The following is a 228,454-nucleotide window of genomic DNA, read 5'->3' as shown; positions in this document are numbered from 1 at the left end:
GTGGATCAGCACGCGGCCCATGAGCGGCTGGTCTATGAGCGTATGAAGAAGGAAATGCTGGGCGGCGGGGTGAAGCGCCAGGGCCTGCTGATCCCGGAGGTGGTGGAACTGGACCCCGCCGATGCCGAACGGGTGGGTGAACGCGCCGACGAACTGGCCGAAATGGGGCTGGTCCTGGAAAGCTTCGGGTCGGGCGCCATCGTGGTGCGGGAGGTGCCGGCCATGTTGGGGGCGCGGGCAGATGTGCGCGGGCTGATCAGGGACATCGCCGACGAACTGGCCGAAATGGGCGACGCCCACGCGCTGAGGGAAAAGCTGGACGCCATCTGTTCCCGCATGGCCTGCCATGGCAGTGTACGGGCGGGCCGGCCCATGAATGTCGATGAAATGAATGCCCTGCTGCGCCAGATGGAGGCCACCCCCCATTCCGGCCAGTGCAATCATGGCCGCCCCACCTATGTGGAACTGAAGCTGGGCGATATCGAGCGGCTGTTCGGCCGGCGTTGAGCCCAGCCTGACCCGGCAGAATTTTCCCAATTAAAACCGGCACATGGCTTGCTTATCCCTCCCCATCCTTTTCACCGGGAGGGTCTGATATGCACGACCGACTACACCGTCCAGGCGCCGCGAAATCAGGTGGCCTGTTTGCAAAGCCCAAGGAAGCCAAGGCTTCGGGAAGCTTTGATGGCTTGCCCGCCGGCCTGCGCCTGCTGGATGACGCCAAGTCAGACGTGGGTCTGGCGGAAATTCTTGCCGCCATCACGGCAGAACCTGCCAAGCCCGACATGCGCCTGCGCGAGGTGGAGGACAGCATCCGCCGCCACTGGGCCGTACTGCGCAACCTTGTCCGTGAACATGCTGACCTGACCCGTGCCGCCATGCAGCGGGCCGATAATGAACAGGGCATGATGGCCGACCGACCGCCGCCGAAGGTGGCGATGTTCACACCGGCGCTGCGCAATATTGTGGCCGCAGAGTAAGGCGCAACACCCCTGTGACAAATCCGGTGACGGGGGTGGGGTCACGGCAAATCCGCCGCCCCGCCCCTTCGTCGCCCGGTGCTTGACCGGCTTTCGCCTTAATCTTCCACCATCTTGATCTCATCGGCGCCGGGGTTCCGGCACTGTAGATGACAAGGTGGCGGTGCCATGAATTTCACGACGAAGATACTGGTCCTTTCCAGCCTAGCGGCCCTTCTTGGGGCCTGTGCCGGCTTGTGGGACCTAACCGCCGATACGCTGTCCGGCACGCTGGCCATCCTGGCCGCGTCGGCCTTCATGCTGGCCCTGTTCCTGCCGCGCTTGGCCGTCTTCGGCGTTCTGGGCCTGGCGGGGGGCGTATTGCTGGCGCATCTGATGGCCTATCCGCCGCCCGGCAGTGCCATGCCGGTGCTGGAACGCGGCATGATTGCCGCCGCCGTCGCCATGCTGCCGGCTGCCGCTGGCGCCCTGGCCGGCATCCTGGTCGCCCGCACCGCCGCCAGCATGGGCTGGCGCAGTGTGGAATAACGCGTCAGCTATTGTTGGCAACTCGTGGACCCGCCAACGCCACATTCAGCATGCCGCCCAAGGCCCCGCACTGCCCCTCACAGGCGCTGACCTCTGACAAAATCCAGTCGCGGAAGGCCTTGATTTTTGGCTCATCGACGCGCCGCTGTGAACAGACCAGCCAATAGGACCGGTCGGTGACCAGCACCAGATCGGGAAACGGCACCAGCAGGCGGCCCGACGCGATATCCGCCGCGAAGAAGGCGGGGCAGACAAGTGCCACACCCTGTCCCATGACCGCCGCCTGTCCGGTGATGGCCTGCATGTCATATTGCGGCCCGCTGCGCATGCCATCAACCGCCACATCCGCCATGGCAAACCATTGGTGCCAATAGCGGATATCCTCAATATGGTTGTAATCCAGCAATGGCAGCCGGGCCAGATCGGACGGATGGCGGATGCCGCCCATCCGTTCGGCCAGGATGGGGCTGATCACCGGGGTCAGCCGGTATTCAACCAGCCGTTCCGCCACCATGCCCGGCCATTGCCCCAGACCGGAGCGGATGGCGACATCGAACTGATGGTTCAGATCGCCCAGCCCCACCGAACTATCCAGCCGCACCGCCAGATCGGGCCGCCGCAGCTGAAAATGACCCAGGCGCGGCACCAGCCAGTGTGAGGCGAAGGTGGGAAGCGTCGTCACCGACAGGACCTTGTCCTCCGCCGCGTCCGTCAGCTTGTGCATCGTGGCGCGGATACGGTCGAATGCATCCTCCACCGCCGCCTGCAATTCAATCCCGGCCGGCGTCAGTTCCAGCTTGCGCGTCAGACGGCGGAAAAGCTCCCGCCCGATATGTTCCTCCAACTGGCGGATCTGATAGGATACGGCGGCCTGCGTCACGGCCAACTCATCCGCTGCCTTGGTGAAGGACAGGTGGCGGGCTGCCGATTCAAAGGTGCGGAGCGCATTCAACGGCGGCAGTCGTTTATCCATCACGGCCCCTTATGCACAAAATCAGCTGATGCATCCTATCGGGATTACTCGTTTGTCGTCCAGGCCGGAATGGAGCGATAAAGAGTGCAACACAGGCACCAACGCTTCACACCGGTTCGGAAAGGACCCATCAAAATGCAAAAGCTGAATTTTGCCCATGGGGCTGCATTGCAGCCGCAAACGCCGTCGCTCGCCCCGACCACAACCCCGCCCTCGCGCCGGACCACGGCCCTGTCGGGCATGGCCGGGCAATTGCAGTCGGTGCTGACCGAATTGCTGGCCGGGGAGGCTTACCGTCACGGTATCCCGCCGCAGTTGAAGCGGGATGTGGGGTTTTGGGGGTGAGGAAATCCTATTGATTTAATCTAACAGTCTTTTTTCTGAGCAATACTTATACCGCCAGGGTCAGGATGCCTAATTACATACTTAATTAGTCAATCGAAATTCTACAAAAAGGCGACAAAAAAGATTGACCAATCAATCCAAACCGTTACTAATTCGTGCGAATTGCTACCGAGGAAAAAATGAATTCCACAAATAAAATAGCCATCATAACAAACGCTCTTAACGCCAAAAGAGGGATAATAGGCAAAATCGAGGATTTAATAAAGTTAATAATGATAGAATCGGTTTTTGAATATAAGGAAATAATTGATGAATTGTATGAATTATTAAAGCAATTATATGATGAAGAGTTTGAGCTAATGATAAAAATATTAACGCTAAACGAAGAAAAAGCGAATAATGAAATTAAAAATCAAAAAATTAATTGGAAAGAATACAATAAAAAACTCGATGAAATAAATAAAAAATTTAAAGCCAAAAAGGCGGAGCACGATAACGCCATAGTCATAAAGCTATGACTCATCGGCATTTCAATCTTCGGCGGCATAGGCAACAGCCGCGACATTCGGCACTGATACCAACGGTCAAGAAATTTGACCGTTGGTATAATACCTGAAGTTCTTGCGGGCCATCGGCAATTTAACTTGGCGACGGTCTGCTTAAAATTCACCCAAAGAACCCAATCCGCTGCGTCAACGCATTGCTGGTGCGGCGGATCAGTTCATAGAGCGAGGCCATGGGCCGGAAGATATTCTGGTTTTCCTGGCTGTAATCCTGGCTCTCATCGCTGACATAGGTGGCGACCTCCCCGAACCCTTCATCCAGGGTCACATCGGTACGCGCCGGGAAGATGCGGGCCAGTTGGTCCAGGGCCCAGGGCACATCCAGATGCAGCATGCGCGTCACCAGCCGCTGGTTGGTGATCGAATGCTGGCTGGAGAATTCAGGGATATGAACCGCCAGCCGGTAGACCTGATGGATCAGCGACAGGCGCACGGCATGCAGCAGCGACAAGTGCCGGTCCAGGTCGGGGTTCGGCTTAGGCGCCGCCCCTGCCCGCTCCAGATTCTGGCGCAGCACGCCGTAATCGCGATACAGCTTGCGAAAGATGCGGACCAGACGCGCCTGCGTCGGCGTCTCCTCCAGCACCGCCGCGATGCGGCGCATATCATCGGCCTCCAGCGGGTTTTCCGACCGCGCGGCGCGCGTCAGCCAATGACCGGGGTCCAGCGTATCGACATAAGCCTTCAGCGCGTCGGGGCAGCTGACGGCGGCACCATAGACGACAATGCCCATCAACTCACGGAACCGGGCCGAGGTGGCGTAGAGCGACCGGAACTGTTCGGGATCACGGTCGATGGCCTCCCCCACGCCCGAAAGGGCATTGGCCGGCAGGCCCATCTGCAACAATACCGCATTGTGGGGAATGGCCCGGAACTGGCCGGCCATGACACGGGCCGCCGGATCGGGCGCCGCATCATGCTGGCGCTTGATGGCGCGGCTGCCGCTGGGGAACAGCAGGTTGGTGCCGAAGGCGGCCAGCAACTCACCATAATTCGGGTCTTCGACCAGCCCGACCTGGAAGGCCTTCACAGTGGTGAAGAACTCCCGGATATAGTCGCCCTTGGCATAGAAGACGTCATGATCCAGGTCCGGCTTGGCCGTGCCGATCATATATTCCAGGATACGGGTGACAACGGCCAGCGCCGAAGCCGGGGTGACGAAATAGGTGTAGCCGTCGCCACCCTGGAAGCTGACTTCCTGCTTCAGCTCGATATTGTGCTTGGCAGCAAAGGCCAGCGTGGCCGGCGGGCTGACATAGGCCAGGCGGTTATGCAGGCCGGCGGGGTGACCGCCGCGACCGATGCTTTCGCCATGCGTGTCAAAGATCACCAGCTGCACATTTTCCAGCGTGTGGCGCGTGAACAGCCGCATGACGCGCAGGCGCAGACGCTCGATCGAAGCGCTGGCCGGCGTCTGGCCCAGATAGCGGCCGGCATCGGAATAGCCGGTCTGGATGCACAGACGCCCACGCTTTTGCACATAGGCGCGGTAATGCGGGTTCTCAAGCAGCTGTTCAATGATGCGGCTGCCGGTTTCCAGGGCCTTTTCGGTTTCGAACAGCGGGCTGATATCGACACGCTCCTCCACCCCGAACAGCTTGGCGAAATACAGCGCCGACAGGACGGTGAAGGCGCTTTCACTTTCGGCGATCAGGAAGCGGATAGGCGTACGGGCATCGGAATATTTCAGCATCTGCGCCACGACCATGAACAGGCGCTTGGCGCTGGTGCGTTCGGCCACGACGGAGCCGAAATTGATGCTGACCGGCTCCACCTTGTCCAGAAGGTCGGTCAGGGTGGCCAGATAGGACTGACGGTAGCGCGGATCATCCGCCGCCGTGTCCAGGCCCACGGCCTTGCGGATGGCGTTATGGACCTGCGTGCTGTTCAGGCGGACATGGGTATGCGCCATGCCCAGGCCGAAGGTCGCCAGCTCGGCGCGCAGCACAGCCAGCTGTTCCACCGTGGCCAGCGCCTTGTCACCATCAATGGCGGCGGACAGGCGGATGCCGCGATTGACGAACTCGATAGCCTCCGATGCATCGACCAGACGCAGCGGCAGACCCTCATGCATGCGCTTGGCGATGCGGCGCAGATGGTCCAGGTCCTGCGCCTCCGACCCGCCAAAGGCCGCGATTTCATCCGTCACCTGATTGAGGGCCAGGGCCAGACGACTTTCGATCAAAGCCAGCGTATGGCGCAGATCCTCCAGCGACGGTGCGCCGGCGCGGATATCGCGCAGGTTGGACAGATAGTAACGCAGCTGCCGCTGCTGCACGATCAGGCGCTTATGCAGCGTATCGGACCAGCGGATGTCCGACCGGCCATCCAGATCATAGCCAACCCAGCTGGCCACCGTCAGCAGGCGCGGCGTCAGTTCGGTCCAGCGCTCAGGATAATGCTTGCGGCCCACGCGCAGGACGGCGCGGTACAGCGTGCGGATGGCGCTTTGGATATTGGCGATGGCGTCCAGCGACAGTTCATGTTCGCGGGTCAGCGACATGTCTTCGGGCGCGTGCTCCGCCGTCGCCATTTGCCGGATCAGGCTTTCGCGTGCCTCCGCCGACAGGCGCTTGCCATTCTGGTCGCGGCCCGTGGCCAGACAGGCCATGGTCGTCATCTGCGCGCCCGACAGGTTGAAGGTCGGATGCGCGGTAATAACGATACCGAACACCTCCTTCTCCACCAGTTTCTGGAACGCCTCAAACGTCAGCGGCTCCCCGCCGCTGCCAGCGGCGGCGACGTCCAGCAACTCTTCCATACGGCTGGCATTGGCTTCGGGCGACGCCTCGCCCAAGTAATTAGAGAGACGCGCGGCGCGGGCCAGAAAACCCTCCGCCGACAGATACTGAATCAACTGCTCCAAGGCGCCCGGCGACAATTCACCGGCACCGACGCGGCGGGAAATATCAAGGGCCAGCAGCATGACGGGATTGGCGAAAGGGTCCTGCTTGGCATCGGCGCTGAACCGGTCAAGCTGCGTCATCAGATCGCCCGCCAGGGCGCGTACATCCAGGCCCTTGGGTGCCGGGAAGCGCGCCTGTTTAGTGGACAGCAAAGCCCCCTTGGCCGTGGTAGTGCCCAGGAATTCCAGATCAGACGGGGCGGCGGCTTGGGGCATGGCGGGGTCCAGCGGCATGGGGGCTTCCATCTTCTGCGAAAGGGCCGCATTCTGTTGCGGCGCAGCGTCGCAGGGTGCTGTAATTTCACTACATCTGTCAACGCCGAAAGGGGTATGGCGGACATAATCAGTCTGCATCACCCCCCAGGATTGAAGTGATAGATTAAAGGAGACAGGCTTCTCTGGCGATAGATTACTTGTAACGTCGTTCGCTTACATGTTGGATCGGGACAAGGGTGTTGCGCATGCACAGCAGTCCGGCGGACAGCGACAAGAGTGTCGGAGAGGGCGCCCAGACGCGGGCCATCGCCCTGTTGAGCGACGCCGCCACCCATGGATTGCCACCCGGAAACAAGGTCGACCGCATCGACACGCACGCAGCCCGCATTTTCATGGCCGGCAACCGTGCGTTCAAGATGAAGCGGGCCGTAACCTACCCTTTCTTCGACTATGCCACCCTGTCGCAGCGCCTTGATGCGTGCGAGGCAGAACTGGCCCTGAACCGGCGGACGGCGCCGTCGCTTTATCTGGGTGTTGGCGGGCTGGTCCGGGATGGCAATGGCCCTATCCGTCTGGTTGAACAGGCACCGGTGGCCGCCGATGGCGGGCCGGACCCGTCGGTACTGGAATATCTGGTCACTATGCAGCGTTTTGCGCAGACAGCGCTGCTGGACCGGATGGCGGCGGACGGCACCCTGTCGCCCGCCATCATGCGCGATCTGGCCGCCACCATTGCGGAATTCCATGAGGGTGCTGAACCCAGGCCGAATGCGCCCGGCATCGAGGAGATGACCGATCTGGCCCATACCAACATCCGCGAGATGCGCAAACATGGAACCCTGTTTGATACCGGGGCCGTGGACCGGCTGGACCGCACCACACGACAGGCATTGTCAACAGGCGGCGACCTGATCGACCGGCGGCGGGACGCCGGCTATATCCGCCACTGCCATGGTGATCTGCACCTGCGCAATATCGTCATGCTGGACGGGCGGCCCGTGCCCTTTGACTGTGTCGAATTCGGTGACCGCATCGCGGTGACGGATGTTCTCTATGATCTGGCTTTCCTGCTGATGGATCTGGAACATCGCCGCCTGCGCAGCCACGCTAATATCCTGTTCAACCGCTATCTGGACCTGACCGGCGATCTGTCCGGCCTTTCGCTGCTGCCGCTTTTCATGTCGGTGCGCGCCGCCATCCGCGCGCATCTGACGGCCTCCGCCGCTGCTGGGCAGGCCGATGCGGACAAGGCGGCGGCGATGCGGGCGGAGGCACAATCCTATTTGGCGCTGGCCAACCGGCTGCTGTCGCCGCCGCCGGCCCAGTTGCTGGCCATTGGCGGCCTGTCAGGCACGGGCAAGACCACCCTGGCCCGTGCCCTGGCCCCGACGCTGGGGCCGGCACCGGGGGCGGTGATCCTGCGGTCGGACGCACTGCGCAAATCCCTGGCCGGCGTGGCGGAGGATCAGGCCCTGCCCGACAGTTTCTATGGCCACGACCATTCAGACCGCACCTATGCGGAGATGGCGGGGCGCGCCGGTTTGGCCCTGGACGGGCATCATGCCGTCATCTGCGACGCCGTCTATGCCCGCCCGGATCAGCGTCAGGCGGTGGAAGCCTTGGCCCAGGCCGCCGGCGCCGGCTTTACCGGCCTGTGGCTGGTCGCCGATCAGGCCGTTGCCCTGGCCCGCGTGGCACGGCGACGCGGCGATGCGTCGGACGCCACCACGGCGATTGTCCGCCGTCAGGCCGCCTATGATCTGGGCGACATGCGGTGGGAGGTGATCCCCGCCAGCGGCAATGCCGACGAAACCACCGCGATTGCCCGCCGCCACATAGCGCGCTGATCCCCCTACCCTGTTCTTCGACAATTTTGTGGACCATCTGTTATGATGGGACCGGTTCCGGGTGATCCATGTCAATGCCCGGCACCGGGTATGGCGTGATGCTGGGTCAAGGATGCGTTTCCAGGCGGCAATGGCCCGCGAAACGGCACAAGGGGGACCGGTCATGGCTTTCCGCAAGATCACTTGTTTCGTTACCGGCGGTGCGCGCGATGCCGCCGCCCTGGGGTCGGCATTGCTGCTGGCGACACCGGCCAAGGGCAATGTCGCCGCCCTCTATCTGCGCGCCGACCCGCGCGATGTGATGCCGATGGTGGGCGAGGGCCTGTCCGGCGCCCTGATCCAGGATCTGATGAAATCCCTGGAACAGGAGAACAAGAGCCACGCCGCCAAGGCCCGCGACCATCTGGACAAAGCGCTGGCCGCCGCCGGTGGCGTCTATTGCGAGCGTGCGCCCGGCAGCGACCGCGTCAGCGGCAGCTTCACCGAAGCGGCCGGCGTGACAGAGGATGTCATGGCCGCCGCCGCCCGCCTGTCGGACGTCACCGTTTTCCCATCGGTCGCAAAGGAGGACCGGACAGCGGTTCTGGTGGGTCTGGAGGCGGCCTTGCTGGAAGGCGGGCGCCCCCTGCTGGTGGCGTCGGAGCAAACGCCCGTTGTCCTGGGTCGCCGCGTCGCCATCGCCTGGAATGGCCGCACCCAGTCGGCGCGCGCCCTGGCCCTGGCCATGCCCCTGCTGACCGGTGCCGACGCGGTGCATGTACTGGGTGTCGATACGATGCGCACCGACGCAGACGAAGCAGCCCCCGTCGTCGATTACCTGGCCTGGCACAATGTCCCGGCGCAGTATCACAAACTGTCCGGCACCGGCAGCGTGGCACAACAGCTCCAGGATGCCTGTGCGGACGTTGGGGCCGATCTTCTGGTCATGGGCGGCTATGGCCATTCACGGCTGCGGGAACTGATCCTGGGCGGGGTGACGCGCGCCATGCTGAACCAGACGACGCTGCCCTTGCTGCTGGCCCATTGATCTTTTCCCAGCGGCACGAAATCATGACCGATGGTCAAGATTTCGTGCCGCTCAATCGCCGGCGAGCGCATCCGCGCCCTTGGCTACGCCGCATGGTCGGCGCGGCGGTAGTCACCGCCGCACCACCGGTCATAAAGTATGACCGGTGGTATTATCCCCGCAATAATGCCCGCGCCTGCTGCCGCACCCCCAACAGGATGTTTTCCGACAGGGCGGGGTCGGTGGCGGCAACGGCGCGGGCCAGATTCATGCTGCCGACCAGCAGGGAGACCAGGGCCGATGCCCTGCCCTCCGCCAACGGATCATCGGTCGGCATATGCGCGCGAATGGCGGCGACATAACGTGCCACGCCAGCAGAGAAATGCGCCCTGACAGGTCCCGACAGGCGTGAAACATCGCCCCCCAGCGCCACCATGGGGCATGGCCCCTCCCGGTCGCGATGTTCGGTCGACGCGTAATAGTCGATGTAATCCTCCAGGCTGGCCGATGCCTGAACCCGCCGCACGGCATTGCCGAAGCTGAGGTCACAGACCTCTGCTGCCAGCGCCTCCTTCGATGCGAAATGGCCGTAGAAGCCGCCATGGGTCAGGCCGGCAGCCTGCGTCACCTCCGCCACGCCCACCTTGTCAAAGCCGCGCGCGCGGAACAGGCGGGAGGCCGCCAACAGGATGGCGTCGCGATGCTCCCCTGCCTTCTGCTTCGACACACGCACAACCCACCTCCCCCAAAAATGCCAACGATCCTGCTTGACCGTATTGATGATAGTCATCATGAATAATTTATCATTATGAACATCATCATTGCCAGCCGCTTTCGCAAGGGCTGGTGACGGGGGGTGTGGCTTGTTCCTGTCTGATCGTCTGGCGGCCCGGCTGGCCGCACGCAACATCCATTATGGCTGGGTCGTGGTAGCGGCGACCTTCCTCACCTCCATCACCGCCGCCGGCGCCGTAGGTGCACCGGGCGTACTGATGATCCCGTTGCAGAAGGAGTTTGGCTGGACCGCGTCGGAGATTTCGACGGCGCTGGCCATCCGCATGGTGCTATTCGGCCTGATGGGACCGTTTGCAGCCGCGCTGATCAACCGGTTCGGGGTGCGGCGCATGGCGCTGACCTCGCTCTCAATCATCGCTGTTGGCATGATCCTGTCGCTGGGGATGAGCAGCCTTTGGGAACTGATCCTGCTCTGGGGTGTGGTGGTCGGGTTGGGCACCGGAATGACGGCCCTGGTGCTGGGAGCCACCATCGCGACCCGCTGGTTCACAAACCGGCGCGGGCTGGTGATCGGTCTGCTGACGGCCAGTTCGGCCACGGGGCAGCTGGTCTTCATTCCCCTGACCGCCTGGCTGGCGGAGGAGATTGGCTGGCGCACCGCCCTGTCGGTGATCTGCGCCATGCTGGCGGTCGCCGCCACAGGCGTGCTGCTGCTGATGCGCGACCGGCCGGGCGATGTGGGCTTGCGCGCCTATGGCGAGGCGCCGGGCGCACCCGACCCCGCCCCGCCGCCGCCCGCCGGATCGGTAGCCTTCGCCGCCATCGACACGCTGCGCATGGCGGCGAAGACCAAGGTCTTCTGGGTGCTGTTCGCCACCTTCTTCGTCTGCGGGGCCAGCACCAACGGCCTGATCCAGACGCATCTGGTACCGATGTGCGTGGATTTCGGCATGCCGGCGGTGAAGGCGGCGGGCATGCTGGCCGTGATCGGCATTTTCGATTTCATCGGTACCGTGGCGTCCGGCTGGCTGTCCGACCGCTACGATAATCGCTGGCTGCTGTTCTGGTATTATGGGCTGCGCGGCCTGTCGCTGCTGTACCTGCCCTTCTCGGACTTCACCTTCTATGGCCTGTCGCTGTTCGCGGTCTTCTATGGCCTCGATTGGGTGGCGACGGTGCCGCCGACGGTAAAGCTGACGGTGGAACGGTTCGGACGGGAGAAGGCGAACCTCGTCTTCGGCTGGGTCTTCGCAGGCCATCAACTGGGGGCTGCCTGTGCGGCCTTCGGCGGCGGCTTCTCCCGCACATATCTGGAAAGCTACATGCCGGCCTTCTATGTGGCGGGTGTGCTGTGCCTGTTCGCGGCCCTGATTTGCCCGACCATGGGCCGGAAGGCGCAGCCGGCGGCGGCATAAACCGCCACCGGCCTTGAACCTTAAAATGCCGTCAGGAACCCTGCCACACGCGGGGCAATCAATGCCCGGTGGGTGAAGATGGCCGCATGGCCGCCTTCACCCACCGTCAGCAATTCCGCTCGCTTGATGCGGCGGGCCAGTTCTGCCCCATGTCTTTCATAGGGCAGAAGGGGATCATGCGTACCATGCACCACCAGCGTGGGCACGCCGATCTCCTCTAGCGCGAAAGACTGGCCTCTGGTCGTGCGGATATCATTCTCCGTCCCCGGCAAACGCTCCGCCAGCCGGTCAAACATGCCGGCGCGCAGGTCGCGATAAAGCGGCATGGCGACCGGATCGGCCCGCAAGGCGCGGTGATGTTCAAGGTCGGGGATGGACCGGCTGGAAATCCGGTCAGGATTGCGCAGCGCCCGACCCTTCATCCATCCCACAAAGGCGGGCCAGCGGGCGATCAGCCCGAACAGGCGGAAGCCGCCAGGGATCGGCATCGGCTCCGGTCCCGCGCAAGTGGAAACCAGCACCAGCCCCCGGCAGCGTCCGAGATGGCGGAGCGCAAACATCAGGGCCGATGCACCCCCGCCCGACACGGCGATCACGGCAACCCGGTCCAGACCCAGATGGTCCAGCAAGGCAGCATAAAGGTCGGCCTGCGCCTCCGGCGTGACGCCGGATGACAGCGGTGTGCCGGGATAACCCGGACGGGCCGGCGCGATGATGCGCCCAGCATCGGCCCCGGTGACACGGGCCAGGATCATCCCTTGGTCCGTCCCGCCCATGGCCCCGTGCAGGGACAGAACCGCCGGGCCTTCCCCGGCATCCGCATAATGGATAAGGCCGCGCGGTGTGGCGGCCGTTGCTTCAGCAATCGACATGGACATGGCTGTTCCCCGTCTGTCGTGCCGATCCTTGATGGATGTCGGTGGTCGCCGGCTTCCGACCTGGCACGGCTTTTTCAGGAAAAGCGGTCGGTCGATGGAGGAAGGGCAGGATTGATCGCGAAGAACTGTTTGCGATGGCAGGTTTAGCATGTCCCAAATGGGACCGGCGACGCCTGGGTGAACTGCCGACCGGGCGGGAACATAACCCACCCGGCCCTGCCTCGCAATCGCCTTACCCAGCGTCGCCCGATCAAAGGTGACGTATCTCCTCTGGCGGGTTCCACCAATTATCCCGCCTACCATCACAATAGTAAATGGGGGCAGAGACCAGATCCTCAATGTTGAGATCATCCAGTGCCGCCACCCGTACCGACACCATGGCACCCCCCATTTCCTCCAGATAGCCATCGCCATGGGTGTGCGTTCCACCTTTGGCGCAGAACCTGTGGGAAAGCTCAAACGTCTCGGTCTTGCGGGCGTAGGTGGACATGAGATCAGCACCGGCCAGCAGTTCAAAATCTTCTGGCTTCAACCCGCATACATTCCAGTTCCGCTGCTTCCAGCAGAAGGTGCAGTTGCATTTGCTGGTGCCGAAATGGGTGTCCAGATGGACCCGGAACCGGACAGTGCCGCAGTGACAGCTGCCATTATACCAATGCTTTGTCGTCATTTGCTGATCCATGCTTTCAGGGATTGGGGTGGTCAATTGGCGGTCTTCGCAAACCAGGGGGCCGTATCGACCACCCGACCCTTCACCGCCTGCCGTACCATGCGCTCCAGCACTGCGCGGTTCTTGTAACTGGCGATGACCATCACCCGCTTGCCGGGATGGGACCGGACGGTGCGGATCACCTGACCGCCCATATGACTGTCCCACCGCGCCTGCGCTGCGGCAAATGCGGGACCGGCCAGGGCGAATTGTGCGGCCTGGGCACCGGCGGCCACGGCGGCGGTCTGTTCATCCTGTGCCTGTCCCGGCGTCTGCCAATAGGCCAGCAGGACATCCTCCATGGCATCATCCAGGCGCGACAGGGCTACCGCCGCCTGCGGATCACGCGCCTTCAACACGTCAAAGGCCGCACCCGCCGCGCCGGCGATTTCCTTGAACAATTCCCCGCCGGGTTCCATGGCGACGGCGTCGATCCGCAACTCGGACAGAAGCGGCCAGATTACCGCCGGATATTCAGGCCGGCCCGGCGTCGCCTTGCGTTCGGCCAGTTCATCGGGCCGCACCTCCAGCACCAGGACATCCGGCTTGAAGGCAAAGATGGATGCCCGCAGCCGGTCATAACCGAAGGCCGGTTCCCGTTCGTGAAGATGATGCAGCGCGCCGACAATCAGAACCGGATCATCCGGCAGGGGTTTATCGGCCATGGCCGGCAGGGCCAGCAAAAACGGCAAGGCCAGCAGCAGGGAGCGCAATCGGCAGATCATGGTGGAGCCCGTCATTGACTGTGAACGGGGCCAGGGTTGATGCCCCACCGCCCCATTTCCAGCCCGGATCGGCAAGCGGGACCGTCCGGTCGGTAACCGGGATCAGACCGGCAGAAGGGCCTTGAAGCCCTCGCGATACCGGCGGCTGAGGCGCAGCGTTTCGCCATTATGCAGAATCAGGCTGGCATCCCCCCGCCCCAGGCTGCGGACCTCCCGCACCCGGTCCAGCCGCACGATGGCCCCGCGATGCACCCGAACAAAGGCGGCGGCCGGCAATTCATCGGTCAGCGACGCCAGACTACGGTCGATCAGCAGGGTGCGCTCACCGGCATGGATTTCGGCATAGTCACCCGCCGCCGCAATCCAGTCGATATCCTGGAACGGCACGCGCTGCTGTCCGCCCGCCACACGCACCCAGAGGCCGTCTTCACCGGCAGGCGCGGTGGTAGCCAGCAACGGCGGCGCAGGCACTTCACCCGGCGGCGTCCATTGCCGGCGCAGGCGGGCAAGCGCGATCAGGGCGATATAGGCAAAGGCCGACTTGTCCAGGTTGGCCAGAAACACCGCCTTCGCCATGGCCAATAAAGACGGGCTCTGCCCGCCATAAATCGGCCAGAACAGCAGAACGAACAGGGTCAGATGCGCCATGACGGTCAGCGGATATCCCGCCAGCCATAAGGACAAGGCCGCACCCCGGCCCAACCGCCGCTCTTCCACTCTGCGGGCCGCATGCAGCACGGCAGGGGTCAACAGCGCCCAGACGGAAAAGATCGCAACCGTATAATGGAAAGCGGGCCACCAGGCCTGTGCCCGGCCCGCATAGGCGGCAAAAACCTGGCCCTGCACCATGCTGATCAGCGCGACACACAGCCACACCGCACCGGAAACCGCCCACAGGCGCCGACGGCCAATGTCATTGCTGGTGGTCACGCGGTCTGCCTGGATCACCGCATCATCCGCATCGGATATTGGTTGAACCCGCGCCATTCCGGCGGGCAACAAAATCGGCACCGCCCTTGGCGTACGCCGAACATTCCACATATTTTATGGGAAAGTGGCGGAGGGGATGGGATTCGAACCCACGGTACCAGTTTCCCGGTACGACGGTTTAGCAAACCGTTGCCTTCAGCCGCTCGGCCACCCCTCCGCACCGTCTGCAACCAGCCGGTTGAACCGGGGCTGCGTCGGTGAGAGGGGTGTTTAGTGGCATGAAGCGGGCTTGTCAACGGCGCTGCAACACCCCATTCTTAAAAAGTGATCCCGGCAGTGATGCGTGGGACATATCGGGACGGGGGCGGCCCGGTTATCCGCCGCACGAATGCGGTACCGCACGGGTTCCCACCCGCGCCCTATGAATGGAGTTCGACACCATGTTCGGACATGAAAAGCCCATCGCCATGACCGACAGCAATGTGATTCGCAGCCACGGCACCGGTTTCAAGACTGGCCTTCTGGCCGGCATGCTGGGTCTGTCCCTTATGGTTCTAGCCGCCGGTGCCGCCGGTGCCGCCGAAAGCGCCTGGGACGGTATCCCGTCCAAGAAGGCGCCCAAGCTGGTGACCGAGGGGCTGACCGAACAGGACCATGCCAACCTGGACAAGGTCTTTGTGAAGCCCGGCGTCAACCTCGCCTCCTACGGCAAGGTGATGCTGGCCCCCATGGACACCGCCATCGAGCGCCGCTTTGACGAAGTGCTGCTGTCGGTGCGCGAGCGTGACCACGCGTTCGAGTATATGACCAAGCAGTTGGAGGAGGCGTTCGGGCCAGCCATGGTGAAGGAAGCGGGACCGGGTGTCCTGAAGCTGGCCATCACCTTCACCGACTATGTCCCCAACCGCTCCTTCCATGCCGAGAAGGCACGTGGCGGCGGCACCGTTGACCGCGTCTATTCCGTTGGCCGCGCCGCCTTTCAGGCGACCCTGACGGACAGCCAGACGGGTCAGGTGGTGGCGGTCATTGCCGATGCCGACATGGGCCTGCCCTTCCCGGACAATATCAACAGCTACACGATCTATGGCGACGCGGACCGGTTCACCCGTCGCTGGGCCAAGCAGATCGCCAAGCTGGTGACGGGCGACGCCGCCAGCTGACCCCAGCCGGATTAGGTGCAGAGGATAAAGCGCCGGAACTCAGGTTCCGGCGCTTTTCTTTTGCACGGCACACAAACCTCCCCGGCGGAAACGGGGGAACCCGGTTTGTATTGTTGGCATGCATACTGTCGTCTTCGCGGGTGGTCCCCGCCCCTGAGCTTGGCGATGGATGACTTTGTATGAAGCGTTTCCTTGAGGCCGTGATTGATCCGTTTCTGCTGGCGCTGCTGGCCACTGTCGGTCTGGCGGCGCTGTTCCCGGCGCAGGGGCAGGTCGCGGGCATCGTGGATATCGTCGCCGATATTGCCATCGCCCTGCTTTTCTTCTTCCACGGGGCCAAGCTGTCGCGCGAGGCCATCCTGGCCGGTATGGGCCATTGGCGGCTGCATCTGTCGGTCCTGGCCAGCACCTTTGTACTGTTTCCACTGCTGGGTCTGGCCGCGGGGCTGCTGCCCGCCTCCATCCTGCCGCCCGTCATCGCCACCGGCATTCTCTATCTCTGTCTCCTGCCCTCCACGGTGCAAAGCTCCATCGCCTTCGTCTCCATCGCGGGCGGCAATGTGCCGGCGGCCATCTGCTCGGCCTCGGCCTCCAACCTGCTGGGTATTTTCATCACGCCGCTGCTGGTCGGACTGCTGATGAATGCGGGGGGACAGGCGGGCATCTCGCTGGCCGCACTGGAAGCGATCATCCTGCAATTGCTGGTGCCCTTTGTCGCCGGCCATCTGGCCCGGCCCCTGATCGGGCGGTTCGTGCAGAAATACCGCAACAGTATTTCCTATACCGACCGCGGGTCGATCCTGCTGGTGGTCTATTCCGCCTTCAGCGCGGCGGTGGTGGAGGGGCTCTGGCACAAAGTGGCGGCATCCGACCTGATCGCCATCGCCGCGGCCAGCATCGTTCTGCTGGCACTGGTCATGGGCATCACGGCCCTGGCTGGCCGCTGGCTGGGCTTCAACCGGGCCGACCGGATCGTGCTGCTATTCTGCGGATCAAAGAAAAGCTTGGTGTCGGGCGTGCCTATGGCCAGCGTGCTGTTCCCCGTGGCGCAGGTGGGCCTGATCATCCTGCCGCTGATGCTGTTCCATCAGATCCAGCTGATCCTGTGCACCTGGCTGGCGGCCCGGTGGCGGCAGGAGGGCGCGGATAAGTCATAAAAAGGGCCGCCGGATCACCCCGGCGGCCCTTTCACGGGCAGATATGACCCCGCCTCAGCTCTTCAGCTTGACCGCCAGCAGGTCATTGACCATGGCCGGGTTGGCCTTGCCCTGGCTGGCCTTCATCACTTGCCCCACGAAGAAGCCGAAAAGCTTGTCCTTGCCGGACCGGTATTCGGCCACCTTGTCGGGGTTGGCCTCCATCACCTGGGCGATGACGGCATCGATGGCGCCAGTATCGGTGACCTGACGCAGGCCCTTTTCATCCACGATGATGGCGGCGGACTTGCCCGTTTCCAGCATCAGCGCGAACACATCCTTGGCCAGACGGCCGGAGATGGTGTTGTCGGCGATCAGGTCGATCAGACCGCCCAGGTCGGCGGCGGAGATCGGCGATTCGGTGATGTCCTTGCCAGTCTTGTTCAAGGCGCCCAGCAGGTCACCGATGACAAAGTTGGCGGCAACCTTGGGGTCGCGGCCCTTGGCTACTTCCTCATAGAAATCGCCACGGGCCTTTTCAGCGACCAGAACACCGGCATCATAGGGGGGCAGCTTGTACTGCTCCATGAAGCGGGTCTTCTTGTCGTCGGGCAGTTCCGGCAGGCTGGCCTTGATCTGGTCTACCAGTTCCTGTTCGATCACCAGCGGCAGCAGGTCGGGATCGGGGAAGTAGCGGTAATCATGCGCCTCTTCCTTGCTGCGCATGGAGCGGGTGACGCCCTTGGCCGTGTCCCACAGGCGGGTTTCCTGCACGACCGCCCCACCTTCCTCGATCAGTTCGATCTGGCGCTGGGCCTCATACTCGATCACCGCATGCATGAAGCGCATGGAATTGACGTTCTTCGTCTCCGTCCGCGTGCCCAGCGGACCGCCCGGCTTGCGCACCGACACGTTAATGTCGCACCGCATGGAGCCTTCATCCATGTTGCCGTCGCAGGTGCCCAGATAGCGGACGATGGTGCGCAGCTTGCGCACATAGGCCACCGCCTCTTCCGGGCTGCGCATGTCGGGCTTCGACACGATTTCCATCAGGGCCACGCCGGCCCGGTTCAGATCGACATAGGTCTTGGACGGATGCTGGTCGTGCATCGACTTGCCGGCATCCATTTCCAGATGCAGCCGTTCGATCCCGATCTCCCGCGTCACGCCATCGGCCAGATCGAGGATGATCGTGCCCTCGCCCACGATGGGCTGCTTGAACTGGCTGATCTGATATCCCGACGGCAGATCGGCGTAGAAATAATTCTTGCGGTCGAAGACGCTGCGCAGGTTGATCTGCGCCTTCAACCCCAGGCCGGTCTTGATGGCCTGCTGCACGCAGAATTCGTTGATCACGGGCAGCATGCCGGGGAAGCCGGCATCGACGAAGCTGACTTGGCTGTTGGGGGCCGCGCCGAAGGCCGTGGCGGCCCCGCTGAACAGCTTAGCATTGGAAATGACCTGGGCATGGACCTCCAGCCCGATCACCACTTCCCATTCACCCGTTTCGCCCTGAATCCGGTAAGCCATCGTCTCTGCACTCTGTGATAACGGAAAGACTACGGGCTTTTCATGGCCGGATTCGGGGCAAAGGGCAAGGGGGTTGGACGCCATAGAGGGTTGAAGCGACACCATTACAGTGTGATCAGAGGCGCTTCGCCCCCCGTACCGCCAGCATGACCGCATAAAGACCGCCGGTCGCACATATATAGAGACGGTTGCCGCGCGCGCCCCCGAACTCCACATTCGCCACCCATTCCGGGACCTGAACGCGGGCGATCAGGCTGCCGTCAGGGTGGTAGCAATGCACGCCGTCATCCTCCGCCATCCAGAGATGGCCCAGCTCGTCACAGCGCAACCCGTCGAACCCCGCCTGTTCGGACGTGGCGAACACCTCCCCACCCGACAGGCGGCCATCATCACTCACCCGGAAGGCACGCACATGACAGGGGCCATCGGGCTGGTGCGTGCGGCCGGTATCCACAATGTAAAGGGTCTTTTCGTCAGGGGAGAAGCAGAGGCCATTGGGCTTCACGAAATCATCGGCCACCACATCCACGGCCCCCGTGCCGGGGTCGATGCGATAAACATTGCTGGCCCCGATCTCGCTGACCGCCTTGTACCCTTCATAATCGCTGTCGATTCCATAGGTCGGGTCGGTGAACCAGATGGAGCCGTCGGATTTCACCACCACATCATTGGGGCTGTTCAGGCGCTTGCCATTCCAACGGTCGGCCAGCACGGTGATGCTGCCATCATGTTCGGTGCGCACCACGCGCCGCCCGCCATGTTCGCAGGTAACCAGACGCCCCTGCCGGTCCACGGTATTGCCGTTGGAGAAGCCCGACGGACGTCGGAACTCCGCCACCGCCCCCGTCTCCTCGTCAAAGCGCAGCATGCGCTCATTGGGAATGTCCGACCAGATCAGGCTGCGATGCGCCGGAAAATAGGCCGGCCCCTCGGCCCAGCGGCAATCGCCATAAAGCTTTTCAACCTTGGCGGAACGGCGGACGACCGCGCGGGCGCGCACCGGGTCATGGATGATGAAATCGGCGTCGGACATGCTGTCTCCGAAGGGCCAGAAACTACGATGGCCGGAATATTATATGATAAGTAACGCCGCCTTGCTGCTTTTTGCGACCGCTTGCCGCCGCGTTGCGGCCTTGGCCCCGGTGGCAGCGACGTTATCCTGCACCCATGAGCAAGCTCGACCCCTTCGACCGCGCCATCCTGGCCCTGATGCAGGATGATGCGCGCCTGAAATCCGACGCTGTGGCAGAAGGGGTGGGACTGTCCCCCACGGCGGTGCAGCGCCGTCTGAAACGGCTTCGTACCAACGGCGTGATCCAGGCAGAACCCCTGGTCCTGTCGCCCGCCAGGGTGGGCCGCCCCCTGACAGCCATCGTTTCCATCACGCTGGCGCGCGGCGGGTCGGCGGTGGTGGATGATATGGGGCGCCAGCTGCGGGCCGCACCGGAGGTTCAGCAATGCTGGTACACGGCGGGCGACGCGGATTTCGTGTCGGTGGTGACCGCCCGCGACATGGCGAATTACGACGCGTTCACGCGCCGTATCCTGATGGACAATGCCTTAATCCAGAAATTTTCCACCATTTTCGCCCTGTCGCCGGTCAAGTCCGGCCTGTCCCTGCCGCTTGATTGAAGTTTCACGCAACCCCGCCCTTCGCTGCGGCGGGTGGACGGGTCGGCACGGGCGTGCCATGTAAGCAGCCCTATGCAACCCACCTGGAGCGTCCAGGACATGATGTCGCCCGCCGCCAATGACCTGCTGGTACTGGCCCTTCCCAAGGGTCGGATTCTGGATGAGGTGAGGCCGTTGCTGCATCATGTCGGCATCGAGCCGGAAGCCGATTTCGACAATCCGAAATCCCGCGCCCTGAAGTTCGATACGAATCTTCCGCATGTGAAGATCATCCGTGTGCGCAGCTTCGATGTCGCCACCTTCGTGGCCTTTGGCGCCGCCCATCTGGGCGTCTGCGGCAGCGACGTGCTGATGGAATTCGACTATCCGGAGATTTACACGCCGCTGGACCTGGGCATCGGCAAGTGCCGGATCGCCGTGGCCGAACCGGTGGACCTGTCCAACAGTGACGATCCGTCGCGCTGGTCCCATGTGCGAGTGGCCACCAAATATCCGGAAATCACCCGCCGGCATTTTGCGGCGCGCGGCGTGCAGGCCGAATGCATCAAGCTGAACGGCGCCATGGAACTGGCGCCTAATCTCGGCCTGTGCTCACGCATCGTCGACCTTGTGTCCACCGGCACCACCTTGAAGGCCAATGGGCTGGCGGAGATTGAGCATATTGCCGACATCTCCTCCCGCCTTGTTGTGAACCGCGCCGCCTTCAAGACGCGCCATGGCGAAATCCAGGGCTGGATCGACCGTTTTCAGGAGGCCATCGGCAATGCCGGTTAAATTCTCCACCCGCGACGCCGATTTCGAGAGCCGCTTTCAGGACCTGCTGGGTGCCAAGCGCGAGGTTCAGGAAGACCTGAACAATGCTGTCACCGCCATCCTGAACGATGTGAAGGCGCGGGGCGATGCCGCCGTGCTGGACTATACAAAACGCTGGGACCGTCTGGACATCACCGCCGAGGCCATGGCCTTCACGGGTGAGGAGATCGCGGCGGCGGTGGCGCAGTGCGACGCCGAAACGCTGGACGCGCTGAAGCTGGCCGCCGCGCGGATTGAAGCGTTCCACCGCACGCAGCCCATCGAGTCTTCCTTCTTCACCGATCCCGCCGGGGTGCGGCTGGGTGCCCGCTGGACACCGGTAGGGGCCGTGGGTCTGTATGTGCCGGGCGGTTTGGCCTCTTACCCCTCCTCGGTCCTGATGAATGCCATCCCAGCCAAGGTGGCGGGTGTGCCGCGCATCGCCATGGTGGTGCCCACGCCCGATGGTGTGATCAACCCGCTGGTCCTGGCCGCCGCGCAGTTGGCCGGCGTGACGGAGATCTACCGCATCGGTGGGGCGCAGGCCGTTGGCGCACTGGCCTTCGGTACCGCTACGATCAAGCAGGTGGACAAGATCACCGGCCCCGGCAATGCCTTTGTCGCCGCCGCCAAGCGCCAGGTTTTCGGTACTGTCGGCATCGACATGATCGCCGGCCCGTCGGAAATCCTGGTGGTTGCCGATGGTCAGAATGACCCGGCCTGGATCGCCGCCGACCTGCTGTCGCAGGCCGAACATGATACCAGCGCGCAAAGCATCCTGATCACCGACGACGCGGCCTTTGCAGATGCCGTATCGGCGGCGGTGGATGCGCATCTGTCCACCCTGCCCCGCGCGGAAATCGCCGGCACCTCCTGGCGTGACCATGGTGCCATCATCCTAGTGGACAGCCTGGATGATGCGGTGCCGCTGGTGGACCGTCTGGCGCCCGAACATCTGGAACTGGCCGTGGCCGATCCTGACGCCCTGGCCGCGAAAATCCGCAATGCCGGCGCTATCTTCCTGGGCCGCCATACGCCGGAAGCCATCGGTGATTACGTGGCTGGCCCCAACCATGTGCTGCCCACGGCCCGGTCGGCCCGTTTTTCCAGCGGCCTGAACGTCCTGGACTTCATGAAGCGCACCACCCTGGTTGGCTGCACCCCGGAAAGCTTGGCAAGGATCGGCCCGGCGGCGGTGTCGCTGGCCAATTCCGAAGGGCTGGGCGCGCACGCCCTGTCCGTGGCGATCCGGTTGGGCTGATGTGTTCCGGCTTGCCAAGCGGGGGGCTGGGCAGGCAGGTTAAGAATCAATGAAGACAACCACCGGGGAGGGATGATGAACGCGCCGCACCACCGCATCGTCCATGTGGAACTGGTGGAGAAGAATGTCATCCGCCGCAACATGGAGGTGGAGCATGAACGCGCCGTCGCCCTGTTCGACCTGATGGATGAGAACCGCTTCGCGCTGGTGGAGACACCGGACGAAGGGCCGTTCCGCCTGTTCCTGTCGGCGGAAGACAACCGGCTGATCTTTGATGTCCGCAAGGCGGATGACAACCCGCTGAACCGGCTGACCCTGCCGCTGACGCCGTTCCGCACCATCGTGCGCGACTATTTCATGATCTGCGACAGCTATTACAAAGCCATCAAGACGGCGTCCCCGTCCCAGATCGAAGCCATCGATATGGGGCGTCGCGGCCTGCACAATGAAGGATCGGAACTGCTGCGGGAGCGGCTGGCCGGCAAGGCCGAAATGGACCTGAACACGGCCCGGCGTCTGTTCACGCTCATCTGCGTGCTGCATATCCGGAACTGAGTGCCGCGTCGATGGCCGAAATCAGCCCGACCCGAATCTCCTCCGTCCTGTTCGCCTGTACCTACAACGCCATCCGTTCGCCCATGGCCGAAGGGCTGTTGAAGCATCTGATGGGACGGCAGGTCTATGTCGACAGTGCCGGGGTGCGCGAGGGGGAACCCGACCCGTTCGTGACCACCGTGATGGCCGAACTGGGCATCGACATGTCGCGCCATCGCTGCAAAACCTTCGACCAGTTGGAGGATGACAGTTTCGACCTCGTCATCTCGCTCTCGCCGGAGGCGCAGCACCGGGCCGTGGAGATGACCCGTACCACCGCCTGCGACGTTGAATTCTGGAACACCTTCGATCCCACCCTGGTGGAAGGCAGCCGCGAGGCGCGACTCGATGCTTATCGGCAGGTGCGTGATACGCTGCTACGCCGCATGAAAGTACGGTTCGGGGTGGAGTGAGGCGGGGACACAGTTCCCCTACCCTGCCCAGCGTGTGAAACGCCCATGCTTTGCGCTGAAAACACTTGACCCGCGCGGCTGTGACGCTCACCTATGTGCGCGTTTTACCATCCCGAAATCAGGAAAACATGGCCAAGGAAGATCTGATCGAGTTTTCTGGCACGGTGACCGAACTGCTGCCCAACGCGATGTTTCGCGTGAAGCTCGATAACGAACATGAAGTGCTGGCCCACACGTCTGGCAAGATGCGCAAGAACCGCATCCGCGTGCTGGCGGGTGACCGCGTCAACGTCGAAATGACCCCCTACGACCTGACCAAGGGTCGGATCACCTTCCGCTTCAAGTGAGCGGCAGGATTTGACGATGAACGCGCGCGCGGCGGCGACGCCCGACCAACCCGGCATTGACCGTCCGCGCCTGATCCTTGCCTCCGGGTCACCCCGGCGGCGGGAACTGCTGGCCCAGATCGGGCTGGTGCCGGATACCATTGATCCGGCGGATATTGACGAATCCCCATTTCCCGACGAACTCCCCTCCCCCCATGCCCAGCGTCTGTCGCGGGAAAAGGCGGGAATGGTCGCGGCACGCCATGCTGGCGCTATTGTCCTGGCCGCCGATACGGTGGTGGGGCTTGGCCGTCGCATTCTGCCCAAGGCGGATGATGTGGATACGGCGCGCCGCTGCCTTAACCTGCTGCAGGGTCGCCGCCACCGTGTCTATACCGGTGTCGCCCTGGTTGGCACGGATGGCAAGCTGTGGAGCCGGGTGGTCGAAAGCCAGGTGATCTTCCGCACTCTGTCGCGTGATGAGATCGACCAGTATCTGTCCACCGGCGACTGGAAGGGCAAGGCGGGCGGCTATGCCATCCAGGGGCTGGCCAGCCTGTTCGTGCGGCAGCTTTCCGGCAGTTACAGCAATGTCGTCGGCCTGCCGCTGACGGAGGTGGCGGGGTGCTTGCGCGCCGCCGGGATCGATGCGCTGGCGCTGGCCGCCGCCCAAGCCACATCACGGGGCTAATGCGCCGCCGGCTGCTGATCGACCAGCGCGGGCCCTTGCGGCGCTGCGCCATGCTGTCCGACGGCATCCTGACCGATCTTGCCATTGATCATGTCGAGCGCCCGGCTTGGCTGGGGGCCATCGTGCTGGGCCGCATCGGGCGCGTCGTGGCCGGGCTGGACGCCGCCTTCTTGGAATTTGGCGACAGCACCCCCGGTTTCCTTTCCGCTGCCGATGTGCGCCCCGGTCGCCGCGATGCCCGCATTGGACAGTTGCTGCGCACCGGCCAGATGGTGGCCGCCCAGGTGAAGGCCGACGCCCATGACGGCAAGGGGGCGGTACTGACCATGGACCTGTCCTTCCCCGGTCGCTTCCTGGTCCATACCCCGCTGGGCGACGGCATCCACATCTCCAAACGCCTGGGCAAGGGGCCCGAGGTTCAGGCCCTGCGTCAGCGCCTGACATCCACCCTGCCCAACCAGGGCGGCTGGATCGTGCGGGCAGAGGCATTGCCGACCGACCCCGCCCTCGTGCTGGGGGAGGCGGAAGCGCTGCTGGCCGACGCCTACAAGGTCCAACGCGCCGCTGGCGGCACCAGCCCCGCCACCCTGCTGCCCCCGCCAGATGCTATCCGGCGCGCGCTGGTGGAGTTGCCACGCGACGGGCTGGTGGAAATCGTGGTGGAGGGGTCGGAGATGCTGGCGGCGGTAAAAAGCACTGCCATGGCCCTGGCACCCGACCTGCTGCCCCTGATCGTCCCGCACAAGGCCCCCCGCCCCCTGTTCGATCAGGGCGATGCCGATAGCGCCATCGCCGCCCTGACCGACCGCCGTGTCGATCTGGGACAGGGCGGGTCGCTGGTCATCGACCGGACGGAGGCGCTGACCGTCATCGACGTCAATGGCGGCGAACGCGGCAACCCCCTGGCCACCAACCTGGATGCCTGCATGGAGATCGCGCGGCAGCTGCGCCTGCGCAATGTCGGCGGCATCGTGGTGGTGGATTTCGTGAACATGGCGCGCGTCGGGGACCGGGAGGCGGTGATACAGCGCCTGTCCTCGGCGGTGGCGGACGACCCGGTCGCCACCCATGTCTATGGCATGTCGCGCCTGGGCCTGGTGGAGGTCACCCGCGCCCGCCGTGGCCCGCCGCTGGCCGATCTGCTGCTGTAAGGAAGCCACCCATGAGTGATGATCCCATCGACCTGTCCGCCCTGCGCAAGCCGAAGAAGGCCGCTGGATGCCCCATTTGTGGCCGCGCCCCGGTGTTGGATTTCCGCCCCTTCTGTTCCAAGCGCTGCGCCGACGTGGACTTGAACCGCTGGCTGGGCGAGGTCTACCGCGTGCCCGTGGACGAGGCGCCGGAGGAAGATGAAGGCCGCTGAAAAAATTTCGCAGATGCGCAATTCAATGCTTTACAGCCCCGGATGCCTTGTCTATAAGGCGCACCACACCGGGCGGCGGTGACAAACAAACGCCTCGGTGGTTACGAAGTACGGTGTGCCCAGGTAGCTCAGTCGGTAGAGCAGGGGATTGAAAATCCCCGTGTCGGCGGTTCGATTCCGTCCCTGGGCACCACTTCGAACTTTCAGAAAATTACTCAATTCCAGTTTGTTACTTATCAAATATTGATCAGAACAAATAACGTGGCGGCCTTTGGGTCGCCATTTGTTGTTTCTGGGTCTGAGACTCCATCTACTCCTTTTAAACACGATAACGTCATCGCAAATGCCGTCACGAATCGTGTCTGGCACCAGCGGCGCATGCTGGCGTGAGGCAACGTTCGACGCTGCCCCACACCGGCACACCGATATCAGCGGCGTCCCTGCTCCTTGGCGTCTTCGCGCATCTCGAACCACATGGCGTTCAAGACGGCGAAGGCGGCGGCCAGGGGCAGGCCCAGCATCCAGGCGAAATACCACATGATGCGCTCTCCTTTTCCTCAGTAATGGTGGCCCTGGCCGGCACGGATGGCTCCTGCATCGACCTTGCCCCACAGGATGCGATAGGCCCAGGCCGTGTAGGCCAGGACGAGCGGCAGGAAGATGCAAGTCACGACCAGCATGATGAACAAGGTCTGGTGCGAGGATGAACTGTCCCAGACCGTCAGGCTGCTGACCGGATCAATGGAACTGGGCAGGATGAAGGGGAACATCGAGACACCAACGGTCGCGATGATCCCCAAAAGCGACAGGCCGGAAATGATCAGCGTCGCCCCTTCCGCCCTTACCTTCAGCCCGGCCCAGACCAGCATCGGCCCCACCAGCCCCAGCGCCGGTGCGATCAACAGGAATGGGTAGGTCCCGTAATTGCTGAACCACAGCGCCGGCGCCGCCGCCACCTGCTTTAGCAGCGGGTTGGACGGGCCGTCCGTCACCACCGCACTGGTGATGTGGTAGCCATCGACCCAGAGATACAGCGCCACCCCGGCCAACGCGAACAGGGCGGGCGTCAGCAGGGCCGTCACCAGCCCCACGCCCCGCGCCCGTTCCGCCACGGCGCCAGCTGTCTTCAGCGTCACCCAGGCGGCCCCGTGCGTGACCAGCATCGTCACTGACAGCAGACCGCAGAGCAGGGCGAACGGGTTCAGCAGGCCGAAGAACGAGCCTTCGTAGAAGGCGCGCAGATCGCCATCCAGGCGGAACGGCACACCCAGCAGCACATTGCCCACCGCCACGCCGAAAATCAGCACAGGCACGAACCCGCCGACGAACAGCGCCCAGTCCCAGGCCGCGCGCCAGCGGACATCATCCCGTTTCGACCGGTATTTGAACGCGACGGGCCGCAGGATCAGGGCAGCCAGCACCACGAACATGGCCAGATAGAAGCCGGAGAAGGACACGGCATAAAGCGGCGGCCACGCGGCGAAGATGGCGCCACCGCCCAGGATGAACCAGACCTGATTGCCCTCCCATACCGGGCCGACGGCATTGATGATGGCCCGGCGTTCGACATCATCCTTGCCGATAAAGGGCAAGAGGATGGCCGTGCCCATGTCGAAACCGTCAGTCGCGGCGAACCCGATCAGCAGCACACCCAGCAGCACCCACCAGATCAGGCGCAGCGTCGTATAATCCAGAAGTTCATGCAGGATCATGATCGTCACTCCGCCGCTTGCAGCGTGGCATAGGGCACGGGGGCAGGATGATCATCTGGCTCCGGCCCCTTGCGGATGGCGCGAACCATCAAACTCACCTCCACAACGAACAGCACGCTGTAGAACAGGGTGAAGCCGGCGATGGTGACCAGCAGGTCGGTGACCGACAGGCTGGACACCGCCATGGCTGTCGGCAGCACACCTTCGATGATCCAGGGCTGGCGTCCAAACTCCGCCACCACCCAGCCCAGTTCCGCCGCGATCCAGGGCAGCGGGATAGCCAGCACGGCCAGTTTCAGCAGCCAGCGCGGCTCCCCCAGCCTTCCCGTCGCCGATTGCCAGAAGAAGGCAGCCATCAGCGCAATGAAGAAGAAGCCAAGCCCCACCATGATGCGGAAGGACCAGAACAAGGGCGCCACCTGCGGAACAATATCCCAGGCGGCCTTGTCGATCTGTTCCGCCGTTGCCTGACGCGGATCATCGACATAGCGTTTCAGGAGATAGGCGTAGCCCAGATCGCGTCCGTGGCTTTCGAACGCCGCCTTCACCTCGGGGGCGACATTCTCCACCCCCCTGGCGGCGCGGATGGTTTGCAGGGCGTCATAGGCGATGATCCCGCTTTCCACCCGTTCCTTGCCATGGGCGACCAGATCATTGATGCCCAACACCTGGGTATTTAGCGAACGGGTGGAAATCAGGCCCAACGCCCAGGGGATCTGCAACACATGATGCGTCTCCCGTGCTTCCTGATTGGGAAAGCCGATGGCGGTGAAGGCGGCAGGGGCCGGTTCCGTCTCCCACATGCCCTCGATGGCAGCCAGCTTCATCTTCTGATGCTCGGTCGCCAGATAGCCGCTTTCATCGCCCAGCACGACAACCGACAGGGACGATAGGAGACCAAAGGAACAGGCGACCGCCATGGACCGTTTGGCCAGCGTCACATGCCGCCCCTTCAGCAGATAGAAGGCCGACACGCCCAGCACGAACACTGCCGCCGTGACATAGCCGGCAGAGACGGTGTGGACGAATTTGGCCTGCGCCACGGGGTTGAAGATCACGGCATAGAAATCCTCGATCTCCATGCGCATGGTCGCCGGGTTGAACACGGCCCCGACCGGGTTCTGCATCCAGCCATTGGCGATGAGAATCCACAGCGCGGAGAAGTTCGACCCGATGGCGACGGCCCAGGTGGCGGCCAGATGCTGCACCTTGCTCATCCGGTCCCAGCCAAAGAAGAACAGGCCGACAAAGGTGGCTTCCAGGAAGAAGGCCATCAGGCCCTCAATGGCCAGCGGCGCGCCAAAAATGTCGCCGACATAGTGGCTGTAATAAGACCAGTTCATCCCGAACTGGAACTCCATGGTCAGGCCCGTGGCCACACCCAGGACGAAGTTGATGCCGAACAGGCTGCCCCAGAACTTGGTCATCTGGCGCCAGATGGGCCGGTCGGTCATTACATAGACCGTCTCCATGATGGCGATGATGATAGACAGGCCCAGGGTCAGGGGCACGAACAGAAAATGGTAAAGGGCGGTCAGTGCAAATTGCAGGCGTGACAGCCCGACAATGTCCAACTCCATGCGTCATGTCGCCGGCTGCCACCGGCGCCTCCTGAACGCGAACCCCGTCCCGATGGCGGGGCTTCATCCTCCGGGGCGTCGGACAGGATCGTCAGTCAGGGCGCAGGGTGGACAGGGCCTGATCAAAGGCCGGGTCACCGCGCGTCAGATCCATGACCACCCGGCCATGGGACAACCGGATGATCCGGTCGGCCAGGGCCGCCTCACGCCTCAGATGCGTGATCAGCAGAATAGTTCGTCCGGCAGCCGAAACTTTGATATTTGTCAAAATTGTGGCTGCGACAGAAAGGTCGATGCCTTCCGTCACCTCGTCCAGCAGCCATAAGGGCTTGTCCTGCAACAGGAACCGGGCCAGGGCCAATCGCCGCCGCTGGCCCGATGACAGGCCCGTACCGCCCTCTCCCAGGGGGGCATCCAGCCCACCCGACATCTCCCGCACGACTCGTTCCAGCCCCGCCTGTTCCATCACCGCCCACAGGCGCACGTCATCGGCGTCGGAATCGGCCAGAAGCAGATTGGCCCGCACACTATCCTGAAACAGGGCTGCATCCTGACCCAGCAAGGCCCAAGGGGGAACCGTGATGCTGCCTGTGTCGGGCCTTGCCTCCCCGGTCAGCAGGGCGACAAGGCTGGACTTGCCGGCCCCGCTGTCACCGATCACGGCCACATGCTGCCCGGCGGGAATGGACAGGTCGAACCCGTCAAACAACGGGGCCGGGGCGCCATCATGCCGAAAGCGGATGGCCGACAGGGCGACATCCCGCGTATCGGGCGACAGTGCCTGTTCCGGCAGGGGTTGCGAAAGCGCATCCCCGACCCGCCGCACGGCCCGCAGGCTGCGCCCCAGTTCCACGGCACCCCGGCGCAGCGGCCCCAGCGGTTCCATCATGCCCAGTAGCACCAGCAGGAACAAGGCCACAGCAGGTCCGCCGAACAGGCCGCGTTCCACCAGTTCCGCGCAAAGGATCACCCCACCCGACAGCAGCGCCGTGGCCGCCAGCCCCTGCCACAGGGTCAACCCGCTTTCCAGCCGGTTCAGCCGGTCATCGGCGCGGCGCAACCGCTCCTCCGCCGACAGGGCCAGATGGGCGGCCTGTTCCTGCCGCCCCGCCAACCGCCATTCCACGCGGCCCGCAACAAGATCAAGAAGACGCAGGCGCAAGGCCTCCAGCGCCGCCGCACGCTTTCCACCGGCCACCAGCCCGCCGCGCCCACCGAGCATCAGCATGACCAAGCCGACCAGCAGCAGGAACAGGCCGGGCAGCAGACCGGCCCACCCCGTCAGCAGCGCCAGCGCCACCATGCTGACCAGGGCCAGGACCACCAGCACACAGGCCGGGATCAGCAGGCGGAGATAGAGCGTATCCAGCGTATCGAGATCGCCGCTGATGCGGAACAGCAACCGCCCCGGCCGCTGCACCAGGGTGCGGCCCAGACCGGGCCTTGCCAGCGCCTGAAACAGGCGCACGCGCAGACCGGCGATCACCGACAAGGTGGCGTCATGCGTCGCCAGCCGTTCGCCATAACGGGCACCGGTGCGCAGCAGGGCCAGCGCCCGCACGCCCGCACCCGGCCGGAACACATCGAAGACCAGCGCGGTCCCTGCCGACAGGCCGGCAATGCCGGTGGCCGTGATGAACCAGCCCGACAGGCCCAGCAAGGCTGCACCCGCCAGCGCCGTAATCCCGGCGGTTGCCAAGCCCAGGCCAAGCTTCCACCCTGCCGCCTGCCGGAACAGGTGGAACAGCCGCAACAGATGCCCCCTCATGCCCCGACCTCCACCACGCGGTCCATGCGCGCGGCCAGCCTTGGGTCATGGGTGGCGACCAGAAGGGCGCGTCCCTGGGCTGCATCGATTAGGGCCTCAATCACCTCTGCCGCCGTCGCGGCGTCCAGATGCGCTGTCGGCTCATCGGCAAGAATCAGGGCGGCATCCGGGTCGGCAATGGCGCGGGCCAGCGCCAGACGCAACGTTTCCCCGCCCGACAGACCCACCCCGCCCTCCCCCACCCGCCGCGCCGGATCATGGCCGGGCAGCAGCCGGCGCAGCAGCGGTGCGGCATCCAGGCCCGGTCGGCCCAGCGTGACATTAGCCACCAGGGAGGCATTCTTCATAAAGGGGCGATGGCCGATCCAGCCAACCTTGCCCGCACGCCGGACAGTGCCGCTGCCCGGTTGCAGCAGCCCCGCCGCCAGGGCCAGCAGGGTGGATTTGCCACCCCCACTGGGCCCGAACAGGGCCACCTTCTCCCCCCGCCGCAGTGACAGATCGACGTCCGACACCAAAGCCGCCGCCCCCGGATAGCCAAAGCCCACCCGGTCCAGGCGAAGCACCGACCCGTCAGCGGGTATCAAAACTGGCCCCGGTGCCGTCTCCTGCCCCTCCATCAGCCCGACCATGGCGCGCAACGCGGCCTCCCCGCTGGCGCGGTCATGCCAGACAGCGGACAGCTCCCGCAGCGGTTCGAAGAAGGCCGGTGCCAGCAGCAGGATGAACAGCCCGGCGGGAAGGTCCAGCTTTCCACCCCAGGTGCCAAACTCTATCTGCCCCAGCAGATTGAACCCGACATAGACGGCGACCAGCGCGACACCCAGGGCCGAAAACAGCTCCAACACCGCCGATGACAGGAACGCGATGCGCAACACCGCCATGGTCCGCCGTTTCACATCGGCGGCGAGGGTGCCGATACGGGCCGCCACCCGCCCCTCGGCCTTCAAGGCCCGTATGGTGGAAAGACCGCGCAGCCGGTCCATCAGCAGGCCGTTCATGCTGCCCACCGCCGCCAGTTGATCCTCACTGGCCTTTTTTGCGCGGATGCCGATCAGGGCCATGAAAAGCGGGATCAGCGGTGCCGCAATCAGCAGGATCAGCGCCGCCGCCCAGGAATGCCAAGCCACCGCTGGCAGGATCACAGCGGGCACCAGCACAAGACGCCAGCGCAGCGGCACATAGCGTTGCAGATAGGGAACCACCGCCTCGGCCTGTTCGGCCAGCAGGCTTGCCACCGTCCCCGATGGGGGCAAGCTGGGGTCCAGGGGTGCCCGCTGCGCCAGAGCCGCCACCGCCTGTGTCCGTAGACGCGACAGTTCGGCCCGCGCGCCCCGGAAGGCCAGCCTCCCACCCCAGGCATCCAGGACGGAGCGCATCACGCCCAGCACGCCAAAGATCACGGCCAGCGTTACCGCATGGCCCGGCAATGTATAGCTACCAGTCAGCCAGGTGATGGCATCGGCCAGCAACAAGGCCTGCGGCACCCAGAGCAAGGCCGCCACGGCCTGTACCATGGCGGCCAGCCGCAATTGTCGATCCGGCCCCGGAACGATCAACCGCAGGCCTCCCCCGGTTTGTCGGAGCAATAAATCTCGTAAAGGGTGGCGATGACCCGCGCCGCCTCATCGCTGGACAGGGCGTAATAGATGGTCTGGCCGTCGCGGCGGGCGCGGACCAGCCCATCCTTGCGCAGCAGGGTCAGCTGCTGCGACACCGCCGTATCGCGCATGCCGATACGCTGTGCCAGATCCCCGACGGACCGTTCCCCCTGGATCAACTGGCACAGGATCATCAGGCGCGAGCGGTTGCCCAGCGCCTTCAGCAGGTCGACGGCGCGGTCTGCGTTGGCTTGCATTTCCGACATTTCCATTCCCCTGGGATAGAAGGGAAAACCGGCCCCGTCAATGGGGGGCCGGCCCGGCAACCGCGTCACCATCGCGCAGCACGATATAGATGGCGGGGATGACCAGCACCGTCAGCACGGTCGACGATGCCAGCCCGAACAGCAGCGATACCGCCAGCCCCTGAAAGATCGGATCGACCAGGATGGTGGCCGCCCCGATCATGGCCGACAGGGCCGTCAGCACGATGGGCTTGAACCGCACGGCCCCCGCCTGAAGCAGCACTTCGCGCAGGCTTAAGCCCTGCCCCGCCCCATGGCGGATGAAATCCACCAGCAGGATGGAGTTGCGCACGATGATGCCGGCAAGCGCGATGAAGCCGATCATGGAGGTGGCGGTAAACGCCGCCCCCAGCAGCCAATGGCCCAGCATGATGCCCAGCAGGGTCAGTGGGATCGGCGTCAGGATGACCAGCGGCAGGCGGAAGCTGCGGAACTGCGCCACGACCAGCACATAGATGCCGAGGATGGCGACCCCGAAGGCCCCGCCCATGTCGCGGAAGGTGACATAGGTCACCTCCCATTCCCCATCCCACAGCAAGGTAGGCTGGCTTTCATCCTGCGGCTGTCCGGCCATGCGGATCACGGGCTTGGGCAGGGTGCCCCAATCATGCGCCTCAATGGCGTCGGCCACGGCCCCCATGCCATAGATCGGGGCCTCGTACCGGCCGGCCAGTTCCGCTGTCACCATATCGGCAAAGGCCCCGTCGCGGCGGAACAGAATGGGGGACCCTTCCTCCCGCGTGACCCGCAGCAACTCTCCCAGTTCCACCACCTTGTTGGAACCGGGAATGGCGTTGGCGGGGACGGGTGTGGATGCCAGACGCTCGGTCCAGGCCCGGTCGGCCTTTGGCAGGGCCAGGACGATATCGACGGGATAGCGTTCGGCCCCGCGATGGGAATAGCCGATGGCGCTGCTGCCCAGGATGGTGCGGATGGCATCATAGACCGCCGCCTGTTCCACCCCGAAATATTCCAGCCGGTCCTGATCGATGGACAGGCGCAGGCGCGGCTGCGCCGTGGCGAAACTATCATCAATGTCGGTGATGAAGGGGATGCTGGCAAATATTTTGCTGACTTCCCCGGCCACGGCCCGGCGCGTTTCGGCATCGGGGCCATAGATTTCGGCCAGCAGGGTGGCCATCACAGGCGGGCCCGGCGGCACCTCAACCACCTTCAACCGCGTACCCGTCGGCAGGGTCATACCCGACAGCAGGCGCAGGCGCAGGTCCAGCGCGATCTCATGACTGCTGCGGTCACGCTCGCCCTTGGGTGCCAGATTGATCTGCACCTCCCCCAGATCCGGGCTGGCGCGCAGGAAACTGTGCCGGACCAGACCGTTGAAATTGAAGGGGGCCGCCGTGCCGGCATAAATCTGCGCCGACCGCAGTTCCGGCAGCGTGCCGGCAATGTCAGCCGTTTGGAACAGCAGGCGCTGTGTCGCCTCCAGGCTGGCACCGCGCGGCAGGTTCAGCTGGATCGACAGTTCGGACTTGTTATCGAACGGCAGCAGCTTGACCGTCACGCCTTTGGTCGCGAACAGGCCCAGCGACAGCAAGGTCGCGGCCCCGACCAGGGCCAGGAACCAGCCCGCCCGGCGCCGCGTGGAAAGCAGCGGTTCGGCCACCCGCCGATAAAGCTGTCCCAGGCGGCCCCCATCATGCGCGTCATGATGGGCATCGGCAGCGGGGTCCCCGTCTGCCGGTGACAGTTTCAGCATCAGCCACGGGGCCAGCACCATGGCCGCAAAGAAGCTGAACAGCATGGCGGCAGAGGCGTTGACGGGAATGGGCGCCATATACGGCCCCATCATGCCCGACACGAACAGCATGGGCAGCAGGGCGGCGATCACCGTCAGGGTGGCGACGATGGTGGGGTTACCCACCTCCGCCACCGCCTCCACGGCGGCCTGCAACCGGCTGCGGCCATCGCGCATGGCCCAGTGACGGGCGATATTTTCCACCACCACGATGGCGTCATCAACCAGGATGCCGATGGCAAAGATCAGGGCGAACAGGCTAACACGGTTGACCGTGTAGCCCATGATATAGGCGAAGAACAGGGTCATCAGGATGGTCACCGGAATGACGACCAACGTCACCAGCGCCTCCCGCCGGCCAATGGCCCACCAGATCAGCGCCACGATGGACAGCGTCGCCAGACCCAGATGGAACAGCAGTTCATCGGCCTTTTCCGATGCCGTCTCCCCATAGTTGCGCGTCACCTCCACCGCCACGCTGTCAGGGATCAGGCGGCCACGCAGCCCCTCCACCCGCGTCAGGATATCATCCGCGACGGTCACGGCATTGGCGCCGGCCCGCTTTGACAAGGCGATGGTGACGGCGGGTGTGCGGGTCCATCCGCCCTTGCCGTCGGGCGCTTGCGTCCAGGCGGACTGTTCCAGCGGCGCGCTGTCCAGCCGGACGGCGGCGACATCACGCACATAGACCGGGCGGCCATCGCGGCTGGTGATCAGCAGCAGGCCGATATCGGGCACACCGGTCAGCGTCTGCCCGGCGGCAACCGACAGGCTGCGCCCCCCGTCATTCAGGCGTCCGGCCAGGAAGGAGCGGTTCGCGCCCTGCACCTTGGCCAGCAATTGTTCCAGCGTGATACCGAACAAGGCCAGCTTCTCCGGGTCGGGTTCCACCCGCACCTGCTCTGTCACCCGGCCCGAGAGGTAGGTGGGGCCGATATCGGTGACCTTGATCAACTCTGTCCGCAGCTTTTCCGCCAGGTTGCCCAGGTCGCGGTCGGCCCAGCGGTCGGCCATGCCCGGCTTGGCGGAAAGGGTCAGGGTGACGATGGCGACGTCATTGATGCCGCGCCCGATGATCACCGGTTCGGGAATACCGGTCGGAATATCGCTCAGATGGGCGCGGACCTTGGCATGGATGCGGACGATGGCGTCGTCTTCGGACGTGCCAACCTTGAACCGCGCCGTCACCATGACGCGGTCATCCTCCGTCTGGCTGTAGACATGATCGACGCCATTGACGCCCTTGACGATGGCTTCCAGCGGCTTGGTAACCAGTTCTGCGGCGTCCGGGGCCTTGAGGCCGTCAGCGCTGACCATAATGTCGACCATGGGCACGCTGATCTGCGGCTCCTCTTCGCGCGGGATCAGAGCCAGGGCCAGCAGCCCGGCGATCAGCGCCGCCAGCAGGAATAACGGGGTCAGGGGGGAGCGGATGCTGGCCTGCGTCAGCCGGCCGGAAAGTCCCAGATTCATGGCCGCACCAGAACATCGCCGTCATTGAGGCCCGAGAGGATTTCCACGCCATCGGACATGCTGGGCCGGGGACGGGCCTGCCCACGCCGCACCGGCACCTCCACCATGCTGGCACCCTGGCGCAGATGCGCGAAATCCATGCCGAAACGGGTGGTCAGATAGGTGGCGGGAACGATGATCACGGGGCGTTCGCCCGTTGGCACGAAGACACGCACCCGTTGACCGACAAAGTAATCCCCCAGACCCGTGACACGGGCATCGGCCTGCACCCGCCCGTCGCTGATGCGGGGATAGACAAGGGTGATCTGCCCTTGCCCCGCCTGTTCGCCCGGCGACAGGTCATCGGGGTCCAGGCGTACCGGGTCGCCAGCCTTCAGGCTGATGGCATGGCGTTCGGGCACGGACAGGCGCAGGACATAATCACGCTCCGCGATCATGGCCACGGTTTCGCCCGGCATCACCACCGTGCCCGGCGTCACGGGCACAGCCAACACCCGGCCCGCCGCCGGCGCCAGAACCTGTCCTTCATTCATCTGCTGGGCCAGGACGGCACGCTCTGCCATGCGGGCTTTCAGCGCATTGGCGGCGACATTGGCGGCGGTACGCAGTTCGTCCAGACGCTGACGCGTCACGAAGCCGTTACGGGACAGGGCCTCGGCCCGTTCCAGATCCCCCTGGGCCTGTTCCATCTGCGCGCGCGCCGCTGCGATCTGCGCATCCAGCGCGCCCTGCTGCAGGCTCAGCTTCTGGTCGCCCACACTGGCGATCACCTGCCCCGCCGTCACGGCGTCGCCTTCACGCACCGACAGGCGGGTGATGGTGCCACCGGTCCGCACACGGGCGGGGATGGCATTCACCGTCTCCACCGTCGCATAGACCGATTTCTCATCCGGCAGCTTCAACAGGGCGACAGGGAAATCCCCGTCCGCCGCCATAACCGGCGGGACCAGAAGCGTCAGGGCCAGGACAGGCAACAGCAGCGCACGCATGGGTTTCCTCCTTACCGGCGATCGATGACGCCACCGCTGGCCGGGTCCAGGGTGATGGTGGGCAGGCGCGCGGCCATCCAGGCCTGGATACCGCCCGCCATATGCTCAGTATGCTGGATGCCCGCCTGCTGGCACCGGGCCACCGCCATGGCCGACCGCTTGCCCGATCCGCAATGAAACACAACTCGGACCGCGTCGGGTGCCGGCAGGGCCGTGGGGTCAAAGCTGGACAGGGGAAACAGTACCGCCCCATGGATACGGGCCGCCGCGAATTCCTGCGGCTCGCGCACATCGACCAGCAGAATCGACCGGTCGGCCACCATATCATGGACCGTGGCGGGGGAATGTTCCTTCAGCATCGGACGGCTCCATTCTGAATATTCATATATATGAAGGTATAATTTTGCCGTATCGCCGTCAACGGCGCGCCGCATGTGCCTGGGGCATGGCTGCGGCCTCAGTTATTTCGTATCTTCATATATTTGAATATATCATTATCAACAAGAGGAGACGGGATCATTCCCCGCCCCCATCATCCAAGGAGCCTTGTCATGAATGTCGATAAAGCCGTCCTGTCCTTCGCCGGTGCCATGGTGCTGATCAGCCTGTCCCTGGCCACCCTGGTAGATCCCGCCTGGTTGTGGCTGACCGCCTTTGTCGGGGCGAACATGCTGCAGGCCGGGATCACCGGCTTCTGCCCCGCCGCCATGATCCTGCGCAAGCTGGGCCTGCCGGCAGGTAACGCCTTCCGCTAGAGCGTGTTTCCGCCGACCGGAACACGCTCTAGCTTTTCGTTTTCCTCAGTCGCCGGCGCTGCATCCGCAGCTTGGCTTCACGCCGCACGTGCGGCGCGGCGGCAGTCGCCGCCGGAGCGGTTTCCGGTCAACCGTAAACCGCTCTAACGGGGACAGGCCTAGGCCTTGCGCCGGGCGGGCATGGTCATGGCGATAACGGCCAGCACCACGCAGACCAGCCCGATCAACGCCGTATGCGACAGGCTTTCCTCCAGGAACAGCATGCCCAGCCCCACCCCGATCGGCACCCGCAGATAGGCCTGTGACGTGGTACCGATCGACCCCAGCGTCTGCATCAGACGGAAATAGATTGTAAAGGCGATGGCCGTGGAAAAGACCGACAGACACAGCAGCGCCCCGATGGATGGCATCGACGGCGTCAGGGTCCAGGGCTGATCCACAAAAAGGCTGACCGGCAGCAGCAGCACCGCGCCGCAAAGCATCGATCCCGCCGCCGGCTGCATGGGATGCAGGCCCTTGAAGTTCTTCCCATAGATGGCGGCACCGGCATAGGAGACGGTGGCCGCTACGATGGCGATCTGTGCCAGAAGCTGGTCACCCAGCCCGTCCAGCGCCTCCACCCCGATGATCAGGCAGATGCCGATCAGGCCCGCCGTCACCCCAAACAGCTTTCGCATCGTCACCGGCTCATGCCGGGTGATTAGGGCCGTCAGCAGGAAGGTAAAGATCGGCGTGGTGGAATTCAGGATGGCGGCCAGCCCGGCATCGACAGACTTCTCCCCCCAGGCGACGAGCGTGAAGGGGACGGCGGAATTCATCACCGCCTGAAACATGAATTGCCGCCAGACGGCCGGGTCGCGCGGCATGGAAATCCCCTGCCAGCGCATGACCAGCAGCAGGATGGACCCGGCGATCAGGGTGCGGACCGCAATCAGGGTGACGGGCGGTATCGTCTGCACCCCGATCTTGATGAAGGTGTAGGAGGAACCCCACAGCGTCGCCAGCAGCAACAGCAGCAGCAATTCCCTGATCATCAACGGCCTGTCGCCCATCACCTGATCCACGCGCCCGATAGTCCTGGCTTTGTGAATAGCAGAGCATGCGGCCCCATGCTTCGGTCATGGCCGCAGCAATCATGCCGGGGCCGGCATGCGCGGGACCCGGTCACTCCGGCTTGTGACAGACAAACTCCACCAGCCGCCCATCGGGATCGCGCAGAAAACCGGCATAATAGCTGGCATGGACATGCGGCATCAGGGCCGGCGCCCGGTCCAGATGCAAGCCCGCCGCCTGCCCCACCGCATAGATGCGGTCCACGGTGGTCCGGTCAGGGCTGGTGAAGGCGTAATGCACGTCACGGGCGGCGACATCCCCAGCGGACAGGAAGAAATCCAGGGTCTTGCCATCCCCAAACCCCTTCACCGCCCCATCCACCTCCAGCCGGTATCCAAGCGGGGCCAGCAGCGTGGCGTAGAAATGCTGGCTGGCCGGCAGGTCGGCGGTTTTCAGTTCGATATGATCGATCATCTTTCCCTCACATTTTCCAAATTCATGGGTTCAGGCAGCATCGACATTGCCGCCACAAAGCGGGATCAGGATGCGGCGACCGCCCCAGGCTGCGGGATCGGCCAGAAGGGCCGCCAGACCCGCCGCCCCCGCCGGTTCCACCACCAGATCCAGATGCTGATGCAGCAATTCCATGGCGCGCAGAATGGCGGCGTCGGGCACCATGATGGTGCCGTCCAGGACACGGCGCAGGCTGTCCACGGCATAGGGAATAGGCACACGTACGGCGATACCGTCCGCGATGCTGTCCGCCCCCTCCCGGCCGTTTATCGGCAGCCCGCGCACGGCATGGGCCATGACGGGCGCACCTGCCGCCACAATGGCTAGCATGCGGGCATCGGGGGCAGCATGTTTCACCCACGTGCCCATGCCCGACGCCAGGGCACCATTGCCCAGCGGGGCCAGCACCATGTCGATGTGCGGCAAGGCCTCAATCGCTTCCAGGGCGATGGTGCCCGCCCCTTCGGCGACCAGCACTTCATCCCCGTCCACGACCAGGCGATGCCCCTCTTGCGCGGCGAACCGCGTCGCCGCCTCCTTCGCCGCGTCAAAATCGGCACCGTGCAGCCGCACGTCGGCGCCCAGGTCGCGCATGGCCTGCACCTTGCGGCGCACGGCGTTTTCCGCCGCGAACACTGTCAAGCGGCGGTAATGGGCACGGGCGGCAAAGGCCAGCCCTTGCCCGAAATTGCCGGCGGACCCACAGACCAGGGGCCGGTCATCGGCACCCAGCCCCGCCACAAAGGCACAGGCCCCGCGTCCCTTGAAGCTGCGGATCGGGTTGGCGGTTTCGTCCTTGAACCAGAGTTCGGCACCGAACAGCCGGTTGAGGGCGGCGGATTGTCTGACCGGCGACCGGCGGAACACCGGATCGATCCGATCAAGGGCGGCTTTAATGCCGTCGGGGGTCGGGTATCGCATAGCCGGGATTTTAGGGGCGCCTTGATGCCGATTTCGGGCAATCTATCCCCTGACGACGCTTTCTTTCGGCATTTGTGGCTGTCATCCTGCACAGATCATGCGCATGCCCGACCTCGACAGTTTTGACCGCAAATTGCTGGCCCTGGTGCAGAAGGATGCCGACCAGACGGCGGACATCCTGGCCGAACAGGTCGGCCTGTCACCGTCCGCTGTCTCACGACGGCTGAAACGGCTAAAGGCCGATGGTGTCATCACCGCCACCGTCGCCCTGGTCGATCCGGCCCGGGTGGGCAAACCCACCTTCTTCATCGCAGGCCTGGAGATTGAACGCGAACGGCCCGAAATGCTGGCCGCCCTTCGCCGCTGGCTGTCGGCGGAGGATCAGGTGCAGGAAGTGTTCTATGTCACGGGCGGGACCGATTTCATCCTGGTCATTGCCGCCCCAGATGTGGAGGCCTATGACGCGCTGATGGGCCGGCTGATGGCGGACAATCCCACCGTCCGTCGCTTCACCACGAATGTGGCGCTGGGTATTTCTAAACGCGGGCTGGCTGTGCCCATTCCCGACGCTGACTGATCAGACCTTGATATCAACGCGGACCGGTGCCGGTGCCGCCACCGCTTCCACCGACGGGCCGGGCGGGCCAAAGGCCTCGTTCAGGGTGCGGTCACCTTCCGCCATGTCCTGTTCGGCGCGTTCCATCTCCGCCTTTGTGCCGGCGGAACCATCCTTGCGGGCCAGATTCTTCATCTGCTGATGGATGGCGCGCAGCTGGTCCATAAGGCCACGCGTATCGCTTTCAAACTGCGCATCAGCGGACCGGGCCGCACCATCGCGAAGGATGGCGTCGCGCTGCGCCTGCACCGTGTCATTGGCGGGCGTGCCGGCGGCGGCCTCACCCTCCCCACCTTGGCTGGCGGTCTGGCTGGCCTGCTGGGCCACGGCCTGTGCCTCTGCGCTGGCGGCGGCATCACCGCCCGCCGCCGGGGTGGCAGCAGTGCCCTGCGCGGCGCTGGTATCGGGTTTGGCGGCCGCCGCATCCCCACCACCGGCATAATCCTTGGCGGCCTGCCCCAGTTCCTTGGCAACCGACGCCGCCTCCTTGGCGATACGGGCGGCGGCCTTCTTGTCGCCACTGGCGGCGGCCAACTGGGCCTGAAGCTTCAGCATTTTCAGCTTCTGCTTCGCTTCATCCTTCTTGCGGGCGGCGGCCTCCTTGGCATCCTCCCCGCCGCTGGACAGCTTGGTGGCCAGCGCGTCAGCATCCTTGCGCTGCGCCTCCAGCCGGGCGCGCGTATCGGGATCAATCAGGTCCTGAATGCCGCTGGGCCGGGCCGCGGACGCAGATTTGCCATTGGCCGCGTCCTTTTTCAGGCCCTGCCAGATTTCCTGCGTCTTGCTTTGAAACTGCCGTGCCGAAACGGCGAAAACGCCGCTGGCCGTGCCCAGGACCGACACCATGACATTCCCTATGTCTGCTGTCGGGTCGATGGCGCCCCTCCGCCGGCCCGAATGGATCAAATTTTATCCATTCCACCCTCTCTCTGCAACCCATATTCGGCAGGCACCGAAGCATGGGGACCGTTCCACGCCTATGATAGGGTGAACAACAGATGGCGGGAGGCAGCATGGTCAGCACAGCGGATTTCGCGGAGATTGCGGCATTGGCCGGTGATCCCGCCCGGGCCTGCATGTTGCAGGCACTGATGGATGGCCGCGCGCTGACCGCCGCCGAACTGGCCCGCGCCGCCGGCATCACGGCGCAGACGGCAAGCGGTCACCTGTCGCGCATGGTAGCGGCAGGCCTGCTGCGGGTGGAACCACAGGGTCGCCACCGCTATCACCGGCTGGCCAGTCCCGCCGTGGCGCGGATGATGGAAAGCATCATGCAGGTCGCCGCAGACCGCGTGCCGACACCGCGCCCCATCCGCACCGGCCCGCGCGACCGGGCACTGGCCCAGGCCCGCACCTGCTACGACCATCTGGCCGGGCGGCTGGGTGTGGCGCTGGCCGATGCCATGGTGGCGGGTGGCCATGTCGAACTGGCCGACGATGCCGGCCTGATTACGGCGCACGGCCGGGATTTCCTGTCCGGCCTTGGCCTTGTGCTGCCCGCCAGCGGCACCACCCGTGCCTTCTGCCGGCCCTGTCTGGATTGGAGCGAGCGGCGGCCCCATCTGGCCGGCACCCTGGGCCGTGCGCTGTGCAACCACGCCTTTGATCAGGGTTGGGTCCGCCGCGTCGACGGCACCCGCGCTGTCAGCGTCACGCCCAAGGGCACGATGGAGTTGAAACAGCAATTTGGCGTCGATCTGGCCGCGTTCTGATCATCAGGCCAGCGGCACCCAGCAGCAGAACGCCGCCGCCAGGAACACCGGCCAGGCCAGATGCCGCCCCCGCCCGATCACCAGGATCAGCAATCCCGTGATCAGACAGGTCAGGCCGGTGCCGGCCAGCAGGGCCAGGCGCGGTTCCACCGCAAATGGTGCCGCCAGCATCGCAACCGAAATCCCCATTCCCCACCAGGCCAAGCTGGTCAGATGCCAGGCAAAGCGCAGCACATTGCGCGCAAATCGGCTGTGAACCAGCATCCCGGAACGCCCCTGCGGCGAGAGCAGCGGCCCGATCAGCTTCACCTCCCCCAGCCAGGAATGGACAAGCCCCAGCCCAACCAGAAACACCCCCGCCAGCAGCATCGCCATGTCAGGCCCCGTCATCGCACCCTCCCCCTGAAATTCTCCATACGGTACCGTATGGATGCGCCACACCCTTGTGATTGTCAATACGCCACAGTATGGAAAGGGGATGAGCAACCGGCTGGCCCGCGAAGACTGGATCCATGAAGGCCTGCGCCTGCTGCGCGAGGCGGGGGTGGATTCTGTGCGTGTGGAACCGCTGGCCAAGCGGCTGGGCGTGACCAAGGGCAGTTTCTATTGGCATTTTGCCGACCGCCCGGCCCTGCTGTCGGCGCTTTGCGATGCCTGGCGGGAACGCTCCACCGTGGGTGTGGCGGCACGGGTGGAGGCAGAGGGGGGCACACCGCGTGACCGGCTGGAACGGCTGTTCCGGCTGACCGCGTCGGCGGATGGGCGTCTGGAACGGGCCATGCGCGCCTGGGCGGCCCATGATCCAGCGGCGCAGGCCGTGGTCGCCGGCGTCGATGAACGCCGTATCGCCTATCTGGTGGCCCGCTTTACGGAAATCGGTTGCGATGCCGACACGGCGCTGGCCCGCGCCCGTTTCGGCTATCTGGCCCTGATCGGGCAGTTCACCCGGCAGGAGGCGGACAGCAACGGCAACTGGCTGTCCGACAGCCTGGATCGCATGCTGCCTTTGCTGCTGACCTGACCATCACGCCGGCCCCTGATCGGGCTCGGCCTTCTTTTCATCACCATCCAGGAACAGCAGGAAAACCACGAGTCCCGCCGCCACGGCCAGGAACGCCGCCGGTGCACGCGCCAGCAGCGGCAGCAGCACTGACGCCCCCAGGCGCAGGGCGTTGGCCAGCATGTCCTGTTCCCGCTCCTTCTCCCGCCGCTGCTGTTCCACGCGGCGCCAGTGGGCCATCAGGCCCAGAAGGATGGGAATGGGCAGCAGGACAGCACCAGCCACCACCAGCAAGGCGGGGCCGGGGCCGATCAGGGTGCCAAGCCAGACGATTGCCCCGGCCACGGCCAGCGCGAAACCGATGATGCCCAGCAGGGCCATGACGGCATAGAGAATACCGTCACGCCCGACCTGCCGGGCGGTATCACCAATCTCCCGCGACAAAAGCGGCATAAGCAGCGGCATGAACCGTTCCAGCATAACAGCGCGCTGCTTAACGGCGGCAGAGCAGGGCCAGCGCAAAGCCGGCGGCCACGGCGATGCCCAATGACTGCACCGGACGGTCGCGGACACGCGCCTCCATCTTGCCTTCCAGGCCCTTCAGTTCTTCCCGCAGGTTATGAATGGCGGTGACGGAAGCATCCTTGACGTTGGATGCCATTTCCCCCACCCGCGCCTTGTAGCCGTCGGCTTTGTCGGACCCGGCCGCCGCCACGGTGGAGGCCAGTGCCGCCAGATCGTCACGAAGCTGCTTGAGTTGCGTCTCAATATCCGTGGTCACGTTATCGGCAGTATCCTTCACGGAAGCCATATGATCCTCCTTCTCAATCAGATTGTTACACCCCTTGCCAACACCGCAGCGCGGCAAAGGTTCCAACCTGCTGTAGAAAAAGGATCAGCCACAGGCGCCCTGTTCGACGGGTTGCCGCTGCCGGTCATCCAGAACGGCCAGCACCCAGACGGCAAACCCGCCCAGCGCCAGCGCCGAACCCACCCACCCGGTGGAGGCCCAGCCATAACCGCCGGCGATAGCCAGTCCACCCAGCCAAGGGCCCAGCGCATTGGCGAAGTTGAAGGCGCTGTGGTTCAGGGCGGCGGCCAGCGTCTGGGCATCGCGCGCCACATCCATGAGGCGGGTCTGCAAACCCGTGCCCAGACCACCGCCGCAGCCGATCATGAAGATCGTAACCATCACCGACCACAGATCATGGACGGCGAAGGTGAACAGGGCCAGCGAACCCGCGCTCCACAGCAGAATGCCGCCCACCGACGGCATCAGGGCGCGGTCGGCGGCCCAGGCACCAGCCAGATTGCCCACCGTCAAACCAACACCGAAGACGGCCAGGGCCAAGGGCACCATGGCCGGCGCCACCCCCGTCACCTCCATCATGGTGGAGGCAAGGTAGGTATAGACGCAGAACATGCCGCCGAACCCGATGGCCCCGATGCCCAGCGTCAGCCAGACCTGACGCTGGCCCAGCGCGCTCAGTTCCCGCAAGGGGCTGGCCCCCGGCAGGGGCCGGTCCTTCGGCGCGTACAGGGTCAAAAGCGTGACCGTGGTAACGCCCAGCGCGCCAACCAGAGCAAAGCCCCAGCGCCAGCCCACCATCTGTCCGATCCCATTGGCCAGCGGCACGCCGATGATGGTGGCGATGGTCAGGCCCAGCATGACACGCGCCACCGCCTGCGCCCGCCGGTTGACGGGCACAAGCCCTGAGGCGACCAGGGCCGCGACCCCGAAATAGGCCCCATGGGGCAGACCCGATAGAAACCGGAAAGCCAGCATCGCCTCATAGGTCGGGGCCAGGGCCGATGCGGTATTGGCCAGCGCGAACACCACCATCAAGGCAATCAGCAGGGTCCGCCGCGACAGCTTCGCCGCCAGTACGGCAATCACCGGCGCCCCCACCACCACGCCCAGCGCATAGGCGCTGATGACATGGCCCGCCGTCGGCTCATCAATCCCCAGATCGGGGGCGAAGAAGGGCAGAAGGCTCATCACCGCGAATTCGGTGGTGCCAATGGCAAACCCACCCATGGCGAGTGCGAACAGCACAAGACCGGGACGGACAGGGGCGGCGGACATGGGTCTCTCTTCCGGGCTGCGGATCGGCGCATTGCGCCGCACAATCGGCCCTTATGTGATCATCCAAGGGCATAGGTGACAACGTTGCCCCATGCGACCGCAGCGCAGCATAAATTGCATGGCTGACGGAATTATTGGCTTGCGTCGCCATATCGCCGGGCATAATCGCGCGGCGGGCAGCCCAGCACCCGTTTGAAGGCCGTGCTGAAGGCGCTTTCCGACTGGTACCCGACCGACAGGGCGATGGCGGACACGCTTTCCCGCCCCGACAGCAAACGGTCACCAGCCAGCAGCATGCGCCAGCGCGTGACATATTCCAGGGGGGCATCGCCCACCATCTGCTTGAACCGCTCTGCGAAGCTGGATCGCGACATGCCGACATGCCGCGCCAGTTCCTGCAGGGTCCAGGGATGGGCCGGTTCGGCATGGATAGCGGCGATGGCCGCGCCGATTTGCCGGTCGGACAGGGCGAACAGCCATCCCGCCCGACCGCCATGCGGGCCATTGTCCAGATGCAGGCGCAGGGCCTGAACCAGCATCATATGCGCCAGATGCCGCAGCACCAGAAAGGCCCCCGGCCGATCCTCCCGCAGTTCCAGCATCATCCGTTCCATGGCCCAGCGCAGGCCCGACCGGTCACCGGCATCGCGCAAATGCACCAGCGGTGGCAGCAGCGACAGCAGCAGCCCCGCATGCCTCCCATCAAGCGCGAAACGGCTGCTGACGCAGAGGAAATCATCGCCCGCCCCCATCTGCGCCACCCCGCCCCGGCGCGCGGCGGCAAACAATTCCTGCGCCGGCAGTGGCGTCACATCGGGTCCGCTGGCCATGCGGAAGGGCCTGCCTGCCGGCAGCAGGAAACAATCGCCGGGTTCCAGGGGCAACGGCCGCGCCTCCCCCTCCACCCACAGCAGGCAGCGTCCCCGCACCACGGCCCCTGTCTTGATATTGTCCTGCTGATCCGGGAACTGCACCGCCCAGTCGCCACCCGCCGCGAAGCCGGCGGACAAAAGGTTGCGGGGTTTCAGCAGGGACAGGATGTCGGACAGCGGGTCCATGGCATTTCCGGACGATCAAGAAGAAATCACGGATTTCATAGCATGGATCGTCCGCACCAGCAGCGCCATCATAGGGCAATGGCCGTTCGGATACGGCCCTTTCTGATAGGAATGTTCCATGCATATCTTCGTCACCGGTGCCACCGGCTTCATCGGCAACGCCATTGTCACCGAACTGATCAGCGCCGGGCACCGGGTCACCGGACTGGTGCGCAGCGATGCGGCGGTCGAAAAACTTGCCCATCTGGGGGCCAGCGCCCATCGGGGTGATCTGAACGACCTGGACAGCCTGCGCAAGGGGGCGGAGGGGGCTGATGCCGTCATCCACACCGCCTTCAACCATGATTTCTCCACCTACCACGACAATTGCGAGATGGACCGGCGGGTCATCGCTGCCCTGGGTACAGCCTTGTCGGGCAGCGACCGCCCCCTGCTGGTCACATCGGGCATCGGCATCCTGGCAGCCGGACGATTGCTGACGGAAGATATGGCCCCCGCCACGGGTTCGCACGCTCATCCCCGCGCTGCATCGGAACAGGCGGCGGTGGCTTTGCTGGATAAGGGCGTAAATGCCGGCATCATCCGCCTGCCACCCAGCGTGCACGGTGCCGGCGACCATGGGTTCGTGCCCATGCTGATCAATCTCGCCCGGCAGAAGGGCGTGGCTGCCCATGTCGGGGACGGCGGCAATCGCTGGCCCGCGGTGCATCGGCTGGATGCCGCACGGCTGTACCGGCTGGCGGTGGAAAAGGCGCGGGCCGGGGCTCGCTGGCACGGGGTGGCGGATGGCGGCGTGCCGTTCCGCGATATCACCGCCATCATCGCCCGCCGTCTGAACCTGCCGCAGGTATCAACCGACGGGGCTGCTGCTGCCGCGCATTTCGGCTGGATCGGGGGCTTTACCGCCATGGATGTGCCGGCCAGTGCCGATTATACGCGCGCCGAACTGGGCTGGAACCCGGTGGAAGCCGGCCTGCTGACGGATATGGACAGCGACGCCTACTTCCCGCCGGCTTGAGCCTGCTTGTCCCACGCTGCCACCTTGGCCCGTGTGTCCGACATCATGTTGTCCAGGGCGCCTCGGTCCTGCACCTGCCCGCGCAGCACGACGGCATGGATGGCACGGGTGGCGGCGATATCTTCCATTGGGTTGCCGTTCAGCAGGACAAGGTCCGCCACCTTGCCCACCGTGACCGACCCGTACCGGTCCAGCTTGCCGAACCAGGCGGGACCGGCCCGCGTGACACTGGCCAGTGCCTGCGCCGGGGTCAGGCCATAGCGGACATAGAGCGACAGCTCATCATGCAGGCCGATGCCGGGATAGTTGAAGGAATTCAGGAACCCGGCATCGGTGCCGCCGATGATGGTGACGCCGGCCTTCTGCAGCAGCGGCAGAACGGCTGCCGTCACCTCAAACTGTTCATGGCGGGCCTGCACCTGTTCCGGCGTGGCCTTGGCCGCCCGCTGCACCCGCCATTCATAGGTCTTGCGCAGGCCGGGGCCGATATAGGCCAGATACTCATCCTTGGCGTGATCCTCCCGGTCCAGATAGGCGATGATGCGCGACCCGTTCAGGGTGGGCGTCACGAACACACCCTTTTCCGCCAGATGCCGGAACCCTTGCACGGCAAAGGCCGGATCATAGCCCTGATCAAGACGGCGTGACGCCTCTGCCCGGTCGATGCGGCCGGCGGCATAATCGGCGGCGATGGCGGCTTCGTCCTTCACCCCCGCATTCAGCGCGTAATCCAGATGCTCGACGGAACTCAGCCCCGCGTCCACCGCCTGCCCCAGGGTCAGGGCCATGGGGATATGGCCCGACGTGTTGAGGCCGGCGGCCCGCGCCTGCTTCACAGCATAAAGGAACAGTTCGGGCTTCAACGTGCTGTCGGTGATCTTGACAAAATCGACCTTCAGGTCCTTCAGCTTGGCGATGGCCTGATCGACCTCCGCCTCGCTGCCGGTTTCCAGCGTCCCTTTCCAGACGGGCTTGATCCCCTCGATCTTCGGGCCTGATGACAACAAGGTCGGGCCGAACAGCTTGCCGTCGGCAATCTGTTGTCGCCAGGACAGCACGTCATAGGGAAGATCGCCCGAACAGTCGCGCACCGTCGTGATGCCATGGGCGACATAGAGCGGCAGCAGCGCCTGGTTCTCCGCGATCAGGTCCGGCCCGCCGCCGAAATGAACATGCATGTCCCACAGGCCGGGGATCAGATAGCGGTTGCCGGCATCCAGGCTGCGCGCCGCATTCCATTCGCCGGCAATCTCCGCATCCGGCCCCACAGCCAGGATCCTGTCGCCCGCCGTCACCACCGCCTGATCGGGGATCAGCCGTTCCTTTTCCACATCCACGATGGTGGCGTGGCGAATCACCAGATCGGCCTTACCCTTTCCCGTGGCCGGCACAGACGGGGCCAGGACCAAAATGGTCAGAAGGGCGGCGAACAGCTTTTTCATGGGATGGCAACTCCGGCACTCAGGTGCCTTACCCTAACCCGCATGGCAGATCATGCGCCAATTGGATATATGGATAAAGATCATCCATATCCTGAATAATGCGACCATGTTCGATCCCCGCCTGCTGCGCGCCTTCGTCACCATCGCTGATACGGGCAGCTTCACAGTCGCCGCCGACCGCCTGCACATGACGCAATCAACGATCAGTCAGCAATTGGGCCGGCTGGAACAAGCGGTGGGTCAGGGTCTGATCGACCGCGCGGCCCGACCCGTGCGCCCCACCCCGGCGGGGGAACGGCTGCTGGGTCCCGCCCGGCGCATCCTGTCGTTACAGCGGGATGCGGCGGCGATGCTGTCCGATCCGGTGGGCACATCGGTGCTGCGCATCGGGTTGCCGGAGGATATTGCCACGGTGCCCATGATGTCGGTCTTCGCCCGCTTTTCCGCCGGCCACCGCGAAATGCGCCTGGACGTCACCACGGGCCTGTCGCGCGACATTGCCCGGCGATACCGGGCCGGCGATTTCGACATCGCCATCGTGAAGGAACCGGCGGCACAGGCCGACCAGCGCGCCAGCTTCCCCGAACCCATGGCTTGGTTCCAGGCGGCGGATGCCGGTGACGGTTGGCCGGACCCCATCCCGCTGGTCGCCTTTCCGCCTGGTGCGCTTTACCGGGATGCCATGTTCGACCGGATCGAAGGGATGGGCCGCCGCTGGTACATCGCCTTTACCGGCAGTTCGCTGGACAGCGTGGCCGTGGCGGTCGCCACCGGCATGGGCCTGTCGCTGCTGCCGGTGGCCGCCATGGCGGGGCGTTCAGTACGGCCCCACCATGGGCTGGGTGCCGCTCCCGCAATGGCCGTCTCCCTCTATGCCTGGGAAGGCAACGGTCCCATTGCCGACCTCACCGCGATGATGGCGGCGGTCCTGGCCGAACGGGCCGCCGGTCCCTAACCCCGCCGCTTCAGCAGCAGGCCCAACAGGGCGAAGCCACCGCCCAGCAGACAGGTCCCTTCCCAGCCAAAGTCAGCCCAGACGCGAACGGCTGTGGCCGATCCCAATGCACCACCCAGGAACATGCCCGTCATGAACAGGGTGTTGATCCGGCTGCGCGCGGCGGGGTCGAGGGCGAAAATCTGCTGCTGATGCGACACCAGCGCCCCCTGGATGCCGAAATCCAGGACGATGACGCCGACCACCAGGGCCGCCAGACCGGCCCACATCCCGAACAGCATCCATGCAATCAGGGTCGCAGCGGCCCCCAGCCAGATGGCCGGATGGGCCCCATGCCGGTCGGCCAGACGCCCGGCCACGGGTGCCGCCAGGATACCGACCGCACCGACCACCCCAAACAGGCCCGCCGCCTCCGCGCCCAGCCCGAAAGCCTCCAACCGGAAGGCCAGAACCGTCCAGAACACCGTAAAGGAGGCAAACAGACTGGCCTGCACCAGCGTGGCCATGCGCAACACATGTTCCCGCCGCCACAGATCGATCAGCGAGCGCATGATCGCGGCGTACCGGGGACGCGGCTCCATGCGCGTCTCCACCTCCTCCGGCAGGACCAGCACCATCAGCACCGCACCGAACAGGGCCAGCGGCACACCCAGCCAGAACATCTCCCGCCATCCGGCATGGGCCGCGACGAAACCGGCCAGGGTCCGGCTGAACAGGATACCCGACAGCAACCCCGCCATCACGGTCCCCACCGTCGCCCCGCGCCGTTCCGGGCTGGACAGGCTGGCGGCCAGCGGCACGATCTGCTGCGCCACCGTCGCCATCGCCCCGACCAGCAGGGAGGACAGCGACAGCATCAGCGGCGATGGCGCCACCGCCGTCAGCGACAGGGCCAGCGACAGCGCCATGAACTGTCCAATGATCAGCCAGCGCCGGGGCAACATGTCGCCCAGCGGCACCAGAAAGAACAGGCCCAGCGCATAGCCAAGCTGTGTGGCCGTGGAAACCGGTCCTGCCCCGCCCTGTCGCTGGAACTCCGCGCTGATCAGGCCCAGCATGGGCTGGTTGTAATAGATGTTGGCGACGGCAAGCCCCGCCGCCGTTGCCATGCCGAACAGGGCGTCCTTGCCCATGGGGGCGGCGACGGTCTGCTGATGAACGCTGGACGATTGCATCTCCGGGTCCTCTTCCCGATTGCTGCGATGCACATCATCTATGCCAGCCACGAATTTCGTTTTAGTCTGAGAGATCGTTAGGCCAGTATCACGGAGACCGTTACAATGGATACGCAAGACGCCCTGGTCTTCACCCATGTGGTCAGCGCCGGCAGTCTGGCAGGGGCGGCACGACGCCTGGGTATCACGCCCATGGCGGCAACACGCCGGCTGGCCAGCCTGGAGGCGCATCTGGGCGTACGGCTTCTGCATCGCAGTACGCGGGCCTTATCGCTGACGCCGGAGGGGGAAACCTTCCTGCCCTATGCCCAGGCCTTGCTGGACAGCGAGGCAGAGGCGCTGGCCCGGCTGCGGTCGGACAAGGCGGCGGCCACGGGACTGCTGCGGATTTCCACCACCGTCGCCTTTGGTACCCGCTATGTGGCGCCGCTGGTGCCGCGCCTGCTGGGCCGGCATCCCGAACTGCGTATCGCGCTGGACCTGTCCGACACGATGCCCGACCTGATCGCCAGCGGTACCGACCTTGCCATCCGCATCGCCCGCCTGCGTGACAGCGGGTTGATCGCGCGCAAGCTGGCCGACAATCCCCGCCTGCTGGTGGCCAGCCCGGATTATCTGGCCCGCCACGGCCACCCCGCCACCACCGCCGATCTGGCCGGACATTCCTGTCTGTCCCTGTTCGGGACCAGCCATTGGACCTTCATCGCCGATGGCGCCGAAAAACATGTGCGCCTGAACAGCCGCTTTACCGCCAGCAATGTCCAGGGCTGCCGCGCCGCCGCCCGTGCCGGGGGCGGCATCACCCTTCTGTCGGAATGGAACGTGGCGGAGGATCTGGCCAATGGCCGGCTGGTCCGCGTCGATCTGGCCGATGCGTCGCCGGAACCCATCAATATCTGGGCCGTCTATCCCACCACAAGGCTTCTGCCACAGAAGGTACGGGTGTTCATCACGGAACTGCGCGCCGCCCTGACTGCCGACGGAATGAAGGTAACGCCAGAAAAATAAACGCGGACTACTTTTATCCGCGTTTTAACGCTTGACGCACCAAACGCGGATCGATACAGTCCGCGTTATGGCACACATCACCGCAAGCGTTGAATATGGGATACACGGCCTGCTCTGGCTGATCGGGAATGAGGATGCGGCCCTGTCCAGCCGTGACCTCGCCGAGCTTCAGGGTATTTCGCCCAGCTTCCTGGCCAAGATTTTCCAGAAACTGGAAAAGGCCGGGATCGTAAGGGCGAGCGAGGGGGTCAGGGGCGGCTACCGCTTGGCCCGTCCCGCGGACGAGATCACGTTCCTGGCGATCGTGGACGCGATCGAAGGGGACAAGCCCCTGTTCGACTGCCAGGAAATCCGGGGCCGCTGCGCGGTCTTCGGTAATAACCCGCCGGGCTGGGCCACCTCCGGTATCTGCGCGGTGCATGCCGCCATGATGCAGGCGGAAAAGGCCATGCGCGACAGTCTGGCATCGCAGACCCTGGGCAGTGTGGCGCAGCGTTTCGGGTCGAAGGCGCCACAGGAATTCTTCACCGATATACAGGCCTGGATAGGGGACCGTATGCAGGGGCGCACCGCGCGCGGCGGCCGTCCCTCCCGCGACGATCAGGACTGATTTGATTTCCATTTGAGAAACTGACGGTGGGCAATCGCCCGCCGACGCTACCCCTTTGTCCGCCTTTCCCCAACCCACCACCCGGCGGGAACGGCCCCCCATGCCCATCGACAAGAGGATAAGACCATGACCAAGCAGATCATTATTGCCGGTTCCGGCTTTGCCGGCCTCTGGGCCGCCCTGTCCGCTGCCCGCGCCGTCCATCTGGCCGGAAAGGGGGAGGAGGTGGCGATCACCATGATCTCCCCCTCACCCAACCTGATCATCCGCCCCCGCCTGTATGAGGCGGTGCTGGACAATATGGCACCCGACATCTCCGCCCTGCTGACCGCCGTCGGCGTCACGCATCTGGCCGGGATCGTGGATAATATCGACGCCAACCGCAAGCAGGTGACCTTCCTGCCCCGTGATGGCGCGCCGCAGACCCTATCCTATGACCGGTTCGTGCTGGCCACCGGCAGTCGACTGTTCACGCCCCCCATTCCGGGGTTGAAGGAACATGGCTTCAATGTCGATACGCTGGACAGTGCGCAGGTGCTGGATGCGCATCTGAAATCGCTGGCGGATCGTCCCGAAAGCCTGGGCCGCAACACTGTTATCGTGGCCGGCGGTGGCTTCACGGGTCTGGAAACCGCCACCGAGATCCCCACGCGCCTGCGCGCCATCCTGGGTGATACGGCCCCTATCCGCACCATCATCGTGGATACAGCGCGGGAGATCGGGTCGGAATTCGGCACGGGCCCCCTGCCCGTCATCCGCGACGCCCTGGCCGAAACCGGGGTGGAGCCGCGCGCCGGCCTGCGCGTTGCCGCCATTGATGCCGAAAGTGTCACCCTGTCGAACGGCGAACGTATCCCGACCCAGACGGTGATCTGGACCGCCGGCATGCGCGCCCATCCGCTGGCGACACAGGTGCCGGGCGACCATGACAATCTGGGCCGCGTGGTGGGTGATGCCTTCCTGCGCGCACCTGCCGCCGATGGCATTCTCGTTACCGGTGATACGGTGCGCGCCGCCACCGATGATATCGGCAATGTCGCCCCCATGACCTGTCAGCATGGGCTGAGCCTGGGCCGTGTCGCAGGCCATAATGCGGCGGCTGAACTGGTGGGCCTTCCCACCCACCCTTACAGCCAGCCGAAATATGTGACCTGCCTGGACCTGGGCCCCTGGGGTGCCCTTTATACCGAGGGCTGGGACCGGCAGGTGCGCTTCACGCGTGAGGAAGGCAAGAAGATCAAGCAGGAGATCAACCAGATCTGGATCTACCCACCCGCCCCCGACCGCGACGCCGTCTTTGCGGTGGCGAACCCCGACTATGTGATTGTCCCGTAAACCAAACACGCTGTCGGCGTGGGCATTAAAACCGCGCCGCCAGACCACCCACAAAGCGGCGGGTGGCACCGGGCGACAGGAAACGCGCGTCCTCGAACCCCATTTCATCCGCCTCCCCATAGATGCCGAAGGTCGCATAGCGGCGGTCGAAGAGATTGTCGACGCGCGCATGCAGCGTCACACCGTCCAGAACCTGATAGCGGGCCGACAGGTTGAACAGGGCAAAGCCGCCGATCGGGTCGGTCAGGTTCGCCTCATCCCCGCGCAGATAGCGGCTGGATGAGTATTGCATCTCCGTCCCCACGGTCAGCCCATCCGTCAGCGCCACATCCGCCCCGATCTTCAGGCTGTGCAGCGGGATGCCGGGGATACGGTCGCCGCGTTCGACCGCAATCACCCCTTCCTCGTTCGCCTTCGGATTGTCAGGTGCCTGAATGGACAGGGGCGTGCGGAAACTGGCCCTGACCAGGGCGTAATCCGCAAACCAGCTGACGGCACCCGCCTCCCCGGAAAGCCCGGCCTCCACCCCCTGCCGCCACGTGCGCCCGACATTGTCGAAATAGCCGGTGCCCACAATCGGCCCCGCAGAAATGAAGATGATGTCGTCGCGGTTGCCGGTGCGAAAGGCTGACAGCGACCATGCGACGGCACCGTCCGACAGGTGTCCCCGCGCGCCCACCTCCCATGTCCGCGACCGCACATCGTCCAGCGGCGGATCGGCCAGGAAAGCATTGGGGAAGCGGCAGGGCTTTTCCGGGTCGGCGCAGGATAGTTCCGCCGGCGTCGGGATACGGTTGCTCTCATTCACCGCCGCGTAAAGCGTGGTGCCGGCCCCGGCATTCCAGGCAAGCCCGACACCGGGGTTCAGCGCCGTGTAGGTGTGATCCCCATCCAGATCATCGCCCAACTGGTCGCGCAGACGCAGATCGGCATGGGTCAGGCGCAGCGCCCCCGTCAGATGCAGGTCGGGCGTCAGGGAAAGCGTGTCGGAAACACTGGCCCCCGCGATCCAGGACCGGGTCTTCAGCCCGACATTGAATTCCTCATTGCCAATGGCGATGCCCAGGCTTTCCACCCCGCGCGTCGCATCCAGTTCGCCCAGTTCCGTCCCGCTGCCATAACGGGTGCGGGCATGATCCAGACTGGCCCCCAGGATCAGGATATTGCCCATACCGCGCAGCGCGCCTGCCTGTCGCGCCTGCAGGCTTATCCCCTGGCCGTCGGTGCGGGTCCGGGTGCGGTTGAACACGGCATCCGGTTCTTCATCCAGGCCCGTAACGGGGCTGCCATTGGCCCCGATCACGGGTTCCAGATCGTCGCCTTCCTCAAAACAGATACCGGCGCCGCATTCCTCAAACTCTCCCTGGTCGCCATTCGCCGTGCGCCGTTTCAGGTGACGCCAGTAACCGGCGGCGCGCAGGGTCCAGCCATCACCGGCCTCCGTCTTCCCACGGAAGGCCAGCGCCAGAAGGTCGCTGTCGGTAGCATCGGGATGGGTGAATACCCCGCGTCGGTTCTCCGACAGAAGATCGCCCGGTGCCGCCCCATTGCCCGTCAGTTCCGACGTGGCCGCCGTCAGGGAGACGCCGAATTCCGTCGCCGCCTCAGGCCGGTACAGAATATCGCCATAGGCACGCGATAAGCGGTTGGGCGAAAAATCGCGCCAGCCATCATCCCGCCCCTGCGATAGGCCCAGATAATAGCCGACATCGCCGGCGCTGCCCCCGGCCTCCGCCGTGACGGACAGGAAACCATCCGATCCGGCACTGATATCCCCGCCCAGTCCCTGGTAAACGAACCCATCCTTCATGGACAGGATCACGGCCCCGCCCAGGCTGTTGGGGCCGAAAGCCGGGTTGGACCCCGCCACCACCTGCGCCTGTCCGATGGCGAAGACCGGCAGCAGGTCCCACTGCACCACATCACCAAACGCCTCATTCACGCGCATCCCGTCCTGATAGACGACGATGCCCTGCGGCTCGCCCAGGGCCGGGGCCGCCGTGAAGCCGCGCAGGGCCACGCCCTGCTGCCAGGGATTGCCCAGACTGTCGATGGCGGCCACCGCGCCCAGCCGGCGCTGCAGCTCCTCCGTCGTAGTGACCGCACCGGGCCGGTTCATCTCCGCACCGTCCAGGCTGCGTCCGCTGGCCGGCAACCGGTTCAGCGGCACGCCTTCGCGCCCGCCGGCGGTTCCGATCACAATCACCTCCTCCGTCCGTGCCACGGGTTCGGCCAGGGCAGCCTGCGTCAGCAAGGCGGTGGTCAGCAGGCACAGCGTATGGGTGCGGCGCATTATTTCGTCCCCGGAACATGTCTTTGTTGCCGTTATTGGGACGTAGGCCCGGGGGTGGCGGCAATTGGACCATCGGGGCAGTCAGATATCCCTGACCAGGCGGGACAATTATCCTGATACTTTTGGTCAGTGGCGGATGGGGGTGCGGCGGGATTAGCCTGGGATTTTCAGCCTGTTCTGAAGGGAATGACGGCTTGTCCCTGCGGTGGCGGATCATTCTGCTGGTGATGCTTGCGGCGGCCCTGTCGGCCCTGGCCGGATTGGCGGTGACCATTGGTCGGGCGCGCGTCGCCGTGCGCGCAGAGACCGAGGCGGCGCTCAATCAGGCCCGCACGCAACCCGCCGTGATCACCGGCCATGCCCGCCATGTCACCCACCTGTTCGTGGCCGACGGCACCGCCATCCCGCCCCCCAGCCCCTCTCATCCCGGCGTGCCCGGCTGGTTCGTGGCCCTGATCTGGGATGGTGCCCCCGACATCCTGCTGCCCGCACCCGGCGGCCAATGGTTGCTGCGCGCCGATCCCGTGGATGAGGTGGCAGAGGTCTGGTCCGATACGGTGGCGCTGGCCTGGACGGCTTTGGTGATGCTGGCCCTGCTGCTGGCCGCCCTTCATGTTCTGGTCGGACGTGCGCTGGCCCCGCTGCACGGGTTTGCACAGGCGCTGGACCGGCTGGCACAGGGGCAGGCCGCCGACATGCCAACCGGGGATGGTATTCCGGAACTGACCGCCATCGGACAGCGTATTGCCCATCTGGACCGGGAACTGACGGTAGCACGCGCGGAAAACGCGGCTCTGTCGCACAGCCTGATCGCTCTGCAGGATCAGGAACGTGCCCAACTAGCCAGGGACCTGCACGATGAGCTGGGACCCATGCTGTTCGGCATCCGGGTCGATGCCCATGCCATCGCACGGGCCGCCGGCACGGGGCCGGTTCCCGCCGGCGACGCCACCGCGCGGGCCGATGCAATTGCCAATGCCGCCGCCGGTATCCGCGACCTGTCGCGCCGCATCCTGAACCGGCTGCGCCCCATGGGGCTGGACCATCTGCATGCCGCCGACATCCTGCGCGACCTGATGGATGGCTTGGCGCGGCAGCATGCGGACATCCGCTTCACCGCCAGCCTGGATGACGATGCCTTCACCCGTTCCGAAGCTGCCGACCTGACCCTGTACCGCATCGCCCATGAAGCGCTGCTGAACGCCCTGCGCCATGGCAGACCCACCCATGTCTCGCTTTCAATCGAGGGCGATGATCAGGGCGTGATCCTGCGCGTCACCGACAATGGCGGTGGCCTGGGCGATGACGCGCCGCCCGGCCATGGCATCATCGGTATGCGTGAACGGGTGCGTGCCCTGGGCGGGGATTTCACGATCCTGACCGACGATGCCGGCCTGACCCTGGTGCAGGCCACGTTGCCCGTCCCGCTTTCCTCCCCCCGGACACAGGAACATCATGGCTGATGCCGCTCCCCTGATCCTGGTCGTTGATGACCATGCCATCGTGCGCGGCGGCTGCCGGCAATTGCTGGAACCGCCCTTGTCCCGCTTCCGCGTGGTGGAAGCTGCCGATGGCATGGCCGCCCGCGAACAGGTGGCCCGGCACGATCCCGATCTGGTGGTGGCCGACCTGAACCTGCCCGGCAGCCCCAGCGGGCTGGACCTTGTCCGGGAACTGACGGGTGCCGGGCGGCGGGTGGTGGTGTTTTCCATGCATGAAACACCGGGCATCGCTGGCCGCTGTCTGGAAATGGGGGCCGCCGCCTATGTCACCAAATCGGACGCGCCCGACGCGCTGGTACAGGCGGCGGAGGCGGCCCTGCGCGGTGACCGCTGGCTGTCGGCCGACATCGCCCGTGCCTTGGCCCTGCCCAACCGGGAGGGTGACCTTACGGAGAGGGAGGCCGAAATCCTGGATATTCTGGCCGACACCACGGACCTGGATGATGTTGGTCGCCGCCTGGGTATCAGCTACAAAACCGTGGCCAACAGCCTGGTCCGCCTGCGCAATCGCTTCGGTGTCCGACGCACTGCGGATCTGGTCAGGGTGGCGGTGCAGCGACGGGCGGGGGGTTAGGCCACAACCCCCAGCACCACAGACGCCCCGCTATCCCCGATCAGGGATGCCGCGCGCGCCGGTGCTGCTGCCGCGATGGCGGTGGACAGTGCGTCGGCCATGGTCGCCGTCGCCGCCGCCACACTGACCTGCCGCCACGCCGTCGCCGGAAGTCCTGTGACTGGGTCCAGGATATGTCCGATCCGCCCAGCCGCATCGATCAAGGTACCGCGCGGGGCAGATGTGGCGATGGCCCGGCCCGATACGGGCACCGTGGAAAGGACACGGTCCACCGCGTCCGGGTCCGCGATGCCCAGCCGCCATTCCTGTCCATCATCGCGCAGGCCAATACCGCGCGGTTCCCCCATATCGACCAGCATATGCCCCACCCCATGGGACAGCAGCAGGTCGGTCACCCGGTCGGTGATGTAGCCCTGGGCAATGCCGTTCAGGGTCAGTTGCGTTCCAGGCTGCAACCGCACCCGGTCGCGCGCCACCATGACCCGTTGCCATCCGACCGTGCCTAAGGCAGCTTGCAGCCCAGCCGCATCCGGCACCCCGCCCCGGTATAGCTCCCATAGCGGCTGCACCGTCGGATCGAACACCCCACCCGTGGCCGCCGCGACCGTCAGCGCCTGACCCAACAGATGGGTGAAGGCGGCGGGTGGGTCACCCACCTCCCCCTCCCGGTTCAGGCGCGACAGCAGGCTGTCGGGCCGGTACAGGCTGAACAGCCCCTCCATCGCATCCACCAGCGCCACGACCCGCGACACCAGCCGTCGCGCCGTCTCTTCCGCCGCCCCATGCAGGGTTAGGCTGGCGGGTCCGCCCATGGCCTGCCCGGTCCAGGTGACGGGTGGCGGCTTTCGGGGCCACAGGGCGACACCCGCCCCGGCCAGCGCCACCGCCGACAGGCGCAGCACGCGACGGCGGCTGATCCGGGTTTCAGGCGGCATGACCATTCCCCTTCATCCCGATGCGCGCCGCCGCCCCGGCCCCATGTTTGGCCGCGACCACCAGCGGCACGCAGCGCCCTTCATCGGCATAGATGCCGACGCAATCCAGACACTGGAAACATTCGCCATAACGGATGGAGCCATCACGGCCGATGGCCTTGTACCGGCAGCGCGCGGTGCAAAGCTGGCACGGGCTGCCGCATGCCGCCCGCCGGGGGATCCAGTCCAACACCCGCAACCGCCCCGCCAGCGCCAGGAACGCGCCCAGCGGGCAGACATAGCGGCAGAACGGCTTGAATATCACCGTCCCCAGCAGCAGCCAAAACCCGGCATAAAGCACGAAGGGCAGGTCGCGCAGGAAGGTCAGGGTGATGGCCGTCTTGAACGGTTCCACCTCCGCCGCCGTCTCTGCCTCTGTCGGCGCGATCAGGGCCGTGGCCAGCAGCACCACCAGCACCCCATATTTCAGCAGCACCAGCCGCCCATCCAGCCATGCCGGCACCCGCACCTGCCGCAACGCCAAGGCCCGGCCCAGCGTGTCGGCGAATTCCTGCAAGGCCCCGAACGGGCACAGCCAGCCACAGAATGTCCCCCGCCCCCAGATGATCGACGCCACCGCGACATAGGCCCAAAGCAGCAGGGAAATGGGATCATAGAGCAGGAAGCCGAAATCCATCCCCCGCGCCGCCCCCTTCACCAGCCCCTGCACTGTCACGATGGATAGCTGCCCCTGCGCATAGATGCCGACAAAGCCCAGCGTCACCGCCAGGAACCCCATCCGCGTCCAATAGAACAGCCGCTCCCGCCGCGACAGGCGCGTCTGCGCGATCAACCCCGCTGTCAGACCCAGCAGCATCAGGCTCAGCACCGACAGTTCCGGCAGCCGACTGCCCCAGGCCAGCAGCCATTCCGGCGTTGGTTCTTCCACCACGGGCCGCGTGAACAGCGTCGGCGGCAGCGCGTAATCCAGGGGGAAATCCTGTATTCCCATTTCAGGCCGGATCACGCCCTTTTCCCGGATGACACGCAGCGACAGGGTCCAGGGGCTGGCGGGGTCGAAGGCAGCGGAACCGTCGATGCGGAACAGCCGCACCTCTTCCGCCACCGGCACCCCGGCGGGCAGGGCGTAATCATGCACCATGTCGCGGATATTGACGGGAAAGCCCGCTTGGCGAACCGACAGCCGGTCCGGCACCGTAGCCGGCACGAAATCCGGACCGGTATAGGAATAGCGCCCGCTGGACATCACCAGCAGCGCCTCCTCCCCCGGCTGCAACCGCGCCATCAGATGGGCATGTTGCGCGTCACCCAGCAGGGAACGGCCAATACCGGGACTGTTCAGATAGGCGACCCACAGGTCGATGAAGGTGCCGTCCGGGTCTCCTGTCCCCTCAATATCCAGGCCCGCGAAGATGGAGCCCTTGTACGCCACCTCCACCTGCGCATTGCTGAGGCGAAGATGGCGGACGAGGCCCTGTTCCACCAGGGCCGGCCAATCCATGACCTTGTCCATATCGGCGCGCGGCAGGGATTTTGGCTTGGGCGCGATGGCGGCCATCTTGGCCTGCGCCACCTTGGTCGCAGCACTCATGATGGTCAGGTTGGCGATGCGCAGGCTGGCCGTGGCCTTTGCCACCCCGTCCAGCGTGACGGAAGTGCTGCCCGCCCGGTCGGACGCGCCATACTGGCTGCCGATCTTGATATTCTGCCGAATGGTCAGGCCGCGATACTGGGTCAGGAAATCGGCGAAGGGCTGTGGACCCAGCCCATCCACAAAGACCGGTTCATGCTGCGACACGATCCGCACATCCAGCAGCCGGCCCGTATCATCCATGGCGACCGACAGGTTCATGGGCGTGCCGGAAAATCCCGGAATGGGCGTCAGGTTCCCCGTTTCGAAAATATACCCCGCCACCATCCCCGCCTTGATCAGCGGCCAGGCCGGCACCTCCCGATCCTTCTCCCCCAGGCTGTAGCCTTCGGGCAGCAGCCGCGTCATTTCTGCCTCGCTCAACCCGGCCCGCACCGGCCCGGCGACCATCAGCAGCATCAGCAACAGGACCCCGCGCAGCAGCATCGCTTCCCCCACCCTCTTGGGGGAAAAGGCTATGGCGCTGGCGATGGGGCGGGAATTGGACTTTGGTTTCAGACAGGGATGGTCACCGCCGGCACAGGCTTTCCCCCTCATCATCACCCAGACTGTCCAGCGGCGTGCGCTGGTGGAGATAGCCTTCCTGAGGGGAGACGGAGACAAGCAGGCGCGGAGAGGTGATCAGGATCGGCTGACGCAACTGCCCATCCCAGGGACGGAAGCTCAGCGCCTGTCCCTTGAACGCCGCCAGGGTGAAACCGGGGTCTTTCAGGGCCACCACCACCGCCGCCGCATCCCCGCCCTTGACCTTGCCCGCCGCCTCCGTCACGGCGCGCACTGCCGTCCAGGCGGCATAATCGCGTTCGGTCATCACCCGTCCCGCCAGGGCCTGAAACCGGTTCTGCAGCTGCGTGCCGCCCCATTGTTCAAACACCCGCGACCAGGCGGTGGGCGTCAGTTCGGCGGTGCCGGCCACGGGCCGCGGGCGGGCCGTGCGGTAGGACAGGAAGTCGCCGAACGCCCCCTCCTCATCCGCCACGATAAGCACGTCATGATCGGCCCCGCGTGTGAAGGTGGACACCACGTCACGCTCATTGCTGAAGCCGTCATCGGTGCGGGCATGACCCACATCGAAGGTCCAATCCTTCTCCTCAACGATCTTCGCCCCCAGCCGTTTGGCGGTGCGGCGCATGGCATCGGCAAAGGGCTTGTCCCCCGGACCCGCCCCGGTGACCAGAAACCAGCTGGTCCAGCGCCGGGTGACCAGATACTGACCCAGCGCATCGGCCAGCATCCGCCGGCTGGGGATGGTGTGCAGCAGGTTGGCGCGGCATTGCGCGTTGCGCAGGCCATCATCGCGCGCCCGCGCATTGATCACGACCGCCCCGTTGGCCGCCGCCTTGTCCGCCACGCGCAGCAAGGCATCGCTGGGCAGGTCGGCGATGATGAAGCGCACGCCCTGGCCCAGCAAGGCATCTACATCCCCCTCCCGCCCCTCCGCCAAGGTGAATTCCTTCTTCAGGAACCGGCCCGTGACATTGCCATCCTGAATACCCAGTCTCACCCCCATCAGCGCCCCGTCGCGGATGACTGGGTCCAGAAAGGACAGGGGCGTCGCGGGGGGATCGTCGGTGCCGATGAAGCCGATGGCAAGCCGGGTCATCGGCGCGGTTGCCGCCACCGGCTTCGGCGCATCGGCGGCCAGAACGGGGGCCGCACAGCACAGGGCCAGGGCCAATGACAGGGCGCGCAGCATCGGTCTTCTCCCCGCGTCGGAACCTTCCGCCAGCATAAGCCCGCCCCCGCGCGCGAATGACATTGCACTATCGTCTAAGCTCTAGGCCGGGTGCCGCCGCTTGGCAAAGACCCTTCGCCCGCCGTACCATCGCGGAATCTCTGCCCTGGCCCATCGCCGGGGTTTCGTGAACCGAGGTCCAGGGGCGTGATGCCGCCAATGCCAACCCGGTCGCTGGTGCGGGCCTGCACACATCTGGCGGACCCGGCGGCGGCCATCGACGAGCTTCACAACAGCCTGACAGCCGCCGATCCGGCGCTGATCGTGCTGTTCTGCTCCTCCCACTACGACCTGTCCGCCGTGGCAGCCTCGCTGCGCGCCCGCTTTCCGGGCGTGCCGGCCATCGGCTGCACCACCTCGGGGGAGTTGACGCCGCTTGGCTATATGGATGGCTCCATCACGGCAGTCGCCTTCCCCAGGGGTGATTTCGCGGCCAGCATCACGCGCTTCGATCATGTCAGCCGGTTTGAGATGGGCGACGCCAAGCCCAAGGTGCGCGACCTGCTGGCAGAGGCGGAGGATACGGCCATCGAAATGGGCCCCGACGCCCGCCATGTCGCCCTATTCCTGGTCGACGGCCTGTGCGTGAAGGAGGAACTGATCATCAGCGCCCTGCATGACGCGCTGGGTGGCCTGCCGCTGATCGGCGGGTCAGCGGGCGACGACATGCGGTTTGAGGCGACACATGTCCTGCATGACGGGGAATTCCATGTCGATGCCGGCGTGCTGCTGATCCTCACCACGACGCGGCCCTTCAAGGTGTTCCGCAACCAGCATTTCGTCCATACCGACCAGAAGATGGTGGTCACCCAGGCCGACCCCACCCGCCGCATCGTCACGGAAATCAACGCGGAGCCGGCGGCCCGCGAATATGCCCGCATGGTGGGGCTGGAGGGCGAGCCGCTGACGCCCATGATCTTCGCCTCCTACCCCGTCGTGGTGCGGGTGGGCGGGGAATATTATGTCCGCTCCATCCAGAAGGTGAACGAGGATGAAAGCCTGACCTTCTTCTGCGCCATCGATGAGGGCATTGTCCTGACGGTGGCGACTGGTGTGGATATCGTGCGCAACCTTCAGGAACTGTTCGATCGCCTGACGGTGGAGATCGGCAAGCCTGACCTGATCCTGGGCTTCGACTGCGTCTTCCGGTCGCTGGAACTGGAGCAGAAGCAGCTGAAGCAGGCGGCGTCCAAGGTCCTGGCCAGCCAGAATGTCGTGGGCTTCTGCACCTATGGCGAACAATTTAACGCCATGCATGTGAACCAGACCTTCACCGGTCTGGCCATAGGTGCGCGATGAGCGCCCTGCCCGATCCCGCCAACGACCTGCCCACGCCCGAGCAGGAGCGCATCGCGCTCTTGGAGCGGGAGAACTGGAAACTCAAACGCATCAACAAGGCGCTGATGGACCGGGTCGAACGGTCCATGGATTATCATGGCAGCGCCTTCTCCCTGTTTCAGACGGCCATCGTCCTGGAAAGCCGGGTACGGGAGCGTACCCAGCAGCTTGAAGAAACCCTGCGCGAGTTGGAAGCGTCGAACAGCGAACTGGCCCGCGCCAAGGAAACGGCGGAAACCGCCCAGACCCGTCTGGCAGAGGCCATCGAAAGCGTGAATGAGGGCTTTGCCCTGTTCGATGCCGATGACCGGCTGGTCCTGTGCAACAAGACCTATCTGTCGCTCTGGCCCGCCATCGCCGACCTGATCAGACCGGGCATCAGCTTTGGCGAGATCGCGCAGATGGCGGTGTCGCGCGGGTCGGTGGTGCCTGAAACGGCAGGCCCTGACCGCTGGGTCCGCGAACGGGTGGCGCAGCATGTGGGGGCCGACGGCACCCATGTCCATACCCTGGCCGACGGGCGCTGGATCCAGATCAATGAACGGCGCACCCGCGATGGCGGCATTGTCGGCATCTATACCGACATCACCGATGTGAAGGAACGCGACGCCCGCGACGGGCAGGAACGTATCCGCCTGATCACCGACGCCATGCCGGCCCTGATCGCCTATGTCGATGCGGAGGAAACCTACCGGTTCGTGAACCGCCGCTATGGTGAGATGTTCCGCCGCCCCCGGCATGAGATCGTGGGATCGACCATGCGCGAACTGCTGGGGGATGATGAATATCGCCGCCGCCGCCCGCATATCGGCACCGTCATGGCGGGACAGGAGACGCAATTCGATCTGGAATTCGATACGCGGTCCGGCAAACGCTATTCCCAGGCAACCTATGTCCCGCATTTTGCGTCAGATGGCGCGGTGCTGGGCTTCTTCTCCCTGATCCAGGACGTGACCGAACGCCGCCGCGCGGCGGAGGATCTGCGTGAGGCCAACGAAGGCTTGGAACGCCGTGTGGCCGAACGCACCGCCGCCCTGAAGCAGGAGATTACCGAGCGTCAGCAGATTGAGGAAAAGCTGCGGGAGGCGAAGACCGCCGCCGAACAGGCCAACCTGTCAAAGACCAAGTTCCTGGCCGCCGCCAGCCACGACCTTCTGCAGCCGCTGAACGCCGCCCGCCTATTCGTGTCCGCCCTGACCGAAGGGGAGCACGAGGCCGGCACCCGCATGCTGGTGGAAAAAACCGATGCGGCCCTGCTGTCAGTCGAAGACCTGCTTGAAGCGCTGCTGGACATTTCCAAGCTGGATGCCGGCGTGGTGCAGCCGCAGTTGGATGATTTCCCGCTGGCCATGCTGCTGACATCCATGCAGGCCGAATATGCGCCGGTGGCCAAGGAACGCGGGCTGGACCTGCGCGTCCTGCCATGCAAGGCCATCGTCCATACCGACATGCGCCTGCTGCGCCGCATTCTGCAGAACTTCGTCTCCAACGCCCTGCGTTACACCCGCACGGGCCGTGTCCTGGTCGGCTGCCGAAGGGTGGCGGACGGGGTGCGGATCGAGGTGCTGGATACCGGCCCCGGCATCCCGGCGGACAAGCTGGACGAAGTGTTCGAGGAATTCCGCCGCCTGGAAGGCGCTGACCGCCCCGCCGGGCGCGACCGGGGCATGGGTTTGGGCCTTGCCATCGTACAGCGGGCGGGCCGCATGCTGAACACACCCATCGGCCTGCGCTCCCGCATCGGCAAGGGATCGGCCTTCACCGTCACCGTACCGCTGGGCAGCCAGAAGCGCCCCGCCCTGCCTAGCGCCATGCGCAGCACAGCACCCGCCAGCCCTCTGACCGGTGCGCGTATCCTGGTCATCGACAATGAACAGGCAATCCTAGATGGGATGGGCGCGCTGCTGCGCGGCTGGGGCTGTCAGGTGCAAGTGGCGCCCTGCGCCGAGAGCGCCATGGATGCCCTGCCCGCTCTGGGTGGCTGGCCCGACGTGATCATCGCCGACTATCATCTGGAAAACGGTGCGGTTGGCGTCGATGCCATCGCCCGCATCATTCAGGCGCGCGGCCATGACATCCCGGCCATGGTCATCACCGCCAACCGCACAGCGGATATCCATGAACGGGTGCAGCGCGACGGCTATGCCCTGCTGACCAAACCCGTAAAGCCCGCACAATTGCGGGCCCTTGTGACACAGCTGATCGGGTAGGCCGGGAGGCATTGCCCCCGGCCCCTTTTCCTCACGCAATCTTACGCAACTCGTCGCGGACATTGTCTACGCGCTGGTTGGCGGTGCGGGTGGACAGCACGATCTCATCCATATTGTGGTGGATCAGGGCCACATCACCCGATGCGCCGCGCATATTGGCGTTCATTAACCGGGCCACCGCGCTCTGTTCCTCAACCGCGGAACAGGTGCCGATGACATAGCCGCGCACCGCGTCGATGGCGCCGCGAATGGCGTGCAGCTTCTCCGCCACATCACCCGACACATCCTGCAAATTAACGATCTCCTTGGAGATCAGCTGCGTCGCCTCTGCCGCCTGCCGGGCCAGGGACTTCACCTCCCCGGCCACGACCGCGAAACCACGGCCCGCCTCGCCGGCGCGCGCACTTTCGATGGTGGCGTTCAGGGCCAGCATGTTGATGCGCCCGGCAATATCGCCGATCAGCTTGACAATGCCATCCATGGCCTGGGTGCCGCGCACCAGCTTCTCGGTCGCCTGATCCACCACCTCCGCCTCGCTATAGGCCTGTTCGGTGGCTTCCTTGGACCGGGTCATGCTCTGCGCGATCTCGCGGATGGAGGCGTCAAGCTGTTCAGAACCACTGGCGATGGCCTGTACATTTTCCGAGGTACGCTGCGATGCCGCCGACGCATCCTCCGCCTGGGCGTTGGAGGCCTGGACAGCGGCGACGATATCGCCCAGATATTTCTGCACCGCCGCCAGCGTCTCTTCCGTCTGGTGCCGCGCCTCGACCGCTGCGGTGACGTCGCTGGCAAACTTCACCACTTTCACGGGCTTGCCATTGCCATCCAGGATGGGATTGTAGGTTGCCTGGATGTAGACGACGCGGCCACCGGCGCCAATGCGCTTAAATTCCGCCTGGCTGAACCGGCCGGCGCGCAGACCCTGCCAGAAACTGGTATAGCCGGGGCTGGACACCTCCTGCGGATCGACAAACATCGAATGTTTGCGCCCCTGTATCTGGTCCAGCCGATAACCCATGACCTTCAGGAAATTGGCATTGGCGGTCAGGACGGTGCCATCCATATCGAATTCGATGACGGCCTGCGCCCGGTCCAGCGCGGCCAACTGGCCTTCCTGATCCAGGCTGTTCTGATGTTCGGCGGTGGCGTCGGTCGCAACCTTGACCACCTTCACCACGCGGCCCTTGCGGTCCAGGACAGGGCTATAGGAACCGTGGATCCAGACCTCGCGCCCGCCCTTGGCGATGCGGCGGATCATCTCCACCTGCGTGGCCCGACCTTCGGCCAGATCCTTCCAGAACCGGGCATAATCGGCGCTGTTGCGCGTGGCCTCATCCACAAACATGCTGTGGTGGCGGCCCTTGATCTCCGCCAGGCTGTAGCCCATGGCGGTCAGGAAATTGTCATTCGCACCCAGGATGGTTCCGTCGGGCGTGAATTCGATAATGGCCTGCGCCTTGCTGATGGCGGCCAGGACCGCTTCCGCATCGTGATTGCCGCCGAACAACATATCGCACCCCCTTAACCATGCATCTGGACTGCATGAAGGGGATGGTAGGAAATGAAAACGATTACGTCATGCGAGCAAAAGGATATTAACTTGATCAAAATCAATATATTGACCCTTTAATCCTATTTATTTAACAAACATAAATAGGACCATAAATGTCCACTTACATTTAAAATCAATGGCCACTGTCTTTAATTTTGGAAACATTAAAGAAACAAAAACTCGCACCACACCTCCAAAACCCCAGCCTTGAGCGGCTTTCCCCGGGTTTCGGCCGTACACAGGCTGTCAATCCCGTCACCCCGCCGGCTCACACCTGCTCCATCTGATCCCCGCGCGGCGGCGGACCCGCGGCCAGTAGCACCGCCGCCTCCTCATCCGTGAACACACGGGACCTTGTCAGAAAACGCATGCCTTCCGGCCCTTCCAGGGAGAATCCAGCGCCCCGGCCAGGCACCGCATCGATGATAAGCTGCGTATGTTCCCAATACTCGAATTGGGCCGCGCCGATGAAGACGCAGGCGCCATGGATATCCCCCAGATAGACATCGCGGCTGCCCACCTTGAACTCCCCCGCCGGATAACACATGGGCGCCGACCCGTCGCAGCACCCGCCCGACTGGTGGAACATCACCGGCCCGTGCAGGGCGCGCAGCCGGTCGATCAGGGCGTCGGCGGTGGGCGTGGACAGAACTCGAGGAACCATGGGCACCTCCATAAAGAAGGCGGGTGACGCATGTGGACGCCACCCGCTGCCAAGTCACCTCATAAGGGAAGAAAGGCGGTGCTCACTTAAAAGAAGCCCAACGCCTTCGGGCTGTAGCTGACCAGCAGGTTCTTGGTCTGCTGGTAATGGTCCAGCATCATCTTGTGCGTTTCACGCCCGATGCCCGACTGCTTGTACCCACCGAACGCTGCATGCGCCGGGTACAGATGGTAGCAATTGGTCCAGACGCGGCCCGCCTGGATATTGCGGCCAAAGCGGTAGGCGCGGCTGCCATCGCGGCTCCAGACACCGGCACCCAGCCCGTACAGTGTGTCATTGGCGATTGCCAGCGCCTCTTCCTCGCCCCGGAACTTGGTGACGGCCAGAACGGGGCCGAAGATTTCTTCCTGGAACACCCGCATCTTGTTATGGCCTTCCAGCACCGTCGGCGTGACGTAATAGCCGCCCGACAGGTCACCACCCAGATCGGCACGCCCGCCGCCGGTCAGGACCTTGGCCCCCTCGCCCCGCCCGATATCGATATAGGACAGGATCTTTTCCAGTTGATCGTTCGATGCTTGGGCGCCGATCATGGTGCTGGCATCCAGCGGCGAGCCCTGCTTGATCTTCTGGACCCGTGCGATGGCCTTTTCCATGAACCGGTCATAGATGCGTTCATCCACCAGGGCGCGCGACGGGCAGGTGCAGACCTCCCCCTGGTTCAGGCCGAACATGGCGAAACCTTCCAGCGCCTTGTCCAGGAAATCGTCATCCTCGGCCATCACGTCGGCGAAGAAGATGTTGGGCGACTTGCCGCCCAGTTCCAGCGTGACGGGGATCAGGTTCTCCGACGCGTACTGCATGATCAGGCGGCCGGTCGTGGTCTCACCCGTGAACGCGATCTTGGAGATGCGCTTGTTGGTTGCCAGCGGCTTGCCCGCCTCGATCCCGAAACCGTTGACGACGTTCAGGACGCCGGCGGGGATCAGATCGCCGACAATGTCCATCAGCACCATGATCGACATCGGCGTCTGTTCGGCAGGCTTCAGCACCACGCAATTGCCGGCGGCAATTGCCGAGGCCAGCTTCCAGGCGGCCATCAGGATCGGGAAGTTCCAGGGGATGATCTGACCCACCACGCCCAGCGGCTCATGGAAATGATAGGCGACCGTGTCATGGTCGATCTCGGCTAGGCTGCCTTCCTGCGCACGGACGCAGGCCGCGAAATAGCGGAAATGGTCGATGGCCAGCGGAATGTCGGCGGCGGTCGTCTCGCGGATCGGTTTGCCATTGTCGATGGTTTCGGCCAGCGCCAGCAGGTCCAGGCGCTGTTCCATGCGGTCGGCGATGCGGTTCAGAACGGCGGCCCGTTCAGCAACGGAGGTGCGGGCCCACTTGTCCTTGGCCTTGTGCGCGGCATCCAGCGCCAGCTCAATATCCTCCGCCGTGGACCGCGCGATCTTGCAGAATACACCGCCGGTGACGGGGGAAATATTGTCGAAATACTGGCCGCGCACGGGGGCGACCCATTCGCCACCGATGAAATTGTCATAGCTGGCGCGGATACCGACGCTGGATTTCAGCTTTTCGATGGCCTGGTGCAACATGGGGGCGTCTCCCTTGGGGATGTCATGAACCCCTGTCGTGGGGCTCGGGATCGACCCCAACCGTGCGCCCCCTGGCCCGTCCGGTAAATTAGACTTTGTGTGAAGAAACCCGTCCCGGACGGGTTGCCCCGACACCTTGGTGCAATTGCGCAAAGGGATTGGCCTTGGCTTCTTTGAGGCGAAATTCACCCGCAAAACCAAGGTGTTCCGACAATGATGACGCGCCCGTACATTCTGGCCGCCGCCCTGGCCGCACAGGTCCTGATCGCCGCCACGGCAGAGGCCGCGACGCATGAGGTGAAGATGCTGAACCAGGGGCCGGGCGGCGCCACCATGGTGTTCGAACCCGCCATACTGACCATCGCGCCCGGCGATACGGTGCGCTTCATCCCCACGGACAAAAGCCACAATGCCGAGGCCATCAAGGGCATGCTGCCAGAGGGTGTGGAACCGTTCACCGGCAAGATGAACGAGGAAATCACGGTGACCTTCGATCAGCCCGGCCTCTACGGCTTCAAATGCAAGCCACATTACGCCATGGGCATGGTCGGCGTCATCGTTGTGGGCGATCCCGTGAATGTCGAACAGGCTAAGGCCGTGAACCACCCCGGCAAGGCCAAAGAATTGCTGCTGGGCCTGATGGCAAAGCTACGGGGGTGAGGGTTTGGTTACCTTGTGCGGGCGTAGTTCCCTCACCCTCCCGAACGCTACCGCGTCCAGGCCCCTCCCTCTCCCACTTCGTGGGCGAGGGGCGTGACCTTGGCGTCAGGCTATATTTCGCACCTCGCCCGCCTGCGGGAGAGGGAGGGGCCCATCGCTGTCAAGCGATGGGAGGGTGAGGGAACCACGCTGAAGGTGAGGCAACGATCTACTGCGCCGCCGCCCGCGCCGAGACCTGCGGGGTGCTGGGGGCCGGCGCAAAGCTGACCTTGTTGGCCAGGATCACGGCCTGGGTGCGGCTGAATACCCGCATCTTTTGCAGGATGGCGGAGACATGGGCCTTCACGGTCGTCTCCGTCACGTCCAGCTCATACGCGATTTCCTTGTTCAGGCGACCGGCAACCACCAGCTCCAGCACCTTGCGCTGCTGGGGCGTCAGGGTATCGATGCGGCGGATGATCTCCTGATCCTCACCCGACGGGGCCGGGGCCGGCGCATCCTCCAGACCTTCGGGCACATAGACATCGCCGCCCAACACCTGATGCAGGGCCTTGGCGATCATGCCGCGCGCCAGCGATTTGGGCACGAAACCCGCCGCCCCATGGCGCAGCGCCTCGTTCACCAACTGCCGGTCACAGGCCGCCGACACCATGACCACCGGCAGCGACGGATAGCGGGCGCGCAGCGAGGCGAGGCCCGCAAAGCCGTTATTGCCCGGCATGTTCAAGTCCAGCAGGACCAGATCGAAATCGCCCTCGCGGTCGATGATGCGGATCACCTCGTCCAGGTCGGACGCCTCAAACAGCTCGCACCGGTCCAGTGCCACGGCAACAACGGTGCGCAACCCATCGCGCACCAGCGGATGATCATCCGCGATCAGAACCTTGCCCATGCCCTTGATCCTCCCCGTCGCCCTGATGGCCGCGCCGAATTGATTATTTTTCTGGGCGTGATCAGCCTACTCGCGCAGGCGGGGACGGACAATCGCGGGAGCCCCGGTGGGGCACGGTTCTTTAGTATAAGGTCCCCCCTGCCCCATCAAAAGCAAAGGGGCCGCTCCCTTTCGGAAGCGGCCCCTCACCTTCCCTATCCCAAATCCAATGGTCACCACTGATGACCATTGGAGGCCGGCGACCGCCGGCCCGCGACCCCATCGTCGCGTAAGCCAACGGCGCGGATGCGCCCGCCCGGTGCTTAAGGGAACAATTGAGATTAAGCCTTCGGCAGCTTGAACACCCAGAGCGAGCCACCCTGATTGATATGCTGGATGGACTTCGCCACCTCACCACCCCAAAGCGGGACAGCACCGCCCCAGCCGGACAGGACAGCCACATACTGTTCGCCATCCTGTTCCCAGGTGACGGGGCTGCCCACCACGCCGGAACCGGTGTTGAACTTCCAGACTTCCTTGCCGGTCTGGGCATCGAAAGCCTTCAGATAGCCTTCCGGCGTACCGGTGAAGACCAGGTTGCCGGCCGTGGTCAGAACGCCGCCCCACAGCGGGGCCTTGTTCTTGTATTCCCACTTGGTCTCACCGGTCGCCGGGTCGATGGCGCGCAGCACGCCGATATGGTCCTCATACAGCGGCTTGATGTTGAAGCCGGCACCCAGATAGGCGGCACCCTTCTTGTAGTTGATGCCTTCGTTCCAGATATCCATGCCCCATTCATTGGCGGGCACATAGAACAGGCCCGTATCCTGGCTATAGGCCATGGGCATCCAGTTCTTGCCACCCAGGAAGGAAGGAGCCGCGAAAACCGACTTGCCCTTCGTCTCACCCTGCGCCGCCTCGACCGGATTACCAGGACGGTTGGCGGGGTCATAGATGGGGCGGCCCTTCTTGTCGAAGCCCTTGGCCCAGGTGATCTTCGACACGAACGGCGTGGCAGAGATGAACTTGCCGTTGGTGCGGTCAAGCACAAAGAAGAAGCCGTTGCGGTCGGCCTTGGCGCCGGCCTTGATGACCTTGCCATCCTTCTTCAGGTCGAAGGGAATGAACTCGTTCACCCCATCGAAATCCCAGCCATCATGTGGCGTGGTCTGGAAGTGCCATTTGATTTCGCCCGTGTTCGGGTCGATGGCCAGCGTAGAAGAGGTATAGAGATTGTCGCCGGGCCGCAGATGGCTGTTCCAGGGCGCCGGATTACCGGTGCCCATATAGATCAGCTTGGTTTCAGGATCATAGGTGCCGCCCAGCCAGGTAGCCCCGCCGCCCTGCTTCCACATGTCGCCCGGCCAGGAGGCGTTCTGCTTGCCGGTGACGGTGCTATCCTTGCCGTTCATCTGGCCCATATGGCCTTCGATGGTGGGGCGGGACCAGATCAGCTCGCCGGTCTTGGCGTCGCGCGCCTCCACCTTGCCGATGATGCCGAATTCACCACCGGAATTGCCGGTGATGATCTTGCCATCCACGATCATGGGGGCAGCGGTGTAGGAATAACCCGCCTCGTAGTCGGCCATCTTCTTGGACCAGACGACCTTGCCCGTGTCCTTGTTCAGCGCCACCAGCTTGGCGTCCAGCGTGCCGAAATAGATCATGTCGCCATAGATCGCGGCACCCCGGTTCACCACGTCGCAGCAGGGCATGATGCCTTCGGGCAGGCGGGCATCATACTGCCACTTCTCCTCGCCCGTGCGCGCATCGACGGCCCACAGGCGGCTGTAAGAACCGGTGACATAGATGGTGCCGTCATGGACGATGGGCTGTGCCTCCTGCCCGCGCTGCTTCTCCCCACCAAAGGAGAAGGAGAAGGCGGGCACCAGCTTGGACACGTTCTCAGTGTTCAGCGTCTTCAGCGGGCTGTAGCGCTGCGCCTGGGGCCCCATGCCATAGGTCAGCACGTCGCCGGTGGTGGCGGCGTCGTTCATCAGGTCGGCGTCGGTAGGTCCGGCGGCGAAGGTCGGCGTGGCGGCGGCCAGGCCCAGCACGGCGCAGGTTGCCAGCAGAATGCGCTTCATGGCGTCTTGTCTCCCTGTAAAGGGCCGGGGCGGCGGCACGATGCCCGGCCCGGCTTTCGGCGAAATCCGCCCGCAAGCCACCGGTCGCTGCAGCCGGGTAAGCGGCCACGACGGTGACGGATTTTCAAAGGCTTGGGATACGGAATGGTTTCAACGACGAGGCCCAAGGTAACCCCGCCCGGCAAGGGGCAAAATTGAACCTTGGTATCAGCGGTCCCCCTGGCTGCCCGGCGGCACATGCGTAATACCATAGGCGGCAAAGATGCCGGCGATGGCGCCATCCGCCGTCAGGCCGGCGATCACATCTTCCAGCTTGTAGCCAAGGTCGCGGCTATCGGTCTTCACCGCGATGCCGATGTCCCAGCCCTGTTTGGCCAGCCCCGGAAACGGCCCGCGCCGCACCACCAGTTTGCGGCCCGACGCCTTCTGACCCAGTTCCACCTGGGCCAGCGTCGCCATCGCGGCCCCCGCCTGTCCCGTGATCAGGTCGGCCATGGCCGCCGCCGCCGACAGATGATGCACGACATCGCCGCGCAGCCGCCCACTGAACGCCCCGGTCAGGTAGAAATCGGGTACGCTGTCCGTCTCTACGGCGATGCTGCTGCCTGCCATATCGGTCAATGCCCCCTTGCAATCGGTGCGCGCCGGGTCGCAGGCCAGCGCGAAGCTTTCGCGGTGATACGGCCCCGTCAGCACCGCCATGTCATTGCGCAGGCCAAATTCCCGGTCATAGGGAACGTGCATCATCAGGTCGGCCACCGGCTCCCCCAGGATGGAGCCTTTCCAGACGGCATTGCGCAGATCGTCATCCATGTTCTCGTCGGCGGTCAGCTCCATGAATTCTGGCTTCACACCCAGCCTGTCCGCCAGCGCCCGGCCCAGGTCGACATCGATGCCGACCAGCTTTCCCTCCTGCCGCCAGGACCAGGGCGGGTTATCGCGATAGACCGCGATGCGCAGCGTGCCCTTCTGCATCACCTTGTCCAACGGAGCAGCGGCGGCAAAACGCGAAAACCCCACCGCAAGCGGTAGGGTCGCGACCATGGCCAGCAATTGGCGACGGTTCATGATGGGTGTCCTCACTGCGGCACGGTTTCCAGCCACGCGCGGATGGCCCATCCGGCCTCCTGGCCTAGCACCTCGCCAAAGGCCGGCATATAGACCTTGCCGTCGCGCGCGGCCCCCTTGCGGAACCGTTCGGAGAACCATTCATCGCCGGTATCGCCGGCTTCCAGGAAGCGCAGATCCGGCGCGATGCCGCCCGAAATGGCGCCCAGCCCGTGACAGCGTGCGCAGTTCTGGTTATAGGCCGAAGACCCGATCTCGATGGCGCGCTTGTTCCCGCGATAGGGATTGCTGCCCCGCCAGTCCGGCCCCAGCTTCTCCAGCCCCTCGATATTCACCGGCTGCGGCGTGACATCGCCATGCGCCAGTGCCGGCAGGGCAACGGGGGCGGTGAACAGGGCGGCGGCAATCAGGCCGGCGGCGAGGCGGACGGGCGACGGCATGGGCAACATCCTCAGGAAAGCGTTGGAAACAGGGCGTTTCGAATGGTCGCCAGCGTAACGATTTCCCCGCCCTGCCCTAATTGGACTTTGGTGCCACGCCCGTTTCCCCGGCCCGGCACCACCCTTGTCCCATGGTCTAATGGCCGCACCGGCGGGGGCCGGGATAGGGTTGCCGGTCAAGGGCCGCCAAAGGTCCACCGCCACCGGGAGGATGAAGAATGCGGGCATATTTGCTGCTGGCGCTGCTGGCCTCGGGCCTGGCGGGACCGGCGGGGGCCGGGACGCTGTATGTCTCCAACGAACGCGACAACAGCCTGACCCTGATCGATACCGACACCCTGGCCGTGAAATCCACGATCAAGGTCGGTGCCCGCCCGCGCGGCATCACCCTGTCCGCCGATGGCAAGCAGATTTACATCTGCGCCAGCGACGATGACACGGTGCAGGTGCTGGACATCGCGACGGGCAAGATCCTGCACAATCTGCCATCGGGCGATGACCCCGAACAGTTCGCGCTGGCCCCCGACGGTACCCATCTTTTCATCGCGAACGAGGATGACAATGTCGTCACAATCGTCGATATCCCAACCCGTTCCGTCGCCTATCAGATCGATGTAGGGGTAGAGCCGGAGGGCATGGCCGTCAGCCCGGATGGCAGATGGGCCGTCAACACTTCCGAAACCACCAACATGGTGCATTGGATCGACACCGGCACCCGGCAGCTTGTGGACAATACACAGGTCGATGCCCGTCCCCGCCACGCCGAATTCACCGCCGATGGCAAATCGCTGTGGGTCTCCGCCGAAATCGGCGGCACCGTAAAGGTGATCGACGTTGCCAGCCGCCAAGTGAAACAGACCATCGGTTTCGCCGTGAAGGGCGTGCAGGCTGACAAGGTCCAGCCCGTGGGCATCAAACTGTCCAGGGACGGCAGACTGGCCTTCGTCGCACTCGGCCCCGCCAACCATGTGGCGGTGGTGGACACGGCCACCTATCAGGTGAAGGCCTATCTGCTGGTGGGCCGCCGTGTCTGGCACATGGCCCTGTCGCCAGACGGCAAGACGCTGTTCACCACCAACGGTGTCTCCAACGATGTCTCGGTCATCGATGTGGAGGGGTTGAAGGTGGTGAAATCCATTCCTGTCGGGCGTTACCCCTGGGGTGCCGTGGTGGTGCCATGAGGGCTGCACTGACGGTTGATCAGCTGGGTTTCAGCTATGGCAAGGGCGGCTTCGCGTTGCGCGGGGTCGCCTTTGCCGTTGAACCGGGCCGCTTCACGGCGCTGCTGGGTGCCAACGGGGCCGGCAAATCCACCCTGATGGGCCTGCTGACCCGGCTGTTCACGCCGGACATGGGCAGCATCCATATTGGCGGCCATGATCTGCGGCGACGGCCAGGGGCGGCACTGGCCGCCATGGGTGTGGTGTTTCAGCAGCCGACCCTGGATCTGGACCTGACAGTACACCAGAACCTGACCTATGCCGCCGGCCTGCGCGGCCTGTCCGCTCGGCAGACGGCGCCGCGTATCACCGAACTGCTGGACCGGTTCGCGCTGTCCGACCGGGCGGATGACAAGGTGCGCCTGCTGAATGGCGGCCACCGCCGGCGGGTGGAACTGGCCCGTGCCCTGCTGCACCGCCCGCCATTGCTGATCCTGGATGAACCAACCGTGGGTCTGGACGCCCCCTCGCGCCGCGATCTGGTGGATCATGTACATCGCCTGTGTACGGACGACGGCGTCGCCGTCATCTGGGCCACGCATCTGTTTGATGAAGTGCGGGACAGCGACAATGTCGTGCTGCTGCACAAGGGCCAGGTGCGCGCCACGGGCAGCGTCCCCGATCTTCTGTCCCGCACCGCTGCCGGCACGCTGGGGGAAGCGTTCGCGACCCTGACCCGACCGGAGGGAACGCCATGATGGCTTATCTGCGCGCCCTGAAGGCCGTCATCTGGCGGGAAATGCTGCGTTTCCTGCACCAACGCGAACGGTTCATCTCCGCCCTCGTCCGCCCCCTGGTCTGGCTGTTCATCTTCGCCGCCGGTTTCCGCGCGGCCCTGGGCATTTCGGTGCAGCCGCCTTATGACACCTACATCACCTATGAGACCTATGTACTGCCCGGCCTTGCCGCCATGGTCCTGCTGTTCAACGGCATGCAAAGCAGCCTGTCCATGGTCTATGACCGGGAAATGGGCAGCATGCGCCTGCTGCTGACGGCCCCCCTGCCACGCGAATTCCTGCTGATGGCGAAGCTGCTGGCCGGTGCCGTGGTCGGCCTGGCACAGGTTGCGGCCTTCCTGGCCATCGCCGCCCTGACGGGGCTGACGGTACCGGCGATGGGCTATCTCACCGTCATTCCGGCCCTGCTGCTGGCGGGTCTCATGCTGGGTGCCGTCGGCATGCTGCTATCCAGCACTATCAGGCAGCTGGAAAACTTCGCCGGCGTGATGAATTTCGTCATATTCCCGGCCTTCTTCCTCTCATCCGCCCTCTACCCCCTGTGGAAGCTGCGGGAGGGCAGCGAATGGCTCTATCTCCTGGCCCGTTTCAACCCCTTCAGCCACGCTGTCGAGTTGATCCGCTTCGCCCTTTATGGACAGGTGGATTGGGTGGCAGCGGGATGGGTGGCGGGGGCGACAGTAACCTTCCTCACCCTCTCCTTCTGGGCCTACAACCCCGCCCGTGGCCTGATGCCGCGCAAGGCCGGGGGTGGTGAGGGATAAGGTTCAACCCTCACCTTCCCAAGCCTTTACAGGCTTGGGCCCCTCCCTCTCCCGCAAGCGGGCGAGGGACGAAAACTTCTTCCCTCGCCCACAAAGGTGGGAGAGGGAGGGGCCCGTTGGCGTCAGCCAACGGGAGGGTGAGGGCAAGCCCGCCCATAAAAACAATACAAGCCGCCCGGCTTTCACCGGGCGGCTACAAAGCTAGTAGCATCAAAAGAACAGGATGGCGCCCAGCGCCACCGTGTCGGAAGAGGCTTTGTTCGAACCCTGCGCCTCCGCCTTGGTGTTGATATATTCACCCACCAGCGTGACCCAGTCGGTCAGGCCGTAATGGACCGTGCCCACCCAGGACTTGTTGGTGTCCAGCAGCGTCGGGTTCACCTCACCCTTGGCCAGATCCAGATGGCTTTCACCATAGGAGGCAGCCAGCGTCAGCTTGTCGATGACATAGCTGCCCTGGATATAAAAGCCGTCACTGTCACGCTTGTTGCCGCGCGCATCGGCGGACAGGATGAACAGGCCCGTGGTCCCGATCCCTTCACCGGTATAGTAATAGCCCAGCAGGCTGGCATTCCCGAACCCGACCTTGGCCCCGACATCGTAACCGCTGCCTTTGTAATCCGGCCCGCCGGCAACCGCCGGATCATGGTCTTGGGTCAACAGGCCCGCCCACAGCTTGGTGGTCACGGCCCCCGCCTTACCCTCGTAAGAGGCCTTGGCCTGGAAGCCGGGCGTGTCGTTAAGTTCGTTCTGGCCGGCGGTGGCCAGCGGCTGGAAGATGCCCGCCGACAGCTTGAAGCCGTTCATGTCCGGGGTGGTGTAGGTGATCTGCGGCTGGAAATCGGTATAGATGTAGCCCAGCCCGATACGGCCCAGCGAGGTGTTGGACGGGGTGGCATTGCCCGCCGCCGTGCCTACACCCAGAAGCGTGACATCCGACAGGATGGCATCCGCCCCGAACAGCCCGATATCACGGCCGATCTTGATCTCGCCAAAGCCCTTCTTGCCGAAGGTCAGGAAGGTCTGGCGGAAATCGATGCCCGACGTAGACAACGCCGTCGGCGAACCGCCAGAATTGGCACCACCGGCCCAACTGACGCTGTTGATGCCGGGATACATGCCGAAATGGGCACCCACATCCCAGCCCGCCTGCTGCGTCGTCACATCGAACTTCAGGAAGCCGGGCAGCAGGCCGTTGCGCACCGAACTGGTGTCATTGCCACCGACGCTGGCCAGACCGCCGACCACATTCTTGGTCGCCCCCGGCTTGTCGGCATTGTCACTGACATAAAAGCCGTTGACCGAGCCGGAGATCTGCACATTCACGGCCCCGACCTTGAAACCCACGCCCGTATCGGCGGCTTCCAGCACCTTGCCGCTGGCTGCTGCGGGGGCGGCCTTCACCTCCTCCGCACGGCGGGCGGACAGGGCCTGGAATTCCTGTTCCGTCAGGATGCCCTTGGCCTTCAGCTGTTTCAGCAGCTCATCCGTCGTATCGGCCGAAGCCGATCCCACCAGACCCAGGCCCAGCGCCAGGCCGCACGCACCCAGCCGCAGAACATTGCGCAGACGCATTTCTCCCTCCCACATGATGATTGGACCGCCTTGGCGGACAAGAACTCAGCCCTTCGCGCCGCGAATATTTCCGGCACGTCAGAAAAGTCAGGTGATGTGGCGAATATTTCGCACCGTCACTTTAGGGATGGGTGATACGGCCCGGTATTGGACGTTGGTTCATTGAACTTTGGGGCAATGAAATCATCGCACACCCATGCAGGCCCCCGACGGCATCCGGGCGGGCGGCACCCCCATCCTTCCTTGGTCTAATATGGCCCCTCCCGCCGGGGCCGTAGCATGGGGACCAATGAGAATGACTTCCCCGGGAGGAAGCGATGGCCATCAATGTCTGCCGCCGGACCTTCCTGGCGGGTGCCGCGTCGCTGACGGTCTTGCCCGCCGGCGCGGCTCCGGCATCGCCGGTGCGCCTGGGCCTGCTGCCCTTCGGCACGGTGCAATGGGAAATGGCGACGGCCAGCGCCAGGGGGCTGGACCGGGCTGCCGGCCTGTCCCTGTCGGTGCAGGAACTGGCCGGCACCCAGGCGACGCAGGTGGCCCTACTGGGCGGTGGCGTCGATATCATCGCATCCGACTGGCTATGGGTGGCGCGGCAGCGGGCGGCGGGCATCGACCTCTCCTTCATCCCTTATTCCTGCGCCGTCGGCGCCATCATCGTGCCGCCTGACAGCACCATCCGGACCACCGCCGATCTGGCCGGCAAACGCATCGGCGTTGCCGGCGGCCCTGTGGACAAGGGCTGGCTGCTGCTGCGCGCGCAAACCGCACAGCGCCATGGCATCGATCTGGCAGAGGCTGCCAACCCGATCTTCGCGGCCCCGCCGCTTCTATCGCAGCAGCTTCAATCCGGCCGCCTGGATGCCATCCTGACCTACTGGCATTACGCCGCCCGGCTGGAGGCGGCTGGGATGCGCCAACTGGCGGGTGTGGCCGATCTGGCGCGCGACCTGGGGCTGGCCACCGAAGTGCCGACCCTGGGCTATGTCTTCCGCGCCGATTGGGCTGCCCGCAACCAAGCCACCCTGACCGCCTTCACGACGATGACGCGGCAGGCCAAGGAAGTCCTGGCCCGCGATGACGATGCCTGGACCGCCATCCGCCCCCTGTTGGGCGCCGATGACGACACGACCGCCCGGCACCTGCGCGACCGCTTCCGACAGGGTATCCCCCAGCGCTGGACAGAGGCGGAACGCGCCGACGCCGCCCGGCTGTTTGCACTTCTGGCAGGCCTGGGCGGACGGGATCTGGTGGGCGATGCGTCGGCCATTCCCGACGGCACCTTCTGGCCGGTTTCGTGGGGGTAAGGGGCGTGGCGCGGGCGGGCCTTTCCATCCTTCTGATCCTGCTGGTCTGGCAGGGGGCGGCATTGGCCGTCGCCGGCCCCACCCTGCCCGGCCCCGCCATGGTCGCGACGGCGATGCTGCGGGAGGCGGCGTCGGGGCAGCTCTGGCTGCATCTGGGCGTCACCCTGGCTCGTGTCGCCGCCGCCTTCACCCTGGCCCTGTCCATCGGCACCGCCATTGGCATCGCTATGGGCCGGTCGCCGCTGCTGGATGGTCTGCTGGGTCCCTGGCTGACCCTGGCCCTGAACGTCCCGGCCCTGGTGGTGATCGTCCTGGCCTATCTCTGGTTTGGATTGACGGAGTTGGCGGCCATCGCCGCCGTGGCCGTGAACAAGGTGCCGAACGTGGTGGTGCAGGTACGGGCCGGCGCCCGCGCGCTGGACCCCGCCTTATCGCGCATGGCCACCGCCTACCGCTTCACCCGCGCCGACCGGCTGCGCCATCTGCTGCTGCCGCACCTGTCGCCCTACCTGTTCGCGGCGGCGCGCAACGGCCTGTCGCTGGTCTGGAAGATCGTGCTGGTGGTGGAACTGCTGGGGCGCGGCAATGGCGTCGGGTTCAAGATCCATCTGGCCTTTCAGATGTTCGATGTTGCCACCCTGCTGGCCTATGCCCTCGCCTTCGTGCTGGTGGCGCAGGTGATTGAATTGGCGATGATGGCGCCCCTGGAACGGCGCGCGGGCCGCTGGCGGGGGGCCCATGGCTGAACCGCTGCTGCGCCTGACGGTGGATGAAAAGCGCTTTGCCGGCACGCCCGTTCTGGTCGGGCTGGACCTTGATATCGCCCCCGGCGAAATGCTGGCCCTGGTGGGGCCCAGCGGCTGTGGCAAAAGCACGGCCTTGATGCTGGCGGCCGGGCTGGACCGGGATTTCGTGGGCACCCGCCTGCCCGCCCCCGGCCTGCGCATCGTTCCGCATTTCCAGGAACCCAGCCTTCTGCCCTGGCGCAGCCTGTCCGACAATGTCGATATGGCCCTGCCACCGGCGCAGCGGGGGCGTGGGCAGGCCCGGCGCTGGCTGGACGGCGTGGAGCTGCCGCGCGATAGCCATGCACAGTTCCCATCTCAGGTCAGCCTGGGCATGCAGCGCCGCGCGGCGCTTGCCCGCACCCTGGCCGCCGATGGCGACCTGCTGCTGCTGGATGAACCGTTGGTATCGCTGGATGCCGCTCTGGCCGACCGGCTGCGGGTTCTGCTGCTGCGCCGGATGGTGGAACGGCAGGGGCTGGCCATGCTGCTGGTCACCCATGACCTGACGGAGGCGGCGATGATGGCCGACCGTATCCTGGTCCTGGCGGGTCATCCGGCCCGCGTGGTGGCCCGCATCCACCCGCCCGGCCCCCGTGGTCAGCGGCACGGCGAACAGGTGACCGCGACGATCCGGCATATCCAGGCCGCCCAATCTTCGACTATATCCCTCGATGAAGCAGCGGCGGCCCCCCATCCGTCCGCGCCGGAAAAGGTTTAGAGATGACGCAGCGTTCCCTGCCCGCCCGCCTGTCCCGCCCCCTCTGCGCCGCCCTGGCCCTGTTCGCGGGCCTGCCGGCGCTGGCCGCCGATGACAATCAGGTGGCGGAGATTGTGGTGACGGGCCGGCGCGACGGGGTGCCCGCCTATGAACGCGCCTACGGCCCCACCATCATCGACGCCACCGCCCTTGCCACCGCGCCACAGCGGCGCTTGGACGAGGCATTGCGCGCCGTTCCCGGCTTTGGCCTGTTCCGGCGGTCGGGATCGCGCACGGCCAACCCCACGGCACAGGGCGTGTCCCTGCGCGGCATCGGTCCCAATGGGGCGGGCCGCACCCTGGTGCTGGTCGATGGTGTGCCGGTGAATGACCCGTTCGGCGGCTGGGTCTACTGGTCGCGCCTGCCCACATCGTCAGTGGACAGCATCGCCCTGACGCGCGGCGGCGGGGCCGGCCCCTGGGGCAACTCGGCCCTGGCCGGCACCATCCGCATCGACACCAAACAGCGTGACGGGCTGGACATGGAACTGGCCGGCGGCAGCGATGGTACGCTGCTGTCGCAGGCTTCGGTGGGCGGCCGTGCCAATGGCTGGCATATGGGCCTGTCGGGCAGCGCCTTTCGCACCGATGGCGTGAAGCTGGTGGAACCCGCCCGGCGCGGTCCCATCGACATCAAGGCCGACAGCGACGCCTATGCCGTCGATGGTGTCTTGTCCACCCGCGTCGGCAATATCTCGGCCACCGCCAAACTGTCGGGTTTCAAGGAAAGCCGGGGCAACGGTACTCCTTACACCAACAATGCCACCGACGCGGTGGAGGGCAGCCTGCGTCTGGTCGGCGATGGGGAGAAGGTCGATTGGGAGGCCCTGGCCTATTGGCGCGACTGGTCCTTTGCCAGCACCTTTTCCGGCGTGAACGCCACCCGCACCGCCGAAACCCCGTCGCTGGACCAATATGACGTGCCGGCCACAGCCAAGGGTGCCATCGCGCAGATCGGTTTCACCCCCGCCGACGGTTTTGAAACCGATATCGGTGCCGACCTGCGCGAAACCGACGGCAAGACCAAGGAACGGATGACCTATACCGCCGGTCGCTACACCCGCCTGCGCGATGCGGGCGGCACGCAATCGGTGGCGGGGCTGTTCATTGAACAGGCCTGGACCGGCGTGCCGGGCCTGACCGTTTCCGCCGGTGGCCGCCTGGATGCCTGGAAGAACAGCGACGGCCACCGTCTGGAAAGCGATATCGCCACTGGCGCCATCCTGCGCAATGACCGCTATGACACGCGCGACGGCACCGTCGCCAATGGCCGCGCCGGCATCGACTGGCAGGCCGATGACAGCATCGCGCTGCGTGCCGCCGCCTATACCGGCTTCCGCCTGCCCACCCTGAACGAACTGTACCGCCCCTTCCGTGTCGGCAATGACATTACGGAGGCGAACCCGGCCCTGGCCCCCGAACGCATGCGCGGGGGTGAGGCGGGCCTGCGCCTGACGCCCGGCAATGGCGTCACCCTGAACGCCACCCTGTTCCATGTCCGCCTGAAGAACGCCGTCGACAATGTCGTGATCCAGACGACCACCGGCAACAATGCCGAATTGGGCGTGTTCGTCCCGGCGGGTGGCAGTCTGGCGCAGCGCCGGGGGCTGGACCGCGTTACGGTGAAGGGGCTGGAGGCCGACATCGCCTGGCAGGCAACCGACAGCCTGCGCCTGTCCGCTGCCTACCTGTTCAGCGACAGCGAAATCAACGATCCGGGTTCCATGCGGGCGCTGAAGGGCAACCAGTTGGGCCAGTCGCCGCGCCATTCCGGCACGGTGGATGTCACCTGGACACCCATCCAAGCCCTGACCCTGCGCGCCCAAGTCCGCGCGGCGGGCAAACAGTTTGAAGACAGCCGCAACCTCGGCACGCTCGATAGCTACGCCGTGGGCGATCTCTATGCCGGCTGGCGCGTAGATGAGATGCTGGAATTCTATGCCACCGCAGAAAATGTTACCGGCGCGCGGGTGGAAACGGGCCGTCGCAGCGATGGCTTGACCAATGTCGGGCCGGAGCAGCAATGGCTGGCGGGGCTGCGGATCAGGTTGTAGTCAACCCGTCATTTTGCCTCCCCGGCAAAGGCCGGGACCCAGGGGCCACAGGCTCAAACCTGACCGCTGACGTTGATCAAAGCTGCCGAAAGGTCGGGCACTTAGCCCCTGGGTCCCGGCCTTCGCCGGGAAGGCGGTAGAAGGGATCAGCGCCCGGTCCCCACCACAATCGCGCCCAGCACGCCGGACAGGCTGTCCAAACCTGGAGGCACGATGATGTCCTGCGCGAAGGCTGGGCTTTGCAGGTATCCGGCCAGATGCGCCCGCATCGCCGCCTCCGCCGCCGCGCGCACGCCGGGCCGCTGTCCCACGCCGCCCCCCAGGATGATGCGGCGCGGTGCCGTGATCAGCAGCAGGCTGGCGCAAAGCTGCCCGATATAATCCCCCACCAGCGGCCAGACCGGGTGATCATCGCCCAGCGTTTCCGCCTTCGCCCCTACCCGCGCCGCGATGGCGGGACCGCAGGCCAGCCCTTCCAGGCAATCGCCATGGAACGGGCAATGCCCCGTATAAGGGTCACGCACCGGGTCGCGCCGGACCAGCAGGTGCCCCGCCTCCGGGTGCAGCATGCCATGCACCGGTGCGCCATTGACCACCAACCCGACACCAACCCCGGTACCGACGGTGATATAGGCAAAGTCGCGCAGGCCCCGCGCCGCACCCCAGCGCCCTTCGCCCAGGGCCGCCCCGTTCACATCGGTATCCAGGCGCACCGGCACCCCGAACCGTTCCACCAGCGGGGCCACCAGCTGTGTCTGTGACCAGCCGGGCTTGGGCGTGTTGGTGATGCGCAACCCGTCCGGGTCGGTGGGGTCCAGGCAGAGCGGGCCGAAACTGGCGATACCGATGGCATCAAACGGCTTCAGGCTGTCCAGCGCGTCGATGATGGCGGCCATGGTTGTGGCCGGGTCGGTGGTGGGAATGCGGATGGTGGGCGACAGGTCATCCGGCCCCATGCCGGCCCCGACCACCACCTTGGTCCCACCCAGTTCGATGCCCGCAACCCGCATGTCCTACCCTTCCCTTAACCGTTCTTGGCGACCAGCCAGCGCAGGCCCCAGGGGGCCATCGCCACAGACTGCGCATTGACATCCGTCCCGTCCAGCAGGTCATGCCAGTCACCAGACCCCAGCAGGCCCGACAGGTCCATGACCATGCCCTCGCCCTTGAACCAGCCCAGACAGATCAGCCGATCCCCGCCCCTGTCCGCTCGCTCAAATGCCAGCAGTGCCGGATCAGCGGTCAGCAACGGACGCGCCGGATTGCCGGCATGCAGACAGGCCCGCCCCTGGCGCAATTGTGCAAACCGCGCAATGGCCGCGTGGGTCGGCCCGCCGTCGCGGGTCCAGTCCATACGGGGACGATGCAGCCAGCGGCCATCATCATGGTCGGGTTCAGCCGCATAGTCGGTATCGTTGGTCAGTGCGCGTTCATCGCCCATATAGATGGCGGGAATACCGTCCAGCGCGAAGGTCACCCCATACAGCAGCCGCAGCCGTGCCAGTGCCGCCGCATTGTCGGCCCCGTCCCTCACGCCGACCAGCGACGCCGCCATGCCGTTGGTGGAGCGCACGGCACCGGGTTCGGCCTGAAACGCCTGTCCATCGGCAAAGGAACCGGGCACAGCGCCGGCATAGAAATCCGAAATCCAGGCCAGCGTCTCGTCCGGGATCACGCCCTTCAGCGCCCCCCAGATGATATCATCGTGGCAGCGGACATAGGTGAGCCACCCCGCCCCCACCGGCTTGGCCAACGCCTGGGTCAAACAGGTCGAAAGCGGGCGCGTATCGCCCGTGGCCAGTGCCGCCCACAGGGAGGTCATGGCGGTGTTGTTATAGGCCAGATGGCATTCCGGCTGCTTCGGCTCACCCAGGAACGGCAAAACCTCTGCCAGACCGACAATCGCCTCCGCCTTCAACGCCACCGCCGGGGCCACAATGGCCAGCGCTGCGCGCCAGGCCCGCACCACCAGATGCGTCTCCGGTAGTCCCCGGCAATCGCTGCCCTGGCGTTTCCACAGGAACGGCGCGCTGTCCAGGCGGAAGACCTCCGCCCCCTGGTTGGCCAGATACAGCAGCACGTCCATCATCTCGATGAACACCGCCGGGTTGGCGTAGTTCAAATCCCACTGAAACGGATAGAAGGTGGTCCAGACATGGCCCCCCATCTCCGGCACAAAGGTGAAGTTTCCCGGTGCCGTCTGCGGAAACACCTGCCCCAGATGCGCCTCATACGCCGCCACCTGCTCCGCACTTTCCACCACATGATAGAAATCGCGGAATTTCGGGTCGCCCGCCTTGGCGGCCAGCGCCCAGTCATGGGTGTCTGCGGTGTGATTGCAGACGATATCCAGGCACAGGCTGATCCCCCGCGCCCGAAGGTCGGACGCCAAGGCGCGTAAATCGTCGATACTGCCCAGCTTAGGGTCCACCTGCCGGAAATCAGCCACGGCAAAACCGCCGTCACTGTCGCCTTCACGCGGCTTCAGCAGGGGTAGCGGATGAAAATACCGCACGCCCAGCCGCGACAACTCATTCAGCTTCTCGCGCGTGCCGGCCAGGGTGCCGCCGAACCGGTCGATATAGGTGCAATACCCCACCATCTCCGGCTGCTGAAACCAGTCGGGCGACGCTTCACGCACCTGATCCAGTGCGCGCAGATCCGCCGGGCGGACAATCGCGGCCCCCAGAAGGCGCGCCGCCAGCTCCCCCTCCCACGCCCCTTCGCCGTAAAGCGGACGCAGGGCCGCCAGCAGCCGATGCCAATGCTGCCCTATCCGCGCAGACAAGCGGGCGGACAGATCGGCATCGTTGGGAAGGGCCAGGGGAAAGGCGGACATGGGACGGACCTGTTTTTTTTAAATTGCTCAACGATAATCACGAAAAGAAAGCCCGGCCGGGGTTCCGGAAGGAAGGAGGGGGAGGTCCCCCGGCCGGGTGCGCCACATCAGAAGCTGTATTTCAGCGTGGCAGTGCTGGTACGCCCGTTGATGGAGCGGGCACGGATGATGTTGTCGATGCCATTGGTGATGGAGCCTTCTTCGGCTTCCGTCAGGCCCTTGGCATTGAACAGATTGTTGACATTGATGGAAAGCGACAGGCCATCGGTGATGGCGGCATCGGCGAACAGGTTCACCTGGGCATAGCCGGGCATCACCAACTCGTTATTGTCCTGGGCATAGGACTTCGTGGTGCCGATGATGTTGGCGCCCAGCGTATAGCCCTCATAGCTGTAGGACGGCGTCAGCTGATAGATCAGCTTGGCCTGACGACGGGGCGTATTGCCCTTGACCGCCGGGGTCAGCGCATCCTTAGAAATCTCTGCATCGGTCCAGGTGGCCCCACCGCTCAGCAGGAAACCCTCATAGCGGTAGGTGGCTTCCAGCTCGATACCCTTGGCCGTATAGGTCCGGTCAAAGAAGCGCTGGCTGGTCGCCTCGAAATTCTGTTCCTGGGTCTTGGCATAGAAGGCGGTGGCAAAGACGCTGACATCTTCCCCGCGCCACTTCAGGCCGGCCTCATACTGGTCGACCATATCGACCGCATCCTGCTTGGCGACAGAGCCGTCAGCGCGCAGACGGCCGAACAGCAGACGGTCGGCATTGGCGCGGCCACCCTGGCTGACGCGGGCAAAGGCGGCCAGATCAGGATCAATCATATAATTGGCACCCACCGACCAGGACCAATAACCCCAGTCGTAACTGATCTTCTGCGGGTTGGCGCTGTCGATCACCGACACCGACCGTTCCGGAACATTGATGGTGCCATCGCGATTGACATCGACCTGGGCCTGACGGCTGGCGATATAATGGCCGCGCGCCTGCCCTTCATCCCGGCGCAACGAAGCATCCAGGTTCCACTGCCCCATTTCCCACGCCGCCGACACATAGGGCGCGTCGATCGTGTATTGCGCGTCATAGCGGCGGGTGCAGCAATTGCCCCACAGCGGCACGCCATAGGCCAGCAGACCATTGCTGGTCAGCTTCTGCCCAGCAGCGTTATAGACATCCAGCAACCGTCCATCGCGGCCGTTGACGTCCATGACATAGGTGTTCCACAGCCAGTCCATCTCGATATTCTGGCGGGCCTTGTAGTAACCGGCCGTCAGGTCGATGGTGCTGTCACCGCTGATGATGGACTTGGTCAGCTTGAAGTCGTTGGCCAGATTGGAGAAATCATTGATCTCCACATCGAACAGCGCGACCCGCGTGGCCAGCCCATTGCCGTTCAACGCCGCGGGCGTGCCGATGGACGACCCATCGGTATTGCGCAAGCTGGCACCCGTACCGCCGATGGCAACCGCCAGTGCCTGGGCGCCCATCACTTCCTGCGGGAACGGGCTGACGAAGCGGCCCGACGTATCGGCCACGCGCAGCTTGTTGGACACCGCCCAGCCATCGGCCAGATCAAACTTGAATTCCCCGCCCACCGCCGTGGACACCGGGTGCATCCCGTCCTTCAGGCTGCTGGTGCGGACATTATTGTCGCCATCCAGCCCGACATTGGTCAGGAAGTTGGGCGTGTGCAGGCTGTCGGTCAACAGGCTGAAATTGTTGATAGAGCGGATCTTGGGATCGCTGTTGGTCCCGCTGACCAGTACCGGCTGCGGCAGATAGCCGATGGCGCGGTCGTTCAGATACTTGAAATAGACCCGCGCATAGCCGTTCTCGAACTTGCGGGTCAGGTTGGCCTTGATCTGGCCGCCGCTCTCCGCATTGTAATTGGCGTTCCGGACACCCTCGCCCTCGCGGTAGAAGCCGCCGATATGGGCCGTCCAATTGTCGCCGATGGCGCCGCCGAACTCAAAATCGCCGCGCGTCGTGTCGTAGTCCAGGCCGCGCGTCACGGCGAAGCTGCCGCCTTCCTTGTCGCCGGTCTTGGAGATGAAGTTGATGACGCCACCCGGCGAATTGCTGGCCAGCGTGCTGGCCGAACCACCGCGGATCGCCTCGACCCGCGCCACATTGCTGTCGGCGCGCAGGAAGATGTCGGCATTACCAAAGGCCACGTCGCCAAATTCCATGACGGGCAGGCCGTCTTCGTGCAGTTGCAGGAACTTGGCACCGCCGGCAGCCACCGGCAGGCCGCGCACCGCGATATTGGCATTGCCCTCGCCGCCCGTGGATTCAGAGCGCACACCGGGGATATTGCGGAAAATCTCCGCCGTGCTGCGCGGGGCGGACTGCATCAGGTCATCCGCTGACAGGGCGGAAACGGAGACGGAACTGCGCATCTTGGAGGTCTGGCTGACCACAGCGGTCACCACGATCTCTTCCATTTGCAGATCATCGCTCTGCGCCGGTGCCTCTGCCTGGGCCGCCTGCGCGACCTGGGTTTCCTGGGCGTGGGCCATCGACAGGCTCAACGCCGTCAGCGCCGCGCCCATGGCGGACGCACGCATCAGAATGCACTTCATTTGGGTTCTCTCCCTCTGGGACCAGTTTGGCCAGATATCGGGCGCCGTTATCCGGCTCCCATTTGCTTCGAGGATGAGAATAAGCCATCTGCAATCGTTTGCAAGTCTGATTTTGCACAATCAGCCTGATCTTGGTCCGGCTGATTGTGCACCCCTGTGGAAACCCCTTGATCTCAAAGCCTTGACTGCGCGCGGGACGGCCAGACCTGTAACCATAAAGTTACAATCGTTTGCGACGCAGCAGACCTACCGCCCCGCCGTCTCCCGACGCAGGTCAAAAATGCGCTCGTAAATCGCCTTGCGCATGCGGTTCACGCCCCCCAGCGGCTTATGGTCGGGCAGCGCGTGCCAGGGGTTGTAGGAACTGGCCTCACACGCTGCATTCTGCGGTTCGGTGTTGAAATCCTGCTGCGGGATATCGATCCGCGCCACCTCCTGGAACGGTGCTTCCGTCTCCGACCATTCATAGCGCGGGTCCTCCACGCTCATATCGCCGGTCCGCACCTGTACCATGAAGCGCATGCAGGCCCCGCCTGTCTTCAGGGTCTCCACCATGGCGGCGCGCAGATAGTTCGGGTCCTTGGTCTTTGGGATGACCACGGGCTTCGGCTCGCACGGCATGGCGGAGTATTTCACGGCCACCGCGTCCGCCCCGCTGCCCAGCTGATACGGCACCATGGACCAGTAGCGGGTATTGAGCGGGTTATCGATCAGCGAGCTGGTGGCATCCACGGCGTTGATCGTGCCTTTCAACCCGATGGACAGGGGCACCAGCACCGGCAACAGCCACTGTGTCAGTTTGCTGGGGCTGTCATTATAGCCGACCAGCTTTTCATAATCCTTCGGCTCCGCCACCAGGAAGGTGGGGAAATTGATCATGATGAAATCCTGCGACGGCGCCGCCCCCGGCGCCACCGCCAGCGGCGTGCCGGGCAGCGGCTGTTCACTGCTGCCCAGCACCTTCACCGCCATGCCGCGCCCATCCTTGTCATAGTCAGGGCGGTTGGGATTCTCGTTGGAATTGGAATAGCGGATAATGGCGTTATAGGCGCCGGGGCTGGCGAACAGCCCGTGGCGCAGCGCCGCCGGCACCGCATCACCCACCGTGAAGGTGGCGGCGACGCAGCCATGCGGCTTGGGGTGCGCGTCGCGGCGCACCGGCACATTGGCGTACATGCGCTCCAGATGGGCATAGATGATGGCGGCCACACGGGCGGCTGCATCCACCTCCCCCGGTGCCAGCTTCTCCCCCGGCCCATCGGCGGCGGGATATGTGGCCGGATCGATGGGCCGGTAGTAGGCGTCGCCGCGTTCGGCACAGCCCGACAGCAGGGCCATGCCGGCCGCCGCCAGGCACAACCCCTCCTTCAACCGTTTGGTCATCTGCGTCCCCCGGCCTTACAGCGTCTTCAGGAATTCGATCAGCGCCTGCTTGTCCGCATCCGACAGCTCTGTGCCATAAAGCTTGCCGGAATGGCCGGAATTCAGGTTGCCGGGGAAGCCCGTGTCATATTCATAGGTCGGGCGGTTCGCGTCCGGCCCCGTCTGATAGCCGACATGGACCGGGTCGAACTCCCGGCTGCCGACATGGAACTTGGTAGGTCGCTTCGTCTCGTCGGTCAGCAGGGCCGCCAGATTGGGGACGGAACCATTATGCAGATAGGGTGCCGTGGCCCAGATGCCCGTCAGTGGCCGCGCCTTATACGAACGCGGGTCCGCCTTGTCGTCAAACGACCCGGTATAGGTCTTGGACAGGCGGGCGGCGGCGATGGTTTCGCTGAAATCTGACGTCAGCACCCCCACCACCTGCGTGGTCAGCGCGTCGCCCCGGTTATCCAGCGTGTCGCCATAGGCCTTCTGCCAGAACAGCAGCGGGCTGATCGGCTTCTGCCCTTCCAGCTTGCCGCTTTCCCAGGCCAGCCCCGTGGCCTTGTTCATGCGCAGCAGGAAATTGTCGGCCATGCCCGGATCGGTGCCGATCACCGATGTCTGGATCAGGGTCGCCTGATAATCATTGCCCTGCTTGTCGCGCGCGATGACCTGATGGCACAGGACGCAGTTCACGCCATCGGGCGTTTCCCCGCGATAGATCTTGGCCCCCTTGGCCGCCAGTTCCTTGTCAATCGCCGGCAGGATGCTTTCCGGCCAGGGGGGGGAGCGCAGGGTGGACAGCCAGTTCTCAATATGGCCCAGATTGTCGGTCAGCACCGTGGAGGCATAGCCAAAGCGCGGGTCCTTGCCCGGCACGTTGCCGAACGTGCCGTCCGGCGTGGTCCATTGCGACGGGTCCTTGGCCGTCACGCGGATGCGGCCATAAACGCCCAGCACCTCACCCACATTGCGGGCCAGCGGGCCGACGCCCAGCCCCAGCACAGATTTGTTGGGCGCAAAACCGTTCCACTGCACCACGTCCGACTGCGGCGCCCCCCACAGGAACGGATAGCTGACGGGTGCGTTGGATGGCGAGTAATTGGCCTGATCGACGGCAATATTAAAGCCGGAGACCTGATTGAAAATCGCGCCGATAGCATCAATGCGGCCATTACCGGGCAGCGGCACATATTTCTCGCGGATCACCGCGTCGGCCTGCCCCCGCGCCTCGGGCGCCAGGGCGCGCAGACCCGCCTTCAAATTCTCGTTCTTGGCCTGATAGGCGCCATAGGTATCGGTACCCGGCCGTTCATCGACGGGGCATTCCCTGCTATTATGGCTGCCGCACAGGTTCCGGCGCAGATATTCCGACAGCCACATCTGATGTTCGGCCATCTGGCCTTTCAGAACATTGCGCGCCTCCTTCGTATCGGCAGGCAGGAATCCCTTGGACACCAGGTTCGCGACAAACCGGTCAAACTTCTCCGGCGTTTCGGAGGTGACCAGCAGCGCGTCCAGCAGCTCCGCATTGAAGCGATAGAAATCGCCCAGCGACGGTGCGCCATCGATGATCAGCGACTTGCCCTGGAAATCCAGCTTGTTGGTATGGCAGGCGGCACAGTTCGGCCCGGCCCAGGCCATGCCCGGCGTGCCATCGGCCCCCTTCATCCCCGGCGTCACCGTGAACCCGATGGGCAGCGCCTCCGGGTTCCACACATCCTTCTGCGCGGGGATATAGCCCAGTCGCTCCATATTGGCCGGCGCAATAAACCGATCCTGGCTATTGGCCTGTTCCACGACGACCAACCAGCCATAGGGCACCATCCACGACCCTTGCGGCGTGAACCAGAAGGCCCGGCGCTGCGCCGCCGACCAACCCTGATCCACCCCCCACCAGGCCGGCCAGCCATCCCAACCGGGCGCCAGCTCCGCCACCTTGCCCGTGTCCGGCACGGAGGTCCATTGCGGCACGGGCAGCTTGCCGGCAGGATTGCTCCCCACCTGCACATACCCCTTATCGGCCCCACACCCCGCCAGCCCCAAGCCGACTGCCAGCAACGGCAACGCCGTCAGCAGTGCCTTACCCTTCCCCATGCTCTTCCCCCGTCGCATGCGTGGCCCGGAAGGGCCTGAGTTCGCCGCAGAATTGCATGAACGGGGGAGTTGGGCAATGGCGGATGGGTGTGGGGGATATGCGAAATTGAGCGGAAGAAAGCTAGCGAACCTGGCACCCAGTTCCTGTTAGGTATAACGTTCTCATTAGCCGCTAGACTCATGAACCGCTAGAATTTGCACACAGATTGAACAAAGTGCTTGAATTTTTTAGCAAAGAAATTTAGCTAAACTTTATACGACTGAATGGAGCAATCATGAAGCAGATAGCCATTTTTAATCATAAAGGCGGCGTTGCAAAAACCACAATGACGTTTCACTTAGCGTGGATGCTCGCCATGCTAGGAAAAAGAACTATGGTCGTTGACTGCGATCCTCAGTGTAATTTAACCGGTGTTTTTCTCGGTGATATTGATGCCGAAGACTATCCTTTCGAGAGCCAATCCCCCCAAAAGCCAAGAAATATCCGCGATGCAGTAAGGCCAGCTTTTGAATCAAGACCTTATATGATACAAGCCTCAGAAATTTTTAAATCTACAAAACAGGACGGTCTCTATTTACTGCCAGGACATGTTGGTTTGTCAGAGTACGAAAGCCAATTAGCAGTCGCACATGAGCTGAGCAATACCTTATCTGCATTACAAAACATTCCCGGTGCACTTCACCACGCGATCAAAAAAACAGGAGAACATAATGATATTGATTTTGCATTAATTGATATGAGTCCAAGTTTAGGTGCAATTAATCAGAATCTCTTTATGACTAGCCATGCATTTATTATACCCATGGCACCAGACCTATTCTCAGCCATGGCTTTGAGGTCGCTTGCACGCACTCTTCCTAAGTGGGCCGAGTGGGGGAAAAAAGCTGCCAATAATGCTATCTTAAGGTCAGCCGACTACCCATTCCCGGATGTAATACCGAAGTACATCGGGTCTTCAGTACAGAATTTTCGAAAAAGAGCGAGAAACAATGAGGAAGCTAAGCCGACGTATGCTTTTCAGAAGTGGTTTGAACGTTTAAAAGAAGCCAAGAAGAATGATCTTTTATTATCCCTGAAAAATTCAAATATGTTACTTCGAGAGGAGGATTATCAGGAAGCTAACGCACCATTAGACCAGTTCCTAATGGAAATTGGCGCTCTTGACGGACTTATTGCCACCGCCCAAGAAATTGCTAAACCTGTGTTTGCAATAGATCTTAGTACTGACACCACATACACAGGTAATGTCGCTGATACCTATCGCGTGAAGATCAATGACGTTCGCCGGGGCTTTGAAGCTGGCGCTCGTAAGCTCATCGCATTAACGGATAAATTCTGATGACTACAAGATTTAACGAAGCGATAGCCACCTTCGAGCACGCTATGGACCGTGCTCGGCAAATGATAAGCCTGTATGATGCGCTTTCAGCAATAAGGCGAGGCGACCCTGCGAATGATGATGCTTTGAGGTCGGCATATTTTCAGGCGGTGAGCTCGTTTGATTTTTTTGCACACGAGTTAGCTGCAATAGAGGCAAAACATCGATTCTCAACAGGAGTGCGAACTAGAAATATTGCACTGCCCATGGAAGTCATGACAATAGCTAATATCGAAGAGAGAGTTTCTACTGCTGAAGCGCAGATTAGGCAGTCTAACTCTTACAAGGCTTTTGTTGACCCCGCTAAGCTTGCTGAGATGTTGGCCTGTTACTGCGAGAAGCCTTGGATGAGCATATGTACGAACATGAATCTAGGCAAACCTACTTCTGAACAAAGAAGCCCCGTCGATGTTAAAGGTCAACTGAAAAGTATTTGGAAACGACGCAATCAGATCGCTCATGAAGCAGATGTTAATCCCATGTTATCTGGCATCTCATTGTGGCCTATATATAAATCTGACACGGAGTTTACAATATCATTTATGCTTGAAATTGGCCGGCAATTACCTATTGTTATTTCAACCCCACTTCCAGAATTAGACAATACAATAGACATTGAAAGTGATGAGCAAGGATAGATGGTGATTTTACTTCAAAAGATCGGACAGGTGCGCTATTATTTTATTAATTTTAGCGCACCCTCTCCAGATAATTTAATAAATTAATGAGGCGTATTATAAAAATATTTAATGTCCAAGATTAGATACTAAAAATAATTACTTATGCATTAAATTGCAACTTCAATTAATATTTTTTGCAATCGTTTGCAAAACCCCAAAACCCAGCGTATGATCCCCTCAACATCGGGCGAACGCCCCTATAAGTCGATCCGGGGAGGATGCGTGCATGAGTGACGGGTTTGGCCAGCTCTCAACGCTGGATGCGGGGATTATCGGGCTGTATCTGGTGGCGATTGTCGCACTGGGGCTTTACGCCTCGCGGCAATCGCGCACGGCCACGGATTATTTCCTGGCGGCGCGCAGTTCGACCTGGCCCACCATCGGGCTGGCGCTGCTGGCGTCCAACATTTCCTCCACCACCCTGATCGGGTTGGCGGGGGCGGCCTATGCCACGGGCATTGCCGTCTATAATTATGAATGGATGGCCAGTGTCGTGCTGGTCTTTTTCTGCCTGTTCCTGCTGCCCGTCATCCTGCGCAGTCAGGTCTACACGATGCCGGAATTCCTGGAACGACGGTTCGACGGCTCCATCCGGCTCTATTTCTCCGGCCTGACCATCTTCCTGAACATCGTGGTGGATACGGCGGGCACGCTGTTTGGCGGGGCCTTGATGTTCAAGCTGATCTTCCCCGACGTGCCGCTGTGGCAGATCGCGGGCCTGCTGGCCCTGGCGGCGGGTGCCTATACGGCGGCGGGCGGGTTGAAGGCCGTGCTGGTGACAGAGGTGGTGCAGGCTGTGATCCTGTGCGGGGCGTCGGTGTTCGTGGCCGTCTTCGCCTTTGACAAGGCCGGCGGCTGGGATGCCGTGATGGCCGGGGTGGAGGCGCAGAAGATGAGCCTGATCCGCCCCGCCGACGACCCGTCCCTGCCCTGGACCGGGCTGATCACCGGCGTGCCGCTGATCGGGCTTTATTTCTGGTGCACCAACCAGTTCATGGTGCAGCGGGTTCTGTCCGCCAAAGACCTGAACCATGGCCGCTGGGGCAGCCTGTTTGCGGGCCTGCTGAAACTGCCGGTGCTGTTCTTGATGGTGCTGCCGGGTTCTGCCGCCATCCTGATGTATCCCAATCTGGAACGCCCGGATCTGGTCTATCCCACCTTGATCTTCGACCTGCTGCCCGTCGGCATCATCGGCATTGTTGTGGCCGGCTTCCTGGCCGCCATCATGTCGTCGATTGCCAGCACGTTTAATTCCGCCTCCACCCTGGTCACCATGGATTTCGTGCGCCGGTTCCGGCCCGACGTGTCACAGGCGTCGCTGGTCCGCATCGGCCGCATCACGACGCTGTGCTTCATGGTGCTGTCGGTGGCCTGGGTGCCGGTGGTGGAGACGATGACCGACACGCTGTGGCAATATTTGCAGGCCGTCCTGGCCTATGCCGTGCCGCCCGTGGTCGCGCTGTTCCTGGCCGGCATCTTCTGGCGTCGCGCCAATGTCGCCGGCGCGCGGGCCGGTGTGGTGGTGGGCCTGCTGGTAGGTGGCTACCTGTTCTACGGCATCCAGGTGTCGGGTTCGATCCAGCTGCATTTCCTGCTGGCCGCGACCCTGCTGTTCGCCTGCTCGCTGGCTGCCGTCATCATCGCCAGCCTGATCACCCCGCCGCCGAGCCTTGAAAAGACCGAAACCCTGATGTGGACCCGCGCAGATTTCGACGCCGAAACCCGGTCCTTGGCTGGTCAGCCCCTGTGGCAGAATTACCGCGTACAGGCGGTGGCGCTGCTGGCCCTGACGGCGGTGATTGTGTGGGTGTTCCGGTAAACAGGGGGGCTTCCGGTTTGCCGGAAGCCCCACCGGCGGCGACCGCCGCCGCGCGGCACATGCCGCGTAAGCCAAGCCGCGGATGCGGCGCCGGCGCGTGAGGAACGAAAGCTAACTCCCGCACGACTTCCTGATAACCAGTTCCGCCGGCATGGTAGCGGAGGGGGTATTCTCCCCCTCCATCCGGCGGAACAGCAGGTCGATCATCACCTTGGCCCCGCGCGCCAGATCCTGGCGCACGCTGGTCAGGGCCGGGCTGACATAGGCGGCGATGGTGATATCGTCGAACCCGACCACGGCCACATCGTCGGGCACGCGCAGGCCGGCGGCGTTCAGCGCCTTGATGGCCGCGATGGCGATCACGTCCGACACGGCAAAGATGGCATCGAACGGCACCTTGCTGTCGATCAACCCGCGCACCGTGTCATAGGCGGTATCGACGGTGAAATGCGCGGGCGCCAGCAGGGCCGGGTCCTCCGCAATGCCGGCGGCGGCCAGGGCGCGGCGATAGCCGTCATAGCGCAACCCCACCTCCGGCAGGTCGGGCACGCCCAGAAAGGCGATACGCCGCCTTCCCTTCTGCACCAGATGCTCCACCGCCAGCCGCGCGCCGCCGATATTGTCGGACCCGACCGAACAGTAAAGCTGGCTGGGCAGATGCGCGCCCCAGACGACCAGCGGCAGATAGGTGCGGGCCACCGCGTTCAACGCCTCATGCTGATCGCTCTGCCCGATGACGATCAGGCCGTCGGCCTTCTGCGACTGGATCAGCCGGTCCTGCCACCCCGGCTCCGGCCGCGCCACCTTGGTCAGCAGCACATTGTAATCGCGCGCCGTGATCTCATCGGCCAGCCGTCCCAGCAGCTCGATGAAGAACGGGTCGGAAATCAGCTGCCCCACCTCATGGCCCAGCGGGATGACGACACCGATGGTGCGGGTCTTCTTCAGGCGCAGATTGCGGGCCTGTTCATTGATGACATAGCCCTGCTCCTGCGCGAGCGCCAGAATCTCCTCACGCTTGGCCTGCGGCACCAGGGTGCTGCCGGCCAGCGCGCGGGAAACCGTGGAAACCGACACGCCCGCCATCCGGGCAATGTCCGCCATCTTGATCGGTGCCGCCATGCCCCACTGCCCTGCGCTTAAAGCCAACCGGCGGCCAAGCTAGCAGAGGCGGCGGCCAAGCGCCAATCCCTGCTGACAGCCCTTCAGAGATGGCGGGGGCGGTTCGGATGTGGCATGTTCATGGAATGACAGTCATTGCCCGCAAATCCGCCGGTTACATACTTTGCTTGGTTGCCGGCCTGCTGGTATCGGCGCCTGACGCTGCACCTTCCACCGACGCGTCCTGTCCGCCCGACCTCCACCTAGCCAAGCTTGTCGCCGGATCAGATTTCATCCTGACAGGCCGTATGCAGATCGACCGGCAACAGTTTATCGCGGAAGCAGGCAAGCCGTCACCGAACTGGATAGAAATTCCAGCAAAGATCGACCACCTCATGAAAGGTGAAAATCTGACGGAGCCACTTATACGCTTTGATCCAAAGCACACGCCCTACAAACCGTCGAATGATGCTGTCCTCGGGCTTTCAGGTTTACCAACGATCATGTTTCTAACCCAAGTGGATGAAGGGCCACGCGGTCTTTATTTCGCCGGTTACACGCCTGACGCCTTGAGACCGGTAACGGAACAGTCCATCGGCGAGATAAAGGCCGAAATTCTACGCCAGGCTGAAATCCTACGCTTATGGCGCGCAGACACCACGCTCCCCCACTTTGAAGAAGTACGGGCACTGATCGTGCACCTCGGACATGTCAGCGGCGCGGAACAACAACGCGTCTTCGACCAGTTGGAAGCGCTCGGATATCCAGCCGTGCCGGCCATCATCGCTCAAATGGACAACCGTCAACCGCTGCTGACCCATTCAATATCCTTGGTCAATCACGCCAAGAACGCATTTGAAGGCATGCGTCATTACGGCCCTGATCAAGTTGTCGATGCGCTTGACGCCATCCTTAACCAGATCACCGGCGAGAGCTTCGGATCAATCCAGAATGGTGGATCGGATCGGGAGCGAGAGGCCTCTGTCGCCGGTTGGCGGGTCTATGCTGCTACTCTCAGATGTCAGAAATGACGGAAATCTCCGTCTGCTATCACGCCTGACCGCATCCTTCGGCTGCTCTCAAGTTCGAAATCCGTTAGCAGTAGGATGATGTAAAAGCCCAGTCTTTGAAGAACAACTGGCCGCCTTATTTGCCAGAACGTCTCAGCCCCGCCGGAAACCGACGGGGCCTTGTAAAACTAGCTGCCGAAGCCGAGTATCACTCCCACTCAATCGTGCCCGGCGGCTTCGACGTGATGTCGTAGGTGACGCGGTTGATGCCCCGCACCTCGTTGATGATGGGAAAATCACCGCCATAAATGAGTTAACGCATTGAAATAACACATATTAAATCGACAGCAAGAGACTCAAGGCGACCACAAGTCCACACAAAATCACACATATCAGTGATTTCGACCAACTGACATCGCGTGGCCTGCTCACCGAAATATCACCACATGATAGAGGCCGGTGACTTATATCCCAATTGGGATTTCCGCTGTCTTCCATTTGCCCTTGGCATTATCAATCGGAATATGGGGGCGAATCTCATCAACCGTCCGAACATGCAAGATCGGGGTTGTCTTATCCATATCCCAAATATGAAAGAGATAGGCTTCACCAATCTGGTCAGCGTTATCCCATTCGTTCCGCGTGATAATAAATCGCAATGGTGAGGCCACCGTGGACTTCACCTCAATAAGCAGGTTTCGCTCACCGGAAGCGGACGGTCGATAGGACAGCACGTCATATCCCGCAGTGTTGTCTTCGATCGCCATCCAGATGGGCAAGCGATCAATGCGAAGCGCCGCAAGCTCACGCTGTTCAGCCTCCAACGACAAGGACTCCGCTTGTCGGGCACGGTCCAATCTCTCTTGATCAAAGTTCAGCCGTACCCGACCTTGGATATGGTCCCACCAAGCGATATCGCCCCGTGAGGGGGGTTCGTCCAAGAGCTTTGCTTCCCTAAAAACACTTCGGATGTCGCGATACTCGTCACCCTTTATCCGCTTGATGAAGCGGCCACGACCGAGTGTCATCAGCTTAGCAAAAGCAGGCATCTCCCTCAGCAAAACCGCCAAAATGCATTCGCGATAGAAAAGGACATTGTCATAAGGCGCGCTTGGCGCAACCAGTGCGTGGAGCAAAAATGCCGCATCTAAATCGTACGCTTTGGCATGAGGTGAATGCGCCAATAAGGCTGCGGGACAATCGTCGATCTTGACCCCAGGCACTGACGCAATAACACTGCGCATCAGCCGCAGGCCCTCAAAGGCAGACAGCGTGAAAAGGCGATCAAACTCCATGATCACGCCTCTTCTTGGGATTCTATCGATTGCCTTCCCTCTAGCTCCTCAACTAGATCGACCAAATCTTGCATGTCCACATCATAGTCAATAGGATCATCAGCACCGTCCTCATCCAATGCTAGTTGCCGTAAGTCTAAATCATCAAGAAGATGCTCAAGTCCATGTATCTTCTTAGCCAAACGACGACTAACTGAAAGATCGACGCTACCCAAACCCGCTGGGGCTTTCGTCCTGTAGATATGAATATTCGTATCGGTACCCGCAATAAGTCCAAGTCGATGAATCCGGTCAATGGATTGAAGGTAGTGGGTCGAGACGTAGCTTCTATCCAGATAAATAGCATCATGGCAAACAGTATGCAAACTGATGCCTTCCCCGGCCGCAGCAGGATTGGCAATCAGAACCTTGCAATCTGGATTGCTGTGAAACTGTTCGAGCCTGCCTTCTCGCGTAAAGATATCTGTCGCTTCACCAGTCGGAACTGCTCCGTAGAGCGTTACCGGATTCAAGTCAGCAAGGATGCGCTCCAGGTCAAGGATCGACTGGGTGAATATTGTCCAAATCACTGTCTTACGCCCTTGCCGCGCCAGCGAGCGCGCATGGGCGCACACCTCCCGCATTTTTAAGGACGCGCCTTCTTCAATGACTTGGTCGGCGATACCCGACGAGATGTCACGCAGGTCGCGCGTCATTGCTTGCAGGGCCAGGGTTGGGTTGGTCGAAAGCTGCAACAGCCGCATCACCGACTTTCTTGCCGAGAGGAAATCTGGGCTGGTGTTCGATATTGCTTTTGTAAGCTGACGAAGAATCTCGCTTTTTACCACACCATAGAGAGCCAACTGGCCGTTAGCCATGGGCACATCGTGAAAATGCCGCTTGGCGGGTTCTAGGCCCAACTCATGCTTAGTTGTCCGGACGTACAGATCGCCAAGAACCTGCCTTGGTGAAATACCGCGCTGTATTTGGAGATCGTAGCCTTGTCCCGGCCACAAAAATCCAAGCTGAGAAGCCATGTCACTGGCATCTTGAGGCATCGGCGTACCGGAAAGAATATCCCGCCGAGCAGGTAATGAAGCAACATTGATAAGAAACGCGCCACGCTGTGACGCCGACCCAGCCTTCATTCGGTGGGACTCATCTAGCACCAGATGAACCGATTGCCGTGAGAGATAGGCTGCAATGACGGACTGTTGACGAACGAGCAAGTCATAGGACATCAAGAACCGCCGCGCTCCACTCCTGAGTGCTAACTCATTCTGAAGCTCTGTCCCGGATAGAACGGCAAACTCCTCCCTGACCCATGCGGGAGCGTCTTGTCCGATGCACTCTTTCACCACATCACGCCATGCCGGGAAGGCCGCTTTCGGTGCGACGACAAACAGGTGGTTGTCGGGCCTCGCGGCCAGCAGGCTAAGGGCAAAGGTTACAGAGGTTTTCCCGGCCCCGGGCACGGAAAAATTCGCTCCATGTGGAAGCGATATTAGACGAGCAATATCTCGAAGCTGAAAAGGTTTAAGCTGCCGCGTAAATCCTAGGGCATCCAGCTTTGGCTGAATTTCGGCTTCAGCGATATCAAGAACTAGCTTGTCCTTAGCCAAACGTGCCCGCTTTGTCTCTGCAACAAATGCAGAGACTTTTTGGCGTGCCCGGTCTGTTGGAACAAACCTGAAACCAAGAGTTCTCTGGGTGCCTGCTGTTCCAAACTCTCGAATTACGCCAAGCACCTCAGGCCACGACATATCCATGGTGTTACGCACAAGGACAACGTCGCCCGAAGACGCAAAACGCGCCTTCAGGCGCTCCCAGATCGACGACTCTGCCTCGTCGCCTTGGTAAGAGAGGATGCCCCTAATTCTTGTCGGATCGTAGTCAATCCCAATCTCTAGCGCCATCTTTGCAGTCTACTTCCAATATCAATATCTGAGCTTGGCAAGTTTCATCTCCATATCTCTAACCACGACCTTGATAGCTTCGAGTTGCTTTGCTATCTTCGGGAGGGTCGTTTTATCGGCCCTGGATATGTCAACCGAGGCCAACTTGGTATGTGCTTGCTGAACGCTCTTCAGTGCAGCGCTGCCAGACTTTTGCCCTTTATCGAGTTGAATGACCGTCTGCGTTGCTTCGATCAACGCCTCGATAGCAGCATCATTTTCGGGGGCCTTCAGCGCTTCAATGACACCACTAAAGTTTGTCGTCTGCGGCTCACTGCCAAGATCTACGGCAAAATCGCCACTGCATTCTGCGTCGGCGTCATCCCCACCGTCTTCCGTCGCGATGCCTAGTTCGTCGGCCACACGGTCAAGAACATCATCTGCCAATGCCCCAATGGCATCATTGTAATCGTATAACCGACCTTCCAGCCGTCCCTTGTTCTGATAGAGTGTCCAGGCAATAACCCGGCTCGCCTCTTTCATCGACTCGCTCTTGCCCTCTAAGAGCTTGGGCAAGTCACCAAAAAGCTGCTCGGCGTCCTCGCGAATATCACTATAGCTGCCGCTCGTTCCCGGCGCCTCCTTCAGATACAAATCGGCCTCAGCAAGCGTCTGGATGGCATATTTAATGTCCCTCTCTTTACGGTGCAGCTGCACTGCAACCTGCTTGGGCGTTCGCCCAAGATTAATCAGCCGATTGATCAGTTGTGCTTCACCGATCCAGTCATAGGCCAACTTAGTCTCAGGGGCTGCCTGCAGGTTCGCCTCAATATCGACAATCTCTTCCACCGTTGCGTCTGGTGGCAGAACCATTACATCGATGTGGCTGAAATGTGAGAACTTGCTGCCTTGGCCGTATAACTCTCGCAATGCCGCCAAGCGACGATTTCCATTCACTACAACGCCGGATGAGGTAATAAGCAGCGGTTCCCGCTGACCATCTGTCTCCAATACGTCGGATACAGGCACAACAGAGTCAGCTTTTCCCTTTAGAGCCAGACGATGTAGCAGCTGATGCTGTACTTGTTGGACTTCTTCAGATTCCTGACCCGCCGAGAAATAATGAGAATCCTTGCCTTCGTTTGCAATATAGTCACGCTGGTCGGTAAATGTGCGGAAATTCTCCATCCGATAAACCGGCAGGTCTATTGGAACTTGAATAACCGGTAGCACTGCTTTTCTATTGCGAAAGCCGTAGAAATCTCGCTTTTCTCTTGATGCAACAACCTTGCTGGCAATCGTCGCGGTGCGGTTAACTGGGGCAGTGATTTGAATCTTATAAGACATTACATCCATCCATCACTCAAATGCGACGAGCAAAATGGGCACATGGATGACTCTATCAAAAACGGTCAACTCATTGCAAACCCGTTCAAAATATGCAATATTGCTACCGATTTTTGCTGCTCCAAATTTAGTTGGTAGCGCAAATGCCGCAGCGCTAATCTTCTTCGATTGAAAGAGATATTCTAGCTTCAGCAAATCATAAGGCGCACGGCTCATATTGCCAGTCTGGACCTGAAAAGCGAGGTCATCTTTGAGGGCGGAAACTGTATTGCGTAGCTCCTGGTCGATCTTCACATTGAGAGCCCAACCTTCGGCTGCAAATTCATTAGCAATATGCGCTCGTATATCATTAGTGCAGCCAGATTGGAGCTTGATGCTCGGTACATCAAAAACGTCCGTAACCCACTCATATAGGTCACGCTTCTCCCATTCTGCTTTGCCGTGATGATGATCATGTATGAACTGCAACCTCATCACACACCCTCGTTTGGGTCATACACAGGTTTATTCATTGGTCTCGTTCTCAACGTCCCTGCATAGAAGCTGTTGATACGATCTGTGGCAATAGTAACGTACTCAGGGGTGATATCACAGCCATATGCTATCCGACCGTGCTTCAGCGCAGCAATAGCTGAAGAGCCCACCCCTAAATATGGATCCAATACGCTCTGACCTGCATGGGTTAGCGCCAAAACCAGTCGTTCCACCAAAGCCACGGGGAACTGACAAGGATGGACAGTTTTCTCAACGTGGTTAGCCTTCACGTTTGGGATATCCCAAACATCCGCTGGGTTCTTGCCCAGCGGATTACCAGAAAGCTCACCACGGTTTGGCCCCTTGAAATGCTTCTTATTAGGATATTTCGACGGCACCCTGACCGGATCTAGATTGAACACATAGTCGTCCGACTTCGTAAACCACAGAATGGTTTCATGTCGGCCAGAAAATCTACGTTGGCAATGCAATCCGTGACCGAATGTCCAGACAATTCGATTTCGCAACCTGAGACCATGTTGCTTAAATAGATTGTATAATACGATATCCAGGGGAAATATCTCACCATTATCGACATGATTGCCGACCTGCCAACAGATTGATCCATTCGGATGAAGAAGACGAACTGCCTCTGCAATAGTTGCAGCTTGCTGCTCGACATAGACATCAAGTGATGTCTTGCGTTCGTATTCCTTACCAATATTATATGGTGGTGAGGTAACGATTAAGTTCATACTCCCCTTTCCTAGAGAGCGCATAAAGTCAATGTTGTCAGAATGCCGAATTACATGTTGCGGCTGCGGGCGAATCGGGATGATATTTTTAGCTACGTATCTCATGGGGGGATCTTCACATTTTATTCCGCATTGAGCAAGCTTTGGTGCCTCGGGATTGGCCGCGGTGGTCAATGACCGGATGCGTCGAATATCTCCTGGCCATCCCTTCTGGTCGAAGGAAAATTATAGCCGCGCTGGTGCCATCACAAGCCCCACATCACCGCTCAAGCTCCCGCCGCCTTGAAGGCAATCCAGGCATTGTTTGTGAGGCTACCGCCATCACCGTTTCCTTCACCTCCTGTCTGCTCCACCTTTCAGCAAGATGCGCCCGCCGTTCTTCGAGGGAGAATGACGGGTTTCGAGTCTGGCCATGGGTGCGCTCGTGGGCACGGAGTTCACTGTCCACCTCTTTGCAGTCGATGACAATGTCGGTCCGGATCCGCGCTCGGCTGATAGCGACATAAACCTGATTGGCCGAGAGGCCAGTGCTCCCAACCACAATGGCTCGATCCACTGTCATCCCCTGGGCATTGTACAAGGTGGTAGCGTAGTACAAGGTGGTAGCGTATGCGTGGCCGATCCGTGTACGGCCGGCGGCGTCCGTAATATCGGCGGTGGAGAAATTGACCGTTCGACCGGCTATGGCCACCGTCAGTCTGGCATGGCCGGCGGCTTCGGCTTCCACCTGCATCACGGTGCCGATGGTGCCGTTAATCACCCCGATAGACTCGTTACGCGCAGTGAACTCGATACGCTCACCCCTGGCAATCGGCAATGCGACGGCGGCGCGTGTACGATCGGTGGCCCGAACAGTTACTTCTCGCCCGTGAAGCCGAGCCATGCTTCGCAGTTCTGCCCGAATAGCGGCGTTGAGCGCACGCACTTTGGCATTGGTCGCAGCAATTACCAACGGACCCAAGCCGCTCTCCCCGTCAACATGACGTCGCCACAGGGTAATTGCGGTGGCAAGCGTCTCATTCCGCCCTACGGTCCAATGAAGCCGGCCATGCTGGTCAAAAGCTTCGAGTGCCGAAGCCGCTTGACCGCGAGAAAGCTGACTTACCGCTTCACGTGCCCAAACATCGATCTGTCGGCGGTTGGCATCGAGCCGGGGCGCATGCAGTTCACTGGCCACAAGCGACAAACCGGAACCGGCGCCGATGGCCTGCAACTGCCGTTGATCGCCGGTCAGAATTACTTTACTTCCACCAACGCCAGCGGCCATTAACAATGAGTGCATCTGTCGGGTGGAAAGCAGCCCCGCCTCATCGACGATCAGCACGGTGTTCTCGTGAAAGACCACCTGTCCTTCGCGGTGTTTAGCTAACCAGGAATCAAGCGCCCGGCTTTCCATTCGGCATTCGGCCCCCAACTGCGTTGCGGCCCGCCAGCCAGTTGCGGCACCGATCACCCGTATACCCTCTTGCCGATAACGATCAGCAACAGTCGCCAGCGTGGTGGTCTTGCCGCTACCCGCTGCCCCTTCGATAACGGCCAACCGCTGCGACCGCACGGCGTGGGCAACAACAACATTCTGTTCTTCGCTAAGTTCCGGCAAGGAATGGTGTGTCGGCAAGACGTGGAAGGGCGCCGCCGCCATGCTTCTGGCCTGGACCACCAACTCCCGCTCCAAGGCGACCATTGTCGTGGTGGAATAGATCGGTTGACCAACCCGATCCGTGCCAATTGCCACCACATCAGATGCCGTTAACACAGCCTCAGAAAGTTGGCGGATGGAGTCCGCTCCGTGACCGGTCCCGGTGATGGTGGCAGCCACCACCGCAACGATATCCTGACGGCGGAACACCGACTTCGTTTCGATCAAACGGTCTAGCATGGCGGGAATGTTCGGTTCTGAGGAACGGACCGGTTCTAGGCGCCTGGGCACCAGATCGGGAGCAAAACCCAACTTCGCTGCCCGTTCCTGCCAACGTGAATGCTGGTCTTCTCTACCTTCCAGATTCTTATTCCGCCGCCGAATCTTGGCTATCTTCGCTGCCAAAACCGGAGTAGCAGCGAGACCCATGTTATGTATCGCCGAAACAATTTCCTTTCTCCGACCACTGAACTCGTCCCGCACTGCCTGAGGCACCGCGGTTACTTCAAATAGTCCTTTCTCGTCAGTGCGTTCGACCTGATACCCTAAAGCCTGAAGCTGATTAGCCAGTTCGGCTCGGTAGACTGCACCTGCTGCCATTTTCCATCGGTACAAGGGCGGCCATCGATGCTACCCCAGGTGCCGTCGGCTCTCTGTGCCATATTGAACAATACGGCATGACTGTGAAGTTGCGGGTCAGCTTCCAGGATATCGCCGCTCCGATCGGTGGGACGAGCATCGCTATGCTGGAAGATTGCTCCGCTCAAACGCACTGCCTCCAGTCGCCCTCCCGCCCGTCCCCTCCGGGTGAAAGCCGCGTCGGCGTCGATAATGTCGAGTGCCTTGCGAACAGCTAAATCGTGGGCTTTCTCCAAAGCGACCCGACGATCACCCTGTTCCAATGCCCACAGCACGCTAACTGACTTCGGCGCGGAAAACGTCAGATCGTAGCCGGCAACCCTGTTTGCATGGCTACCGTCGGCGTTCTGGGTCACTGGCCGTCCGGTGTCATCGAGACCAGCATGAAGGCGTTCGAACACTCGGTCATCGATGTCTGCCCCGTCCAAGACTCCGAGGACGGCCGTCGGCGAGTACCAGCGGCCGACCGCTTCTTTGCCTTCATTATAATAACGGGCCTGTTCGGAGAGATAGTAACCAGCGGCCGTGCCAGCGGAGACTGTGCAAACCATGGGCGGACCTCATTGTAAGGGCTACCAATTTGAATGTCAGTTCATGCCGACCATGAGCGGACAGCAATTCACACTCACCCATACCCATCGACACGGTCTATCGCCCCACCAACTATGCCCACCCCCAATCTTTGGTTCGCATCGTGAGGTGCACAGGTGTGAATAAAACGTTTTGAAACATTTTATAGCGTTGTATAATGTTATGACATAAGAAAAGGAACTCGCGCACAATGGACAAAGATGAAATCAACCAGCGTGTTGTCGAATTCGCCGACGCCTTGCAAGGACCGTTGGGACGGATGCCTCTGGAAAAGGTGCTTCGCATGCATATAATGATATTCCACCATCTGCGCCAAGCTGGTGCGAGTTGGAGACAGATAGCCGCACTTATGGCCAAGCATGGGGTGACACGGAAAGATGGTCAGCCGGTGGATGCGACACAGTGGGCAGCCATGGTGTCTCGATCGATGCGAAGCAGCAGTATAACCGCAGCGCCAGCCACTCATTCCAAACCCGCGTCCACTCCTATTGCTGCGGAAATCCACTCTAGCCGCCGAAATGATATTGTCCGTTCCCGCATGCGGCGTGCATCCGCCGCACGCTCTGAAGAATAACGCCATGACCAAGACATTGTTGAAGCGCTCCTTACCCGGTTGGGCGTGCGAGATAGTGAAGGCAACAGATCAGGGAAAACGCCGTAGCAGTGGGAAGCGCAGACCTCCGCACCCGTCGGCATTTTTACTTAAGCTGCGAAATGGCCTGAATGCGTTGATCAAGCACGAATTTTTCCGTCTATGGGCGGTGACTGGAAGCAAGGAAAAAGCAGAAATAATACTTAGCAAGTATATTGGGCACTCGATAGAGAGAAAAATCAAGAACCACAGGGCATCATTCGGCACAAATGAACGAAACAATGATCTGATTGAATCGAAATTACAGTTTGATATATTTAAATATCTTTCTAAAATTTCAAGAACATTTGATTCTCATGCCGTTGATATTAAAGTAAATTTACCAACACATGAAAATTATGAAAACGATCTGATAAAGTCAATGCTTGAGGCTATCACTTGCTATACAGAGGTTAGAAGCGCGGCCATCGAGTCCTTTGACAAACCCCCTCAAATCAGGGCGTTGGCCATTATGAGAATAGTCGAAAAGTGTGAGAAAATCCGGCCAGACGGAGTGTTTTGGCTTATGTTCAAAATGAGTATTGAACAAGAAAAACGACAAAATTCCGCGTAAGTTATCGTTCAAAAATCCATTATTAATTAATATAATTGATTAAAATGCTAAATATCTCTCCGTTAAATTGTGCTTTTATATAATTTTATACTTATATTTTTTACGTTCGCTCGGGACGTTTCTTTGGAAATAACGTCCACTCAGTGGATTTGAGGTGAAACATAACAAGGGTCGTCGCAACACGGGCGAGGAACCTGAATGTTCAATTTTCCACTATGCATGATGGTGCTCTCAGGGAAGGGCGGTGTCGGCAAAACGCTCCTCTCCCTCCTGCTCGCCGATCTGTTCGACCTCAACGGAATCCCGTTGGATATTGTTCAGGTCGATGATCAGAGGCGCCTTGAATTGAGCCTTGGGCGCGATGTCACCAGCATCGATATCGCGCTTCTACGGAAGGCGCGCAAGAACCCCAACATTCTGACAACAGCGTTCGCACCGCTATACCGCCAGATCGAAGCGATGCCGATTTCCGGTCGATCGCTGCTAATTGATATTGGAGCAACCCAGCAACACCTGCTGCTAGACTATGCGGAGTTGACTGAACTCAACGAGGATTTCATTGAGTTCAGCATCTCCTTGCAGGTGTTCATTCCGGTAGTAACCGACCCAGAATCTATCGACCAAGCAATCCGTCAGATCAAGTTGGTAGAACGAGTGCTACCGTCTGCAAAACTTTGTGTAGTTCTGAACGAGCGGGACGGACGATTCTCGGAGTTGGCCCGAGGTTCGGTGGCTGGGAATATCTTCCATCGCCAACTTCAACCTTTGCAGACCAGCATTCCTTTCATCACCATGCCGCGAATTGACGCTGGCTCTTGGGCACATTTTGAACGGCAGCATTGCCGCCTAATTGATGTTGTGGGTTATGACATCCCGACAGCCATGGCAGCGTCTGGCCTATCACGGCCTGAAGCAAAGCTGGCTCGCGGCGACGTGGCAGCGTGGTTCCAGGTCATGGAAAATGCCATGGCTTCGTTGCTGCTCCTGGCCGGAGACAGCCACCATGGTTGATCTTCAACGCCACCGAATTGATATAGAACGCGCAATCGCCGACGGCAAAGCTGGCCGTGATGAAATCTTCGCCCATCTGATGGCGCTCACTGCCGAGGAAAGGGGCAAAATTTCTCCAGCACTATTCGCCCGCCTAACCGAATCTCAACTTAACGCTCTGCTTGGTTGGCCTCCCAATTCGAAAACGTCGACTTTTCGACCAATTCGAGAATCGAACCGGAAGCGGAAGTTTTACCTTCCACCTCTGCCCGCCCTGCGTACTGCTCTTGCCGGAGCGTTGGCTGTCGCCATAGTTGGCGGAGTTGCGAGTTTTCCTATGATGAGCCAAGAGACGACGACCTCTTCCCCGATCGTGCGCTCCTTGGACACCAGAACGTGGCCCGGCTGCCCCCGCTTAGATGCGGGAACGGATGGTTGCATATACACGGTGCAAAGCGCACTCACCCTTGATGAGGCGTCCATCTACTTGGCTCTGCCGGTAACGCAGTTGCGCGCCATCAATCCCCGCCTACCCACAACCAGCCTACCCGCAGGCACACAGATTGTTGTTTGGCGCGGTCAAGGCACGCTCACTCGCTGAGGATTCGTCATGTCTCATCCGATGCTCGAACGTAAGCCCACCGCTGCCGCCGTGACGGTGGGCAGCATTCTCACTCTCATTAGTGTTGTGGCGCTTGGCGCAATTCTACTCCAGTTTATTCCGCCACTTGGCTGGTACGCCGATCACCCATTTCCAGCTTCACTTTCCTGGCTTTGGGCCTACTCAGGCGACACACTACGCCAAGAATGGTGGCGATCCGCTGGTATGTCGCTCCCACAGCGTGTCGATTGGCTGGTGCACGCCACCTGGACAAACGCAATCCTTCCCTTCGACATTGTCCATGCGTACCGCCTCCGCTTGACGGCGGTCGTCATCATTTCTGCCATGGTGGGCATGACCGGCAGCCTTTTGTTCTCGCTGTTGAGCCCCTACCGCGACGGTCTTACCCACCTTACGGGCCGGCGCCTGTGGCGTGGCTATGAAGCCATTAGCAAAATCCGTCGTACTTTGCGATCTGCCATAAATTGCTATGGCTCTGGTCTTGCCATTGCACCTAGTGTGGTTATTGATCGTGCAAGGGAGGTCCAGCATATTGGCCTCTGTGGAACTACCGGCTCCGGTAAAACCACCATCCTGCGCGCCTTGGCACAGCAGGTCCTGTCGCGCAACGATAAGGTCGTGCTTCACGACACAAAAGGCGATGTGGTTGCAGGTCTGCCGGCCGAGCGCTTCATCCTGATGGCACCTCATGATGCTCGCAGCCATGCTTGGGACGTGGCGCAAGACATCACCTCATCCCAAGACGCTCGCGAACTGGCAGCTCGCCTGATTCATGACAGCCGTGAACCGATGTGGAGTGGCGCGGCGCGCGAAATTCTGACAGGCATCGTTATTAGCCTTCAGCGGCGTCAATCCCGCCGGTGGTCATGGCGGGACTTGGCCAATGCCGCTTTCATGCCCACGTCCGATCTTCTTTGCTTGCTCCAGGACCATCACCCCGCTGCCGCGCGCTACATCGAAATCGACTCCCAGTCAGGAGCGCCCACCCGCACCACACATGGCATTCTAATCACAATGTGGGCAGATGTGGTCGGCGTCATCCAGCCGCTGGCATCAGCATGGGGTGACGCTCCGCCTGAGCGGCGCTTCTCCTTGTCCCGGTGGCTTGTTGATGACAAAGCGCGCCTACCGAAGGCCCTTGTTCTACAACGCTCGCCTCGCTACCCGAAGCTCTCCGAAGCTCTCCGAAGCTTGGATCAGCGCTGCGATGGAATGTTTGGCCAGTCGCATTGCCAGCCCCGAACTGACTGAATCCGATCGGCGCCGCATCTTCTTTCTCCTCGATGAATTTCCGCAAATGGGACGGATCAATGCGTTCCGTCAAATGCTGGAAGTTGGTCGTTCAAAGGGCATTGCCATTGCGCTGGGCATGCAAGATTTCCAGCAGTTGATCGGCACCTACGGCGATGCCGAAGCAAAAACCATGCTGACATTGCTGGGGCTCAAGATCATTGGACGGCTGCCAGCTGGGCCATCGGCCAGCTATGTCGCAACCGAATTGATTGGGCAGCGCGATGTTGCTTGGAAAGAACTGACACGCTCGACTAACACCGGGAGCCGTTCAAATCCGGGTTCCGTCAGCTTCGGCACGCAGAGCCACCGCGCGACCATTCCGGTAGTGTCGCCGCAGTACTTGGAAAGCCGGCTCGGCGCCGACCGCACCGGCGTCACCGCACTTTTGCTTGGGTTGGGTGACGTCTTCGAGTTGCATTGGCCCTTCAATGAATGGTCCCCACGCCGCCCGGCCAGCCAGCCGGCGGACTGGACCCGTACCTGATTGCCTCTTGCCATGGTACGCCATCGACCTGCTGCTGAAGCAGATGGCCTGTGCCATGGCGGGTCTCTCGACGGTGAGATACTCACCAGAAGGCAGGCGGCGAAGATTATAGGAATCTCCGTTAGACAGCTTGACAGGCTGCCCATTCCCAAGAGCTACGGGGCTGGTCCCCGATCACCCCGGTATTTGAAGACGGACATCATCGCCTACATCCAGCGGACGATGGTTGCTCCAGTCGATACCAAGTGCATCCCCCCCAACAGCCAACCCATTCGCCGTCAGCGCAAGGCTGGCAACGGAAGTGATTGGCTCCGCTCGCGGCTTGCCGCCCTCAAGTAGATCGATCGCCGCATCGAAGGCATCTGGGGCAAGGTGAGCATACCGCATGGTCATTTGAATGCTGGCATGCCCCAGCAGCTTGGACACCGTAAGCAGGGGAACTCCACGCATCACCAGCCGGCTGGCGAAGGTATGGCGTAGGTCGTGAAGGTTCACATTCTCCAGTCCGATCCGTTTCCGGACGGTATCCCAAGCCCCGAAGGGATTGTTGAACGGAACTGCCTTGCCACGTTTGGTTCCGTCATCCCCGACACCCCCACGCCCCACGGGACGATACAGGAACACCCGGCTTTCCCCCTCTGGACATTCGGCCCTGAGCTGCTTCAACGTCTCCTCCACCCTCGTTGAAAGCGGAACGCCCCGTGGTTTGCCGGATTTGGTTTCCATGAATCTCACGGCAGCACGAGGCTTCCGGTCGAGGTCGACATCTGCCCACGTCAAGGAGGTCGCCTCGCGAAGCCGCGCACCGGTATCAATCAGAAAGATCACCAAGTCACGTAAGTGGGGGGCACAGACGGGCAGAAGCTTCCTCTCCTCTTCCACGGTCAGCCAGCGATGCCGGGCATTGTCCAGACTTAGAAGCTTGATGGTGGGCACCACGGCCAAGGTGCCCCACTCATCCTTGGCCTTGTTCAGGATGGCCTTGATCGTAGCTAGGTATCGATTAACAGTGGCGGGCGCCTTCTTCTTGGCAAGCAGGCTGTCCTTGTAATCAGCCAGGACACGAGCCGACAGCTTGGCGATAGGTGTGTCAGCTCCCAGGCTTTCCCGAAGCTGGTTGAGAGCGTAAATCTCTCGCTTCGCAACGTCGATATTCCCCTTGGGAACGATTACCCCGTCGTAGTAGCGGTCAATGGCCTCGGCCAAACTCATTTCCGCCACCTTGCCCAGGAGAATCTGTTCCTTGATTTCCTGGCGCAGAATGCGTTCCCGCTCCTCGGCTTCCCGCTTCTTGGTGGTCCCGCTGGATTGACGAACCTTATGGCCCTTGAAGGTGAATTCAATGAACCAGTTAGGCGACCCTTCGCGCTTAAAAACGGCCATCTCTTTCCCCTCTGGTGCGCACGACAACTCGCAGAATCGCACACAACAGAGAATGGCATGAAGCGTACCAGACAACAAGAAGGCTCCCGAAGGAGTCTTCAGAATTCTCTTAACTCATTGAAAAATCATTCCCACTCGATCGTGCCCGGCGGCTTGGACGTGATGTCGTAGGTCACGCGGTTGATGCCGCGCACCTCGTTGATGATACGGGTGGCGACATGGCCCAGGAAGCTGTGTTCGAACGGGTAATAATCCGCCGTCATGCCATCGACCGAGGTCACGGCGCGCAGCGCGCAGGCATAATCATAGGTGCGGCCATCGCCCATCACGCCGACGGTGCGCACAGGCAGCAGGACGGCGAACGCCTGCCAGATTTCGTCATACAGGCCCGCTTTGCGGATCGCGTCCAGATAGACGCTGTCGGCCTTGCGCAGGATTTCCAGCTTCTCCCGCGTGATCTCGCCCGGCACGCGGATGGCCAGGCCCGGCCCCGGGAACGGATGGCGGCCGACGAAGCTGTGCGGCAGACCCAGTTCACGGCCCAGCGCCCGCACCTCGTCCTTGAACAGTTCGCGCAGCGGTTCGACCAGCTTCAGCTTCATGCGGTCGGGCAGACCGCCGACATTATGGTGCGACTTGATGGTGACGCTGGGGCCGCCGGTGAAGGACACAGATTCGATGACGTCGGGATAGAGCGTGCCCTGGGCCAGGAACTCTGCCCCGCCGATCTTCGCCGCCTCGCCATCGAACACTTCGATGAACAAGCGACCGATGATCTTGCGCTTCTGTTCCGGGTCGGACACGCCTTCCAGTTGCCCCAGAAACAGGTCGGCGGCGTCCACATGCACCAGCGGGATATTGTAATGGTCGCGGAACAGGGTCACCACCTGTTCGGCCTCGCCCGACCGCATCAGGCCCGTATCCACGAAGATACAGGTCAGTTGCGCGCCAATGGCCTCATGGATCAGGACGGCGGCGACGGAGCTGTCGACCCCGCCCGACAGGCCGCAGATCACCTTGGCGCTGCCCACCTGCTCGCGGATGCGGGCCACGGCCTCGGCGCGGAAGGCGGCCATGGTCCAATCGCCCTTCAGGCCCGCCACCTTGAACAGGAAATTGCGGATCAGGGCGTCGCCATGCGGGGTGTGCACCACTTCGGGGTGGAACTGCACCGCATAGAAGCGGCGGGCATCGTCGGCGATGATGGCGTATGGGGCACCTTCGGACGTGGCGACGATGCGGAAGCCGTCGGGCAACTTGGTGACGCGGTCGCCATGGCTCATCCACACCTGCTCATGCGCGCCGATGGACCAGACGCCCTCAAACAGGGCGCAATCATCCTTGACGTCCACAAAGGCGCGACCGAATTCGCGGGTCTCGCCCGGCTCCACCTTGCCGCCCAGCTGTTCGCACATGGTCTGCTGGCCATAGCAGATGCCGAACACCGGCACGCCCAGGGTCCAGACCACGTCGTTGGCGCGTGGGCTGCCCGCCTCCGTCACGCTGGCCGGGCCGCCCGACAGGATGATGGCCTTGGGCGCGAAGGCACGGATGCGGGTCTCATCGGCGCTGTAGGGAATGATCTCGCAGTAAATGCCGGCCTCGCGCACACGGCGGGCGATCAGCTGCGTCACCTGCGATCCGAAATCCAGGATCAGGACACGGTCGGGATGGGCGGCGGGTGCGGTGGAAGCGGCGGCGGCCATGGCGCATTTTCCTGCGGGTCAGGGGCGGAGAATGCGCCGCAACCTAACCAACCAAGCCTCTCCCGGCAACAGGCACCTCCGCAAGGCTGCCCCCTGTCAGAACCGGACCAAATGCGACAGGCGACGGACCGCAAATACCTATTGACTCTTCCTTTCACCTGTAAGTATTTTCTTACACATGAAACACGAACTTCAGATAGCCGGAACGGCGTGCGATGGGGAACAGGTCCTGGCGGCCCTGTCGGCGCTGGCCAATCCCCACCGCCTGCGCATCGTCGCACGGCTGGCGGGCGGCGACCGGCATTATATCAGCCAGTTGGCCCGCGATCTGGGCATCAGCCGGCCTTTGCTGCATCTGCATGTGCAGAAGCTGATGGAGGCGGGGCTGGTGACATCGCAGCTGGAGCTGTCGGACGACGGCAAGGCCTTGAACTATCTGCAACTGGCCCCCTTCCACCTGGACCTGACGGCGGACAGCCTGCGTCAGGCGGCGGCGGGGCTTTCGGCGCACAGCGCCACAGGGGACTGACAGGGGATAATGATGGCGGATGATACCTTTCTCTTTGCGATTTTCTGGATGGTGGTGGGAGTCGTGTCGATCGTTGCCGTGACGATGATTGGCAAGACCGTGCAGGCCAAGGCGAAGATGGCCGAAGATGGTGCCTATCGCGCGCTGGCCGAACGCGCCGTGGCGGCGCTGGAGGAACAGACGGGCATCATCAATACGCTGCGCGCCGACCTGACCGCCGCCCGCACCACGCTGGCCAATGTCGAAAAAATCCTGAAACAGGTGGAATGAACCATGGAAACGATTGCCACCTGGCGCCTGCACCTGCTGCGCGCCGTCTATCTGATCATGGCGCTGGGGGCCGGTTACCTGAACTGGTCACAGATCATTGATCCGGCCCAAAGCTGGACCTTCACCGAAGGCGTGATGATCACCATGCTGGCCGCCATGTCGGCCCTGGCCCTGCTGGGCCTGCGCCACCCGCTGCGTATGCTGCCGCTGATGTTCTGGGAGATCGCCTGGAAACTGATCTGGCTGGCCCGCGTCGCCTATCCGGCGTGGCAGAACGACACCATTGACGATGCGCTGGCCGCCAACATCTTCGCCATCGGCCTGGTGGTGATCGTTATAGCCGTCGTGCCGTGGGATTATGTCTGGCGGGTCTATGTGAAGGGAACGCCTTCGTAACCCACCCTACCCTTTTGTGGTCAGCACCGTATAGGCAACAGACCGGCTGACCACCAGCACCGGGTTCTCCTTCACCAGACCCTTGTCATTGGGCACATTCACCCGGCCCCGGTCATCGGCCTTCAGCACGCGCGGACCCTTGGTACCCTCCAGCGTCACCGTACAATCCTTGCCGCAGAACAGGCGCAGCGTTTTGGCCGACGGGGCCAGGAAGGAGACGGCGCCCGCTTCCTTCTCGATCAGCTTGTCGAACTGATCAAAGGCCGCCTTCACATCGGCATAGGCGATGCGGGTCGTGCCCGGCGTTACCTTCATGCCGATCTGGGCCTTCATATTATAGGTTGCGGCGGCTTGATTGATGGTGACCGTGGCGCCGGCCTGCACCCAATCGGGGCGGAACGGGATATCCACGGCATTGTCGGCATCGACGGTCAGGTCCACCCGCCCCTCCGGTGCCGTCACCACCATGGTGACGGGGGCATCCAGCGGCTGCTTGTCACTGGCCGGCTGCACCGACAGGCGCAGGGCCAGACGGTCATGACCCTGGCCATAGAACTTGACCATCTGATCATGGAAATCCTTGTACGGCAGCGTATGCGTGCCGGGCGCCGCCAAAGCCATCGGCACAACCAGCGACAAAACCAGGGCGGTGGTCAGGAACAGACGCATAGTTTTGACCTCAACCCAGCGGTTGGAAGGGACTGACGGTGACACGGCTGCCTTCGGCCACCAGGAAGGACCCCTCGGCCACCTCGTTCCAGTGACTGGCATCCTCGTCCAGCGGTTCGGACAGGACCATGACGGAGTCGGTTCCGTCCTCCAGACAGACGCGCCCGTCGCGACAGCCATCGACATGGCCCTGGGTCCAGAACAGGCTGGGCGAGCGGCCATCGCAGGACCAGCGTACTGCATAAAGCCGCTTGCCATCGGTACAGGCCGCCGTCATGCGGAACGGTTCCGTCACCCCTTCGCGGCGCATCTTGCCCACGATCTGTGCGACCGTCAGGGCAAAGGCGCTAGCCGGGTCTTCCATCAGGCCATTGCCCAGCGCCAGATAGAAGAAGGCCTCGCTGTCGGTCGATCCCTCGCGGTGGCGATACAGGTCCTTGCGGATCATGCCCTCCACATCCTGGCGCACCAGGGGCCAGCCGCCGATCTGCCCATTATGCATGAACAGCCAGTCGCCATAGCGGAACGGGTGACAGTTCAGCCGCGAGGTCGCCGTGCCCGTCGATGCCCGCACATGCGCAAAGAACAGGGGCGAGCGAATCTGTTCGGCCAGCGAGCGCAGATTGGCATCCGACCAGGCCGGCATCGTATCGCGGTAAAGCCCAGGCTTGGTCATGTCCCCGTACCAACCGAGGCCGAATCCGTCGCCATTGGTGGGCGCCACGCTGCGCTGGGCCGACAGCGACTGCCGGATCAGCGAATTGCAGGGCTGGAACAGCAGCGTGTCCATCACGATGGGAATACCGGCATAGGCCAGCCAACGGCACATCGAAACCACCTTATATAGGTCCGGCAAACAGATCAGGCCCCGAACCACGGCCTGTCTACTGTTAAATCAGTCCCCCATGGCGGAACAAGGGCAAAGCCATGGCATTTTGAACATCGTTCGAAACGCCCCCGCCTGTGACCTTTCATGGGCCGTCTGCAACCAAACCCCCTCCCCGCTGTTGTTTGCATCGGAGCCGCCTGATCGGGCGGCCCAACAAGATCCGAGGAGAATTCCATGAACACCGATACTATTAAGGGCAAGTTGAACGAAGCCAAGGGTGCGGTAAAGAAGGGGATCGGCAAGGCCACCGACGATCCGGCCCTGGAGCTGGAAGGCCATGCCGATCAGGCCAAGGGCAAGGCCCAGCAGGTGAAAGGCCACCTGAAGGATGCGGTGCGCGACGCCACCCGCTGACACCTGCCCCAATACTAACGGTCAAGGCTCTTGAGCGTTAGTATCCGCGCCGACTGGCGCGGCGGCGGCCCATGCCGCCGAAGCCTTTGATCCCGACCCGTCGGGATCAAAGGCCGCTGGTATAATACCCGCTTTTCCTGTCCCGGCCCCCCTCCGCCCATGTCGTGGCCGCCTGTCACACCGTTGTAGGCTGCAACGGTCGCGGCGTTTACAGGCAGGGGGGCCGGCGTTATGGTGCGCCCGCCTTTGTGAAGGTTCGGTGTCGCCCCTCGGGTCGGCACCGCTCACCCCTGGTTTTCCACCAAAGACGGGCAGCACGACCATGAAGCTGATCGCCGGTAACAGCAATCAGCCGCTGGCTGAAGCCATTTCGACCTGCCTTGAGGTCCCGCTGACCAAGGCATCGATCCGCCGCTTCGCCGATAATGAGATTTTCGTTGAGATCAACGAGAATGTCCGCGGCGAGGATGTGTTCGTGATCCAGTCGACGTCGAAGCCGGCAAATGACCATCTGATGGAATTGCTGGTCATCATCGACGCGCTGCGCCGGGGTTCGGCCCGCCGCATCACCGCCGTGGTTCCCTATTACGGCTATGCCCGTCAGGATCGCAAGACCGGCCCCCGCACGCCGATTTCGGCCAAGCTGGTGGCCAACCTGATCACCACGGCCGGCGCCAACCGCGTGCTGACCATGGACCTCCATGCGGGTCAGATTCAGGGCTTCTTCGACATCCCCGTCGATAATCTGGTGGCCGGCGGTGAATTCACCAAAGACATCCAGGAACATGTCGGCCATGGCAAGCTGATGGTCGTGTCGCCCGACGTGGGCGGCGTGGTCCGCGCCCGTGCCATCGCCAGCCGTCTAGAGGCCGATCTGGCCATCATCGACAAGCGGCGTGAACGCGCCGGCGTGTCGGAGGTGATGAATGTCATCGGTGACGTGTCGGGCCGCGACTGCATCCTGATCGACGATATCGTGGACAGCGCCGGTACGCTCTGCAACGCCGCCGAAGCGTTGAAGGCCCGTGGCGCTACCTCCGTGCGTGCCTATGTCACCCACGGCGTTCTGTCCGGCGGCGCCGTTGCCCGCGTCACCGCCTCCCCCCTGGACGAGCTGGTGATCACCGACAGCATCGTGGCGACCGACGCGGTGAAGCAGGCCACCAACATCCGTCAGCGCTCCATCGCCCGCCTGATGGCCGACGCCATCGACCGGATCAGCAATGAGCGTTCGGTGTCCAGCCTGTTCGTTTGATCCCTGACCCGATCAAAACAAAAACGGCGCCGGTATCCCCGGCGCCGTTTTTGTTTCTGGGATAAGGCGGCGGAAAACTTTGGGATTTCCGCCGCCATCGCCCTTTCTCAACCCGCCAGTGCCGCTTCCACCGCGGCGATGGCATCGGCGGCCTTGTCGCCGTCGGGGCCGCCGGCCTGGGCCATGTCGGGACGGCCACCGCCGCCCTTGCCGCCCAGGGCCGCAGCCGCGACGCGGACCAGATCGACAGCGCTGGCCTTGGCCACCGCATCCTCGGTGACGCCAACCACGACCGACGCCTTGCCGTCGGCCACCGCGATGGCGACGACAACGCCGGTGCCCACCTGCTTCTTCAACTCATCGGCAAAGGGCTTCAGGTCCTTGGCCGGCAGGTCGGCAACGACGCGACCGATGAAGCCCAGACCGTTGATCTGCTTGACCTCTGCGGCCCCGCCGGAACCACCGCCGCCCAGCGCCACCTGACGGCGCAGATCGGCCAGTTCCTTTTCCATCTTGCGGCGTTCGTCCAGCAGGCTGGTGACCTTGGCCACCACCTCACCCGCCGGCACCTTCAGCGCCTGGGCGGTATCCAGCAGACGGCCTTCCTGTTGTTCCAGATAGGCCAGCGCACCGGCACCGGTCAGCGCCTCGATACGGCGGATGCCGGCGGCCACGGCCCCTTCGGACACGATCTTGAACAGACCGATATCGCCGGTACGGCGGACATGGGTGCCACCGCACAGTTCGACGGAGAATTCCTTGTTCCCGGCCTCGTCCACGCCGCCCATAGAGACGACGCGCACCTCCTCGCCATACTTTTCCCCGAACAGGGCCATGGCGCCGACGGCGATGGCGGCATCGGGGGTCATCAGGCGGGTGGTAACCTCGCTATTGCCACGGATGCGGGCATTCACCGCCGCCTCAACATCGGCCACGTCATTGGCGGCCAGCGGAGTCGGCTGGGAAATGTCGAACCGCAGACGGTCGGCGGAAACCAGAGAGCCCTTCTGCGTGACATGGTCACCCAGACGGCGGCGCAGCGCCTCATGCAGCAGGTGGGTGGCGCTGTGGTTGGCGCGGATGGCGCCACGGCGGCTGCCGTCAACCTTCAGTTCGACCGCATCGCCAACGGCCAGGATGCCCTTGGTCACGGTGCCGACATGGGCGAAGACCGCGCCCAGCTTCTTCTGCACATCGCGGACGGTGACTTCGGCACCCTTGGCAGAGATCATCTGGCCGGCATCGCCGACCTGACCGCCGCTTTCGCCATAGAACGGGGTCTGGTTGACGATGACCAGGACCTCCGCCCCCTCGGCGGCGCTGGTGACGCGGTTGCCATCCTTGTCCAGGATGGCGGTCACCGCTCCCTCGGCGGCCTCGGTGTCATAGCCCAGGAATTCGGTCGCCCCGACCTCGTCCTTCAGTTCGAACCAGACGCGCTCCGTCGCGGCCTCACCCGAGCCAGCCCAGGCGGCACGCGCCTTCTTGCGCTGTTCTTCCATGGCGGCGTTGAAGCCATCCACATCCACCGGACGGTTGCGGGTACGCAGCACGTCCTGGGTCAGGTCCAGCGGGAAGCCGTAGGTGTCATAGAGCGTGAAAGCGACATTGCCGGGCAGGGCCTGACCTTCGGCCAGTGGCGCCTCCGCCTCGTCCAGCAGCTTCAGGCCACGGTCCAGCGTCTGCTTGAAGCGGGTTTCTTCCAGGCGCAGCGTTTCAGTGATCAGCGCCTGGGCGCGGACCAGTTCAGCATAATGGCCGCCCATCTCCCGCACCAGGGCCGGCACCAGACGGTGCATCACCGGGTCCTTGGCACCCAGCATGTGGGCGTGACGCATGGCACGGCGCATGATGCGGCGCAGAACGTACCCACGCCCCTCGTTCGACGGCATGACGCCATCGGCGATCAGGAAGGAGCAGGAGCGCAGATGGTCGGCGATGACGCGGTGCGAGGTGGCCTGCGGCCCCTTCAACGACGCGCCCGTCGCCTCCACCGAGGCCTCCAGCAGGCCCTGGAACAGGTCGATATCATAATTGTCGTGGACACCCTGCATGACGGCGGCCAGACGCTCCATGCCCATGCCGGTATCGATGGAGGGCTTGGGCAGGGGTACGCGCTCATACCCGCCATCCTTGGACGGCAGCTGTTCATACTGCATGAACACGAGATTCCAGATCTCGATGAAGCGGTCACCATCCTGGTCCGGGCTGCCCGGCGGGCCACCCGCGATCTTGTCGCCATGATCGTAGAAGATTTCCGAGCAGGGGCCGCAGGGGCCGGTATCGCCCATCATCCAGAAATTATCGGACGTCGGGATGCGGATGATGCGGTCATCCGGCAGGCCGGCGATCTTCTTCCACAGGTCAAACGCCTCGTCATCATTGTGGAAGACGGTGGTCGTCAGCTTGTGCGGGGAGATGCCGAATTCCTTGGTGATCAGGTTCCAGGCCAGCTCGATCGCGTCGGCCTTGAAATAATCGCCGAAGGAGAAGTTCCCCAGCATTTCGAAGAAAGTGTGATGGCGCGCCGTGAAGCCGACATTGTCCAGGTCGTTATGCTTGCCGCCCGCGCGCACGCATTTCTGCGAGGTGGTGGCGCGGTTATAGGGGCGCAGTTCCTGGCCCGTGAAGACGTTCTTGAACTGCACCATGCCGGCATTCGTGAACATCAGCGTCGGGTCATTGCGCGGGACCAGCGGCGAGCTGTCGACAATGGCGTGGCCGTTCTTCCCGAAATAGTCGAGGAAGGTGGAACGGATTTCGTTGACGGTCTTCTTGGACATGGGGACGGCCTGGCAGCTGCTTGGGTCGCGACAATATGGGGTGTGGGTTTTACCGTGGCCAGTGCCGCCCTGTCCATGCCCGCCTGCCCATGGGGGCCATGTTGGGGGGCAAAAACGGTCCAACAGCGGCCAGGTGCAACATGATGCATCACAAAAACAGGGGGTGTTGCACGGGGCAGCCGGGATCAGGGCGCCCCGAAAAGCAAAAGGGAGGCGGTTTCCCGCCTCCCCTGCTGAACGTGCATTGCCATGCGATCCAGGATCACTCCGGGGCGGACGCGTCGCCATCGGTTTCCGGCGTGCCCATCATGGCGCCCGCCACGATGCCGGCATTCGCGCGGATCTTCTGTTCGATGCTGTCGGCCACGGCAGGGTTGGTGCGCAGGAAGGTCTTGGCGTTTTCACGTCCCTGACCGATGCGCTGCCCGTCATAGGAGAACCAGGAGCCCGACTTGTCGACCACACCGGCCTGAATGCCGAGGTCGAGCAGTTCGCCGACCTTGGACACGCCCTCGCCATACATGATGTCGAATTCGACGACGCGGAAGGGCGGCGCCATCTTGTTCTTCACCACCTTCACGCGGGTCTGGTTGCCGGTCACCGTCTCCCGGTCCTTGATGGCGCCGATGCGGCGGATATCCAGGCGGACGGAGGCGTAGAATTTCAGCGCGTTGCCGCCCGTCGTAGTTTCCGGGTTGCCGAACATCACACCGATCTTCAGACGGATCTGGTTGATGAAGATCACCAGACAGCGCGACTTGGAGATGGAGCTGGTCAGCTTGCGCAGAGCCTGGCTCATGAGGCGGGCATGCAGGCCGACATGGCTGTCGCCCATTTCGCCTTCCAGTTCGGCGCGCGGCACCAGGGCTGCCACCGAGTCCACCACCAGCACGTCGATGGCGCCGGAACGCACCAGCGTGTCGGCGATTTCCAGCGCCTGTTCACCGGCATCGGGCTGCGAGATCAGCAGCTCGTCCACATCCACGCCCAGCTTGCGGGCATAGGAGGGGTCGAGCGCGTGTTCGGCATCGACGAAGGCGCAGACGCCGCCATTCTTCTGTGCCTGGGCGATGGCGTGCAGGGCGAGCGTCGTCTTGCCCGAGCTTTCCGGCCCGTAGATTTCGATGATACGGCCCCGCGGAAGGCCGCCAATGCCCAGCGCGATATCGAGGCCCAGGGAGCCGGTGGAAACCACCTCCGTCTCTGTCAATGCCTCTTTGGCGCCGAGCTTCATGATGGAGCCCTTGCCGAACGCGCGTTCGATCTGGCCAAGAGCCGCATCCAGAGCTTTTTGTTTGTCCATGGGTGTTTCAACCAGACGGAGTGGAGCTGCCGACATTATTGTCCCCTTCCTTCTCGCACGGATGTGCATGCCCGTTCAACTGCACCTGTTGTACATTTTTTGTTCTCATTCTCCAAGCGCAAATGTTCTCACTATGTTCACTTTCTGCCATTGCGTTTCCAGAGGGAGAACGGGGCGCCACGCAAATATGAACAAAGTTCATGTGCGAAACGGCAGGGAATCCCGTATGATGGTCCCCTTCATGGCCGTCCACCGGTGCGCATCATGATCATCACGAACGGGAATCGCGGGCTGTTCTGTCTGGCCCTGCTGGCACTGGCACTGTTCTGCCCACCGGCAGGGGCCCAGAATGCCAATCCCCCGGCGCAGGCCAAGAAACCCGACAGCCCGCCCCCTGGCAGCCCTCCGATGGAACAGGAAGTGATCGTTACGGGCCGGCGCAACGGGGAGCCGGATTTTCAGGAACAGCAGGAATTCCATTATGAGGAATACCGCCGCCTGAAAGCCATCTATGATCCCGATCCCCTTCCCGTCATCCGCAGCGACCGTCTGGTTCGCATGCCGGAGGCGACCAGCAGCACGGTACAGGGCAAGCCGACCCTGACGGAGAAACAATGGTGAGCGTGGCGGATCTGGTCCAGGCGGCGGAAAAGGCGGCGGACCGGGGAGACGAGGCGGCGGCCCTTACAGGGTGGCGGCAGGTTCTGGATATCGACCCCGACCATGTGGTCGCCTTGCTGACCCTGGGGGATGCCGCGCGCCGCACCGGGCAGGTGGAGCAGGCCGAAGCCCTGCTGCTGCGCGCGGTGGCGGTGGCGCCCCGGCTGGTGCCCGCGCGCTGCGCCCTGGCCAATCTGCTGCTGCATACGGGGCGGGAGGCCGATGCCGGCATGCATCTGGCCGTGGCGCAGGAACAGGGTGCCAATCAAGCCTATGTCTGGCGGGATACCGGCCTGTGGCGGCGGGTGACGGGCGATGCGGCCGGCGCCCTGGCGGCGTTCGAACGCTGCCTGTCGATCACGCCGGACGACCCGTCAGCAAAACTGGGCCGCGCCCTGGCCCTGCTGCGGCTGGGCCGTTGGGATGAAGGGTTCCGGGACTATCATCACCGCTGGTCCGTATCCGCCCGCCCGCCCCGGCACCGGGAGATCGCGCCCTGGCGGGGCCAGGATATAAAAGGCCGGCGGCTTCTGGTCTGGGATGAACAAGGCGCCGGCGACACCATCATGTGCGCGCGGCTGGTGCGCCCGCTGATCGATGCCGGGGCTGAACTGGTGCTGGAAGTGCCGGCGGCCCTGACACCCCTGTTCGCCGATGGGCGGCACGGCACCGTCGTGGCGCGCGGTCAGGCCCTGCCCCCGGTCGACATGCAGGTGCCCTTGCTGGACCTGCCCGGCATCCTGGGCCTGACCCCGGCCACCATCCCCTGGGACGGACCCTATATCAGTGTCGATGCGGCCCTGTCGGCCCGCTGGGCCGACGCAATGCCCCGCCGGCAGGGTCGCATGCGCATCGGGTTCAGTTGGGCCGGCAATCCCGCCCATCCCGGTGATTTCTGGCGCTCCCCCGGCCTGTCCACTCTGCTGCCGCTGCTGTCGCGCGCCAATGCCGACTGGTACGTGCTGCAGGTGGCCAGCGGTCGGGAGGAGATGGCCGCCCCCCCCCTGCCCGACCATGTCACCGATCTGGGCGCACGGATCACGGGCTGGGCCGATACGGCGGCGATCCTGCCGCATCTGGACCTGCTGATTACCCCCGACAGCGCCCTGGCCCATCTGGCCGGTGCCATGGGCCGGCCTGTCTGGACCCTGATCGCCACCGATACCGACTGGCGCTGGCTGGACCAGGGGACGAAGACGGGATGGTATCCCTCCATGCGGCTGTTCCGGCAGCAGCGCTGCGGCGACTGGGCAGGATTGCTGTCGCGTATCGGGCTGGCGCTCCCGGCTTGATCCCGGCGGCGCGGCACGGCACCATCACGGGTGTTGACGCCCCTGCCGCCGGAGACGCGCTTGGACCTGGACAGCCTGACCACCGCCTTCGACATGCTGACCGACGGTGTGGCCCTGTTCGATGCGCAGGAAAGGCTGGTGGTCGCCAATCCGGCCTTCAAGGCGCTGTTTCCCGTGACAGCGGCACGCATGGTGGCGGGAACGCCGTTTGAGGATCTGCTGCGCCATGGCATCGCGGCGGGCGACAATCTGCACGCCCAGGGCCGCGACCTGGAGGAATATGTCGCCGAGCGGATGTGGGCCTTTCGCAACCCTGCCGGCCAGCCGGGTGAATTCCTGCTGTCGGACGGGCGCTGGATCAGGGTGCATGACCGGCGCCTGCCCCAGGGCGGCACCCTGTGCGTACGCACCGACATCACAGAATTGAAGCGCGGGGAGCAGCAGCTGCGCGACAGCGAACAGCGCTATCGCCAGTTGGTGGACCTGTCGCCCGACGGCATCGCGGTGCATGACGCGGCGGGGCGTGGGCGCTTCATCAACCGTGCGGGCCGCCTGATCCTGGGTATCGGGGCCGACGCGGATGCCGCTGGCTTTCACATTTTGGATGTCGTGACGGAGGAGACGCGGCCACTGGCCGAAATGCTGCTGCGCCGGGTGGTGGGGGGTGAGCCGCTGAACCAGATGCGCATGGACCTGCGCTGCATCGACGGACGGGACATCACCGCCGAACTGTCGGCGGTGCCGTTCCAGGGCGGGGGCGAACGGCTGGTCATGTGCCTGTTCCGCGATGTCACCCATGAGGCCGCGTCCAGCCTACGCCTGCGGGAAAGCGAGGCGCGGGCCCGGTCGATCCTGGATACGGCACTGGATTGCATCGTCTCCATTGATGAGGACGGCCATATCCTGGAATTCAACCCCGCCGCCGAGCGCACCTTTGGCTGGCAGCGGGCCGAGGCATTGGGCCGGCGGATGAGCGACATGATCGTGCCGCCCATCCATCGCGAGGGGCATGACCATGGCCTGACGCGGCTGAAAACCGGCGGCGGCGGCACCATGCTGGGCCGGCGTGTGGAGACCGAAGCCCTGCGCCGGGACGGCACCATCATCCCCATCGAACTGGCCATCACGGCAGTGCCCCTGGGGCCGGGCAAGCGCTACACCGCCTATCTGCGCGACATTACCGACCGTCGTCAGGCCGAACGGGAGATCTGGGAGAAGACGCGCATCCTGGACAGCATGATGGACAATGTCGGGATCGGGATCGAGGTCTATGACGCCGACGGCCATCTGCTGGTGGCCAACCGCATGGTGTCGGAGCTGCTGGACATTCCGCCCGGCTTCATGGCGCCCGGCCTGAAGGACCGCGATCTTGTACTGCTGTTGGCCCGGCAGGGGGAATATCCGGGCGAGACGGTGGAGGAGAGCCTTGCCGATTATGACCGTATCCGCCGCGACGGCATCCATTTCGGCGAACGGCAGCGACCCAACGGCACCTGGCTGCAGGTCCGGCATTTCCCCATGCCGGGCGGCGGCTTTGTCGTTCTGTTCACCGATGTGACGGAGCAGAAGAAGCTGGAAAGTCAGCTTCTCCAGGCCCAGAAGATGGAGGCGCTGGGGCAGCTGGCCGGCGGTATTGCGCATGATTTCAACAATATCCTGTCGGTCATCGGCGGCTATGCCAGCATGGCCAAGCAGGGCGTGCCAAAGGAAGCGGCGCAGGCGGGATATCTGGCCAAGATCGGCCAGGGGGTGGACCGGGCCGCCGCCCTGACCCGTGAATTGCTGACCTTCTCCCGCCAGAAGGTGGCGCGGACGGAGGTGATCGACCTGGGTTCCGTGCTGCGCGGGCAGGAATTCCTGCTGAAGCCGCTGCTGGGCGCCACCATTGATCTGTCGCTGGCCGTACCGGACGAACCGGTCTGGGTCGCCATCGATCCCGACATGGCGGCCCAGGCCCTGCTGAACCTCGCCATCAATGCCCGCGACGCCATGCCCGGCGGCGGGCCGCTGTCGGTAAGGCTGGGCAGTGCCGCCGAGGGGGCGATACCGCCCGTCGGACTGGCCCCCGGCCATTATGCCATCCTGTCGGTCACCGACCGGGGGACCGGCATGCCGCCGGACCTGCTGGACCGCATCTTCGACCCGTTCTTCACGACCAAGCCGCCGGGCCAAGGGACGGGGCTGGGCCTCGCCATGGTCTATGGCACCGTGAAGCAGGCCGGCGGCGCCATCCTGGTGGACAGCCAGCCGGGGCGCGGCACCTGCTTCTCCCTGTGGCTCCCCCTGTCCCCCGCCCCGGCCATGGCCGCCACCCCGGCGGCTCCCGCACGCGCCAGCAGCACGGGTGCCAAACCGGCCACCATCCTGGTGGCGGAGGATGAGCCCGAACTGCTGACCCTGGTGTCGGGCTTCCTGGAACAGGACGGGCACGCGGTGCGCCGCGCCGCCGACGGGGTGGAAGCACTGGAACGGTTTGAGGAAGGGGGCGTGGACCTGCTGCTGACCGATCTGGTCATGCCCTCGCTGGGCGGTGTGCGGCTGGCGCATCTGGTCACGGAACTGGACCCGTCGGTCGTGGTGCTGTTCATGACGGGATATCCGGGCCGGGGCCATGTCGAGGTGGAGGATTTACCAGCTGGCATTCCCGTGCTTTACAAACCCATCGAGCCTGAGACCCTGTGCCGGGCCGTGGCGGATGCCCTGGCCAACCGGAGACAATCCTGATGCGCATGTACATGCCGGAGGACCCGATCAAGTCGTTGCGCATCCTTGTCGTGGAGGATCAGCAGCAGACCCGTGTCTGGATCGCCGACGTTCTGAAACAGATGGGCGTGCGCGAGGTGCTGATGGCCAATGACGGGGCAGAGGCGCTGGATGTGCTGCATCGCGACCTGGATGCTGTGGATATCGTCATCTGCGATTGGGCCATGCCGCGCATGAACGGCATGGACCTGCTGGCCGCCGTGCGCAACCTGCGCCCCAACCTGCCCTTCATCATGGAGACGGGCCACGGTACCAAGGACCATGTTCTGGCCGCCCGCGCCCAGGGCGTGGATGCCTTCATCGTCAAACCCTACAGCGCCGCCCAGTTGGAAGTGCGCATCCGTACCCTGGTGAAGAATGGTCGGCCCAAATGACGCGCAACGACGAGACACCCCTTGGCCTGATCTGCGCCATCCCGGAGGAAACGGCAGCCCTGGCCGGGCATTTCAGCGGGGTGGAGCGGGAAGAGGTGGCGGGTTTCACCTTCACCACGGGCCACCTGGACGGGCGGGCGGTGGTGTTGGTGGAAGCCGGGATCGGCAAGGTGAACGCGGCCGTCGTGGGAACCCTGCTGCTGCACCGGTTCAGGGTGAACGGGCTGCTGTTCTCCGGCGTGGCCGGCGGTCTGGATCCCGCGCTGGCGGTGGGCGATGTGGTGATCGCCGACCGGTTGATCCAGCATGATTACGGTGCCTTGTCGGATGGGCGGCTGAAACCGTACCAGCCGGGCGTGCCGCCCCTGCCCGGCTTTGACGATACCCATGGCTACCCGCTGGCTGATGGTATGGCGGGACGGATCGCGCAGGCCCTGGACGGCATCGCCCTGACGCCCATGCCGGGGGCGGTGCGCGCGCCGACATGGCGTTTTGGCACCGTCCTGACAGGGGATCATTTCCTGAACTGCGCGGCAACCCGCCAGGACCTGCATGCACGGTTCCAGGCCCAGGCCGTGGAGATGGAGGGTGCGGCCCTGGCGCAGGTGGCGGCGCAGTTCGCGGTTCCGCTGGCGGTGGTGCGCGCCCTGTCGGATCTGGCCGGCAGCGACAGTCACCTGGATTTCCCGACCTTCGCCCGCAATGCCGCCCATAACGCCGCCGGCATCGTGCGGCGTCTGGCCGGGATCATGTAAAAATCAGCCGGGCTTGCCGACAGGGTTTGCCGTATCCGCCCGTTAAAGGGATGGGTCCGGCAAAACCCGTCAATGGAGCAATCCCATGAGCATCAGCAGCATCAGTAGCAGCAGCACCTATGCCGCCGCGAGCGTCAGCCGCCAGCAGCGGGCGCAGGAGCGGTTCGAGGCCGCCGACACCGACAAATCCGGCGGATTGTCGCTGGAGGAATTCCAGTCAGCCGGGCCGAAGGATGCCGACAAGGCGGGCCGCAGCGGCGGCAACCGCCCCAGCGCGGAGGAGATGTTCTCCCGCATGGATAGCGACGGCGACGGTTCCCTGACCCAGACGGAGATGGAAACCGCGTTCCAGAGCATGCGGGCGGACACCAAGGGTGCCCTGCTGGCAGCGCAGGAAGAAGCCGGTGGCACGACCGGTGGCCGTCCGCCCGGCCCGCCGCCGGGGGGTCCGGGTGGTCCCGGCGGTGCAGGTGGTCCCCCGCCGGGCCCGCCGCCGGGCGGGAATGGTGAGGAAGCGTCCGCGACGGACAGCACGGGCACCGGCAGCGATATTGCCAGCCTTCTGTCCGCATCCGACAGTTCCACCAGCAGCAGCGATGACGCGATCAGCACCCTGATCAGCCAGCTGCAAAGCGCCATCAGCAGCTATTCGCAGAAGAACAGTTCCAGCAGTTCAACGACGAAGCAGGCCGCCTAAACGGCCCGCTGAGATCGGTTCAGGTTTGGTCCGGCTGGGAATTCGCATGCCTTCAGCCGGCCCATACGGGGGGATGATATCCCCTTGAACCTTTGGGGGAGTGCCATACGCCTTCTGCGGCCTTTCGGCCTCCCCCATATTTTTCAAGTGGTTATAGGACGATCCTCTCCTTGCATCCCCTTGGCTTTGCCGTCAAACTGACTATCTGATCCGGCGACGACACGAGGAAGAGGCAAAGGATATGGCCAGCGCACCTGCCATCAATATCGGTATCTCCGATGATAACCGCGCCAAGATCGCGGACGGTCTTTCCCGGCTTCTGGCCGACAGCTACACGCTGTATCTGAAGACCCATAATTTCCATTGGAACGTCACCGGCCCGATGTTCAACACGCTGCACACCATGTTCATGGCGCAGTATACGGAGTTGCACACGGCTGTTGACGACATCGCCGAACGTATTCGCGCCCTGGGCTTTCATGCCCCCGGCAGCTACAGCCAGTTCGCCAAGCTTACCAGCGTGGCCGAAGAAACCGGCGTGCCCAAGGCCCAGGACATGATCCGCCAATTGGTGGAAGGGCATGAGACCGTTGCCCGCACCGCCCGGTCCATCTTCCCCATCGTTGACGATGCGGGGGACGAGCCGTCGGCCGACCTTCTGACCCAGCGCATGCAGATCCATGAGAAGACCGCCTGGATGCTGCGTTCCCTGCTGGAATAGTCGGAGACCGAACGACCCATGGGTATGATCAAGACAGCGCCGCATTTCGCGGCGCTGGCCTTTTCAGGCCTTATCGCGGTGGCCCACTGCCCGGCTGCCCATTCCCAGGATGCCCTGCCTGCCGGTGTTGAGGCGATGCTGCGACAGGCGGCAGGCCGCGACGCAGCCGCACTGGACCTTGCCGAATCCCTGGCGCGGGATGCCTTTCCCGATCAGGCGGAACCCATCGCGGCCCTCGCCAGCTCCCTGCGCCGGGACAAGAAGGAGGCGGACCGTGCCGTGAAGCGGCAGGCGGCTTCCAACATCCTGGCCGGCTGGTCGGGCGAGGCGGAGGCGGGTGCCGCCCTGTCCACGGGCAACAGCGATGACCGCACCCTGTCCCTGCGCGTCGACCTGTTGAAGGAGACGGTGAAGTGGCGGCACGAGGTCACGGCGGGTGCCGACCTGCAACGCGCCGACGGGGAAAATTCCAAGGAACGGTTCGAAGCGGCCTATGAAGCCAATTACTTCATCAGCCCCCGCTTCTATGCCGCCGGTGAATTCGGCTGGGAACGCGACACCTTTGCCGGCTACCGCCACCGTCTGACTGAAACGGTCGGTGCCGGTTATGTGGTGCTGGACGGTGATGGAACACGCCTGTCGGTGGAAGGGGGGCCGGGTGCGCGCCACAGCTTCATCGTGGACACGCCGGGGGAGGCGGGCGAACAGCATGAGTTCGTCTTCCGCGCTGCCGCCGACTTCACCCAGGAACTGTCCAGCAATGCCAAGTTCGCACAAGGCGTAAAGACGCTGGTGGGTGCCAAGAACACGAGTGTTGAGGCGACCAGCAGCCTGACCGCACGTATCAACGCCCTGTTCTCCGCCCGCGTCGCCTTCACCCTGCGCCATGAAACCGCCGCGCCCGACGATCGCAAGGCAACGGACACGTTGAGCCGGGCGACGTTGGTCTATAGTTTCTGAGGGACACCCCCGGAGCCGCCCCCTCCATGCTGACATCCTTCCTGCTCCTCCTGCTGATCTGGATCGCCTATGCCGTCTGGTTCCGGCAGGGGCAGGAAAAATTGCTGCTGCCGCCCGACCCTCGCCCCCTTGTCCTGGCCGATGCCGGGATGGCCGATTTCCGTACCGTCTGGGTACAGAATGCGGATGGTCTTTCGCTGGAAGGCTGGCACCGCCCGGCGGACGGGTTTACCAAGCCAACGGTCCTGATCCTGAATGGCCGCCGTCGCCATCCCGGCGCGCACGCTCCCCTGGCACGGCTGCTGGCCGATGCCGGCTTCGGCGTGCTGCTGGCGGGCCTGCGCGGACAGGCGGGCAATCCGGGTCAAGGCGGTGAGGCCGCCTGGATGGCGGATGCCCGCACCTGGGCCGACCATCTGGTGGGCCAGGGCATTTCCGGCGGCCGCCTGATCCTTTATGGCGAAGAAACAGGCGCTTACCTTGCCGCCACCCTGGCCGCAGAACGCGCCGTCGCCCGCCTGATCCTGGAAGCCCCCTTCCCCAGCCTGCCCGACCTGCTCAGTTCCCGCTTCCCCCTGCTGCCGCTGCGCGCCCTGCTGCGCCACCGGTTTGAGATCAAAGCCGCCCTGGCGCAGGTGCAGGCCCCCGTCCTGATCCTGCATGCCGGCGCGGACAAGGGCGTGCCGGTGGCGCTGGGCCAGCGGCTGCACGCGCTGCTGTCCCCACCGCCGCGCGTGTTCAGGGCAGACGGGGTGAGGGTGGAGGGGCTGCTGGGTGCCGGGGGCGGTGAGGTGCTGCTGGCGTTCCTGGAGGGCGGCACCGGGATGGCGCCCCCGCCGACCCTGGATCAAGAGAAACCGACGGGGGGACGGGCGCTGGTGGTGCGGGGGTGAGGACTGCTTCGCGCTCCATGTTGGGCGTTCACCTAGTTGGTGGCGTGCCTAAAAGCCGACATTGCTCATTGTGCCATCAATCTACCTTACTTTCTATTCTGACTTGTCATTTAACGATTCTGCACTGATTAGAGTTATCAATTTATTATGAAGTTCAGGATCTTTCCCAGCTATATATTGTGGGATTTTAGCTGAAAACGTCAAGTCGACGCCATTTGAACCCTTGTGCTTTATGTCATTCAATAAACCGCAAATTCTAGTCAAGGCTAAATCACCTGTTATTATTGTATATTTTTTAAATGGACACATTTGTTGCGCATTCATGAATAACTCTATTAGGCTGATATCGAAGCAAGCGTTGTAAGCCATTTCTGTAGAATAATTGGGGCTCATCTTGAGAATTCCGAGGCCTGGCGAATTATTTTGTGGAGCAGATACCGATATGAGAGCCAATAAGTGAACGATGTCTGTGCTTATATTGTAATGCTTAGCAACTCTTGCAATAAGCTTCCAGCGTTTTAGGATGGTTTCCTTATTGCTGCTGGGCTTGATGAACGGAGCCGCCATCTTAAGAAAATCCATTCTATTTTGAATAAAAGGCATAATATATTGAAGTAAATTCCATGCATAATCTTCTATATTTTTGGGATATTTGACGATCTGTATCCCTGGAGCGGCGATCTTAAGTTTTCTTATTACTTCTTCTATTTGGAAAATAACCTCATCTTTTGTTTGAAATCGCCTCTTATTTCCCTCCAGAACGTAAGGAAGTATATCTATTGTGAAGTTGAAATTTTTTAAATCCGCGAACCATTCAGCCGCCTCTGCAGTCTTTGCTTTGTCTCCCACAAATTTTTCTTCAATCTTGCTTATAAAATTTCTATCTGCAAAGACGATGCTTTTGAGCATGCCGAAGTTCGCTGGTAGCCAACCCCCTTGAATCAAAGAGTAAGACCCCAATACGTTCGGGATTGTGACTGCTATACTTATTTCTTCTATATTTTGGTCTTCTAGTGCCGTAAGGTCAGTAAAAGTAATGTTTACCTTGCTATTCGCTTTGTAGTCCTGAATGTCCATTATATTGAGTGGTGTAATTTTCCATTGAGCCAACGTTAATTCACCATGATCGTTATCCACAATCTGTAAATTTCCGTTTGGTAAAATACAAATTTTGCCAGCATGCATAAAACCTCCGGAGAATTTAAGGGATGTTTAATCTTATTATCCCTGACGTCGGTGGCACGGACGCCTCCCTCTAAAACATGGTAGCCGCTTGTTAGTATACATCCAACAACCGATTTTCTGAGTGACGGTCCAAGTCGACTCTTGCCGCCGATTCATTGTTCCATGGCAACCTGCGGCTTAGCTCATCTCGTGCCTAAACCCGCCCGTCCGCTTTCGGCCCCCAACTTGAACCCCAATTCCCTACCCTCGCCCACTCCGCATCCCCGCCCGCTTCACCACCCCCGCATCCGCCAGCAGCCGCGCATACGCGTCGCTCTCCATCGCTACCAGCGCCACCTTGCCCGCCGCGTCATGGTGCAGGCCATAGCCCTGTTTCTTGACCAGCGGGGAGGCGCGCAGGCAGGCCTGGGCTTTGGCGAAGAAGCTTTCCGCCGTCACTGGCCCCTTGCGATCGCATTCCACGGCCAGCAGCAGCTCGTCAGAGGACATGGTGTAGGGGGCGTCGCGCAGCAGGGCGTATTGGCGGTCGGCCACGGTGCCGGGCTTGGCCGGTGGGGTGCCGACGGTGACGGGGCAGTCGGGGGAGACGGTGATCAGGGTGTTGGTGTAGTTGGTGGTGTGCACAGCGCCCCCCCTGCCCGCGGTCACTTCCCGTCCGGGACCAGGAAAATCTGGCCCGGATAGATCAGGTCGGGGTCGCGGATCTGGCCCTGGTTGGCCTCAAAAATCACCGTGTAGCGGATGCCCTCGCCATAGGATCGCCGCGCGATGGCCCAGAGATTGTTGCCCGGCACCACCACGACCGCACGACCGGCCAGGGCCTGTTCGGGGATGGGCAGCTTGCTGAAATTCACCTCGGCCCGGCTGATCACCTTGCTGTCGGGGCCGACCTGATCGATGCGCAGGCTATATTGGCCATCATCGAACACGCGGTCCGGCGTGATGGACCAGCGTCCGTCATCCCCCACCTTGGCGCGACCGACCAGGGAGTTCTGGAGGTAGAGCATCACCTCCGTGCCGGGCTTGGCCTGTCCGCCGACACTGACCTTGCCGCCCCGGTCATAATCGACGGTGTCGATGGTGACCTCCCCCGCCGGGCGCGGCGCGCCGCCCTGCGATAGGCTGCGCGGGGCCTGCAACACGCGGCTGCCATCCTTGCCGGACAGAACCGCCAGGGCGTCGCCATCGCCCTTGCGCCCCGCCAGATCGCGGTCGCGCTCCGGCACGGCCAGCACCACCGTCGCCTCCCCCTTGGTCACGGTGCCGTCGCCGGCCACCTGTTCCAGGCGCAGTTCGCGGGCACCGGGGGGCAGCGCGTCGGGCGGCAAGAACACCCACTCACCGCGCGCATCGGCGGTGACGGTGCCCAACAGCTTGTCCCCGTCCAGGATATTCACCTTGGTCCCCGGTACCGCGCGGCCCGCGATGACGGCGGTTCCCGTCGGCTCCACCCGCACCACGTCAAAGGCCGGCAGGCTGGCCTTCTTCGCTGCCGGGGCCTGCGCCGATGGCTTGGATGATCCGCCCGTGCCCGGTGCCTGAAGCTGCCACGCGGCGATGCCCACAATGGCGACGGCCAGAACGGCGATGGGGATCAGAAGCTTGCGGTTCACAGGCGGAAAACCTTTCTTGTGCCCCGGGACGGGAAAGGGCGCGGCGGCGGCGGGCCAGATAGGTCAGGCATAGCGGACCAGCGCCCAGATGGCAGATGCCGATATTGCCGCGACAAGGATGGCGCGGACAAGGGAAACGATCCGGGGGGCCGGAATGTTCCCCGGCAGTGCGGCCCGCCCCGTCAGCATGGGCCGCACCAGATCCAGCCGCTTGAACAGGGCATAGGCCAGGATGGCCGCGACATGCAGCCCGATCAGGATCAGCAGCAGATCGAAATTCTTCAGATGGATGGTGCGGGCCAGGGCCGCGAAGGACCCGCTGACATGTTCCACCAGCGGACCATCGGTCAGCACCCCATCGCTGGTGAACAGGCCCGATCCCGCCTGCAACCCGACCAGTGCCAGCAAGCCCAGAACGGCCAGCGCACCCAGCGCATTATGGCCGGCGTGCGGGGCCAGCCGACCGGGCCGGCGCAGTTCATCAAGATGATGGCGGATGGCGGCGGGGCCGCGCACGAAACTGGCAAACCGCGCCGTCTCGCTGCCCACCAGCCCCCAGATGAGGCGGAACAGCACCAGGGCCAGCACGGCATAGCCAAAGCGCATGTGCCAATCATAGGCATCACGCTCGCCCGTGATCCAGGCGCCGGCGATACAAAGAACCAACAGCCAGTGGAACAGCCGCGTGGGCAGATCCCAGACCAATATTTTACGCATAAGCCGATCTCCCACGGCAGGGGCGGGAACCGGCCCCTGTTCGATCATGAACAGGGGCCGGGCCGGACATTATCAGTCGGCGCGATAAGACTCGTGGCAGGTCTTGCAGGTGCCCACCGTCTTGCCGAACTGCGCACCGATGGCGGCCTTGTCGCCACCGGCGGCAACCTTCACCAGGGAAGCGGCTTCGGTCTGGAAGGCGACGGTCTTGGCCTTGAAATCGTCGGCCTTGGTCCAGATTTCAGGCTTCGCCTCGCTCTTGGCGACACCCACGGCGGTGCCGGCCGGCCACCAGTTCGGGAAGGCCTTGGCAACACCATCGATGGTGGCAGCGGCGGCCTGCACGTCGGCCACGGTGCCGGTGCCATCCTTCAGGAAGGCACCGATGGTCTTGGTGGCGCCGCCGGCTTTCTTCAACTCGGCCTTACGGGCGTCGATCACAGCCGTCGGGTCCTGGGCCTGGGCGGTGACCACGAAGCCGGTCAGGCTGGCCGCAGCGATAATACCGGCGGCAAGCGCGCCGAAACGATGATTGATCACTCGAAATCCTCCATCAGATCGCCAGGGGCGCCAGAGACGGCCCGGGCCGGGGGTGACATGGGGCGCCGTCCGATGAAGGACGTCACCTTTGGAGATGGGGTGCGCTTGTGTCCCGTCAACAGATGGTGTAGGGCCGAAGGGATCGACAGCGCACCCATTTCGCACGAAGCGGAGAGTGCCCGTTGTCGAGGTCCGTTTGCAAGCAGCACCACAGGGGTGCCGCCCGGTCAGGTCAGGAAAGTGTTCTCCCATGTCGTCCATCAAATCGGTCTGTGTTTATTGCGGTTCCTCCGACTTCGTCGCCGACAGCTATAAGGAGGCGGCGCACCGCACCGGGTCGCTGCTGGCCGCCAACGGTTACGATATCGTCTATGGCGGCGGGCGCGTCGGCCTGATGGGCATCGTCGCCGATGCCGGCCTGAAGGGTGGCGCCAAGGTCTTGGGCATCATCCCCGACCATATCAAGCGGTACGAAGTGGACCATACCGGCCTGACCGAACTGATCGTTGTGGAGAGCATGCATATCCGCAAGCAGATGATGGTGGAGCGATCCGACGCCTTCATCATCCTGCCCGGCGGCATCGGCACCCTGGACGAAATGTTCGAGATCATCACCTGGCGGCAATTGCGCCTGCATGGCAAGCCGGTGGTCATCATCAATACAGACGGTTTCTGGAACCCGCTGATCGCCTTGATGGAGCACATGACCGAGACGGGCTTCATGCGCAAGCCGAACCTGCCCGGTGCAGAAGACCGGCTGTACCACGTGGTGGACAGTGTGGAAGAAGCCGTCGATCTGCTTGCCCGCCTGAAGGAGGCGGCGCATAAGGTTCAAACAGATCGCATGTGAGGGTGCGGGCTTTGCCTTTGTCGCAGGCCAGCCCCGCATTCCGAACGAAAATTACCCGAGCAGGCCCGGTTGCGACCCAGTCGTGAATGGGCTTTATTGACACCGCCGGGCCGGACGCTGGATCGCCGCCGGTACCTTTCACCCCTGGGAGAGCGCCCCCATGTCGAAGATCAAAGTCGTCAATCCGATCGTGGAAATTGATGGCGACGAAATGACCCGCGTGATCTGGCAGTTCATCAAGGACCGCCTGATCCTTCCGTATCTGGACGTGGACCTGAAATATTACGACCTGGGTGTCGAGCACCGTGATGCCACGGACGACAAGGTCACCATCGAGTCCGCCGAGGCCATCAAGCATTACGGCGTGGGCGTGAAGTGCGCCACCATCACCCCCGACGAAGCGCGGGTGAAGGAATTCAATCTGAAGCAGATGTGGAAGTCGCCCAACGGCACGATCCGCAACATCCTGGGCGGCACGGTGTTCCGTGAGCCGATCATCTGCAAGAACGTGCCGCGCCTGGTGCCGGGCTGGACCCAGCCCATCGTCATCGGCCGTCACGCCTTCGGTGACCAGTACAAGGCCACGGACTTCATCATCCCCGGTGCGGGCCGCCTGTCGATCACCTTCACCAGCGCCGACGGCACCAGCAACATCCGCCACACCGTGTTCGATTTCGACGGGCCGGGCGTTGCCATGGGCATGTACAACGTGGACGAATCGATCCGCGGCTTTGCGCGCGCCTGCATGAACTATGGCCTGCTGCGCGGTTACCCCGTGTACCTGTCCACCAAGAACACGATCCTGAAGGCCTATGACGGTCGTTTCAAGGACCTGTTCGAGGAAGTGTTCCAGGCCGAGTTCGTGGACAAGTTCAAGGCCGCCGGCATCACCTATGAACACCGCCTGATCGACGACATGGTGGCCTCGGCCCTCAAGTGGTCGGGCAACTTCCTGTGGGCCGCCAAGAACTATGACGGCGACGTGCAGTCGGATCTGGTGGCACAGGGCTTCGGCTCGCTGGGTCTGATGACGTCCGTCCTGATGACCCCCGATGGCAAGACGGTCGAAGCGGAAGCCGCCCACGGCACCGTGACCCGTCACTATCGCGACCATCAGAAGGGCAAGCCGACCTCCACCAACCCGATCGCCAGCATCTTCGCCTGGACCCAGGGCCTCACATATCGCGGCAAGTTCGACAACACCCCGGATGTCGTCGACTTCGCCAAGACCCTGGAACGCGTCTGCGTGGAGACCGTGGAAGACGGCTACATGACCAAGGACCTGGCCACCCTGATCGGCCCGGACCAGAAGTGGCTGACCACCCAGGACTTCCTGGCCAAGCTGGACGACAACCTGAAGGCAGCCCGCGCCAAGTAAGCGCCGGCAAATACAGGTTTGACGATGTGAGGAACCCCGGCCGTGGCAACGCGGTCGGGGTTTTCTTTATGCCACCGGTCGGGTGGACGGGTCGTCCAACCCCAGCATCTGCATCATCCCCGCCGGTTGCACCAGCAGGTCGGCCAGGGTGACCTCATCCAGCACCGCCAGGAAGGCGGCGAGCGCTTTGCCCAGCACCTTTTGCAGGCGGCAGTCGCTGGTAATGGGGCAGGTGTTCCCCGTCTCGAAACATTCCACCAGCGACATGTCATTTTCCAACTGACGCACCAAGGCGCCCAGATTGATCTCCGCCGCCGGACGGCCCAGCGCCAGACCGCCATTGCGGCCCCGCACGGTGCGCACATGGCCCAGCCGGCCCAGTTCGTTGACGATCTTGGTCAGGTGGTTTTCGGAAATGGCGTAGCGGTTGGCGATCTCGGGGATCGTGGACAGGCCTTCGCGCTTCATCCCCAGATAAAGCAGCACGCGCAATCCGTAATCGGTATAGCGGGTCAGCCGCATCGCCCCATCCCCCCTTGATCAGAACGCCTTCCATGCCATCCGCGCCCACGCCAGGACAAGCCTTGGCGGCGGGAGGGCTGACATGCCTGCGCCTGAAACAAAAGATACATTAAAAATATTGCTTTTCAAGGTCGGGCGCCTTAAGAGGCTTTCCAGATGCATCTTTACCGTCCTGACCCCCTGTGAAGCGAGAACCTGATGCTGTCCGCCCAAACCATCGCCATTGTGAAATCCACCGCCCCCGTCATGCATCAGCATGGGGAAGCGATCACGCGGCACATGTATGCGAAGCTGCTGCGTGATCCGGCCATCCGGGCCATTTTCGACCCCACGCATCAGCGCAATGGCACCCAGGCCCGCGCCCTTGCTGGTGCCGTTGCCGCCTATGCCGACAATATCGACAATCTGGCGGCCCTGGGCCCCGCGGTGGAGCGCATCGCGGAACGCCATGTCAGCCTGCATGTGCAGCCCTATCATTATGACATTGTCGGCACCAACCTGCTGGGTTCCGTCGCGGAAGTGCTGGGCAGTGCCGCCACGCCCGCCATCCTGCATGCCTGGACCGAGGCTTGGATGGCGCTTCGCGATATCTTCATCGGCGTGGAACAGGCGAAGTATCGCGACAGCGCCGGTGCGCCCGGCGGCTGGTACGGATGGCGCCGGTTCAAGGTGGTGGACGCCGTTACGGAAAGCCAGGTGATCCGCAGCCTGCATCTGGAACCGGAGGATGGCGGCGCCATCCTGTCCTTCCGCCCCGGCCAGTACCTGACCCTGCGCCTGAACGTGCCGGGCCATGGATCGCTGCTGCGCCATTACAGCCTGTCGGGCGCCCCCAATGCCCGCTCCTACCGCATCTCCGTGAAGCATGAGACGGCACCCGAGGCCGGCGTACCCGACGGTCTGGGGTCCAGCTTCCTGCATCGCCATCTGTCGGTCGGCGATGTGGTGGAGGTGGCACCGCCGGCAGGCAGCTTCACCGCACCGGACGGGAACAAGCCCTTGTTCCTTCTGGCCGGCGGGGTCGGTATCACGCCGATGCTGTCCATCGCGGAAGCGGAACTGGCCGCCGGATCGGTGCGCCCCCTGCACCTGTTTCAGGCCGTGCGCGACCGTGCCCACCATGCCTTCGGCCCCCGCCTGCGCGATCTGGCCCAAACCCATGCCAACCTGTCGGTCAGCATCTTTTATGAGCAGGTGGCAGAAGATGATCGGATCGGCACTGACCATGACATGGCGGGTCGCATCGACCCCGCCGCCATCGCCGCCCTGCCCCAGGCCCATGACGCCGACTTCATGGTCTGCGGTCCCAAAGGCTTCATGGCCAGCATGATCAAGGGTTTGCGGGCCGCTGGAGTGCCGGCGGACCGGATTCGCTATGAGTTCTTCGGCTCCCATGAAGAAGAACTACTTGACTGAGGCGAATTCGCCGCAAAAGCACGCGTGCTTAAAAGTACGAAGGCGCAGTTTTCCTTTGCCCACGGCGTCAGCAGACGCCGTGGGCCTTTTTTATTCACGCGCCTGCATTTGAGGCATATTGCCGACGTTAACAGGTTATGACAGCGTCAGGATACGGTAAGTGCGCAACGCCAAAGCTGCGCCCCGATAAGAAGAACGCGTGGGAGGAGTTACATAATGTTCAGCCATACCAACGGACGTAGTGCGTCCGGCCGTCACCCGCTTGCTTTGTCCATCCTGCTGTGCGGCGGCGCCGCCATCGCCATGCCCGCCATGGCGCAACAGGCCCCTGCCCCTTCATCCGGCGCCATGCTGGAGGAAATCATCGTCTCCGCCCGTAAGCGCGACGAAACCCTGAAGGATGTTCCTTTCTCCATCAACGCGATGAGCGCGGATTCGATGAAGGATGCCGGCGCCACCAATATCGAGGACGTGTCGCGCAGCATCGTGGGCCTGTCGATCCAGAATCTGGGTCCGGGGCAGAGCCAGGTGGCCATCCGCGGCATCTCCGCCGGTCAGATCGTGCGCGATCAGCCGGGCGTGAAGGAACAGGTCGGCGTCTATCTGGACGAATCGGTGATCTCGCTGTCGCTGTTCACCCCCGATCTGGACCTGTACGACCTGAGCCGCGTCGAAGTGCTGCGCGGGCCGCAGGGCACGCTCTACGGCTCCGGCTCACTGTCGGGCACCATCCGCTACATAACCAACAAGCCGGCTCAGGGAACCCAGGAGGGCACCACCGAACTGTCGATCGAACAGATCGATGGCGGCGGCACCGGGTACAGCGCCAAGGCCATGGTCAACGTCCCGGTCACCGACACGCTGGCCCTGCGCGCCGTCGGCTATGGCACCCGCTATGCCGGCTTCATCGATGCGATCCAGCCCAATGGCAGTGTGAAGAAGGACGTGAATGACGGCTTCCGCACCGGCCTGCGCCTGTCGCTGGGTTGGCAGCCGACCGAGAATGTCACGATCACCCCGCGCGTCGTCTATCAGGAGATCGAGGCCAACGGCTTCAACCGCGAAGACGAGTTCAACATCCTGGCCAACGAACTGGTGACCACGGGCAACCGCCTGTTCCAGTTCGGCAAGCGCCAGCAGTTCACGCAGTTGGAAGAGAAGTTCAAAGACAAGTTCATGCTGGCCGATCTGACCGTCGAGGTCGATCTCGGCGCCGTCACGGCCACCTCGGTCACCTCGGTCACCGACCGCGACCTGCTGGTCTATCGTGACGCCTCGCAGCTGACTGGCTCCATCACGGGTCAGCCGGGCGTGCTGTCGGCCACCGGCCTGTCGAAGCAGGTTTATACCCTGGACACCCCGCTGTCGGACGAAACCGACGTGAAGGTGTTCACGCAGGAAGCCCGCCTTGCCTCCAACGGCGATGGCCCGTTCCAATGGGTAGCCGGCGCCTTCTATTCGAAGATCGACCGCAAATACGCCCAGACCCTGAATGTTGACGGGTTCGAAGCGATCACCGGCATCGACAGCAATGGCCCCAACGCCCAGAACGGGCTGGACGAGCTGTACTGGTCCCGCATCCCGTATGATTTCAAGCAGGTCGCCCTGTTCGGTGAAGGGTCCTATGACCTGACCGAACAACTGTCGGCCACGCTGGGCCTGCGCTATTTCGACTTCAAGGAAAAGCGCACCCTGAATTTCGACGGTATCTTCGCCGACCGCGCCCAGGGTGTGAAGGGCGAGACCAGCAGCAACGGCTTCTCCCCGCGCGCCATCCTGTCCTATGACGCCACGGAAGACGTGACGGTAAATGCGCAGGTGTCGAAGGGCTTCCGTCTGGGCGGCATCAACGATCCCCTCAACCTGCCGCTCTGTTCCGCCGCCGACCGCACCACCTTCGGCGGTCGTAACAATTTCGGCAATGAAAGCGTCTGGAACTATGAAATGGGCGCGAAGGTGAGCTTTGGCGGTGGCCGTGGCTCGCTGAACATCGCCGGTTACTACACCGACATTTCCAACCTCCAGGTCACGCTGGACGCCGGCACCTGCTCCTCGCGCATCGTCTTCAACGCCGATGCCCGCACGCGCGGTACCGAGGCGGAATTCAGCTATCAGCTGACCGACGCGTTCAACCTGTCGCTGTCGGGTTCGTTCAATGACAGCGAATTTACGGAAACCGTGACCTCGCAGGCGGCAGCCGGCGGTGCGGCCAGTGTTGTGGGCGGTATCAAGAAGGGCAACCGCCTGCCCACCGTCCCGCGCTATCAGTTCAGCGCGCAGACCAAGTGGGAAGACGATATCGGCAACGACCTGATGGGCTTCGCCATCGCGACATTCCAGCATATCGGCTCGCGCTTCACCCAGGCGGTGGATCAGGATCCGGCAGCCGTCGGCACCTTCAACCGCATCCCGATCGGCAGCCAGCCGGGCACGGCCTTCAGCTTCGATCCGAAGCTGCCTTCCTATAGCAGCGTCAATCTGCGCTTCGGCGTGAAGAAGGACGAGTGGGAGATGGCCGGCTACGTCAACAACCTGTTTGACGAGAATGCCAAGCTGTCGCTGGACCGCGAACGCGGCTTCCGCGCCCGCGTGGCCTATCAGGTCGCCAAGCCCCGCACCTTTGGCGCGCAGGTCAGCACGAAGTTCTGATCCTGTGCCGCCATCCATTACGGGCTGACAAAGAAAACCCCCGGCGGAAGCAATTCCGCCGGGGGTTGGCCTTTTGAGGGACCCAGTTGAACGGGGGTAAAAGGGAAAGCGTGGCCAGCGTCAGCGACGCTGACCCTGATCCGCCGCCTGATGGCGCCGGTTCTTTTCCGCCTCGGCCTTCTGCTCACCGGTCGGAGTGGGCAGGATACCCTGATCCTGCCCGGTCCCGTCAGTGCGCGGTGCCGGCGCCGCCGTCGCGGGCTGTTGGGATGAGACAGGGTCGCTGGCCGGAAAACTATCGTCCAGATCGCGGTCCAGCTCCCGTTCGGTGGGCTGACGCGGATGTTTGGGGGTGGGGGGATACTGGGTCTGCGTGGGCATGTCATTTCCTCCCGGTGGGGATGGTGATCACATCCAATAGGGCGGGACGTTGTAGTAGCTGGAAACCGGCTCCCGCCAACGGCGATCGTCGGGGCCCAACTCCTGTTCGGAATAGGAGGGGGCGTTTTCGAGACGCGTCCGGTCCAGCGGCACAACATAGCCGCCCATTTCCGGGTCATATTTCAGCACCGACCAGGGCAGCGGATGGTAACGCTCGCCAATGCCGAGAAAGCCGCCGAACCCCATGATGGCATAGGCAACATTGCCCGTGCGCTTGTTCAGCATCACGTCCTCGACATGGCCGATCTTGTCGCCATCCACGCCATAGACGTCGGTGCCTTTCACCTTGCCCGCGCTGATGCAGCTATTGGTCTCGCTACGCGCGACATCACTGATGGCCATGATGGTGATCCTTCCTGTCGTGGTTGTCAGAATGGAAACGCACGACACCGTATAAATGTTCCGGCAAGGTCACAGCTTTGGCACGGCATTAACAAAAGAAAACCCCGGCGCGATGAACGCCGGGGTTTGTGCTTCGCTTGGGCTTGAAGGACGATCAGCCGCCCTGCTGCGCCATCTGCTCGTCCCGCTGCCGGGCCTTTTCCTGGCGCGCATTGTAGATGCCGGCGCAGATGATGCCGATGGCCACGATGGTCACCACGATGGTGGCCAGGGCATTTACCTTGGGCGACAGGCCCAGGCGGACCGAAGAGAACACGATCTGCGGCAGCGTCGTGGAACCGGGGCCGGACACGAAGCTGGTGATCACCAGATCATCCAGCGACAGGGTAAAGGCCAGCAGCCAGCCCGACACGATGGCCGGGGCGATCAGCGGCAAGGTGATCACGAAGAATACCTTGGCGGGCCGCGCCCCCAGATCCATCGCCGCCTCTTCCAGGCTGGCATCCATGGACACCAGCCGCGACTGCACCACCACCGTCACGAAGGACATGGTGAAGGTGATATGGGCCAGGATGATGGTCAGCATCCCACGCCCTTCGGGCCAGCCCAGCACCTGCTCCATGCTGACAAACAGCAGCAGCAGGGACAGGCCCATGATCACTTCCGGCATGACCAGCGGGGCCGACACCATGCCGGAGAACAGCGCGCGGCCCTTGAACGCGCCGAACCGCGCCAGCATCATGCCGGCCAGCGTGCCCAGCACCACGGCAAAGCTGGCGGAAATGAAGGCCACGCGCACCGACAGCCAGGCCGCGGAAAGAAGCTGATCGTCGCGCATCAGTTCCCCGTACCAGCGGAAGGAGAATTCCGACCAGACGGAGACAGAGCGGTTGTCGTTGAACGACAGCACGATCAGCAGAATGATCGGGATGTACAGGAACAGCAGGCCCGTGATCAGGCCGAAGCGCAGGAACCAGGATTTCGGCATTACGGGTGCCCCCCCTGCTTACCCTGCACGTTCTGGAAGATCATGATCGGTACGACCAGGAACAGCAGCAAGGCGACCGCCACGGCGGATGCCAGCGGCCAGTCACGGTTATTGAAGAATTCCGTCCACAAGGTGCGCCCGATCATCAACGTATCGGGCCCGCCCAGCAGTTCCGGGATCACGAATTCGCCCGTGGCCGGAATGAAGACCAGCAGCGCACCTGCGATCATACCGGGGATCGACAGCGGCAGGGTGATGGTCAAGAACGCCTTCCAGGGCGGGCACCCCAGATCGGCCGCCGCCTCCAGAAGCGTATTGTCCAGCTTCTCCAGCGTCGAATAGAGCGGCAGGATCATGAAAGGCAGGTAGGAGTAGGTGATGCCGATATAGGTGGCGACGGGCGTATAGAGGATTTGCAGCGGCTCGTTGATGATGCCCAGCCACATTAGTACGTTATTCAGCACGCCATTGTTGGACAGGATACCGATCCAGGCATAGACGCGGATCAGGAAGCTGGTCCAAAACGGCAGGATCACCAGCATCAGCAGGGGTGCGCGCCATTTCGGATCGGCCTTGGCGATGGCATAGGCGACCGGATAGCCCAGCAGCAGACAGCAGATGGTGGAGATGAAGGCGATCTTCAGGCTGTTCAGATAGGCGACGATGTAGAGATCGTCGGTCACCATATAATGAAAATTATAGAAGGTGACGGTGATCTGGTACTTCAGATCCTCCACATTCTCGATCAGCGAGGTGAAGGGCGGGATCGCCATCTGGCTTTCGGCCAGCGCGATCTTCAGCACGATCAGGAATGGCACCAGAAAGAACAGCAGCAGCCACGCATAGGGCACGGACACCACCAGTGCCCGGCCCGACAGGCCCACCCGCTGCAACAGGCCCAGAAAGCCCGTATGGCGCATTTCGCTTTGAACCGTTTCGGCCATGGGTCAGCCCCCCTTCCCGTCCGGTCAGTTGGTCAGGACACTGCCGGCGAACGGCCGCCAGGACAGGTACACCCGGTCTTCCCAGGTAATGGGCATTTCGGTGCGGCGCGTCACCATGGGCGCCGTCACACGCACCCGCTTTCCGCTATCCAGCAGGATTTCATAGATAGAGACGTCGCCCAGATAGGCGATTTCCTTCACCACGCCCGTTGCCTGATTGCGGCCATCGCTGCCCGCGGGCGCATCCTTGGAGATGGTCACCTTCTCCGGCCGTACCGCCACCCAGCATTCGGTGCCGGGCGCCAGATGGCCGGGATGGGAGACATAGAGGTCGCAATTCGCCTCGTCAGAGCGGATCAGGGAATGGTCGGGTTCAGATTCCAGAACGCGGCCATGGAACATGTTGACCGACCCGATAAATTCCGCCGTGAAGCGGCTGTTGGGATATTCATAAATCTCGGTCGGCGTGCCGATCTGTGCGATATAGCCGCGATTCATGACCGCGATGCGCGACGACATGGTCATCGCTTCTTCCTGGTCATGGGTCACGACTACGAAGGTGATGCCCACCTTTTCCTGAATGTTCACCAGCTCGAACTGCGTCTGTTCGCGCAGCTTCTTGTCCAGCGCGCCCAGCGGTTCGTCCAGCAGCAGCAGCTTGGGCCGCTTCACCAGGGCGCGAGCCAGCGCCACGCGCTGCCGCTGTCCGCCCGAAAGCTGATGCGGCTTGCGCTTGCCAAACTGTCCCAGCTGCACAAGGTTCAGGGCGTCGGCCACCCGCTCCGCGATCTCGGCCTTGCCCACCTTATCCTGATGCAGGCCGAAGGCGATGTTCGCCTCCACGCTCATATGCGGGAACAAGGCGTAGGATTGGAACATCATGTTCACCGGCCGCTCATAGGGCGGCACGTTGGACATGTCGACACCGTCGATGAAGATCTTGCCCTCGGTCGGGCGTTCAAACCCGGCCAGCATGCGCAGCAAGGTGGTCTTGCCTGACCCGGACCCGCCCAGAAGCGAGAAGAATTCGCCGCGATAGATCGACAGGGAAACATCATCGACGGCGGTGAAGTCGCCGAACTTCTTCGTCACCTTCTCGATACGGACATAGGGCTTCTCATTCGGGTCCCGCCAAGGTTCCAGCTTGGTCTGGGTCCGCGAGGGCTGCGCATTGGCCATGTCCGTATATGTCCCTGTCCGGTTGGCGATATCGGTAGGCGGCGTGGCTTTTCACGCACCGCACAATTCTACACGCGACGATACCCGGACGGATAGGGGGAGCATGCGGCAAGCCGTACTTTTCACGCAGGGTTGACGGCCAATGTGGCCAAGGTCGGCTGTTCCATGCGCCAGGATTGCCATCCGGTTTCCGGTTCGCCACCCAGTGAGCGGTAGAATCGCATGGCGGCATGATTGTCCGGCAGGACCAGCCAGTGAAGACGCGGCGCGCCAATGGCACAGGCATGCGATGCCACGGCCCGCATCAGGGCATGGCCCACCCCCGTCCCCCGCCAGCCGTCGCAGACATAAAGTTCCTTCATGACCAGGGTCGGGCGGCGGTCATAGGTCCAGCGGATGGTATGATGCACCGCCATGCCCACCACATCACCCGCCGCCGACACCGCGACCTTGGCCCCGAACAGGGGATCGGGACCAAGACCGTGGATGGCCAGATCATCCGCCGTCACGGCAAATTGCTTGTCATAACCTTCGAATACCGCCAGCGCCCGCATCAGGGACAGCAGGGCCGGGATGTCGCCGGCGTGAAAGTCACGTACCGTAACGGCGGATGCCATGATCAGGCCGCCGCCTCTGCGGTGGCGCCTTCATAGCTGAACCCTTCATCGGCCCAGCCCGTCATGCCGCCGATCATCAGCTTCACGGGACGGCCCAGGCTGGCCAGCCGCAGGGCGCCCTTGTCGGCACCGTTGCAGTGTGGGCCGGCGCAATAGACCACGAACAGCGTGTCGGCCGGATATTCCGCCAGCCGCTTTTCCGTCAGGTCCAGGACGGGGATATTGATGGCGCCTGGCACATGCGACGCGGCAAAGGCCTTGCGCCCGCGCACATCGACCAGGACGAATCCGGGACTGCCCGTGGCAAAGGCGGCGAAGACATCGGCGCAGTCGGTTTCCAGCGACAGCCGCTTCTGGAAATGGGCGATGGCATCGGGCGACGGGGCGGCTTGGATACGGGTCACTTCGTTCGACATGGGATCAACCTGTCAGGGGTTTCGATGGGGCGCAGGATGGCGCTGATCCCCTCTTCGCAAAACACGCGCCCTGCCATAAAATGTCGAAATCATGCCAAAGCAGACACACCCCGCCGATCCGCCCAACCGCACCGTCGCCATCCTGGCCTATGACGGCCTGTGCACGTTTGAGTTTGGGATCGCAGTGGAGGTGTTTGCCCTGCCCCGGCCCGAACTGGGTCCCGGCTGGTATCGGGCCATGGTGGTGGCGGTGGAGCCGGGTCCCCTGTCGGCCATGGGCGGCATCCGCGTCACGGCGGATGGGGACTTGTCGCTGCTGGAAGGGGCCGGGACCATCATTGTGCCGGGATGGCGATCGGCGGGCGCGGCGGTGCCGGAGGCCCTGTGCCTGGCCCTGCGCGCGGCCCATGACCGGGGCGCGCGGCTGGTGTCGATTTGCTCCGGCGCCTTCGTGCTGGCCGCGGCGGGCCTGTTATCCGGGCGGGATGCCACCACCCATTGGCGGTACGAGGCGATCCTGGCCGAACGCCATCCTGACATCCGCTACCGTCCCGGCCTTCTCTATGTCGATCATGGCGACGTGCTGACGTCGGCCGGATCGGCAGCCGGTCTGGACCTGTGCCTGCATATCGTGCGCAAGGATTTCGGGGCGGCCATCGCCAATCAGGTGGCGCAGCGGCTGGTCCTGTCATCCCACCGCGACGGAGCGCAGAAACAGGTGCTGGAAAAGCCGGTCCCGACGTCCCATGAGGGACCGCGCCTGTCGCCGCTGCTGGACCGGTTGCGTCGGGAACTGGACCGCGATCACGCCCTGCGCGATCTGGCCGACAGCGTCGGCATGAGCCTGCGCACCTTCATCCGCCGGTTTCAGGACATGACCGGACTGTCACCCGGCGAATGGCTGCTGCGGGAACGGGTGGCGCGTGCCGAACAGCTGCTGACCGAGACGACGGCCAGCGTGGAGGATGTGGCGACGGCCTGCGGCTTCCCAACCGCCGCCGCCCTTCGCTACCATTTCCGCAACCGGATCGGGGTGGCCCCGGCGCGGTACCGCCGGGATCAGGGCGGTGGTACTGTTACTCCCCCCCGGTCAGACGCCGGAAGTAATGCTCCGCCGTGATGGAGCCGGTGCGACGGTCATATTCGTAAAGGAAGCGCAGACTGAGATCGATGGAGTTATAGCAGTTATGAACGATGGAGGCGGCTGCCAGAAGCTGGCGGTCAGAATATCCATCCAGAGAAATGAAATCACGGACAAAGACGGCGTCTGCATAGACGACCTGGCTCAACCCGCCATACATATTGCCATTGATCGACGTGGGCTGCAGGATGCGGCTTTCCAATGGAAAGAAACGGTGGAAGATAAAACCCTGTGAGCGCAGGAACTGTTCCACCTCGCTGAACAGGGGCTGATCCTTGTAAAGGGGTAGGAACTCCACCTCCGTCTGGATCACCACCACGTCGCGCAAACGCTCGATCCCGCTGCGAAGCGCCATCAGCTCCCCGCCCTGGATGTCGATCTTGATCATGTCGGCACCGGCTGTTTCCGGCACGTCATCCAGCCGAACCGTATTCATCTCGGTCCGGCCCACCACATGCCCCCAAATCGGGAAGCCATGGAAAAGCGACAGAACCCGCTGATCCGGTTCCAGCAAGGAGGTCATGCCGGGCGCATGGCACATGCGCAGCACGTGGCGCCCGCCATCACCCACTGCATCCGGCAGATAGGTTTCGTCCGGCCCCATCTTCTCCAGCAACTTGGCCAATGCATCGGGGTTGGGCTCAAATCCCACCACCTCTGCGTGGCCGCGCTTCAACATCGGAAGATAGGGCGGATCGCTGTCGATCGGATTCGCCCCGATATCCACCACCTTGACCTTAACGTCCGTCCCCGTCAGGTCGTTGAACAGGCGAACACCCTGAACTGTCATTCATATCTCCAGTACCACCGGCCCCCGCCCGATGGCGCGCCGGATGCCAGCATCGTGGAATATCACCAGAAATGCAAAGGGCGCCGACGGTGAACCCGTCGACGCCCCATGGCATTCAGTCCAAAGACCGTTATGGATCAACGGCCCGTCTTGATCTTGGTCCAGGCACGGGTGCGTTCACGCTCCGCCTTCTGGTTGATCTGCTTGACAGTGAACATCTTCGCCATCACGTCCTTGGGCGGGAAAATGGCCGCATTGTTGGCGACATCCGGGCTCATCAGCTTCCAGGAGGCAGGAACGGCGTTGGCATAGGCGACGAAATCGCTGATGCCGGCCATCACTTTCGGCTCCAGCACATAATTGATGAAGGCCGAGGCATTGGCCACGTTGGCACCCGCCGGAATGGTGGCCATGTCGAACCAGACCTGGGCGCCTTCCTTGGGAATGGAATAGGCGATGGTGAACTTGGCCTTCGCCTCTTCTGCACGCGCCGCGGCCTGGAACACGTCGCCCGAATAGCCGACGGCGACGCAGGCGTCACCCGTGGCCAGCGGGTCGATCACCGACGGCACGAAGGTCTTGATATGCGGGCGGATGGCCAGCATGGCCGCTTCGGCCTTCTTGGTGTCTTCGGCGTTCTCGGAGTTCGGGTCCAGGCCCTGCGACTTGAACACTGACGGCAGGATGTCGGTCTGGCTGTCCAGGAAAACGATGCCGCAGGCCGCCAGCTTCTTGGCGTTTTCCGGGTTCATGACCAGCTGCCAGCTGTCCGTCGGGGCGTTGGGCAGCAGTTCCTTCACCTTTTCGACATTATAGCCGATGCCGATGGTGCCCCACTGATAGATGACGCCATATTCATTGCCGGGATCGGTCGATTCGACCAGCTTCATCAGCGACGGGTCAAGATTCTTCAGGTTGGGGATCTTGGACTTGTCCAGCTTCTGGATGGCCTTGGCCTGGATCAGCTTGCGCATTGTCGGTTCCGCCGATGGCACGGCCACATCGTAACCGGAATTGCCGACCAGCAGCTTCGATTCCAGGGTTTCCAGATCTGTGAAGACGTCATACTGCGTCTTGATCCCGGTCGCCTTGGTGAAGTCGTCCAGCGTGGTCTCGCCGATATAATCGGCCCAGTTATAGATGTTGACCTTCTTTTCCTGGGCCATGGCCGTATGGCCGACGGCGATGGCGGCAACCATGCCGATGGCGCCGATCACGTGCTTCAGCTTCATCAAGGACCCCCAATCAGATCGGACGCCCGCTTGGCACGGGACCGCCCCGGTAGGTGGGCGCCGCTGCCCGCGGCACCCTGGACAGCGGGCATTGCACATAGGCGCCGGTGCCTTGTCAATGACGATGGATTTGCCTTGTGTCGTAAGGGGATGCGACATCCTATACCTTATGGCATAAGCGTGCCGCCGATGCCCTTTCAAGGGGCAGTTTCTGCTGGCTGGAGGTCATGTTTTGCGCAATGTACAGGAGCCGCCCTTCGGCACCCACGCCCCCGGCACCCTGCCCCGGCTGCTGACCGACCTGTGCCAGGGATTGCCCGTCACACCCACGGGCCGGCGTCTGGCGCTCTGGCTGCGCAAGGTGGCGATGGTCCTGCAAGGCCCGGTGTTCGACGTGGCGGTGCGTGGCATCCATCTGCGTCTCCATCCCGGCGACAATGTCGGGGAACGCAAATTCCTGTTCATGCCGCAATTCTTCGACCCCGAAGAAATGGCGCTGCTGGCCACGCGTCTGCCGCGCGACGGGACCTTTGTCGATATCGGGGCCAATGTCGGGCTCTACACCCTGAACGCGGCCCGTTTCCTGGGGCCGGGCGGCCGCATCCTGGCGGTAGAGCCGGGACCGGAGGCGGCACGGAGGCTGCGCTTCAACTTGGGCCTCAACCGAACGGACGCCTCCATCACCCATGCTGATTGCGCCATCGGGGCGGAGGAAGGGGTGATGGGGCTTTATCTGGATGACAGCAACCTGGGCGGCTCCTCCCTGGTCCGCGATCATGGCGGCAAATCCACGCCCGTGCGCGTGCGCCCCCTGGTCGATGTGCTGGCGGAGACGGGGATCACCCGCATCGACATGCTGAAGATCGATATCGAGGGGGCGGAGGACAAGGCTCTGCTGCCCTTCTTCGATCAGGCGCCCGAAGACCTGTGGCCGCGCGTGATCATCATCGAACGGTCACAGGAAAGCTGGGCCGGCGACCTTCTGGGCCGCTTCAAGGCGGCGGGATACCGGACCTTCGGCAACAGCAAGATGAATTGGCTGTTTGAGCGGTGAGATTAATCCCGGCGGCGGCGCAATCCGCCGCCGCCGGGATCGGAACCGTTACCAGGTCACCTTGACCTTGGCATAGTAGAAGCCGCCGTTGAAACCGAACGGCGAGAAGTTAGAATACTGGGCAAAGCCGTTCGGGTTGGCACCCGGAATGACCAGATCGGTGTAATTGTCGAACAGGTTGTTCACACCGGCGGAGATCGACAGGCTGTCCGTCAGGTCATAACCGACATCAAGATCGACCACCCATTCAGCCCCGAAGGTCTGATCCAGCGCGGCATTGGCATTGCGCGAGGTGAACTTGCCATAGCGCGTGCCACGCAGGGTCAGATTGAGGTCTTCGTACTGCCAGCTGGCCGACAGGTTGATCTTGTTGTCCGGCTGGGCCTCCTCGAACCGCCCTTCCTCCACGCGGGAGAAGCGGGTCAGTTGCAGGCCGACCGTGCTGAGCGTGGACGGGTTGGGCTTCACGTTCAACGTCTTGGTATCGTTGAAATTGACGCCCGCCGTCAGGTTCAGGGTACCTGCCGTGTCCAGATCGGCGCGGTAGGTGCCGACAATGTCGACGCCGCGCGTGCGGGTATCAATGGCGTTGGTGAAGAAGCGCCCGCCGGTGACACCGGCAAAGCCCCGCGCCGTCAGGAAATTCTGAACCGCCGTGCCCGTCAGGTTTTCCGACAGGACGATACGGTCATCGATACGGATCTGATAGGCATCCACCGTCAGGCTGGCACCTTCAAACGGGTTGGAGGTGAAGCCCAGGCTGTAATTGATCGACTTTTCCGGCTTCAGGTCTTCGGCACCCAGGGCCTGGGCCGCCGGATCATTGACGCGGAAGGTGCGGATTTCAAACGGTACGCCGCCGATGAAGTTGGTGGCGGTGGAAGAGAAATAGCTCTGCTGCAAGGAGGGCGCGCGGAAGCCGTTGGACACCGCACCGCGCAGGCCGAACGCATCGGTAACATCATACTTGAAGGCGAACTTGCCCGACCCGGTCCAGCCGAAGTCGGAATAATGTTCGACACGGCCCGCCACGCTGACCAGCAGCGCGTCGGACAGCTTGGTTTCCATATCGAGATAGGCGGCATAACTGTGGCGGTCGACATCGACCTCGTCGCTGGGCCGGAAGCCGGGGAAGCCCTGGGCACCGGGGGCAGGCTGGCTGCCGATGGCGCTGGTGGAACCGCCATCCAGCACCTTTACGCCGCCATCCTTCCAGCTATCCTCATCCCCTGCCCCCAGCTCATAGCCTTCGGTGCGGTATTCCAGACCAGCGGAGACGCTGAGGGAGGATGGCAGGCCGATATCGACGTCGCGCGACGCGTCGGCATTGATCACACCCTGGGTATAGAGCAGATCACCGGCATAGAAGCTGCGGCGGCTGTTGGTGCCATAGGTGGCGTTCAGGGTGTTTTCCACACTGAACGGAAAGTCGTTGCGGCCATAGGTGCCGGAAATGTCGTACCGCGTCTCCCCGGCATCGCCCTTCACGCCCACGGCCACCGACATATCGTCGATGTCGGACGTGATGAAGGGCAGGAAGCCGTCGGGATAGATGGAGCGGACATTGTTGGGGTCGCGCGGACGGCGCCAGGTGGCACCGGCTTTGCCCTCACGTTTGTTGTAATTGCCGAAGGAGTACAGTTCTGCGCTGCCCAGCGGCAGGCCCAGATTATAGACGACGTTATAGTCGGTGACGTCGCTATCGCCATACCAGAAATTGTCGGTGCGGTTGATCGTCGCCTCACGCGGATCGGCGGCGCCACCGGCCAGGTTGTTGTATTGCTGCCGGATATCAGCGGCCTGTCGGTTGGTATGGGCGCGGTCGCGATATTCGGCGGTCAGGTTCAGATAGCCGCCATTGCCGATGGTGACGCCGGCATTGGAGGCGAAATGATAGACATCGCCATCGCCCTCATAGGTCTGTCCATAGGAGCCGAAGGCCGAGCCGCCGGAATTATTGTCCTTCAGGATGATGTTGATCACGCCCGCGATGGCATCGGACCCGTACTGCGCTGCGGCCCCATCGCGCAGCACCTCAACCCGGCGGATGGCCGATGCGGGAATGGCATTCAGGTCCGCACCCGTGGAACCGCGCCCGACGGAACCGTTCAGGTTCAGCAACGCCGTATTGTGACGCCGCTTGCCATTGATCAGGACCAACGTGTGGTCGGGCGATAGACCGCGCAGCGTGGCCGGACGGATATGGTCGGTACCGTCGGTGATGGTCGGCTGGGGGAAGTTAAAGGAAGGGACAAGGGCGTTCAGGACCTTGTTGACCTCACCCAGGCCCGACCGTTCCAGTTCGCCCGCCGAGATCACGTCCACCGGCACCGGCGATTCCGCCAGGGTGCGGTCGGCACGGCGCGTACCCGTCACCACGATTTCTTCGACATCGCCGGCGGGCTGCTGAGCCTGGGCGCCCCCCGCCACGGTCAGGAACCCGGCCAATGCCGTACCAACCTTAAGCCACTGCTTCCCCATGTGTTCTTCTCCCGACTATCTTCAGTCGCCGCCCCATATGGAACGACCGAGCACCCAGGAACGATATCGTTTCCAGGAGACTTGGGAAGGTGAGGATGGTTACCCGACTGTTAATATTGCAGTGGTGTGACGCAATAGGCGCAGGAAGCGTTCGCTAACCGCGTGCCCGCATCAGGCGGGCCTTATCGCGCTGCCAATCACGTTCCTTCTCGGTGTCGCGCTTGTCGCCCTTGTTCTTGCCCTTGGCAACGCCGATCTCGACCTTGGCCTTACCACGATCATTGAAATAGACAGACATGGGCACCAGGGTCATGCCCTGGCGCGCGATGGCGGCCAGCATCTTCACCAGTTCGCGCTTGCGGACCAGCAGCTTCCGCGGACGCTTGGGATCATGCTGCAGCCAGGCGCCGGCCTGGCCATATTCCGGGATGTAGGAATTGACCAGGAAAAGCTCGCCCCCGATCTCACCGGCATAGGCTTCCAGGATGGAGGCCTTCCCGCCACGCAGCGACTTCACCTCGGTGCCGGTCAGCATGATGCCGGCCTCCACCGTATCCTCGATAAAGTAATCGAAGCGGGCCCGGCGGTTCTGTGCCGCCAATTTGCGCTCGGGCGCGTTGTTCGCCATCGCTGGAACAATCCGATCCGTAAAAACAAAACGTGCCCCCTGTTATGGGGGCACGCTTCGGCAAGTTCAATGAAATCAGCCGATCAGATCAGACCAGACTTGCGCATCGCGGCCTCGACCACCGTGCGGCCTTCCGCACTGCACGGCACCAGCGGCAGACGCACATCCGGGGTGGCCTTGCCCAGCAGGCTGGCGGCATATTTCACCGGGGCCGGGCTGGTCTCCACAAACATGGCCTGATGCAGCGGCAGCAGGATGTCGCGGATACGGGCCATTTCGACCAGATCGCCACGCTGCCACGCCTCATGCAACTGCGAGCAGAGCGCCGGCGCCACATTGGCCGTGACGGAGATGCAACCCACCCCACCCTGGGCCAGGAAGCCTGTAACAGTGGCATCCTCGCCCGAAAGCTGGCAGAAGTCGGGCCCGATTTCGACGCGGGTGCGAAGCGGGCGGGCCAGATCGGCCGTCGCGTCCTTCACACCCACGATGTTGGGCAACTTCGCCAGCCGCGCCATGGTTGCGACAGACATGTCGATGACGCTGCGGCCGGGGATGTTGTAGATGATGATGGGCAGATCGACGGCGTCATGGATGGCCTTGTAATGCTGATAAAGACCTTCCTGCGACGGCTTGTTGTAATAAGGTGTGACCACCAGGGCGGCGTCGGCACCGGCCTCCTTGGCGTGACGGGTGAGGGCAATGGCCTCTTCGGTCGAATTGGAACCGGTGCCGGCGATCACGGGCACCCGGCCCTTCGCCACCTCAACGGTCAGGGAGACGACCAGACGATGTTCCTCATGGCTGAGCGTCGGCGATTCGCCGGTCGTACCCACGGGAACCACGCCGTGGGTCCCCTGTTTGATCTGCCAGTCCACGAAGTCCTTGAACGCGACCGCATCCACCTTCCCCTCACGGAACGGCGTAATCAGTGCGACGATGGAACCCTTGAACATGGCAAGACACTCCGGTCAGAACGAATGAAGGCGCGAACCTTAAACAGCCGCAATCCCCGAAACAAGGCGGCAGGCCGTGCCCTGGCGGCGATGCTGCTCTGCCTGGGTATCGGGCTTGGCGGTGCCGGATTGGCACGGGCCGCCGGTACCACCAGTGATGTCGGCATCTATAAGCAGGCCCTGCGCGCCGCCGACCAGGGCAAAATGGACGAGGCGCAGCGCCTTGTCCGCCGCGCGCCGGACGATCTGGCCTCACAGCTGATCTTGTGGATGACCCTGACCCAGGGTGGGACCGATGCCAGTTGGGAAGCCATCACCGGCTTCATGAAGCGTCATCCCGACTGGCCCAACCAGGCCGCTCTGCGCCGCAATGCCGAGGCGAAGATGCCGTCGGACATGCCCTACGCGCAGGTCCGCGAATGGTTTGAGAAGAACCCGCCGCTGACGCTGGTGGGGCTAGGCCGTTATGCCGATGCGCTGATGGAGACGGGATCGTCGGACAGGGCCATCGAGCTGATCCGCGACCGCTATATCAATGGCAGTTTCGGCGCGCAGGAGGAGCGGGATTACCGCCAGCGCTATGTCGGGCTGCTGCGCCCCAGCGACCATGCCGCGCGCCTGGACCAGTTGATCTGGGCCGACAGGATCGACGAGGCGCGGCGCGTCATGCCGCTGGTCGATCCAGGCCGTCAGGCCGTGGCGGAAGCGCGCATCGCCATGGCGGCGCAATCGCCCGGTGTTGACGGTGCCCTGCGCCGGGTGCCGGCCAGCCTGCAGAACGATCCCGGCCTCCAGTATGACCGCACCCGCTGGCGCCGCCGCAAAGATATGGATGACGGCGCCATGGAGGTGCTGGCCTCCAAACCGGCAGAAGAACAGGCCCATGCCGCTGACTGGTGGGTGGAACGCCATATCCTGGCCCGCCGGTTGATGGAGAAAGAACAATATGCCCGCGCTTATGAACTGGTGTCCGGCCACGCCACCAGGGATGGGCTGGGTTTCGCGCAGGCGGAGTTCCTGGCCGGCTGGCTGGCCCTGCGCAAGCTGAACCAGCCCGATCAGGCGCTGAAGCATTTCGAGGCCTTGTTCCGGGGCACCAGTTCCCCCGTCAGCCGCTCCCGCGGTGCCTATTGGGCGGGCCGTGCGCTGGAGGCAATGGGCGACAAGGAACGCGCCGCCACCTGGTATGATACGGCCACCACCTATGGCGGCACCTTCTATGGCCTGTTGGCCGCCGACCATCTGGAACGCCCGCCTGGCAGTGCCCTGCCGGTGGAGCCGGAGCCGACGGACGAACAGCGCCGGGCCTTTGATAAACGCGATATGGTCCGCGTCACCCGGCTGCTGGCCCGGATTGAGGGGGCGAACAGCGACCGCACCACCCTGTTCATCCGCAAACTGTCGCTGGACGCCAAGACGGGTGAGGAATACCGGATGGTGGGTGAACTAGCCGTGGCACTTAAACGCAAGGATCTGGCCGTCACCACCTCCCGTGCGGCGTGGCAGGATGGTTTCGTGCTGCGCCATGCCGGCTTCCCGCTGCTGGACATGAAGCCGCCGGCGCGACCAGAGGCGGCCCTGATCCATGGCATCATCCGTCAGGAAAGCAATTTCGTGGCGGATGCCGTCAGCTCCGCCGGCGCACGCGGCCTGATGCAGGTGATGCCGACCACGGCAGCAGGCGTGAACCGCGCCTCTGCCCCCGCGAAACCCGCTGCCACCCCATCCAAGACGGCCAAGAATGGCAAGGACGCCAAGGCGAAGAAGCCACCGGCCAAACAGCAGCCAAAGACCAGCACCACCGCCAATCGCCTGACCGCCGACCCCCGCTATAATGTGGAGACAGGTTCCACCTATCTGGCCGACATGATCGACCGGTTCGGCGGCTCCTATGTCCTGGCCATCGCCGCCTACAATGCCGGGCCGGGGCGCGTTGCGGGCTGGGTGCGTGATTATGGCGATCCGCGCGGGGCCGGAGTCGATGTGATCGACTGGATCGAAACCATGCCGATCTATGAGACTCGGAACTACGTTCAGCGTGTTCTGGAAAATGTGCATCTGTACCGGGCCCGTTTGGGGCACCCGTCCATGCGCATGACCCTGGATCTGGAACGCGGCGCTGCCACCAACGGCTGATCACGAAGGGACTAATCCCTATTTCCGCGCGCCAAATACCGGGCGGCGGGCGATGATGGTCACAGCTTTGCCATCATTCCCGCCGTCCGGAGCCTTCAATGCCGGCCCAGCCGATTACCCAGCATATCCGCGAGGCCGCCCTGGTCCATGCCCGTCTGCTCGACCGGTTGATCACCGAGACAGAGGCGGAGATTGCAAAGGAACACGGGACTTTCGTGACCGAAAGCCTACGTGAATGGCTGGGCGTCCTGCGCAGCGAACGGCAGGTCTACGGCATGGCCGCCACACTTCTGGTCAGCAATATTGAAAATGCTGCTTGACTGCCCTGCGGAATTCCGGATTTTCGTCACGGAATTTCGTTATTTGGAGTAGGATGCGGCAAATCGGTTCAATCTCCGGATTCGCGAAGTTGGTTTATCGACAAACGGCACAGATGTGGTAGTATAATTGTCGTTCAATACCCGCAAGGGCTTCGAAGCCCCCGCCTTGGCAGTTCGCGTTGGATATATTGCGGCGATTAGTTGCTCAATTGCCAGTCCAGAACAACCGAAGGGAGGTTTATCCTGTAGGATTTGCGAGGCGTCACGGTTTTGCTGCCCCTAACTGCTCCACCAGATTCGCCTATGTATGTCACAAACATACAAGTGATGGACAGTCGGGCCGAAATCGCTGATATTACCATACCATAGCATGACGGCACTTTGGGCCGCATACTTGCGTAAGCGGTTTTTGGTCTGACCACCAACGGAAGCCTGATTGCAGTTTGTGACGTCAGGGGCGCCATGCCGCCCCGATGTCGGGAAGATGCAAAGAACAGTGATTGCCTGCCGCCACGGAACAGTTCGCGTGGCCAGGTGTTTCACAGGAACGCGGAATAGGGGGCAATAGAGTTCTATGCCGAGACGGAGCAAAAACGCAGCGGTCGCTGCCCTTGAGACAGTGATCGAGAACCATGTTGCCGGCCGTATAAGACTTCGTCGCGGCCTCTTAGGCATGAGCCAGTCCGACCTTGCAAAGGCCTTGGGCATTACTTTCCAGCAGGTTCAGAAATACGAGCGAGGATCAAATCGCGTCTCGGTTGGCAAGCTTTATCGGCTTGCTGATATTCTGGATGTTCCGCTGACATTCTTCTTCGACGGGCTGGACGTACCCGATATGCGTCGCCCGCCGGAAAGCTTCGCTGCAACCGCCGAAGGCTCCTCCCCCATCCTGTCCCGCCGCGAACTCGACCTGCTGCGCGCCTGGAAATCGGCGCCGGAAGAAGTTGCGGATGCCGTTGGTTCGCTTCTACGCGCGGTATCCCCGAACGCTGGATATGATGAAGAAGCGGCGGCGGCCGCCGCCGCAAACCGCCAATATACGGCCCCCGCCGAGACGACGAACCCGGCGCCCGCCATCGAAGCACCTCGTCGCCGTGGCCCCGTACCCGGCAGCAAGCGTCAGCCGAAAGCCACCGACGATGGCGCTGCTGCTGCCGCCGCCGCCGCTGGTGGTCGCCGCCGCCGCGGTGCAATCTGGGACCCTGCTGATATCCGCGATTATGGCGAGGGCGAAGGCGACTGAACCTTCACAGCACCGTTCAAAGGCCCCGGCGACCATGTCGCCGGGGCCTTTTTCTTGGAACTAATCCCAATAAAACCCATGATGGATACTTACAATAAAACCAGCCTGGTTTCGTTGTAAGTCGATGTAGCAAACTTCGCCGCGCTCAGGCCGTTTCCCAAACGGATACCATCATCGATCAGGGATGAAATGACATCCAGACATTGAAGCTGTCATGCAGCGCATCAATGGTGATCCCCTGCCCCCGCTTCACATCGAACGGGCGATCCGGCAGATAGAATCCTGGTTGCCAGCCACTGGCCGGGCTGTCGACAAACGGGCTGTTCTCAAATGTGACGCCATCGCCGAAATCCAGCCAGACCCACTGCGCCAGGGCCGCACAACGCCCCTCGGCATTGGCGGGCAGAATTAAACGTACCTGTTCTGACGCGGGAATCGGCCCCCCCGTAAAATCAAACGTGAACGGATCTGCGGCGACGGACAATGCCACGGGCTGCACCAGTCTTGCGTCATAACGCACAGACCGGGGATAGAGCCGGTTGAAGGCCGACAGATCGAAGCCGCTGGTCGGCCCCGTGAACAGATGCATTTCCAGTAAGGCGCCACCCGCCAAGGCGCAGCGCACCCCGCCGCGCGCCGGCAGGATGCGGGCATCGGGCTTCAACAGACGGGCACGCGCATCGGCCACCGCCGGGATGATCCGTTCGGACAGGAAGTCGCTGGCTACGATCTCCGACAAAAGCACATCTGCCGGGCGCGGCAGCACACCGCCGACCTGCAGCGCCGTGGACAGGGTGTTCACCACGGTAATCCTGTCCGACAGGCCATTGGCGGCGATCACCGCCCGCGCTGTCTCCGCGATCCAGGGCACCGCCTCGCAGGTAATCACCTGCGCGCCGGCCCGTGCCGCCATCATGGCCAGCAGGCCAGAGCCGGTGCCGATCTCCAGCACCAGATCGCCCGGCTTCACCTGCGCCTTGATCGCCGCCTCATAGGCGTCGTTGCGTGGCGCATCATTGACCATGGGCACATGCCAAAGCGGCAGCATGCGGGTGCGCAGCTTGGAGTGGAGAAGCTGTGCCTCGACAAAGTCGGGCTTAAGGGCCAGGGCCTGGCCCACCTGCTCCAACGCCTCTTCCAGCTTATCCTGCTCACGGTAGGCGGCCGCCAGATTGAAGCGGCCAACCGGGTCATCCGGCTCAATCGCCACAGATTTCTCAAAGGAAACCCTGGCCTCGTCCATGCGCCCCAGTTTCTGGTGGCACAAACCGATATTGAAGTTCAGACCCCGAAAACTCGGATCGGCTTTTCCCGCCTTCTCAAAGGCCGTCAGGGCCTCGGCCCATTTCTCCTGCGCCTTCAGGACAAGGCCCAGATTCCAGGAAACCGGCGCCATGCCGGGGCGCAGCTTGTCGATCTGCCGGTACAGTTTCTCGGCCTCTGCCCAGCTTCCATCATTCTGGCGGGAGACGGCCTGGGCAAAGATGCGGTTGAGGTCCATGGCGGCTGCTTTTGGATCAAGGGGATATGCGCGATTGTGGCCCAGGGGAAGCCAGCCGATCAACCATGATCGGCACTGGCATCCCACGGCATTGGCGTTATTCTGCGCGGCAATCCAATTACCCGTAACGGAAAGCCCCAGAGATGCCCCTTCCCGACACGCATCCTACCGTCAAGAAGCGGCGCAGCCAGTTGCTGAACCACCTGCTGGCCTATTTTTTCTTCGCCGTCATCATCGTGCCGCTGAATTTCTTCATCACGCCGGACAGGGTCTGGTTCTTCTGGCCGCTGGTCGGCTGGATGGGGCCGCTGGCCCTGCACACCGCCTATGCCATGGGCATGTTCGACCGGAAGGGATAACCCCCTTCCCCAGCGTTACAGCCCCCGCGCCATGGCGCGCCAGGCGATGTCGCGGCGGCAGAAACCTTGCTTCCAGTCGATGCGATCCACGGCCTCATAGGCCTTGGCGCGGGCATCGGCTACGCGCGGCGCAATGGCGGTGATGCCCAGGACACGACCGCCATTGGCCAGGATGGCGCCATCGGCCCCTTCCTTGGTGCCGGCATGGAAAATCTCCACACCATCCACCTGTCCCGCCGCTGGCAGATTGCCGATGCGGGTGCCTTTCAGATAGTCGCCCGGATACCCCTCGGCGGCCATGACGACGCAGAGGGCCGCCTCGTCGTGCCATTCCGGCACCTGGCCCGACACGTCGCCCTTGGCCGCCGACAGCAGCAGCGGCACCAGATCGGATTTCAGGCGGCGCATCAGCACCTGGCATTCCGGGTCACCGAAGCGGACATTATATTCCAGCAGCTTAGGCACCGGCTGCCCATCCGGCCCATTCACCACCATGATGCCGGCGAACAGCACGCCAATGAAGGGCTTACCCTCTGCCGCCATGCCCCGCACGGTCGGCAGGATCATCTCTTCCATAATCCGCGCCTCGATGGCCGGCGTCAGGACGGGGGCCGGGCTATAGGTGCCCATTCCACCGGTATTGGGGCCCTGGTCGCCGTCATAGGCGCGCTTATGATCCTGCGCACCAGCCAGGGCCACGGCATTGGTGCCGTCACAGATGGCGAAGAAGCTGGCCTCCTCCCCATCCAGGAATTCCTCGATCACCAGTTCGGCCCCGGCATCGCCAAAGCGGCGACCGACCATGGCCTCCTCAATGGCCGCATAGGCTTCATCCACGCTCTGGCAGATGGTGACACCCTTGCCGGCAGCCAGACCGTCGGTCTTCACCACGATGGGGGCGCCGTGCCGGGCCACGAATTCCTTGGCGGCCCCCATGTCGGTGAAGCGGCCATAGGCGGCAGTGGGAACGCCAAAGCGGGCCACAGCATCCTTCATGAAGCCCTTGGAGCCTTCCAGGGCGGCGGCGTCCTGCGACGGGCCGAAGGTGGGGATACCGGCGGCGCGCAGCGCGTCGGCCAGGCCTAAGACCAGCGGCTCCTCCGGCCCGACAACGGCGAAGTCGATGCCTTCGGCGGTGGCAAAGGCGGTGATGCCGGTCACGTCATTGGCCGACAGCGGCACCAGCGTCGCCACATCCTTGATCCCGGCATTGCCGGGGGCACAGTAGAGGGCGTCACACAGGGGGGAGCGCTTGATGGCCCAGCACAGCGCATGTTCGCGACCACCGGAACCCACGACCAGAATCTTCATGGCTCTATCCCCCTGCTGCTGCCGTTTGGCGGCGGTTGCTTAGCATGGGTTGGGGGACGGGTCACCCAGCGGTGTGGGATGGCGCCAATGCGTTCAACCGCGTGCGACGGTCAGCAGCCGGGCGAAGCGGTCGGCAAGGGCGGCCGGGTCGTGCGCCATCGTCGCGTCGCCCACCACCATCTCTGTGCAGCAATGACCCCGTACCGGCAGGGGGATGACACGGCCAAAGCACCAGATGCCTTCCTCCCGCGCCATACGCTCCAGCGCCGCGGCCAGGGACGAAGCCGCCACCGGCCAGACCAGCCGGAAAGAATTGCACATCACCCGGTCGGCGGCCCAAGGGGCATCGCAGGTGGACAGCGCCTCGGCCAGGGCAACGGCATGGGCATGATAATCGCCCATACGCGGCAGGAAATGACGCAACCCGTACAGCCCACCCAGCACATAAGGGAACGCCGTATAAAGATTGCCGCCCATGCGCGACCGCCAGGGTTTCAGCGTGTCCAGAAACGCCGCCTCCCCCGCGATCAGGGCGCCACCCGGCGCGCCCAATCCCTTATACAGGCTGACATAGACGCTGTCGGCCAGGGCCGCGATCTCCGCTAGTGACCGTCCATAAAAGGGCTGCGTTTCCCACAGGCGCGCCCCATCCAGGTGCAACGCGATCCCCTGCTCCCGGCACCAGGCGGATATGGCAACCAGCTCGTCCCAGGACGGCGCCCGGAAGCCGGCATTGCGCAGCGGCAGTTCCACCACCACGGCAGCCAGCGGTTCCTTTACCCCCTGAAGGTCGGCCAGCGTGAAGGGCGCGTCATCCGGCCCGATCCGCACCAGCCGTAGATCGGACAGCCGCTCCACCGCGTCCGACTCGTCCACTGCAATATGGCTCCTGGGATGAACGGCGACCAGCCGCCGGCCCGTGCGTTCGCGATGCGCGAACAGCACCGCCTGCTGTCCCACCACCGCCTTGTGAAAGAACAGGGCGGACGGCTTGCCCAGCAATTCCGCCACCTGGCCCTGCAACAGGTCGATGCCGGGGCCGGCATTGTACTCATCGCCCGCCAGTTCCACCTCCGGCATGGCCAGCATCCGTTCCATCCACACACGCGGCGTGATCGGGCCATGCCCATGCAGAAAGGTCTGGCAACTGGCACGCAAGGCGCGGTCGATGATGATGGAGGTCATGGCTTGATCCTTAATGCACCGAACCCGCCGGCTTGTCCCCCTTGCCGCTGACTCCGGCCTCGGCAAACGTCGCCATGTTCAGGTGGCAGGCAAGGGCAGAGCGCAGGACGGGAATGGTCAGCGCCGCACCCGATGCCTCACCCAGCCGCATGTCGAATTCGAACAGCGGGCGCTTGTTGATGGCGGCCAGCAGGCGGGCATGGCCCGGCTCTGCGCTGCGATGGGCCACAATGCAATGGTCCAGCGCCTTGGGATCGGCCTTGTACAGGACGGCGGCGGCAGCAGTACAGGCGAAACCGTCCAGAACCACCGGTACACGGGCCAGACGGCAGGCGATGATGGCGCCCATGATGGCGGCCAGTTCCTGCCCGCCCAGGCAGCGCAGCGCCTCGAACGGATCGGTTAGGGCCGACGGGTTGGCGGCCAACCCGGCCTCCACCGCCGCGATCTTGCGCTTGATGCCTTCACTGTCCACGCCGGTGCCGGGGCCAACCCAGTCCGACGCGGCCCCACCGAACAGGGCGGCGCACAATGCGGATGCCGACGTTGTGTTGCCGATGCCCATTTCGCCCAGGCACAGCAGGTGCAAACCCGGTTCGATGGCCATCATGCCATAGGCGGCGGCGCGGGCGCAGATTTCCTCGCTCATCGCCGGGCCAGCCGTGAAGTCCGCCGTCGGATGGTCCAGGTCCATCTCATGCACGCGCAGGTCGGCATCGTGCAGTTCGGCCAGCTGGTTGATGGCGGCATGGCCATTGATGAAGGCCTGCACCATCTGCCCCGTCACGGCGGGCGGATAGGCCGAAACGCCGCGCTGTGCCACGCCATGGGCGCCGGCGAAGATCACGATGCGCGGGTGGGTCAGTTCCGGCGGCGCCTTGCCCTGCCAGGTGGCCAGCCACTGCACCAGCTCCTCCAGCCGGCCCAGCGCGCCGGGCGGCTTCAGCAGGCTCTGTTCACGCTGCATCGCCGCCGTCGCCGCCTCCAGGTCGGGCCCCGGCAGGTCGGCCAGCACGCGGCGGATTTCCTCCAGGCTGGGCAGGCCTTCATCATCGTGGTGGTGATGGGAATGGTCGTGATGGCCGGACATGGGACGTTCCTGAAGCGATTGTATCATGGTTACCGTCTGGCCCCCTGCGCGGGTGCCGGAACGGTGCTGGCGGTGAAAGCCACACTGGCCTATACCGATGTCATGAGCGATGCAACAAAGCAGCACAGGCCCCAACCGCTCGCGGAATTCATGGCGGCCACCATCTTCCTGACCCGCCTGCCTCTGCGCTGGAAGGGCGACTGGCCGGACGACCTGAACCGCCGTGCCCTTTCCTGGTTCCCCATCGTGGGATGCCTGATCGGTGTGGCGGGCGGCATGCTGTATTGGGCGCTGAATTTCGCGGGTCTGGCACCGCTACTGGCGGCCATCGTCACCGTTGCCGCCCTGACCTGGCTCACCGGCGCCCTGCATGAGGATGGGCTGGCCGATGTCGCCGATGGATTCGGCGGCGGGCGGGACAAGGAAGCCAAACTGTCCATCATGAAGGACAGCCGCGTTGGCACCTATGGTTCCATGGCCCTGATCCTGGTGGTGCTGGCCCGTGTCGGCGTGATGGCAACCCTGGCCGACCCGCGTACGGTGGCGCTGGCCTTGATCGGCGCGCACGCCTTCTCACGCGGGCTGCTGCCGCTGGTGAAGCTGGCCCTGCCCGATGCGCGCCTGAAAGGTGTGTCGGCGGACCAGGGACGGCCCGACAGCGCCCGCGCCCTGGTCGCCCTGCTGATCGGCTTCACGCTCGCCGCAACCGCGCTGAACAAGCTGCATTTGGCGTCCGGCATGATCAGCCTGTCAGTCATGGCCATATCCGCTGGCGCCGTCTGGGGTGTCGCGCGGCTGTCGAAAAGGCAGATCGGCGGCGTCACGGGTGATGTGCTGGGTGCCGGGCAGCAAATGGCCGAAATCGGCTTCCTTCTGGCCCTGGCCGCCGTCATTCCGGCTTCGACATGAGTGTTGATGGCGCTGTCACCCGCTGGTGGTGGGTGCGCCATGCGCCCCTGTCCCTGCCGCCGGGCACCATTGCCGGACAGATGGATGCGGATGCCGATCTTTCCGATACCGGAATGATTGAGGGTGCGCGGTCCTGGTTGCCCGACAACGCCATCTGTCTGACCACACCCCTATCGCGCAGCGGGCGGTCGGCGGCGGCGTTGGCACCCGATCAACCCACTCTTTGCGTGCCCGACCTCACCGAACAGGATTTCGGATCATGGCACGGTCGCACCCATGCCGAAATCTGGGACAGCGAGCGTGAGATGGCGGAGCGCTTCTGGCAGGACCCTGCCGGCAACGCCCCGCCGGGCGGTGAGAGCTTCGCGGACCTGTGCCGACGGGTATCGGCGGCGGTGATGCGGGAGACGCAGACCCATCGCGGACGCGACATCGTGATGGTCGGCCATGCCGGCCCCATCCGCGCCGCCCTGGCGCTGGCGCTGGGCCTGTCACCGGCGGGGGTGCTGTCAGTGGCGGTTGATCATTGGCACCTGTTCCGGATGGACCATCTGGCCCTGGGCGATGGCGACGGGCAATGGCGCCTTATCGGTGCCAATATTCCGCCATGTCGGGGCCGCTTGCTTTGATTAGGCATTGCGGGCATTGAGATCATGTTCGCGAGATAAGGGAGCGGAGAAATGAAGCGTTTCGTGATGGCCCTGTTCGGCCTGACCCTGGCGGTGTCCGCCCTGGTGCGCCCGGCCCAGGCCCTGACGGAACCCGAATTGATGGTGGAACGGGCGCGTGTCACGGCACTGACCCTGCTGACCGATCCGCAATACAAGGATCTGAAGACCCTGGTAGGCAGAGCGCGCGCCGTCCTGATTCTGCCCAATGTCATCCAGGCCGGCTTCTTTGTAGGCGGCGGCGGCGGCACCGGCGTGATGGTGGCGCGCGGCGATGATGGGGCGTGGAGCGGACCCGCCTTCTACACCCTGGCAGAGGCCAGCTTCGGTCTGCAATTCGGCGGGCAGGCGTCGGAAATGATGATGGTGATCATGACCCAGAAGGGTCTGGATGCCGTGATCGACCGCAAGGTGAAGCTGGGGGCCGACGCCAATGTCGCCATCGGCGAACTGGGCACCGGCGTCGGCGCCTCCTATGGCGTCGGCCTGTCGGCGGATATCTATGTCTATGCCAAGACCAGCGGCCTGTTCGGTGGCATGGCGGTCGAAGGCTCTGTCATCGCCCCGCGCAATGAATTCAATGACAAGTTCTACGGCCAGAAGACCGAACCCCGCGCCATCCTGGTGGACCGGCATTTCTACCGGCCCGAGGCGCAGGCCCTGGCCACGGCGCTGAGCGCGCAGTAAAAACCTAAGCCACCGCCGCCCGCGCCACCATTGTGCGGGCGGCGACCATGGCCTCCACGTCCGACCGGCGCAGCAGCGGATAGCGGGTGCGGATCAGGCGGGTCAGTTCGGCCATGTCCCAGTCGGGCAGCGCCTGCGGATCGAAATGCAGGCCCAGATACTCATCCGCTGGCAACGCACCTTCCATGGCCAGGAAGCGGATGCGCCGCACCTGTTCGGCGGCGGGCGTGCCATCATCCCCCTCCAGCGCCGGCAGACAGCGCCGCTCCAGTTCCAGCAGGGTTTCACGCCGCCGGTCCCCCTGCCACTGGCGCAGCAGCGACAGGATGCCGGCCAGCGCCGACATATCCTTCAGCCCTGCACATTGCCGGACCAGCAGGTCCAGCAGGTTGGCGGCCCGGATCAGGCCTTCATCCAGATCGAAGATCACCGGCGAATGGCGGCGCGCATCCAGTTCCTGACAAACCAGGGGATGCACCGCCGACCGGTCGGCCAGATTAAACCAGACCTGTTCCAGCCAGGCGAGCGTGCGTTCCAGGCGCATATCGCCGCGCGGCGCGCGGATCACCTGCCCGATCAGCACTTGATCATCCAGCAATTCATCCGCCGCCGGCACCTCATGCGACAGGAAACCTGCCAGCACGGGGTCCAGATCATGGGTCAGGTTGACGGCAAGCAGCAGCGTGGCGTGGCCGACAAAGGCGGATGCCAATTGCGGTGCGGTCAGTATTTTTGTCATCCTGGGTCCCCACCCACCGGACCGTCACAAATTTTTAACAGCATGGACCCGTGCGGTTGACGGCGCAACGACTCTTGCGCGGTGCCGCCCCCTCGCCCGCCCCTTCATTTCGGGTTATGGTAATGGTGTGACAGGGGGAATCGGGGCGGACATGCTGATCGAGATTTATTCGGACCTGATCTGTCCCTGGTGTTTCCTGGGCAAGGTGCGGCTGGACCGGGCGCTGGCCGAACGGCCGGGCGTGCGCGTTGACCTGCGCTGGATGCCGTTTCAGCTGAACCCCGACCTGCCGGCGGAAGGCATGGACCGCAACCTCTATTTCACGGTGAAATTCGGCGGTCCGGAACGGGTGCGGCAGATGCATGCCGTTGTGGAACAGGCAGCGGCCAGGGAAGGTCTGATGCTGCGCCAGGACCTGATCCGCCGTATCCCCAGCACATTGCAGGCCCACCGCCTGATCCGCTTTGCCGAACGCTGGGCCAAGGCGACACCGGTCGCCATGGCCCTGTTCGCGGCACATTTTCAGCGCGGGCTGGATATCGGCGATCTGGAGACGTTGGTCGCCATCGCTGTGGAACAGGGGTTGGACGCCGACGAGACGCGCGATTATCTGGACGGCGAGGCCGACCGCGCCGCCATCAAGGGGGCCGACACCACAGCCCGGCAATTGGGCGTACAGGCCGTGCCCTGTTATATTTTTGACCGCCGCTACGCGCTGGCTGGGGCACAGGAGCATACGGCCTTCCTGCCCATGCTGGATCTGGCGCGCGATGCGCTGGTGGGGTGAGCGCGCCGCCACAGACCAACACATTCCGTTACAATCCCGTTACACCCCAAGCCGTTGACTTGTCTGGTAAACCATCCCCACACTCACCCCCATTGTTTCAATGGCAACAATGGGGTGGGGCAATGGCGCGGTCGCGGACCGGTCGCTGGATGGTGGCGGGGCTGGCCTTGGTGCTGGCTGGATGTGCCACGGGACAGGCGGCCAACCAATCCAAGGACAAGAACAAGGGCGACGACAAGGCGGGGCTGGCCCAGGGCCTGGACCCCGCCGCCAACCGCGACCCCTTCCCCAGCCGGTATAAGCCGGCGGCCAGCGGTCTGGTGGCGCTGACCGGGGCGACATTGCTGACCGGCACGGGACAGCGCATCGACAATGGCACCGTCATCCTGCGCGATGGCAAGATCGAGGCGGTGGGCGCCGCCCTGCCCGTGCCCGCCGGTGCCACCATCGTGGACGCGACAGGCCGTTACATCACGCCTGGCGTCATCGACATGCATTCCCACCTGGGTGTCTATGCCGCCCCGGCGGTGCAGGCCCATTCCGATGGCAATGACGCGACGGACCCCAACACGGCCCAGGTCTGGTCCGAACATTCCGTCTGGCCGCAGGACCCCGGCTTCGAACGCGCGCTTCGCGGCGGCGTCACCACGCTTCAGATCCTGCCCGGCTCCGCCAACCTGTTCGGCGGGCGCAGCGTCACCTTGAAGAATGTGCCCGCCCGCAATGTGCAGGAGATGAAGTTCCCCGGCGCGCCCTATGGGCTGAAAATGGCCTGCGGTGAGAATCCCAAGCGCGTCTATGGCGGCAAGGGCCGCGCGCCTGCCAGCCGCATGTCCAACGTGGCCGGCTATCGCAAGGCCTGGATCGAGGCGGCGGAGTATCGCCGCAAATGGGACGCCTATTACGACAAGGCCAAGAAGGGCGGCGACGGCGACAAGGGGCCGGGCGATCCGCCCAAGCGCGACCTGCAGCTGGATACGCTGGCCGGCGTCCTGCGCGGCGATATCCTGATCCAGAACCATTGCTACCGCGCCGATGAAATGTCGGTGATGCTCGATATCGCCAAGGAATTTGGCTATTCGATCAAGGCCTTCCACCACGCGACAGAGGCGTACAAGATCCCCGACCTGTTGAAGGAAGGCGACACCTGTGTTGCCACCTGGGCGCATTGGTGGGGCTTCAAAATGGAAAGCTATGATGGCGTGCCGGCCAATGCCGCCATGGTGCATGCGGCCGGGGCCTGCGCCGTCATCCATTCCGATGACGAGACGCTGATCCAGCATCTGAACAAGGAAACGGCCCAGGCCCTGGCCGAAGGCCGTTACCTGGGCCTGGATATCAAGGATGAGGAGGCGATCACCTGGATCACCGCCAATCCCGCCAAGGCCATTGGTGTGCTGGACAAGACCGGCACCCTGGAACCCGGCAAGATGGCCGATGTGGTGGTTTGGAACGGCAACCCCTTCTCCATCTATACGCTGGCCGATCTGGTCTATATCGACGGTGTGCTGATGCATGACCGCGCCCGTCCGCCGGCCGAACCCCGCTCCGATTTTGAGCTGGGGCAGTCCGGGGCCGAGATCTTCAAGGCGGGGGTGAAGTGATGAACATGATGAAGAAGGCCCTGTTGGGCAGCACCTTCGCCCTGGCCCTGACGGCGGCGGCGGGGGCGCAGACCATTGCCATCCAGGGCGCGACCCTGGTCACCGGCACCGGTGCCTCGCTGCCCGGTGCCACCATTGTCATCCAGAACGGCATCGTCACCGCCGCCGGCACCGGGGCCGCCGTGCCCGCCGGGGCGACAGTGATCGATGGAACCGGCAAGACCGTCACCCCCGGCCTGTTCGTATCCAGCAGCGATATCGGGATCGAGGAGGTGAGCGCCGTTGAACAGACCAATGACAGCAAGGCCGAGAATAAGGACTTTGCCGTCGCCTATGACCCCTCCTACGCCGTTAACCCGGCCAGCAGCCTGCTGCCGCTGGCGCGTCTGGGTGGTGTCACCCGCGCCGTGATCATGCCCGCCGCCGCCTTTGGCGACGGGGCGCACGCGCATGAGGCGGATACGGCGGGCCATGTGGAGGAGCCGCTGTTCCACGGACAGCCGGCCATCATCCATACCGGTGCCGCCCCCGACATCGTGGTGCGCAGCCGGATCGGCGTGGCCCTGCCCCTTGGCGAAAGTGCGGCCAAGAATGCCGGCGGCAGCCGCAGCCTGTCCGTCGCCATCCTGAAAGAGGCGCTGGACGACGCCCGCCACTATGCCGCCAACAAGGCCGCCTTCAACCAGGGCGGGACGCGCGATTACAGCCTGTCCCGCGCCGATCTGGAGGCCCTGCTGCCGGTCGCCCGTGGCGAGGCACCCTTGTTCCTGGCCGTCTCCCGCGCCGCCGACATCCGCCTGGCCCTGCGTCTGGCGCGCGAGGAAAAGCTGAAACTGGTCCTGCTGGGGGCCGAGGAAGGCTGGATCGTGGCCGGGGAGATCGCGGCGGCGGGCGTGCCCGTCATCATGAAACCCACCACCAACATCCCCAACCGGTTCGAGATACAGCGCGCCCGCCTGGAAAACGCCGCCCTGCTGGAAAAGGCCGGGGTGAACGTCATCATCACGTCAACCGCAGACGGCCATTACGCCAATCAGGTGCGGTTCGAGGCCGGCACCGCCGTCGCCTACGGCATGCCCCGCGACAAGGCGCTGGCCGCCATCACCAGCCGCCCCGCCGCCCTGTTCGGGGTCAAGGACGCGGGCGTGATCGCGGTCGGCAAACCTGCTGACTTGGTCCTGTGGGCCGGCGACCCGCTGGAACCCACGGTCCTGGCGGAAAAGGTGTTCGTGAATGGGGCCGAGCAATCGCTGCAGACCAGGGCGCGGGCGCTGGAGCAGCGGTATTTGAAGAGGTAGGAGGTTGGGTTAGGGGGCACGCCTGTGAGGGCGTGCTTCCCTTTCTGTCGCACTTCAAATGACGAGTTAGGGGGCCGGAAGCGGACGGGCGGGATTTGGACCGACGATGGTGTATTCTGTGCTAAGAAGTCAATCCATCAAACCTTTTCCTGTCCAGCAGAGAAATTACTTTCCATCCCAATCAAACATTGGAAGACGAAAAATTAAACAATAGTAATTATTGCACATTGTAAATGCTAATTCCGATCATTTGTGCAAATAACCTCGAAGTCCGGAAACTTTTTTCTCGATATTCTTAGAATATGGGTGATTTTTGCCAAGAGTCCTCTTGTATATGTCTAATGCGCGTTTGTAAAATATCTTTGCTTTATTGTGATCTCCAGAGGATTGGAGGAGGTTGGCAAGATTGTTCAGACTTGCGGCGGTAGAAGGATGATCCGGCCCAAGGGCCATTTCATTGATCCGAAGCGCACGCTCAAGCAACGCCCGTGCACCCATTAGATCGCCCAAGGATTGGAGGAGGTTGGCAAGATTGTTCAGACTTCGAGCCGTAGACGGATGATCCGGCCCAAGGGTTCTCTCGTTGATTGCAACTGCTTCCTGAGCGATCGCAACCGCCTCGTCCCGCTTTTCTGTCTCAGACAGAAAAGCGGCCAGATTATTAAGTGCCTGCCCAAGCGCAGGCAGGAAAGTATCAGGATGGGACGCAGCCAATTGACGGTAAAGGCCGAGCGCTTCCTTAGCGATTACTACTGCCTCCTCTCGCCGGCCTGTTTCAGAAAGAGTCGCAGCAAAATTATTAAGCGTCCGAGCAAGAGCGGGAAGAAAGGCCTTAGGCCGGGATGCCGCCAATTGACGGTGCAAGCTTAAAGCCTCTTCGGCGATCATAAGCGCCTCTTGCCGCCGTCCAAGCGCCGACAGAGTAGCTGTAAGGTTATTAAGCGAACCTGCGAGATCGGGCAAAAATGCATCGGGCTGGGATGATGCCAAATGACGATATAGGGCGAGCGCCTGCTCTGCGATTACAAGTGCTTCCTCCCGCCTGCCTGTTTCAGAGAGAGTCGTGGCTAGACTATTCATCGTTCGCCCGAGATCAGGAAGGAAGGCATCGGGTTGAGATTCCGCCAAAAGACGATACAGGCCCAACGCTTCCTCGGAAGCAGTAATTGCCTCTTCCCGCCGACCAAGGTTTGAGAGCGTAACCGCCAAGTTGTTAAGGGAACCCGCGAGATCAGGAAGGAAGGCATCGGGTCGAGATGTCGCCAAACGACGGTACAGACGAAGCGCTTCTTGGGAAGCAAGATACGCCTCTTCGCGCATACCAAGTGCCGAAAGTGTGGCCGTGGCGTTGTTTAGAGAGTCTGCTAGATCGGAAACTGCTTTCGGATCTTTTTCAGCTAACTCTCTATAAAAATTTATAGCTGCATTGTATGCTTCGAGCGCGTCAAGATAGAGACCTTCTGCTGCAAGCTTTTCAGCCAGCAATCTATTCGACTTTGCTCGCAGGACATGGGCGTTATTCACTGTTGCCCCCTCGAATAGCCTGAGTCACGAATTTCGTAAGCTCGTCGCTTGAATATTCGTTGCTTAGAATGAAGATATTAATTGTTGTACCCCGCTCCAGAGAGGAGATACCAATTTGTGCCCCAGTAGGGATAGCCTGTTGGGGAGTATCGGCTATCCCTTCTATTTTCCCCGCTGACCCTCGCTGAGAGCGATGCGCTCAATCGTCCCAATAAGCTTTCTCAGTGAAATAATACCTAAAACAGCTCCGCAAAAAATACCAACGACACCGACATTTGTTGACTTGAAGCTATTGCCCAGGAGGGTGAGTTCGGTATCGCCGACGCCGCCCAGCCAAACCAATGTAACGCCCCCAACTATCAACCCCAAAGAAATCAATAGCGCAGTGATTGTGAAAGCAATTAAAATAGGCGTTGTTGCTTTAACGATACTGGTCATAAATAATCTCCAATTTTTAATATTTACAATATCTTAGCAGAAGAAATTCTTACAGACTGCCTGAGGCAAAATTGGAGTCCTCAAACGGGCGACTGTAAAGAAATCATTCAGCTCACAAAGCAATATATGACCTTAACAACGAAAGCCGACAACTGAAAAGAGCACTCCGGGGATGATCAGCTGATGTCCGCTTATGGAAAGATTCGATCAAGATTTTATGACCATAATGGCGCGCAAAGCCGCCCTTCACCAAAGGCTCTCACTCACATGTAGCATCATAACTACATCAACCATTGCCCCACCACCCCACCCGCTGTAGTATCGTACCATCATCCACCATCAGGACCCCACCCCATGGGCCGCATGATGTCCAGCCGTGAGTTCAACCAGAACCCCAGTGAAGCCAAGCGCGCTGCGGAGGATGGGCCTTTGATCGTCACGGATCGGGGGGAGCCGGCCTATGTCCTGTTGCGCTATGACGCCTATAAGCGTCTGGCGGGGGAGCGGGGGCCATCCCTGCTGGACGCCCTTCGGCAGGATGGGCCGGAGGCGGATTTTGAGTTTGCGCCGACACGGATTGCCGATTCTGTGCGCCCGGTCGATCTTTCCTGATGTTCCTGCTGGATACAAACGTTTTGTCCGAACTGCGGCGACCGGATCGGGCCAATGCCGGAGTTGTTGCCTGGGCGGCGGAAACCGATCCGGCGGACCTGTTCATCTCCGCCATCACCATCTTTGAGATTGAGGTGGGGGCGGCGCAGGTGGCGCGGCGGGACCCGGCACAGGGCCTACTGTTGCGGGCCTGGATCGACGGCCATGTCATGACCACCTTCAAAGACCGCACCCTGCCCGTCGATGCCGCCGTTGCGCAGCGTTGCGCCCGCCTGCATGTGCCCGACCGCCAACCACAGAATGACAGCCTGATTGCCGCCACCGCCCTGGTTCACCGCCTGACCCTGGTCACCCGCAACACCCGCGACTTTGAACCGATGCGCGTCCCGATCTTGAACCCATGGCTTGTGGCGTGATGGGAGCGAGCCAGTCCGCGACGCCCATTCTGCACCTGCCTACCTCGTCCTCCCGGCGAAAGCCGGGACCCAGCAAAAGCAGCGATAGCTGCGACATGATTCATATCGGCGCTGACCGCGCCTTACGCTGGGTCCCGGCTTCCGCCGGGAGGACGATAGGGAGTGCGGGTTGGCACCTTCGCCACCCAATCCCCGCCCCAACCGCTGACTTCTCCCCCCACCCGTGCTATGCTCACCGCCATCAACGCCCAAACCGTGCCCTGCCCCCGGCCTGCTCTCCGAAGTGAGGGCCGGACAGCCCCAACTTATCCACAGTTCGTGGAACGCATCTTTATTTTCTGTTTCATCCTGTTTCACCAACGCCCGAAAGCCGGCCCGACACCCCATCCGTTCGGAGCTTTCGCCAGGGCCGCCGCGCGACTACCGGTGCGGGCCTGATCTGGGTGCCATGCAGGGGGCAAAGGCAGGGGCCGCCTTGACTCCTGGCGGGTTTCCGCCTAAAAGGCCGGACCATTTTCGCGGCGTACAGCACCCCTGGAGGCTGGCGCCACTACCGGACCCGACACGGATGCCCGTGACCGGGTCTTTTTTCGTACTAGGAGAGTACCATGACCCAGATTATCGCGCTCGCCGCCACGGCTCGCGACCGGGCCGGAAAGGGGACCGCCCGGGCCACGCGTCGTGCTGGTTCGATTCCGGCTGTGATCTACGGCAACAAGGAAAAGCCGGTGATGATCGCCCTGGACACCACGAAGTTCACCCGTGAGATCCATCGTCCGGGCTTCTTCACCCACCTGTTCGACATCACGGTCGACGGCGTGACGCACCGCGTGCTGCCGCGCGACGTGCAGCTGGACCCGGTCTATGACCGTCCGCTGCATGCCGACTTCCTGCGCGTCAGCGACACCACCGAGATCACCCTGAAGGTGCCGGTGGAGTTTGTGAATGTCGAAACCTGCCCCGGCATCAAGAAGGGCGGCATCCTGAATATCGTCCGTCACGATATCGAGGTGTTCGCCAAGGCCGCCGACCTGCCGGAAAAGATCATCGTCGATCTGGCTGGCTTCGAGGTTGGTTCGTCGATCCACATCTCGTCCGTGAAGCTGCCGGAAGGCGTGCGCCCGACCATCACCGACCGCGACTTCACCGTCGCCACGATTGCCGCCCCGACCGTCAAGGCCGACGCGTAATCGTTCAGTAGGTGTTGAGTACCCCACCTCTCCGGGCCTTGTGTCCGGAGAGGTGATGGGACTGATTGGTTAAGTCATTCATTTAAAATGGAATAGACATGCGCCTTCTGGTCGGACTGGGCAATCCCGGCCCGGAATATGAACGGCACCGTCACAATGTCGGTTTCATGGCGGTGGACGAAATCCATCGCCGCTATGGCTTCGGCCCCTGGAAAAAGCGTTTCCAGGGCATGGTCGCCGAAGGCCTCGCCGCTGGCGAAAAATGCTTCCTGCTGAAACCCCAGACTTTCATGAACCTGTCCGGCCAGTCGGTTGGAGAGGCAATGCGTTTTTACAAGCTGACGCCCGCAGACACCATCGCCCTGCATGATGAGCTGGACGTGGCTGCCGGTAAGATCCGGGTCAAGCAGGGTGGCGGCCATGGCGGCCATAACGGCCTGCGCTCCATCGACGATCATATCGGCAAGGATTATTGGCGGGTGCGTATCGGCATCGGCCATCCCGGTGACAAGGACCGGGTGCATGGCTGGGTGCTGGGCAATTTCGCGAAAGCCGATGAGGTCTGGCTGCCCAAGCTGCTGGACGTGCTGGCTGCCGAGCTGCCCTTGCTGGTCAAGGGCGAGCCGGAGAAATACGCCTCCCGCGTCGCCGCCCTGACCGCCCCGCCCAAGCCGCCGAAGCCGGAAAAGCCCGCCCCGGCGGCCCCCTGATCCGGCATTACGCCGCCGCGTCCAGAATACTGGCCAGCCGTTCGCGCAGCGCCCGCATCTCCGCCGTCACCTGTGTGGCCCGCTGGCCCAGATCCTGGGACAGGGTACGGGTTTCGGCGGCGTCGGCCGCCACGGTGCGGATGCGGTCGGACACTTCGATGGTGCCGTCGGCGGCGCTGGCCGCACTGGCGCTGATGCTCTCGGTGGCACTACCCTGCTGGGTCACGGCGGCGCTGATCGATCCCGCAATCTCGTCAATGCGGGCGATGACATCATGCAACTGGTGGATGTCGGTGATCACCCGCTCCGTCGCCCGCTGCACCGCCGCGATCTGGGAGGCGATTTCCTCCGTGGTTGCCGCCGTCTGGTTCGACAGGGTCTTGACCTCGGCGGCGACCACGGCAAAGCCGCGCCCTGCCTCGCCGGCCCGCGCCGCCTCGATGGTGGCGTTCAGCGCCAGCAGGTTGGTCTGACCGGAGATATCGCCGATCAGCTGCGCCGCCCGCCCGATATTCTGCGCGGCATCGGCCAGTTGGCCCGCCACCGCGCGGGTCTGCGCGCCCCGCTCCACGGCAGCATGGACCATATCGGCCACCTCCGTCACCTGCCGCCCGATCTCGCGGGATGAGGTGGCAAGCTGTTCGGTGGCGGCGGCCACGGCCTGGACATTGCTCGTCGCCTCCCCCGCCGCCCCGGCCACACCGTCGGACTGTTCGCCGGTGCGGGTGGCGGCCCCCGTCATGCGCTCGGCCATGGTGGCGATACCCGCCGCCTCGGCCAGAACGGCCTCCACACGCTTGGTCATCTCCTGCTCCAACGCCTGGGCCAACCCGCCCAGGCGGTCCGCCATCTCCTGCTGGTGGGCACGCTCCCGCTGCTGCTCCTCCACCTTCAGACGGTCCATCTCCTCCGCATTCACGCGGAAGACATCAATGGCGCGGGCCATATCGCCAATCTCGTCCCGCCGGGCCGTACCGGGGATGAAGGACAGCCGCTCACCCCGCGCCAGCCCCTCCATCGCGCCCTCGATCTGAGCCAGCGGCCCCGTGATGGACCGGACCAGCAGCAAGGACAGGCCACAGAACACGGCCACCAGGGTCCCGCCGATGGCCATGGTCAGGCGCTGCGTCTGGGTACGGATGCTGCCCTCCGCCTCCTTGGCATCGGCCAGCCCGGCACTTGTATAGTCAAAAAGCTGCTTGATCAGGGGCGCCGTCTCGGCAAAGGCGGCATTGAAATCCTTCACCGCCTTGTCCTGTGCGGCCACCGCGCTGGAAAGTGCCACCATGTCCTGGCGATATTGCCGGGACAGGGTATCGATGGCTTCCTTGGTCTGCGGGTCCAGCTGGCTTTCCGGGATGAAGAAGGAGAACTCGTTGAAGGCCTTGCGATGCTGGCCCACATATTTGTCATCCCCCGTCATCAGGAAGGATTTCTCGGCATTGCGCATTTCCGCCATACCGATGAAAAGCTGCGCGCCCATGGTGGCGGGCCATTTCTTCAGCTCCTCCTCGGTCGCTGCCACCGACCGCGCCATCTGCCCACGCAGACCTTCCTCGTCCGTCAGGCCAACGGCGCGGGTCGCCTGGTCCACGGCGTCGAAGGCGGCGGCCAGGCTGGACAGTCTGGCCGTCAGGGCCGTGATCGTCTCCGCCTGATCGGCTGCGGCGGGATGGGCCGTCAGGGCGGCTGCCGCCTGCTCCACCTCCGTCAGGGTGGTCTTGAACGCCGCCCCAGCGGCGGCATCGCGTTCGCGCAGGAAGCGGGTGACGTGAAGCTGCAGGGCCGTCATGCCCCGGTTCAGGTCGGCCGCCGTCTCGGCAAAGCCCGACAGGCCAGTCATGCGGCCCGTCGCACTTTCCCGTCTGGCATCACCCAGCAGGAAAAGCCCCGCCGTCAGCAGCACCGTCAACAGGGCCGCCCCCACCAGAAAACCGATGCGGGTGGAGATCGACAGCTGGGCCAGCCAGCCCCCCTCCCCCACATCCCCCGGCCGGTGCAGACGGGCCATCAGGGTTTCCACCAGCGCCAGCAGCCGCTGCTGCCAGACCGGGCGCGGTCGCCCCGCCGGTTCCGTCTGCAAGGAGAGTGTGTCGCCGGACAGCGTCCATTCGGTCATGCCGCGCATCCCATTGATGGGGTTTTGCTAAAATCCCAGCAAATCCCGTTTTCCCTCCCCCGCGCGGGGACAACGGATTTTGCCGCCGCGCGGGGGCCTTCGGTCCCATCACATAGGGACGGTGTGGTAAAGGATCGGCGGCAGTTCCGTGAAGTTTCCGTGACGGAACCTAGCGGCGCAGCGTTGCAGCAAGGCACCCTGCGGTTTACCATGATCCGCATGCCCCTCATGCGGCGTCGGTATGGTGACGATGCCGCCTTATCCTGGTGACCCTATCTTGATGACAACCCCCACTGCATCGCCGTCCCTGACACTGACTGGATTGGGGCGGCGGTTCGGCACGTTCCGGGCTGTTCATGATGTGAACTGGACATTGGGGCCAGGGATTCATGGGCTGCTTGGCCCCAATGGTGCGGGCAAGTCCACATTGCTGGCGATGCTGGCTGGCACGCTTCCGCCCAGCGAGGGGCGCATGGAAAGCGGCGGGCAGGACATTGCCCGGTCCATGCGGGGGCACCATGCGCGCCTTGGCTATGCCCCGCAATCGGTGGACCTGCCGCCCCATGCCACGCCGCGGCAATTGCTGGCCTATATGGCCGCCCTGAAGGGCCTGCCCGCGCGGGAGGCCGCCCAACAGGCGGCAGACTTGGCGGACGCCCTGCACATCGCGACCAAGCTGGATACACCGGTGGGCGATCTGTCGGGCGGGATGCGCCGCCGGCTGGTGGTCGCGCAATCGCTGCTGGGGCAGCCGGAAATCCTGCTGCTGGACGAGCCGACGGCGGAGTTGGACGGGTTCGAGAAGCTAGCCCTGCAATCCATCCTGACGGAGATGGCGCCGCGCTGCGTAATTGTCTTCTCCAGCCATATCGTCTCCGATCTGGAGGCCATCGCGGAGGATCTGCTGATCCTCTCAAAGGGTCAGGCTATCACAGTGGGGCAGCCGGAAATGCTGGCTGCCGCCCTGGAGGGGCGTGTTGTCAGCCTGACGGTACCCGCGACGGCCATTGATCATGCCTTGCAATTCGGTGCGGTCACCGGACGCAAGCGTATGGCGGACGGCATCCGCCTGCGTCTTGTGCTGAATGCCGGAAGGGCGGCACCGCCCGGCGCCATACCGGAGGCCCCCAGCCTGGAAGATGCCTATCTGGCCGCCGTTGCGGAGCACAGGGCATGACAATCGGCGTTATCCTGGCGGTCGCCCGGTTCCAATTGGCCGGCTTCACGCGGCGGCGCGGCCTGTGGGTCTGGCTGGCGCTGGCCTGCATGCTGGCCAGTCTTGCCCTACCCCCCGCCGATGCCGGCTATGTCACGGTTTCCGTGGGCACCTTGCGCCCGATCTACACGGCGGAAACCGTGGGGCTGGTCGTGGGTGCGTTGGGTGTGACCCTTCTGCTGCCGGCACATTTCATCGCCTTGCGGATCGCCTTTCCGCCCACGCGTCATCCGCTTCTGCTGACGGGGGCCACGCCGGTCAGCGATACTGCCTTCGCCCTGGGTCGGTGGCTGGCCGACACCTGCTTTCTTGTGGCTTTCCTGCTGTGTTTTGGTGTCGGCGCTTTGTTCATCCAGGCGGTCCGGGGGGAAGCACCGGTGCAGCAGCCCCTGGCATTGCTGGGTCCGCTTCTGTTGGTCAGTGTGCCCAGCGCATCGTTACTGGCGGGGTTCCGCGGGCTGGTGGAGGCCCGGCGCTGGACGCGCGGCCCGGTGGCGGCGGGTATCCTGATGATGGTGGCCTGGCTGGTGGTCCTGCCCCTGACCACCAGTGTGTCGCGGGGGATGCTGGGGCCCATCGCCGACCCGCTGGGTGCCGGCCTGCCCATGCATGATATGGGCGGCATGGTACCGGGAAACCATGGCACCTCCTTTGGCATTCACATCACTCGATCCATTGACGGCAGCTTCACCTGGGACGGCTTTGACTGGTCCGACCCGTCTTATCTGGCTGCCCGGATCACATGGTTCCTGGCGGGCGCGGGTTTAGCGATGGCCGCTGGCTTGCTGGGTGATCGGTTCCGGCGTCCAGCGAAGGCAAGCAAGGCCAGTGACGCGGACAAGACCGTTAAGCCCGCTTCCCCGACGCAGATCGCCCCCATCAGCGTGCGCCCGAATGGGGGTACCGGCCTTGCCGTCCTGCTATTGGCCGAACTGCGCCTGTCGCGACCGGGATGGAAGCTGCTGGCCATATGGCTGGGCGGTGCTGTCGCGTTGGCGTTGCTGTCCGACGGGCCGGATGCGGTGCGGCGTGCGGTGGCGCTGCTGCTGCTGCCGGCCCTGTTTCCACTGGGGGACCTCGGCGTGCGGGCATCGGGTAAATCCTTGCTGCCCTTGGCCATGGCCGTGCCAGCCTCCAACGTCGTGCGGCTGTTCGCGGGCTATCTGGCGGGGCTGATACTGGCCGGGGCACCGCTGCTGTTGCTTCTGGCGGGGACGGTAATACGCAGCGGCAGCTTGCCAGGGCCATGGCTGGGTCTGATCGCGGCACTGGTGCCGGCGGTCGCCTTGCTGCTGGGGCGGCTGACCGGGTCGGGGCAGGCATTTTCGATGCTGGGGCTGATCGCCTGCTATCTGCTGTTCTCGGCGTGATTATTTGTAAGCGCCGTCACAACTTGCTATGGTTGTAGCCGGCCCTTGCCACCACGCGCCGGGGAATGATGGGTATATTGACGCCCGAGCTGTTGATCCGTGCCTATGCCGGTGGGGTTTTCCCCATGGCAGAAAGTGCGGATGCGAAAGACCTTCTGTGGTTTGATCCGCCCTTCCGGGGGGTGTTGCCGCTGGACGCGTTCCATGTGCCCCGACGGCTGCGCAAGACGCTGCGCCATTTCCCTTTTGATGTCCGGATCGACAGCGATTTCCGCGCAACCATGATGCACTGCGCCGAGCCGGCCCCGGACCGTCCGCAGACCTGGATCAATGACGAGATAAGGGAGGCGTACTGTCAGTTGCACGCCATGGGCAAGGCCCATTCGGTGGAATGCTGGCAGGATGGGCAGATGGTGGGCGGGCTGTACGGCGTGTCGCTGGGCGGTGCCTTTTTCGGGGAAAGCATGTTTTCCCGCGCGACGGATGCCAGCAAGATCGCCCTGGTGCATCTGGTGGCACGGCTGAAGGCTGGCGGCTACTTGCTGCTGGACACACAGTTCCTGACCGAACATCTGTCACAGTTCGGAGCGACGGAAATCCCGCGCCACCGCTATCGCGCGCAATTATCCAAGGCGGTCAGTGCGCCGGCCAATTTTTACTGCTTGGAAGATGAACGGGCCTTGCTGTCCGACTTCCTGCAATCCTTGACCCATACGTCATAGACTGGATGTTCCATGGCCGACAGGGCCGGGCTGGAGGCGAACATCCAGCCCTGGAACACCGGCACGACGATACCGTCGGACCGCTTCTCCTGGGCATCCAGGAAGGCGGCGGATTCGGGCGGATCAATGGGCGATGCCTTCTGACAGGCCTTCACGATGATGGTCAGCTGACCAAAGGTCACCGGCTCGCCCACCTTGGCTTCAAACGTACTGGTCCGTGCCGTGACCTTGTCCAGCCCTTGCAGAAGGGCCACGGGCATGGGGTCGAACTTGCGGGCGGGCGGCGGCGGGGGTGCTGGACGCTGCACCGCCCCCAGCGGGGCCCGCACATCCGGTGCCACCGCCGGATCAGCAGGCAGGGTTTCTTGTGCCGCCACCGGCAGGGCCAGAACAAGGGCAAGACCAGCAAGGGTTAGGCGCATCGACATTGAGGACCGCAGGCATCGGGAAACGGATAAGGCAGGAAAGCGGGGCTTTACGGCGGCATCAAGGCCGCCCGCCGCTTACGGCGTAGCCGGCGCCTCGGACTTCTTGTCACCACTGGCGGAATTGAAGATGAAGCGACCCAGCAGTTCCTCCAGGTTCACGGCGGACTGCGTATACTCGATCGTCTCGCCGGCCTTCAGCTTGTCCTCTTCCCCACCGGGATCCAGTTGAAGATAGCGCCCACCCAGCAGGCTTTCGCTGGCGATGCTGGCCGTCGTGTCACGCGGCAGCTGCACATTGCTGTCGATATCCATACGGACCACGGCCTGGAAGGTCTGCTTGTCCAGGTGCTGGCTGGTGACGGTCCCGACCTTCACGCCGGAGATGCGCACATCGGCGCCGGCGGCCAGACCGCCTGTGCTGCTGAACCGCGCTTCCAGCGGATATCCCGACACGGCCTTCACGCTGCTGGTCGTGTAGGCGAAGAACAGGAAGAAGCCGGCGACCAGAAGGACGACGGCACCCAAGACGGTTTCGATCACGTTCTTACGCATGGGACAGATCAACTCCTGCCAGACCGGGACAATACCCGATCCCTTAAACGATCATGGCGGCGCTTTTGCGGCGCCGCCATGCGACATCCCAAAGATAGGGATGATCAGTTCGGCGTCCAGGCCTCGTAGTCACCCGTCGCCTTGTCGCGCTTGCCGCCAGCAAACAGGTGGCCGGGTGGACGATAGGCCTGGGTGGTGCCCGTCGGGTTGGGCTGGTGCGGCAACTGCCAGCCCTTGTGGAAGGCACTGTCCGTCGGCAGGGGGGCGGCCATGTTGTAATGCATCCAGCCATGCCATTCCGGCGGCACCTTGGTCGCCTCCGGCTCACCCTTGTACAGGACCCAGCGGCGGGCCTTCATGCCGGGACGCGCCTTCTTCTCTTCGAAGTAGCGGTTACCGGCAGCATCGCTGCCAACCAGCCGGCCAGCACGCCAGACAAGCAGCTTGATCTGGATGTTGGCCATCCAGGTGGCCAGGGAAATACGGTCGCTCATGGCTTTTCCGTGATGCGGAACGAAGATCGGCGGCGACTATGCACCGGCGTCGGGGAGCTTGTCCACTGCAACGCGGCAGACCCAGATGTGCTTGAAAGCAGCCTGTTATTCCCCCCGCCCCCGCAACCGGTCCGCCGCCCGGCCGAACCGGCCCGTATGGTGGCGGATTTCCCAGATGGCGATGGACAGGCCGGCCACGGCCAGCGGCAGCACATAATAGATGAAGCGATAGGCCAGAAGCGCGCCAAGGATGGAACTGGCAGCGTCATGGTCGGCCATGCCTAGCAGGATGATGCTTTCAAACACGCCCAGACCGCCCGGCACATGGCTGAAGATCGCCACGATCAGGGCGGCGCAGAACAGGGCCACGAAGGAGACGAACGGCACCTGCACATCAACCGGCAACAGCATCCACAAGATGGCCGCTGTCACCACCAGTTCGGCGGAAGCGATGGTGATCTGCGACACGACCCCACCCCAGCTGGGCAGCTGGATCGACCAGCGCCAGAGCTTCACCGGCTTGTGGGTCACGGCGGTAATCACGCAGATGGCCAGAAGGCCGAGCAGCATCAGCGCACCGGTCGCCTGCACTGCCAGTTCCGGGATCTTCAGCAGGACGGAGACAGGGTGCGGCCCGACGATCATGCCGACGGCACCAGTGAAGGTCAGGCCGAGGGTGAAAGTGGTGGTGGAGAACACCACGACCTTGGCGACATCGCCCGGCGACAGTCCGGCGGTGCCATAGGCCCGCAGCCGCACCCCTGCCCCGCTGATCACTGCCCAGCCGACATTATTGGAAATGGCATAGCCGCAGGCTGCCGCGAAGGCCGTGGTCCGGTACGGGACCTTCTTCTTCAGATAGATCAGCGCAGAGAGGTCATAAAGTGTCAGTAGCCAGAAGGCCAAGGCCGTGAGGCCGATGGCCTTGATCACCTTGGACAGGGGCAGCGCCTCCAGATAGGCGATCACCTCACCGAAATTCACCTCCGCTATCACATGGCGGACGGCGAACACCAGAAGCACGCCCAGGAACAGAACCGTACCGATGCCCAGCAACGCCTTCTGCCGCCGGCTCATGCCCTCACTGGCAGGGACGGTCTGGGGCGGTTGAGACTCGGGATCGGGCGTCAGGGGCATTCAGGGCACGACTTGGCTATGATACCGGCCACATTTGGCGGGCGCACCCTGCCACCGTTGAGGACGGAATGAAACCCCCTGTCCGGTGTGGATATGCCCTGCGTCGGGGCACCTGACCTTATGCGTCGCCCCGATGTGGGGATCGAAGCGACTCACACAAGGGGACGGGATGCCAAATCCAGCATTTCCGCCATGGCACGCCAGCCCGGAATGGATTCCGGCGGACCGCAATCGTCAACCACAATAAGCAGTGTATGGCCCTGCTTTCCCCAACAAAATCTGGTTGCCGGCCCCGCCTCCGGTGGCCTAGCCTCTGGCCCGTCACCATATATTGCGGCGTGGCTGCGCCTGTCCCTTTCGTGGATGGGGCTGGCCAGGATCGCCGCCTTGTCTGGGAAAAGGGGCCAGGACCATGCGTATCGAGCGCCGTTTCACCGTCGAAGGTCAGGATGCCTATGCGGATATCCCGTTCCGAACGACGACCAGCGAGATTCGCAATCCCGACGGTTCCACCGTGTTTCAGGCCAAGGATATCGAGGTGCCGGCGGAATGGAGCCAGGTGGCCTGTGACATCCTGGCACAGAAATATTTCCGCCGCGCCGGGGTGCCGAAGGCCCTGAAAGCGGTGGAGGAGAATAGCGTCCCCAGTTTCCTGTGGCGCCATGTCGCGGACGAAAAAGCACTGGCCAAGCTGCCGTCCGAGCAGAGGATGGGCGGGGAAACCTCTGCCCGGCAGGTTTTCGACCGTCTGGCCGGCACCTGGACCTATTGGGGCTGGAAGGGCGGCTATTTCGATTCGGATACCGATGCCTCGGCCTTCTTCGATGAAATGCGCTTCATGCTGGCCCGTCAGATGGCGGCCCCCAACAGCCCGCAATGGTTCAATACCGGCTTGCACTGGGCCTATGGCATCGACGGCCCCGCCCAGGGGCATTTCTATGTCGACCCGGCCACCGGTGCCGTCACCCCATCCAACTCCGCCTATGAACGCCCACAGCCGCATGCCTGTTTCATTCAGTCGGTTGCCGACGATTTGGTGAATGAAGGCGGGATCATGGATCTGTGGGTCCGCGAGGCCCGTCTTTTCAAGTATGGTTCCGGCAGCGGAACAAACTTCTCCCGCCTGCGCGGGGAGGATGAGAAGCTGTCGGGCGGCGGCAAATCCTCCGGTTTGATGAGCTTCCTGAAGATCGGGGACCGCGCGGCGGGTGCCATCAAGTCAGGCGGGACCACGCGCCGCGCCGCCAAGATGGTGACGGTCGATCTCGATCACCCCGATGTCGAGGCCTATATCGACTGGAAGGTGGTGGAGGAGCAGAAGGTCGCCGCCCTGGTGACCGGGTCCAAGCAGGTTTCGCGCCACCTGAACATGGTGATGGCCGCCTGCAATGAAGGGATCGGTCCGGACGCCGAACGGCTGGACCCCGCCAAGAACCGTGCCCTGAAACGCGCCATCATCGCGGCCCGCCGCGATCTGGTGCCCGAAAACTATATTCAGCGCGCGATCCAACTGGCGGGCCAGGGCCATGCCGGCATCGATATCCGCACCTTTGATACCGATTGGGATTCGGAAGCCTATCTGACCGTCAGCGGCCAGAATTCCAACAATTCGGTGCGCGTGCCCAACGCCTTTCTGGAGGCGGTGGACAGCGACGGCCCGTGGAACCTGATCCGCCGCACCGACGGGAAAGTGTCGAAGACGCTGCGTGCCCGCGACCTGTGGGACAAGATCGGCTATGCCGCCTGGCAATCCGCCGATCCCGGCGTGCAGTTCGACACCACCATCAATGAATGGCACACCTGCCCGGCATCCGGTCGCATCAACGCGTCCAACCCGTGCAGCGAATATATGTTCCTGGACGATACGGCCTGTAACCTCGCCTCCATCAACCTGATGGAATTCCGGCGACCCGATGGTCGTTTCGATATCGAATCATTTACCCATGCCTGCCGGCTGTGGACCATCGTCCTGGAAATCTCCGTGGCCATGGCGCAGTTCCCGAGCCGTGAAATCGCGCGCCTGTCCTATGATTTCCGTACCCTGGGCCTGGGCTTTGCCAATATCGGCGGCCTGCTGATGGCCGCCGGCCTGCCCTATGACAGTGTGGCGGGCCGGTCGCTGACGGGTGCCATTACGGCGCTGATGTCGGGTGTGGCCTATGCCACGTCTGCGGAAATGGCGCGGGAGTTGGGTCCCTTCCCCGGCTTTGACGCCAACCGCGAGCCGATGCTGCGCGTCATCGCCAACCATCGCCGTGCCGCGCATGGCGCCCGCACGGGTTATGAGGGACTGTCGGTGGCGCCGGTGCCACTGGTCAGTGATGAATGCCCCGATGCCGACCTGATCGTGGCGGCGCGCGGTTCCTGGGACCATGCCCTGGACCTGGGCCGCGCCCATGGCTTTCGCAACGCCCAAACCACCGTGATCGCCCCCACCGGCACCATCGGTCTGGTCATGGATTGCGACACAACCGGGATCGAGCCTGACTTCGCCCTGGTGAAGTTCAAGAAGCTGGCTGGTGGCGGTTATTTCAAGATCATCAACCGCGTCGTGCCGGAGGCGCTGTCACGCCTGGGCTATGATGATGCGGCCATTGCGAAGATCGAACGCTATGCCGTCGGCCATGGCACCCTGGTCGGTGCCCCTGGCATCACCCATGACCGGCTGCGCAAGCTGGGCTTTGGCGACAGAGAGATTGAGAAGGTCGAGAGCGCGTTGGAATCGGCCTTCGATATCAAGTTCGTGTTCAATAAATGGACCTTGGGCGCCGATTTCTGCATCGACACCCTGGGCATCCCGGCGGACCTGCTGGACAGCCCAGGCTTCGACCTGCTGGCCCATCTGGGCTTCTCCAGGAAAGAGATCGAAGCGGCCAATGTCTATGTCTCCGGCGCCATGACCCTGGAGGGTGCGCCCGGCCTTCGCGACGAACATCTGCCCGTCTTCGACTGCGCCAGCCCCTGCGGCAAGATCGGCAAGCGCTACCTGTCGGCAGAAGCGCATATCCGCATGATGGCGGCGGCACAGCCCTTCATCTCCGGCGCCATTTCCAAGACCATCAACATGCCCAACAGCGCATCGGTCACGGCCTGCACCGACGCCTATATGCTGTCCTGGCAGTTGGGTCTGAAGGCCAATGCGCTGTACCGCGACGGCTCCAAACTCTCCCAGCCGCTGAACGCCCAGATCCTGGAGGAGGATGAGGAGGATTTGACCGGCGAGGAACCGACCCTGCTGGAACGCGTGGTGGAGGCACCCGCCGCCGCCCGTATCCCACTGGTTGCTGAACGCGTCGTGGAACGGGTCATTGAGCGCGTGGTAGAAAAGGTCGTGCGGTCCGGCGGGCGCGAAAAGCTGCCGCAGCGGCGCAAGGGCTATACGCAGAAGGCCATGGTCGGCGGGCACAAGGTCTATTTGCGCACCGGTGAATATCAGGATGGCCGTCTGGGCGAGATTTTCATCGACATGCATAAGGAAGGTGCCGCCTTCCGGTCGATGATGAACAATTTCGCCATCGCGGTATCGCTGGGCCTGCAATATGGCGTGCCGCTGGAGGAGTATGTCGAGGCCTTCACCTTCACCCGGTTCGAACCGTCGGGCATGGTGCAGGGCAACGACGCCATCAAGATGTCGACCAGCATCCTGGATTATGTGTTCCGGGAACTGGCCATCTCGTACCTTGGCCGCAACGATCTGGCGCATGCCACGCCGGAGGATCTGCTGCCCGACACGATGGGCCGGGGCGATGCGCAGGCCGATCTGGCCGGTGTGCCGGAAGCCGCCAACACAGCCCCGGAACTGCCGGACAATGCCGCCTACATGACGCAGGAGACGCTGGCCGCAGTCGCGCGCATTGCGTCGACCGGCTATGTCCGCTCCAACCTGCGCGTGGTGCCGGGTGGACAGCAGGGACGGGTTTTGGCCGGGTTCCAGCAGGCAACGACGGCTTACGCCGCTACCGGCACTGACGTTACCAGCTATGCTGGCGGCGCGTCGGTCCATTCCGACAGCCTGTCCAGCACGGCCCTGCGTGGTGGCACCGTCGGTCGGCATGACGCCCGGTTCGAGAAGGTCAGGGAAGCCCGCGCCCGTGGGTATGAGGGCGACCCCTGCCCGGAATGTCAGAACATGACCCTGGTCCGCAATGGCACCTGCCTGAAGTGCGATACCTGCGGCGGGACGACGGGTTGCAGCTGACCTTCAACCCTGCCTGCGGCGGGCATGGTGGGCCTGGACCAGGCGCCGGGCCTGCCGCAACCGCTCCGGGTCGGACAGGTCAGCAGTGACCATTTCCGACTTGCTGGGGATCGGCAGGTCGGATGGCCATTCCCGGTGCCGCATCCAATTGGCCATAGCCATATAGGCCGGGGGGTCCAACTTGCGCAACGCAGGGCGGGTCAGGCAACCAGCCTTGATCCAGGGCATCCAGACGGCGCGCAGGAAACCGGCGATGTCCTGCGTCCGGTCGGGCCGATCCGCATATAGCAGCGGCGCGCGGACGGGCAGTTCCAGAGGCGTCGACATGCCCGGCACCGCCCCCTCACCCGCCAGGATCCGCCCCACCCATTCCAGCAATGCCGGGGCACCCGGATGGTCGGGCAGATGCCGGTGAAGGCTGTCGCGCAGATCGGCCAGAACCGCCGCCGCACCGGTGGGAACGGGGGACTTTACAGGTGATGAGGGTGCGGTCCAGCCGAAGAAGCGGACATTGGATGCGGGCTGTGCCGGCGCATCCGACCGCCGGCCCAACAGCGCCATAAGCCGCCCCCTTCCGTCCGCCGCGGCCCTTCGCTCACCCGCGTTCCGGTAATGCATGCCGGCGATATAGCCGGGCTGGGCCAGCAGGAAATGGCAGAAATGCTGCGCCAACTCGTAAATGTACCATTCATTGGCGCGGAAACCCTGTTCCCAAACCATGCGTGACACGCCCGGCATGGCCCGCAGGCCCATGGTAATGCGCCAGGGTGATGGCTCGATCAGGTCCGGCAGGGTCAGGCTGGCGCCGATGAAATATTGGTGGTCGGCAAAGAAATCCTCGAACGCCAGAGTACGCGGGCAGAGCAGCGGGCGTTCATGCGCCTCCGGCGCGCCGGTCCAGAAGATCGCCGCCTCATGCCGCCGCACCATGGTCTGGCGCAGGATGGGGGAGCCGAGAAAGGCGAAGGGCTTGCGGACATAGGCCGGGATGACGCCCAGATTGCCATCAATGGACCAGGCCACCCCGTCATCGGCGGGCCGCAGCAGGTGGCGGATGGTAATGTTATACTGGCCGATGACGAACCGTGCCAATTCCGCGAGGAACAGGGCTTCCACCCGATCCCGCGACAGAGCCGGCGGAACCCCTTCACAGGCCTGCGCCACACGCTGAAAATAGGTGCCTAAGGCCACCATCTGTGTGGTCCGCAACCGGGACTCGGTCCCGTCAAGATGAATATCGCCTGTCATGGTATCAGGATAACGCAGGGCAACGGCCATGGGCAGCACCCTATTCGTCACTGGGGGGCCATGGCGAAACCGGACCGGTGGCGCAACAGCCCAATCCAGGCCTTACACGGACGCTACCCAGGACCGCTATCGTGGTTTTGCAGGCACACAATGCCGCAGTTGCGCAACAGAGACGCATGTTTCTGTTGCGCAACGGTGCACCGGGGTCCAAACATTGTCCGTTGACGAAGGGCCAGACTGTTCCGGGCCCCATTGGTGGTCGCGTCGATGAATCGCAGGGATTTGCTCCGTTTCGTTCTGGGTGTCCCGGTTGCTGTGCCGATGGCATCGGTCACGCTGCTGCACGTCCCCCCGTCGCATGCCCAGGCGCAGGAGGGCGGCAAGCCGAAGCCGCCATCGCGCAAACCGCGCCCGCCCCGCCTTGTCATGCTGGACCCCGGCCATGGCGGCCATGATCCCGGCTGCATCGGGGCCAAGGGCACCTATGAAAAGAATGTCGTCCTGGACATTGCCAAGGAGGTCGCCCGTCTGGTGGGCAAGACCAAGGGCTGGCAGGTGGAACTGACGCGCGACGACGACAATTTCATCGACCTGAAGGAACGCGTGCGGATCGCCCAAGGTGCGAAGGCCGACCTGTTCATTTCCATCCATGCTGACAGTGCGCCCAACAAGGCGGCGCGCGGCATGTCCGCCTACACCCTGTCGGAAAAGGCCAGCGATGAATTCGCCGCCGCCATCGCCCAGCAGGAGAATATCGCCGGCGGTCTGGGGCTGGACGTGTCGGGCCTGGATGAGAAGGTGGCCGGCATCCTGATGGACCTGGCCGCCCGCCACACCGTGACGGCAGCGCTGCATGCCAAACAATCGATCATCCAGGGGGCGGGCAAGGATGTCCGCCTGCTGGAAAACCCCATGCGATCGGCGAATTTCGCAGTGCTGAAGGCCCCGGACATCCCGTCGCTGCTGATCGAAACCGGTTTTCTGTCCAATCCCCAGGATGAGACGCTGCTGCGCGATGCCAAGGCGCGCCGCAACATCGCCGGCATCCTGGCCCGTGAACTCACTGCGGTGATGACAGCCGCTCCCTTCGCCTGAGGCCCCCTTGACCCACCCCGCCGGGGCGGAAACCGCATCCCCCGGCCCGGTTCTCACCACATTTCACCGTTAAAGTCCGGCCGTGCCACGGGAAAATCACGGCCGCAGGAGGCATGAACGATGGGGAACATGCGCCTTTGGGCGCCCAGGGGTCTGGGGATGGCGATGCTGCTGGCGGTGGGCTTTGCCCTGGCCGCTCCGGCCATTGCACAGACGAGTGCGGGGAATAATCCGACCGTTGCCGCGTTGGATGATGATGGCCTGCGCAAGGCCGTGGAAAAGCGTTGGCGCGACAATGGCGGATTGGATGAACGGCTGCGCGTGGAAGTGCGCGACAGCCGGGCCCTTCTGACCGGCCGCGCCGCCAACCCCGACGAACGGGTGAACGCCGTGAAGCTGGCTTGGCAGGTCGATGGCCTGAAGGAAGTGATCAACGAGATCGGGATCGGCGACGAAAGCAGCCTGTCCGACCGGACAACGGACATGTGGATCACAGCGCAACTGCGCAAGGATCTGATGACGGATGCGGAGATCACGTCGGGCAATTACACGATCGAGACGGTCAATCAGGTGATCTACCTGATGGGCCGCGCCCGCTCGCCGCAGGAACTGGAACGGGTACGCAACCATGCGCGTGAAATAGCGCGGGTCCGGCGGGTGGTGAGCCATGTCCAAGTTCCAAATTGACGCCGCGCGCCTGTGGGGACAGGCACTGTTCGCCCCTGCCCTGCTGGCCCTGGCCCTGCTGATGGCGTCCAGCGCCGCCTGGGCGCAGACCAGCGACCAGAATGCACAGGCCAACCGGCAGTTCGTGCAGGCCATGCAGTCCATCCGGCAGGCCGATCAGTCCTATGATGAGGCGGAGCAGACGAAGCTTCTACAGCAGGCTGACGCACTGCTGGCCGACATCATCACCCGCCTGCCCGAAAGCACGCTGGCCGTGCAGCTGATGACCAATCAGTTCATCGGCGATTTCGACTATGTCGAGTTCAAGAACCGGCTGCGCGGGCTGGTCTGTGCCGACCCGAAATCCAATGCCTGCCTGCTGCACCGGATCGAGGCGCTGGTGACGCCCATCGAGTACCCCATCGCGGCCCCGCGCTGGGACTGGCTGTCGCTGGCCATCGCCCATCATCAGATGGGGGATAAGGCACGGGTAAGGCCCATCGTTGCCCCTTTCGTGCAGGCCCTGCGGACGGGTGGGGCCAAGGGGGACGTGAGCCCCGACCTGTTCGTCAGCCGTACCCTGGCCCTGACGGGCGAGGTCGATCGGGCACTGGCCATCACGCGTGAGTTCCAGGATTGCGCCACCCGCGTCTATAACCTGTCCGACATTGTCGAGGCACTGGTCTGGCGTGGCGATATGGCCAAGGCGACGGAGATCACCGAAGAGGTGACCGAATTCGCCCGCACCCAGGGCTGTGCCTGGGAACTGGGTCTGGTTGCGCAATCACTGCTGCATGTCGGGCTGGAGGCGCGGGCGCGCACTCTGTTCCTGAATACGGTGGAGGAGCAGTTCAGCCGATTCAAGGACCGCCGTGGCAATTGCTGCCCCCCGGAACTGGCGGTTGCCGCCGGCGATCTGGGGGACACCAACCTCGCTTTGGGCCTGCTGCGGACGGTGCAGGAGGAAAGCCCCTGGACCATTCCGCAGGTGCTGGGCCGGCTGGAGGCGCGGGGCGAAAAGGTCCTGACCCTGACCTATGCTGACCAGTTGCAGGATAATGACCTGAAGGCCGAAACCTATGTCGAGCTGATCGACGGGGCGCTTAAGGCCAAGGACCGGGGTCAGGCCGATACCTTGTCGGCCCGGCTGGACAAGACCGTTACCGACAGCCGGACGCCCATCACGTTGGTGCAACGGGCACGGGCGGACAAGTTGCTCTATAGCGACAACCGCTGGCGCGGCACTTTCCAGGCGGCGATTTCAGAGGCGGAGCGCGGTTCCGGCCAACGCCGCGATATCGCCGTGCCCTTGCTGGCGGCCCTGGTGGAGATCGAGACGGGCAAGCCGATGCTGGAGTAATGCTGGGTCTCAAGACAGCAGCAGCGTAGCGCGGATTAGGCGGAACCGTAATCCGCGGAAACCCGCCACCAGCGTCGCTCCGCGGATTACGCTTCGCTAATCCGCGCTACGACAATTTTCTGCCGTTTATATGGCCGGAGGTTACTCCGCGACACGCAGGCCCGGATCTTCCACCCGGTGCAGGCGGGCCATGGCGATATGCGCGACCTTCAACGTCAATGCCTTACGACGGGCCGCCGCCAGCTTGGCCAATGGTGCCGGGCGGATGATTTCCGCCCCGAAGGCATCGGCAATGATCAGCCCGCATTCGGCGGGGATCAGATCGACCGGAAAATCCGCATCCACTGCGAAAAAGAACCGGTCGCAATAATCCAGATATTCCGGCCATTTCTGGTCGGTCTTGAAATCGATGATGCTGCTTTTGACCTCGACGATGGTCACCTCACCATCATCAGACAAGGCCAGGATGTCGGCCCGCCGGCCATTGGCCAGCGAGAATTCGACCAGCCCCCGCACCCCCCGCTCTGCCAGCATACGGCGCACGCCCCGCGTGATGGCCGCCGCCGCGTCCGATTGCGGGCGCGGCAACGGGATCACCGGCATTGATGGCGCCTCAGACACGGGCACAAGGTGGAGGATCGCGGAAATGTTCATGAGTACGGATCATGAACATTTCCGCCTGTCCTGGCAAGCCCGTTCAGACGGGGTAGCTGATCAGCAGCGGACCGTCAGGACCGACGTGCCACCCACGCTGGATGCCCGGATGACCGGCGTCAGCCCCGCCATCAACAGGCGGTTGCGAACCCCTTCCACCGTTTCGGTGGGGCGTGTCAAGGTGATGCGGGTATCGCGATGACCCAACGCCCGGCTGCGCGCTACAGCGGTCAGGATCTGATCGCTCAGCACCTCGACCCCGTCGAACACGGGATCGTTGGCCGGTGGCGGCGTGTGGGCCGCGGTCGTTTCGAAAGCCTGGGTGGACAGAGCGGCAGCCACCATGCCGTTTGCCGGATTGAGGGCTCCGGTCGCCACTGCGGGATACATGCAAGGTCCCTGGGTTCGAGCAGCTGACGACTTCACCGTCAGCAGGCCCTTTATTACGCTGATATTTGTTAAAAATCAGGCACCAACCTGTCAAGAATTTGCGCATCCAGCCCGCAAATTATGCATAGGTAGCATGCATTCCGCATTCTGTCGTGGAAATGGCGGATTTCCGATACCCTGGACAATGAACACGCCGTCAGGATGATCGGAGTCTATCCTGCTTTCCAAGATACTGAATCCTCCCACTGTGATCCGTCATTCCACCGGCGGGCTCATCCTGGCCGTTGCCATCCTGCTGCTGCCCTGGATGGCAGTGCAACCACAACTGGCCCCGCCGGCGGAGGGCGGTGCGGACAAGTATCTGCACATGTTCTGTTTCGCGGGCCTGGCCTTCATCGGCCTCTGGACCGTTCGCACTTTGCATGCGCGGATGGTGGTCCTTGCCTTTCTCCTGCTTCTGGGGGCGGGGATCGAATGGTTGCAGGCTTCGGTGCCGGGAAGGCAGGGCAGCTGGGGCGATCTGGCCGCCGATGCAACCGGACTTTTGCTGGCACTCATCCTTTTGCGATGCTGGCCGACGGCGCGGGATATGTTATCCCGTGAAGGTGATTGAAGACAGGGACGCGCCGCCGATGCCGCCCCCCTGTGGGAAGGATGGTGGAACCGTGCGTGTTTTGGGCTTGCGGTCGCCGGTGGCGGCAATGAATCTAGTGATGCTGGCCCTGGCCCTCGCAGGGGCCGCATCGGCCCAACAATCCCCCCCTTCACCGGCAGCAAAAACTCAGAAGACCGGCAGCAGTCCGATTTCCCAATATCTGACCGGTCGCATTGCCCAGAATGCCGGTGCCTGGGACGTGGCCAGCGCCAATCTGGGTGCGGCCCTCAAACAGGATCCGGAAAACCCGGCCCTGCTGCGCCGGACCTTTCTGCTTTCCCTGGGCGAGGGGCGCCAGCAGGAGGCGCTGACGCTCGCACGGCGTCAGGCGGTGCAGGAACAGGGGGGCAGCTTCGTGGCCCATGCCCTGCTGGTGGCCGATGATCTGCGCGCCGGACGCACGGCGGACGCCGCGGCCCGCATTGCCAAGCTGCCGGCGGACGGCATGGCCCCCTATATCGGCCCCTTGCTGTCCAGCTGGATTGCCGTGGCAGAGGGGGATTACGACCGCGCCATCAAAATTCTGGACCCGCTGACCGCCCATGAAGGCTTCAAGTCCATCCGCATACAGCAACTGGCCCTGATCGAGGATCTGCGCGGCAATCGTGATGCCGCCTTCCAGTATTACTCGGACGCCGCCAAACAGGGCATGCCGCTGCGCCTTGTGCTGCTGATCGGGAATTTCCAGGAACGATCCGGTGCCACCGACGCGGCCCGGCGCCTTTACCGCCAGTATCTGGATGCCAATCCCGATAATATGGTGGTCGAAGACGTGCTGGCGCGCATGGACAAGGGCGGTGTACCGGCACCCCTGGTCGGCAATGCCGCCGCCGGCCTGGGCGAGGCGCTGTTCCAACTGGCCTCCGCACTGCACCAGGAGGGGGCGGCGGAAATGGCGCTGCTTTATGACCGCGTGGCCCTTCACCTGACACCCGAACAGCCAATGGCCCGCCTTCTGGTGGGTGACATCCTGTCCAACCGCGACCGGGATGAAACAGCGCTGTCTGAATTCCGCGCCGTGACCGGCGGGGCGGGAATTCTGTGGATGGCCCGTATGCGGCAGGTGGATGTCCTGCGGCAGTTGGACCGGGATGATGAAGCCGCCGCCCTGTTGCAGAAAATGGCGGCGGAGCGTCCGACGCGCACTGATGCCCTGCTGCGGTTGGGTGACATGCACCGCCTTGCCAAGCGCCAGGATCAGGCCTTGGCCGCCTATGACCAGGCGCTGGCACGGGTGAAGGAGGAAAAGCCCCGCGACTGGATGCTACATTACGCCCGCGCCATGACCCTGGACGCCAAGGGCGACTGGGCGGGGGCGGAGGCAGCGCTGAAAAAGGCCCTGGCATTGCAGCCGGACCAGCCCAGCCTGCTGAACTATCTGGGCTATTCCTATATCGACCGCGGCGTGAACCTGGACCAGGGCACATCCATGATCGAAAAAGCCGTCGCCCAGCGCCCGCATGACGGCTTCTTCACCGACAGCCTGGGCTGGGCCATGTTCAAGCTGGGCAAGGTCGAAAAGGCCGTGGAACTGCTGGAAAAGGCGCTGGAGCTGGAACCCGGCGACCCGTCCATCAATGACCATCTGGGCGATGCCTATTGGGCCGTGGGCCGGCGTGACGAAGCCCGCTTCCAATGGTCCCGCGCCGCGATACAGGCGGAAAAGGATGACGGCCTGCGCCGCGCCGCCGAAGCCAAGCTGAAAAACGGCATGGTCACGACGGTGAAGGCAGAGGGAACAACGACCCGGTAAGCGGGGTCAGTCCAGAAGTTCCCGAGCCTTGGCGCTGTCGGCCACGATCTGGTCCTTCAGCGCCTGGAAACTGTCGAACTTCATTTCCGGGCGGATGAAGCGGCACAGACGCACGCGCAGATGCCGGCCATACAGGTCGCCATCGAAATCGAACAGATGGGCCTCCAGCCGTTCGGTCAGCCCACCCACGGTCGGACGGCGACCGATATTGGCAACACCCTTGTGCCAGACAGTGCGCGACCCCTCATCCACGCCTGCCATAATGGCATAAACCCCCAGGCGCGGGCGCAGATAGGTACCCAGTTCAACATTGGCGGTTGGAAAGCCGATGGTGCGGCCCCGCTTGTCGCCATGCTCCACCCGCCCCTCGATCTCCCAGTCATGGTCCAGGATGGCGGCTGCCTGCTCCACCTCGCCTGTCTGCAAATGCTGACGCACGCGGGTTGAGGAATAGGCGGTAGCATCAGGGCCAGCCACGGGGCGGACCTCCGTCACCGTGAAGCCGAACCGTTCGCCGGCATCGCGCAGGAAGGCCATATCCCCGCCCCGCTTGTGCCCAAAGACGAAGTCGTAGCCTGCCACGACATGCGATGCGGCCAGCCCATCCACCAGAATCTGGCGTACAAACTCATCCGCGGTCAGGTGGGAAAAGGCCTCGTCGAACCGCACCTCGAACAGGGCATCGATGCCCAGCGCCTCCACCAGCCGCGCCTTGATGCGCCAGGGTGTCAGGCGGAAGGGGGCATCGTCGGGGCGGAACAGGCTGCGCGGATGCGGCTCAAAGGTCAGGACGGCGGCGGGAACGCCCTTTGCGCGGGCTGCTTGCTTCGCCGCGTCGATGACGGCGCGATGGCCCTGATGCACGCCGTCGAAATTGCCAAGCGCGACCGCGCAGCCGCGAATGGCTGCCGGAAGGTCGGTAGTATGGCGATAAATCAGCATGGCGCCGCAGATGGTTGCGAAATCTGCCATGGGTATAGTCACAAGCGGGGATGGCGGTCCAGTCCCGCCATCCCCACCCCACCTCAATGCAGCGGCGTCGCGGCCACAGGGCGGACAGTGACCGTCCCCCGGTCCAGGGCACGGCTGACCAACGCCACGGCAAGGCCGGCGAGCGTCACCAGGGCGGCGACCCAGGTGACGGCACCCAGGCCCGGCCCCTGATCAATGGTCACCCCGCCAACCCAGGCGCCCAGGGCATTGCCCAGATTGAAGGCCGCGATGTTCAGGCTGCTGGCCAGCCCCTGCCCCGCCCCTTCCGCCTTTTCCAGCACGCGCATCTGCAAGGGGGCGACGGTGGCGAAGGCGGCGATGCCCATCAGGCCGACAAAGATGATGGCCGCGACCTTGTCGTGCATGATGAAGCCCATCACGCCCTCCACCAGGGCCAGTGCGATGAGCGTGCCCAGCAGCGTGGGCATCAGCCGCTTGTCGGCCAGCTTTCCGCCCAGCAGGTTGCCGATGGCCAGACCACCGCCGAACACCAGCAGGATGGGCGACACAGCTGCGTCGGAAAAGCCGGTGATGCGGGTCAGGATCGGCTGGATATAGGTGAAGACCGCAAACACGCCGGCAAAGCCCAACGCCGTCATCACCAGCCCCAGCCAGACCTGCGGCTTGGTCAGCACCGTCAGTTCCTGGCGGATGGACAGGGGCTGCGGCGTGGCCTTGTCCGCCGGGACGAAAACGGCCAGCACCAGCGTGGCGGCAATGCCGATCAGGGCCACGGCCCAGAAGGTGGAACGCCAGCCGAAATGCAGGCCCAGCCAGGCCCCGAACGGCACGCCCAGCAAGGTGGCCATGGTCAGGCCCGTGAACATGATGGCGATGGCAGACGCCTTGCGATCCGGCGCCACCATTCCAGTCGCCACAATGGAGCCGACACCGAAGAAGGTGCCATGGGCCAGCGAGGTGATGACCCGCGCCACCATTAACGAGGCATAATCAGGCGCGATGGCACAGGCGATATTACCGATGGTGAACACCACCATCAATGCGACCAGCAGCACCTTGCGCGGCAGCCGGCCCGTTATAAGGGTCAGAAGCGGCGCACCGGCAAACACCCCCAGCGCATAGCCGGAAATGAGCAAGCCCGCCGTGGAGACAGCGATCCCAAGGTCGGCAGAGACCTGCAACAGCAGGCCCATGATGACGAATTCCGTCGTGCCGATGCCAAAGGCACCAGCCGTCAGGGCAAATAATCCGATTGGCATGATTTCAGGTTCCGGATGAAGCGGATGACATGGGCGCCAAGATGGACGCGTCCCCATCCGTGAACTAGACTGCCTGCCGGAACATGATTTGTGAGTTCGGGTCACATGTCGCGATTGGAGATCAACCGGGCCGGCGAGATGGAGGTTTTCGCCCGCGTGGTGGAGGCGGGCAACTTCTCCGGGGCGGCCCGGGCGTTGAATATGACGCCATCGGCGGTCAGCAAACTGGTCGCCCGCATGGAGGCGCGGCTGGGCGCGCGTTTACTCAACCGCACCACACGCCAACTGCGCCTGACGCCGGAAGGCGATCTGTTCCATGAACGCTGCCGCCGCATCCTGGCCGACATGGCGGAGGCAGAGCAGGAGGTGGCCGCCGGCAGTACCCCGCGCGGGCCAGTTCGCATCAACAGTTCGGTGCCGCTGGGCATGCTGTATCTGCTGCCGCTGGTGCCGAAACTGTCGGCGCTTTATCCAGAGATCCAGTTGGACATCACCCTGACCGACATGGTCGTGGACCTGATGCAGGAACGCGCCGACATCGCCATCCGCGTCGGCCCGCTGAAAGGGGCCAACCTGTTGGCCCGCAAACTGGGCGAGGGCCGGGTGGTGGTTGTGGCTTCTCCCGATTATCTGGCCCGTCATGGCACCCCGCGCACGCCCGACGATCTGGCCCAGCACAATCTGATGGCCTTCGGATTCGTGCGCAGCGTCGGTCCCTGGCCCTTTCGTATGCCCGATGGCAGCCGGATCGAGGTGCCGGTACGGGGCAATATCCGCCTGGGCGATGGCGAAAGCATGCGGCATCTGGCCCTTGCCGGGCACGGGCTGGCCCGCCACGGCCTGTTCCATGTCGCCGCCGATATCGCGGCGGGGCGGCTGGTGCCCCTGCTGGAGGATTATTCGACGGGAGAGGTCGAGGTGGTGCATGCCGTGTTCCAGGGCGGCCCAGTCATGCCGCCGCGCATCCGTGCGGTGATCGATTTTCTGGCCCGCGAAATGCGCATCGGGTGATGCAGCCTGACTGTGCGCGTCCTCACTTTCGGGCTGTGACCAATGCCGGTAGGGTGGCCGCCATCTGACCCACCCCGTCATTGCAAGGAACCGTCAATGACCATCCAGCTTCATGCCTGGCCGACCCCGAACGGCTACAAGGTCTCCATCGCGCTCGAGGAAATGGGCCTGCCCTATGAGGTGCATGCCGTGAATATCGGCGCGGGGGATCAGTTCAAGCCCGACTTCCTGAAGATCGCGCCCAACAACCGCATGCCCGCCATTGTCGACCCCGAGGGGCCAGAGGGCAAGCCGTTGAGCCTGTTTGAAAGCGGCGCCATCCTGATCTATCTGGCGGAAAAGACCGGGCAGTTCCGGCCCAAGGACCCCGCTGTATGGTTCACCCATATTCAATGGCTGATGTGGCAGATGGGCGGCGTTGGCCCGATGTTCGGCCAAGCCGGGCATTTCATCCTCTACGCGCCGGAAAAGGTGCCCTATGGCATCGAACGCTACCGCAACGAGTCCAAGCGCCTGTTGAAGGTGGCCAATACCCGCCTGGAAGAGGCGGCCTATCTGGGCGGCGATGAATACGGCATCGCCGATATGGCGACCTTCCCCTGGGTCCGCAACGCCCCGAAATACGATATCGACCTGAACGAGTTCCCGCATGTCCAGCGCTGGTTCAACGCCATCGCCGCCCGCCCGGCGGTGCAGCGTGGCCTGGGCCTGCTGGCCGACAAGGTGAAGCCGGCAGGCACCCCGCTGTCCGACAAGGAACGCGAGAACCTGTACGGTAAGAAGTAAACATGGTCAGGGCCTGTCACCGCAGTGACAGGCCCCGGTCAGTTCCAGGGCCGCGCCGCAGCACCGGCCCGGACGGCATCCACCCTGATATCGCCATCAAGATAGAGGGCGTGCGCCCCCTTGTCGGCCAGGGTCTGCGGCCCGATCACAATCGGGGCCGCGCATTCATTTAGCGGATGACGCGTAACTAGGGCATCAATGCCAGGCTGGCACAATATATCGACAGAAGCCGGGGACAGGGCGATGGCGACCGTCCGGCCATTCAGCCGGTAAAGGCAGGCATCCGGCGTGGCACAGGTCAGGCGGCCATCCTTGCTGCCCTTCTTGGGCCAGATTTGGGGTTCAACCGGCAATCCGTCCCTTTGCGCCCATTCATCACTGTCAAACCGTCCGGAGCGCCGGGTGGAGACGACCAGGGAACCGTCGGCCAGACGGACACCCACCACCTTGCCATCCCCGTTGATCCGCAGATCGGGCCGCGGTGTCAGGGGCAGAAACATCAGGCCGGCCAGCATGCCGGCCAAACCCAACAGCCTGATCCGCCCCTGCCACAGGCACAGCCACAGACAGGAGAGGGTGAAAATCACCAGCCCCGCTGCCGGCAGCAGCGGCAGATGCAGGGCCGCCCCCGGCATGTCGGCCACCCAATGCGCCGTCCACAAAATCGCCTCTGCCCCCCAGCCCATGGCGGTGATGGCCCAGCCTTCCAGGCCCAGCGGCATCAACAGATAGACCAGCAGCCCCCATGGCATGACCCAGAAGCTGGTGACCGGCACCGCGATCATGTTGGCCAGCAGGCCATAATTCGACATCTGCTGAAAATGATGCAGGCCGAAGGGGATGGTGACCAGACCCGCCACCAGGGAGGTCAGCGACAGACTGCCGACATAGGTCAGGCTTTGGCCAAACCAGCCCTGCCCCCCCTCCTTCCGGCGTGCAGCCATCCAGGGTGTCGCCACCTCGAACGCCGCCACCAGCGCGATGACGGCGGCGAACGACATCTGAAAGCTGGGGCCGATGATGGTTTCTGGCTGGATCAGCATAACCACCAGGGCCGCCACGGCCACGACGCGCAGGGAGAACGGATTGCGGTCCACCAGCACCGCCAGCAGCATGACACCGGTCATCAGCACCGACCGCTGCGTCGGCACGGGCGATCCCACCATCAGCATATAGAAGATGGACGCGACAAGCGCCGCCACCGCCGCATATTTCTTGATGGGGTGGCGCAAGGCCAAGGCGGGCCATAGCGCCATGCCGCCGCGCAGCAGAAAGAAGACCAGTCCCGCCACCAGCGCGATATGCAGGCCGGAGATGGACAGAAGATGTTGGAGGCCCGACTGCCGCATCGCCTCCATATCCGGCTCCGGTATCGCGGTGGGCTGGCCGTTCAGCAGGGCCGTGACCATGCCCGCCGTCGCCTGATCGGGAAGACGTGCCGCCACACGGTCGGCGATCACGTGGCGCCATTGTTCCAGCAGCACCCCCTCCTCCACCGGTCCCTCCAGCCGCCGCACCCGGCCCAGCGCGAAACCGGTCCCCCCGACCCCTAGAAAGTAAAGATGCCGGCGGAAATCAAAGGCCCACGGCTCCACCGCATCCGATGCGGGGCCGATGGTCGCGAACAGGCGCACCCGCTCGCCGATCACCGGCATGGTTTCGGTATTCCGCATGGAAATGCGCAAGATGCGGGGGGTATCGGCGGCGGCCAGACCCGGCACCGTCACGTCGGTCAGGAACAGCCGCATGCCCTTCTCCAGCCGGTCGATCTGAACCACCCGCCCCCTGACGCCGACGGGGCCGATATCCTCCCGCAGCATCGGGGCCGTCACCAGGGAGGTGCGCAACTGCGCCACCGTGAAACCCAATGGAACCGCCAGCAACAAAATCCACGCCGCCAACGCCCAATCCGGTCGCCGGACCTGAACCAGGACACTGGCCATCACGGCAAGGATCAAGGCCCCGGCACCCGCCCATACCGGCGGTTCATGATCCAGGGCGAAATAGAAACCGATCCCCACCCCGATCAGAACGGGGAACCACAGGACCCAACGCCCGCTTTCAGCCAGCAGACCGGCAGCCAGCCAGGATAAACCGGTCCGCCGCGCCAGCCCATCCAACCGCATGCCACCATCCCTGCCAATGGATGAATACAATTAGATGAAAACAGACAACGCTTCACTATTTAATTGTGATCATCCACAAGTCGCATCAACCCGACCGGCAAGGCCGCACCCACGACTTTTCGAGGGGGGAGCATCCCCGGTCCAATGCTGTTCACAAGACGCACGGCTGTGCTAAACCAACCCGCAAACAATCATTCTGCCCTATGGGCCCATAAGAGTTTTGCGATGATCGTCACCCGCTTCGCCCCCTCGCCCACCGGTTACCTTCATATCGGCGGCGGCCGCACGGCCCTGTTCAACTGGCTGTTTGCCAAGCATCACCAGGGCAAGTTCCTGCTGCGCATCGAGGATACGGACCGCGCACGGTCCACCGATGCCGCCGTGGACGCCATTCTGGAAGGGCTGAAATGGCTGGGCCTGGAATGGGATGACGAGGCGATCAGCCAGTTTGGCCGCAAGGACCGGCATGCCGAGGTAGTGGCCCAGATGCTGGCCAACGGCACCGCCTATCGCTGCTACTGCACCCCGGAAGAGCTGGACGCGATGCGCGAGGCGCAGAAGGCCGCCGGCCAGCAGCCGCGCTATGACGGTCGCTGGCGCGACCGCGACCCGTCGGAAGCACCCGCCGGTGTGGCCCCCGCTATCCGCCTGAAGGCCCCGCGCGAAGGCGAGACGGTGGTGAAGGACCATGTGCAGGGTGAGGTGCGGGTGCAGAACAGCCAGCTGGACGACCTGATCCTGCTGCGTTCCGACGGCACGCCGACATATCTGCTGGCCGTTGTGGTTGATGATCATGACATGGACGTTACCCATGTCGTGCGCGGCGACGACCATCTGACCAACACCTTCCGCCAGATCCAGATCTATAACGCCATGGGCTGGAAGACCCCGGAATTCGCCCATATCCCCCTGATCCATGGGCCGGACGGGGCCAAGCTGTCCAAGCGTCACGGCGCGCTGGGGATCGAGGCCTATCGCGACATGGGCTTTCTGCCGGAAACCATGCGCAATTACCTGCTGCGCCTGGGCTGGGGCCATGGCGATGCGGAGATCATTTCGACCGAACAGGCCATTGAGTGGTTCACGCTGGACGGTATCGGCCGCTCGCCCTCGCGTCTGGACTTCGCGAAGATGGAGAACCTGAACGCGCATTATATCCGGGAGGCGGAGGATGCGCGTCTGGTTACCCTGACCACGCCGTTCATTGAGGCCAAAATTGGCCGCGCCCTGACGGATGTGGAGAAGGACCGGCTGCTGCGATCCATCCCCGGCTTCAAGCCGCGCGTGAAGACGCTGATCGAGCTGGCCGATGGCTCGCTCTATCTGTTCGCCGCCCGCCCGCTTGCCATGGATGAAAAGGCCGGTGCCCTGCTGACGGCAGAGGTGCGCGGGCAGATCGGCGCCCTGGCCGCCAAGTTCGCTGAGGCCGGCGAATGGACGGCAGGTGCCCTGGAAGCCATTGTCCGCGATTTCGCGGAAGCGAACGGTCTGAAGCTGGGCAAGGTGGCACAGCCGCTGCGCGCCGCCCTGACCGGAACCACGGTTTCGCCCCCGATTTTCGAGGTGGCGGAAATTCTTGGGCGCGAAGAGAGCCTGTCGCGTTTAGAAGATGTCAAAAACCATGGTTAAAAAAGTGCTGTTGCGTTGCACTCGCTGCGACGCGGCACTAAACTCCGCCCCACTTTCAAAAACGGGGCGATAACCCCAAACGAAACCCTTGAGGACGTGCCGACATGAGCCAGACAACCCAGACGGCGGGCGATGGAACCGCCGAGACGGTGACCCTGATCGATAACCGGACCGGCAAGAAGATTGACTTGCCTATCCTGAAGGGCTCGACGGGGCCGGATGTCATCGACATCCGAAAGCTCTATGGCGCCACCGGCTGCTTCACCTACGATCCCGGCTTCACGTCGACCGCCTCCTGCGACTCGGCCATCACCTATATCGATGGCGACGAGGGTGTGCTGCTGCACCGCGGTTACCCGATCGACCAGCTGGCCGAAAGCTCGGACTTCATGGAAGTCTGCTACCTGCTGCTGCATGGCGAGCTGCCCAACGCCGCGCAGAAGAAGGAATTCGAAGCCACCATCACCCGCCACACGATGGTGCATGAACAGCTGACGCAGTTCTATCGCGGCTTCCGTCGCGATGCCCACCCGATGGCCGTTATGTGCGGCGTCGTCGGCGCCCTGTCGGCCTTCTATCACGACAGCACCGATATCAACGATCCCAAGCAGCGCATGATTGCGTCGCATCGCCTGATTGCGAAGCTGCCGACCATCGCCGCAATGGCCTACAAGTATTCCGTCGGCCAGCCCTTCATGTACCCGCGCAACGATCTGGGTTACGCGGAAAACTTCCTGTACATGACGTTCGGCGTGCCCTGTGAGCCGTACAAGGTGAACCCGGTCATCGCCAAGGCGATGGACAAGATCTTCATCCTGCATGCCGATCACGAGCAGAACGCGTCCACCTCCACCGTCCGTCTGGCCGGTTCGTCGGGCGCCAACCCGTTCGCCTGTATCGCCGCCGGTATCGCCAGCCTGTGGGGCCCTGCCCATGGCGGTGCGAACGAGGCCGTGCTGAAGATGCTGGAAGAGATCAAGACCGTTGATCGCATTCCGGAATTCATCAATCGCGCCAAGGATAAGAACGACAATTTCCGTCTGATGGGCTTCGGCCACCGGGTCTATAAGAACTATGACCCGCGCGCCAAGGTGATGCAGCAGACCTGTAAGGAAGTGCTGGCCGAGCTGGGGATCAAGGACGATCCGCTGCTGGACATCGCGGTGGAGCTGGAGCGGATTGCCCTGTCCGATCCGTATTTCATTGAGAAGAAGCTTTATCCGAACGTCGATTTCTATTCCGGCATCATCCTGAAGGCGATCGGCTTCCCGACCAGCATGTTCACCGTGCTGTTCGCGCTGGCCCGCACCGTCGGCTGGATCAGCCAGTGGAAGGAAATGATCGAGGACCCCGGTCAGAAGATCGGTCGCCCGCGTCAGCTCTACATGGGCCAGACGCCGCGCGACTATGTCCCGGTCGAGAAGCGTGGCTGAGCGTAAGCATAGCCAATCCCGCAAAGCGGGCGGTCCCATTGGGATCGCCCGTGATGCATTTCTGTTTCCTTCGCGCCCGCCCTTCCTGTGGCGCCGCCCGTCATCCGCCAATGACAATCCCGCCCCGTGGGGCAAGCGGCTTCGCCGCGCCTGGAACCTGGCCCTGATTATGGGCGTGGTTGGCGGATTGGTGTGGTCGGCGGTTCATTTCCGGTAACCGTCGTCAGGGCGAAACGGTCACGGACAGACCATTCATGCGCGCATAGCGTTCAACGAACCGGATACGGGCCGCCGGCACTTCCGCATGCCGCTGGGCAAAGGCGCTGCGTTCCAGAAAATGGCCCGCCAGCAGCAATCCCTGCATCACCTCTGCCGGCCCGCCATCGGACAGGCCCAGCAGGAACGGCGGCAGCACCAGCAGCTTGTCCTTATAGGGCTCCGCCGCCGATATCGACACGGCACGGCCCGTGCGCGGGCTGACATGCGACAGGCCGTCATTGCCGGCGAACAGGTCGGCAGCCGTCTGCCCGCTGACGGCACAGCGCGACAAGTCCAGGCCGAATCCGATCTCATCCAGCAGACCGATTTCCCACCGCACATAAATCTCGGCCCAGACCTCACTGGACAGTGCCTCGAACAGGGCCAGCGTGGCGTCAAACAGGCCGGGATGCGGCTCCCGGTCGGCCAGCAGCCCATCCAGCAGGGCACAGGCCGATGCCAGGCAGGCGAGTCGCAGCGGATCATCCAGGAGCGGGGCCGCATAGGCCCGCTCCAGTTCCAGCGACCATGTCCCCAACTGGTCCGCCAGACGGGCACGCCAACCGGCGGCCAGCAGGTTCCCCGGCTCCAAACTGGCCCGCAGGCGCGCCGATTGCCCCCCATGCACAAGGCCCGCGTGGCGCCCATGCTCCCGCGTTAACACCAGAGCAAGGGCCGCCGTTTCCCCATACGGGCGTGCGGATAGCAGGATCGCTTGGTCATTCCAGTCCATAGCGCCAAGTGTAGTATAAATAACAGCAAGCTGCGAAGGGGCGTGGCCCCACCGGTCGAAAGTGGTATAGAGTTTCCAACCCACATCTTTCCCTTGCCGGTCGATCCGCCCTTGTCCCAACCGACGCCCGATGACCAACTGGCCCAGCGCTATATGCTGGCGGGACTTTCCAGCGGCGAGGCCGTCTGGGATTGGGATCTGACCGTCGATACGCTGTTTTTGTCGCCGGGTTTCCGTGACCATCTGGGCCTGCCCACAGACGGGGGCGATATCGGCCCACGCCACTGGTTCGACCGTGTCCATAGCGATGACCTGCAATGGCTGGAGGCAACGCTTCGCCCACGCCATGACGAAGGGGGCCGGTGCTTCGTCATTGAACATCGCGTCAGCAATGGGCGTGGCGACTGGACCTGGCTGCTGGTCCGCGGTGCGGCCATCGCCGGCCCGGACGGTACCGTCAACCGCCTGATCGGCACTGCTGCCGACATTACCGAACGTAAGGAGGCGGAGGACCGGCTGCGCATCAGCGAGGAGCGGCTGGCGCTGGCCGCGGCGGCCACCAATGACGGTCTTTACGACTGGGACCTGCGGACCGACCGTATCTATTACGCGCCACGTTGGTGGGCGCTGATCGGACTGCTGCCGGACGAGGAGGCGAATGGGCCGGAGGAATGGCTGAACCGCGTGCATCCGGAGGATCTGATCTGGTTGCAGGCGACGCTGGACGCGCAGATGTCGGCGGGGGGCAAGCCTTTCCAGATTGAATACCGCATCCAGCATGGGCGGGGCGGTTGGCGCTGGATGCTGTGCCGGGGCATCGCCGTCCTGGACGCGGATGGGGAACCGGTGCGCCTTGTCGGCTCCCAATCCGACATTACTGACCGCAAGGTGGCCGAGGAACAGCTGCGCATCAGCGAGGAGCGCTATGCGCTGGCCGCCCAGGGCGCCAATGACGGCCTGTGGGACTGGCGCGTGCCGGAGGGGGAGGTCTACTACTCCCCCCGCTGGTCCGACATGTTGGGCCTGCCCGGCGGCGAATGGGTCGGCACGATGGAGGACTGGTTCGCCCTGGTCCATGCCAGCGATCTGCCTGGCCTGCGTGCAGCCTTCGAACTGCACCTGTCGGGTCGCCTTGATCATCTGGAACATGAAGTCCGCATCCGCCATGACAGCGGGGCGGAACTCTGGGTCCTGATCCGGGGGGTGGCCATTCGCGATGCGCTGGGCGATGCCATCCGCATGGCCGGCTCCATGACCGACATCACGGCCCGCAAGCGCGCCGAACAGCAGATCCTGTTCGATGCCTTCCATGATGGGCTGACGGGCCTGCCCAACCGGTCGCTGCTAATGGACCGTATCGGTCAGACCATTGACCGTCGCCGCCGGCCCGATGATCCGCCCTGCGCCGTCATCCTGTTTGATCTGGACCATTTCAAGACCGTCAATGACAGCCTGGGTCCCAATGCCGGGGACGAGGTGTTGCGCATCCTGGCTAAACGGCTGGAGGGGCAGCGCCGCGCCGGCGATACCATCGCGCGGGTTTCCGCCGATGAATTCGGCGTGCTTATGGATGGTGTCGTGGATGTGAAGGCCGCCATGACGGCGGCCCAGCGTCTGGCCGCCGCCATTACCGATCCCATAACGCTGGTCAGCGGCGAGGAACTGGTTCTGACGGCATCGGGCGGCATCGCCATGTCGCACACCGGCTATGGCCAAGCCGCCGACATGATGCGCGATGCCAGCCTTGCCATGTTCAGGGCCAAGGGGGCGGGTCGCAACCGGGTGGAAGTGTTCGACGACGCCCTGCGCGCCCGCGCCATGTCGCGTCTGCGGACGGAGGCTGACCTGCGGCTGGCCACTGACCGGCACCAGCTCACCCTGTTCTATCAGCCCATCGTACGCCTGTCGGATCAGTCCATCGCGGGGTTCGAGGCCCTGATCCGCTGGCAGCATCCCGAACGCGGCCTGATCTCCCCCGCTGATTTCGTGCCGCTGGCCGAAGATACGGGCCTGATCCTGCAGATCGGCCGTTGGGCCATGCAGGAGGCAGCGGAGCAGCTGGCGCGCTGGCAGAAGACCCATGACAGCGGCCTGTTCATGAGCGTCAATGTCTCTGGTCGCCAGATGCTGGATGATGACATGGTGGAATGCGTCCGCCATGTCCTGGCCGATACTGGCATCGCGCCGGACACGCTGAAGCTGGAGATCACGGAAAGCCTGCTGATGGATGATCCGGGCCGGGCCGTTTCCATGATGCAGCAGATCCGCAGCCTGGGCGTCCATCTGTCGCTGGACGATTTCGGCACCGGCTACTCCTCGCTCTCCTACCTGCACCGCTACCCGGTCAACTCCCTGAAGATCGACCGCGCCTTCATCAGTGGGGCCGGCAATGGCGACCGGCGGGAAGAAATCCCCCGCATCATCCTGCTGCTAGCCAAAAGCCTGGATCTGGATGTGGTGGCCGAAGGGATCGAGAATCCGTCAGAGGTCACCTTCCTGCGCGGTTTGGAATGCCGCTATGGTCAGGGCTACTACTTCTCGCGGCCAATACCGGCCCCGGATGCAGAAAGGCTGCTGGCGTTGCCGGCGCTGCCCTAACCCCTGGCAACCTTCAGAACCGCTTGCGCCGCACGCTGGCTGGGCGTCTGTTCACCGCCCTGACCCAGCCATTGCGCCACCTGCGCCACGCCCTCGATCTGTTCACGCCGCGCGTCGGGATTGGTCAGCAGTATCGACACGGCATCAGCCAGTTTCGGCGGTGTGCATTCATCCTGCAACCGCTCCAGCACCAGCATCCGGTCCAGCATGATATTGACCAGATTGGCATATTTGACGCGGATCAGCCGGCGGTAGAGCCGGTAGGTCAGCGGATGTATGCGGTAGGCGATGACGCTGGGCAGGCGGGCCAGCGCCAGTTCCAGCGCCACCGTGCCGCTGGCCGCCAGTGCAGCCGTGCTGGCGGCCATGGCATCATATTTCTCGGTGTCGCCCTCCACCACGATGGTGGGCACAGGCCACGTCGCCGTGGCCGCCCGCACGGGGGCCGCCACCTTGCCCAGGGTGGGTACGACAACCCGCAATCCGGGATGGCGTTCCTTCAGAATGGACAGCGTGGCGGCAAAGTCGGGCAACAGTACCTTGATCTCGCTGCGCCGGCTGCCGGGCAGGACGCAGAGCAAGGGGATGTCGTCGGCAATGCCGTGGCGGGCGCGAAAGGCCGCACCATCGCCCTGCTCCACCCCGGCCTCCACAATCGAATGGCCGACAAAGGTGGCGGGCAGGCCCACCGCCTCGAAATAAGGCGGCTCGAACGGCAGAAGGACCAGCAGATGATCCAGGAACCGCGCGATCTTCTGCGCCCGACCGGGCCGCCAGGCCCAGACGGTGGGGGCCACATAATGGATCAGCTTGATGGCCGGATCGGCACGCCGCACCTTTTTCAGCACCCGGAAGCAGAAATCCGGGGCATCGATGGTGACAACGGCGTCGGGGCGGCGGGCCAGGATGTCGCCCGCCGTCTGCCCGATGCGACGGATCAGGTTGGGCAGTTTGGGCAGCAATTCGGCCAACCCGAACAGGGTCAGTTCCTCCATAGGGAACAGGCTGTCCAGACCTTCGGCGATCATGCGGTCGCCGCCGACACCGGCAAAGCGCACCTGCCCACCCGTCGCCTGCTTCAACGCCGACATCAGCCGGGCGCCCAGGATGTCGCCGGAAGGTTCGCCGGCGATCAGATAGATCAGGGGGGCGGTCATGGGCGAGCCTCGGGAGGTGGGCCGTTGAATGTGGCGCCCTCACCCTCCCACCCGCTGCGCGGGCGGGCCCCTCCCTCTCCCACTGACGTGGGCGAGGGGCGAACAATCAGGGATGTCCAATTCTGCCCCTCGCCCGCTTGCGGGAGAGGGAGGGGCCCGTTGGCACCAGCCAATGGGAGGGTGAGGGCCAGCACCATCATCCGCATCCCCCCAGGCCCGTCACGAACAGCCCCGCTGCATCGGCGGCCCGAACCGCATCCGCCCGTCCCACCAACAAGGCTCCCCCCGCCTCCACCGCGATACCGGCAAAACCGGCAGCGACGCATGCAGTGACTGTATCAGGGCCAATGGTCGGCAGGTCCAGGCGTCGATCCTGGCCGGGCTTGGCCCGTTTCACCAGCACGGGAGCCGCCCCGTCGCGTTTCAGCAATCCACAGCGGGCGATCAGGGCATCTGTGCCTTCAATGGCTTCCACCCCCAGCACCAGCCCAGCCTGCACCACCACCGCCTGCCCGACATCGACAGCACCCAGCGCATGGGCAACCATCAGGCCATGGGCGATATCGGCCAGGGCCTGTTCGTCCGGCCGCCGCTGCGTCAGCACGCCGAACGGCATCAGCAGATCGGCGATCAGGGACTGGACGCCGACCACCCGGAACCCTTCTTCCTCCAGCAATGCCGACACCGCCCGCAGCAAGCCATCATCGCCCAGGGCCTTCAGGCCCAGGCGCGCGAAAAAACGGGCCGCGTACCAGTCCGGGCGCAAATCGGACAGCGACGGACGGCGCACACCGCCGGCCAGCACAATCTCCGTCACCCCCTCTGTCCGAAGCCGTTCCAGGATGGCGCCGGCGGCACCCATGCGTAATACAGCATGGGGCAGATCGGGCGTCAGCCACGCATCCGCCCCCTGCCCTTCCAGCGCGATGACAAAGAACGACCGTCCACCCCGCCGGCAGGTCTCCGCCACCTGCCGTGGCAGGTCGCCCCCGCCAGCGATGATGCCTAGCCGATCCGTCATGGCAGGGTCAGCGGGGTTGGGTCAGGGCACGGCTGCCCCGGTCGGCCAGGAAGGACAGGATATCGGCCACGGCCTGGACGCCACCGGCTTCCGCCGTCACGGCCGCGATGCGGTCGGCCATCTTGCCTTCACCCTCGAACAACTGGCGGAACGCGGCGCGCAGGGCGTGGATGTCTTCCTTGGCAAAGCCACGGCGCTGCAACCCGACCAGATTGAGCCCGGCCAGGAAGGCGCGGTCGCCCTTCACCAGACCATAGGGGATGACGTCAGCCTCCACCCCCGACATGCCGCCGATCATGGCATGGGCACCGATGCGCACGAACTGATGTACCGCCGACAGGCCGCCCAGAACGGCATGATCACCCACCACCACATGCCCGCCCAGGGTGGCATTGTTGGCCAAGATCACGTTGTTGCCAACGATGCAATCATGGCCAACATGGACACCGACCATGAACAGGCCGCCGTCACCGACACGGGTCACCATGCCGCCACCCTCTGTGCCGGTATTCATGGTGACATTTTCACGGATGCGGTTATGGCGCCCGATGATCAGTTCTGACGGCTCGCCCTTGTATTTCAGATCCTGCGGCGCATGGCCCAGCGAGGCGAAGGGATAGACGATGGTGCCTTCACCAATGGTCGTGCGGCCATCAATGGCAACATGACTGATCAGGCGCACATAATCACCCAGCACCACATGCGGCCCCACCACACAGAAAGGACCGATTTCCACACCTGCACCGATGCGGGCACCGGGATCGACAATGGCACTGGGATGGATATTGGCGCTCATGGGCCGACCCTTCTCTTCCTGACATGCGAAAGGGCGGTCGCCCGCCCTTCCCATCGCCTTTAGCAAAGGCGTTTGACAAAATTACGTCGGCCCCGTGTCCACCAAAAGGAGCGGAAACCGACCTTAATCACCCATGACGATCATGGCCGTGTAGGTCGCCTCGGCATGCAGGTTGCCGTCGACCCAGGCCTCGCCCTTGAACTTCCACACATTGCGGCGGTTCTGGATCTTCTGGACCTTGATATGGATTTGGTCACCGGGAACGATGGGGCGGCGGAACTTCGCCTCCTCAATCCCCATGAAGTACACGAGACGGCCCTCCGCCTCCTGTCCCAGGGTCTGCATGACCAGGATGGCCGAGGTCTGGGCCATGGCTTCCACGATCATGACGCCGGGGAACACCGGCTTCTGCGGGAAGTGGCCCGTGAACTGCGGCTCGTTCATCGTCACGTTCTTAATGCCGGTGCAGCTTTCACCGGGGACGATGTCCTTGACCTTGTCAACAAGAAGCATCGGATACCGGTGCGGGATCAGTTCCATGATCCGGTTGATATCCAGGTCGGTCACCGCAACCTTATTCGTTTCCGTCGTGCTCATCGCCCCGTCCACTTTTCCCCTTCGCCAGCCGCGCCATCATGGCGACCTGGCGGAAATATTGCCGCTTGGGCTGCGCCGGCGTGCCGAACACCTCCGTCATCGGCGGTACATCCCGCATCACGCCGCTTTGTGCCGCGATGCGGGCCCCCGCCCCGATGGAAAGATGACCGGCCACCCCTGCCTGCGCCGCCAGCACAGCATGATGATCGAACTTCGTGCTGCCCGAGATGCCGGACTGGGCCACAATGACGCAGCCGGCACCAAGCGTGACGTTGTGCCCGATCTGGACCAGATTATCAATCATCGTGCCCCTGCCGATGATCGTATCGGGGCCGGCACCACGGTCGATGGTGCTGTTGGCCCCCACCTCCACATCATCCTCGATGATAACCCGGCCCAATTGCGGCACGCGGACATGGCCAGTGACATCCATGGCAAAGCCAAAACCATCCTGACCGATACGGGCGCCAGGATAAATCACGACGCGGTCGCCAATCATGCAATGGGACAGGGAGGCGCAGGCACCGATCACACTGTCGGCACCGATGCGGACATTGCACCCAACCACGGCATTGGCGGCGATACGCGTGCGTGGCCCAATCTCTGCCCCCGCCTCAATCACCGCCCCTGCGGCAACCTCCACATTCTCAGCCAGAACCGCCGTCGGATCGACATGCGCCGCCGGGGAGATCAGGCCGCTGGACGCCGGCAGCGGGTAGAAGGCCTGGGCACACAGCGCATAGCTGCGATAGGGCTTGGTCGACAGCAGCAGCGCCATGCCCGCCGGCGCCTTGTCGGCCAGGACGGGATGCACCACGCAAGCCGCTGCCCGGCTGGCCTGAAACGCCTCCACATATTTGCGGTTATCCAGGAAGGACAGCTGCCCTTCCCCGGCCTGATCCAGCGGGGCAACATCGGTCAGCACCAGGCCAGGATCGGCACCGGGCGCCACCGTCGCACCGGAACAGGCGGCGAGGTCAGCCAGCGTGAAGGGGCCGGCACGGTCGAAGAAACGGGGATCGGCCATGAGGGTTTCCTTCCGGCGAAAATGGGGACCGTCCGGCCCTTATGTCGGCGGCGGAACGCTGACCGTCACATGCGGCAGACGGCCATTGAGACGTTCCAGCACTTCCGACGTGATATCGGCGGCACCGCCCGCCTGATAAACGATGAATTGCCGGGAGATCACCAACGTCGCACCGGCTTCCTTCGCCACCTCGGCGATCACCTGATCCAACGTGTTGATCACACTGTTACGGGCCTGGTTGAAGGCGATATCCAGGCGGCGGGTACGTTCCTGCAAGGCACGCCCGGTGGCGGACACCTGGGTTTCGAATTCCGTCCGTTTACGGTCGAACTCTTCAACGGCAACGGTCTGGCGCAGACGGGCCAGTTCCTGCTCCGCGACCCGCAACCCTTCCTGCTGCTGCGCCACGTCACGCTGCAACTGTTCCTTCTGCACATCAAGCTGCTGCTGGATGGTCCGCATGGCCGTAGCCTGCTGCAGGATGGTGGGGATATCCACCACGGCCACCTGGGCATAGGGCAGCCGCCGGGCAGGTTGCGACGCCTGCGTCTGCGGGACCGCAACCTCCTGGCCATAAGATGCAGCCGGCCCGGCCACAAGGGCCAGGCCGGTGAACAGAAGGGCGATGGGGCGAAGCGCCAAGGCCCGACCCCCCGTCAGAACCGGGTACCGAAGCTGAACTTCAGCGTTTCGGTCTGGTCATACGGTTCCTTGGCGATCGGATAGGCCAAATCCAGACGGATCGGACCAAAGGGCGACTTCCACGACACACCGACACCGGCCGACATGCGGACCTTGTTGCTGTCGCGGAACACATCCCCGACGCCCGGCGTTTCCTTGGCCGCCGTCAGGGTACCGGCATCGTAGAAGGCGTGCGCCTTCACGCCCAGCTCGTCCGGCAGGCCCAGCTTCGTGGTCAGTTCCAGGCTGGCGCGGCTGAAGATGGTACCGCCCAGCGCGTCGCTGTTTTCCGGATTGTTCGGATCGGGCACGTTGCGGGGACCGATACCACCAATCTCAAAGCCGCGCAGCGTGTCACCACCGATGAAGAAGCGGTCATTGATGCGCAGGTCCTTGCCCATGCCCCAGATGTAACCAGCCTCGGTAGTCAGACCCAGCACCACTTCCTCGAACGGCTCCCAATACTGACCCGCCGTGATGCGGTTACGCAGATAGCGGGTGTCACCGCCGACACCGGCGAATTCAACCGACCACAGGCCATAGAAGCCGCTGGTCGGCTCGATCTTGCTGTCACGCTCATCATACAGCAGCTGGCTTTCCACAGACGAGGTGATGGTGGTGCCCAGCTGATCCTGCAGGAACAGGGACGAGCCGAAATAGATATTGTCGATCTTGTTCTGAACCAGCGAGTAGCTGATGCGCTGGCGCAGCTTTTCCGACAGCGGGTAGCCGGCGCGCAGCACGACACCGGTCGATTCCAGATCGTAGGAGATGGTGTCGCGATTGTCGCGAACCACGCGGAACAGATCGACACCAGCCGCCAGATCGCGGTCCAGGAAGTAGGGCTCGGTAAAGCCCAGATCCACCTCGAAGCTGCGGCTCGACAGCAGGGTGGACAGGCGCAGGTCCTGGCCCTTGCCCAGCAGGTTGCGCTGGCGGATCGAAAAGTCCAGCAGCGCGCCGTCAGTGGAGGAGTAACCGGCACCCAGCTGGATTTCACCGGTGGGCTGTTCCTCGACCTCGACCGTGATCACGGACTGATCGCGGCTGCTGCCCTCCTCCGTCTTCACCTCAACGCCGCTATCCAGGAAGTAACCCAGATCCTTGATGCGCTGTTCGGAGCGCTTGACCTTGGAGACGCTGAACGGGTCGCCTTCAACCAGCAGCATTTCGCGGCGGATGACCTTGTCCAGCGTATTGTAGTTGCCAACAATGTCGACACGCTCAACAAAGACGCGCGGGCTTTCCTTCAGTTCAAAGACCAGATTGATGGTCTGATCTTCCTGATTGCGCTCCAACAGCGGGTCGATATCGATGAAGGCATATTGCAGGTCGCCCAACCGGTTGGTCAGGGCGGTGATGCTCTCTTCGATCTTGTCGCCATTGTACCATTCGCCGGAATAGGCGTTGATGGCCTCATAGAGCGGCGTCACATCAATGTCGGGGATTTCCGACTGGATTTCGATCTTGCCGAACTTATAGCGCTTGCCCTCATCCACCGTCATGGTGATGAAGAATTCCTCGCGATCGGGGGTCAATTCCGCGACCGAGGTCAGCACCTTAAAGTCGGCATAGCCGTTGCGCAGATAGAAGCGGCGGACCTGCTCCTGGTCATAGCGCAAACGCTCGGGATCATAATTGTCGTTGGACGACAGGAACCGCCACCAGCGCGACTCCTTGGTGATCATGATCTCGCGCAGTTCATCATCGTCGAACACGTTGTTGTTCACGAAGTTGATGGCCTGCACGCCCGTCATCTGGCCTTCTTCGATTTCGAAGATCAGGTCGACGCGGTTCTGTTCCAGCTGAACGATCTTCGGCTCGATGCGCGCGGCGAAGCGGCCCTTGCGGCGATAGAGTTCCTGGATACGCTCCACATCGTTCTGCACGCGGGTGCGGGTATAGACGGTGCGGGGGCGCAACTGAACCTCGGGATTGATATCCTCGGTCTTGATGCGCTTGTTTCCTTCAAACGCAATGCGGTTGATGATGGGATTTTCCACCACCTGCACCAGCATCACGCCGCCTTCGCGCCGGATCGACACGTCCGCGAACAGGCCGGTCGCGAAGAGCGACTTCAGCGACTGGTCGATCTTGTCGGGATCGAAATTGTCGCCGGGCCGTACCGTCAGGTACGACTGGACCGTGGCGCCTTCGATGCGCTGCGACCCCTCGACGCGGATTTCGCGAATGATGCCACCATCAAACGCCTCCTGGGCCATGGCGCCGGTCGACAGCGCGATGACAGATGTTGCGGTGCCGCCTAGCAGCAGGCACAGCGCGAACCTGGAAACCGAGACCAACTGTTCCCCCAAAAAGGCTAAGACAGGACACCCTTGACGAAATCGACGACACGGAGCTGAACCAAGTCATTCCAGGTCGCGAAAACCATCAAGGTCAATACCAAAGCCAGACCGACCCGGAAACCATATTCCTGAGCCCTCTCGCCAAGAGGCCGTCCGCGAACGGCCTCCACTGCGTAATACAGCAGATGTCCCCCGTCCAGCATCGGAATGGGGAACAGGTTGATCAGGCCCAGATTGATGGAAAGGACAGCCACGAACCAGATCATGGTCACGAAGCCCGTCTGTGCCACCTGGCCCGACATCTGCGCGATGCGGATGGGCCCGCCCAGCTCATTCGTGCTGCGCATGCCCAACGCCATCTGCCAGACGGCGTCCAGCGTGCCTTCCGTCAAACGGACCGTCTCCTTGCCGGCTTCCCAGATGGCGGTCAGGGGCGTCTGGCGACGGTATTCGTCATTACCACGCATCACCCCCAGCCGGCCTATCGTGTGGATATTGCCGAACCGGTCTTCCATCTTTTCCGCACGCGGCGTGACGGTCAGTTCCAGGCGCTTGGGCTCTGCACCTTCCGCCTCAACCCGTTCCACCACCATCGAAACGGTGCGGCCCGGATTCATGACGATGACACCCAGCACATCCTCGAAACGCGGCGTGTCGCGGCCATCCATGGAGACGATACGGTCGCCCGGCTTCATGCCGGCCTCCGCCGCCGCCCCCTCGGGCAGGATCTCGCGGACCACGGGCGGGGTATAGGGCTGACCATAGACCATGAACATGAAGGCCAGCGCCAGGATGGCGAACAGGAAGTTCGCCGCCGGCCCCGCCGCCACGATGGCCATGCGCTGCCCCACACGCTTGTGATGGAAGGACACGGCGCGCTGCGCCGGCGTCATCCGGTCAAGCCCGGTGCCGGGCGTGCTGGCCGCGCCCGCATCCCCGAACATCTTCACATAGCCGCCCAGCGGGATAAGGCTGAACTTCCAGCGGGTGCCAAGCCGGTCGGTGCGACCGAAAATCTCCGGCCCGAAGCCGATGGAGAAGACCTCCACCCGCACGCCATTACGGCGCGCCACCAGGAAATGCCCCATCTCGTGCACGAAGACCAGAATGGTCAGCACGACAAGGAACATCACCCCGTAATTCCAGATGAAGCCCAGGACTTCCATCAATGCGCCTCCAAGGGCCGCGTTCAGTTCGCGCGAGATAAAACCGCAATTTCGGCAAAGGCGTGGCGACGTGCTTCCGCATCCGCCGCTTCCACATCCGCCAGCGTGCCCAACGGGGCATGCGCCAGGGTGGCCAGACATTTCTCAACGACGCGCGGAATATCCAGGAAGCCCAGATTTCCAGACAGGAAGGCGGCAACCGCCACCTCATTCGCCGCATTGAGGATTGTAGGGGCCGCCCCCCCGCTTTGCAAGGCGCGCCGCGCCAGCCCCAAGGCGGGGAATCGCACCGGATCAGGCGACTCGAACGTCAGGCTGGCAGCCTTCACCAGATCCAGCCGGTCACCCGGTGTGGCCACCCGGTCCGGCCAGGCCAGCGCCACGGCAATAGGCGTGCGCATGTCGGGCGTGCCGAGCTGCGCCAGCACCGACCCATCGACATATTCGACCAGGGAATGGATCACCGATTGCGGATGGACCAGCACATCGATCCGTTCCTCGGGCATGGCGAACAGATGGTGGGCCTCGATCAGCTCCAACCCCTTGTTCATCATGCTGGCGCTGTCGACGCTGATCTTGGCGCCCATGGACCAGTTGGGATGCGCACAGGCCTGGGCCGGGGTCACCCCCTGCATAGCGTCTCGCGTCCAGGTGCGGAACGGGCCGCCCGACGCGGTCAGAATCAGGCGGGAGATACGGTCGCGTCGCGCCTCGTCGAACACCTGGAAGATGGCGCTGTGCTCGCTGTCCACCGGCAGCAGGGTGGCACCGCAGCGGCGTACCTCCGCCATCACCAGCTCACCGGCGCAGACCAGCACTTCCTTGTTGGCCAGCGCCACCGTGGCGCCGCGCTGCACGGCGGCCAGCGTCGGGGCCAGACCGGCGGCACCGACAATGGCGGCCATCACCCAATCGGCGGCGGGACGGCTGGCCGCCTCCACCACCGCGGCGGGGCCGGCGGCCAGCTCAATGCCCGTGCCGCCTAAGGCGTCCTTCAGGTCGGCATAGGCGGACGCATCCGCGACCACGGCCAGGGCCGGACGCAGCAGACGGGCCTGTTCAGCCAGCTTGGCCACATTGCGGCCCGCGACCAGCGCCTCTGTCTGAAAACGGTCCGGATAGGCTGCCAGCAGCTGGACAGTATTGGTCCCCACCGATCCGGTGCAGCCCAGCACGGTCACGCGGCGCGTCGTCTCAGGCTTCACCAAAATCGCACCCATTCCCCCGCCGTCATTTCGAACAAGGCATAGAGCGGTGCCGCGAACAGCAGCCCGTCGATCCGGTCAAGGATACCACCATGACCAGGGATCAGCCTGGAACTGTCTTTCACATCCACGCGGCGCTTCATATAGCTCTCGAACAGGTCGCCCGCCTGCCCTGCCACGGCCAGGACGGCACCGATGGCGGCATAGGCGCCAATGGCGGCCAGCGATACATCATGCGGCACATCGGTGGCCGCCGGCGGCACCAGCCAGCCCGGCAGCCAATCCCCGCTCTGCGCTGCCCCGAACAGCCCGCCCAGCGTGGCCGACGCCACCATGCCGCCGATCAGGCCTGCCCAGGTCTTCTTCGGACTGATGCGGGGGGCCAGCTTCGGTCCGCCGATGCTCTTGCCCGCCGCATAGGCCCCGATATCGGTGGCCCAGATGGACAGCAACAGGAACAAGAACAGGGCCAGACCATAGGGACCGCTCTCCAGCCGCAGCCAGAGCATGGCCAGGAAGGGCAAGCCGATATAGAGCGGCATGAAGGCGAAATGACCCGGACGGTGCCGCCCCGGCATGACCAGCCGGAAATATTCCCACGCCGACAGCCCGGCCAGCAGCAGCACCAGCAGCTGGAACGGTACCCCGCCATACCAGACAGCGCCCAACACAGGGGGGGCCAGAATAAGGGCGGAGATCACGCGCTGCGTGAAGTTGGAGCGGGGTTTCTTGGGGGGGCGCTGACTGTCGGTCACGATATCAACGGCTTCCCGCCGTGGCCCCGAAGCGCCGGTCGCGCTGGTGGAATTCCTGGATGGCGGCCTCCAGATCGCGACGCGTGAAATCCGGCCACAGCGTATCCAGAAAAACCATCTCCGCATAGGCCAGCTGCCACAGCAGGAAATTGCTGATGCGCTTTTCGCCGCTGGTGCGGATCATCAGATCGGGGTCGGGAATGTTGCCGCCCGTGGTCAATTCGCGGGCAAAGGTGTCGGTCGTGATGTCGCCGGGGGTCATCTCCCCCCGCTCTACCGCCTGCGCCAGCTTGCGCGCCGCATCGACCAGTTCCTGACGCCCGCCATAGGACAGGGCCAACACCAGCGTCATGTCGGTATTGTCGGCAGTCAGCGTCTCGGCATTGCTGATCAGTGCCTGGATGTCAGCCGACAGACGGGAGCGGTCACCGATCACCCGCAGCTGAATGCCATTCTTATGCAGCTTGGCAATCTCCCCGCGCAGGTAGAAGCGCAGGAGCTGCATCAGGGTGGACACCTCGTCCTGGGGACGGCTCCAGTTCTCAGTCGAGAAACTGTAGAGCGTCAGGTAGCGCACGCCAAGTTCGCGAGCACCCTCGATGGCCTGACGGACGGCGTCCACGCCCTTCTTATGCCCGGCCGTGCGCGGCAGGCCCCGTGCCGTCGCCCAGCGTCCATTGCCATCCATGATGATGGCGATGTGCGTGGGCGGCGGCGGAAACGCGGATGTGTCGGGGCCCGGCATGGCAGCAGGTCCTTACCCTTGGGTACCGGGAAACGATCAGACCTGCAGGATTTCCTTTTCCTTGGTCGCCAGCGCCTCATCCACCTTCTTGATGTGGGCGTCGGTCACGCCCTGGACCTTGTCGGACCAGGTCTTCTGCTCGTCCTCGGACAGGGAACCATCCTTCTGCAGCTTCTTCAGCGCGTCCATCGCGTCGCGACGCACATTGCGCACGGCCACCCGGGTCTGCTCCGCATACTTGGCGGCAACCTTGGACAGTTCCTTGCGGCGCTCGGAGTTCAGTTCCGGAATCGGCACGCGGATGGTCGAGCCTTCGGTCTGCGGGTTGAGGCCCAGACCGCTATCACGGATGGCCTTTTCCACCGATTTGACCGTGGATCGGTCGAACACCTGCACCGAGATCAGGCGCGGCTCCGGCACGGAGATATTGGCGACCTGGTTCAGCGGAACCGTGGTGCCATAGGCCTCAACCGTCACCGGCTCCAGCAGGTTGGCGGAAGCGCGCCCGGTGCGCAGGCCCGCGAATTCCTTGCGGAGCTGCTCAAGCGCGCCGGCCATGCGACGCTCAATGTCCTTGATCAGTTCGGGAGCGGCCACCTTATGCCTCTTCGGTTATGATGGTGAATTTGCCCTGTCCGGCCATCACTTCGGCGAAACCGCCGTCCTTCTGGATGGAGAAGACAAGGATGGGAATCTTGTTCTCGCGGGCAAGCGAAATCGCAGACGCGTCCATGACCTGCAGGTCGCGCGACAGCACGTCCAGATAGGTCAGGCGGTCATAGCGGATGGCATCCTTCACCTTCTTGGGATCGGCGCTGTAGACGCCATCCACCTTGGTAGCCTTCAGCATCGCATCGCAAGCCATTTCAGAGGCGCGGAGTGCGGCAGCCGTATCCGTGGTGAAGAAGGGGTTGCCGGTGCCGGCTGCGAAAATCACCACCCGGCCCTTTTCCATGTGACGCTCGGCCTTGCGGCGGATATAGGGCTCGCAGACGCTGTCCATCGGGATGGCCGACTGCACGCGGGTCTCCACGCCAGCCTTTTCAAGCGCATTCTGCACGGCCAGCGCGTTCATGACGGTGGCCAGCATGCCCATGTAATCAGCGGTCGCGCGTTCCATGCCGGACGCAGCGCCGGAAATGCCGCGGAAGATGTTGCCGCCACCGATGACGGCGCAGACCTCGATCCCCATATCGATCACAGACTTGATCTCCGTCGCCATGCGGCTAACGACGTTGGGATCGATCCCGTACTCCCTTTCCCCCATAAGGGCTTCGCCTGAAAGCTTCAGAAGAACGCGCTTGTAACGGGCTTCGGGCACGGGTTTGTCCTTTCGGTTGGAAATCCGGTCTTGCAACAGATCATATCGGGGCCGGCGAACCGGCCCCGACAGAATAACGCTCCAGAGCCGGCACGAGGTCCGGCCCCGAACCGCCTTAGCCGGCCATCTTGGCCACTTCGGCGGCGAAGTCGGACTGTTCCTTCTCGATGCCTTCGCCCAGTTGGAAGCGGACGAAGCCGGTCAGGGTAACCGGGGCGCCAACGGCCTTGGCGGCGTTTTCCACGACCTTGCGGATCTTGGTTTCGCCGTCGATGACGTACAGCTGCTCCAGCAGGACCACTTCTTCATAATACTTGCGGACGCGGCCTTCGACCATCTTCTCGATGATGTTCTCGGGCTTGCCGGAAGCGCGGGCCTGTTCGATCAGAACGGCGCGCTCACGCTCCAGGTTGGCGGTCGACACGTCGGCAACGTCCAGGGCTTCCGGACGGGCGGCAGCGACATGCATGGCGATCTGCTTGCCCAGATCGGCCAGGGCGGCCTTGTCGCCAGTCGACTCCAGAGCAACCAGCACGCCGATCTTGCCCAGGCCCGGAACCAGGGCGGAGTGGACATAAGACGACACCACGCCATCGGTGACCGACAGCTTGGCGACGCGGCGCAGGTTCATGTTCTCGCCGATGGTGGCGACCAGATTCGGCAGCTCGTCGGCGACGGTGCGGCCGGTGCCCGGATAGGCAGCGGCCTTCAGGCTGTCCAGCGAGCCGTCGGTGTCCAGCGCCAGCTTGGTGACGGTGGAAACGGCAGCCTGGAAGGCGTCGTTACGGGCAACGAAGTCGGTCTCGGCGTTCAGCTCGACAGCGGCGCCGGACAGGCCATTGGCGGCAACGCCGACCAGACCCTCGGCGGCAACGCGACCGGCCTTCTTGGCAGCGGCGGCGAGGCCCTTCTTGCGCAGCCAATCGATGGCGGCTTCCACGTCGCCATTCGCCTCGGTCAGCGCCTTCTTGCAGTCCATCATGCCGGCGCCGGACTTCTCACGGAGGTCCTTCACCAGGGCAGCGGTGATCTCGGCCATTTTCGCCTCTCTCAAATCGTCGGGGTGTGACGGGATATCTTTTACCACAGGGTCATGGCGGTTTCGCGCCAAGCCCGGACAGCACAACGGCCGGACCGCACCCGAAGCGGATGCGGCCCGGCCGTCGCACCTTAAACTCAGGCCTCGACGGCCGCTTCGGCGGGCAGGGCCTCTTCCGGGGCGACTTCCTGGGCGCCGACATCGATGCCGGCAGCCGACATCTCAGCCTGCAGACCGTCCAGGACGGCGCCGCTCAGCAGTTCGCAATAGGTCTCGATGGCGCGCAGGGCGTCGTCGTTACCCGGAACCGGGAAGGTGATGCCGTCGGGGGAGCTGTTGCTGTCCAGGATGGCAACGACCGGGATACCCAGCTTGTTGGCTTCCTGAATGGCCAGGCTTTCCTTGTTGGTGTCGATGATCACCAGCAGGTCGGGCAGGCCGCCCATGTCACGGATACCGCCCAGCGCGCGCTCCAGCTTATCGCGGTCGCGGGTCATGTTCAGCAGCTCCTTCTTGGTGCGGCCGGAGCCTTCACCATGAGACAGCGCCTCGTCCATGTCCTTCAGGCGGCGGATCGACTGGGAGATGGTCTTCCAGTTGGTCAGCATGCCGCCGAGCCAGCGGTGGTTCACATAGTACTGGCCGCAGCGCTTGGCGGAAGCAGCAACCTGCTCCTGCGCGGCGCGCTTGGTGCCAACAAACAGGACGCGACCGCCGCCGGCGACGACGTCACGCACGGCCTGCATGGCCCGGTGCAGCAGCGGAACGGTCTGTTCCAGGTCGATGATGTGCACGCCGTTGCGGGCACCAAAGATGTACGTGGACATCTTCGGATTCCAGCGACGGGTGTGGTGACCGAAGTGGACGCCAGCTTCCAAAAGCTGACGCATGGTAAAGGTCGGCATTGCCATGGAAAACTTCCTTTTCCGGTTTGGCCTCCGTGAGCAATGTCCATTGGGCATCATGCCCGCCGAACACCGGATCGATGAGATGGCACACCCGAACAACTAGCGTCCGGGTAAAAGCCAACACACCGCAAGCCCACGTGTGGGATTAACGACGGGCGGTGGAATAGCGCAGGCGGGGCCGCATTGCAACCCCACCCGGCCGCGTTTTGCGCACGCCCTCCCCCTTCATCTCCGCATGGCGGGGGCTTTTCAAGCCTCAACCCTCACTTTTCAGGGCCTTCAGGGCAGCCTGCGCCTCCTTATGCTTAGGCTCCAGCTCCAGGGCACGCTTATAGGCTTTCTCCGCCGTCACCTTATCCCCCATCGCCTGATAGATCATGCCCAGACGCCAATGGGCGGGCGCGCGGTAGTTAGTACCGCCGATCCAGGCCGAACCCGACAGGAAGCGCAGCAGCGAGTCGCGGCCCGCCTCCAGGTTCCGGTTCTCCAAGGCTGAGGCGCGGCCCCGCTGATAGAGGGTGAACGGATCGGCGGGGTCGAACGACACCGCCTTGTCCAGCGCCGCAAAGGCCGCGTCAGTTTCACCCAGCCGCCCAAGGCCGACCGCGGCACCGGCCAGTTCAGAGGCATCGGTCAGCTTCGCCGTCGCTTCCTTCAGCAGCGTCTTTGCCGAGGCTTCATTCTCGTCACTCAGCGCCTGAGTCGCGCGCAGCAATGCATACTGTGCCTCGTCCAGCGGCTGGATCGCCTTGATCGCCTCTTCTGCCTTTACCTTGTCACCCCCCACAATCGATGGCGCAACAAGGTGATACTGCGCGATGCATTTGATGGCGGGAACGCTGCGCGGATCACGCGCCCTCTCCCCCTCGCACAGGGTCAGAAGGTCGGCAGCGGCGGACTTCTTGGAGAACAGCGAAGCATCGGTGATACGGCGGGTGGCCAGCACCATCCGCGCTTCCAGCACCTGCCTGTCATCCGGTGCCTCCGCCGCCAGCCGGGCACCCAGGGGCAGGCCGGCCTCGACATCGCCAAAGCGCTGATAGACCAGCAGCAGGTCCCGGGCGGCGTCACGGTCAGCCGGATTGGCGGCCAATCGCGCCTTTAACGGGGCCTCGGCTGCATCCTTGCGGTCAACCGGCTCCACCAGGGTGGCGTAGTCAGCCGGTACGGTCTGGGCACCACCGGCACCCGTCAGACACAGCAGGGTCAGGGCGGCAGCGGACAGGGAGAGGCGCATGGGCTCATCCAGAAGGGTTAAGGAGACTTAACCTTTTGGTGCCATGCTGTGGCGGAATGGTGGCGCGAAGGAGCCATTATCACGATCCTTGGTGGTGCAGGTCCGCCATGCCTTGGCAATCGCCCGGCGGGTGGCTATGGTCCGCCCCGCGCGGCCCAGACCACGCTCCCGGCATGCCAAGCACCGTAAGAATGACCGTCACAGCCCGACCGACCGATGCCTCGCCCGACCTGCTGACAGGTTTCCTGCGCCAGCTATCGCCGGGCCACGACCCGTCGCCGCCGCTATGGCTGGAGGCTGACGGTCTGCCTGACGTGCCCCGCCGGCTGCTGGTGCATGATCATGGCATGACGGCGACCCTGGAAGCCTTCTGGGGCGAACAGATGCGCCTCTCGGTTCTGCATACGGAGGAGACGGACGATCTGCTCCGTCGCCATGTGCTGTTGTCGGGCGCGGACAGCGGTACACCGGCCGAACTGGGCCTGATTGAGATCCGTCTGGGTGCCCTGCCCGCCGGCGCCCTATTCGCGGTGCGCCAGCGGCGCATTCCGTTCGGCGCCATTCTGTCGGCCTGCGGCGTGTCCTTCCGCAGCCAGCCAGCCGGTTTCCTGCGTCTGGTTGCCAATGACGAATTGTCACGCCTGCTGCGGCTGACACCGGGCAGCGTCATCCATGGCCGCGCCACCACGCTTTATGCCCGTAGTGACGGGCGCGTGCTGGCGAATGCCGTGGAACTGCTGAGCGGACATCGACCGGCATGAAAGGCGCGCATTGAGGTTTCCCAGGCTTTCGGCCAGGGAGCACCAGCACGGGTGTTATACCCCCGGTCAAAATTCTTGGCCGGTGGTACCCGCGCCGACTGGCGCGGCTGCGGCCCATGCCGTCGAGGCTTGAAATGCTGATGAGTCAGTATTTCAAGCCGCTGGTATTATACTAAACCGCCGAGGGTTTTTGACCCTTGGCGGTTTGGAGGCCGGTGACTGCCGGCCCGACGCTTGAGGAAACACAAAGTGGATTACAAAAACCAGGCGGGATCTGCGACAATCACGCGGCCTTCGAAATAGCCCGTTTCCAGGTAATGCCGCAGGGGATTTGTGTCCACAGTCAACACACCGGCATTCGCCAATCTATAGGCACTGGTGTCGAATGCCGCTGACGGATCCCGATTTTCCTGCCAGCCAAATTCGACGAAATGCGTCACCGCGTTGGCAAACTCACCATTGGATACGGCGCGGGCGACGTCGGCATATTTGGATAAATACCAATCGGAATCGAACAACGCGTTGGGGTCACGCCCCTCTCGCAGTCCATACAAAGCAAAATGTTCATAGCCTGTAGCGAACTCACCTTTCGTCACAGCGTTGGCCACGTCGGTATTCGCCTTCAAGTACCCCACCTCATCGAAGATGAGCCGCGTCATATCCAATGTGGGGAATGCCACACGTCCCTCGGCCTTGCCATGAAGCAGATAGTGGTCATAGCCGCTGCCATACTGGAATTCCGCCACGGCCTTGGCGACGTCGGTATTGGCCCGCAGATAGTGGGATTCGCTGAACGGTTTGCCGGTGGCATCACTGATCTGGTTGGGCTGCCGGCCTTCCGCCCGCCCGACTTGATTGTAATGCTCCAGA

Annotated in this window: 210 protein-coding genes, 2 tRNA genes and 2 pseudogenes (2 of these 214 running past the window's edge); 99 read left to right on the top strand and 115 right to left on the bottom strand. The window is 63.2% G+C overall.

Annotated features, from left to right (window positions below; all coding sequences use genetic code 11):
* From mutL to ACT6Q8_RS04320, 3 genes are all read left to right on the top strand, one after another.
* Window positions 1-507: the 3' portion of a DNA mismatch repair endonuclease MutL gene (gene mutL / locus ACT6Q8_RS04330; protein WP_444734097.1), read on the top strand. Its footprint begins 1,347 nt before the window's first position; only the last 507 of its 1,854 coding nucleotides appear in the window; its start codon lies beyond the left edge, outside the window; its stop codon occupies window positions 505-507.
* An 89-nt stretch (window positions 508-596) separates the two neighbouring features.
* Window positions 597-980, top strand: coding sequence for a hypothetical protein (locus ACT6Q8_RS04325; protein WP_054167360.1), 384 nt, complete (start codon window positions 597-599; stop codon window positions 978-980).
* A 168-nt stretch (window positions 981-1,148) separates the two neighbouring features.
* Complete coding sequence (locus tag ACT6Q8_RS04320) at window positions 1,149-1,508, top strand: hypothetical protein (RefSeq protein WP_054167359.1); 360 nt, start codon at window positions 1,149-1,151, stop codon at window positions 1,506-1,508.
* Between the two features lie 4 nt (window positions 1,509-1,512).
* Here ACT6Q8_RS04320 and gcvA read toward each other — a convergent pair whose 3' ends face one another.
* Complete coding sequence (gcvA, locus tag ACT6Q8_RS04315; RefSeq protein WP_054167358.1) at window positions 1,513-2,481, bottom strand: transcriptional regulator GcvA; 969 nt, start codon at window positions 2,479-2,481, stop codon at window positions 1,513-1,515.
* Between the two features lie 135 nt (window positions 2,482-2,616).
* Here gcvA and ACT6Q8_RS04310 point away from each other — a divergent pair, with 135 nt between their 5' ends.
* A complete protein-coding gene (locus tag ACT6Q8_RS04310) occupies window positions 2,617-2,826 on the top strand; it encodes a hypothetical protein (RefSeq protein ID WP_444734096.1) in 210 nt (69 codons plus the stop codon).
* Between the two features lie 179 nt (window positions 2,827-3,005).
* Window positions 3,006-3,344: a hypothetical protein gene (locus ACT6Q8_RS04305; RefSeq protein ID WP_444734095.1), complete on the top strand. Its 339-nt coding sequence runs from the start codon at window positions 3,006-3,008 to the stop codon at window positions 3,342-3,344.
* Between the two features lie 148 nt (window positions 3,345-3,492).
* Here ACT6Q8_RS04305 and ACT6Q8_RS04300 read toward each other — a convergent pair whose 3' ends face one another.
* Window positions 3,493-6,528, bottom strand: coding sequence for a phosphoenolpyruvate carboxylase (locus ACT6Q8_RS04300; protein WP_444734094.1), 3,036 nt, complete (start codon window positions 6,526-6,528; stop codon window positions 3,493-3,495).
* 227 nt (window positions 6,529-6,755) lie between these two features.
* Here ACT6Q8_RS04300 and ACT6Q8_RS04295 point away from each other — a divergent pair, with 227 nt between their 5' ends.
* Both ACT6Q8_RS04295 and ACT6Q8_RS04290 read left to right on the top strand, forming a co-directional pair.
* On the top strand, window positions 6,756-8,357 hold the full coding sequence (locus ACT6Q8_RS04295; protein ID WP_444734093.1) for a bifunctional aminoglycoside phosphotransferase/ATP-binding protein: 1,602 nt from the start codon (window positions 6,756-6,758) through the stop codon (window positions 8,355-8,357).
* A 163-nt stretch (window positions 8,358-8,520) separates the two neighbouring features.
* Window positions 8,521-9,384, top strand: coding sequence for a universal stress protein (locus ACT6Q8_RS04290; RefSeq protein WP_444734092.1), 864 nt, complete (start codon window positions 8,521-8,523; stop codon window positions 9,382-9,384).
* 151 nt (window positions 9,385-9,535) lie between these two features.
* Here the strand turns inward: ACT6Q8_RS04290 and ACT6Q8_RS04285 are convergent, their stop codons facing one another.
* The gene (locus tag ACT6Q8_RS04285) at window positions 9,536-10,096 is read right to left on the bottom strand and encodes a TetR/AcrR family transcriptional regulator (protein ID WP_444734091.1); all 561 of its coding nucleotides are present in this window, start codon (window positions 10,094-10,096) and stop codon (window positions 9,536-9,538) included.
* A gap of 130 nt (window positions 10,097-10,226) precedes the next feature.
* Between ACT6Q8_RS04285 and ACT6Q8_RS04280 the strand changes: the two genes are divergently transcribed.
* A complete protein-coding gene (locus tag ACT6Q8_RS04280; protein ID WP_444734090.1) occupies window positions 10,227-11,513 on the top strand; it encodes an MFS transporter in 1,287 nt (428 codons plus the stop codon).
* A gap of 20 nt (window positions 11,514-11,533) precedes the next feature.
* Here ACT6Q8_RS04280 and ACT6Q8_RS04275 read toward each other — a convergent pair whose 3' ends face one another.
* The 5 genes from ACT6Q8_RS04275 to ACT6Q8_RS04255 all read right to left on the bottom strand — a co-directional run bounded on the left by ACT6Q8_RS04275 (window position 11,534) and on the right by ACT6Q8_RS04255 (window position 14,972).
* Window positions 11,534-12,391 (bottom strand): alpha/beta fold hydrolase, encoded by an 858-nt coding sequence (locus tag ACT6Q8_RS04275; protein ID WP_444734089.1) that lies wholly within the window; start codon window positions 12,389-12,391, stop codon window positions 11,534-11,536.
* Between the two features lie 250 nt (window positions 12,392-12,641).
* On the bottom strand, window positions 12,642-13,061 hold the full coding sequence (locus ACT6Q8_RS04270; protein ID WP_444734088.1) for a GFA family protein: 420 nt from the start codon (window positions 13,059-13,061) through the stop codon (window positions 12,642-12,644).
* A gap of 32 nt (window positions 13,062-13,093) precedes the next feature.
* A complete protein-coding gene (locus ACT6Q8_RS04265) occupies window positions 13,094-13,825 on the bottom strand; it encodes a hypothetical protein (protein WP_156344519.1) in 732 nt (243 codons plus the stop codon).
* 102 nt (window positions 13,826-13,927) lie between these two features.
* Window positions 13,928-14,773, bottom strand: coding sequence for a LytR/AlgR family response regulator transcription factor (locus ACT6Q8_RS04260; RefSeq protein WP_444734087.1), 846 nt, complete (start codon window positions 14,771-14,773; stop codon window positions 13,928-13,930).
* 107 nt (window positions 14,774-14,880) lie between these two features.
* Window positions 14,881-14,972 (bottom strand) — tRNA-Ser (locus ACT6Q8_RS04255).
* Window positions 14,973-15,195: 223 nt separating this feature from the next.
* On the opposite strand from ACT6Q8_RS04255, the gene ACT6Q8_RS04250 reads away from it, so the two are divergent.
* Window positions 15,196-15,915, top strand: coding sequence for a DUF3313 family protein (locus ACT6Q8_RS04250; protein ID WP_444734086.1), 720 nt, complete (start codon window positions 15,196-15,198; stop codon window positions 15,913-15,915).
* Between the two features lie 179 nt (window positions 15,916-16,094).
* Window positions 16,095-17,072, top strand: a complete 978-nt coding sequence (locus tag ACT6Q8_RS04245) for a bile acid:sodium symporter family protein (RefSeq protein WP_054167348.1) — start codon at window positions 16,095-16,097, stop codon at window positions 17,070-17,072.
* Window positions 17,073-17,126: 54 nt separating this feature from the next.
* Here ACT6Q8_RS04245 and gatB read toward each other — a convergent pair whose 3' ends face one another.
* Window positions 17,127-18,581, bottom strand: a complete 1,455-nt coding sequence (gene gatB / locus ACT6Q8_RS04240) for an Asp-tRNA(Asn)/Glu-tRNA(Gln) amidotransferase subunit GatB (RefSeq protein ID WP_444734085.1) — start codon at window positions 18,579-18,581, stop codon at window positions 17,127-17,129.
* 115 nt (window positions 18,582-18,696) lie between these two features.
* Complete coding sequence (locus ACT6Q8_RS04235) at window positions 18,697-19,614, bottom strand: SMP-30/gluconolactonase/LRE family protein (RefSeq protein WP_444734084.1); 918 nt, start codon at window positions 19,612-19,614, stop codon at window positions 18,697-18,699.
* Window positions 19,615-19,748: 134 nt separating this feature from the next.
* On the opposite strand from ACT6Q8_RS04235, the gene ACT6Q8_RS04230 reads away from it, so the two are divergent.
* The 10 genes from ACT6Q8_RS04230 (at window position 19,749) to ACT6Q8_RS04185 (ending at window position 25,846) form a co-directional block, all read left to right on the top strand.
* Window positions 19,749-20,213: an Lrp/AsnC family transcriptional regulator gene (locus ACT6Q8_RS04230; RefSeq protein WP_444734083.1), complete on the top strand. Its 465-nt coding sequence runs from the start codon at window positions 19,749-19,751 to the stop codon at window positions 20,211-20,213.
* A gap of 102 nt (window positions 20,214-20,315) precedes the next feature.
* Window positions 20,316-20,987, top strand: a complete 672-nt coding sequence (hisG, locus tag ACT6Q8_RS04225) for an ATP phosphoribosyltransferase (RefSeq protein ID WP_444734132.1) — start codon at window positions 20,316-20,318, stop codon at window positions 20,985-20,987.
* Window positions 20,977-22,266 carry a histidinol dehydrogenase gene (gene hisD / locus ACT6Q8_RS04220; protein WP_444734082.1) on the top strand — a complete coding sequence of 430 codons (1,290 nt, stop codon included), beginning with the start codon at window positions 20,977-20,979 and terminating at the stop codon, window positions 22,264-22,266. Before hisG ends, hisD begins: the two co-directional genes overlap by 11 nt.
* A gap of 72 nt (window positions 22,267-22,338) precedes the next feature.
* A complete protein-coding gene (locus ACT6Q8_RS04215) occupies window positions 22,339-22,821 on the top strand; it encodes a UPF0262 family protein (RefSeq protein ID WP_054167343.1) in 483 nt (160 codons plus the stop codon).
* Between the two features lie 11 nt (window positions 22,822-22,832).
* Complete coding sequence (locus ACT6Q8_RS04210) at window positions 22,833-23,273, top strand: arsenate reductase ArsC (protein ID WP_054167342.1); 441 nt, start codon at window positions 22,833-22,835, stop codon at window positions 23,271-23,273.
* Window positions 23,274-23,401: 128 nt separating this feature from the next.
* Window positions 23,402-23,620 carry a translation initiation factor IF-1 gene (gene infA, locus ACT6Q8_RS04205; protein WP_028097283.1) on the top strand — a complete coding sequence of 73 codons (219 nt, stop codon included), beginning with the start codon at window positions 23,402-23,404 and terminating at the stop codon, window positions 23,618-23,620.
* A 16-nt stretch (window positions 23,621-23,636) separates the two neighbouring features.
* Window positions 23,637-24,290, top strand: a complete 654-nt coding sequence (locus tag ACT6Q8_RS04200) for a Maf family protein (RefSeq protein ID WP_444734081.1) — start codon at window positions 23,637-23,639, stop codon at window positions 24,288-24,290.
* Window positions 24,290-25,441, top strand: coding sequence for a ribonuclease E/G (locus ACT6Q8_RS04195; protein WP_054167340.1), 1,152 nt, complete (start codon window positions 24,290-24,292; stop codon window positions 25,439-25,441). The genes ACT6Q8_RS04200 and ACT6Q8_RS04195 overlap by 1 nt, the downstream gene beginning before the upstream one ends.
* Before the next feature lie 11 nt (window positions 25,442-25,452).
* Window positions 25,453-25,653: a DNA gyrase inhibitor YacG gene (locus ACT6Q8_RS04190; protein WP_054167339.1), complete on the top strand. Its 201-nt coding sequence runs from the start codon at window positions 25,453-25,455 to the stop codon at window positions 25,651-25,653.
* A gap of 117 nt (window positions 25,654-25,770) precedes the next feature.
* Window positions 25,771-25,846: transfer RNA gene (locus ACT6Q8_RS04185), tRNA-Phe, on the top strand.
* A 235-nt stretch (window positions 25,847-26,081) separates the two neighbouring features.
* Here the strand turns inward: ACT6Q8_RS04185 and cydX are convergent.
* The 9 genes from cydX to ACT6Q8_RS04140 form a co-directional block, all read right to left on the bottom strand.
* Window positions 26,082-26,192: a cytochrome bd-I oxidase subunit CydX gene (gene cydX / locus ACT6Q8_RS04180; RefSeq protein ID WP_082372166.1), complete on the bottom strand. Its 111-nt coding sequence runs from the start codon at window positions 26,190-26,192 to the stop codon at window positions 26,082-26,084.
* Window positions 26,193-26,210: 18 nt separating this feature from the next.
* Window positions 26,211-27,365, bottom strand: coding sequence for a cytochrome d ubiquinol oxidase subunit II (gene cydB / locus ACT6Q8_RS04175; RefSeq protein WP_444734080.1), 1,155 nt, complete (start codon window positions 27,363-27,365; stop codon window positions 26,211-26,213).
* A gap of 5 nt (window positions 27,366-27,370) precedes the next feature.
* Complete coding sequence (locus ACT6Q8_RS04170) at window positions 27,371-28,945, bottom strand: cytochrome ubiquinol oxidase subunit I (protein WP_444734079.1); 1,575 nt, start codon at window positions 28,943-28,945, stop codon at window positions 27,371-27,373.
* 91 nt (window positions 28,946-29,036) lie between these two features.
* Window positions 29,037-30,713 (bottom strand): amino acid ABC transporter ATP-binding/permease protein, encoded by a 1,677-nt coding sequence (locus tag ACT6Q8_RS04165; protein ID WP_444734078.1) that lies wholly within the window; start codon window positions 30,711-30,713, stop codon window positions 29,037-29,039.
* On the bottom strand, window positions 30,710-32,272 hold the full coding sequence (gene cydD / locus ACT6Q8_RS04160) for a thiol reductant ABC exporter subunit CydD (RefSeq protein WP_444734077.1): 1,563 nt from the start codon (window positions 32,270-32,272) through the stop codon (window positions 30,710-30,712). Before cydD ends, ACT6Q8_RS04165 begins: the two co-directional genes overlap by 4 nt.
* Window positions 32,269-32,571 carry an ArsR/SmtB family transcription factor gene (locus tag ACT6Q8_RS04155; protein ID WP_054167548.1) on the bottom strand — a complete coding sequence of 101 codons (303 nt, stop codon included), beginning with the start codon at window positions 32,569-32,571 and terminating at the stop codon, window positions 32,269-32,271. Before ACT6Q8_RS04155 ends, cydD begins: the two co-directional genes overlap by 4 nt.
* A gap of 46 nt (window positions 32,572-32,617) precedes the next feature.
* On the bottom strand, window positions 32,618-35,848 hold the full coding sequence (locus ACT6Q8_RS04150) for an efflux RND transporter permease subunit (protein ID WP_444734076.1): 3,231 nt from the start codon (window positions 35,846-35,848) through the stop codon (window positions 32,618-32,620).
* Complete coding sequence (locus tag ACT6Q8_RS04145; RefSeq protein ID WP_444734075.1) at window positions 35,845-36,837, bottom strand: efflux RND transporter periplasmic adaptor subunit; 993 nt, start codon at window positions 36,835-36,837, stop codon at window positions 35,845-35,847. Before ACT6Q8_RS04145 ends, ACT6Q8_RS04150 begins: the two co-directional genes overlap by 4 nt.
* A gap of 11 nt (window positions 36,838-36,848) precedes the next feature.
* Window positions 36,849-37,196 carry a rhodanese-like domain-containing protein gene (locus ACT6Q8_RS04140; protein WP_444734074.1) on the bottom strand — a complete coding sequence of 116 codons (348 nt, stop codon included), beginning with the start codon at window positions 37,194-37,196 and terminating at the stop codon, window positions 36,849-36,851.
* A 192-nt stretch (window positions 37,197-37,388) separates the two neighbouring features.
* On the opposite strand from ACT6Q8_RS04140, the gene ACT6Q8_RS04135 reads away from it, so the two are divergent.
* Entirely contained in the window at window positions 37,389-37,592 is a 204-nt protein-coding gene (locus tag ACT6Q8_RS04135) for a YgaP family membrane protein (protein WP_444734073.1), read from the top strand.
* 158 nt (window positions 37,593-37,750) lie between these two features.
* On the opposite strand, the gene ACT6Q8_RS04130 is transcribed toward ACT6Q8_RS04135, so the two are convergent.
* The 3 genes from ACT6Q8_RS04130 to ACT6Q8_RS04120 form a co-directional block, all read right to left on the bottom strand.
* Window positions 37,751-38,644, bottom strand: a complete 894-nt coding sequence (locus ACT6Q8_RS04130) for a DMT family transporter (protein WP_444734072.1) — start codon at window positions 38,642-38,644, stop codon at window positions 37,751-37,753.
* A 112-nt stretch (window positions 38,645-38,756) separates the two neighbouring features.
* Window positions 38,757-39,119 carry a VOC family protein gene (locus ACT6Q8_RS04125; RefSeq protein ID WP_054167332.1) on the bottom strand — a complete coding sequence of 121 codons (363 nt, stop codon included), beginning with the start codon at window positions 39,117-39,119 and terminating at the stop codon, window positions 38,757-38,759.
* 30 nt (window positions 39,120-39,149) lie between these two features.
* Window positions 39,150-40,025 (bottom strand): threonine ammonia-lyase, encoded by an 876-nt coding sequence (locus ACT6Q8_RS04120; protein WP_444739344.1) that lies wholly within the window; start codon window positions 40,023-40,025, stop codon window positions 39,150-39,152.
* Between the two features lie 151 nt (window positions 40,026-40,176).
* Between ACT6Q8_RS04120 and ACT6Q8_RS04115 the strand changes: the two genes are divergently transcribed.
* Window positions 40,177-40,656: an Lrp/AsnC family transcriptional regulator gene (locus tag ACT6Q8_RS04115; protein ID WP_444739343.1), complete on the top strand. Its 480-nt coding sequence runs from the start codon at window positions 40,177-40,179 to the stop codon at window positions 40,654-40,656.
* On the opposite strand, the gene ACT6Q8_RS04110 is transcribed toward ACT6Q8_RS04115, so the two are convergent.
* Window positions 40,657-41,541 (bottom strand): hypothetical protein, encoded by an 885-nt coding sequence (locus ACT6Q8_RS04110; protein WP_444734069.1) that lies wholly within the window; start codon window positions 41,539-41,541, stop codon window positions 40,657-40,659.
* Window positions 41,542-41,708: 167 nt separating this feature from the next.
* On the opposite strand from ACT6Q8_RS04110, the gene ACT6Q8_RS04105 reads away from it, so the two are divergent.
* Window positions 41,709-42,407: an ArsR/SmtB family transcription factor gene (locus tag ACT6Q8_RS04105; protein WP_054167329.1), complete on the top strand. Its 699-nt coding sequence runs from the start codon at window positions 41,709-41,711 to the stop codon at window positions 42,405-42,407.
* A 3-nt stretch (window positions 42,408-42,410) separates the two neighbouring features.
* On the opposite strand, the gene ACT6Q8_RS04100 is transcribed toward ACT6Q8_RS04105, so the two are convergent.
* Window positions 42,411-42,797, bottom strand: coding sequence for a hypothetical protein (locus ACT6Q8_RS04100; protein ID WP_444734068.1), 387 nt, complete (start codon window positions 42,795-42,797; stop codon window positions 42,411-42,413).
* 88 nt (window positions 42,798-42,885) lie between these two features.
* Here ACT6Q8_RS04100 and ACT6Q8_RS04095 point away from each other — a divergent pair, with 88 nt between their 5' ends.
* Window positions 42,886-43,428: a TetR/AcrR family transcriptional regulator gene (locus ACT6Q8_RS04095; RefSeq protein ID WP_444734067.1), complete on the top strand. Its 543-nt coding sequence runs from the start codon at window positions 42,886-42,888 to the stop codon at window positions 43,426-43,428.
* 3 nt (window positions 43,429-43,431) lie between these two features.
* On the opposite strand, the gene ACT6Q8_RS04090 is transcribed toward ACT6Q8_RS04095, so the two are convergent.
* From ACT6Q8_RS04090 to ACT6Q8_RS04075, 4 genes are all read right to left on the bottom strand, one after another.
* Window positions 43,432-43,872, bottom strand: coding sequence for a hypothetical protein (locus ACT6Q8_RS04090; RefSeq protein ID WP_444734066.1), 441 nt, complete (start codon window positions 43,870-43,872; stop codon window positions 43,432-43,434).
* Window positions 43,873-43,900: 28 nt separating this feature from the next.
* Window positions 43,901-44,218: a DUF883 family protein gene (locus ACT6Q8_RS04085; RefSeq protein ID WP_444734065.1), complete on the bottom strand. Its 318-nt coding sequence runs from the start codon at window positions 44,216-44,218 to the stop codon at window positions 43,901-43,903.
* 84 nt (window positions 44,219-44,302) lie between these two features.
* On the bottom strand, window positions 44,303-45,493 hold the full coding sequence (locus tag ACT6Q8_RS04080; RefSeq protein WP_444734064.1) for an MFS transporter: 1,191 nt from the start codon (window positions 45,491-45,493) through the stop codon (window positions 44,303-44,305).
* A gap of 131 nt (window positions 45,494-45,624) precedes the next feature.
* Complete coding sequence (locus tag ACT6Q8_RS04075) at window positions 45,625-46,551, bottom strand: AraC family transcriptional regulator (RefSeq protein WP_444734063.1); 927 nt, start codon at window positions 46,549-46,551, stop codon at window positions 45,625-45,627.
* A 118-nt stretch (window positions 46,552-46,669) separates the two neighbouring features.
* Here ACT6Q8_RS04075 and ACT6Q8_RS04070 point away from each other — a divergent pair, with 118 nt between their 5' ends.
* Window positions 46,670-47,569, top strand: a complete 900-nt coding sequence (locus tag ACT6Q8_RS04070; RefSeq protein ID WP_444734062.1) for an SDR family oxidoreductase — start codon at window positions 46,670-46,672, stop codon at window positions 47,567-47,569.
* Here ACT6Q8_RS04070 and ACT6Q8_RS04065 read toward each other — a convergent pair.
* Window positions 47,551-49,011: an amidohydrolase family protein gene (locus ACT6Q8_RS04065; RefSeq protein ID WP_444734061.1), complete on the bottom strand. Its 1,461-nt coding sequence runs from the start codon at window positions 49,009-49,011 to the stop codon at window positions 47,551-47,553. The two genes, ACT6Q8_RS04070 and ACT6Q8_RS04065, sit on opposite strands and share 19 nt — an antisense overlap.
* A 106-nt stretch (window positions 49,012-49,117) precedes the next feature.
* Between ACT6Q8_RS04065 and ACT6Q8_RS04060 the strand changes: the two genes are divergently transcribed.
* Window positions 49,118-49,966 carry a LysR family transcriptional regulator gene (locus ACT6Q8_RS04060; RefSeq protein WP_444734060.1) on the top strand — a complete coding sequence of 283 codons (849 nt, stop codon included), beginning with the start codon at window positions 49,118-49,120 and terminating at the stop codon, window positions 49,964-49,966.
* Here the strand turns inward: ACT6Q8_RS04060 and ACT6Q8_RS04055 are convergent.
* Window positions 49,963-51,141 carry an MFS transporter gene (locus ACT6Q8_RS04055; RefSeq protein WP_444734059.1) on the bottom strand — a complete coding sequence of 393 codons (1,179 nt, stop codon included), beginning with the start codon at window positions 51,139-51,141 and terminating at the stop codon, window positions 49,963-49,965. The genes ACT6Q8_RS04060 and ACT6Q8_RS04055 overlap by 4 nt on opposite strands.
* Window positions 51,142-51,246: 105 nt before the next feature.
* Here ACT6Q8_RS04055 and ACT6Q8_RS04050 point away from each other — a divergent pair, with 105 nt between their 5' ends.
* The 3 genes from ACT6Q8_RS04050 (at window position 51,247) to ACT6Q8_RS04040 (ending at window position 54,094) form a co-directional block, all read left to right on the top strand.
* Window positions 51,247-52,149 (top strand): LysR family transcriptional regulator, encoded by a 903-nt coding sequence (locus ACT6Q8_RS04050; protein ID WP_444734058.1) that lies wholly within the window; start codon window positions 51,247-51,249, stop codon window positions 52,147-52,149.
* 67 nt (window positions 52,150-52,216) lie between these two features.
* A complete protein-coding gene (locus ACT6Q8_RS04045) occupies window positions 52,217-52,759 on the top strand; it encodes an RrF2 family transcriptional regulator (RefSeq protein ID WP_054167319.1) in 543 nt (180 codons plus the stop codon).
* A 126-nt stretch (window positions 52,760-52,885) separates the two neighbouring features.
* On the top strand, window positions 52,886-54,094 hold the full coding sequence (locus ACT6Q8_RS04040; protein WP_444734057.1) for an NAD(P)/FAD-dependent oxidoreductase: 1,209 nt from the start codon (window positions 52,886-52,888) through the stop codon (window positions 54,092-54,094).
* A gap of 25 nt (window positions 54,095-54,119) precedes the next feature.
* Here the strand turns inward: ACT6Q8_RS04040 and ACT6Q8_RS04035 are convergent, their stop codons facing one another.
* Window positions 54,120-56,387: a TonB-dependent receptor gene (locus tag ACT6Q8_RS04035; protein WP_444734056.1), complete on the bottom strand. Its 2,268-nt coding sequence runs from the start codon at window positions 56,385-56,387 to the stop codon at window positions 54,120-54,122.
* 194 nt (window positions 56,388-56,581) lie between these two features.
* Here ACT6Q8_RS04035 and ACT6Q8_RS04030 point away from each other — a divergent pair, with 194 nt between their 5' ends.
* Both ACT6Q8_RS04030 and ACT6Q8_RS04025 read left to right on the top strand, forming a co-directional pair.
* Complete coding sequence (locus tag ACT6Q8_RS04030) at window positions 56,582-57,850, top strand: sensor histidine kinase (protein WP_444734055.1); 1,269 nt, start codon at window positions 56,582-56,584, stop codon at window positions 57,848-57,850.
* Entirely contained in the window at window positions 57,843-58,463 is a 621-nt protein-coding gene (locus ACT6Q8_RS04025) for a response regulator transcription factor (protein WP_444734054.1), read from the top strand. Before ACT6Q8_RS04030 ends, ACT6Q8_RS04025 begins: the two co-directional genes overlap by 8 nt.
* Here ACT6Q8_RS04025 and ACT6Q8_RS04020 read toward each other — a convergent pair.
* Genes ACT6Q8_RS04020 through ACT6Q8_RS04010 form a run of 3 tightly spaced genes read right to left on the bottom strand, consistent with a single transcriptional unit; the run spans window position 58,460 to window position 62,745 of the window.
* Complete coding sequence (locus tag ACT6Q8_RS04020; RefSeq protein ID WP_444734053.1) at window positions 58,460-59,398, bottom strand: FAD:protein FMN transferase; 939 nt, start codon at window positions 59,396-59,398, stop codon at window positions 58,460-58,462. The two genes, ACT6Q8_RS04025 and ACT6Q8_RS04020, sit on opposite strands and share 4 nt — an antisense overlap.
* Entirely contained in the window at window positions 59,388-61,589 is a 2,202-nt protein-coding gene (locus ACT6Q8_RS04015) for a 4Fe-4S binding protein (protein WP_444734052.1), read from the bottom strand. The genes ACT6Q8_RS04020 and ACT6Q8_RS04015 overlap by 11 nt, the downstream gene beginning before the upstream one ends.
* Entirely contained in the window at window positions 61,558-62,745 is a 1,188-nt protein-coding gene (locus ACT6Q8_RS04010; protein WP_444734051.1) for an ABC transporter substrate-binding protein, read from the bottom strand. The genes ACT6Q8_RS04015 and ACT6Q8_RS04010 overlap by 32 nt, the downstream gene beginning before the upstream one ends.
* A 198-nt stretch (window positions 62,746-62,943) precedes the next feature.
* Between ACT6Q8_RS04010 and nosP the strand changes: the two genes are divergently transcribed.
* Together nosP and ACT6Q8_RS04000 are read left to right on the top strand one after the other, a co-directional pair.
* On the top strand, window positions 62,944-64,083 hold the full coding sequence (gene nosP, locus ACT6Q8_RS04005; RefSeq protein WP_444739342.1) for a nitric oxide-sensing protein NosP: 1,140 nt from the start codon (window positions 62,944-62,946) through the stop codon (window positions 64,081-64,083).
* Entirely contained in the window at window positions 64,080-66,332 is a 2,253-nt protein-coding gene (locus tag ACT6Q8_RS04000) for a PAS domain-containing hybrid sensor histidine kinase/response regulator (protein ID WP_444734050.1), read from the top strand. Before nosP ends, ACT6Q8_RS04000 begins: the two co-directional genes overlap by 4 nt.
* 31 nt (window positions 66,333-66,363) lie before the next feature.
* Here the strand turns inward: ACT6Q8_RS04000 and ACT6Q8_RS03995 are convergent, their stop codons facing one another.
* From ACT6Q8_RS03995 to adh, 3 genes are all read right to left on the bottom strand, one after another.
* Window positions 66,364-67,845, bottom strand: coding sequence for a methyl-accepting chemotaxis protein (locus tag ACT6Q8_RS03995; protein WP_054167309.1), 1,482 nt, complete (start codon window positions 67,843-67,845; stop codon window positions 66,364-66,366).
* Between the two features lie 310 nt (window positions 67,846-68,155).
* Window positions 68,156-68,551, bottom strand: coding sequence for a DUF779 domain-containing protein (locus tag ACT6Q8_RS03990; RefSeq protein WP_444734049.1), 396 nt, complete (start codon window positions 68,549-68,551; stop codon window positions 68,156-68,158).
* A gap of 86 nt (window positions 68,552-68,637) precedes the next feature.
* On the bottom strand, window positions 68,638-70,158 hold the full coding sequence (gene adh, locus ACT6Q8_RS03985; RefSeq protein WP_444734048.1) for an aldehyde dehydrogenase: 1,521 nt from the start codon (window positions 70,156-70,158) through the stop codon (window positions 68,638-68,640).
* A 213-nt stretch (window positions 70,159-70,371) separates the two neighbouring features.
* On the opposite strand from adh, the gene ACT6Q8_RS03980 reads away from it, so the two are divergent.
* Window positions 70,372-70,818: a pseudoazurin gene (locus tag ACT6Q8_RS03980; protein ID WP_054167306.1), complete on the top strand. Its 447-nt coding sequence runs from the start codon at window positions 70,372-70,374 to the stop codon at window positions 70,816-70,818.
* 208 nt (window positions 70,819-71,026) lie between these two features.
* On the opposite strand, the gene ACT6Q8_RS03975 is transcribed toward ACT6Q8_RS03980, so the two are convergent.
* The 4 genes from ACT6Q8_RS03975 to pedF all read right to left on the bottom strand — a co-directional run bounded on the left by ACT6Q8_RS03975 (window position 71,027) and on the right by pedF (window position 75,284).
* Window positions 71,027-71,710 carry a response regulator gene (locus ACT6Q8_RS03975; protein WP_054167305.1) on the bottom strand — a complete coding sequence of 228 codons (684 nt, stop codon included), beginning with the start codon at window positions 71,708-71,710 and terminating at the stop codon, window positions 71,027-71,029.
* Between the two features lie 320 nt (window positions 71,711-72,030).
* Window positions 72,031-73,776: a methanol/ethanol family PQQ-dependent dehydrogenase gene (locus ACT6Q8_RS03970; protein ID WP_444734047.1), complete on the bottom strand. Its 1,746-nt coding sequence runs from the start codon at window positions 73,774-73,776 to the stop codon at window positions 72,031-72,033.
* Between the two features lie 207 nt (window positions 73,777-73,983).
* Window positions 73,984-74,844, bottom strand: a complete 861-nt coding sequence (locus tag ACT6Q8_RS03965; protein ID WP_444734046.1) for a substrate-binding periplasmic protein — start codon at window positions 74,842-74,844, stop codon at window positions 73,984-73,986.
* An 11-nt stretch (window positions 74,845-74,855) separates the two neighbouring features.
* Window positions 74,856-75,284: a cytochrome c-550 PedF gene (gene pedF / locus ACT6Q8_RS03960; protein ID WP_054167303.1), complete on the bottom strand. Its 429-nt coding sequence runs from the start codon at window positions 75,282-75,284 to the stop codon at window positions 74,856-74,858.
* 218 nt (window positions 75,285-75,502) lie between these two features.
* Here pedF and ACT6Q8_RS03955 point away from each other — a divergent pair, with 218 nt between their 5' ends.
* The 3 genes from ACT6Q8_RS03955 to ACT6Q8_RS03945 are packed head-to-tail and all read left to right on the top strand — an operon-like array spanning window position 75,503 to window position 78,005.
* Window positions 75,503-76,465 (top strand): YVTN family beta-propeller repeat protein, encoded by a 963-nt coding sequence (locus ACT6Q8_RS03955; RefSeq protein ID WP_444734045.1) that lies wholly within the window; start codon window positions 75,503-75,505, stop codon window positions 76,463-76,465.
* Window positions 76,462-77,202 (top strand): ABC transporter ATP-binding protein, encoded by a 741-nt coding sequence (locus ACT6Q8_RS03950; protein WP_444734044.1) that lies wholly within the window; start codon window positions 76,462-76,464, stop codon window positions 77,200-77,202. Before ACT6Q8_RS03955 ends, ACT6Q8_RS03950 begins: the two co-directional genes overlap by 4 nt.
* A complete protein-coding gene (locus tag ACT6Q8_RS03945) occupies window positions 77,199-78,005 on the top strand; it encodes an ABC transporter permease (protein WP_444734043.1) in 807 nt (268 codons plus the stop codon). The genes ACT6Q8_RS03950 and ACT6Q8_RS03945 overlap by 4 nt, the downstream gene beginning before the upstream one ends.
* A gap of 210 nt (window positions 78,006-78,215) precedes the next feature.
* Here ACT6Q8_RS03945 and ACT6Q8_RS03940 read toward each other — a convergent pair whose 3' ends face one another.
* On the bottom strand, window positions 78,216-79,580 hold the full coding sequence (locus tag ACT6Q8_RS03940) for a hypothetical protein (protein ID WP_444734042.1): 1,365 nt from the start codon (window positions 79,578-79,580) through the stop codon (window positions 78,216-78,218).
* A 317-nt stretch (window positions 79,581-79,897) separates the two neighbouring features.
* Between ACT6Q8_RS03940 and ACT6Q8_RS03935 the strand changes: the two genes are divergently transcribed.
* The 4 genes from ACT6Q8_RS03935 to ACT6Q8_RS03920 are packed head-to-tail and all read left to right on the top strand — an operon-like array spanning window position 79,898 to window position 84,483.
* Window positions 79,898-80,884, top strand: a complete 987-nt coding sequence (locus ACT6Q8_RS03935; protein WP_444734041.1) for an ABC transporter substrate-binding protein — start codon at window positions 79,898-79,900, stop codon at window positions 80,882-80,884.
* Between the two features lie 5 nt (window positions 80,885-80,889).
* A complete protein-coding gene (locus ACT6Q8_RS03930) occupies window positions 80,890-81,630 on the top strand; it encodes an ABC transporter permease (protein ID WP_444734040.1) in 741 nt (246 codons plus the stop codon).
* The gene (locus ACT6Q8_RS03925; RefSeq protein ID WP_444734039.1) at window positions 81,623-82,390 is read left to right on the top strand and encodes an ATP-binding cassette domain-containing protein; all 768 of its coding nucleotides are present in this window, start codon (window positions 81,623-81,625) and stop codon (window positions 82,388-82,390) included. Before ACT6Q8_RS03930 ends, ACT6Q8_RS03925 begins: the two co-directional genes overlap by 8 nt.
* A gap of 2 nt (window positions 82,391-82,392) precedes the next feature.
* Window positions 82,393-84,483 carry a TonB-dependent receptor gene (locus ACT6Q8_RS03920; RefSeq protein ID WP_444734038.1) on the top strand — a complete coding sequence of 697 codons (2,091 nt, stop codon included), beginning with the start codon at window positions 82,393-82,395 and terminating at the stop codon, window positions 84,481-84,483.
* Window positions 84,484-84,629: 146 nt separating this feature from the next.
* Here ACT6Q8_RS03920 and ACT6Q8_RS03915 read toward each other — a convergent pair whose 3' ends face one another.
* The 5 genes from ACT6Q8_RS03915 to ACT6Q8_RS03895 form a co-directional block, all read right to left on the bottom strand.
* Complete coding sequence (locus ACT6Q8_RS03915; protein ID WP_444734037.1) at window positions 84,630-85,493, bottom strand: ROK family protein; 864 nt, start codon at window positions 85,491-85,493, stop codon at window positions 84,630-84,632.
* A gap of 14 nt (window positions 85,494-85,507) precedes the next feature.
* The gene (locus ACT6Q8_RS03910) at window positions 85,508-87,322 is read right to left on the bottom strand and encodes an alpha-amylase family glycosyl hydrolase (protein WP_444734036.1); all 1,815 of its coding nucleotides are present in this window, start codon (window positions 87,320-87,322) and stop codon (window positions 85,508-85,510) included.
* A gap of 107 nt (window positions 87,323-87,429) precedes the next feature.
* Window positions 87,430-89,898, bottom strand: a complete 2,469-nt coding sequence (locus tag ACT6Q8_RS03905) for a TonB-dependent receptor domain-containing protein (RefSeq protein WP_444734035.1) — start codon at window positions 89,896-89,898, stop codon at window positions 87,430-87,432.
* Window positions 89,899-90,144: 246 nt separating this feature from the next.
* Window positions 90,145-91,281, bottom strand: a complete 1,137-nt coding sequence (locus ACT6Q8_RS03900) for a catalase family protein (protein WP_444734034.1) — start codon at window positions 91,279-91,281, stop codon at window positions 90,145-90,147.
* Between the two features lie 15 nt (window positions 91,282-91,296).
* Window positions 91,297-93,363 carry a di-heme-cytochrome C peroxidase gene (locus tag ACT6Q8_RS03895; protein WP_444734033.1) on the bottom strand — a complete coding sequence of 689 codons (2,067 nt, stop codon included), beginning with the start codon at window positions 93,361-93,363 and terminating at the stop codon, window positions 91,297-91,299.
* Between the two features lie 275 nt (window positions 93,364-93,638).
* On the opposite strand from ACT6Q8_RS03895, the gene ACT6Q8_RS03890 reads away from it, so the two are divergent.
* From ACT6Q8_RS03890 to ACT6Q8_RS03880, 3 genes are all read left to right on the top strand, one after another.
* Window positions 93,639-94,703: a ParA family protein gene (locus tag ACT6Q8_RS03890; protein ID WP_444734032.1), complete on the top strand. Its 1,065-nt coding sequence runs from the start codon at window positions 93,639-93,641 to the stop codon at window positions 94,701-94,703.
* A complete protein-coding gene (locus ACT6Q8_RS03885; RefSeq protein WP_444734031.1) occupies window positions 94,703-95,380 on the top strand; it encodes a hypothetical protein in 678 nt (225 codons plus the stop codon). The genes ACT6Q8_RS03890 and ACT6Q8_RS03885 overlap by 1 nt, the downstream gene beginning before the upstream one ends.
* 268 nt (window positions 95,381-95,648) lie before the next feature.
* Window positions 95,649-97,241 carry a sodium:solute symporter gene (locus ACT6Q8_RS03880; RefSeq protein WP_444734030.1) on the top strand — a complete coding sequence of 531 codons (1,593 nt, stop codon included), beginning with the start codon at window positions 95,649-95,651 and terminating at the stop codon, window positions 97,239-97,241.
* Between the two features lie 111 nt (window positions 97,242-97,352).
* Here ACT6Q8_RS03880 and ACT6Q8_RS03875 read toward each other — a convergent pair whose 3' ends face one another.
* Window positions 97,353-98,363 (bottom strand): LacI family DNA-binding transcriptional regulator, encoded by a 1,011-nt coding sequence (locus ACT6Q8_RS03875; RefSeq protein ID WP_444734029.1) that lies wholly within the window; start codon window positions 98,361-98,363, stop codon window positions 97,353-97,355.
* A 125-nt stretch (window positions 98,364-98,488) separates the two neighbouring features.
* On the opposite strand from ACT6Q8_RS03875, the gene ACT6Q8_RS03870 reads away from it, so the two are divergent.
* A complete protein-coding gene (locus ACT6Q8_RS03870) occupies window positions 98,489-99,373 on the top strand; it encodes a hypothetical protein (RefSeq protein WP_444734028.1) in 885 nt (294 codons plus the stop codon).
* Between the two features lie 187 nt (window positions 99,374-99,560).
* Here the strand turns inward: ACT6Q8_RS03870 and ACT6Q8_RS03865 are convergent.
* The 7 genes and pseudogenes from ACT6Q8_RS03865 to mobF all read right to left on the bottom strand — a co-directional run.
* Window positions 99,561-99,641 (bottom strand): annotated as a pseudogene (locus tag ACT6Q8_RS03865) (GMP synthase (glutamine-hydrolyzing)); the annotation flags it as partial.
* Window positions 99,642-99,816: 175 nt separating this feature from the next.
* On the bottom strand, window positions 99,817-100,647 hold the full coding sequence (locus ACT6Q8_RS03860) for a DUF3883 domain-containing protein (RefSeq protein ID WP_444734027.1): 831 nt from the start codon (window positions 100,645-100,647) through the stop codon (window positions 99,817-99,819).
* Window positions 100,648-100,649: 2 nt separating this feature from the next.
* Entirely contained in the window at window positions 100,650-102,542 is a 1,893-nt protein-coding gene (locus tag ACT6Q8_RS03855; RefSeq protein WP_444734026.1) for an SNF2-related protein, read from the bottom strand.
* Between the two features lie 21 nt (window positions 102,543-102,563).
* Complete coding sequence (locus ACT6Q8_RS03850; RefSeq protein WP_444734025.1) at window positions 102,564-103,868, bottom strand: hypothetical protein; 1,305 nt, start codon at window positions 103,866-103,868, stop codon at window positions 102,564-102,566.
* A 12-nt stretch (window positions 103,869-103,880) separates the two neighbouring features.
* On the bottom strand, window positions 103,881-104,342 hold the full coding sequence (locus tag ACT6Q8_RS03845) for a BglII/BstYI family type II restriction endonuclease (RefSeq protein WP_444734024.1): 462 nt from the start codon (window positions 104,340-104,342) through the stop codon (window positions 103,881-103,883).
* Window positions 104,342-105,202 (bottom strand): DNA-methyltransferase, encoded by an 861-nt coding sequence (locus ACT6Q8_RS03840; protein ID WP_444734023.1) that lies wholly within the window; start codon window positions 105,200-105,202, stop codon window positions 104,342-104,344. The genes ACT6Q8_RS03845 and ACT6Q8_RS03840 overlap by 1 nt, the downstream gene beginning before the upstream one ends.
* A 157-nt stretch (window positions 105,203-105,359) precedes the next feature.
* Window positions 105,360-107,921: pseudogene (gene mobF / locus ACT6Q8_RS03835) on the bottom strand (MobF family relaxase); the annotation flags it as partial.
* Window positions 107,922-108,544: 623 nt separating this feature from the next.
* Here mobF and ACT6Q8_RS03830 point away from each other — a divergent pair.
* From ACT6Q8_RS03830 to ACT6Q8_RS03810, 5 genes are all read left to right on the top strand, one after another.
* The gene (locus ACT6Q8_RS03830; protein WP_444734021.1) at window positions 108,545-109,171 is read left to right on the top strand and encodes a hypothetical protein; all 627 of its coding nucleotides are present in this window, start codon (window positions 108,545-108,547) and stop codon (window positions 109,169-109,171) included.
* Between the two features lie 198 nt (window positions 109,172-109,369).
* Window positions 109,370-110,182, top strand: coding sequence for a nucleotide-binding protein (locus ACT6Q8_RS03825; RefSeq protein WP_444734020.1), 813 nt, complete (start codon window positions 109,370-109,372; stop codon window positions 110,180-110,182).
* Window positions 110,175-110,762 (top strand): hypothetical protein, encoded by a 588-nt coding sequence (locus ACT6Q8_RS03820; protein WP_444734019.1) that lies wholly within the window; start codon window positions 110,175-110,177, stop codon window positions 110,760-110,762. The genes ACT6Q8_RS03825 and ACT6Q8_RS03820 overlap by 8 nt, the downstream gene beginning before the upstream one ends.
* A 9-nt stretch (window positions 110,763-110,771) precedes the next feature.
* Complete coding sequence (locus tag ACT6Q8_RS03815; RefSeq protein WP_444734018.1) at window positions 110,772-112,034, top strand: type IV secretion system DNA-binding domain-containing protein; 1,263 nt, start codon at window positions 110,772-110,774, stop codon at window positions 112,032-112,034.
* Complete coding sequence (locus tag ACT6Q8_RS03810; RefSeq protein ID WP_444734017.1) at window positions 112,000-112,560, top strand: type IV secretion system DNA-binding domain-containing protein; 561 nt, start codon at window positions 112,000-112,002, stop codon at window positions 112,558-112,560. The genes ACT6Q8_RS03815 and ACT6Q8_RS03810 overlap by 35 nt, the downstream gene beginning before the upstream one ends.
* A 174-nt stretch (window positions 112,561-112,734) precedes the next feature.
* Here ACT6Q8_RS03810 and ACT6Q8_RS03805 read toward each other — a convergent pair whose 3' ends face one another.
* Window positions 112,735-113,943 carry a tyrosine-type recombinase/integrase gene (locus ACT6Q8_RS03805; protein ID WP_444734016.1) on the bottom strand — a complete coding sequence of 403 codons (1,209 nt, stop codon included), beginning with the start codon at window positions 113,941-113,943 and terminating at the stop codon, window positions 112,735-112,737.
* 125 nt (window positions 113,944-114,068) lie between these two features.
* Window positions 114,069-115,649, bottom strand: a complete 1,581-nt coding sequence (gene guaA, locus ACT6Q8_RS03800; RefSeq protein WP_444734015.1) for a glutamine-hydrolyzing GMP synthase — start codon at window positions 115,647-115,649, stop codon at window positions 114,069-114,071.
* Between the two features lie 178 nt (window positions 115,650-115,827).
* Between guaA and ACT6Q8_RS03795 the strand changes: the two genes are divergently transcribed.
* Genes ACT6Q8_RS03795 through ACT6Q8_RS03785 form a run of 3 tightly spaced genes read left to right on the top strand, consistent with a single transcriptional unit; the run spans window position 115,828 to window position 116,844 of the window.
* A complete protein-coding gene (locus ACT6Q8_RS03795) occupies window positions 115,828-116,178 on the top strand; it encodes an ArsR/SmtB family transcription factor (protein ID WP_444734014.1) in 351 nt (116 codons plus the stop codon).
* 9 nt (window positions 116,179-116,187) lie between these two features.
* Window positions 116,188-116,448: a hypothetical protein gene (locus tag ACT6Q8_RS03790; protein ID WP_054167281.1), complete on the top strand. Its 261-nt coding sequence runs from the start codon at window positions 116,188-116,190 to the stop codon at window positions 116,446-116,448.
* 3 nt (window positions 116,449-116,451) lie between these two features.
* The gene (locus ACT6Q8_RS03785) at window positions 116,452-116,844 is read left to right on the top strand and encodes a hypothetical protein (protein WP_054167280.1); all 393 of its coding nucleotides are present in this window, start codon (window positions 116,452-116,454) and stop codon (window positions 116,842-116,844) included.
* 6 nt (window positions 116,845-116,850) lie between these two features.
* On the opposite strand, the gene ACT6Q8_RS03780 is transcribed toward ACT6Q8_RS03785, so the two are convergent.
* Entirely contained in the window at window positions 116,851-117,513 is a 663-nt protein-coding gene (locus ACT6Q8_RS03780; RefSeq protein ID WP_444734013.1) for a DUF2987 domain-containing protein, read from the bottom strand.
* A gap of 10 nt (window positions 117,514-117,523) precedes the next feature.
* Window positions 117,524-118,342 carry a class II glutamine amidotransferase gene (locus tag ACT6Q8_RS03775; protein WP_444734012.1) on the bottom strand — a complete coding sequence of 273 codons (819 nt, stop codon included), beginning with the start codon at window positions 118,340-118,342 and terminating at the stop codon, window positions 117,524-117,526.
* 234 nt (window positions 118,343-118,576) lie between these two features.
* Between ACT6Q8_RS03775 and ACT6Q8_RS03770 the strand changes: the two genes are divergently transcribed.
* A complete protein-coding gene (locus tag ACT6Q8_RS03770; RefSeq protein ID WP_444734011.1) occupies window positions 118,577-118,756 on the top strand; it encodes a CsbD family protein in 180 nt (59 codons plus the stop codon).
* Between the two features lie 322 nt (window positions 118,757-119,078).
* A complete protein-coding gene (locus tag ACT6Q8_RS03765; protein WP_054167276.1) occupies window positions 119,079-120,011 on the top strand; it encodes a ribose-phosphate pyrophosphokinase in 933 nt (310 codons plus the stop codon).
* Between the two features lie 107 nt (window positions 120,012-120,118).
* Here ACT6Q8_RS03765 and alaS read toward each other — a convergent pair whose 3' ends face one another.
* Window positions 120,119-122,794 (bottom strand): alanine--tRNA ligase, encoded by a 2,676-nt coding sequence (alaS, locus tag ACT6Q8_RS03760; RefSeq protein ID WP_444739341.1) that lies wholly within the window; start codon window positions 122,792-122,794, stop codon window positions 120,119-120,121.
* 262 nt (window positions 122,795-123,056) lie between these two features.
* Window positions 123,057-124,133 carry a recombinase RecA gene (gene recA / locus ACT6Q8_RS03755; RefSeq protein ID WP_444732677.1) on the bottom strand — a complete coding sequence of 359 codons (1,077 nt, stop codon included), beginning with the start codon at window positions 124,131-124,133 and terminating at the stop codon, window positions 123,057-123,059.
* A gap of 228 nt (window positions 124,134-124,361) precedes the next feature.
* On the opposite strand from recA, the gene ACT6Q8_RS03750 reads away from it, so the two are divergent.
* The 9 genes from ACT6Q8_RS03750 to ACT6Q8_RS03710 all read left to right on the top strand — a co-directional run bounded on the left by ACT6Q8_RS03750 (window position 124,362) and on the right by ACT6Q8_RS03710 (window position 133,212).
* Entirely contained in the window at window positions 124,362-124,718 is a 357-nt protein-coding gene (locus ACT6Q8_RS03750) for a hypothetical protein (RefSeq protein ID WP_054167273.1), read from the top strand.
* Window positions 124,712-126,049: a tetratricopeptide repeat protein gene (locus ACT6Q8_RS03745; RefSeq protein WP_082372159.1), complete on the top strand. Its 1,338-nt coding sequence runs from the start codon at window positions 124,712-124,714 to the stop codon at window positions 126,047-126,049. The genes ACT6Q8_RS03750 and ACT6Q8_RS03745 overlap by 7 nt, the downstream gene beginning before the upstream one ends.
* A gap of 60 nt (window positions 126,050-126,109) precedes the next feature.
* The gene (locus tag ACT6Q8_RS03740; protein ID WP_444739340.1) at window positions 126,110-128,773 is read left to right on the top strand and encodes a PAS-domain containing protein; all 2,664 of its coding nucleotides are present in this window, start codon (window positions 126,110-126,112) and stop codon (window positions 128,771-128,773) included.
* Window positions 128,773-129,186: a response regulator gene (locus tag ACT6Q8_RS03735; RefSeq protein ID WP_054167270.1), complete on the top strand. Its 414-nt coding sequence runs from the start codon at window positions 128,773-128,775 to the stop codon at window positions 129,184-129,186. Before ACT6Q8_RS03740 ends, ACT6Q8_RS03735 begins: the two co-directional genes overlap by 1 nt.
* On the top strand, window positions 129,183-129,941 hold the full coding sequence (locus ACT6Q8_RS03730; RefSeq protein WP_444732675.1) for a 5'-methylthioadenosine/adenosylhomocysteine nucleosidase: 759 nt from the start codon (window positions 129,183-129,185) through the stop codon (window positions 129,939-129,941). Before ACT6Q8_RS03735 ends, ACT6Q8_RS03730 begins: the two co-directional genes overlap by 4 nt.
* 85 nt (window positions 129,942-130,026) lie before the next feature.
* Window positions 130,027-130,638, top strand: a complete 612-nt coding sequence (locus ACT6Q8_RS03725; protein ID WP_444732674.1) for an EF-hand domain-containing protein — start codon at window positions 130,027-130,029, stop codon at window positions 130,636-130,638.
* 241 nt (window positions 130,639-130,879) lie between these two features.
* Window positions 130,880-131,359 carry a Dps family protein gene (locus tag ACT6Q8_RS03720; protein ID WP_102111482.1) on the top strand — a complete coding sequence of 160 codons (480 nt, stop codon included), beginning with the start codon at window positions 130,880-130,882 and terminating at the stop codon, window positions 131,357-131,359.
* Between the two features lie 18 nt (window positions 131,360-131,377).
* Complete coding sequence (locus ACT6Q8_RS03715) at window positions 131,378-132,319, top strand: DUF481 domain-containing protein (RefSeq protein WP_444732673.1); 942 nt, start codon at window positions 131,378-131,380, stop codon at window positions 132,317-132,319.
* Window positions 132,320-132,345: 26 nt separating this feature from the next.
* Window positions 132,346-133,212 carry an alpha/beta hydrolase gene (locus tag ACT6Q8_RS03710; protein ID WP_444732672.1) on the top strand — a complete coding sequence of 289 codons (867 nt, stop codon included), beginning with the start codon at window positions 132,346-132,348 and terminating at the stop codon, window positions 133,210-133,212.
* A gap of 93 nt (window positions 133,213-133,305) precedes the next feature.
* On the opposite strand, the gene ACT6Q8_RS03705 is transcribed toward ACT6Q8_RS03710, so the two are convergent.
* The 5 genes from ACT6Q8_RS03705 to ACT6Q8_RS03685 form a co-directional block, all read right to left on the bottom strand.
* On the bottom strand, window positions 133,306-134,397 hold the full coding sequence (locus tag ACT6Q8_RS03705) for a hypothetical protein (RefSeq protein ID WP_444732671.1): 1,092 nt from the start codon (window positions 134,395-134,397) through the stop codon (window positions 133,306-133,308).
* 240 nt (window positions 134,398-134,637) lie between these two features.
* The gene (locus ACT6Q8_RS03700) at window positions 134,638-135,021 is read right to left on the bottom strand and encodes a DUF6157 family protein (RefSeq protein WP_444732670.1); all 384 of its coding nucleotides are present in this window, start codon (window positions 135,019-135,021) and stop codon (window positions 134,638-134,640) included.
* A 20-nt stretch (window positions 135,022-135,041) separates the two neighbouring features.
* Window positions 135,042-136,010: a LysM peptidoglycan-binding domain-containing protein gene (locus ACT6Q8_RS03695; RefSeq protein ID WP_444732669.1), complete on the bottom strand. Its 969-nt coding sequence runs from the start codon at window positions 136,008-136,010 to the stop codon at window positions 135,042-135,044.
* A 63-nt stretch (window positions 136,011-136,073) separates the two neighbouring features.
* Window positions 136,074-136,727, bottom strand: coding sequence for a cytochrome b/b6 domain-containing protein (locus ACT6Q8_RS03690; RefSeq protein ID WP_444732668.1), 654 nt, complete (start codon window positions 136,725-136,727; stop codon window positions 136,074-136,076).
* A gap of 72 nt (window positions 136,728-136,799) precedes the next feature.
* A complete protein-coding gene (locus ACT6Q8_RS03685) occupies window positions 136,800-137,267 on the bottom strand; it encodes a c-type cytochrome (protein ID WP_444732667.1) in 468 nt (155 codons plus the stop codon).
* Between the two features lie 250 nt (window positions 137,268-137,517).
* Between ACT6Q8_RS03685 and ACT6Q8_RS03680 the strand changes: the two genes are divergently transcribed.
* A complete protein-coding gene (locus tag ACT6Q8_RS03680; RefSeq protein WP_054167259.1) occupies window positions 137,518-138,117 on the top strand; it encodes an LOG family protein in 600 nt (199 codons plus the stop codon).
* Window positions 138,118-138,277: 160 nt separating this feature from the next.
* The gene (locus ACT6Q8_RS03675) at window positions 138,278-139,495 is read left to right on the top strand and encodes an NADP-dependent isocitrate dehydrogenase (protein ID WP_054167258.1); all 1,218 of its coding nucleotides are present in this window, start codon (window positions 138,278-138,280) and stop codon (window positions 139,493-139,495) included.
* Window positions 139,496-139,561: 66 nt separating this feature from the next.
* Here ACT6Q8_RS03675 and ACT6Q8_RS03670 read toward each other — a convergent pair whose 3' ends face one another.
* Entirely contained in the window at window positions 139,562-140,017 is a 456-nt protein-coding gene (locus tag ACT6Q8_RS03670; protein ID WP_054167257.1) for an RrF2 family transcriptional regulator, read from the bottom strand.
* A 198-nt stretch (window positions 140,018-140,215) separates the two neighbouring features.
* Between ACT6Q8_RS03670 and hmpA the strand changes: the two genes are divergently transcribed.
* Window positions 140,216-141,433, top strand: a complete 1,218-nt coding sequence (gene hmpA / locus ACT6Q8_RS03665) for an NO-inducible flavohemoprotein (RefSeq protein WP_444732666.1) — start codon at window positions 140,216-140,218, stop codon at window positions 141,431-141,433.
* A gap of 216 nt (window positions 141,434-141,649) precedes the next feature.
* Complete coding sequence (locus ACT6Q8_RS03660) at window positions 141,650-144,082, top strand: TonB-dependent receptor (protein WP_054167255.1); 2,433 nt, start codon at window positions 141,650-141,652, stop codon at window positions 144,080-144,082.
* Window positions 144,083-144,202: 120 nt separating this feature from the next.
* On the opposite strand, the gene ACT6Q8_RS03655 is transcribed toward ACT6Q8_RS03660, so the two are convergent.
* The 7 genes from ACT6Q8_RS03655 to ACT6Q8_RS03625 all read right to left on the bottom strand — a co-directional run bounded on the left by ACT6Q8_RS03655 (window position 144,203) and on the right by ACT6Q8_RS03625 (window position 149,009).
* The gene (locus ACT6Q8_RS03655) at window positions 144,203-144,463 is read right to left on the bottom strand and encodes a hypothetical protein (RefSeq protein ID WP_054167254.1); all 261 of its coding nucleotides are present in this window, start codon (window positions 144,461-144,463) and stop codon (window positions 144,203-144,205) included.
* A 27-nt stretch (window positions 144,464-144,490) separates the two neighbouring features.
* Window positions 144,491-144,865 carry a PRC-barrel domain-containing protein gene (locus ACT6Q8_RS03650; protein ID WP_054167253.1) on the bottom strand — a complete coding sequence of 125 codons (375 nt, stop codon included), beginning with the start codon at window positions 144,863-144,865 and terminating at the stop codon, window positions 144,491-144,493.
* Window positions 144,866-145,019: 154 nt separating this feature from the next.
* A complete protein-coding gene (locus tag ACT6Q8_RS03645; RefSeq protein ID WP_054167252.1) occupies window positions 145,020-145,853 on the bottom strand; it encodes an ABC transporter permease subunit in 834 nt (277 codons plus the stop codon).
* Window positions 145,853-146,797 carry an ABC transporter permease subunit gene (locus ACT6Q8_RS03640; protein ID WP_082372158.1) on the bottom strand — a complete coding sequence of 315 codons (945 nt, stop codon included), beginning with the start codon at window positions 146,795-146,797 and terminating at the stop codon, window positions 145,853-145,855. The genes ACT6Q8_RS03645 and ACT6Q8_RS03640 overlap by 1 nt, the downstream gene beginning before the upstream one ends.
* Window positions 146,798-146,821: 24 nt before the next feature.
* Window positions 146,822-147,976 carry an ABC transporter ATP-binding protein gene (locus ACT6Q8_RS03635; RefSeq protein ID WP_054167251.1) on the bottom strand — a complete coding sequence of 385 codons (1,155 nt, stop codon included), beginning with the start codon at window positions 147,974-147,976 and terminating at the stop codon, window positions 146,822-146,824.
* Between the two features lie 122 nt (window positions 147,977-148,098).
* Window positions 148,099-148,593 (bottom strand): GNAT family N-acetyltransferase, encoded by a 495-nt coding sequence (locus tag ACT6Q8_RS03630; protein WP_444732665.1) that lies wholly within the window; start codon window positions 148,591-148,593, stop codon window positions 148,099-148,101.
* Between the two features lie 2 nt (window positions 148,594-148,595).
* On the bottom strand, window positions 148,596-149,009 hold the full coding sequence (locus ACT6Q8_RS03625; protein ID WP_444732664.1) for a rhodanese-like domain-containing protein: 414 nt from the start codon (window positions 149,007-149,009) through the stop codon (window positions 148,596-148,598).
* Between the two features lie 91 nt (window positions 149,010-149,100).
* On the opposite strand from ACT6Q8_RS03625, the gene ftrA reads away from it, so the two are divergent.
* On the top strand, window positions 149,101-150,129 hold the full coding sequence (ftrA, locus tag ACT6Q8_RS03620) for a transcriptional regulator FtrA (RefSeq protein WP_444732663.1): 1,029 nt from the start codon (window positions 149,101-149,103) through the stop codon (window positions 150,127-150,129).
* On the opposite strand, the gene ACT6Q8_RS03615 is transcribed toward ftrA, so the two are convergent.
* Together ACT6Q8_RS03615 and ACT6Q8_RS03610 are read right to left on the bottom strand one after the other, a co-directional pair.
* Entirely contained in the window at window positions 150,086-150,940 is an 855-nt protein-coding gene (locus tag ACT6Q8_RS03615) for an FkbM family methyltransferase (protein ID WP_054167247.1), read from the bottom strand. The two genes, ftrA and ACT6Q8_RS03615, sit on opposite strands and share 44 nt — an antisense overlap.
* Window positions 150,941-151,077: 137 nt before the next feature.
* Entirely contained in the window at window positions 151,078-152,172 is a 1,095-nt protein-coding gene (locus ACT6Q8_RS03610; RefSeq protein ID WP_054167246.1) for an extracellular solute-binding protein, read from the bottom strand.
* Between the two features lie 232 nt (window positions 152,173-152,404).
* On the opposite strand from ACT6Q8_RS03610, the gene ACT6Q8_RS03605 reads away from it, so the two are divergent.
* Window positions 152,405-153,226, top strand: coding sequence for an FkbM family methyltransferase (locus tag ACT6Q8_RS03605; RefSeq protein ID WP_054167245.1), 822 nt, complete (start codon window positions 152,405-152,407; stop codon window positions 153,224-153,226).
* Window positions 153,227-153,274: 48 nt separating this feature from the next.
* Here ACT6Q8_RS03605 and ACT6Q8_RS03600 read toward each other — a convergent pair whose 3' ends face one another.
* The 3 genes from ACT6Q8_RS03600 to dapA form a co-directional block, all read right to left on the bottom strand.
* Window positions 153,275-155,707, bottom strand: a complete 2,433-nt coding sequence (locus ACT6Q8_RS03600; protein WP_444732662.1) for a TonB-dependent receptor plug domain-containing protein — start codon at window positions 155,705-155,707, stop codon at window positions 153,275-153,277.
* Between the two features lie 154 nt (window positions 155,708-155,861).
* Complete coding sequence (smpB, locus tag ACT6Q8_RS03595; RefSeq protein ID WP_054167243.1) at window positions 155,862-156,335, bottom strand: SsrA-binding protein SmpB; 474 nt, start codon at window positions 156,333-156,335, stop codon at window positions 155,862-155,864.
* Between the two features lie 83 nt (window positions 156,336-156,418).
* On the bottom strand, window positions 156,419-157,291 hold the full coding sequence (gene dapA / locus ACT6Q8_RS03590; protein ID WP_054167242.1) for a 4-hydroxy-tetrahydrodipicolinate synthase: 873 nt from the start codon (window positions 157,289-157,291) through the stop codon (window positions 156,419-156,421).
* Window positions 157,292-157,315: 24 nt separating this feature from the next.
* Here dapA and ACT6Q8_RS03585 point away from each other — a divergent pair, with 24 nt between their 5' ends.
* From ACT6Q8_RS03585 to ACT6Q8_RS03575, 3 genes are all read left to right on the top strand, one after another.
* Window positions 157,316-159,427, top strand: coding sequence for a lytic transglycosylase domain-containing protein (locus ACT6Q8_RS03585; RefSeq protein WP_054167241.1), 2,112 nt, complete (start codon window positions 157,316-157,318; stop codon window positions 159,425-159,427).
* A 98-nt stretch (window positions 159,428-159,525) separates the two neighbouring features.
* A complete protein-coding gene (locus ACT6Q8_RS03580) occupies window positions 159,526-159,747 on the top strand; it encodes a hypothetical protein (RefSeq protein WP_054167240.1) in 222 nt (73 codons plus the stop codon).
* Between the two features lie 574 nt (window positions 159,748-160,321).
* Window positions 160,322-160,990 (top strand): helix-turn-helix domain-containing protein, encoded by a 669-nt coding sequence (locus ACT6Q8_RS03575; RefSeq protein ID WP_082372157.1) that lies wholly within the window; start codon window positions 160,322-160,324, stop codon window positions 160,988-160,990.
* A gap of 178 nt (window positions 160,991-161,168) precedes the next feature.
* On the opposite strand, the gene ACT6Q8_RS03570 is transcribed toward ACT6Q8_RS03575, so the two are convergent.
* Window positions 161,169-162,491: a tetratricopeptide repeat protein gene (locus tag ACT6Q8_RS03570; RefSeq protein ID WP_444732661.1), complete on the bottom strand. Its 1,323-nt coding sequence runs from the start codon at window positions 162,489-162,491 to the stop codon at window positions 161,169-161,171.
* Between the two features lie 143 nt (window positions 162,492-162,634).
* Between ACT6Q8_RS03570 and ACT6Q8_RS03565 the strand changes: the two genes are divergently transcribed.
* Window positions 162,635-162,850: a 2TM domain-containing protein gene (locus tag ACT6Q8_RS03565; RefSeq protein ID WP_054167237.1), complete on the top strand. Its 216-nt coding sequence runs from the start codon at window positions 162,635-162,637 to the stop codon at window positions 162,848-162,850.
* A 15-nt stretch (window positions 162,851-162,865) separates the two neighbouring features.
* Here ACT6Q8_RS03565 and purD read toward each other — a convergent pair whose 3' ends face one another.
* The 3 genes from purD to cobT form a co-directional block, all read right to left on the bottom strand.
* On the bottom strand, window positions 162,866-164,161 hold the full coding sequence (gene purD, locus ACT6Q8_RS03560) for a phosphoribosylamine--glycine ligase (RefSeq protein ID WP_054167236.1): 1,296 nt from the start codon (window positions 164,159-164,161) through the stop codon (window positions 162,866-162,868).
* A 93-nt stretch (window positions 164,162-164,254) separates the two neighbouring features.
* Window positions 164,255-165,346 (bottom strand): threonine aldolase family protein, encoded by a 1,092-nt coding sequence (locus ACT6Q8_RS03555; RefSeq protein WP_444732660.1) that lies wholly within the window; start codon window positions 165,344-165,346, stop codon window positions 164,255-164,257.
* Between the two features lie 10 nt (window positions 165,347-165,356).
* Window positions 165,357-166,436 carry a nicotinate-nucleotide--dimethylbenzimidazole phosphoribosyltransferase gene (cobT, locus tag ACT6Q8_RS03550; RefSeq protein WP_444732659.1) on the bottom strand — a complete coding sequence of 360 codons (1,080 nt, stop codon included), beginning with the start codon at window positions 166,434-166,436 and terminating at the stop codon, window positions 165,357-165,359.
* Here cobT and cobS point away from each other — a divergent pair.
* Genes cobS through ACT6Q8_RS03535 form a run of 3 tightly spaced genes read left to right on the top strand, consistent with a single transcriptional unit; the run spans window position 166,425 to window position 168,700 of the window.
* Window positions 166,425-167,345: an adenosylcobinamide-GDP ribazoletransferase gene (cobS, locus tag ACT6Q8_RS03545; protein ID WP_444732658.1), complete on the top strand. Its 921-nt coding sequence runs from the start codon at window positions 166,425-166,427 to the stop codon at window positions 167,343-167,345. The two genes, cobT and cobS, sit on opposite strands and share 12 nt — an antisense overlap.
* On the top strand, window positions 167,342-167,974 hold the full coding sequence (locus tag ACT6Q8_RS03540) for a histidine phosphatase family protein (protein ID WP_444732657.1): 633 nt from the start codon (window positions 167,342-167,344) through the stop codon (window positions 167,972-167,974). The genes cobS and ACT6Q8_RS03540 overlap by 4 nt, the downstream gene beginning before the upstream one ends.
* A 51-nt stretch (window positions 167,975-168,025) precedes the next feature.
* Window positions 168,026-168,700: a lipid-binding SYLF domain-containing protein gene (locus ACT6Q8_RS03535; RefSeq protein ID WP_054167231.1), complete on the top strand. Its 675-nt coding sequence runs from the start codon at window positions 168,026-168,028 to the stop codon at window positions 168,698-168,700.
* 4 nt (window positions 168,701-168,704) lie between these two features.
* Here ACT6Q8_RS03535 and ACT6Q8_RS03530 read toward each other — a convergent pair whose 3' ends face one another.
* Window positions 168,705-169,439 (bottom strand): hypothetical protein, encoded by a 735-nt coding sequence (locus ACT6Q8_RS03530; RefSeq protein WP_444732656.1) that lies wholly within the window; start codon window positions 169,437-169,439, stop codon window positions 168,705-168,707.
* Between the two features lie 151 nt (window positions 169,440-169,590).
* Between ACT6Q8_RS03530 and ACT6Q8_RS03525 the strand changes: the two genes are divergently transcribed.
* From ACT6Q8_RS03525 to ACT6Q8_RS03515, 3 genes are all read left to right on the top strand, one after another.
* Complete coding sequence (locus tag ACT6Q8_RS03525) at window positions 169,591-170,226, top strand: DsbA family oxidoreductase (protein WP_444732655.1); 636 nt, start codon at window positions 169,591-169,593, stop codon at window positions 170,224-170,226.
* Window positions 170,227-170,348: 122 nt separating this feature from the next.
* A complete protein-coding gene (locus tag ACT6Q8_RS03520; RefSeq protein ID WP_444732654.1) occupies window positions 170,349-171,830 on the top strand; it encodes an amidohydrolase in 1,482 nt (493 codons plus the stop codon).
* The gene (locus ACT6Q8_RS03515; RefSeq protein WP_444732653.1) at window positions 171,830-173,128 is read left to right on the top strand and encodes an amidohydrolase family protein; all 1,299 of its coding nucleotides are present in this window, start codon (window positions 171,830-171,832) and stop codon (window positions 173,126-173,128) included. Before ACT6Q8_RS03520 ends, ACT6Q8_RS03515 begins: the two co-directional genes overlap by 1 nt.
* A 246-nt stretch (window positions 173,129-173,374) precedes the next feature.
* On the opposite strand, the gene ACT6Q8_RS03510 is transcribed toward ACT6Q8_RS03515, so the two are convergent.
* Together ACT6Q8_RS03510 and ACT6Q8_RS03505 are read right to left on the bottom strand one after the other, a co-directional pair.
* Window positions 173,375-174,652 carry a tetratricopeptide repeat protein gene (locus ACT6Q8_RS03510; protein ID WP_444739339.1) on the bottom strand — a complete coding sequence of 426 codons (1,278 nt, stop codon included), beginning with the start codon at window positions 174,650-174,652 and terminating at the stop codon, window positions 173,375-173,377.
* A 162-nt stretch (window positions 174,653-174,814) separates the two neighbouring features.
* Window positions 174,815-175,090 carry a hypothetical protein gene (locus tag ACT6Q8_RS03505; RefSeq protein ID WP_444732651.1) on the bottom strand — a complete coding sequence of 92 codons (276 nt, stop codon included), beginning with the start codon at window positions 175,088-175,090 and terminating at the stop codon, window positions 174,815-174,817.
* A gap of 354 nt (window positions 175,091-175,444) precedes the next feature.
* Between ACT6Q8_RS03505 and ACT6Q8_RS03500 the strand changes: the two genes are divergently transcribed.
* The 4 genes from ACT6Q8_RS03500 (at window position 175,445) to pth (ending at window position 178,018) form a co-directional block, all read left to right on the top strand.
* A complete protein-coding gene (locus tag ACT6Q8_RS03500; protein WP_444732650.1) occupies window positions 175,445-175,702 on the top strand; it encodes a type II toxin-antitoxin system Phd/YefM family antitoxin in 258 nt (85 codons plus the stop codon).
* Window positions 175,702-176,118 carry a type II toxin-antitoxin system VapC family toxin gene (locus ACT6Q8_RS03495; RefSeq protein WP_444732649.1) on the top strand — a complete coding sequence of 139 codons (417 nt, stop codon included), beginning with the start codon at window positions 175,702-175,704 and terminating at the stop codon, window positions 176,116-176,118. Before ACT6Q8_RS03500 ends, ACT6Q8_RS03495 begins: the two co-directional genes overlap by 1 nt.
* A gap of 608 nt (window positions 176,119-176,726) precedes the next feature.
* Window positions 176,727-177,308 carry a 50S ribosomal protein L25/general stress protein Ctc gene (locus ACT6Q8_RS03490; RefSeq protein WP_054167227.1) on the top strand — a complete coding sequence of 194 codons (582 nt, stop codon included), beginning with the start codon at window positions 176,727-176,729 and terminating at the stop codon, window positions 177,306-177,308.
* A gap of 98 nt (window positions 177,309-177,406) precedes the next feature.
* Window positions 177,407-178,018 carry an aminoacyl-tRNA hydrolase gene (gene pth, locus ACT6Q8_RS03485; protein WP_444732648.1) on the top strand — a complete coding sequence of 204 codons (612 nt, stop codon included), beginning with the start codon at window positions 177,407-177,409 and terminating at the stop codon, window positions 178,016-178,018.
* 7 nt (window positions 178,019-178,025) lie between these two features.
* Here pth and ACT6Q8_RS03480 read toward each other — a convergent pair whose 3' ends face one another.
* Window positions 178,026-180,137, bottom strand: coding sequence for a methyl-accepting chemotaxis protein (locus ACT6Q8_RS03480; protein WP_444732647.1), 2,112 nt, complete (start codon window positions 180,135-180,137; stop codon window positions 178,026-178,028).
* Window positions 180,138-180,417: 280 nt separating this feature from the next.
* On the opposite strand from ACT6Q8_RS03480, the gene ACT6Q8_RS03475 reads away from it, so the two are divergent.
* The 3 genes from ACT6Q8_RS03475 (at window position 180,418) to aat (ending at window position 183,445) form a co-directional block, all read left to right on the top strand.
* Window positions 180,418-181,314, top strand: a complete 897-nt coding sequence (locus ACT6Q8_RS03475) for an ATP-binding cassette domain-containing protein (RefSeq protein ID WP_444732681.1) — start codon at window positions 180,418-180,420, stop codon at window positions 181,312-181,314.
* Window positions 181,311-182,723, top strand: a complete 1,413-nt coding sequence (locus ACT6Q8_RS03470; protein ID WP_444732646.1) for a hypothetical protein — start codon at window positions 181,311-181,313, stop codon at window positions 182,721-182,723. The genes ACT6Q8_RS03475 and ACT6Q8_RS03470 overlap by 4 nt, the downstream gene beginning before the upstream one ends.
* Before the next feature lie 68 nt (window positions 182,724-182,791).
* Window positions 182,792-183,445, top strand: a complete 654-nt coding sequence (aat, locus tag ACT6Q8_RS03465; RefSeq protein ID WP_054167539.1) for a leucyl/phenylalanyl-tRNA--protein transferase — start codon at window positions 182,792-182,794, stop codon at window positions 183,443-183,445.
* Here aat and ACT6Q8_RS03460 read toward each other — a convergent pair.
* The 4 genes from ACT6Q8_RS03460 to ACT6Q8_RS03445 all read right to left on the bottom strand — a co-directional run bounded on the left by ACT6Q8_RS03460 (window position 183,379) and on the right by ACT6Q8_RS03445 (window position 185,996).
* Window positions 183,379-183,867, bottom strand: a complete 489-nt coding sequence (locus ACT6Q8_RS03460) for a DUF2155 domain-containing protein (protein WP_444739338.1) — start codon at window positions 183,865-183,867, stop codon at window positions 183,379-183,381. The genes aat and ACT6Q8_RS03460 overlap by 67 nt on opposite strands.
* 81 nt (window positions 183,868-183,948) lie before the next feature.
* Window positions 183,949-184,425, bottom strand: coding sequence for an outer membrane lipid asymmetry maintenance protein MlaD (gene mlaD, locus ACT6Q8_RS03455; RefSeq protein WP_054167222.1), 477 nt, complete (start codon window positions 184,423-184,425; stop codon window positions 183,949-183,951).
* A gap of 104 nt (window positions 184,426-184,529) precedes the next feature.
* Entirely contained in the window at window positions 184,530-184,919 is a 390-nt protein-coding gene (locus ACT6Q8_RS03450; RefSeq protein WP_054167221.1) for an NADH:ubiquinone oxidoreductase subunit NDUFA12, read from the bottom strand.
* Window positions 184,920-185,024: 105 nt separating this feature from the next.
* Window positions 185,025-185,996, bottom strand: coding sequence for a lysylphosphatidylglycerol synthase domain-containing protein (locus ACT6Q8_RS03445; RefSeq protein WP_444732644.1), 972 nt, complete (start codon window positions 185,994-185,996; stop codon window positions 185,025-185,027).
* 472 nt (window positions 185,997-186,468) lie between these two features.
* Between ACT6Q8_RS03445 and ACT6Q8_RS03440 the strand changes: the two genes are divergently transcribed.
* Window positions 186,469-190,254 (top strand): vitamin B12-dependent ribonucleotide reductase, encoded by a 3,786-nt coding sequence (locus ACT6Q8_RS03440; protein ID WP_444732643.1) that lies wholly within the window; start codon window positions 186,469-186,471, stop codon window positions 190,252-190,254.
* A 3-nt stretch (window positions 190,255-190,257) separates the two neighbouring features.
* Here ACT6Q8_RS03440 and ACT6Q8_RS03435 read toward each other — a convergent pair whose 3' ends face one another.
* Entirely contained in the window at window positions 190,258-191,532 is a 1,275-nt protein-coding gene (locus tag ACT6Q8_RS03435; protein ID WP_444732642.1) for a hypothetical protein, read from the bottom strand.
* 237 nt (window positions 191,533-191,769) lie between these two features.
* Here ACT6Q8_RS03435 and ACT6Q8_RS03430 point away from each other — a divergent pair, with 237 nt between their 5' ends.
* From ACT6Q8_RS03430 to ACT6Q8_RS03420, 3 genes are all read left to right on the top strand, one after another.
* Complete coding sequence (locus ACT6Q8_RS03430; protein WP_444739337.1) at window positions 191,770-192,597, top strand: N-acetylmuramoyl-L-alanine amidase family protein; 828 nt, start codon at window positions 191,770-191,772, stop codon at window positions 192,595-192,597.
* A 159-nt stretch (window positions 192,598-192,756) separates the two neighbouring features.
* Window positions 192,757-193,284 carry a BON domain-containing protein gene (locus ACT6Q8_RS03425; RefSeq protein ID WP_444732640.1) on the top strand — a complete coding sequence of 176 codons (528 nt, stop codon included), beginning with the start codon at window positions 192,757-192,759 and terminating at the stop codon, window positions 193,282-193,284.
* Window positions 193,265-194,623: a hypothetical protein gene (locus tag ACT6Q8_RS03420; RefSeq protein WP_444732639.1), complete on the top strand. Its 1,359-nt coding sequence runs from the start codon at window positions 193,265-193,267 to the stop codon at window positions 194,621-194,623. The genes ACT6Q8_RS03425 and ACT6Q8_RS03420 overlap by 20 nt, the downstream gene beginning before the upstream one ends.
* A 141-nt stretch (window positions 194,624-194,764) precedes the next feature.
* Here ACT6Q8_RS03420 and ACT6Q8_RS03415 read toward each other — a convergent pair whose 3' ends face one another.
* On the bottom strand, window positions 194,765-195,226 hold the full coding sequence (locus ACT6Q8_RS03415) for an MmcB family DNA repair protein (protein ID WP_444732638.1): 462 nt from the start codon (window positions 195,224-195,226) through the stop codon (window positions 194,765-194,767).
* 111 nt (window positions 195,227-195,337) lie between these two features.
* Window positions 195,338-195,622 carry a hypothetical protein gene (locus ACT6Q8_RS03410; RefSeq protein ID WP_054167215.1) on the bottom strand — a complete coding sequence of 95 codons (285 nt, stop codon included), beginning with the start codon at window positions 195,620-195,622 and terminating at the stop codon, window positions 195,338-195,340.
* Between the two features lie 292 nt (window positions 195,623-195,914).
* On the opposite strand from ACT6Q8_RS03410, the gene ACT6Q8_RS03405 reads away from it, so the two are divergent.
* The gene (locus ACT6Q8_RS03405) at window positions 195,915-196,280 is read left to right on the top strand and encodes a VanZ family protein (RefSeq protein ID WP_054167214.1); all 366 of its coding nucleotides are present in this window, start codon (window positions 195,915-195,917) and stop codon (window positions 196,278-196,280) included.
* Window positions 196,281-196,332: 52 nt separating this feature from the next.
* Window positions 196,333-198,075 (top strand): tetratricopeptide repeat protein, encoded by a 1,743-nt coding sequence (locus ACT6Q8_RS03400; protein WP_444739336.1) that lies wholly within the window; start codon window positions 196,333-196,335, stop codon window positions 198,073-198,075.
* Between the two features lie 6 nt (window positions 198,076-198,081).
* On the opposite strand, the gene ACT6Q8_RS03395 is transcribed toward ACT6Q8_RS03400, so the two are convergent.
* Window positions 198,082-199,047 (bottom strand): bifunctional riboflavin kinase/FAD synthetase, encoded by a 966-nt coding sequence (locus tag ACT6Q8_RS03395; protein ID WP_444732636.1) that lies wholly within the window; start codon window positions 199,045-199,047, stop codon window positions 198,082-198,084.
* Window positions 199,048-199,100: 53 nt separating this feature from the next.
* Window positions 199,101-200,288, bottom strand: a complete 1,188-nt coding sequence (locus ACT6Q8_RS03390) for an MFS transporter (RefSeq protein ID WP_444732635.1) — start codon at window positions 200,286-200,288, stop codon at window positions 199,101-199,103.
* Between the two features lie 105 nt (window positions 200,289-200,393).
* Between ACT6Q8_RS03390 and ACT6Q8_RS03385 the strand changes: the two genes are divergently transcribed.
* Both ACT6Q8_RS03385 and ACT6Q8_RS03380 read left to right on the top strand, forming a co-directional pair.
* A complete protein-coding gene (locus ACT6Q8_RS03385; protein ID WP_444739335.1) occupies window positions 200,394-201,299 on the top strand; it encodes a LysR family transcriptional regulator in 906 nt (301 codons plus the stop codon).
* A 96-nt stretch (window positions 201,300-201,395) separates the two neighbouring features.
* Window positions 201,396-202,085: a glutathione binding-like protein gene (locus ACT6Q8_RS03380; RefSeq protein ID WP_444732633.1), complete on the top strand. Its 690-nt coding sequence runs from the start codon at window positions 201,396-201,398 to the stop codon at window positions 202,083-202,085.
* 38 nt (window positions 202,086-202,123) lie between these two features.
* Here ACT6Q8_RS03380 and ACT6Q8_RS03375 read toward each other — a convergent pair whose 3' ends face one another.
* Window positions 202,124-204,211 (bottom strand): ComEC/Rec2 family competence protein, encoded by a 2,088-nt coding sequence (locus ACT6Q8_RS03375; protein ID WP_444732632.1) that lies wholly within the window; start codon window positions 204,209-204,211, stop codon window positions 202,124-202,126.
* 225 nt (window positions 204,212-204,436) lie between these two features.
* Here ACT6Q8_RS03375 and gltX point away from each other — a divergent pair, with 225 nt between their 5' ends.
* Complete coding sequence (gene gltX, locus ACT6Q8_RS03370) at window positions 204,437-205,840, top strand: glutamate--tRNA ligase (protein ID WP_054167208.1); 1,404 nt, start codon at window positions 204,437-204,439, stop codon at window positions 205,838-205,840.
* 104 nt (window positions 205,841-205,944) lie between these two features.
* The gene (gene gltA, locus ACT6Q8_RS03365; RefSeq protein ID WP_082372152.1) at window positions 205,945-207,273 is read left to right on the top strand and encodes a citrate synthase; all 1,329 of its coding nucleotides are present in this window, start codon (window positions 205,945-205,947) and stop codon (window positions 207,271-207,273) included.
* Window positions 207,274-207,496: 223 nt separating this feature from the next.
* On the opposite strand, the gene recO is transcribed toward gltA, so the two are convergent.
* Window positions 207,497-208,264, bottom strand: coding sequence for a DNA repair protein RecO (recO, locus tag ACT6Q8_RS03360; RefSeq protein ID WP_054167206.1), 768 nt, complete (start codon window positions 208,262-208,264; stop codon window positions 207,497-207,499).
* A 111-nt stretch (window positions 208,265-208,375) separates the two neighbouring features.
* Here recO and ACT6Q8_RS03355 point away from each other — a divergent pair, with 111 nt between their 5' ends.
* Window positions 208,376-210,862 (top strand): GGDEF domain-containing phosphodiesterase, encoded by a 2,487-nt coding sequence (locus ACT6Q8_RS03355; protein ID WP_156344505.1) that lies wholly within the window; start codon window positions 208,376-208,378, stop codon window positions 210,860-210,862.
* Here ACT6Q8_RS03355 and lpxB read toward each other — a convergent pair.
* The 16 genes from lpxB to ACT6Q8_RS03275 form a co-directional block, all read right to left on the bottom strand.
* Window positions 210,859-212,019, bottom strand: a complete 1,161-nt coding sequence (gene lpxB, locus ACT6Q8_RS03350; RefSeq protein WP_444732631.1) for a lipid-A-disaccharide synthase — start codon at window positions 212,017-212,019, stop codon at window positions 210,859-210,861. The genes ACT6Q8_RS03355 and lpxB overlap by 4 nt on opposite strands.
* A 196-nt stretch (window positions 212,020-212,215) precedes the next feature.
* Window positions 212,216-213,040, bottom strand: coding sequence for an LpxI family protein (locus tag ACT6Q8_RS03345; RefSeq protein ID WP_054167204.1), 825 nt, complete (start codon window positions 213,038-213,040; stop codon window positions 212,216-212,218).
* 7 nt (window positions 213,041-213,047) lie between these two features.
* On the bottom strand, window positions 213,048-213,836 hold the full coding sequence (lpxA, locus tag ACT6Q8_RS03340; RefSeq protein WP_444732630.1) for an acyl-ACP--UDP-N-acetylglucosamine O-acyltransferase: 789 nt from the start codon (window positions 213,834-213,836) through the stop codon (window positions 213,048-213,050).
* Window positions 213,837-213,959: 123 nt separating this feature from the next.
* On the bottom strand, window positions 213,960-214,433 hold the full coding sequence (gene fabZ / locus ACT6Q8_RS03335) for a 3-hydroxyacyl-ACP dehydratase FabZ (RefSeq protein WP_054167202.1): 474 nt from the start codon (window positions 214,431-214,433) through the stop codon (window positions 213,960-213,962).
* On the bottom strand, window positions 214,411-215,460 hold the full coding sequence (gene lpxD, locus ACT6Q8_RS03330) for a UDP-3-O-(3-hydroxymyristoyl)glucosamine N-acyltransferase (RefSeq protein WP_444732629.1): 1,050 nt from the start codon (window positions 215,458-215,460) through the stop codon (window positions 214,411-214,413). Before lpxD ends, fabZ begins: the two co-directional genes overlap by 23 nt.
* Before the next feature lie 39 nt (window positions 215,461-215,499).
* Complete coding sequence (locus ACT6Q8_RS03325) at window positions 215,500-216,102, bottom strand: OmpH family outer membrane protein (RefSeq protein WP_054167200.1); 603 nt, start codon at window positions 216,100-216,102, stop codon at window positions 215,500-215,502.
* A 14-nt stretch (window positions 216,103-216,116) separates the two neighbouring features.
* Entirely contained in the window at window positions 216,117-218,444 is a 2,328-nt protein-coding gene (gene bamA, locus ACT6Q8_RS03320) for an outer membrane protein assembly factor BamA (RefSeq protein WP_054167532.1), read from the bottom strand.
* A gap of 17 nt (window positions 218,445-218,461) precedes the next feature.
* Window positions 218,462-219,613, bottom strand: a complete 1,152-nt coding sequence (gene rseP / locus ACT6Q8_RS03315; RefSeq protein WP_444732628.1) for an RIP metalloprotease RseP — start codon at window positions 219,611-219,613, stop codon at window positions 218,462-218,464.
* 23 nt (window positions 219,614-219,636) lie between these two features.
* Window positions 219,637-220,833, bottom strand: coding sequence for a 1-deoxy-D-xylulose-5-phosphate reductoisomerase (locus ACT6Q8_RS03310; protein ID WP_444732627.1), 1,197 nt, complete (start codon window positions 220,831-220,833; stop codon window positions 219,637-219,639).
* A complete protein-coding gene (locus ACT6Q8_RS03305; protein ID WP_444732626.1) occupies window positions 220,815-221,573 on the bottom strand; it encodes a phosphatidate cytidylyltransferase in 759 nt (252 codons plus the stop codon). The genes ACT6Q8_RS03310 and ACT6Q8_RS03305 overlap by 19 nt, the downstream gene beginning before the upstream one ends.
* 4 nt (window positions 221,574-221,577) lie before the next feature.
* A complete protein-coding gene (locus ACT6Q8_RS03300) occupies window positions 221,578-222,318 on the bottom strand; it encodes an isoprenyl transferase (RefSeq protein WP_444732625.1) in 741 nt (246 codons plus the stop codon).
* Between the two features lie 36 nt (window positions 222,319-222,354).
* Window positions 222,355-222,915, bottom strand: a complete 561-nt coding sequence (frr, locus tag ACT6Q8_RS03295) for a ribosome recycling factor (RefSeq protein WP_054167195.1) — start codon at window positions 222,913-222,915, stop codon at window positions 222,355-222,357.
* 1 nt (window position 222,916) lies between these two features.
* Window positions 222,917-223,639: a UMP kinase gene (gene pyrH, locus ACT6Q8_RS03290; RefSeq protein WP_082372193.1), complete on the bottom strand. Its 723-nt coding sequence runs from the start codon at window positions 223,637-223,639 to the stop codon at window positions 222,917-222,919.
* 115 nt (window positions 223,640-223,754) lie between these two features.
* A complete protein-coding gene (gene tsf, locus ACT6Q8_RS03285) occupies window positions 223,755-224,678 on the bottom strand; it encodes a translation elongation factor Ts (protein ID WP_054167194.1) in 924 nt (307 codons plus the stop codon).
* A gap of 137 nt (window positions 224,679-224,815) precedes the next feature.
* Window positions 224,816-225,589, bottom strand: a complete 774-nt coding sequence (rpsB, locus tag ACT6Q8_RS03280) for a 30S ribosomal protein S2 (protein ID WP_082372150.1) — start codon at window positions 225,587-225,589, stop codon at window positions 224,816-224,818.
* Window positions 225,590-225,842: 253 nt separating this feature from the next.
* Window positions 225,843-226,823: a tetratricopeptide repeat protein gene (locus tag ACT6Q8_RS03275; protein WP_444732624.1), complete on the bottom strand. Its 981-nt coding sequence runs from the start codon at window positions 226,821-226,823 to the stop codon at window positions 225,843-225,845.
* 191 nt (window positions 226,824-227,014) lie between these two features.
* Between ACT6Q8_RS03275 and ACT6Q8_RS03270 the strand changes: the two genes are divergently transcribed.
* Complete coding sequence (locus ACT6Q8_RS03270) at window positions 227,015-227,584, top strand: hypothetical protein (protein WP_444732623.1); 570 nt, start codon at window positions 227,015-227,017, stop codon at window positions 227,582-227,584.
* Window positions 227,585-227,838: 254 nt separating this feature from the next.
* Here ACT6Q8_RS03270 and ACT6Q8_RS03265 read toward each other — a convergent pair whose 3' ends face one another.
* Window positions 227,839-228,454, bottom strand: the end of a protein-coding gene (locus tag ACT6Q8_RS03265) for a hypothetical protein (protein ID WP_444732622.1). 1,079 nt of this gene lie beyond the right edge of the window; the window shows 616 of its 1,695 coding nt (coding positions 1,080-1,695); its start codon lies off the right edge, out of view; its stop codon occupies window positions 227,839-227,841.

It is taken from the genome of Niveispirillum sp., from assembly GCF_052437035.1.
In the GTDB taxonomy this organism is placed as follows: Bacteria; Pseudomonadota; Alphaproteobacteria; order Azospirillales; family Azospirillaceae; genus Niveispirillum.
The sequence above is the reverse complement of the archived record's forward strand: the minus strand, read 5'-3'. Positions and strand labels throughout refer to the sequence as shown.

Coding starts and splice junctions, on each gene's coding strand:
- ACT6Q8_RS04025 (WP_444734054.1), top strand. CDS start 57,843: ATGGCTGATGCCGCTCCCCTGATCCTGGTCGTTGATGACCATGCCATC.
- ACT6Q8_RS04075 (WP_444734063.1), bottom strand. CDS start 46,551: ATGGACCCGCTGTCCGACATCCTGTCCCTGCTGAAACCCCGCAACCTT.
- ACT6Q8_RS03500 (WP_444732650.1), top strand. CDS start 175,445: ATGGGCCGCATGATGTCCAGCCGTGAGTTCAACCAGAACCCCAGTGAA.
- ACT6Q8_RS03950 (WP_444734044.1), top strand. CDS start 76,462: ATGAGGGCTGCACTGACGGTTGATCAGCTGGGTTTCAGCTATGGCAAG.
- ACT6Q8_RS03275 (WP_444732624.1), bottom strand. CDS start 226,823: ATGCGCCTCTCCCTGTCCGCTGCCGCCCTGACCCTGCTGTGTCTGACG.
- ACT6Q8_RS03310 (WP_444732627.1), bottom strand. CDS start 220,833: ATGGGTGCGATTTTGGTGAAGCCTGAGACGACGCGCCGCGTGACCGTG.
- ACT6Q8_RS03995 (WP_054167309.1), bottom strand. CDS start 67,845: ATGTTGTTCGGCGGCAATCACGATGCGGAAGCGGTCCTGGCCGCCATC.
- ACT6Q8_RS03965 (WP_444734046.1), bottom strand. CDS start 74,844: ATGAACCGTCGCCAATTGCTGGCCATGGTCGCGACCCTACCGCTTGCG.
- ACT6Q8_RS03895 (WP_444734033.1), bottom strand. CDS start 93,363: ATGGGGAAGGGTAAGGCACTGCTGACGGCGTTGCCGTTGCTGGCAGTC.
- ACT6Q8_RS03765 (WP_054167276.1), top strand. CDS start 119,079: ATGAAGCTGATCGCCGGTAACAGCAATCAGCCGCTGGCTGAAGCCATT.
- ACT6Q8_RS03610 (WP_054167246.1), bottom strand. CDS start 152,172: ATGAAGCTGAAGCACGTGATCGGCGCCATCGGCATGGTTGCCGCCATC.
- ACT6Q8_RS04320 (WP_054167359.1), top strand. CDS start 1,149: ATGAATTTCACGACGAAGATACTGGTCCTTTCCAGCCTAGCGGCCCTT.
- ACT6Q8_RS04230 (WP_444734083.1), top strand. CDS start 19,749: ATGAGCAAGCTCGACCCCTTCGACCGCGCCATCCTGGCCCTGATGCAG.
- ACT6Q8_RS03540 (WP_444732657.1), top strand. CDS start 167,342: ATGAGTGTTGATGGCGCTGTCACCCGCTGGTGGTGGGTGCGCCATGCG.
- ACT6Q8_RS03710 (WP_444732672.1), top strand. CDS start 132,346: ATGCTGACATCCTTCCTGCTCCTCCTGCTGATCTGGATCGCCTATGCC.
- rpsB (WP_082372150.1), bottom strand. CDS start 225,589: ATGGCAATGCCGACCTTTACCATGCGTCAGCTTTTGGAAGCTGGCGTC.
- ACT6Q8_RS04010 (WP_444734051.1), bottom strand. CDS start 62,745: ATGCTGCGCGCCCTGTCATTGGCCCTGGCCCTGTGCTGTGCGGCCCCC.
- guaA (WP_444734015.1), bottom strand. CDS start 115,649: ATGGCCGCCGCCGCTTCCACCGCACCCGCCGCCCATCCCGACCGTGTC.
- ACT6Q8_RS03915 (WP_444734037.1), bottom strand. CDS start 85,493: ATGCGGGTTGCGGGCATCGAACTGGGTGGGACCAAGGTGGTGGTCGGG.
- ACT6Q8_RS04165 (WP_444734078.1), bottom strand. CDS start 30,713: ATGAGGGGGCATCTGTTGCGGCTGTTCCACCTGTTCCGGCAGGCGGCA.
- ACT6Q8_RS03600 (WP_444732662.1), bottom strand. CDS start 155,707: ATGGGGAAGCAGTGGCTTAAGGTTGGTACGGCATTGGCCGGGTTCCTG.
- ACT6Q8_RS04045 (WP_054167319.1), top strand. CDS start 52,217: ATGGCACACATCACCGCAAGCGTTGAATATGGGATACACGGCCTGCTC.
- ACT6Q8_RS03650 (WP_054167253.1), bottom strand. CDS start 144,865: ATGGCCATCAGTGATGTCGCGCGTAGCGAGACCAATAGCTGCATCAGC.
- ACT6Q8_RS03615 (WP_054167247.1), bottom strand. CDS start 150,940: ATGACAGTTCAGGGTGTTCGCCTGTTCAACGACCTGACGGGGACGGAC.
- ACT6Q8_RS04300 (WP_444734094.1), bottom strand. CDS start 6,528: ATGCCGCTGGACCCCGCCATGCCCCAAGCCGCCGCCCCGTCTGATCTG.
- ACT6Q8_RS03790 (WP_054167281.1), top strand. CDS start 116,188: ATGATGGCGGATGATACCTTTCTCTTTGCGATTTTCTGGATGGTGGTG.
- ACT6Q8_RS03745 (WP_082372159.1), top strand. CDS start 124,712: ATGGTGAGCGTGGCGGATCTGGTCCAGGCGGCGGAAAAGGCGGCGGAC.
- ACT6Q8_RS04155 (WP_054167548.1), bottom strand. CDS start 32,571: ATGCAAGCCAACGCAGACCGCGCCGTCGACCTGCTGAAGGCGCTGGGC.
- ACT6Q8_RS03385 (WP_444739335.1), top strand. CDS start 200,394: ATGTCGCGATTGGAGATCAACCGGGCCGGCGAGATGGAGGTTTTCGCC.
- ACT6Q8_RS04050 (WP_444734058.1), top strand. CDS start 51,247: ATGGATACGCAAGACGCCCTGGTCTTCACCCATGTGGTCAGCGCCGGC.
- ACT6Q8_RS04090 (WP_444734066.1), bottom strand. CDS start 43,872: ATGCCGCTGCTTATGCCGCTTTTGTCGCGGGAGATTGGTGATACCGCC.
- ACT6Q8_RS03415 (WP_444732638.1), bottom strand. CDS start 195,226: ATGCCGGTGATCCCGTTGCCGCGCCCGCAATCGGACGCGGCGGCGGCC.
- ACT6Q8_RS04210 (WP_054167342.1), top strand. CDS start 22,833: ATGGCCGAAATCAGCCCGACCCGAATCTCCTCCGTCCTGTTCGCCTGT.
- ACT6Q8_RS03980 (WP_054167306.1), top strand. CDS start 70,372: ATGATGACGCGCCCGTACATTCTGGCCGCCGCCCTGGCCGCACAGGTC.
- ACT6Q8_RS04125 (WP_054167332.1), bottom strand. CDS start 39,119: ATGATCGATCATATCGAACTGAAAACCGCCGACCTGCCGGCCAGCCAG.
- ACT6Q8_RS03825 (WP_444734020.1), top strand. CDS start 109,370: ATGTTCAATTTTCCACTATGCATGATGGTGCTCTCAGGGAAGGGCGGT.
- ACT6Q8_RS03430 (WP_444739337.1), top strand. CDS start 191,770: ATGAATCGCAGGGATTTGCTCCGTTTCGTTCTGGGTGTCCCGGTTGCT.
- ACT6Q8_RS04115 (WP_444739343.1), top strand. CDS start 40,177: ATGCGCATGCCCGACCTCGACAGTTTTGACCGCAAATTGCTGGCCCTG.
- gltX (WP_054167208.1), top strand. CDS start 204,437: ATGATCGTCACCCGCTTCGCCCCCTCGCCCACCGGTTACCTTCATATC.
- ACT6Q8_RS03955 (WP_444734045.1), top strand. CDS start 75,503: ATGCGGGCATATTTGCTGCTGGCGCTGCTGGCCTCGGGCCTGGCGGGA.
- ACT6Q8_RS04095 (WP_444734067.1), top strand. CDS start 42,886: ATGAGCAACCGGCTGGCCCGCGAAGACTGGATCCATGAAGGCCTGCGC.
- ACT6Q8_RS03970 (WP_444734047.1), bottom strand. CDS start 73,776: ATGAAGCGCATTCTGCTGGCAACCTGCGCCGTGCTGGGCCTGGCCGCC.
- ACT6Q8_RS04295 (WP_444734093.1), top strand. CDS start 6,756: ATGCACAGCAGTCCGGCGGACAGCGACAAGAGTGTCGGAGAGGGCGCC.
- ACT6Q8_RS03735 (WP_054167270.1), top strand. CDS start 128,773: ATGCGCATGTACATGCCGGAGGACCCGATCAAGTCGTTGCGCATCCTT.
- ACT6Q8_RS03535 (WP_054167231.1), top strand. CDS start 168,026: ATGAAGCGTTTCGTGATGGCCCTGTTCGGCCTGACCCTGGCGGTGTCC.
- ACT6Q8_RS03480 (WP_444732647.1), bottom strand. CDS start 180,137: ATGACCGAATGGACGCTGTCCGGCGACACACTCTCCTTGCAGACGGAA.
- smpB (WP_054167243.1), bottom strand. CDS start 156,335: ATGGCGAACAACGCGCCCGAGCGCAAATTGGCGGCACAGAACCGCCGG.
- ACT6Q8_RS04040 (WP_444734057.1), top strand. CDS start 52,886: ATGACCAAGCAGATCATTATTGCCGGTTCCGGCTTTGCCGGCCTCTGG.
- ACT6Q8_RS04325 (WP_054167360.1), top strand. CDS start 597: ATGCACGACCGACTACACCGTCCAGGCGCCGCGAAATCAGGTGGCCTG.
- hisD (WP_444734082.1), top strand. CDS start 20,977: ATGCCGGTTAAATTCTCCACCCGCGACGCCGATTTCGAGAGCCGCTTT.
- ACT6Q8_RS04250 (WP_444734086.1), top strand. CDS start 15,196: ATGTTCGGACATGAAAAGCCCATCGCCATGACCGACAGCAATGTGATT.
- ACT6Q8_RS03460 (WP_444739338.1), bottom strand. CDS start 183,867: ATGCGCCTAACCCTTGCTGGTCTTGCCCTTGTTCTGGCCCTGCCGGTG.
- ftrA (WP_444732663.1), top strand. CDS start 149,101: ATGCCAAAGCAGACACACCCCGCCGATCCGCCCAACCGCACCGTCGCC.
- ACT6Q8_RS04290 (WP_444734092.1), top strand. CDS start 8,521: ATGGCTTTCCGCAAGATCACTTGTTTCGTTACCGGCGGTGCGCGCGAT.
- ACT6Q8_RS03635 (WP_054167251.1), bottom strand. CDS start 147,976: ATGGCCAATGCGCAGCCCTCGCGGACCCAGACCAAGCTGGAACCTTGG.
- ACT6Q8_RS03880 (WP_444734030.1), top strand. CDS start 95,649: ATGAGTGACGGGTTTGGCCAGCTCTCAACGCTGGATGCGGGGATTATC.
- ACT6Q8_RS03705 (WP_444732671.1), bottom strand. CDS start 134,397: ATGCATGCTGGCAAAATTTGTATTTTACCAAACGGAAATTTACAGATT.
- ACT6Q8_RS03345 (WP_054167204.1), bottom strand. CDS start 213,040: ATGACGGATCGGCTAGGCATCATCGCTGGCGGGGGCGACCTGCCACGG.
- ACT6Q8_RS03515 (WP_444732653.1), top strand. CDS start 171,830: ATGAACATGATGAAGAAGGCCCTGTTGGGCAGCACCTTCGCCCTGGCC.
- ACT6Q8_RS03785 (WP_054167280.1), top strand. CDS start 116,452: ATGGAAACGATTGCCACCTGGCGCCTGCACCTGCTGCGCGCCGTCTAT.
- ACT6Q8_RS03675 (WP_054167258.1), top strand. CDS start 138,278: ATGTCGAAGATCAAAGTCGTCAATCCGATCGTGGAAATTGATGGCGAC.
- adh (WP_444734048.1), bottom strand. CDS start 70,158: ATGTTGCACCAGGCCATCGAAAAGCTGAAATCCAGCGTCGGTATCCGC.
- ACT6Q8_RS04100 (WP_444734068.1), bottom strand. CDS start 42,797: ATGACGGGGCCTGACATGGCGATGCTGCTGGCGGGGGTGTTTCTGGTT.
- ACT6Q8_RS04035 (WP_444734056.1), bottom strand. CDS start 56,387: ATGCGCCGCACCCATACGCTGTGCCTGCTGACCACCGCCTTGCTGACG.
- ACT6Q8_RS04150 (WP_444734076.1), bottom strand. CDS start 35,848: ATGAATCTGGGACTTTCCGGCCGGCTGACGCAGGCCAGCATCCGCTCC.
- cydX (WP_082372166.1), bottom strand. CDS start 26,192: ATGTGGTATTTCGCCTGGATGCTGGGCCTGCCCCTGGCCGCCGCCTTC.
- pth (WP_444732648.1), top strand. CDS start 177,407: ATGCGCCTTCTGGTCGGACTGGGCAATCCCGGCCCGGAATATGAACGG.
- ACT6Q8_RS04060 (WP_444734060.1), top strand. CDS start 49,118: ATGTTCGATCCCCGCCTGCTGCGCGCCTTCGTCACCATCGCTGATACG.
- ACT6Q8_RS03850 (WP_444734025.1), bottom strand. CDS start 103,868: ATGTCTTATAAGATTCAAATCACTGCCCCAGTTAACCGCACCGCGACG.
- ACT6Q8_RS03940 (WP_444734042.1), bottom strand. CDS start 79,580: ATGCGTCTGCGCAATGTTCTGCGGCTGGGTGCGTGCGGCCTGGCGCTG.
- ACT6Q8_RS03905 (WP_444734035.1), bottom strand. CDS start 89,898: ATGAAGTGCATTCTGATGCGTGCGTCCGCCATGGGCGCGGCGCTGACG.
- ACT6Q8_RS03720 (WP_102111482.1), top strand. CDS start 130,880: ATGGCCAGCGCACCTGCCATCAATATCGGTATCTCCGATGATAACCGC.
- ACT6Q8_RS03670 (WP_054167257.1), bottom strand. CDS start 140,017: ATGCGGCTGACCCGCTATACCGATTACGGATTGCGCGTGCTGCTTTAT.
- ACT6Q8_RS03495 (WP_444732649.1), top strand. CDS start 175,702: ATGTTCCTGCTGGATACAAACGTTTTGTCCGAACTGCGGCGACCGGAT.
- ACT6Q8_RS04130 (WP_444734072.1), bottom strand. CDS start 38,644: ATGGGCGACAGGCCGTTGATGATCAGGGAATTGCTGCTGCTGTTGCTG.
- ACT6Q8_RS04145 (WP_444734075.1), bottom strand. CDS start 36,837: ATGCGTGCGCTGCTGTTGCCTGTCCTGGCCCTGACGCTTCTGGTCCCG.
- ACT6Q8_RS03730 (WP_444732675.1), top strand. CDS start 129,183: ATGACGCGCAACGACGAGACACCCCTTGGCCTGATCTGCGCCATCCCG.
- ACT6Q8_RS03920 (WP_444734038.1), top strand. CDS start 82,393: ATGACGCAGCGTTCCCTGCCCGCCCGCCTGTCCCGCCCCCTCTGCGCC.
- ACT6Q8_RS03555 (WP_444732660.1), bottom strand. CDS start 165,346: ATGACCTCCATCATCATCGACCGCGCCTTGCGTGCCAGTTGCCAGACC.
- ACT6Q8_RS04245 (WP_054167348.1), top strand. CDS start 16,095: ATGAAGCGTTTCCTTGAGGCCGTGATTGATCCGTTTCTGCTGGCGCTG.
- ACT6Q8_RS03715 (WP_444732673.1), top strand. CDS start 131,378: ATGGGTATGATCAAGACAGCGCCGCATTTCGCGGCGCTGGCCTTTTCA.
- ACT6Q8_RS03860 (WP_444734027.1), bottom strand. CDS start 100,647: ATGGAGTTTGATCGCCTTTTCACGCTGTCTGCCTTTGAGGGCCTGCGG.
- gatB (WP_444734085.1), bottom strand. CDS start 18,581: ATGGCTTACCGGATTCAGGGCGAAACGGGTGAATGGGAAGTGGTGATC.
- ACT6Q8_RS03470 (WP_444732646.1), top strand. CDS start 181,311: ATGACAATCGGCGTTATCCTGGCGGTCGCCCGGTTCCAATTGGCCGGC.
- nosP (WP_444739342.1), top strand. CDS start 62,944: ATGCCAACCCGGTCGCTGGTGCGGGCCTGCACACATCTGGCGGACCCG.
- ACT6Q8_RS03380 (WP_444732633.1), top strand. CDS start 201,396: ATGACCATCCAGCTTCATGCCTGGCCGACCCCGAACGGCTACAAGGTC.
- ACT6Q8_RS03870 (WP_444734028.1), top strand. CDS start 98,489: ATGACAGTCATTGCCCGCAAATCCGCCGGTTACATACTTTGCTTGGTT.
- ACT6Q8_RS04190 (WP_054167339.1), top strand. CDS start 25,453: ATGAGTGATGATCCCATCGACCTGTCCGCCCTGCGCAAGCCGAAGAAG.
- ACT6Q8_RS04170 (WP_444734079.1), bottom strand. CDS start 28,945: ATGGAGTTGGACATTGTCGGGCTGTCACGCCTGCAATTTGCACTGACC.
- ACT6Q8_RS03680 (WP_054167259.1), top strand. CDS start 137,518: ATGTCGTCCATCAAATCGGTCTGTGTTTATTGCGGTTCCTCCGACTTC.
- ACT6Q8_RS03505 (WP_444732651.1), bottom strand. CDS start 175,090: ATGACCAGTATCGTTAAAGCAACAACGCCTATTTTAATTGCTTTCACA.
- mlaD (WP_054167222.1), bottom strand. CDS start 184,425: ATGCGTAAGAACGTGATCGAAACCGTCTTGGGTGCCGTCGTCCTTCTG.
- lpxB (WP_444732631.1), bottom strand. CDS start 212,019: ATGACCGCCCCCCTGATCTATCTGATCGCCGGCGAACCTTCCGGCGAC.
- cydB (WP_444734080.1), bottom strand. CDS start 27,365: ATGATCCTGCATGAACTTCTGGATTATACGACGCTGCGCCTGATCTGG.
- ACT6Q8_RS03780 (WP_444734013.1), bottom strand. CDS start 117,513: ATGCGTCTGTTCCTGACCACCGCCCTGGTTTTGTCGCTGGTTGTGCCG.
- ACT6Q8_RS03300 (WP_444732625.1), bottom strand. CDS start 222,318: ATGCCGGGCCCCGACACATCCGCGTTTCCGCCGCCGCCCACGCACATC.
- ACT6Q8_RS03805 (WP_444734016.1), bottom strand. CDS start 113,943: ATGGCCGTTTTTAAGCGCGAAGGGTCGCCTAACTGGTTCATTGAATTC.
- ACT6Q8_RS03435 (WP_444732642.1), bottom strand. CDS start 191,532: ATGGCCGTTGCCCTGCGTTATCCTGATACCATGACAGGCGATATTCAT.
- recO (WP_054167206.1), bottom strand. CDS start 208,264: ATGGACTGGAATGACCAAGCGATCCTGCTATCCGCACGCCCGTATGGG.
- ACT6Q8_RS03390 (WP_444732635.1), bottom strand. CDS start 200,288: ATGCCAATCGGATTATTTGCCCTGACGGCTGGTGCCTTTGGCATCGGC.
- ACT6Q8_RS04310 (WP_444734096.1), top strand. CDS start 2,617: ATGCAAAAGCTGAATTTTGCCCATGGGGCTGCATTGCAGCCGCAAACG.
- ACT6Q8_RS03900 (WP_444734034.1), bottom strand. CDS start 91,281: ATGACCAAACGGTTGAAGGAGGGGTTGTGCCTGGCGGCGGCCGGCATG.
- ACT6Q8_RS03845 (WP_444734024.1), bottom strand. CDS start 104,342: ATGAGGTTGCAGTTCATACATGATCATCATCACGGCAAAGCAGAATGG.
- ACT6Q8_RS03625 (WP_444732664.1), bottom strand. CDS start 149,009: ATGTCGAACGAAGTGACCCGTATCCAAGCCGCCCCGTCGCCCGATGCC.
- ACT6Q8_RS04015 (WP_444734052.1), bottom strand. CDS start 61,589: ATGATGAGGGGGAAAGCCTGTGCCGGCGGTGACCATCCCTGTCTGAAA.
- ACT6Q8_RS03910 (WP_444734036.1), bottom strand. CDS start 87,322: ATGTCCGCCTTTCCCCTGGCCCTTCCCAACGATGCCGATCTGTCCGCC.
- ACT6Q8_RS04305 (WP_444734095.1), top strand. CDS start 3,006: ATGAATTCCACAAATAAAATAGCCATCATAACAAACGCTCTTAACGCC.
- ACT6Q8_RS04270 (WP_444734088.1), bottom strand. CDS start 13,061: ATGACGACAAAGCATTGGTATAATGGCAGCTGTCACTGCGGCACTGTC.
- ACT6Q8_RS03820 (WP_444734019.1), top strand. CDS start 110,175: ATGGTTGATCTTCAACGCCACCGAATTGATATAGAACGCGCAATCGCC.
- ACT6Q8_RS03450 (WP_054167221.1), bottom strand. CDS start 184,919: ATGAGCGACCGTATTTCCCTGGCCACCTGGATGGCCAACATCCAGATC.
- ACT6Q8_RS03410 (WP_054167215.1), bottom strand. CDS start 195,622: ATGGTGGCTGCCGCTCTGTCCACCCAGGCTTTCGAAACGACCGCGGCC.
- ACT6Q8_RS03855 (WP_444734026.1), bottom strand. CDS start 102,542: ATGGCGCTAGAGATTGGGATTGACTACGATCCGACAAGAATTAGGGGC.
- ACT6Q8_RS03640 (WP_082372158.1), bottom strand. CDS start 146,797: ATGGCCGAAACGGTTCAAAGCGAAATGCGCCATACGGGCTTTCTGGGC.
- ACT6Q8_RS03420 (WP_444732639.1), top strand. CDS start 193,265: ATGTCCAAGTTCCAAATTGACGCCGCGCGCCTGTGGGGACAGGCACTG.
- ACT6Q8_RS04080 (WP_444734064.1), bottom strand. CDS start 45,493: ATGTCCGCCGCCCCTGTCCGTCCCGGTCTTGTGCTGTTCGCACTCGCC.
- ACT6Q8_RS04020 (WP_444734053.1), bottom strand. CDS start 59,398: ATGCCGCCTGAAACCCGGATCAGCCGCCGTCGCGTGCTGCGCCTGTCG.
- dapA (WP_054167242.1), bottom strand. CDS start 157,291: ATGTTCAAGGGTTCCATCGTCGCACTGATTACGCCGTTCCGTGAGGGG.
- ACT6Q8_RS04215 (WP_054167343.1), top strand. CDS start 22,339: ATGATGAACGCGCCGCACCACCGCATCGTCCATGTGGAACTGGTGGAG.
- ACT6Q8_RS03575 (WP_082372157.1), top strand. CDS start 160,322: ATGCCGAGACGGAGCAAAAACGCAGCGGTCGCTGCCCTTGAGACAGTG.
- infA (WP_028097283.1), top strand. CDS start 23,402: ATGGCCAAGGAAGATCTGATCGAGTTTTCTGGCACGGTGACCGAACTG.
- ACT6Q8_RS03925 (WP_444734039.1), top strand. CDS start 81,623: ATGGCTGAACCGCTGCTGCGCCTGACGGTGGATGAAAAGCGCTTTGCC.
- purD (WP_054167236.1), bottom strand. CDS start 164,161: ATGAAGATTCTGGTCGTGGGTTCCGGTGGTCGCGAACATGCGCTGTGC.
- ACT6Q8_RS04265 (WP_156344519.1), bottom strand. CDS start 13,825: ATGATCTGCCGATTGCGCTCCCTGCTGCTGGCCTTGCCGTTTTTGCTG.
- ACT6Q8_RS03975 (WP_054167305.1), bottom strand. CDS start 71,710: ATGGGCAAGGTTCTGATCGCGGATGATCATCCGCTGGTGCGCGATGGG.
- ACT6Q8_RS03815 (WP_444734018.1), top strand. CDS start 110,772: ATGTCTCATCCGATGCTCGAACGTAAGCCCACCGCTGCCGCCGTGACG.
- ACT6Q8_RS04135 (WP_444734073.1), top strand. CDS start 37,389: ATGAATGTCGATAAAGCCGTCCTGTCCTTCGCCGGTGCCATGGTGCTG.
- ACT6Q8_RS03270 (WP_444732623.1), top strand. CDS start 227,015: ATGACCGTCACAGCCCGACCGACCGATGCCTCGCCCGACCTGCTGACA.
- ACT6Q8_RS03775 (WP_444734012.1), bottom strand. CDS start 118,342: ATGTGCCGTTGGCTGGCCTATGCCGGTATTCCCATCGTGATGGACACG.
- ACT6Q8_RS04140 (WP_444734074.1), bottom strand. CDS start 37,196: ATGCTGAAGGAACATTCCCCCGCCACGGTCCATGATATGGTGGCCGAC.
- ACT6Q8_RS03890 (WP_444734032.1), top strand. CDS start 93,639: ATGAAGCAGATAGCCATTTTTAATCATAAAGGCGGCGTTGCAAAAACC.
- ACT6Q8_RS03530 (WP_444732656.1), bottom strand. CDS start 169,439: ATGACAAAAATACTGACCGCACCGCAATTGGCATCCGCCTTTGTCGGC.
- ACT6Q8_RS03425 (WP_444732640.1), top strand. CDS start 192,757: ATGGCGATGCTGCTGGCGGTGGGCTTTGCCCTGGCCGCTCCGGCCATT.
- ACT6Q8_RS03565 (WP_054167237.1), top strand. CDS start 162,635: ATGCCCCTTCCCGACACGCATCCTACCGTCAAGAAGCGGCGCAGCCAG.
- ACT6Q8_RS03770 (WP_444734011.1), top strand. CDS start 118,577: ATGAACACCGATACTATTAAGGGCAAGTTGAACGAAGCCAAGGGTGCG.
- ACT6Q8_RS03655 (WP_054167254.1), bottom strand. CDS start 144,463: ATGCCCACGCAGACCCAGTATCCCCCCACCCCCAAACATCCGCGTCAG.
- ACT6Q8_RS03945 (WP_444734043.1), top strand. CDS start 77,199: ATGATGGCTTATCTGCGCGCCCTGAAGGCCGTCATCTGGCGGGAAATG.
- ACT6Q8_RS03690 (WP_444732668.1), bottom strand. CDS start 136,727: ATGCGTAAAATATTGGTCTGGGATCTGCCCACGCGGCTGTTCCACTGG.
- ACT6Q8_RS03580 (WP_054167240.1), top strand. CDS start 159,526: ATGCCGGCCCAGCCGATTACCCAGCATATCCGCGAGGCCGCCCTGGTC.
- ACT6Q8_RS03375 (WP_444732632.1), bottom strand. CDS start 204,211: ATGCGGTTGGATGGGCTGGCGCGGCGGACCGGTTTATCCTGGCTGGCT.
- ACT6Q8_RS03935 (WP_444734041.1), top strand. CDS start 79,898: ATGGCCATCAATGTCTGCCGCCGGACCTTCCTGGCGGGTGCCGCGTCG.
- pedF (WP_054167303.1), bottom strand. CDS start 75,284: ATGCCGTCGCCCGTCCGCCTCGCCGCCGGCCTGATTGCCGCCGCCCTG.
- ACT6Q8_RS03990 (WP_444734049.1), bottom strand. CDS start 68,551: ATGGTTCCTCGAGTTCTGTCCACGCCCACCGCCGACGCCCTGATCGAC.
- lpxA (WP_444732630.1), bottom strand. CDS start 213,836: ATGAGCGCCAATATCCATCCCAGTGCCATTGTCGATCCCGGTGCCCGC.
- ACT6Q8_RS03520 (WP_444732654.1), top strand. CDS start 170,349: ATGGCGCGGTCGCGGACCGGTCGCTGGATGGTGGCGGGGCTGGCCTTG.
- ACT6Q8_RS03795 (WP_444734014.1), top strand. CDS start 115,828: ATGAAACACGAACTTCAGATAGCCGGAACGGCGTGCGATGGGGAACAG.
- ACT6Q8_RS03840 (WP_444734023.1), bottom strand. CDS start 105,202: ATGAGATACGTAGCTAAAAATATCATCCCGATTCGCCCGCAGCCGCAA.
- ACT6Q8_RS04085 (WP_444734065.1), bottom strand. CDS start 44,218: ATGGCTTCCGTGAAGGATACTGCCGATAACGTGACCACGGATATTGAG.
- ACT6Q8_RS03395 (WP_444732636.1), bottom strand. CDS start 199,047: ATGGCAGATTTCGCAACCATCTGCGGCGCCATGCTGATTTATCGCCAT.
- ACT6Q8_RS03585 (WP_054167241.1), top strand. CDS start 157,316: ATGAAGGCGCGAACCTTAAACAGCCGCAATCCCCGAAACAAGGCGGCA.
- ACT6Q8_RS04235 (WP_444734084.1), bottom strand. CDS start 19,614: ATGTCCGACGCCGATTTCATCATCCATGACCCGGTGCGCGCCCGCGCG.
- cobT (WP_444732659.1), bottom strand. CDS start 166,436: ATGTCCGGCCATCACGACCATTCCCATCACCACCACGATGATGAAGGC.
- ACT6Q8_RS03630 (WP_444732665.1), bottom strand. CDS start 148,593: ATGGCATCCGCCGTTACGGTACGTGACTTTCACGCCGGCGACATCCCG.
- hisG (WP_444734132.1), top strand. CDS start 20,316: ATGTCGCCCGCCGCCAATGACCTGCTGGTACTGGCCCTTCCCAAGGGT.
- ACT6Q8_RS04065 (WP_444734061.1), bottom strand. CDS start 49,011: ATGAAAAAGCTGTTCGCCGCCCTTCTGACCATTTTGGTCCTGGCCCCG.
- lpxD (WP_444732629.1), bottom strand. CDS start 215,460: ATGGCCGATCCCCGTTTCTTCGACCGTGCCGGCCCCTTCACGCTGGCT.
- hmpA (WP_444732666.1), top strand. CDS start 140,216: ATGCTGTCCGCCCAAACCATCGCCATTGTGAAATCCACCGCCCCCGTC.
- ACT6Q8_RS03885 (WP_444734031.1), top strand. CDS start 94,703: ATGACTACAAGATTTAACGAAGCGATAGCCACCTTCGAGCACGCTATG.
- fabZ (WP_054167202.1), bottom strand. CDS start 214,433: ATGAGCACGACGGAAACGAATAAGGTTGCGGTGACCGACCTGGATATC.
- ACT6Q8_RS04105 (WP_054167329.1), top strand. CDS start 41,709: ATGGTCAGCACAGCGGATTTCGCGGAGATTGCGGCATTGGCCGGTGAT.
- ACT6Q8_RS03440 (WP_444732643.1), top strand. CDS start 186,469: ATGCGTATCGAGCGCCGTTTCACCGTCGAAGGTCAGGATGCCTATGCG.
- gltA (WP_082372152.1), top strand. CDS start 205,945: ATGAGCCAGACAACCCAGACGGCGGGCGATGGAACCGCCGAGACGGTG.
- ACT6Q8_RS03525 (WP_444732655.1), top strand. CDS start 169,591: ATGCTGATCGAGATTTATTCGGACCTGATCTGTCCCTGGTGTTTCCTG.
- ACT6Q8_RS04110 (WP_444734069.1), bottom strand. CDS start 41,541: ATGGTGTCGGTCCTGGGCACGGCCAGCGGCGTTTTCGCCGTTTCGGCA.
- ACT6Q8_RS03645 (WP_054167252.1), bottom strand. CDS start 145,853: ATGCCGAAATCCTGGTTCCTGCGCTTCGGCCTGATCACGGGCCTGCTG.
- ACT6Q8_RS04200 (WP_444734081.1), top strand. CDS start 23,637: ATGAACGCGCGCGCGGCGGCGACGCCCGACCAACCCGGCATTGACCGT.
- ACT6Q8_RS03750 (WP_054167273.1), top strand. CDS start 124,362: ATGATCATCACGAACGGGAATCGCGGGCTGTTCTGTCTGGCCCTGCTG.
- ACT6Q8_RS03875 (WP_444734029.1), bottom strand. CDS start 98,363: ATGGCGGCACCGATCAAGATGGCGGACATTGCCCGGATGGCGGGCGTG.
- recA (WP_444732677.1), bottom strand. CDS start 124,133: ATGTCGGCAGCTCCACTCCGTCTGGTTGAAACACCCATGGACAAACAA.
- ACT6Q8_RS03830 (WP_444734021.1), top strand. CDS start 108,545: ATGACCAAGACATTGTTGAAGCGCTCCTTACCCGGTTGGGCGTGCGAG.
- tsf (WP_054167194.1), bottom strand. CDS start 224,678: ATGGCCGAGATCACCGCTGCCCTGGTGAAGGACCTCCGTGAGAAGTCC.
- rseP (WP_444732628.1), bottom strand. CDS start 219,613: ATGGAAGTCCTGGGCTTCATCTGGAATTACGGGGTGATGTTCCTTGTC.
- ACT6Q8_RS03490 (WP_054167227.1), top strand. CDS start 176,727: ATGACCCAGATTATCGCGCTCGCCGCCACGGCTCGCGACCGGGCCGGA.
- ACT6Q8_RS04275 (WP_444734089.1), bottom strand. CDS start 12,391: ATGTCCATGTCGATTGCTGAAGCAACGGCCGCCACACCGCGCGGCCTT.
- ACT6Q8_RS03725 (WP_444732674.1), top strand. CDS start 130,027: ATGAGCATCAGCAGCATCAGTAGCAGCAGCACCTATGCCGCCGCGAGC.
- ACT6Q8_RS03445 (WP_444732644.1), bottom strand. CDS start 185,996: ATGAGCCGGCGGCAGAAGGCGTTGCTGGGCATCGGTACGGTTCTGTTC.
- aat (WP_054167539.1), top strand. CDS start 182,792: ATGGGTATATTGACGCCCGAGCTGTTGATCCGTGCCTATGCCGGTGGG.
- ACT6Q8_RS04195 (WP_054167340.1), top strand. CDS start 24,290: ATGCGCCGCCGGCTGCTGATCGACCAGCGCGGGCCCTTGCGGCGCTGC.
- ACT6Q8_RS03475 (WP_444732681.1), top strand. CDS start 180,418: ATGACAACCCCCACTGCATCGCCGTCCCTGACACTGACTGGATTGGGG.
- ACT6Q8_RS04070 (WP_444734062.1), top strand. CDS start 46,670: ATGCATATCTTCGTCACCGGTGCCACCGGCTTCATCGGCAACGCCATT.
- ACT6Q8_RS03660 (WP_054167255.1), top strand. CDS start 141,650: ATGTTCAGCCATACCAACGGACGTAGTGCGTCCGGCCGTCACCCGCTT.
- ACT6Q8_RS03570 (WP_444732661.1), bottom strand. CDS start 162,491: ATGGACCTCAACCGCATCTTTGCCCAGGCCGTCTCCCGCCAGAATGAT.
- ACT6Q8_RS04000 (WP_444734050.1), top strand. CDS start 64,080: ATGAGCGCCCTGCCCGATCCCGCCAACGACCTGCCCACGCCCGAGCAG.
- gcvA (WP_054167358.1), bottom strand. CDS start 2,481: ATGGATAAACGACTGCCGCCGTTGAATGCGCTCCGCACCTTTGAATCG.
- alaS (WP_444739341.1), bottom strand. CDS start 122,794: ATGTCCAAGAAGACCGTCAACGAAATCCGTTCCACCTTCCTCGACTAT.
- cobS (WP_444732658.1), top strand. CDS start 166,425: ATGGCCGGACATGGGACGTTCCTGAAGCGATTGTATCATGGTTACCGT.
- ACT6Q8_RS04055 (WP_444734059.1), bottom strand. CDS start 51,141: ATGCAATCGTCCAGCGTTCATCAGCAGACCGTCGCCGCCCCCATGGGC.